This is a genomic window from Sphingobacterium sp. BIGb0116 (assembly GCF_024808035.1).
Taxonomy (GTDB): Bacteria; Bacteroidota; Bacteroidia; order Sphingobacteriales; family Sphingobacteriaceae; genus Sphingobacterium; species Sphingobacterium paramultivorum.
The window spans coordinates 115343-346028 of record NZ_JANUDT010000007.1 but is presented as its reverse complement, the minus strand read 5'-3'; the positions used below and the strand labels follow the sequence as shown (position 1 = coordinate 346028).

Genomic DNA, 230686 nt, shown 5'->3' with positions numbered 1-230686 from the left:
ATTTACACGCAGTTTTTTGAAAAAGCTATCTTTGATATTGAAGTCATAGCCAAAGGTCAACTCACGAAGTCTCACGACTGTTCCGTCATAGATATATTGGCTGCTGACAGGACCTATACCTCCAGTTGATGTATACCATTTCTCAGCATCGACGACAGAAACAGGAGTTCCATTTGGTGTAACGCCGTTTACAGCAACACCACCATTTGCTCGGGCTGCTCCAGTTGCCTCAGATACGCCATAACCATCCATTACCGACTGTGTAATTGACATGACATCATAATTAAACTTGCCGTCAATCAAGAAACTTAAGTTGAAATTTTTATAATTGAAACTATTGTTCCAGCCCATTTGCCAAATTGGGTTCGAATTTCCTAATTTGGTATAGGCGTTGGTTTTTTGTGGAATACCATCTTCAGAAATAATAATCCTTCCTTCACCATCACGAACAAAATCCTGCCCGTAAATATCACCAAAAGAACCGCCTACTTCAAGTTTGGAAGCAAAGTTGTTTTGATTTTCACCAGTTAGATTAAATTCAGGAACAGCATCAGCTAGTTTCTTTATTTTATTTTTATTGTAGGTGAAGTTGACGCTTGTTGTCCATTTGAAATTGTCATTTCTAATAGCATCCAATGATACCAATGCTTCAACACCTTGGTTTTGGATATCGCCTGCATTAATCGCATATTGCTTGTTTAATGAAGCTTGGCTAGCAGCGACCTTGAAGAACTGATTCGTCGTGTTTGTTTTGTAGTACGTAACATCCACATTCAAACGGTTGTTCCACATACGCCATTCTGTACCGATCTCAAAAGATTTGGTTTTTTCAGGCTTTAATGTTTTTAAGAAAGCAATGTCATTGACTGTCAATACTGCATATGGATTCACCGTGTTTGTTAATAAACTGGTATATGGAGGCAAGTCGTTGCCCACTACCGCATATGAACCACGAACTTTGGCCATATTGACAAATTCAGGCAAGTTTAACTTGTCGTTCAATACGACGCCCAATCCCGCAGAAGGGTAAAAGAAAGATTTTGTTCCTGTGAAAGCTAAGGTACTAGACCAGTCGTTTCTCGCCGTCAGATCTAAATAGATCCAGTTGTCATAAGCTAAGTTTGCTGATGCAAATACCGATTGTAATTGTCTCCGATTAGCCGACAATGTCGAAGTCACAGGAGTTGTTGTGTTCTGAATAAAGAACTGATTGGGGATTTTTAATCCATCAATACCTGTGTTAAAATCTACACCTTCGGTTTTCCAGTCTGTGATACTTGTTCCGACCAATCCAGTAATCTGAAATTTATCACTGACATTAAAGTTCATGTTGGCAACCACATCACCATATTGTTGTGTAATGGTCGTATTTGTGTAATTATAGTTACCATTTGTTTTTCCTAAAGGATTCGGTGTGCTCGCATAGACTTTGCGGTCCCAAACCTCTGAAGTACGATCGACACTTCCTCTGGCTTGAATGCTGATCCATGGGGCAACCTTATATTTTGCGCTACCATTTAAAAGCAAACGGTTTCGGGTTGATTGAGTAGGGTTTCTATTGACGATCCACCATGGATTTTGTTGTGTTGTAGGGCTATCGCTCAGGCTGAACCAGTTTTGTTCATTCAGATTGCGACTTGTATTAAAGGTTTCGAAATTTTTGTAGTCTGCGATATTTAAGCTTCGAGGTAATAGGTAGGTTCCAACCAATGGGTTGTAATAAAACCCTGAAGTAGGTGCATTATCTAATTTTTGGGTAATGTAATTGGCACTACCTTCAACAGTCAACTTATTATCAAAAAATGAAGCACTCTCCTTAAGGTTGAAATTGTGACGCATCAGGTCATTTTCTGGAAGAATACCTTTTGCAAGCGTATTTGCATAAGAGAAGTACGTTTGATTTTTTTCGTTACCTCCAGACAATGTCAATGAATTGGTGAAGTTGCTACCTGTGCGGAAAAATTCACCTACATTATCATAGTTGGCTCCATTGGTTTTGTCGCCCCAGCTAAATACACTGGTGTTACTGTTTTTACCACCCGAACCTTGACCATATTGGTTTTGGAATTTAGGTGTTGATACAGCTTGTTCGATCTGTGCACTTGACGAGAAGTTAATCGTTGTGCGACCTTGTTTACCTGATTTTGTTGTTACCAAGATAACGCCGTTGGCTGCTTGGCTACCATATAATGCAGCCGCAGATGCTCCTTTTAATACAGAAATGTTTTCGATATCTTCTGGGTTGATCAATGAAATAGGGTCGCCACCATCACGTTGTCCACCGAAAACGTTGTCTGGCTGACTTGCCAATGTCTGGTTATTGATTGGAACCCCATCGACAACATAAAGTACCTGGTTGTTGCCGGAAGCCGATTTGTTACCACGCAAAATAACTTTTGCTGAACCACCTGGTCCAGAAGAGCTGGAAGCAATGTTAACACCGGCAACTTTACCGTTTAAATTATTCGCCAAGTTGGTGCTTTTAACTTTGTTTAATTCGTCACCACTGACCTGTTGTGTAGAGTATGTTAATGATTTTTGTGCACGGCTAATACCCAAAGCAGTAACGACTACACTTTCCAGTTGTTGGGTTTGTTCTTCCAAACTCACCGTTACTGTCGTTTCTCCAGGGCCCAATGTAACCGTTTTATTTTCGTAACCGACTGTACTGATGTTCAGTATGCGATTCTTATCGTCGACATTGATCTGAAATGCACCTTTAACATCCGTAGAACTTGCGTTGGAAGTGCCCAATACTTTGATTGTGGCACCTGGAATAGGAGCTTTGGTTTTAGCGTCTACAACCGTTCCCTTTACCTGGTTGGTTTGCGCGTGCAATAAAGATGCTGAAAAAAGCATTGTTGGAACAATACCTAACACCCTTAATGTAGAGTATAATTTGTTATTCATATAGTATATGTGTTATATTCAGTTTTTTATATACATATTTTCATAACGGTGAAATTTTTAATGAAATGGGCTAATTCCATTTAGCATTTTGGTTAGAAGAGAAGATATTGAATAATCGGGGGGCAAAATAAGTGATTATTTGTAATAGTGTGTATGCTATTCAATACCTAGTTATAGGAAGAAAGAGCGCTGTGATTTCCCTTAATAAAGATCTAATTTACTATAGTTGAGCAAAAATCAAAAATTTTATGAAACAAAAATGATACATATAAGGTGTTTTTTACTTTTAAAGCCTTGATAATTATTTTGTTATATGTTTTGTCATTTTTTTAAGTCGAGATTGTGGTACTGTCTTTCATCATCAGAAAGATGTAATCTGGTTAATTTCAGACAGTGTACTTGATTTAAGGGCTATTTGAAAATAACGAATGATCTATTGTTTTGCAGGCGTCTTCGATGTGGAAACAGTCTCCTTGATGTTTTTGATATTAAAAAGGATAATTGCAACAAATATAATTCCGTAAGCGATATATTTTATTGGAGAAACGGGTTCTCGGAAATAGGTTGCAGCCAAAGTAAATGCGATCAGCGGATTGATATAAAGCAGAACGCCAGTCGTTGTTGATGAAATGCCTATGAGTGCATACATGCTCAGGAAAAGGGGGATAATCGTGAATAGCGATGCGATAAGAACTATGGTGCCCCAAAATAGGGGCTCTGCCGGAATTGCATGATGATTGTAGATCAGTTTGGGGATCACAAACAATGCACATATACTGAGCTGGATCACCAATTGATTGAGTTTATCGAAACTCGTGGATATCCGTTGTACGATCAGATAAAAAGCGTAGCAGGTGGCAATAGTAATAGCCCAGAGAACATCATGTAACGAACCTTTTACAAGGAGACAAACGCTGCCAAAAGCAATAAAAAGTGCTGTTTTTTGCCAGCTCGTTAGCTTCTCCTTGAGTATGAGATAGGCTCCCGCTGCAGTGATCAAGGGGCAGGTCAGGTAGGCCAATGCGGCAGACTGAATGCTGATGTGGTTGACCGCATAGATATAGGTAAACCAGTTTCCAAAGATGAACGCCGACGCGAGTAGGGTAAGGCAGGTCTGGCGGAGCTTGCCCACACGAGGTAGAAGTTGGAACTTCCGAATATCAGCTTGCATGGTTTTTCTTCGAAACAGCAACAGGTATATCCAGAGGATCAAGAGCGCAGTTATTATTCTAAAATACAGAATATCCTCGGCCGGATAGCCGCGTATCCAGCGTACAGGGATAGACATAAATCCCCAGATAAAAGGGGCCAAAAAAGCCGCGAAAAGATATTTTCCGCGGCTTGCTGTTTCGTTGCTATTTTCCACGGATTAATCTTTCCAGGCAATGACTGAAATCTCGACATTGACGTTCTTGGGAAGAGTTTTGACCGCAACACACTCGCGTGCAGGTTGGGCGTCTTTAAAATATTCCGCATATACTTCATTGACTAATGCAAAATTGCCCATATCACTTAAGAAAATCGAAGCTTTGACAACATCTTCAAAAGTATATCCGGCATTTGTCAGGATAGCTTCTACATTTTTCAACACCTGGTGCGCTTCGTCTTTCACGCCCGATGAAATTAACTCCATTGTTTCGGGAACCAGTGGGATTTGTCCAGAGACATATAATGTATTGCCGGCTTTAATTGCCTGGTTATATGGTCCTATTGCAGCAGGAGCTTTGTCTGTATTTAAGATTTCTTTTTTTGACATGGATGACAGTGTTTAGGAGGTGAAAAATATTTTGTAAATCAGGCCCAATAAAAAGATGATAATGGCCGTTGCATTAATAATATGCATAGCTTTTATATTTCCACTAGTCGGGCGATCTGCGTTACGCTTTCTAAAAAAGTACATGGAACTAAGTTACAACAGTAAATTAGAAAGTGAAAATGAAAAGATCAAAAACTTTGAAAGGATTTCTTGTAGACTATGAAACAAAATCTTGTACAAGTGACAGGTTTTTTTTGAATTTTGGTAACTTGGTAATGAAATAGAATTTATATGAATAAGATAGCATTAATTGGTGGTAGAATATACACTGGTGAGTCGATTTTGGAACAAAAAGCATTGCTGATCAGCGAAGGTAAAATTGTAGCGATTGTCAATGATCAGGAGGTGCCTGCAGATTATACCAGTTATCCAGTCAACGGGTCTACTGTTTGTGCTGGGCTGATTGACCTTCAATTGTATGGTGACGGATCGGACTTGTATTCCGCCGAGCGTAGTGTAGCCTCTTTGGAACGTATCGCCGAGGGCTTGGTCCGTAAAGGCACGACTTCTTTTATGATGACCCTGGCGACCAATACCATCCCTGTATTTAAGGATGCCATTCGGGTGGCAGAAGGCTTCCGGCATGATGCATTTTTAGGGCTACATCTGGAAGGTCCTTTCTTGAATCCTAAAAAACGGGGTGCTCATCCTGCGGAATTAATTATCGAGCCTACGAAGGAAAAGATTGACGATCTGTTGGTCGGAAATCAGGTTGTCAAGATGATGACCATAGCGCCTGAATGTATAACGGACGATGTCTTAAAGTATTTGCAGGGCTATAATTTGCTGCTCAGTGCTGGACATAGTGATGCTACTTTTGAGGAAGGTACGCATGGCTATGATCTGGGGATTCCAACAAGCACCCACCTGTTTAATGCAATGTCGCCTTTACATCATCGCGAAGTTGGGTTGGTCGGTGCAATTTTTAATCATCCGACTGCACAAGCAAGTATTATTGTCGACGGACATCATGTAAGCTTTGAAGCGGTAAAAATTGCGAAACGTCAGATGGGAGCCCGCCTGTTTATGATTACTGATGCTGTAGCCAGTTGCGATAAAGATATTTATCGGCATGTGTTGGACGATGGATATTATGCTTTGCCTGATGGTACCATTTCAGGGGCTGCAATCTCCTTGCTCGAAGGGGTGAAAAATGCCGTGCAAAAGGTGGGCATACCACGCGATGAAGCGATCCGAATGGCAACGCTGTATCCCGCAAATCTTTTAAATAGAGGAGATATCGGAAATCTCAATCATGGAAGTATGGCGAATGTTATTGTCTTTAATGATGACTTTAAGCTGGAGCAGGTGATCTTCAAAGGAGAGTTAAAGCGCTGATCCATTTCGGAGAAGATTGGCCGACTGGCCGAGATTGACTAATATTATACGTATCTTCGTTAGTTATTTTTGAAAAAACACTATTCTATAGATTGATGAAACGTTCCCTATTATTTTTAGCGGCAGCACTTTTTGTTTTATCTTCTTGTTCATCCAAGAAAAATAAGAAACAGGAGCCTGCCAATACCACAACTACAAATGTCGAAATTGTAAAAAAAGACCCGCCTTTGGTACCCAAGCGCGAACGGGTAAAAAATACAATTGAAACAAAAGAACAGCCAGTTGCAGAAAAGAAGAAGGAAATCGTTGTCGATCTTCCTGTGTTACCGCGCGAGTTTCGCGCAGCTTGGGTGGCCTCTGTTGCAAATATCAATTGGCCGAGCAAAAATAACCTGAGTACAGCTGAACAGCAACAGGAAGCGATCGGCATATTGGATTTTCTGAAAAATAATAATTTTAATGCTGTTGTTTTTCAAGTACGCCCATCAGCCGATGCATTTTATAAAAGTGATCTTGAGCCTTGGTCGTACTTTTTGACCGGTACAGAGGGGCAAGCACCTTCTCCTTATTACGATCCGCTTGATTTTTGGGTTGAGCAGGCGCATAAAAGAGGGATTGAACTTCATGTTTGGTTGAACCCCTATCGTGCCCACCATACCGCTGGCGGTGCCGTTACTTCAGCTTCCATGGCGCGCAAAATGCCCGAGTCGGTTGTCAAATTGAAACAGGGCTATTATTGGTTTGATCCATCCAAAAAATCTACACAGGATCACGCAGCGCGCGTGGTTATGGATATTGTCAAGCGTTATGATATCGATGGTGTGCATTTCGACGATTATTTCTATCCTTACGCGGAATATAATGGTGGTCAGGATTTTCCGGATTCGGATAATTACAATGAATACAAACGTAATGGTGGGGATCTATCGCGCGGAGACTTCCGTAGAAATAGTGTAAATACCTTTATCGAACGTATTTATAAGGATATTAAGAAAGAGAAGAATTTTGTGAAATTCGGTATCAGTCCCTTTGGTATCTGGAAACCCGGTTATCCGTCAGGAATTCAGGGGTCTAGCCAGTATGATATGCTTTATGCAGATGCTAAATTATGGTTGAACAAAGGCTGGATAGACTATTTTGCTCCGCAGTTGTATTGGCCTATACAGCCAGCCAAACAGAGTTATACGGCTTTGTTAAAATGGTGGGAAAGTGAAAATACATTGGGACGCCACCTTTGGCCGGGCATCAATACGGTTGGCAGACGTGGTCCGGAATATGTACAGGAAATTGTGAATCAAGTGGAAGCAGCACGGACACTATTGCCTGATAACCGGGAAGGTGTAATCCACTGGAGTTTGGCGGGACTGACCAAAAACCCGGCCATGACACAAGCTTTGGTGAATGGCCCTTATCAGGTGAAAGCATTGGTGCCAACAAGTCCTTGGTTGAATGCAAATCCTTTGTTGAAACCGACTTTGCTACTGACTCCTCAAGGTGGCAATATCTTTGCGAAATGGCAGCACCAGCAAATTGATCAGGTTTCAAAATGGGTACTATATCTCAACTACGGTGGGGTATGGCAATATGAGATTTTGGATCCGGGGGTTACAAGTAAGGACATTCCAACGACATTGAACAACAAAAAACTGCAGTATGTTGCGGTAAAAGCTGTTGACCGCCTGAGCAACGAAGGGCCTTATGCTGCTGAGAAGATAAAATAACGAGCTGTTGTATCGTCAACATGTAAAAAAGGGATATCTGAATTTTAGATATCCCTTTTTTGTTTTGAATTGTAATCTATCCAAGGTAAATTTATAGGTATGGAAGAAATCTATAAAACGGTAAGCGACTCTGTGATCCGGATGTCACAGCTGATGTTGCCCTCGAATGCTAATTTTGGTGGTAAAATACACGGCGGTTATATTTTATCATTGATGGATCAGATCGCATTTGCTGTGGCGTCCAAATTTTCTGCACATTATTGTGTGACAGCGTCAGTTGGCAAAGTTGATTTTTTGAAGCCTATTGAGGTAGGGGAATTGGTGACATTGATCGCTTCTGTGAATTATGTAGGTAACTCTTCTATGGAAGTCGGTATTCGGGTCGAAGCCATGAATATTCAGACCGGTGAAACCAAGCATTGTAATTCCTCTTATTTTACGATGGTGGCAAAAGATGAAACAGGCAAGCCTGCCCGGGTGCCAAGGTTAATATTGGAGAGCGAAAAAGATGTATTTCGTTTCTACCGCTGTGTGGTGAAGATGGAGGTCGACAAAGAAAGAGATCGTGCTATTCACGATCTGGAAACGGATTCTGCCGAACAACAGGTTTATATTAAGCAGCATTTTGATGTGAAGATCAGTCTGAATTCCTAGATCTTCCTCCCTTTCTTACCATTCAAATGTCCCTAGATATTTGCTGTCTGTGCATTCATCGCTTCCGTCTGTTTTGTAGAAAAATACATAGACGTGATAGTTGCCGACGGTTTGCTGTCGGGTTAGGGTGGCTGTCTGTGTTTTATGCGTCAGGGGATTCATGCTTTCATTTGTGAATGCGCACTCATCGGGATTGTATAGCAGCAAACGGCAATTACTTGAGCTAATGTCGTATTGCAATGCAGTATTTGCGTCATATTCCCAGGTGATTGTAAATGTTCCTGTCTCTTCATCTACCTGAAATGTATAGGTGGAAACGGGATTGGGAACCCCTTTACTCACGCGAAAGTTTTCATAATTGATGGCATAGCCAGTTGCGGTTTTTTCTGTCGCATGATTGAGATTATAGGACATGGCGTTACTATAGGCCTTTTTATCGGGGTTATAATTTTTAAATCCTACCCGTAATAAACTTAGCATTGGGGAGATAAATTTCTGGATAAGGGAAAAACGCGACCTTGATTGGATTTGATCTGCAGAAGGTTTTTTTTTGGTTTTCTTTGGTAGCCCCCTTGCATAGGTTGTATTTCCATTGGTAACAAACACCACTGATCCTGCTTTGCCCGAAAGCGTGCCATTGGCACCGTTTTTAATGACTGCCATAATATTAAGTTGATTGCTATTGATTTTTCTTTAAGTTACAAAATAAATAGGTATTGGTCAATATTAAGTTCGGCCTTTTTTCGAAATTATAACGAAGCTTAAACGGAATTTAGTCGGACTTTATTCGGTTCCAACCGAAGAAGCACCGAAGGAGTACCGAAGAAGCACCGAAGAAGTACCGAGCAATCTCCGAATACAATAGCTATTAATTAGTTTAAAATGGCGGTGTAAATCGAATAATTCCTTGCATAAGCACGCTGTTATCTGTTGGATGATGCATGCTATTGGTGATTTTGTTGTGCTAATGTTTGTTTTTTGCTATCAAATGCGGTGAAAAGGCCTTGCTAAATGCTTTTATAAGATGCTTTTGTTTTTATTTTGCTGCGATGTGCGTTTTTGTATCTGTTTTCATGTAGATTTTTGGCTTTTCTGCTGTCATATTGTGCGTTAATGTGTTTATTGTTATTTCTTTTTCAAATAATTACGCATAAGCTTGCAAAAATAGGAAGCTTTTCATACTATTGTGTGGTAATTGATATAAACCTAGGGTTGGAACCGCCCGTTATGGAAAATTATTAACAACTAACTAAAAACCATGAATAAAAAATTTCTCTTATTCTGTTCAGGGGTGATGCTGTCAACCAGTTTATGGGCACAGACCAAAACTGTAACGGGTAAAGTGACGAATGCCTCTGATGGTGGTACAATGCCTAATGTAACCGTGAGCATCAAAGGTAAATCTGTCAGTACACAAACCAAGCCTGATGGAAGTTTTACCATCAATGCGGAGCCAGGCGATATTTTGATTTTTAGAGCCGTGGGGTCTCAGGAAAGACAACAACTGGTTGGGACAAATGCAACGATAAATGTTGCGCTTTCTGGCAGTGAGGAGGCGCTTGAAGAGGTTGTTGTGACCGCAATGGGAATTAAGAAGGAAAAGAGAGCGCTCGGTTATGCTGTTCAGGATATTAAATCGGATGAGTTGATGAAGAATAAGACCGCCAACGTGGTCAATTCATTGGCAGGTAAGATTGCGGGGGTAAACGTAACACAATCTTCGGGAGCAGCAGGTGCAGGTGCGCAGATTATCCTTCGGGGCGGTACCTCACTTGAGCGGGATAACCAGCCCTTGTTTGTTGTCGACGGTATTATCTATGATAATTCAACGCCCATTGGAGGAAATAGCGGATTTGATGGAATGCAAGCAACGTCAACTTCCAATAGCAACCGTGTCATGGATATTAATCCGGAAGATATTGAAAATGTTTCCGTATTAAAAGGTCCGGCGGCAGCAGCCTTATATGGTTCACGTGCAGCGGCTGGAGCGGTTGTTATTACGACGAAACGTGGTAGTGAAGGGCGCGTTGAAATAGGCTTTTCGAGTCGTTTTTCTGCAAATTGGGCTAATCGTTTGCCTGAACAACAAGGTAAGTACAAGCGTGGGTACTATAACAGTGCTGGGACTTTAGATAACTATACAACACAATCTTGGGGAGAGGCTTTCAATTCAGGGGAAAAAGTTTATGATAATGTTGGGGACTTTTTTCGGACGGCTACCGTTTTTGATAATACAGTTAACATGACCGGTGGTAATAAGAATGGGTCTTTTTATTTGTCTGGATCACGTTTTGATCAACAGGGTATTATCCCGGAAACTGGTTATGGAAAAACGGCTTTTCGCTTTAATGGTGATCAAAAATTTGGAAAATTAAGTGTAGGAGCCAATGTGGCCTATACTTTAGCCAATACAGATAAGACTTTAACTTCGGCGGGGCTGTATGGTTCTGGCGGAGCTGGAGCAATTTCTTCAGTTTACGGCTGGTCGAGAAGTGATGATATGAAGAAATATCTGAATGATGATGGAACTAAATATCGGATGTTCGAAGGTTTGCAGGAGCTTCAGGATGATATTGAAAACCCGTATTGGACGATCAATAAAAATAAATTAACCGATAATACAGAAAGGATCACAGGAAGTATTAATGCCAATATGAATATTTTTGATTGGTGGAATGTATCTTATCGTGTTGGGATGGATAGTTATTTAACTAAAAACTCTACATTAATTGCCGAAAACGGGGCTGTTAAACAACTTTGGCAAAATGGTATGATGTCTGAGAATGATTTGAAATTCAACTATTGGTCTTCCAATTTAATGTCCAACTTTAATAAGAAAATAGGTGATTTTGATTTAGGGGCCATGGTCGGTTATTTCGCTGAAGAGACCAAGGTGAATACAAATAGAAGGATGGGGTATGATTTTGTCGTTAATAACTTCTATAGTTTTGGAAATATTGATAAAGCAAATAAGCTTTTTGATGAAGTTACCTCCAAGAAGAGGTTATATGGCCTATATGGTGAATTACGGGCTTCCTATAAAAATTTCCTTTTCTTAAATGTAACCGGTCGAAATGACTGGACATCCACACTCCCGGTTGCAAATCAGTCCTATTTTTATCCTTCTGTGGGAGGAAGTTTTGTTTTTACGGAGTTGTTGAAAGATAAAGGGCTAGATTGGCTGAGCTTTGGTAAGTTACGTGCCTCTTGGGCCCGTGTTGGTAAGGATGCTACGCCATATGCTACAAATACCTATCTGTGGACACCAAGAGAATCTTTAGGTGGAATTATTGGAACAGGAAATAGCTGGACAAAAGGGAATCCAAATCTTAAACCAGAAACTACGGGATCTTTTGAAGTTGGGGCTGAACTACGTTTCTTAAATGGTCGATTGGGTGTAGATTACGCTTATTATACCAATAATTCGTATAATCAGATCCTTTCGCCACGCTTAGGGCAGTCTGTGGGCTATATTTTTGTCTCGGTCAATGCGGGCGATATTTACAATAAAGGCATGGAGCTCTCATTAACGGGTAAACCTATCAAAAGAGAAAATTTTGAATGGGATGTTACCTTAAATATGTCTCGGAATAAGGGGACAGTAGATAACCTGATTTCTGGCGTGGACATTCTTTATGTAACGGATGTGCAAGTTGGTAATGCTAAGGCTGCGTCATTCAATGGTGGAAGTTTTATGGGTATTTCTGGATCAAAATATGCGCGCACTCCGGATGGTAAGTTGATCCTTGATGCCAATACGGGTATGCCAACTAGTGATAATGCGACGACGTATAATATCGGTAATCGGGAACCGAAATTAATTGGCGGCTTAAATAATAGTTTAACCTACAAAAATTTCAACCTCTCATTTTTGTTGGACTATCGTATTGGCGGTGATATTTATAACGGAACAGATTATGCGATGACACTTAATGGATTGAGCATGCGTACATTGGAGCGTGATGAATTGACATTGTCTGGTGTTGTGAACACTGGGACAGCTGCAGCTCCAGTTTATGAGGATAAAACATTTACATTCAATGCAAATGAATCTTATCTGGTGAGTGGAGCGCAAACAAGTGGTAAAAAGATCATTCAAGACTATTGGGGGATACACTATATAAAAGAAAGTGCCAATTTTATGACAAAAACCAATTGGTTGAGATTGCGCACTGTTTCCGTTTCTTATGATTTCGGAAATTCTTTGCTTAAAAAATCTAATGTTTCCAAAGTTATTAAAGGGTTGACAGCGACGCTGACAGGTACGAATTTATGGCTTTTGACTAATTACAAAGGATTGGATCCAGAAGCTAGTGCAGCAGGATCAGGAGTGACAGGTTCGAGTTCTGTTGGTATTGATTATAATGGAGTGCCAAGCACTGCAGGTGTAACTTTTGGTGTTAATTTAAAATTCTAAGCACATTATGAAAAAATCAAAATATTTATTGGCCTTGTTGATAGGGGTGGCTAGTCTTTCTTCCTGTAGTAAGGGTTGGTTGGATATCAATGTGGATCCCAATACACCTTCTAGTACGGTAGCATCGGTTGATAGTCGATTGGCATGGATTCAGCATTATTATTTATATGCGCAAGGTACTGCTGGTGCTAGGGCGGGTTTTGTGACACAACAGTTGAGTTTTACGAATGGTACCGCTTCCAATAGTATGATTGCTGGTTGGAACCCCATTGCTGGGATGTCGACGACACCTTATCAGTTCTTTTTTGTAGGAGCAGGGGCCAATTTCTCTGATTTAGAGATAAAAGCCAAAGCAGAAAATGCCTATCATTATATTGGTGCGATGAAGGCAATTCGTGCCATGGGTTTTATGCTGATGACAGATTGGTATGGGGAAATGCCTTATACAGAGGCATTGGGAGATGTTATCACCCCCAAATTTGATGATGGAAAAACTATTTTTGAAGGTTGCCTAAAGGAAATTGATGAAGCTATTGCTTATCTCAAGATGGAGCAACCTGCCACAGCTACAGCTTTGTCTGCGGGAGATAGCTGGAACGGTGGGGATGTTTCGAAATGGATAAAGATGTGTTATGGGGTAAAAGCGCGCTGGCTAAATAACTTATCGAAAAAATCAAGTTTGTACAAACCCGATGATATTTTGGCTGCATTAAATAATGCGCCACTATCCATCAATGAAAGTACAATTGTAAATCATGTTGATGTACAGGGGGATAATCTTGGTGATATTTTGTTTGCAGATCCAGTTAAGACTTCCATTGTTTATGATAATGTGGGGATGAATTCCAATATTTTGGTGACCAAATGGTATGAGAATTTATTGACCAATTTTGATAACAAAAATGTTGAGGATCCGAGAGCGGATAAGTTGATTCCATGGGCGGAATATGGTATTCCGAAAAAAATGGCTCGTTCTAAAGGGGTTGATATGCAGTCTGATATCCGCATGAAATCTGGTCCTATTGTCGCCTCGTATAATGCCAAAGATGTTGCTATTGAAAGTAATAATCGTTCGGTAGCTCCGCATAGTTGGTATATCAATTCAGCGAATACTGCTCGATGGGGTGATACCGTATATGTTTCGTTTAGGAGCACCTCGAATGCAAAGGCGGAGAAAACACCCGATATTTATAAATGGGACGACGGTGTTGTTGCTGCAAGTGGAACTTTTTATTCGCGCCCCGATGCACCGACTCATCTCTTAACATCTGTTGAAATGAATTTTATTAAGGCAGAGGTTTTATTTAAAAAAGGTGATAAGGCAGGTGCTTTTGCCGCTTATAAAACTGCTATACAAGGGCACATCGACCTTATGAATCTTAAGTTGGCTACTTATGGCAACGTCAATCAGAGCAAATCTCCAATGGCTCAAAGTAAAATTGATGAATTTATCAATAAAGGTATTGGAACTGCTGCAGATATTACACTGCCGAAAATTATGACACAAAAGTTCATCGCGATGTCTTTTACGCAACAGAACTGGAATGATATGCGACGTTATGATTTTAGTGCCAATGTTTATCCTGGCTGGAGCGTTCCTTATGAGTACACGGTTACTGCAGCTGCGAAAACTAAAATACCCGATGGTAAGCAATTTAGACGTGTTAGGCAAGTGTCGCATGAGATCAACTATAATGCGCAAAGCCTAATGGCATCACATCCTAATGCTTTAAGTGATGATATTTGGTCTTATCCAGTATGGTGGGATATTGCCGAATAATATAATATGTATTGTACAAAGCCGTTTTTTAACGGCTTTGTTTTTGTAATTTTAATGTATGAAATTCACTAATTATTTAACGACAGCTTTTGCGTTGCTGTGGACATCTATAGGATTCGCACAATCGCCCAAGATTATTCAAAAACCGATTACCTGGGACAAGGAGCGTGTTCAGCTCTCGTTGGATTACCTGAAAAATCGGCATGGTCTGACGCAGTCGACACCTGTTATCCATCCTAAAATGGTGGTGGTGCATTGGACGGCCAACAACAGCGTAAAAGCAACTTTTAATACCTTTAATCCTGTCAGGCTTCCGGGACGACCGGAACTGACCAAGGCCAGTCTATTGAACGTCTCTTCGCAATTTGTCATTGATCGGGATGGAACTATTTACCAGTTTCTGCCGGATTCTATTTTTGCGCGGCATACGATAGGTCTCAATTATTGCGCTATCGGTATTGAGAATATAGGTAGCCGTCAGAACCCATTGACCGATGCGCAACTAAAAGCCAATGAAGAACTGATCCGCTATCTCAGTAAAAAATACCCCATTGAATTTGTATTGGGTCATCATGAATATCAGCGTTTTAAGAAAACAAGTTGGTGGAAAGAAACTGATCCCAATTATATCACGGGTAAAGATGATCCGGGAGATAAATTTATGAATGAATTGAGATCCGAATTAAGCGATTTAAAATTGAAGAGACTACCCTAGTCTCTTTTTTTTTGTTCTCCTACTCTTCCCATAGTTCTTCCTGAAACAACGATGAAGACTCTGTACAGCGTATGGAGGTCTCTTCTGTCCAATGATTTCTAGAAATTACCTTAAGCGAAATTATGTGTATTCGAAATAGTGCGTATTGTTCACTTATTTGCTTTTTATTGCGTTTTATCTTACTTGTGTTATAAACCACTATGGTTGCGCTTCTATTCGATATATTGAATGAAAGGTCTGCTATTCTATTTTTATACTATTCTGAATATCTTGTTTTTTTGCCTTATTATTCGTTTTTATGATGGATGTGATTGGATTTGTGCTCTAAAAATAAAAATTATGTCTTGTTTTTTGCATTTTTATGCTATATTAGATCTGAAAAGAAGTACAAACCAATATTTATACCTAAAAGTAACGCATGCTTATGAACGAATAATATGCATTTTTTGCGTTTTGTTACCGTACTAGGTACGTAGCATCCTATTTTAAAACTAAACTAATCTTATTAATTAAAATTTAAAATTATGAAAAGGAGTTTGCTCATTTTTTGGGGTTTACTGTGTTTTTGTTGTGTTGCTCTGGCACAAAAAAATATTACCGGTAAAGTGACTAATGCGAGTGGATCCGGTTTGGCGGGAGTGACCGTGCGGGAGAGTGGAAAAGGAGTGCAAGCAGCAACAAATAGTCAAGGTAACTACAAGATAACAATTCCTGAAGGTGCTTCTTTGATATTCCGATATGTGGGGTATCAGTCGGAGGAAGTTGCCGTAAATGGTCGGTCGATCGTCAATGTGGTTCTTAAAGAAAATACTGCGTCATTAGATGAAGTGATAGTAACGGCAATGGGAATCGAGCGTTCCAAAAAATCTCTGGGTTATTCTACGCCGAAAGTAAACGGAGATGACGTGTCAGATACGCAACGGGAAGGTTTTTTTCAAGGCTTGCAAGGGCGTGTACCAGGTTTATCCATTAACAGTACTTCGGGTATGCCAGGTGCTTCAGCACAAATCGTGCTTCGGGGTTTTGCCTCTATCTCCGGGGATAATAATGCATTGATTGTTGTCGATGGAGTACCGATTAACAATTCGACAGTCAATGAAAATGATTTGGCAATGAATGGAGCCAACCGGGATTTGGACTATTCCAATCGGGCATTGGACATTAATCCTTCGGATATTGAAACGTATACAGTGATGAAGGGACCGGAAGCGACTGCATTGTATGGTAGCTCAGGTGCTGGTGGAGCGATAATTATCACGACCAAGAAAGCCAAGAGTGGTAAATTCGGGGTTGATTATAGCTATTCAGGAAGAATGGAGTTTGTCAATAAATTCCCGGAGCGGCAGTATACCTACATGCAGGGGCTGAATGGTAGCTATGATGGTACGTCTTCCTATGCTTTGGGTCCTAAATATAAGGATGACATGCTGTTGCATAAGGATAATGTTAAAAATTTCTTTCGTCACGGATATAATCAAAAGCATAATTTAACCTTTAATGGCGGCAATGAAAATCTAAGTTATCGCTGGTCAAACGAATACAATGATAATACAGGTATTGTTCCAAATACACGTTATACACGCTTCTCTTCAAGATTAAACTCTACCGCCAAATTTTCAAATAAATTTGAGCTCAATACGTCCTTTAATTTTATCTTTTCGGATAATGATAAGGCGAGAAAGGGTACTACGGGTTATTTGATGACTTTGATGCGCTTTAATCCCCTTTATGATGTCAGGAATTGGATAGATGAAAAAGGTAATCGCGTATTAAATACCAAGGATATTTACAATGAGTTTGATAATCCATTTTGGGATGTGTATCGGAATATTGCCAATGATAAAACTAACCGTACGATGGCTTCCTCAAATTTTACTTATAAGCCATTGTCCTGGCTGAGATTTGAAGGTGTTGTCGGGATTGATTATTCCACTACAAAAGGTGAGAGTGTTTATCATCCGCAATCTTATTCCGGTTCGGGTTCTACCACTTCACCTACAGGAGGTAAGTATAGTTCTTATCAGAATAATATGCGGATTTTGTATGGTAATGCACGTTTTTCGGCCAATAAAACTTTTGGAGATTATTCAATTAATGCATTTCTGGGGGGCGAGATTCGTGATCAAAACTCGATTACCGATTCGCAGTACGGAACAAATTTCTTTGATCCAAATTTCTACAGCATCAATAATACCTATGCTTCGACACGTCTGGCAAAAAATGTCATCAACAACTACCGCTCTATTGGATTCTTCGGACAGGCTGTGTTAGGGTATAAAACCTTGCTGTATCTGACTTTGTCGGGCCGTTTGGACGGGACGTCGCGTTTGATGCCAAATGATCCTTATTTTTCTTATCCTTCAGGGTCCCTGGCCTTTAATTTTACAGATTTAAATCCAATTAAGGCAGTCTCGGATGTGATCTCAGATGGAAAAATTAGATTTTCGGCAGGTAAAACGGGTAAAGGACCACTCAGATCCTATTTTATTAAATCAAATTATGAGCCTCAATATTCAACCGGTGGTGGATATGCTTATGGTTTTAATGGGGGAAATGATAAGTTGGTTGCTGAAATGACAAAAGAATTTGAGGCAGGTTTGGAATTTTCCTTGTTTAAAAAGTTTGTCTCTTTTGATTTTAGTTATTTTTCTAGGCTGAGTGATGGACAGATTATTTTGCCCCGATTGAGTTATGGTTCTGGCTTTGTTTTAAAAATGATGAACGGGGGTAAAGTGAAAAATGTGGGTACTGAGGTTCAGGCAATATTCAATCCGATTGTCAAGAAGAATTTCAACTGGAACCTGGTCTTCAATTTTACCCAATATAAAGGCCGTGTGTTGTCGCTGGCTGAAGATTTGCCGGAATTGTATGACTCGGATACTTGGTTGCTGAGTGGTGTGCGTTCTGCGGTATTGCCAGGTTACAGTATGGGCGCCCTCTCTGGAACGCAGTTTATGCGAAATACAAATGGTGACGTACTGATCGATCCGGCAACGGGTTTGCCGGTCGCTGGTACAGATCGCTATTACCCGATTGCTGACCGTCTGCCTAAGTTTACATTGGGCATCGTTAATAAATTCAATTACAAAGATTGGTATCTGACATTTTTGTGGGACTGGCGTAAAGGTGGAGATGTGTTAAACGGATTGGATTATAATATGTATACCCTCGGTATGTCGACGAAAACGCTAAATAGAGAAGATCCACGGGTGATAAGGGGTGTTTTGAAGGATGGATTGGAGAATTCGGAAAATCCAACGATCAACCATATTGCGGTAACACCATATACTTCCTCCGCGTATTATTTTACCAATATCGAGCCGGGTATGTTCGTGGAACGGAATATCTACACAATGAGACTGCGTGATATTACCTTAAGTTATCGGTTGCCGAAAAGACTGACGCGGTTCTTGGGTGAAAGGTCTTCACTAAAAGCGTTTTTTACAGCTACTGATCTCATTATGTTTACAAATTATACAGGATTGGATCCAGAAAGTAATTCGAATACAACTGGTATTGGAGGTATTGGGGGGTATGGGATAGACTTTGGCAATATGGCTAGACCGAAAGGGTTCAACGTTGGCGTTAACTTACAATTATAAGATTATGAAAGCAAAAATAGTCACAGCTTTGTTGTTATTGACTTTGATAATGACAGGTTGTAAAAAATTTATGGATATCAATGATAATCCGTCGTATCCACAGGATGTTAGGGCTGAGATTTTGTTGGCTCCGATTATATTTCATATGGCAAATGGTTATGCGCAGGATCAGACCATTATGAATAAGTTTAATCAATCTATTATGGGGGCTTCTGCAGATGATGCTTCAAAAGTTTGGGAAAGGCATGGATTTAGGCTTCAGAGTGATGTTGGTGGCGTGATGTGGCGGATGGTCTATTTTAACCATGGTCGAAACCTGGCAAACATGATCCGGGATGCGGTAGAAAATGAGAAATATGAGTATGCCGCAATAGGTTATGCTGTTAAGGCCTGGGGATACCAAATGCTTACGGATTATCATGGTCCAGTTATTATGAAAGAGGCCCTGCGCGATCAGCTTAGCTTTACGTATGACGATCAAAAAGACGTTTATGCGCAAGTTAGAGTTTGGTGCGATTCTGCCTTATATTATATGGATCAAAAAAGTCCGCTTGATTATAGCGCTAATTTGAGCTCGGAAAAAGGAGATAACCTTTTTCGTGGTGATATGGGCAAGTGGCGCAAATTTGTTTATGGTATTCGGGCGCTTCAGTATATACATTTGGTTAATAAACCTGATTTTAAATCGAAATACGCGGATTCAGTCATCTATTACGTTGATCAATCGTTGGCATCGAATGATGACGATGCAGGCGTTAAGTTTTCGGGAGATAAGGCCGAAACCTCGAGTGTGGTGGGGCCGCTGTATGGGGTTTATACGAGTACGTACTATAGCCGTGCCGGTCAGCCTATTGTGAGTTACTTATCTGGAGGACTTAGGGGGGCGGTAACGGCGCCTTCACGTGTTGCAAGTGATCCGCGTCTCTTAAAAATGCTCAATAGGAACTTGGATAATGTGGCTGATACGGTGTTTTCCGGTGCTCTGCCGAACGTAACCAATTCGGCCACAATTATCCCTTCGATTCTCGGGAAAATTGTGGGTGGAGTGTATGAAGGGAAATTCATCTTTAGGGATAAAGCTGATTTTCCGCTGATGACTTACGCGCAATTGCAGTTGATTAAGGCGGAGGCGCTTTTCATCAAGGGGGCGTCGTCTGAGGCTTATCAGGCTTATCTTAATGCGATTCGTTCGCATATGACTTTTGTGAATAAGTATATCAATACAAATGGTGAAACAGCAATTACAGACGCTCAGGTGAAAGCTTACCTGACGAGCAGTGAAATTCCACAGACTTCAGCTGACTTAATGCTTTCTGATATTATGGGACAAAAGTATATTGTCCAATGGGGCTGGGGAGGATTGGAGCAGTGGTGTGATCTACGTAAGTATAACTATGATACTAGTATTTTTAAGCAGTATCAGCCACTCAGCGGTTCGGGGTTGCAATATCAGGCTTACTGTTACCGGGTTCGTCCCCGTTATAATTCGGAGTACGCCTGGAATGCAAAAGAATTGGATAAGTGGGGGGCCTTGGACCCGTATTATGTCACCAAGCCGACCTGGTTTGTAACAAAAGATAATTAATCCTTTAAAGATTAAAGTATGAAAAGTTTTAAAATTATATTTGGCGCCTGCTTGTTTCTTTTTGGTCTTTATTCTTGTGATAAGGCTATACAGAATTTTGGCGATGTGGAATTTATGGGTGCTGACGATGCAATTGTTAAAATTAACATGGCGTCCATTTACCCGGATGACCGCTATATGTATGTAAAGTTTGATGGTCAACGTGTTACTCCACTTATTCGTGGTAGAGAGCCTTTCCCTGGTGGAGGCTATAATACGCGCGGTGATTCTCGTCCGGACTTTCTGAAATGGAAATCGGGTTCCGTCAATGTTCAGGTAGGTTTGCCTTATAAAACCGATAGTGGTTTGGATTCTATTATTTTATACGAATCTACAGTGAAGTTTGAAGCCGGCAAACGTTATACGTTGCATGTGACAGATACAGCAAAAAACACAAAAATGATCTTAAATGAAGAAGATTTAACCCGTCCGGATAGCACACAGGCGCGCTACCGTTTTACAAATTTAATGCCTAATGTAGAGGCTATTGATCTGTATTACGGAGCTGCAGCGGCAACTACGGAGCCGACGCAGGATTCTTTAGTAGCTAAAAATGTGAAATATTTGGAAACAAGTCCATATTTTGAACTAAATCGTATCACAGCACGGACATGGAAGATACGTAAAGCGGGTGCACCTATAACGAATGCTTCGGTGCTGGCTTCTTATTCAAATGCCGGGGCAATTTTAGACCGAAGGTCATATACCGTGTATGCGCTGGGCTACGATGGTTTTACTTCTACTATCATGAAGCCTTATGTTTCATTTTTCTTAATTCGATGATCATGAAGGATAAAAAATATAGAAATAGATTGTGTGCAAGTGTTTCGTTTTGCTTGCTGCTTTCACTGGTATCTTGTAAACAGAGAGATGATTATCCTGTTTTTGAGCAGAGGGAGCCTGTGGTGACTGTTCCGGAAGTTATCCCACCCGACAACGAGATAGGTGCGCTTGTAAAGAAGATCATGGATAAAACGGATATCATTGCGATTTTTAAATTAGATTCTACGACAACCCTGGCTGATGGAATAAAGCGTACACACCTTCGTTATGTGAATAAATTAAATCAGGCCATGAGTATGCAGATCTTGGAAGTGGATCTCTCTAAAACTAATATAAGTGTTACTGCCCTAAGTCCTTTTGATGATTATTTATTTACAGTGCAGACGTTGGGAGATATGGCTAAATATAATGAGGGGCGCGCTGGGGGAAAAATTATAGCAGCGATCAATGGGGATGTGGTGACTTCCTCTGCGCCGACAGGTTCGTTTATATTTAAAAGCCGACAGTTGAAAACAACAACGACGACAGCTACATCGGATACAAGACCTTTTTTAGGTGTGAAAAAGGACGGTTCTGTTTTTGTTGGAAACAAGCCATCTGCATCATCTCCAATGGACTCATATAATTTAAATGATCTAGCTTCCTTGGTTTCTGGGGGTACCTGGCTTTTATATAAAGGTGCTGCTGTGACTTCGACGGTAACAACGGTTCAGGCTAATACTGCGGTGGGGCTAAATGCAGCTAGGAACTATCTGTATGCGGTGGTTGTGGATGGCGGCACAAATGCTTTTTCTGTTGGTATCACATATAACGATTTAGGAAAGATCATGGAGTCGATCGGATCTTCGGATGCCTTTGTTACAAATGGTGGGGCTGCGTCCGTCATGGTACAGCGTGCAGAAAGTGAAGGACAGTCCGGGTTTTTAAGCTGGAAAGTGGTAAATAGTCCGGTTGCTGTGGCAGGCGGTCCAAGTGCAAATGGGATTGGTTTTGTGTTAAAATAGATTTTATTTTTTTGTGAATAAAGGCTTTCGGATCGTTTATCCGAAAGCCTTTATACGTTATATCAATTTCATACTATGTTGGGAATTGTGTTTGCTGCGAAGTATGCTGCGTTAAATTGCGAAAAAGTAAAGGTAGTTTTTGAAATGAATGTTGCGGTTTTCTGCTGATAGTGCCCTGAAGTATGGTAATCAGCTATTTAAATGCTTAGTAGTACTGGTTTATGCGTGGTTGTATGAGGTGATTTTAAAGTAATGTATTTGTTACGTTTAGGTGTTCTATTTACACTAACAGGTTGCTTTTTTTGTGTTTTATATTTTGTAATTGATTGTTTGTCTTTTGTTTGTGTTTTGTTAGTTATGAATTTTCTAGGTAAAAAAGGAAAAATGGTTTACTCGTTTCATATCCTAATAGAAAGTGAATACTTACTTTCTTTTGCGTTTTTATGACAATTTTAGTTTAAAAATCGAAAAGTTCTACTTACTTTTATCCTGATTTTCAATTATTCATGCATAAAACTGCATTTATGCACGAGCTAAAAGTCTATTTATGATGAAAACTACCTTACTAAATTTGACCTTTTTGGTTGCGATTGTCACCTGTATTTCTTGTGGAAGTTCATTGAAGTCTGTTCAGACTAATGAAAAAGCAGGAAACAACATTTCTGGTGATATAACGAACAGGGTTGTTGTGCCTGGGGCAGATCAGTTAGCCTTATATCTGCCACAATTAAAAGGTAAAAAAGTAGGGGTTATGGGGAATCAGACATCAATTGTCGGATCCGATAAAAAACATCTTGTAGACGTCTTACTCGACAACAAAGTCGACTTAAAATTTGCCTTTGCTCCTGAGCATGGCTTCCGTGGTAATGTAGAGCGTGGCGAGAAGTTTGGAAATGATATTGATCAGAAAACAGGCTTACCACTATTTACATTATATGGTGGAAATAAGAAACAGGATTCGATTGTCAATTCCATCGATGTTATGATTTTCGATCTACAGGATGTTGGAGCGCGTTTTTACACTTATATCACTTCCTTACATCGTGTGATGGAGCTTTGTGCAAAGCATAACAAAAAATTAATTGTATTAGATCGCCCAAATCCAAATGGAGATCAGGTCGACGGTCCAGTAAGGCATGACGATAAGTTTAAATCCGATGTTTCTTGGCATAAAATAGCAATGATCCACGGGCTGACAATTGGTGAGTTGGCACAGATGATCAATGGGGAACACTGGTTAGAAAATGGTCGCCAGGCAGATGTGCAGGTTGTAAAGGTGCAAAACTGGGATCACAAAACGATGTACGATTTACCGGTAATTCCTTCACCAAGTCTACCCAATCAGCTTTCTGTACGATTGTATCTTTCATTATGCCTTTTCGAAGGAACTGATATTTCGGTAGGGCGTGGGACGGATTGGCCATTCCAGGTTTTGGGGTATACAAATCCGGTGTACGGCTCTTTTACATTTACTCCGGGTGAACGTCATGGTATGTCCAAACATGTGGAAGGAAAAGGTGCAACGAATTATGGTATAGATCTACGTGCTTTGGATCCTGAAAAGCAAAAATTCACACTAAAATATATCTTGGATTTTTATCAAAAGACACCTGATAAATCGACTTTCTTTGCGAGGCCTGAATTTTTTGACAAGCTCGCAGGTACTGATCAGTTGCGTAAGCAGATTCTTGCAGGTGAATCCGAGGCACAGATTCGCGCTTCCTGGTCGGATGACTTGAAAAACTATAAACAAATGCGTAAGAAGTATTTGTTATATACTGATTTTGAATAGCAATAACTAACAATATTAACTAGAATCATTTATTTTAAAACTCTATAATCAATGAGAAAATTTGTACTATTTTCTGTTGCTCTTGGATTGAGTTTTCCTTCTGAATCCTATTCTTTTACAAAAAAGGAAGGCTCTTTGAAGAACGTTAATTCAACAAGCGTTCTTTTAAGTTCTTCTGCAAAAAGTGCGGTTCAAAATACAGTGCAAGGTACTGTAACGGATGGAAAAGGTCCAGTCTCTGAAGTGAGCGTGTCTGTAATTGGCGGTAATGCGTCAACGAAGACCGATGCGCAGGGGCATTTTAAAATTACAGCTGCCGTGGGGAGCAAGTTGCGTTTTTCATCCGTAGGTTATATTACGCGAGAGGTTCCTGTGACTTCGAATTCGCTAAATGTAACTTTGGTCGATGATAATCAAACGTTAAATGAAGTCGTTGTTGTTGGATACGGTACACAGAAAAAGAGTAACTTAACAGGTGCTGTTGCGTCAGTTAATATCAAAGAGACAATGCAAGGGCGTCCTATTGCTGATGCAGGACGTGCCATGCAGGGTACGACTCCTGGATTGAGTATCGTTATTCCGAGTGGAGAGGTGGGATCTGATCCAACGATCAAAATTCGCGGTCAAATAGGTTCAATAACTGGATCCAATAATCCATTGATATTACTGGATAATGTGGAGATTCCGAGTATCAATATTGTGAATCCCGATGATATTGAATCTATTTCAGTTTTAAAGGATGCAGCAGCATCATCTATTTACGGAGCTAAAGCCGCGTATGGTGTCATTTTAATTACAACAAAACAGGGGGCTAAAACTGATCAGGTGTCAGTAAATTATTCTAATAATTTCTCCTTTCAAAACCCATTCAAGAAATACGAAATGGGGACGGTTGATGCGTTGAGATATTCGTTGGATGCAGCTTTGCGCGTTGGTAGCAATTTTACTGGAGCTTTCTATAAAATAAATGAAGAAAGTTATCAAAAATCGGTTGAATGGCAGGATAAATATGGTAGCTCGGTCGGTAAAGATGATCCAACGTTGTATGGACGTGACTGGTATTATGATCCTGCAACAGGTTATAAATATGGCGTACGTACGTATGATCCATATGACTATATGGTTCGTGAGTGGGCTCCTACGCAACAACATAATTTATCGCTATCGGGTAAATCAGGTAAAACTTCTTATAATGTAGGATTGGGGTTGCTTGATCAGTCAGGTATGTTGAAGACTAATACGGATAAGTTCTCGAGATATAATGCTTCAGTACGGGTTTCTCATGAGATTAACAAATACATTACAGCGAGGGCAGGAGCTATTTATTCCCGTACGAATAAACAATATCCGTATGCAACGAATTCGACAACAGCAGATCCATGGTTATATATGTACCGTTGGAGTTCGCTGTATCCGTTTGGAAATGATGGTGACGGGGATCCAATTCGTAGTCCAGCTTATGAGACAGGTGCAGCAAACGTGGCAAGCCAGTTAAAAAACTATATGAATTTCAATGGTGGTGCTACTGTAAATTTCACGAAGAACTGGAAATTGGATTTTGATTACACATTGACCAATCAGGAGATGATCTGGAATAAGCCGGGTACACGTTTTACAGCAGGCAATTCCTGGGGAAATCCAGTGGTGAAAAAGGATGCAAATGGAAACCAGATGTATGTCGATGCAAATGGAAATTATGTGGATGCATCTGCTGCGGGCGCGATGGCTGCATATGATCTAGATTATTTCCAATATACAGCTGCAGGCTCTAATCCTGACCATTACCGTAAGGAAGATGAGAATTTCTTGCGCCATACGATCAATGCCTTCTCTACTTACAATTTAAGTTTGGATGGTGGGCATGAGTTTAAATTTATGGCAGGTTTAAACCGTGTTGCGGAACAAACTGAAAATTCTTGGACACAAATTACAAACCTACTGGATATCAAGAATCCACAATTAACGTTTGGATCGGGAACAGTGACTGGTTCCGGTTATAAAAAATGGGAATCTCAGATTGGTTTTTTTGGCCGGGTAAACTATGCTTATAAGGATAAATACTTGTTTGAAGCAAATTTACGTCGTGATGGATCGTCTAAATTCCCGACTAGCTTGCGCTGGAAATGGTATCCGTCGTTCTCTGCAGGTTGGGTGGTATCGCAAGAATCTTTTATGGACTGGTCACGTGAGTTCGTAAATCAATTTAAAATCCGCGGTTCATGGGGCTCAATTGGAGACCAGGCTGTTCCGAACAATTTGTATACAAGTTATATGACGAATGCCCAATCTAACTGGATTAACAGCTCAGGAAATAAGGATTGGTATGTAGGATCTCCTGCCGCTGTTCTATCTCAGGTAGGCTGGCAAGATATCCAGACCTTGGATTTTGGACTTGACGCAAGATTCCTCAAGAATAAATTGGGGCTTGTGTTTGATTGGTACCAACGCGATACCAAAAATATGCTAGTGCCGATGGAAGGTGTTGCTGCGACTTTTGGTGCTGAGGCTCCTAAAGGTAATTTTGGCGCTTTACGTACGAGAGGTTGGGAGCTTGCCGTTGATTTTAACCACCGTTTCGAAAATGGTTTGGGAATTAATCTGCGTGCAAACGTATCGGATGCAAAATCTGTTATCACAGAATACGGTACAACAACTTTAGTGGATGGATACTATAACGGTAAGACATTCGGTGAAATTTGGGGTTATGAAACGGATCGTCTATATCAAAAAAGTGATTTCGTTTATGAAAACGGGAAACTAGTTACGACAACCGTCAATGGTAAGACAATGAACAAGTTGTCTGATCCAAATGGAGCTTACCAATCTTGGGTTCAAAATTCTTCTACCTTCCTTTATGGTCCCGGTGATGTTAAGTTTAAGGATTTAAACGGGGATGGTGCTATAGATAACGGTAAGGGGACAATTTCAGATCATGGTGACCTTTCTGTGATTGGTAATTCGACGCCGAGGTATGAATATGGCTTTCGTTTAGGGGCTGATTTCAAAGGTTTTGACCTCTCTGCGTTCTTCCAAGGCGTAGGTAGCCGCCAGGTTTGGGGAAAAGGGTTCTTGGCGCAGGCCGGCTTTAATGCATCTGATGGAGCAATGCCTGCAGTTATGTCTTCAGATTATTGGACTGAAAATAATACGGGTGCATTTTATCCTGCAGCATACAGCAACGGTGGAACCGACAATATTAATAATATGCAGGTACAAAGTCGCTATTTGTTGGATATGTCCTATTTGCGTATTAAGAACTTAACCTTGGGTTATACCCTTCCGAAAGGAACGTTGAGTCGAATCGGAGTAAGCAATTTACGTATATACACTGCTTTGGAAAACTTCTTTACATGGGATAAACTTAATGGCTTACCTATCGACCCTGAAGCTGTTGTTGGGGTGAATATGTTTGTTGATCAGAGCTTGAATAATTACAATAGTGGCCGTATTGGTGTTGGAACGCCAACGTTCAAATCTGCTTCTTTTGGCGTTCAATTGACATTTTAATTGAAATTATCATGAAAATTAAAACAAAATTCTTATATATATTATTAGGTTCCTCAATGGTGTTATCAAGCTGTAATAGCTTGTTAGATCGCCCGTCTTTGGATCAGATTACAGATGGTTCGGGGCTTTATTGGAGGGATGAAAATGACCTAAGGTTATTTGCGAACGGTTTTTATACGCAATATTTCAACGGCTACAATAGTTCCTTTACGACGGATTATACGCCAGTAAGGGGGTATACTTTTTCAGACGATTTGACTTTTAGTGGTCAACAAGCTAATTTTGAAAATGCTATACCTGATACGCGTTCATCCACATCTGAAGTTGCGGCATGGCTTGATACGTATGCAGGTCCCACATGGAATTATTCGTGGGTTCGCAAATCCAATATTTTCTTGAATAGAATAGAGACTATTGCTAAGCCGAACTTAACCACAGCTCAATATAATCACTGGACTGCTGTTGCGAAATTCTTTAAAGCTTTTGAGTATTCTAGGTTGGTCTCTGTTTTCGGGGATGTTCCATATTTTGAATCTGAAGTATCTGCTTCTGATTTTGATACGCAATATAAAGATCGTGATAATCGTGGTGTCGTGATGGATCATGTGTACGATGACTTTGTATATGTATTGCAGAATATGAAAGCCGATGATGGTGCAAATGTGTTGAATAAGTATATTGCAGCGTCTTTTATATCACGTTTGATGTTGTTTGAAGGTTCTTGGCAGAAATACCACGGTCTTGATCAGGTAAGAGCAAAGAAATATTTGGAGCTTGCTCAAAGTGCAGCGGAGGTTGTTATGAGTTCAGGGAAGTATTCATTTACTGCTGATTTCAAAAGTTTGTTTTCTTCCCAGGATTTAGCTACCAACAAAGAAGTGATTATGTATCGTAAATACGATGCATCCGTTAGTGTGCTGCATGCAATCGGATCTTATCAAAATGGCATTGAGGCACAGGCTACAGCTCCAAATTTAAAATTGATCAAGGAATTTATCTGTATTGATGGTAAGCCTTATTCTTCATCATCACTTGCCAGTGCGGCTGATTTTTCGTTGAGTAAGTTGGCGACCTCTCGTGACCCGCGTTTTGAGGCTTCCTTTGATACGGATTTGAACTCCAAGGCTTCAACATTTGTCTATGGAACAAAGTATGTCGCTCGTAATGGCTATAAGATAACAAGTGCAAATCCTGATTATTCTAAGTGGAATTCAAATACCAATACATCAGACGCTCCTGTTATTCGTTATGGAGAAGTTGTGTTAAACTGGATTGAAGCAAAGCAAATTTTAGCCGAGAACTTTGGTGGTGGAGCTGTTACACAAACAGATCTTGATAAGTCAATCAATGCAGTAAGAAATAGGCCGCTTGACGAAGCTGCTATAGCTAAAGGAGTGACAAAGACTGCGCCGTTACAGATTGGTTCAATTGCCAATGATCCAGCTAGAGACGCAGATGTAACGCCACTAATGTGGGAAATACGTCGTGAGCGCCGGATGGAATTCGTGTTTGAATACTCGCGATTGCTGGATTTAAAGAGATGGAAAAAGCTGGGTTATATGGACTTTTCTAAAAGTACGGATTATTTCACAGGAATTTGGGTTGACGTAGCAAAACAGGCTCCAGATTTCTTAAAATCTAACTATGTTGGCGTCACCAAAGTGAGGAAAGCGGATGGAACCGTAGTGACTTATAATGGTTCTAATGCTGCTGATATGGTTGGTTTTATAGTGGTTCAAAATGCAGCAAATAGAAATGCCGTGGATGATAAATTTTATTTAGCTCCAGTGGGTAAAGCGCAAATTGTTGACTATGAGCAAAGAGGGTATAAATTAACACAAACTAAAGGGTGGTAATTTAATCCACATATTATGAGGCCTTGTCTATGTTTTTAGACAAGGCTTTTTTATGCCCATGATAGCCGAGGCTGTCGAAAACAAACCTAAATCTACATCTAAAATACTTTGCATAAAAACGCATTTTTATTTTATTATTATGCATAAAAACGCTATTTTTAAGAAAACATTACGCATGAGGTTTCCAATTATCACCTTTTTTATTGCATTATCCTGCGTTTTTAACGTTGTGATAGCGCAGCAGTCCTTCAAATTTGCCCACGTAACAGACACGCATGTCGGTGGTGCAACAGGAGAGGAGGATTTGCGACGTACTGTAAAGGACCTGAATACATTGAAAGATATTGATTTTGTTATACTCTCCGGAGATATCACTGAGTTTGGTGCTGATCATGAGTTAAAGCTTGCAAAGCGCATCTTAGATAGTTTGCAGCTGCCTTGGTATGTGATTCCGGGAAATCACGATGGAAATTGGTCTGAAAATGGAGCCAATACATTTCGTACCGTTTTTGGTGGTGAGACCTTTTTCTTTAAGCATAAAGGTTACGCATTCATTGGAACCAATTCAGGGCCAAATATGCGTATGAGTCCTGGCCAGATTCCTCGTGAAAACCTGGTTTGGATGGATTCCATTTTTGCAGCGAATCCTGATAATCAGCTGCCATTGATCTATATTAATCATTATCCACAGGATTCATCGTTAAACAACTGGTTTGACGCCTTAAAAAGGGTCAAAACGCGGAATGTTCAATTGGCGCTTTGCGGACATGGCCATGCCAATAAATTATACGATTGGGAAGGAATTCCAGGAGTAATGGGGCGTTCCAACCTGCGTGCGAATAAAGCGGTTGGCGGTTATAATATTGTGACTATCGCCGATGGTAAAGCGAGTTATCAGGAGCGTAATCCCGGTGTAGGGATGCAGGAGAAATCTTGGGTTGTTGTCCCTCTATTTAATCATCATTATGAAAATGAAACGGTAAGCTATCCGAGACCAAGTTATGCTGTGAATACCAAATATGCAGATCAGGTTAAAGTCAATTGGACTTTCGAAGATGCTAGTGATATTGGGGCGGGACTAGCTGTTTACAAAAATAGCGTGATTACATCAAATACCGCGGGCGATATCTTTGCGCTTGATTTAAAAACTGGCAAAAAGCTATGGGCATTTCGTACAGGTGGTAAAGTTTATTCTACTCCGGCTGTGTGGAAAGGGATTGTCGTGGCGGGATCATCGGATCATGCAATTTATGCGGTAGATGCCCGTAATGGCAAGTTGTTGTGGAAGGTGCAGACTGAAAAGGCGGTTTTGGGTTCGCCTCTGCTACATAATGGCGTGGCTTTTATCGGTGGTTCGGATGGTAAGTTTAGGGCACTGGACATCAAGACGGGGGCTGTAAAATGGAGCTTTGATCAGGTCAAAGGATTTGTATCGACCCTGCCAACGTATTATTTGGGGAATGTAATTTTTGGCTCCTGGAGTAATGGATTCTATGCTTTGAATGTCAATACAGGTAAGTTGTCGTGGGAATGGAATAATGGACAGGCTAATCGGATGTTTTCAGCGGCGGCATGTAATCCAGTGGGGGTAAATAATCGTGTTTTTGTAGTTGCACCGGATCGTTTTATGACAGCACTGGATGCGAAAACGGGGGCGGTCATTTGGCGGGAAAAGAAAGATACCATTCGGGTGCGCGAGTCTATGGGGTTGGCAGCAGATCATAAACTGGTTTATGTGAAGACGATGGATGGGGATCTTTTGGGTATTTCAGTTGCTGGTGATCGTATGGCTGTTGCCTGGAAGTCCAAGCTTAAATTGCCCTACGAATTGACACCTTCTGCAATTACCTCCAATGGCAAATTGGTATTTGTGCCGAGTCATTCGGGTTTGCTATCCGGGGTTGACGCAAAAACAGGCGCGGTAATATGGCAATATAAAATATCCAATGGAATGGTTAATCCTGTAGCGCTAAATGGCAGGAATACAGTGATAGCGAGTGCGATGGATGGCAAAATAGTTTCATTACAGTTTTAAGCAATCGATTGAATTGATCTTTTTGAAAATAAATGCCTTGATATGATAAAAAAATGTCTAAACTTCTTAAATTTACGTCAAGCTTTTTTGCTTGTTTTTGCATGTTTTGTTTGTAACTTTGCGAAAGCACAGCAAAATGCTTGGATTAGAATAAACCAATTGGGCTATACTCCGGCGGGCAAGAAGGTCGCGGTATGGGGCGGGAAATCAATCAGGCAGCTTCGTTCTTTTGAAATTAAAAACGCAGAAACGGGTAAAACAGTCTATGTGCATCCCGTCGGAAAAGATTATGGGGCTTATGGTCCTTTTGTTCAAAGCTTTCGTTTTGATTTCTCTTCTATACAGGATACAGGACGCTTTTTTGTTCAGGCTGGTGATGTGAAGTCTCCAACATTTCGAATTGCTCGGGACGTTTACAAAGGAGCGGCAGATTTTGTACTGCGTTATATGCGGCAACAACGGACATTGTTTAACCCTTTTCTGAAAGATAGCTGCCATACACATGATGGATTTGCGCTTTATGCAGGAAAGGTTGGAATTCCCGATAGCTCCCATATCGATGCGGGTGGAGGTTGGCATGATGCTTCTGATTATTTGCAATATGCGACAACGTCGGCAAATGCGACATTTCATCTGTTAGCGGCTTACCGCGATTTTCCAAAGGTATTTGGTGATCTAAAGCAAGCAAATGGTCTTGATGGAAAAAACGGTCGTGCCGATGTACTGGATGAAGCAAAATGGGGCTTGGATTGGTTGTTGAAAATGCATCCTAAAGCCAATCAAATGTACAATCAGATTGGTGATGACCGGGATCATGCAAGCATGCGGATGCCAAAGGAAGATCCCTATTATGGTCGTGGATTTGAAAGACCGGTGTATTTTATCGATGGCGAACCACAACAGCGTGGTAAGTTTATGAATAATACGACGGGGACAAGTTCTACTGCTGGTAAATTTAGTAGTGCTTTTCGCCTGGGGGCAATGTTGTTTGACAAAGAGGATGGGAAATATGCAAAGCTGCTTTCAAAGAAATCGGAAACGGCCTATGCTTATGCCAATATAAAACCAGGCGTGACACAGACAGTTTCTGTGAAATCGCCTTATATTTATGCCGAAGATAATTGGGTGGACGATATGCAGTTGGCCGCTGCAATGGGGTTTTCGGTGACAAAAAAAGAAAAGTTTGCACGAGAAGCCTTAGGCTACGCCCGGCAAGAAAAGATTACACCTTGGATGGTAAGCGATACTGCTGCACATTATCAGTGGTACCCTTTTATCAATCTTGGGCATTATGAGTTGGCAAAAGGATTAAAAGGACAAGATCGCGAGGAGATTGTTTCTTATTATAAACAGGGGATTGAGGAAGTCAATCGGAGAGCCGAAAAAAATGCTTTTTTTCGCGGAGTCCCCTTTATCTGGTGTAGCAACAACTTAACGGTATCCTTTGCGATCCAATGTCTCTGGTATAAAGAATTGACGGGAGATGCGCATTTTGATGAGCTAGCCCAAGCAAATTTTGACTGGTTATTTGGGACGAACCCTTGGGGCACGAGTATGGTATATGGTCTTCCATCTGGGGGCGATACACCTGTTGATCCGCATTCGGCGTTTACCTTTCTTGGAAAGCATCCGATCGATGGCGGTTTGGTTGATGGGCCCATTATGGCATCCACGTATCGCAATCTGATCGGTATCAAGTTGAATAATCCGGATAGCTATGCGGAGTTTCAAAGTGATTTGGCGGTCTATCATGACGACTACGGAGATTATAGTACGAATGAGCCGACAATGGATGGTACCGCTTCGTTGATTTATCTGCTGGCTTCAAAGGAGGGTAAGGCAATGGAGGAGCCGACCGGAAAAAAGTAACACGGGATGTTTTCGGTGCTATTGTCCGGGGCGACTCGACAAAGCGGCAGGTGGCTCTGGTGTTTACAGGTCATGATTTATCTGAGGGTACAGCTGAGGTATTAGCAAGTCTAAAACGTAATGGCGTTAAAGGCTCTTTTTTCCTGACAGGTGATTATCTCAGAACACCAGATTTTGAGGCGTATGTCCGTCAGATGTTAAGCGATGGCCATTGGATTTCGGGGCACTCGGATAAACATCTTCTGGTGAGTGACTGGGGGAGTAGGGATGTGCTTTTGGTGAAGCGTGACTCTTTTGTCGCTGATCTAAGGGCAAATCTGAAAGCACTGGAACGTGTGGGCGTTCAAAGAGAGCAGCTGTCCTATTATATTCCTTCTTATGAATGGTATAATAGTGAAACAGTCGATTGGGCAAAAGCAGTTGGTCTAAATTCGGTTAATTATACACCAGGAATACGGACTGCAGCTGACTATACCTATCCTGAAATGGGGGCTCGTTATTTATCGTCGACAGCGATTCTCGACAATCTCTGGTCTTATGAAACTCGATATGGGCTCAATGGATTTCTGATATTGATTCACATGGGAACCGATGATCGGCGGAAAGATAAACTGTATCATCATTTGGATGATATCATTAGCATATTAAAGGGGAAAGGGTATCAACTTGTGGATGTGCCCGATTTATTGAAATAAAGAAATACAATATATACTAATAATGGTAAATACAACGGAGAAAGATTCGAATTATCAGGATTTGGACAAGATGTCTGTGCATGAGTTATTGACAAATATCAATAATGAGGATAAATCTGTGCCACTTGCTGTAGAGCAGGCTATCCCTCAGATTGAAGCATTGGTTAAAGTCACTGTGGAGAAAATGAAGGCTGGTGGTCGAACTTTTTATATCGGCGCTGGTACAAGTGGTCGTTTGGGCGTGTTGGATGCGTCAGAATTACCTCCGACTTACGGCGTTCCATTTGAATGGATCATTGGGTTAATTGCTGGTGGTGATACTGCAATTAGAAAAGCAGTTGAATTTGCAGAAGACGATTTGGAGCAGGCCTGGAAAGATATGGAAGCCTATGATATTGATGAAAACGATGTTGTTATCGGTATTGCGGCCTCTGGAACCACACCTTATGTTATTGGCGGATTAAAAACGGCAAACGAGAAGGGGCTTGTGACGGGATGTATTGTCTGTAATGGGGGGTCTCCGATTGCTGAAGTAGCGCAGTATCCGGTTGAAGTTATTGTTGGGCCAGAATTCGTTACCGGATCTACTCGGATGAAATCGGGTACAGCACAGAAACTTGTGTTAAATATGTTCAGTACCGCAGTGATGATCCAATTGGGCAGGGTAAAAGGGAATAAGATGGTCGATATGCAATTGTCAAACCATAAGCTGGTCGGTCGTGGTGTACGTATCATTATGGATCAAACCGGGGTGCTTGAAGAAGAGGCAGCGGCTTTACTTGAACAATTTGGTAATGTAAGACAGGCAATTGAAGCTTATCAGGCTACCCATTGAGTATAACCTACTAAAAATCACCTATTTTAAAAACAAACTATGTCACCAGTAATATTATTATCTTTTATAATAATCTATTTTGCAGTTCTGCTTGCAGTAGCTCACTTCACCTCGAAGGGGGCTTCCGATAACTCTACTTTTTTTGTCGCAAACCGGAACTCTAAATGGTATATGGTCGCCTTTGGGATGATCGGTACCGCGCTCTCCGGCGTAACTTTTATTTCGGTTCCCGGCGCAGTCGGTGCGTCTGAATTTAGCTATTTTCAATTTGTTCTTGGGAATGCCGTTGGTTTTGTCATTATTGCCTATGTATTGCTTCCGCTCTATTATAGAATGAACTTGACTTCCATTTACACGTATTTGGAAGAACGTTTTGGGCACACCACGTATAAAACAGGTGCTGCTATTTTTTTGGTTTCCCGTACGATAGGTTCAGCATTTCGTCTTTATTTGGTGGCAATCGTATTGCAGCATTTTATTTTTGATGCCTGGAATGTGCCTTTCGCGATTACGGTCGTTATATGTTTGGTGTTAATCTGGATGTATACAAATAAGGGCGGTTTAAAGACAATCATTGTAACGGATACCCTACAGACTACCTTTTTAGTGACTGCAGTAATTCTCTCCATCTATTTTATGGCAAAAGGATTAGATTTTGGTATTGTGGATACTTTCGAGGCTGTGAAAGAAAGTAGTTATTCCAAGATCTTTTTCTGGGATGATTTTGTAGGCAGTAAAGCAAATTTTTGGAAACAATTCTTGGGAGGGATTTTTGTGACCATTGCAATGACGGGGCTTGATCAGGATCTGATGCAAAAGAACTTATCGATGGGGACCATTAAAGAGGCCCAAAAGAACATGATCACTTTTACAAGTGTTTTTGTGGTCATTAATATTTTCTTTTTAGCTGTCGGTGCTTTGCTGTATATCTATGCGGCTAAAAACGGGATTGATGTGACTCAACTGGCAACACGCGATTATTTGTACCCAGAAATTGCATTAAACCACTTGGCAATTGTTCCTGCAATCATTTTTATGATGGGGCTGACGGCCGCTACTTTTGCAACGACAGATAGTGCGCTAACTGCCCTAACGACATCTTTCTGCATAGACTTTTTAAACTTCAATAAAAAAGAAAATCCCAATGATCCAACGCTGATCAAACAGCGTAACTATGTCCATTTTGGTTTTTCCATTGTGATGTTGTTGGTTATTTTGGTCTTTAAGCTGATCAATGATGATTCGGTCGTAAATGCAATCTTTACTGCGGCGAGTTATACCTATGGGCCTTTGTTGGGTTTATTCGTTTTTGGAATATTCACAAAATATGCGGTGCGGGATAAGGCTGTACCCTATATCTGTGTGCTTTCGCCTACCGTATTATTTTTGCTTAAAACCTATGTAATTGAGGTGTATACACCGTATGTTATCGGATTGGATTTGATCATTATAAATGGTTTTATCACGTTTGTAATGCTTTTGATCAGTTCTCCAGGTAAAGCAAGTGAAAAAGCATTGTCCCACAATTAATGCATTTCAGCTATAAAAAGTTTCTCCATTGGTGAGAAGATGTAAATACAAGTAGTGATTTTGATTTGTACGTACAGAAAAATTAAGTTAAGTTTGATATACTTAGTTTTTCTGTACGTATGTATCATAGCATAAATGAGACTACGGAATTTATCCGTAGAAAAATTGGAGATTTTGCTCCAGAATTCGGTATCATCCTAGGTACTGGTTTAGGTAAGTTGGTTGATGAAATTGAAGTCGAGTATCAGCTGATGTATTCCAATATACCTAATTTCCCTATTTCAACTGTTGAATTTCATTCTGGTAAGCTTATTTTTGGTAAGCTGAGTGGACGCAATGTGGTCGCTATGCAGGGAAGGTTGCATTATTATGAAGGTTATGATATGCAGCAGATTACATTTCCGATCCGGATCATGAAGGTTTTGGGGGTACAGAAATTGTTTGTTTCCAACGCTGCGGGATCCCTTAATCCTGATGTGAAAAAAGGTGACCTTGGAATTATTGAAGATCATATCAATTTATTGCCGGATAATCCGCTTCGCGGACAAAATTTGGCGGAGTTTGGACCACGATTTCCGGATATGAGCGAGCCTTATAACCGAAAGATGATCGAGCAGGCTCTTGAAATTGCAGCCAAACATGCTATTGCTGCGCGAAAAGTTGTTTATGTTTCTTCCGCAGGTCCAAATTTGGAAACAAAAGCTGAATATCGTTATATGCGCCTGATCGGTGGCGATGTGGTCGGTATGAGTACCGTTCCGGAGGTTATTGTCGCCAATCATATGGCTCTTCCGGTATTTGCCATTTCTGTTGTTACGGATGAGGGCTTTCATGAACAACTTAAACCTGTGTCGTTGCAGGAAATTGTCACTGTTGCGGAGAAAGCGGAACCTAAAATGACATTAATTTTGAAAGAATTAATAGCTTTGCAATAAATTACATCTTTATGTGTCACCGTTGAAGGAGAAGGTTGCTGGATTTGTGTGGTGTGAAGGGTAATTGGTTCATTCAGGTGAATTTAGCTTTTTTGGTTTTTATATAATTTTAGATGAAGTTGATCGTACGCATACTTGCCGCATGGTGTGTTTTATTTATTTATTCCGTGGATGTCATTGCGCAGAGCAAAGAAGATTGGAGCAGTGCATTGGATTCGGCTAGAGCCAAGGAGGATGGAAAGAAGGATTCCGTTATCCTGTCTGCAAAGTATATCCGATATGCGACATTGGATATGTTAAAAAAAGCTACTTATACACGGCAGATTGATACATCACATCATAACTATCAGTATTATAATCCGCAGAATTTACCATGGAATCCCAGTGTGAACCTTGGGGCCTATGGCCTTGCCACACGGGATCTATTGTTCCAGCCTAAAAAGACTATTGGCTTTCAGTCTGGTTTTACAGCGTTGGAACGTTATTTATTGAACCCCGATTCGGTCCAATATTTTAGGGCCCGGGCGAGGTACTCCGAATTGTCTGCGGTAGGATTCTTTTTTAATGACCAGGTTTTTAGGGCTCGGGTGGCCCAGAATATCAATTCCCAATGGAATATGAATGTCGATTTTCATTCTACCAAAACGGATGGATTTTACCTTGGACAGAGTTATTCAGATTTAAAGGCTTCAGTTGCTTCTTGGTATGAATCGAAAAATAATCGGTATAATTTGTTGATCAATGGGGTATTTAATCGTTTGGATGCCATGGAGAATGGTTCTATTACGGAAGATCTTCCATTTGCGCCTGGAAATAGACAATCGCCGGACCGATTTATACCAAAATTCTATGATGCGAGTAATACAAATATACCTCGGTCTAAGTGGTGGGATAATTCATTTTTCCTGAGACAGTCACTTTATTTGGGGCGATTGGATACAATTGATAAAGGTAAGCCTACGATGGAGATCCGTCCAACGAATAGCATGGCACATAATACCCGCCTCCGAAGACAGACTTACAGCTTCTTCAAGAACATGGATGACCAAAATGCAGCTTTACCATACAATAATAGGGCGTTGGCGCTAAACAATGATAAGACGCTGATCACGAATGTTTCAAATGAATTTGAATATAACTTTTTTCTCAGAGGGAAGTCGGTCTTTAAGAATGAGGTAAAGTTGAATTTGGCTTTTCAGCACGACATGAACTGGGTGGAGCAGAATCAGTTGGACTCCATGCGGTATTATAACAATACTTCAGCCTATCCTCAGCCACTGAAGAAATTGCCGGATAGCACAACATTTAATCGTTTTTATCAAAATGGAATCGCGAAAGGTGAATTGGGATATAAGTTTTCAGATCGTCTTGATTTTAGTTTAAAAGCGAATCAAATCGTATTTGGCCACAACTTTGGGGACTTCTTGTATGAAGCTAAAGCGGATATCGCTATGGGGGATAAAATCGGAAAGGTGACGTTGTCAGCTTATTCACAGAACAAATCCCCGGAGATGGTTTTCGAAAATTTGAATTATACCTACGGAAAATGGAATGATTTAGATCTTAAAAAGACTAAAATTCAGAATCTGGGGTTTCAATATGCCAATCCGATGCTTGGTTTCCATGGCAAGGTTGAGTATTTTCTGATGAACAATTATACCTATTTCGAAGAGTTGTCCAATCCACAGAACGATCCGAAGAAAGATAAATGGATTGTTCCGGCACAATTGGATAAAGCTAATTTGTTAAAGGTAACCGTTGGACAAAAATTTAAATTAAACCATTTTACCTTCGATAATCTTGTGGTCTATCAGAAGACAGATCAAAAGGATGTATTGGCTGTCCCGGAGTTGTATACCTGGCATAGTTTGTATTACAGTAACCTGTTTTATAAAGTTATTGATTATAGTATCGGTCTGGACGCAAAGTTCAATACACCCTATGCCAATCCGAATTATTCGATTGGGACAGGACAGTTTTACAATGCTTACAAACAGATTGAGTTTTCGACGTATCCAATCATGGATCTATGGGTTACAGCGAATATACAACGGGTAAATATGTTTTTGAGTTATAATTTTTTAAATCAGAACTTCTATCCGCATGGTTACTATACCGTCAGACGTTATCCGATGAATAGTGCTAATTTTAGATTTGGTATTTCTTGGAAGTTCTATGATTAAAAATTATTTCGGTGTTTCTTAGCTTGTTGTGATGTTTAAGGCATAAAATCTTGTAAAATAATTTTGAGAATAGAATTTTTAAGCTATATTTGCACACGCAATTAGGGAACGGCGTTCTTTAAAAAAGTATGGAGGCTTAGCTCAGCTGGTTCAGAGCATCTGCCTTACAAGCAGAGGGTCACAGGTTCGAATCCTGTAGCCTCCACCATACAAAGTCGGAGAATTAGCTCAGCTGGTTCAGAGCATCTGCCTTACAAGCAGAGGGTCACTGGTTCGAATCCAGTATTCTCCACCAATCCAAAACGGAGGCTTAGCTCAGCTGGTTCAGAGCATCTGCCTTACAAGCAGAGGGTCACAGGTTCGAATCCTGTAGCCTCCACAAAAGCATCATCAAATGGTGCTTTTTTTTCGTTAGGGGGTTTAGCTCAGCTGGTTTAGAGCACTACCTCGACAAGGTAGGGGTCACTGGTTCGAACCCAGTAATCCCCACGATAAAAAAAGCGTTCTTCATGAACGCTTTTTTTATGTATTGAACTCGCTGGGAAATTTGAAAGCCCCCGATCCGGTATTCAATCTGTCTCGGGAATCTCTCATGTTTATTTTCTTACTATTTCCGTTTCTTACCTAGTTTAATTCCGTAACCTGTTGTCCATTCAATAAAATCAGCTTTACCGCCATGGGCTTTAATGGAAACACCGGCAAAGAAATCTTTGTAAACTTTATAACGTACACCTACTCTTAAATACACAGGCATGCTCTCGCCATTGAATTCGTTGCGATGAAGATAGGCTCCAACATTTCCGTTGATGTATAGACGTGAATTTAACACATGATCAATGTAGAATGCTGGGCCGTAAGAAAATAAGGCGGAGAATTTCCCGGCTTTGTCGCCGGCAACCTTTTCGTCGTTTCCGCTGGCTGAATAAAATGCATCAAACCCAGCGCCAAGTCGCCATTTGTAGCCGAAATGCTTGCTGTAGTATGCACCTAACGTAGATTTAAAATATTGGCCGTCGTGTTCGCGATCAATCTGTTTGAAGCCAAAGGCATAGTTAAAATGGAGTTCCTCTGTTTTCTCCATCTGTGGAATACTTGTTTTTCTATAATCAAAAGGTTTGTTTGTTGGTGTATACGAAACAGATAGGCTCAAGGGGACGAGGTTTATCCCTGTGTTCGGTAATGCCAGGGCTCCATTGCTGAAGTGATGAAAGGCTGCGCCGGCCCCTACCTGGAAGTTTTTATTTAGGCGGTAGTTGACCTGAAGTCCAAGGTCAATAAATACATTATTTTTGCTGCCGATAAGTAGGTTGAAAGGATTGTCTTCCTCATTATAAGGATTGAATCTGCCAGAGAGACCGAGTGCAATCCGATAGTTGAAATTCCATCTCGAATTTACTTTTGGTCTAATGGGAATGGCGACAAAGCCATAGGCTGCGAAAGGTCGTCCGAGGTGTTCCTGGCCAAATGTACTGCTGTAGATCCCGATGCCGTATATTGGATAGTTGTATATTTCGTTGTAAATACTCTTTAGGGAGTCTTGAAACTGTGTTTGAAAACCGACTCTGAAATTTAGTCCGCTATAGTAAGAGTCTGCAAGGGTTTCTTTGGAGGGCTCATTGAATTTGAGTTCGCCCCCGCTTTCATGTTCAAGTTGAAATATAAGTCTCGTCTTGGCTGGGGTACGGCTTTGTAAAGTATCCTTCGGATTTTCTATTCGGGGTGTGACCTGTGCTGTGGTACGAAAGGAGAGTAGTGCCAAGGCCACAAAAGCAAGTATTCTTGATCTCATGAAATAAAACGTTAGCGTTTTTTAAAATATTTGCAAAAATAAGAATGATATATCATTGTAACAATAGTATTTAAACAGTAGCGAAATCTAGTTGTAAAAAATGCCATTTTTCAGCCACATCTTGTCGGTTAGTGGCGGGAGAAATTGGGTGACTTAACTATCAGGATGTCAAATGGGTAAATAATTATTGTTTATGTCTTTAATTGTATTGCATATAAAAAGCAATTTATCTAAGTTTGAGGTGAAAAGAAAAAGGAAATATGATTAAAAACCTATTTAGAATTACTGCTGTTACGTTTGCACTAACAACAGCAGGGTATGCTTTGTTTGCCCAAAACGCCAAATTTGATTGGAAAGAAGCATCTGAGGGGGGGTACACCTACAAGTACGTAACGAATGACCCTACCCATTCGCGGTTTTACAAGCTAAAAAATGGCTTAACTGTGATTTTGAGTCCGACTAAAAAAGAACCACGTATTCAAACTTACATTGCAACAAAGGCGGGGAGCAAAACAGATCCGAAGGATCACACCGGTTTGGCCCATTACCTGGAGCATATGTTATTCAAAGGAACCGATAAATTTGGCTCTAAAGACTGGGCAAAGGAGAAACCTTTGTTAGATCAGATTGATGCGCTCTATGAGAAATATAATGGTACAACTGACGAAACCGAACGGAAAGCAATCTATAAGGAAATCGATAAAGTATCTGGAGAAGCCGCGAAATATGCGATTGCGAATGAGTATGATAAATTGATGGCATCAATGGGGGCGGAAGGTACTAATGCTTTTACTTCATTTGAGCAGACAGTCTATCAGGAGCAAATTCCTAGTAATGTAATGGATAAGTATCTTGCTGTACAGGCAGAGCGGTTTAGATATCCGGTATTGCGTCTGTTCCATACCGAACTGGAAGCTGTGTATGAAGAGAAAAATATCAGCTTGGATAAAGATAATCGTAAGGCTGTAGAATCGATGTTTTCAGCAGCATTTCCCAATAATAATTACGGAAAGCAGACGACAATTGGTACTGTAGAGCACCTTAAAAATCCATCTTTGAAAGCGATTCGTGAATATTTTCATACCTATTATGTCCCTAATAATATGGGGGTTATTATGTCGGGGGATTTTGATCCTACCGAGGTGGTGAAAAAGGTGGATAAGACCTTTGCATTTATGCAGGCGAAAGAGGTTCCAGCCTATACTTTTGATGCGGAGAAACCAATTTTAACTCCTGTTGTCCGCGAGGTGAAAGGTCCGGATGCTGAATTTATGTTAATGGGATTCCGTTTTCCTGGCGCCGCGACAAAGGATGCCCGTATGCTCAATTTGATGAGTCAGATCTTGACGAATGGTTCTGCTGGTCTGATTGATCTGGATTTGGTGAAGAATCAAAAATTATTAGGTGCAGGTGCTTTTCCTTATGTGTTAAAAGACTACTCTTTGCTCCTGTTGCAGGGTAATCCTGGTCAGGGACAGAGCTTGGAAGAGGTGCAACAGCTGCTGTTGCAAGAATTGGCAAAATTGAGAAAAGGTGAATTCTCGGATGATTTGATTACAGCCATTGTCAACAATGCGAAGAAAGACGAAATCAAACAGAATGAAAGCTATGGTGACCGAGCTGAATCATTGATGGATGCCTTTACTTCGGGCCAGGATTGGGCGTCTGTTGTGGGATATTCGGATGAATTGAATAAAATCACCAAGCAAGATGTGGTGGATTTTGCTAACAAATACTTGAATGATAATAATTACGTCGTTATTTATAAACGTAAGGGTGTTGATAGTAATGTTGTTAAAGTTGTTAAACCTGAGATTACTCCTGTAACGGTCAATCGCGACGACCAGTCTGAGTTCTTGAAGCGGGTTGAAGCAATGCCAGAGGATAAAATCCAGCCGGTATGGGTAGATTATAACAAAGATATTCAGAAAGCTACTGCAAACGGTTTGCCAGTACTTGCTGTAAAGAACTCAGATAATGAACTGTTTTCGCTGTCTTATCGTTTTGATGGTGGAAAATGGAGCAATAAGTTACTTTCATTGGCTGCGGGTTACCTTGAATTTTTGGGTACAAAAGATAAGTCTAGTGAGCAATTCAGCAAGGATTTTTATCAATTGGCTTCTGATTTTTCGGTGTCTGCAGGAAATGAGGAAACCATGGTGTCGATTTCAGGTTTGAATTCCAACTTTACGGCTACATTGAACTTGATTCAGGATTTATTGCGTAATTGTGTTGCTGATCCGGAGGCTTTCAAAATGTATATTGCCCGTCTTAAAAAAGCGAGAGCAAATGCGAAAGAAAACAAGGGCGCTATCATGGAGGGTCTAAAATCTTATGCTAAATATGGCGCTAAAAATCCGTTTAATAATGTGTTTACAGATGCGGAATTGGATGCTTTAAAAGCGGAGGATTTGGTGAAGGCATTGCACGATTTGGCTAATATGAAACATACGATGCTTTATTTTGGCCCATTAACTGCCTCGGAATTTGTAGCGAAAGCGAAGCCTTTGAAACAAGGTGCTGGAGAGTATGTTCAGGCGAAAAAGGCGGTCGTGTTTGCAGAATTGCCAACAAGCAAGAACCAGGTCCTTTTTGCTAATTTCGATATGAAGCAGGCTGAAGTGTTTTGGTATAGAAGTTCAGGAATATACAACAGTGCTTTGACACCGACTGTTTCATTGTTTAATAATTACTTTGGTGGCGGAATGGGAAGTATTGTCTTCCAGACTATCCGTGAATCAAAAGCATTGGCTTATTCAACTTATGCTTATTATGGACAACCTTATAAAAAGGAAAACCATTATACAGTAGGCGCTTACATTGGGACGCAGGCAGATAAGTTTAACGATGCGATTAAAGGCATGAACGAACTATTGGATGTATTGCCTGAAAGTGCTAAGGGGCTGGATATTGCGAAAGTAAGTCTGGAAAAATCAATTGCCAGTGAGCGTGTGTTGAATGCTTCTATTTTAGGTAGTTATCTGGCGGCACAACGTTTGGGGAATGCAACTGATATTCGCAAAGTTGTCTATGAGCAAGCGCCAAAATTAACTTATGGCGATCTAAATACTTTCCACAAGAAAGAAATGAGTCAAAAGCCGTACGTTTACTGTATTGTAGCGAAGGAAGAAAGTCTTAAGCCAGAAGATCTTGCAAAATTGGGCGAGGTTAAAAAGCTGGATCTTAAAGAGATCTTCGGCTATTAGATCCAGAATTGCTTGTCTTAAGAATTAGATTAGCTTATGAAATTAAAGAAGCCTCCGGTGTTTGCCGGAGGCTTCTTTCGTGTCAGGTTTTGTGATGCCCTTTGTTTTTTTCTTATTTCACGCTACGCAATCCTTGTTTCACTGTTCACGGGGAGGATTAATTTTAGGGTGAATTCGTTATCGTGGCTACTCAAGCCAGTGTATTAAAACCGGATAATCTCCTCAATCTGTTCGTTGATGAATTGCAGCGTATCTTCTTTGAATAACTGCCCGTCGTCATTCAGTTCGTTCTGAACATTGGGTAGAAAGATCTTGAGGGGAAGCACGTGCATTCTTAAGTAGTGGCATATGCCAGTCAGATGATCGATGCCGCGGAGGTTGCCATAGCGTCCTGAAGACAGTCCGACCAATGCAACTTTCTTGTGATAAAAGCTGATCGGAAAAGTGCAGCAATCGATAAAAAGCTTGAGCGCTCCTGGTATACTTCCGTTGTATTCTGGTGCGATGAAAATAAACAGTTCCGCTTTACTGACCTTTTCTTGGATAGGTTCAAATGCTGTACTTCTTTTTCCATAAAGATCTGTTTCTAAAATGTTTGCTGGCAGATCTTCCAGCGAAAAGATGTCACTTTCAATTGACTTACGATCAAGTAATTGCTGGTAGCACTTTGCTATTTTTAACGTCTTACTATTGGGACGGTTTGTTCCGGATATTATTAAAATCATTGTGTTGTTGATACTTATAAAAAGCGCAGTTTCAAAGTGGATACATATCTTGATTTTTTGTATCTTAGCATCCTGAGGATATGTGCTTTCGATCAATCAAAAGTACGAAATATGCTGAATTTGTTTTGTTAATTTGAATTACGGATAAAAAATTTGGCAAATTGATCTTCAAAGAAGTGAAATGTGGAATAAAATGACATTTTAATTAAGAAAGGTTTTCATTCAAGATGGGAAAAGTAATTGCAATCGCAAATCAAAAGGGTGGGGTCGGAAAAACCACAACGTCAATTAATTTGGCGGCTAGTTTGGCGGTTTTAGAATATAAAACATTGTTGGTCGATGCAGATCCCCAAGCAAACTCTACTTCTGGGATTGGCTTTGACCCTCGTACAATCAGCGCAAGTGTATACGAATGTTTAGTGAATGATTTGGATCCTCGTGAGGCTATTCAGTCAACAGAAACACCAAATTTGGATCTTTTACCGGCTCATATTGATTTGGTTGGGGCAGAAATTGAGATGATCAATATGCACGAAAGGGAGTACAAGATGAAAAAAATCTTGGATCAGGTGAAACAGGATTATGATTTTATTATCATCGATTGTTCGCCTTCCTTAGGCTTAATTACAATCAATGCACTATCTGCTTCTGACTCAGTCATCATTCCGGTACAGTGCGAATACTTTGCCCTAGAAGGACTTGGTAAGTTGTTGAACACAATTAAAATAGTTCAAAACCGTTTAAATACAAGTTTGGAGATTGAAGGAATTTTGTTGACCATGTATGATGTTCGCTTAAGATTGTCAAATCAGGTGGTCGAGGAAGTGAAAACACATTTCACAGATTTAGTTTTTGATACGATTATTCAGCGAAATACCCGTTTGAGCGAAGCTCCAAGCTTTGGAATTTCTGTTATCATGCATGATGCGTCCTGTAAAGGGGCAATCAACTATTTGAACTTGGCGCGAGAGATTTTACAAAAAAACGGGCATCTTAATGAAATGAATAAAACAGTAACCGCATAATATGGCAGCACATCAGCGTAAAACAGGACTGGGAAGAGGCTTAGGTGCGCTATTAAACGATAGTGTAGAAGTTCCTGCTAAAAGTAATCAGCAAGTGGAAGAAGCTCCTCTAGTTACATCAACTGCTGTAAAAACAACAAAAGAGAATGGCAGTATCAGCCATGTTCGTGTAGAAGAAATATCTGTCAACCCTTTTCAGCCGCGTACAGAATTTGATCCGGTTGCCTTACAGGAGTTATCGGAATCGATTATTTTACAAGGATTAATTCAGCCGATTACCGTACGTAAAATTTCGGACGGTAATTATCAGTTGATCTCCGGAGAGCGACGTCTCCGTGCTTCACGCCTGGCCGGTATTACCGAAATTCCAGCGTATATCCGTACCGCCAACGACCAGCAGATGCTGGAAATGGCCCTGATTGAGAATATTCAGCGGGAGAACCTAAATGCGATTGAAGTAGCCTTGAGCTTTCAGCGCATGATTGAGGAATGTAATCTAAAACAGGAAGAATTGGGTGAGCGTGTCAGCAAAAACCGTTCTACTGTTACAAATTATCTCCGTTTATTAAAACTCCCACCTGTCATTCAAGCGGCAATACGCGATGGCGCATTGACCATGGGACATGCTCGTGCTTTGATTAATATTCCGGAGGTTGATAAGCAGCTTTATATCTTTAAGTTGATTATTGATCAAGGTTTATCCGTTCGTAAGGCGGAGGAGTTGGTTCGTGAGTTACAAAAAGGAGGTAAGAAAAAAGCTGGAAAAGATAATGCTCCGATGTCTTTTCAATTGCAGAAAATTGAAGATGATCTGGCGTCAAAATTTTCTTCTCGCGTCAAATTGAATCTGAAGAGCACAAAAGGAAAAGGAGCAATTGAGATCCCTTTTGAATCGGAAGATGATTTAAGTCGCATTCTTGAATTGTTAGATTGGTAATATGGCCAAGTTAATAAGCTTGATATTTGCGGTGTTTGCACTGTCGGTGGTACATGGACAGACTGTGGATACAATTCCTAAGAAACAAATAGCACCAGTCAAAATAGATAGCATAAAACAAAAATCGGTACAGGATACCGTAAAGAAAGAGTCTCGGAAGGAACGTAAAAAACGGGAGAAGGAGGAGGCTAAGGCGAAAGAGAAGGTTGTGTTTAAGGATTCGACACGCTTGGCTATTGAAGCAAAAAATAAACAGGCTTGGAAACGCTCTTTGGTTCTTCCAGGCTGGGGACAATACACCAACGGTGGCGTTTGGTGGATAAAAGTGCCTGCAATCTATGGTGGCTTAATAACAACCGTACTAGTTTTTGATTTTAATAACCGTTATTATAAGGAACTACTGGGGGTATTACAAGACAAAGCTCTTGGTAAGCCAATTGATCCTTATTACATCGGAATCTCAGACCAATCTATCATCCGAGCAAAAGATAATGCGCGGCGAAATCGAGATCTCATGGTGCTGCTTACCTTAGGTGTTTATGGCCTGAATGTCGCAGAGGCTTATATTGACTCGATGCTTAAATATCGCTGGAGTATTGGTGACGATAAGCCCAAAAAGACTGCTTTCTTAATTGGACCTACTTTAATGGATGCGAGTCTCGCGTCGGGAACTTATTCATTTAAACCTACTGTAGGACTTAAATTGACCATGAAATTCAATTAAATCCCGTATTCCTAAAATGATATTTCGATTGGAAATGATTGTTGATCCGGGTTTATCTAATTTGTCTTTTAGTGAATATTGCATATACACTGCTAGTTTAGATTGATGTTTGTGGTTTTTAAACATGGGTATTTCATTGGAATTTTTTAATTTTAAAAATAAACTATACTTTTTTTTCTAAATATATGAACATCATTCTCTTGGGATATGGCAAAATGGGGCAGATTATCGAAAGATACGCGCTGAAAAGAGGCCATCAAATTTTTTTAGTTGTCGATGAACATAATCGTCCCAACCTGACTGCTGATGATATCAAAGGAGCTGATGTCGCAATAGACTTTAGTGTACCTTTCGCGGCACTGGATAATATGAATCTTTGCCTTGAGGCAGGTGTGCCTATTGTCGTCGGAACAACCGGTTGGTATGATCAACTGGAGGAAGTTAAGGCGAAGTGTTTGGAGGCTGATGGTTCCATTTTGTATGGATCTAACTTTTCCATCGGAGTGAACGTGTTCTTCCATATCAATAGAATGTTGGCGAAGGCCCTACAGCCATACAAACAATATGATGTTCAGGTAGAGGAGATACATCACATTCATAAACTTGATGCACCAAGTGGTACAGCAATTACGATTGCTGAGGGGATATTGGATAATAGCGATGTGAAAACCACCTGGGTGAATACTGTTATTGGTGATCAGGATGAAATTATTCCAAAACCACAGGAGCTTTTAATTGAAAGCCATCGTATCGAAGAGGTTCCGGGAACACATACGGTACTTTATAGTTCTGAGGTTGACCAAATAGAGTTTAAGCATACCGCACATAGCCGTGATGGATTTGCTTTAGGAGCTGTAGTTGCTGCTGAATGGTTGAATGGCAAAAGAGGTTTCTATCAGGTTACTGAAATTTTTGATTTTAATAAATAGTACTAATTAGTAGATTATGGGCTTAATTATATTTGCGGTTTTAACAGCAATATCGGGATATGGATTGTGGCAATTGTTTGTTAAAGCTGGCAGAAATGGCTGGGAAGCGATCGTGCCTTTTTATAGCCAGTATATTCAGGCAAAATTGACGGGAAGACCTACATGGTGGGTGATTCTATTACTAGTTCCAATTGTCAATGTCTTTGTTTTCTATAATCTTTATCTTGATTTTATCCATTGTTTTGGAAAACGCCGGTTTTGGGAGAATGCTGCTGCAGTTTTAGTGCCTTTTATTGTTCTGCCAATGTGGGCAAAGGACAATAATGTGCGTTTTTTGAATGGCTTATATGCTAAGAATTTAAAGGCTGCGAGCCAAGATGGTGTTGAATTGACAGCGGAGAAGCGTGCCGAAATTGCACTTGAATCTTATAAAGATTATAAAATTAAATATCCGTACAAGAAATCCATGGTACGCGAATGGGCAGATGCCATCGTATTTGCAACTGTGGCAGCGTCGCTTATTCGTGGCTTTCTGATCGAGGCTTATATGATTCCTACAGGATCTATGGAGCGCACCTTGTTGATCGGGGATTTCTTATTTGTAAGCAAGTTAAATTATGGACCGCGTGTTCCCAACACGCCGATTGCGTTTCCTTTTGCACATCATACGATGCCTATCACTGGAGGGAAAGCGTATTCTGAATTAATTGAACTACCCTATAAACGTTTGCCAGGATTTCAAAAGATTGAACGTAATGATGTCGTTGTTTTCAATTTTCCTGCAGGGGACACTGTCGCGCTTGAAAACCAAAATTCAAGTTATTATGATCTTGTTCGCGCATATGGTTGGCAGACCGTCAATTCTCAGTTTACAATCCAGGCAAGACCTATTGATAAAAGGGAGAACTATATTAAACGCTGTGTTGGATTGCCTGGCGATAAAATTTTCATGAAAGATGCTAAACTCTTTGTGAACGATCAACCGGGATTTGATCCTCCAGAGAGCCAATTGGACTATCTCGTATTAACGGATGGTACCCCATTAAATATGGATAGGTTACGAGAGTTGAGAATAGAAGCGGTCGGCGGGGATCAGCAGCCTGGTGTTTATCAGTTGTTCATGACAAAAGATGAACTAGCCATTGTAAAATCTTGGTCGAATGTCAAAGAAATCAGAAGAAATCCTGGTGGAGAAGGAGCTTATCCGTATGATCCACAATACAAATGGAATTTTGACAATTTTGGACCGATTTTAATCCCGAAGAAAGGATGGACAGTGGCATTAAATGCACAGACTCTGCCCATTTATGAAAGAGCTATCCGTGTTTACGAAAATAACAAGTTGGAAAAACGTTCGGATGGAGTCTATATCAATGATGTGAAAGCAGACCATTATACTTTTAAAATGGATTACTTTTGGATGATGGGTGATAATCGCCATAATTCTTTGGATTCAAGGGGCTGGGGATTTGTTCCAGAGGATCATGTTGTCGGAAAGGCCTTATTTACTTGGATGAGCTGGGACGACATTGGTACCGGACTTTCGAAAATTCGCTGGAACCGTATCTTTAAAGGAATTCATTAATAATTGCAAGTTCAGCAATAGTACCGCTATCTGTGGGGTAATAAAAAGGGCTTTCGTTTAAGAAAGCCCTTTTTCTATTTATGTCTTTTTGTGCAATTCGCTAGGTCACAATAAGCTTATTTATATAGTTCGCGCTCTTCGCCGAACATGCTATTACTTCAAACAAGCTAGATAACGTTTGATCGTTTCTTCTAGTCCTAAGTATAGAGCATCAGCGATGAGAGCATGGCCTATGCTTACTTCCAGGAGTTCGGGGATATGTTGGTTGAAATATTGCAGATTGTTGAGATCTAAGTCGTGGCCTGCATTTAGACCTAAACCGACTTCACGTGCTTTTAAGGCTGCTTTGAAATAAGGTTTTATAGCGAGTTCGCTGTCAAAGCCATATTCCGTGGCAAATCCTTCGGTGTAAAGCTCAATGCGATCTGTTCCGGTTTCTGCCGCTGCCTCTACCATTTCTTCGACCGGATCAACAAAGATAGAAACGCGTATACCTGCATCTTTGAACAATTTGCACATATCTTGCAGGTAGGCTTTGTTCTTAATGGTATCCCAGCCATGATTCGAGGTCAATTGTCCTTCGGTATCTGGCACTAAGGTTACTTGAGCTGGTTTATTAGCCAATACGAGGTCAATAAATTTCTGTTCCTGGCAATTTCCTTCAATATTGAGTTCGGTCTGAATTTCTGCTTTTAAGTCAAAGACATCCTGATATCGAATATGTCTTTCATCAGGTCTCGGGTGGACAGTGATACCCTGTGCTCCAAAACGTTCACAGGCTAATGCCGCAGATACTAGATTAGGGTTATTACCACCTCTAGAATTTCTGAGCGTTGCGATTTTATTGATATTTACTGAAAGTCTAGTCATTTTCCTGTATGTTATGTTGTAAAAATACAAATAATATCTATTTTTTTTTAACTTGCATATATGGATGGAATCGACTATAGCCTGTTTAGCGGCTTTCGCCTATTGGACGTTATTGATATCATATTGGTAGCGATTATTATCTACTATATCTATAGTTTGATTAGAGGGACCATTGCCGTTAATATCCTGATTGGCGTAGCACTGTTTTATGGTGTTTACATAGTCGTTAAGCAGATGCATATGCGCTTGCTGACCGAAATATTCGGCGGTTTTATATCTGTAGGGTCCATCGCATTGATTGTCGTGTTCCAACAGGAAATCAGGCGGTTCTTACTGCACGTTGGGAAGAATATATCCATGAAGCGGAAAAAGGTTTTTTGGTCGTTTATCGGGAATAAGAAGGCTATACAAAAGGATTTGACGGAGGATATAAAACCCGTTATTGAAGCCTGTAGAAGCATGTCGCGTACACGGACAGGCGCTTTATTGGTTTTTTCAAAATATTTTGATGAGGAGTATTACCAGAGTAGTGGTGAGTATATCGATGCTCATATTTCGAAGCGTTTGATTGAAAGTATCTTTCATAAAAATAGCCCTTTGCATGATGGTGCAGTCGTTATTGTTGATTTTAAGATTATGACAGCATCTTGTGTGCTACCATTGTCGGATAGTGAGGATTTGCCGCTGCAATTCGGACTACGGCATCGTGCCGCTATTGGGGTGACGGAAATCTCGGATGCGATTGCTGTTATTGTCTCTGAAGAGACCGGTGAGATCTCTTTTGCGAAAGACGGAAATGTCAATATGAACGTTTCCCCAGAAGAACTTGAACAATTGCTAAAAGACGAGCTATAAAACTAAAAGACGAGTTATAAAAAAGGCCTTAAATGCAATGCCCCCAAAAAGTGAGATACTTTCTGGGGGCATTTTTTAGCTATAAATACCTATTTCTTTGCAGCGTTGATAACTTGTGTGTTCAATTTGATGTATTCACTATTTTTATCTGCTGTGGCAACTTCAAGACCTTTCGTTGCAGTTTCTATTGCACCTTTTTTATCGCCAGCTTTTAATTGAGCTTTTGCTTTCCAATAAAGGACGTGGGCAGCTTTAGGTTGAGCTTTGGCAGCTTCGTCAAACCAGTTTAGCGCTTTATTTAGATCTAAGTTATTACTGAAGTAATATTGGGCTGCGGCAAAATAAGGTTTTTTCTCGCCCTTCATAGCCTCGTCGATCGAAGCTAATATTTTAGCCTGTTGATTGACTTTGAGATCAACCTTTACTGACGTTTTTTCCCAAACCAAACTCAATACAGCACCTGTAGGTGTAACATTGTCAAAAGAGATGGTAAATGTCTCCACTGGAGTTGCTAAGGTCTGAGGTTTAACATTGAAGCGCAAGGCATCTTCGGTTTGTTTATAGGTATAAGCGCCCCATTGTTTTGTGTTTTTACTGATGATGATGGTCCATTCCGATTTGTTCGGTATCGTGAAAAGAGCATAGGTTCCGGCGGAAAGCTTATGTCCATTCAACTCAACATCACCTTCAAAGGTTAATGTGGTATTTGTATTTGCACCTGTGCGCCATATTTCGTTGTAAGGAACAAGATCACCAAAAATCTTACGACCGTTCATGCTAGGTCTGCTGTAATTAAGGGTTACGTTTTCAATACCTAGTCCTTGTGTAACTGTCTGTGAGCTACTTGCTGCAGGTAGCTTTAGCTGAGCAAAAGATTCGTTGGCCGTAAACATCATTGTTGCGGCAATGGCAATTGCAAAAAGATTCTTTTTCATCTGTATCATTGTTTGTTTTGTTGTGTGCTTGATCCGGTGGTTCAACGTGCTATTGACAGGCATTTCATTTGACCATACTTTCTATTTTTTCTATGAAAAAAGAAACCCTTGTTATAGAGGATCTGTCATATGTATGGCTTTTAAAGCATCTATCTCCTAAAAATAGGAAGAATTTTAAGAAAAAATGGCATCTATTTTTAGATGCCATTTTTTCTTAAATATAAGATGGATTTACGTTAATTCGTTTTGCCAACCTTATGGCCTACTATAGAGAAAAACATAATGTATAGATAGCCCGGAATCATTGCATATAAGAATGCGTGTTGAAAATCAATATGTAAATGATCTTTTAACAATCCGTAGATCAAAGGCCATATAGCACCACCTGCAATACCCATAATCATGATGGCTGACCCTGTTTTCGTGAACTTTCCAAGGCCTTTAATTCCTAGCGGGAAGATAGCTGGCCACATGAGGGAGTTAGCGATTCCTAACAAGGCAACGAATATAAATGAAGTTGTACCGGTCGTAAAAACAGAAATAATGGTAAATGTGATGCCAATGATTGTGCAAATGCGTAAGGCCATTTGTTGTGATACAAATCTTGGAATAGAAATGATACCAATAATATAACCGATCAACATACAAGCGAGTGTAAATGCTGTTGCATAGGTTGTAAAGAAAGGATCAACTTTCAGTTCGCGTGCATAGACGCCAATGATATCGCCTGCCATAACTTCGACGGCCACACAGAAGAAAATTGCCAAAGCCCCCAAGAACAAATGTGGATATTGAAATATCGATGTTTTCTTTGCTGCCACAGTTCCGCTTTCTGCGCTGGTTTCTTCTTCTGCATCCATATCGACCTCAGGCAAGTGTGTGAACTTTAAGAAAATTGCGAAGGCAACGAAAATAATTGCAAGAGAGATATACGGTGTGTGTACGCGTTGAAGAAGATCATCTAAGATCGCATTCTTTTGGACAAGATCCGCTGTTGCTTCTAATTTTGCTGTTACTTTTTGAGCATCTTTTAAAAAGAGTGTTCCGAAAAGGATAGGTACAATAATACCAGCCGATTTATTGAAAAAACCAGCAATTGAGATGCGTTGTGCAGCACTATCAATGGGGCCAATAATACTTAAGTAAGGGTTAACGGCTGTTTGTAACAATGCCATTCCTGAACCTTGGATGAAGATTCCTGTTAAAAATAGGCCATAGCTTCTATTATCTGCTGCAGGAATAAAGATCAGAGACCCTAAACCTAATATAATAAGACTGACAACTAAACCATTTTGGAAACCAATTTTTTTAATGATGACTGAGCTTGGAAGTGCTAGGAAAAAATAAGCAATGTAGGAAGCAAAGGTTACGAAGAAAGCTTGTAAATCTGTTTCGAGGTTACAAGCAATTTTTAAGAATGGAATTAAGGTTCCGTTTGCCCAGGTAATAAAACCGAGGATAAAAAATAAACCACAGCAGATGGCCATAGGGCGAAAGGCTGTTTTACCAACGTTAGGATTAGTGGTCATGTTTTGTTTTATTATATTTAGTTAAGTTATCGTTCGAGGATTGGTAAATCAGTAGGAATAAGGAATGAACAAACGATTGCGCTTCATAATTACTGATTTTTAAAGTATCCATCCTACAAGACTACTTAAATTTCTTGAATATTGGAAATAAATAAAGGCATATTTTTGGGGGATTTTGATAATTAATTGACAAAAAAAAGAAGGATAAATTGTGAAATTTATCCTTCTTTGCTTATAAATATTGTCGAATTGTAATTGGATCGAGGTGATAAATCGAGTTAGCAGGAGTCGTATAGTTATCGTTATTTTGGAACGATAGCTACTGTGAGTCTTGAGATACAATTTAATTTGTTGAAGCGATCGTACATCTTTATTTCCCAAATATGTGTGGACCGACCAATGTGTATTGGACTACATTTTGCTGTAATTACTCCACTACTTACCGGGCGTATATGATTAGCATTTACCTCAAGTCCAACTCCGCGGTATTTTTCTGGATCAACCACGAGGTTAGATGCGATACTTCCCAAAGACTCCGCCAGAACGACAGAAGCACCACCATGTAAAATACCATGTGGTTGTTTGACTTTATCTGTCACCGGCATGGTCGCTGTGATGGAGTTGTCATCAATTTCTGTCGCTTGAATCTCGAGCAGACCCGATAGGTATTTGTTGAAAAATACGTTTATTTCCTCAATGCTGTAATGCTGAAACCAAATTTTTGACATCGTCTGAGTTTAAATAGCGTTCTTGGATAATGATGCGATGATGATTGAGGTGGCCCGCAATGACATACAAGAGCGCTTTTACACTTGTTAGCCGTTCAGATGCCATCCCTTTACGTTCTAATTCAGCCTCATTAAAACTATTGAAAAGCATCATGTTCGCTTTGCGGAGAAAAGTAAATTCTTTGCTCAGGCTTTCTAAGGTGCGATCGTTGTAACGGGAATACTGAATGAGGTAGTCTTGGTCGTATCCGGCTAGCTCTTTAAGGTCGTTACGTGAAAAACGCAATGCTCGGTAAGCCATGATACGCTCATTATCGATGACGTGGCCAACAACTTCTTTGATTGTCCACTTATCTTCGGCGTATTTAAAATTACCTCTTTCCTCTGGTATCGTGTCCAGAAATGCTGGAAAGGAGAGCGTTTGTTCTTCTAGTGCATCAAACACGTTATCGACGACAGTCTCAATATAAGGCGCGTAGACTGCTGGATATTCGTCAGATTTGAGTGGCTTCATATTTTAAATTGCTTTTTAAGATTATTCGAAATGTTGTTCCTTTACCTACTTCAGATTCTTTTACAAAAATTTGCCCTTGGTGGTACCGCACCATTCTTTTTGTCAGACTAAGGCCAAGCCCCCAACCTCTTTTCCGAGTTGTGAACCCTGGCTGGAAAACAGATTCAAAATTTGATCTCGGAATTCCTTTGCCCGTATCACTAATGTCTATAAAAATTTCTTCTTTCGCAATATTTTCTGAAATATTAACAGTTATATTTCCTTCTGTGCCAATGGCGTTTACTCCGTTTTTCAATAAATTTTCGATAATCCAATCAAAGAGTGGAATATTAAGCTGTGCTTCAAGATGTGTGTCGCCTTTTAATTCGAAAGCAATTTTATTACTGGTTCGTACGCGAAAATAATCCATGTAATTTTTGATGACATCATACAGGTTATGGTTAGTCAGCACGGGAGTAGATCCTATTTTCGAAAAGCGATCAGCGACGATTTCAAGTCGCTTAATGTCATTTTCCATTTCATTTAGGGTATCATCTTCTTCGGCATCGAATTTTATGCGAATCAATTCTAACCAACCCATCAACGACGAAATAGGGGTGCCTAACTGATGTGCGGCTTCTTTCGTGAGCCCTACCCAAACGAGATTTTGTTCGGATTTCCGGATAGAATTGAAAACGGTATAAGCAATAATGAGAAAGAGTGCAATCAGCGATAGTTGCACATAAGGAAACACCCTTAACTGTTGTAAAAACCATGAATCTTTATAATAAACACGCCATTTTTGTCCATTTTCCAATTCCAACGTAATGGGCGGATGGCTTTTCTTCATAAATGCAAGCTGTTTTTGGAAATAGGCCGGGTCATAATCGAGATGCTTTGTAACACTGTCGTTGTGTCCGGGTTTAATATTTGTCTTTGTGGAATCGAGGTTGCGCCAGAAAATAATGTCTTCCTTGTCGTCAGTAATAATTGCGGGTAAATTTAGACTATCTCTTACGGCGTAAATAAATGTAATGAATTCATCATCAACGTCGGGCATGGTCATGATATTTTTGGTACTCATGGCCCATACCTCAGCCTTCGAACGTTCGGCATGTGCAAGATTTCGAACGAGGTAATTGGTATAAACCAGCGAGGCGACAGCAATGACTGCGGCAAAGATAAGCAAGATAAATTTCCAGCGTTGCTGGGTAATCTGAGAGGGTTTCATGATTCCGTATTCGTGTCCTTAATTTGCAAATTACTGAATAAATGTCTGTTTTCTGCACTTTTATTTCATTGAAGAAGTTATGGTGCCGCCCAAATCAAAAATTTTGTGGTAATTTTGCGACATGAGTTCAGAAAGAAAAGTAAGAGTGCGTTTTGCACCAAGCCCGACAGGTGGTCTTCACCTTGGTGGGGTACGTACAGCTTTGTTTAATTTTCTCTATGCGCGTCAGCATCAGGGAGATTTTATTTTACGTGTCGAGGATACGGACCAAACTCGTTTTGTCCCAGGTGCTGAGGAATATATCAACGAATGCTTAGCATGGTGTGGTTTGACTCCAGATGAAAGCCCATTAAAAGGAGGCGAGTACGGACCTTACCGTCAAAGTGAGCGAAAACCATCTTACCGGAAATATGCTGAACAGCTGATCGAGAATGGTTATGCTTATTATGCTTTTGACACAGCAGAGGAGCTGGATGAGCAGCGTAAGTTGCAGCCTAATTTTCGCTATAGCCACGAGAACAGACTTCAATTACGTAATTCATTGAGTTTGTCTGAGGCTGAAACTCAACAATTATTGGATGCGGGCACTCCGCACACCATCCGTATAAAGATTCCAACAGATGAAACGGTATCATTCACTGATATGATCCGTGGAAAGGTTGCTTTTGATACAAATCTTGTCGATGATAAGGTATTGCTTAAGGCAGATGGCATGCCGACTTATCACCTCGCTGTTGTTGTAGATGATAAGGCCATGGAAATATCACATGTATTCCGTGGTGAAGAGTGGTTGCCTTCGGCACCTATCCACATCTTATTGTGGGAATACCTCGGTTGGGGAGATAGCATGCCAGGCTGGGCGCACCTTCCGTTGATTCTTAAACCAGATGGAAACGGTAAACTAAGCAAGCGTGACGGCGATCGTTTGGGTTTCCCTGTTTATGCTATGAACTGGACCGATGCTAAATCTGGCGATACAACAAAAGGATTCCGTGAGATGGGCTTCTTACCCGAGGCTTTTGTCAATATGCTCGGCGTGTTAGGTTGGAATGATGGCACTGAACAGGAGCTTTTCTCCTTAGATGAATTGATTCAAAAATTTGGTGTTGACCGTATCAGTAAAGCCGGTGCGAAATTTGATTTTGAAAAAGCAAAATGGTTCAACCATGAATGGATTAAACGCACGTCGACAGAATCCTTGTTGCCAAAGATCAAAACAGTATTGGAACATCATCAAGTAGATGCCGATGAAGCTTACGTGAGCAGGGTATTGGATGCTGTGAAAGAGCGTTTAACTTTTGTTGAGGACTTTTGGAGTCAGGCGTCTTTCTTCTTTTTGCAACCTGCGGAATATGATTTGAATGCTGTAAAGCCTAAGTGGTCGGCTGAAAAAACAGCATTTTTTGAGGGTATAAACCAATCATTCGAAGGATTTGATACGTGGAAAGCTGCTGAATTGGAACCTTTCTTCAAAGATGCGATTCAGGCATCGGGAATGAAAATGGGCGAACTGATGATGCCATTCCGGATTATGTTGGTAGGCGGTAAATTTGGACCAGATGTCTTTCAGATTGTTGAATTGCTCGGCAAAAACGAGGTAATATCACGTGTGAAAAAAGCACTTAAAGAATTTGATGCTTAAATAGATTAAGTACGAAATACCGAAAAGGGGTTGTCTGCATTGATTTGCAAACAGCCCCTTTTTTTGAAAGAACCTGTTTAGTTGATTCGTATTGTTTTTATTAAGGCATCAATGAGCTCGTGATACTCGGTTTATTAGGCAAAAGGAATCTCCGGTTCGCGTTCATTGCTGTTTGCGAAAGCATGAAAGTTGTATATAGGAGATTTAGCTGCCTCGTTTACAAGTATGGCATCCTTAGGCGCATGAAAAGTGTTTTGGCTGGGCCGAATAAAAATATTAGCCCTGTTATCAGCATTCCCAGGATTCCCAGATAAGTAAATATCTCCATGTTACTGATTAGTGACGCTTGCTGACTTAGGGTTCCCGAAATACTTTTGCTTGCAATACGGTTTGCTATCTGATCGCCATATATTCCGGTATATTTCTCGATTAATGTATTCCAATAGTTTATTGTCAGTGGGTTGCTTGTATTCAGTGTCTGTTCGAGTTGAATATAATGCTTTTGATTTAGTGTATAGCTGGCATTTTGAATAAGTGCAAATCCGACATTGGTACTCCAAAATCGAACGGTTGTGCCCATGAGGCCTGCATTGCCAATATGATGGGATTCTACACCTGTCAAAATATAAATAACCAGTGGTGTAAAAAGCCAGCCCTGTCCGATTCCTTGAATAAACAAAGGAAGACCGATTGCCCAGATTGTTGTATCAGGGTAAAATGTGGGTACAAATAGAAAACATGAAGTCGCCAATATCAAAAAGCCAAAACCAAAGATATATTTAGGCGATACATCGCGCAGGAGTAAGAAACCTGAACTGCCAACACCCAGTATTGTACCAAGCACATTGATGTACTGTACATCAACAATATAATGCCATGGCCACTTCCATACGGTAGCCATCACTGTGTATACATTATTGAGACAGCTGCGAATAATATAAAAGAGAAAAAAAAGTATAACACCAAAGATCACATTTTTGTATCTGAGGATCTCAAAATGAAAAAGCGGTCTTTTGACCATCCTCTGTTTAATGATGAAAAGTGCTCCGAAAATAAGGAAAAGTGCGAAGTTAATGGTGATCGTGGAGCATTCAAACCAATAGTATTTGCGACCATAAATTAAAACGTAGGCCCCGCAGCTCAATGATATCAATAAAAATAGACAGCTGGCCAGATCCAGTTGATAGAGTGGGAACTTTTTACCCAAACGATTATTGTTGAGTAACAGCAAGGCTATTGCAATCACTATCAAATGCCAATAGAGCACGACATGGATCATATCTTGCCATCCGTAGTCCATTATGCTTTCTTTGAGTAAGGATGTCGTCAAAGTTGATCCTGTAAGCATAAAGGTATATAGGAAAAAATAGGCGATCGTTCGGCTTTTGTTATGCTTAATCTGCATCATAAGCAGCGGAAGAAAGCATGCCCCTTCCAGTACACAGAAAATACCTTCGATCACGCGGAGAATACCAATAAGGAAAGGGTCTCTTGTAAGTGAAATACCGAGTAGAATCAGGATGGAGAGGCTACAGGTCAAGAGTATGTATGTCCTTACCCTAAAAAACGAAAATAGCCTTTGAAATATAAGTAAGGTAACGACAATGGCACCATACATCAAGGATAGATAATACTGAATATCTTCGGCTTCAATGTCCAGCACCGAAGCGGTAAATGCTGTATTGGAATGGAAAAGCGACATTAACATGAGGTGTGGAAACATCGCTACGATCATAAGCGGGAGTTTTATCCATTCGGGCACCCAGCTGTAGTATAAAGATTTGTTCGTACTCATGGGCGATTAGGATTGATGGGCAGCATGGATAACGACATTCATACCGGCACGTAATTTCTTCAGATCCTGTTTTGGATCAAATACAATTTTAATGGGAATTCGTTGCTCAATCTTTACGAAATTTCCGGTTGCATTGTCTTGTGGTATCAGGGCAAATTTGGAACCTGATGCCGGAGAAAATGAGTGAATTTTTCCTTTAAAACTGAGTTTGGGAAAAGCGTCTACCTGTATAGTAACTATAGTGCCTTCTGCAAGATTTTCGAGTTGAGTTTCCCTAAAGTTAGCGTTGATCCATTTCTCTTCACTAATGACATTGGCAAGTGTCTGACCTTCCTTTACATATTGTCCTGCTTGGATGGTTCGTTTTCCAACGAAGCCATCATAAGGTGCTGTAACTACGGTGTACGAAAGAAAAAGCTGTGCATTTGTTTTTGCAGCCTTTTTGATATTGATATTGGCTCTTGCCGGTAACTCGCTTGCTTTTTCTTTGTAGGTGTTTAGTTGAGCTGAATTATATTCTTCGGTTGTGGTGTGCAATTGTGCCAATGCTATATCATATGCTGCTTTGGCATTATCGTACTGTTGTTTGGTCGCAGCCTCTGCTTCAAATAAATTCTTGAATCGATTGTAATCCTGTTCGGTCTGCCATACACTTACTTTTGCAGCTTCTAATCTTGCCTTTTGAACGGAAATGCTATTGGCTGTGGCATTGGCTGTTTTGCTGATTACCTCAATATTGCTCTGGCTACTTTGGAGTTCGGCATTCGCCATATCAACCTTGGTTTGATACTCACTGGCATCTATAATTAATAAAGTGTCGCCCCGATGTACATATTGGTTTTCCTCAAATCGTACCTCCTTGATAAAACCAGAGACTCTACTGGCAATAGGTGTCAAGTATTGATCGATTTGTGCGTCATTTGTTGTTACATATTGATTGGTAAAAATGAGGTGTCTGACTAAGACGCCAATACCGGTCAATAATAATAGGCTGGCAAATATGACGAGCATTTTATTAAATCCTTTTGTTTTGTCTTTTTTATCTTCTTTATTCATTATTGTTTTGATTGCGCGATTTTAATAGCCTGCTTTATGTGCTTATAGTGTGTCAACACAGGCTAACTGTATAATTTTAGCATCAATTAAATTTGCAGTTGATTTTTTTTATTTAATCCTATGTTGTAGGGGACTTTTAAAAATTTAATTAAAGCCCGTTGTGCCAGTATTCAGTTTCGCTTATGATGTACTCGGAGTAGCAATTTTTCTGTTTTTGCATTTTACTTAAATTTGAATCCTTGGAATATCGATCAGCTCATCCGAATGCTTGAGAATATGGCCGTACAAAGATACTGTGGGATGGAAATGTTTTGTTTTGTATAGTCGGACGGATATTTGTTCGTTTGCGCCATATTGTAGAAAAAGTGTAATTTTAGATTATGGAAGAGGAAAAACTTGCAGCTATAGATGCTGACCGATATGACTTTTATGTAGACCACATGTATGTCGATCGTATCGATTCTCGCGAGTACAAACATAAAAAGGCGCGGCTGATCTATGCTGACGGTGGTATTATTCATGTGTTTACGACAACAAAGCACTGGTATTTGCCAGCAAGGTTTTATATGTGGATTCCGGCAAATACAACTTATCATCTGGAGAGCACAAGCTCTCGTATCCCGCTATATAGTTTTTATTTCAAGCAGCAGCAGCATATGCCGTCTGTACTTTCAACGCCGAATATATTTCTTAGTAATGATCTGGTACGTGAAATGTTTTTATTTGCTCAGGATTGGAGCGGAGGGGTTAGCAAAACGGCTGATTATTCAAAATACTGTCTCTTGCGTGCGATGATGGCGATTATTCCGGATACGAGTTCACCAATAGATGCTTTTCCGATGCAACATCCCTATCCTAAAAGTGAAAAGCTCAGGAGTGTGGCTAGATATCTGAACAGTAACATTGATCAGGCCTATACCATTGAACAGATTGCGGCGCAATTCGGTATGAGCAGCCGCTCATTGTCACGTTTGTTTAAAGAAGATATGGGGATTAGTTATATCCGGTTTTTAAGAGCCATACGAATTGCGAAAGCTCTGGAACTGATGTCCGAGAATAGCTACTCCATTCTAGAAATAGCTATGCGAGTGGGATACAACGAGCTGTCTTCTTTTAGCAATATTTTTACGCGTGTAACGGGTATCCGTCCATCGATATATATGGCGAAGATTAATGGATATAAAGAGTAATGTTTTTATTTAGGCCAAAAGTTCATGCAGATCTTCCTGAGATAGTGACTTGATAAAGCTTTCTTCTGTCGTGATCAGGCTTTGTGCAATCGATTTCTTTTTATTCTGTAAAGCTAATATCTTTTCTTCGACGGTATCTTTACTGATAAATTTATAGATAAACACGTTGCGCGTTTGACCGATGCGGTGTGAACGGTCTACAGCCTGTTGTTCCACAGCTGGGTTCCACCACGGATCCAGAATAAAAACATAGTCAGCTTCAATCAGATTGAGTCCCACCCCACCTGCTTTTATCGATATAAGGAATAACTTGGTATCGTTGTTTTTACGAAATTGGCTTACGGCTTCATCCCGATTCTTTGTGCCGCCATCCAGGTAGGCATAATTTGTACCTTTATTATCGAAATACTGACGGAAGATATTGAGCTGCTTTACGAACTGGGAGAAAATCAGTACTTTGTTGCCTCTTTGCATGACCATCTCAAGTGTTTCAATTACAGCTTCGAACTTGCCGGAATCACCCGAGAATTTCTCATCCACCATTCTGGGATGATTGGCTAATTGTCGGAGCTTTGTCAAGCCTTGCAACAGCGCAATTTGCGTAGATTTAGGCTTGCTGTCCAATTGTCCGTCAAGAATTGCATTGCGATATTCAGATTTGACTTTTTCGTACAACTCGGATTGTTTTTCCGTCATTTCACAATAAAGGACCTGTTCAGTTTTTGGCGGTAATTCTGTTGCCACCTGATCTTTTGTACGTCTTAATATAAATGGTTTGACAATCGCTTGAAGACGCTGTGCTTTTTCTTCATCTTTTTTCTTTTCTATGGGCTGTACAAATTCCTTTTGAAAATAGGTATAACTGCCTAGAAGTCCTGGATTGGTGAAGTGCATCTGTGCCCAAAGATCCGAAACGGAATTTTCTACAGGAGTTCCACTCAAAGCCAATTTGTTTTTGCTTTTTAGGCTTTTGATGGCTTTAAAAGATTTGGAAGTTGGGTTTTTGATATTCTGGCTCTCATCGAGGATAATGTAATTAAAATAAAAGCCACTCAAGGTTTCTTCATCAATACGGGCAATCCCGTAGGTGGTAATTACCAGATCATATTTGGCGAAAAGTGAGGCATTTTTAATGCGGTTGTTTCCGGTATGAAGGTGAATATTAAGCTGTGGAGCAAATTGCTGTGCTTCTTTTTGCCAGTTGTATACCAATGATGTTGGCAAAACCAAAAGTGAGGTACGGATATCCTGTTCGTCTTGGAGTTGTTCTTTTTGCTGTTGCAATAGGGCTAAAGTCTGTATGGTTTTACCCAAACCCATATCATCCGCAAGACAGCCACCAAATTTATACTGCTTCAAAAAATTAAACCAATTGTATCCTGCTTTTTGGTATGAGCGAAGATTTCCCTTGAAATGTTTTGGTTCGGGAATATCAGCAATTTCTTCAAAGTTGGCTAGCTTCTGTAGTTTTCGCGTAAATACCAGCTGTGTATGCTCACTAATTTCAAAGAGTAGACCAATATGTACCTTATTTAGTTTGAGCTCATGCCGATCTGCAGAAAATTGGAAGAGATGATTGTATTTTGCAAACCATTCTTCCGGAATCATGGCAATTTCTCCATTCGGTAAGGTAAATTCCTTAATGTTATTAAGAATATGGTTGCGCAGCTGGATAAATGGAATCTCATAGGGTCCAAATTTTGCGATAGCACTTATATCAAACCAATCATTGTCTTCATCAATGGAGATATCTAAGGAGGTATGACCTATGAAGAAGCGTTTTTCTTCACTATTTTGTATAATGTGGAATCCAAGTTTCTCAAGTTGTTCTTGATGGTTGTTCATCCAGTCAAATACTGAAAGCCGTTTTCCAGTATGGGTAGTTGGCGTTAATAAACCGAGTTGGAGGTCAACATCCTGTAGGCCCAATTTTTTTAAGCTTTCATTTTGTTGTTCTTCCCATTGCAAAGAGCGTTTGACACGGTGGAATATATAATGGTCATCTTCCACATTATATTCCATACGAACAGTAACTTTATTCTCGGCTCCCGCGGTAAAGGTATGCGGTCCGTACTTGAATTGCAGTTGTAATTGCGACACTCCATCTTCGATATAAATCAAATGGAGGAGCGGAATTGCTTGGTGTTGGTGGGTTTGAATTTCAAATCCTTCGGCATAGACATGATAGCGTTCAATCAGTCCACATACAAAGGTCTCGAAATATTTTTTTTCAGTGCTTCTACCGACAGAAATGTAACGTTTATTTAGGAAAGGGCTAAGCTTCTTGCCCTCAAGAGCCTGATCGAAATAATATAGGGTATTGTTTAAAAGTAACCATGCTTGTACATTGGTCAAGACAATGGCATTTTTGAACATAAACTCCAGACGCTGATTTTCGTATTTGATTGTCGGGAAATAACGTGTTTCTTCTTCGTTTCGTCGAAAATGAAATAGAACCGATGCCGCAGAGGTTGCCAATTTAATTTCTTGATCTGCTGGATAACCATCTTTGCTCATCATGAAAAGCGGTTTGTCTCCAACAGCTTCAAAAAATTGAATCATTTTTTCATCAATTTTAGGACGAAGAAGCTCATATAGCTTTTTATCGAAAACTTTGGAAAAGAAATCGACAGGTCTAATTGCTTTTTTGTAGTATTTTTTGATGAGGTGAGTTTGTTCGATTTCATCGAGCAATCGAATTAGTTTGTAATCTAATTCATCCAATTCAGCGGCGTAAGCATCGACAGTATTGCTAAATATACGTTGATAGCGTAGTGAGTAAGTCCCATTGGGATTGAGTTTGACCATGTGTGGCTCAATAAGATAGCCAAGATAGGGGTGCTCACATATAGAATAAACGATTTTATATACTGGAAATGACTTTGACTGTTGCATTAAAAATAGCGGACCTTATAAATAAAGGTATCTAATATACAATAAAATATACCATTAATCGCAATTTGCGCGTTGAAATTTTAAAAATCGGTTACTGGTGATTGCTTAGCGTTTGGTTAAAATCTAATACCTAACTACATGAAGAGCGTTGTACTCAAATATACGTGAACACCAAGGGTAGCAGGCGATATTCCAATCTTGATTTTCTTGGATGGAAAATTTGGATTGCAATTAACCTTGATCGCTATAGGAGTAAAAATCTAATAGTTCCCTTCAAAGACAAACTGTGCCGGGCCTTTTAAGAACACCTCTGTGAAATGCTTGCCCTGCTTATGGAAGGAGATATAAAGCTGTCCTCCCAATACTCGGATAGGAATATTGATATCACCTTCTAAATTTTGCTGCAAGGCGACAGCCATGGCCGCAGCAGTTGCTCCAGTGCCGCAGGCATAGGTTTCATCTTCAACACCGCGCTCAAATGTACGGAGGAAATAACCATCTCCTTCAGCTTCAATGAAATTTACATTGATGCCTTCTTTTCCATAAGTAGCGTTATTGCGAATTGCGTAGCCATCTTGGAAGACATTCTTATGCTGCAGATTTTTTACAAACTCAACATAATGTGGAGAACCTGTTTGTAACAGATAGGCTTCTCCATCCAGGGCAAAATCTGTTACATCGATCATCTGGAGATTGACAAGGTCTGCTGATAAAGAGGCATGGTGTATGCCGTCTACTGCCAAAAAGACAGTTTTGTCAGTGATAATGCCTAAGTCGTGTGCAAAAGCGACGATACAACGGCCCCCATTACCACACATGCTGCCTTCTCTGCCGTCGGCATTATAATAAATCATCTCAAAATCGTAATTTTCTCTGGTTTGTAAGAGCATTAGACCATCGGCACCAATGCCAAACCTGCGGTTACAGAGCTTTTCTACCAATGCTTCATCTGCGCGGTCAAATGCATTGTCGCGATTGTCTACTAAAATGAAGTCATTGCCTGCTCCCTGATATTTTGAAAATCTTACTTTTGATGCCATTACGTTGATTTTTAGTAACAAAAGTACGTTTTTTTGTTACAAAAAAACGGAGAAAAGTTAAGATTTGTTAAAATGATTGCATTTGTCTAGTAATTAACATTTTTTAACGTGTCGGATTTTCCGAAGGCTTCGAAATGGTATTACATTTGAACATATCCGAATAAAATCGGTAATTTTAAGAGCAAAAATTATCAGCTTATATTAAGACATTTTAAAATAAAAATAAGTTTATGAATAAGGTCGGTTTAACGCTATTAACAGCTGTTTTCGGTGGAGCGGTAGCATTAGGAGGTTACAAGCTTATTGAGAATAAGAAGTTTGATGGTATGTCTTTCGAAGACAAACAAAAGGTTTATTTTGCAAACAATCCAACAGGGGTAATGTCCTCTACAGGTAATCCTGATTTTACCCAAGCTGCGGCGGCGGTATCACCGGGTGTCGTACATATTAAGACTACTTATAGCCGTAAGGGGTCGCAGCAATCGCAGGGTTCTCCGTTCGATATGTTTGAAGAGTTTTTTGGCATGCCACAAGGTGGTGGACGTCGTCAAATGCAGTCGCAACCCGTACAGGCATCTGGATCAGGTGTAATTATTTCCGATGATGGCTATATTGTAACGAACAATCACGTCGTGGAAGATGCAGATAAAATTGAAGTGGTACTAACAGACAAGCGTTCGTTTGAAGCTAAATTGATCGGACGTGATCCGAATACCGATTTGGCTTTGTTGAAAGTGTCAGGTAAGGGCCTTCCTGTTGTCAAATTGGGTAACTCAGACAATGTCAATGTCGGTGAATGGGTACTGGCTTTCGGATATCCGCTTGGACTTCAATCTACAGTGACCGCAGGTATCATTAGTGCTAAAGGTCGTCAGATTGGTATTTTGAATGAAGGTCAACAACAACGTGGTAATCCATTTGGTGGTGGACAGGATCAAATCCCAGTAAGTTCAGCGATCGAATCCTTTATTCAAACAGATGCGGTTATCAACAAAGGGAATAGTGGCGGAGCCTTGACTAACGCTTCTGGAGAATTGATTGGTATTAACTCCGCCATAGCCTCTCCAACAGGAACATATGCTGGTTATGGTTTTGCGATTCCGGTCAATTTGGTGAAAAAGATTGTTGATGACTTTGTCGAATACGGTAATGTAAAACGTGGTTATATTGGTGTGACTTATACTGAAATAACACCTGAATTGGCCAAGGAAAAAGGTTTTACAGATGTGGATGGCTTATATGTTCAAGATGTAGTTGGTGGCGGTGCTGCAGAGGCTGCAGGTGTCAAAAAAGGAGATATCTTGACCAAGATTAATGGAAAAGTGATTACAGGTTCACCTGTCTTAAGTGAAACTATAGGTCGTGCGCGTCCTGGAGATAAGGTCAATGTTACTTACAAACGTGATGGTAAGGAAAAACAAGTAACTATGACATTGAAAGGTGAAGAATCCTTGAAGACTGCAAGTACAGGAGGAAAAGCTTCTAAAAGTGCAACGGAGATTTACAATAAATTAGGGGCAAGCTTTATTCCTGCTTCAGCTCAGAAGAAAAAGGAACTGGGTGTAAACTCTGGAGTTGTTGTGACCCAAGTGAATCGTGGTGGCATCTTTGATTATTTCGGTGTAGAGCGTGGACTGGTCATTACAGAGGTGAATGGAAAAGCGGTCAATACAGTAGATGATGTTGAAACAGCGCTTGGTGCAACGCAACGTAATATTGTACGATTGAAAGGAGTATCTCCGCAAGGTGGTGCTGTTCAATTGAGCTTCCCTGTAGAATATTAAACATTGAATTAAGAATTGGTTGATTAATATAGTTTAGGTGGTTCTAACCGTAAGGTTAGGCCACCTTTTTTATGCTTTGTGTTATTGATCGTATTTTTTATGACGATATCATTCAGCTCGCTACGCTTGGTTTAATGAAAAGAGTTTAGTCTCATTGGCTTCATTGAACTTGGTTATTGGACAGCAAAGTTCTCCGGTCTGTTTTCATTGCTGTTGGTGGATACGGAGTCAGAAGGACTTTATGGGAAAGCTAGGACACTTGGTAAGAAGTAAGTCAATTTTAAGCCGGTTGTTTCCTTAATCATTTTAGTTTAGCTATTTTGCGGAATGAAGTGCCGAAACAGCTCCAGCACTTTTTATGCTGGGCCCTTCTGGCCTTGTGATTTATTACATATTTTGCTATTGACAAGCGCGAAAGCCTGATTATGTCGGCTAATGGCGTTCTTTGCACCGTTTAGTTGGATCATAGCGTGGTATGGCTACTCTTTGATAGCTTTTAAAAATTATAGAGATGAAGATTTTAATGGTTTGTTTGGGAAATATCTGTCGTTCTCCCCTTGCACATGGTATATTGAAACAAAAAGCAGCAGATAAGCAATTAAACTGGGTTGTTGAATCGGCGGGTACAGGCGACTGGCATATTGGTGAAGCCCCCGATCGTAGAGCTATAGCAATTGCAAAGAAATATGGTGTCGATATTTCCGGTCAGCGAGCTCGGCATTTCAAACCGCAATTTTTTTCCGAATACGATCTTATATTTGTAATGGATAGACAAAACTATGCGGATGTATGCGCTCAGGTGATTGATAAGGAAGATCTGCACAAAGTTAAATTGTTTTTGGGAGATGATGTTGTTCCTGATCCGTATTTTGATGATAATTTGTTCGATCCAGTGTTTCAGATGATTGATCAACGTTGTGCAGAGGTTATTGCCAAAGGGGGGAATCCAATAGTATAACTGTATTTATCTGTGCGTTAATTTGCTTGCAAATCATCGTAAATTTATCTTAGTTTGTTTAAAACAAAAAAATGAAGGCAGCAGAAGTAAACAAGAAGTGGAGCATCCTACAGGGTGAAATTGCTTCGCTATTCGATATGGAAAAGCCTGACATCAAGGTCTGTTTATTCCTTATTGGTGTTCAGGAATTGGGGAAAGGTGCCCAAAAATTCTCAAAACGAGAAAAAGAAGAATTGATGCACATTGCGACGTGTCGTCTTTTCAGTGCTATGGGATTTTATAATCTGAAAGGTCTGGATGAAGAAGGGTGGCCACATTGGGAATTGGTAAAACCTATTCCTAACTATACTCTTTTGGAACAGGAACTGATTATGAAGTCGTTGATCATAAATTATTTTGAGGAATTAAACGTTATCTAGAAGATAACACAATTGAAAAGATAGGAAGTTCTAAATGGGAACATATAATTATTAACAGATGAGATTTTTAAAGGCTAGTTTAATAGCAGTATTCTGCTTTTTACAGGTTTTGGCATTTGCGGCTAAACCCGAGTTTAAATATGTACAGATCGTTACTGACAAGGGGACCTGTGTGCTGCGGTTGTACAATGAGACACCAAAACATCGGGATAACTTCGTGAAATTAGCAAAAAGTAAATACTACGACGGAACCTTGTTCCATCGCGTCATCCAGAATTTTATGATTCAGGGGGGCGATCCTGACTCAAGAAATGCCGTTGGAGGAGCGCAGCTGGGTAATGGAGGACCAGGGTATACCATTCCTGCGGAGATCGAAGATGGTCTATACCATAAAAAAGGTACTATTGGAGCGGCTAGAGATAACAATCCCGCAAAAGCTTCTTCGGGTTCTCAGTTTTATCTTGTTCAGGGAAAAGTATTCACCCCTGAAGATCTCAATCGTTTGGAGCAAACACGGATGAATGGTAAGAAATTTTCGGAAGCCCAACGCCAAGCGTACACGACTATTGGCGGTGCGCCACATTTAGACTGGAATTATACTGTATTTGGTGAGTTGGTCAAGGGAGTGGATGTTATTGATCAGATTGCAGCTGTGAAAACAGATAAGCACGATAGACCAGAAGTCGACCAAAAGATGAACATGCATGTGCTAACGAGGCGAGAAGCGTTAAACTTAGAGCGGGAATTAAAGGGTCTAAAACCTCAGACTGGTATCTTTTCTAAAATCGGTGATCTGTTCTCTTCTAAGGATTATTAATGTTTTTATGAAGTCGCAAATCAGGGATTGAAGCGCTTTTTTCCCTATTATTTAGAATCTCAATACTCAAAAAATGAAAATAGTAACCTATAATGTGAATGGTTTACGTGCAGCCTTGAAGAAAGATTGGTTAGGCTGGTTGAAAACTGTAAATGCGGATGTCATATGTCTTCAGGAAATTAAAGCTACACCGGATCAAATTCCCGAAATTGCTTTGTTGGAGCAGATGGGCTATGAGCATTACTGGTATCCAGCTCAAAAAAAGGGCTATAGCGGAGTCGCCTTGTTTACGCGAATCACACCTAAGCATATTGAGTATGGTTGCGGTCATGAAGATTATGATTTTGAAGGGCGTGTTATCCGTGCTGATTTTGATCAGGTTTCAGTGATGAGTACCTACTTTCCATCAGGTACAACAGGAGATGTGAGACAGGATTTTAAATACCGTTTTCTGGAGGATTTTCAGTTATATAGCGATAAGCTTTTGATCGAAAAACCGAATTTGGTCGTTTGTGGTGATTATAATATTTGTCACCGTGCCATCGATATTCACAATCCAAAATCAAATGCAAATTCTTCGGGATTTCTTCCGGAAGAGCGCGAATGGATGGAGAATTTTATTAATTCGGGGTATATTGACTCTTTTCGCCATTTAAACCTGATCCACACCACTATAGTTGGTGGAGCTATCGCGCAGGGGCTCGTGCAAAGAATTTGGGCTGGCGTATTGATTATAATATGGTTTCAAAACCTTTGGCGGGACAAATCAAATCTTCCAGCATAATGCCGGATGCAGTCCATTCCGACCATTGCCCGGTATTGCTGGAGCTTGCTATCTAATAATTAGATAACATTTCATAAAAAAAGGCTTTCATACGTATGAAAGCCTTTTTTTATGGTGAAGCGCAAGAGCACATTATTAACGAACTATCTCCCCTGGCTATGGATAATGGAAAGTTGCTGGGCAACTTTCTCTGCGATCGTTAAAAATGATTTCGTTACAGGATCTTCGGTATCTATGGCAACAGGGAAACCATTATCTCCTGCATCAGAAATGCCTTTTAACAAAGGGATTTCACCTAGGAAAGGAACTTTATATTCTTCTGCAAGACGTTTTCCGCCATCTTTACCAAAAATATAATATTTATTCTCTGGCAGTTCAGCTGGTGTAAAATAGGCCATATTTTCCACGACACCCAATAATGGAATATTGATGCTATCCATTAAGAACATTCCAATTCCTTTTACAGCATCAGCCAGGGCAACATGCTGCGGGGTTGTGACAATGACCGCTCCCGCGATAGGGAATGTCTGAGATACGGTGATATGGATGTCACCAGTACCTGGAGGCATATCAACAACCAAGTAATCCAGTTCACCCCAATGTGCATCGTTAAAAAGCTGCTTGATGGCCGAGGTTGTCATCGGGCCACGCCATGGAATAGGCTGGTTTGGATCAGTGAAAAATCCTATTGAAAGTAATTTCAGTCCAAATTTTTCAAGCGGTTCAATTTTAACCTGACCGTCTGGCATTTCAACTGAACCTGGTTTAGCGCCTTCAAGCCCAAACATAATCGGAAGAGATGGACCATAGATATCGGCGTCTAAAAGTCCTGTTTTAGCACCTTTAGCATGGAGAGCAAGCGCAAGATTTGCGGCAACAGTAGATTTACCAACTCCACCTTTGCCTGAAGATACCAGGATGATGTTTTTAATACCTGAGACTTGCGCACCTTGTTTTCCGATCACATTGGAAGTCATATTGATATGAACTTCGAGGTTTTTGTCTATGAAATGGGCTATGGCGTTTCGACAGGCATGTTCAATATGGTCCTTAAGCGGGCAAGCTGGAGTAGTTAAAATGACATCGAAAGAAATTTTTTCACCTTCGATCTCGATATTTTGAATCATATTCAATGTTACAAGATCCTTTTTCAAATCAGGCTCTTCAACATAGGATAATGCATTTAATATTTGTTCTTTGGTAACCATCTATTATTCATTTGTAATCATGGATTACAAAACTACTCATTGCGGATCAATTTCATGTCATTTCTTTGTTTTTAATGGGATTAAGATTACTGTATCGTACTCCTAATCTTTAGGAAAGATCCGTTATCCAGTACGTTTTCGTTTTCGGGTAATCAAGGTGTTTTCTAAATAATTTTGTCGGACTGTAGAAAGGGATAAAGGCCATCCTGGTTTCAGTGAATTATAATTGTATATGCAGCCAAATTTATCTAAGTTTGACTGTTGATATGCACGAATTTGCATTAAGTAATAATTATGTCCAATCGATTTATAACATCTTTTAAGTCCCGCAAATGGCGATGGCTTTATATCGCTTTAGCTGCTATTTTGGTTTTGGCGATCGCAGTAGGCACGTATGCTTATCAGAAAAGAGATGCCATGCTCATGGGAGCAATCAACAAAGCGAAAGCGAAGTTGCTTGAAAAGTATGATATGGAATTGAAGATTCAATATTATGCTTTCCAGGGGATTAATGCCGTACAGTTTAAGAATATACAGCTATTGCCCAAAAATAGAGATCAATTAGCCCAAATCAATGATTTGACAGTATCTGTTAAATTATGGCCTTTGTTATTTGGGGATGTGAAGTTAGGACAAGTTCTTTTAGATAATGGGAAGGTTTCTCTTGTTAAAAAGGATTCGATCAGTAACTACGATTTCCTGTTCAAAAAGCAGAAAAAGGATACTGTTGAAAATGATAACCCAAAGCAGAATCTGGCGGCCTTGGCAGATCGATTGTTGAAAAATGTATTTTTTAAGATTCCAAATGATCTCGATCTCAAAAACCTTGAACTTTCCTATCGTGACGACAGTACTTCACAACGCGTTGTTATTCCTTCTGCTGTGATAGACGGCGGAGATATGGAAACGAAGTTCTTGCTAAATGACCATGAGGCAGCTTGGAATCTGACCGGAACGATTGATTCAGATAATCAAGAGTGTGATCTTCGTCTTTTTTCCGATAAGAAGGAGGTAAATCTTCCACTATTACAGCGCAAATTTGGTCTTGCGGTAAGTTTTGATGAAATATCCTTCCGATTGGACAAGGCTCATAGAAGAAATAAGGAGTTACTGGAGTTGCATGGGCAATGGGGATTTAAAAATCTGAAAGTAAATCACTGGCGTATTTCTAGTAAAGATGTTATCTTTCCTGAGGCCAGAATGCAAGGTGCATTGAATATCGGAGCATGGTCGATTGAAGTAAGCAAAGAAAGTACCGTACAGGTCAAAGATTTTGTGTTTTCTCCTTATATCAAATATGTGCACAAGCCGGAAAAAGAACTCTTCCTTGCCATTCATACCGATAGGATAGAGGCTCAGCACTTTTTTGATGCCATGCCAGTTGGATTATTTCCTGGCTTAGACGGTATTCAGGTGGAGGGGCATATTCAATACGATCTGAACTTTGCTCTCGAAATCAAAAAGCCCGAAAAGCTTCTTTTCTCTTCTAAGATGGATGATAAGGATTTAAAAGTCGTCAAATGGGGGGAGGCCGATATTGCGATGTTAAATACACCATTCACGTATACCGCCTATGAAGATGGTAAGCCGATGCGGGAGATTGTTGTCGGACCTCAAAACCCTAATTTTACACCTATAGATCAAATATCTCGTTATATGCAGATTAGTTTGATCAATACAGAAGATCCATTTTTCTTTAAACACAAGGGCTTTGAGGAGAAGGCTTTTAAGCTCTCCATTGCTACAAATATCAAGGAAAAAGGATTTAAACGAGGGGCAAGTACGATATCAATGCAACTGGTGAAAAATGTTTTTCTAAATCGGAATAAGACCGTGGTGCGGAAGCTGGAAGAAATTTTGCTGGTATGGCTGATGGAACGCTCTCAGCAAGTGAGTAAAAAACGCATGTACGAGGTTTACCTGAATGTCATCGAATGGGGCAATAATGTATATGGTATTACCGAAGCTGCACGCTATTATTTTGGGAAAACACCGGCGCAATTAGGCCTTGGAGAAAGTATATTTTTGTCGAGCATTGTTCCGCGTCCTAAAAAGGGATTGAACTTTTTTGACTGGACAGGGCACCTGAAAGGGAATATGTTGCGCTATTTTAATACCTATGGTCATATTATGACCAAAACAGGGCAGATTAGTGTGGATTCAACAACTTCAAATTATGGTTTTTATGAAGTTGTTCTGCAGCCGCATCTGCGAGCAGCAAGACCAGCTGTGGTCGATTCTGTTGATGTATTTGATATGGGAGATGATCCATTGTTGTTCGATCGTCTCGAAAGTAATTCTCCTGCAGATAATCTTGAGCGTGTATCTGTTCCAAAGAAGCTAAAACAAATGGATCTGACGGAAAAGAAAGATGAGGAGGCTAGTGAGCAGGAGAAACCAAAACGATCGCTATTTGATAAGATATTGGGGCGTAAAAAAGAGGAAAAAGAAAACGACGCACATAAATAGTGCCTGTGACGAAAGAAGAATATTAGCATGAAAAAGATAGAAATTGACGGACTGCTTTTCGAACCTTTATTTGAAGAGGAGCAAATTCAGAAACGAGTGCGCTTGATGGGGATTGATATAAGCCTGCGTTATGAACATAAACAGCCTGTTTTTATAGGTGTCTTGAACGGATGTTTTATGTTTATGGCAGATCTGCTTAAGCAAATTGATGTTCCTTGTGAGATGTCGTTTATTAAGTTGGCGTCTTATATTGGAACGGGGCAATCTGAATTAAACGAGCTTTTAGGACTTGGTATTGATCTTGAAGGCCGTGATGTGATTATTGTAGAAGATATTGTTGACTCTGGGCATTCCCTGAAGTATACATTGGATGCCGTGAAAAAATTGAATCCAGCGAGTGTGATTGCCTGTGCACTTCTGGTGAAACCCGAGGCGCTGCAGTATCATTTCGAGGAATTGACCTATGTTGGCTTTGAAATAAGTAAGGAATTTGTCGTTGGGTATGGTATGGACTTTAATGGTCTTTGTCGGAATCTCCCTGATATTTATAAAAACGTAGCAGTCTAATGTACTAATAAGTGATTATTAGATTGCAACTATAGAATTTTGATCTATTCAATTGTTTGATCGTTGTATAATTCCTTTAGATTTATGCGTAAAATTTCTAAATCAGGCAAGGGTAATTTAGAGACAGTTTCAAATATTTCCTTTTCATCAAATTTAATGACTAAGACACCTTTGTTATCTTCCTCATAGCCTGATTTTTGTATTGTAAAGTCTATCTTTTCAAAATCAAATTCTTTTTGACCTCCTTTAAACCATTGGTAGTCGGCGGTGTAGTTGATTTTGTTTTTTTGAAATTCAATAATTTCAGCGCCATAGGTATTCCATAATGAAACACGGAGCATATAGTATGCTATTAATCCAAATAAGCCAAGCATGATAACACTCACAATTGTCAGCCCGCTATTGGATACATTGACAGTGACGCCACCAAGGGGTAGAATTATAGAAAATATGGTAAGTAAATAGATGAATAGTCTGGCAATTAGCGGACCTCTTTTTTCTTTTAATACCAATTGGTTTTGTTTTAGGTCGATTTGATTCATATACTGCATTTCTGTTCTTAACGGTCTGTTTTTATGGTGTAGAGAATCTGTTTTGATTTCTATAAATTAGTATTTGCGAAACCTATGCGTATTTTAATGGTTAGCTATTTAAACGAACAGGTTTCGATGTGGTCGTTCACCATTCCAACGGCCTGCATATAAGCATAACAGATGGTAGAACCGAAAAATTTGAATCCCCTTTTCTTCATGTCTTTTGCTATTTTATCAGAAATAGCTGTAGTTGCAGGTACCTGTTGCAAACTGGTCCAGTGGTTGACAATCGGTTGTTTTTCGGGCAAAAAGGTGTATAAATAGTCGTAGAAGCTACCATATTCTGCCTGGATTTTCTTGAAGTGCTGCGCATTGGTAATGGTGGATTCAATTTTATTCCTGTGTTTGATGATTCCCGAATCGACCAAAAGTCTAGCAACATGTTCGTTGGTATAAGCAGCGACTTGGTCAACATCAAAATTGGCAAAAGCTTCTTGGTATGCCGTTCTTCGACGAAGAATCGTGATCCAGCTTAGACCAGCTTGTGCAGACTCCAAGATCAAGAATTCAAATAAAGTTTTGTCATCGCGGACTTGTCGTCCCCATTCTTTATCGTGATAGTCTACATATTGTGGGTCAGATCCGCACCATTGACAACGTGTGATTTCTTTGTACATGTTCTCTGAAGATTTTTTGAATGCAATATAACTTTTTATCCTAACTTTACGACCACAATTTAAGAGTTTCGAATATAGACGGTTGTTGAACATTTCATTGCCGTTAAGAGACAATTCATTTTAATGAGCGTAACTATCTTCAAATATCATTTTCTATTTGTAGTATTCCTGCTATTTTCAATAACAGGATCAAATGCACAGCGACGGACTTTACGGGCAGTTGTTCAGGACAGCAGCATCGTTAGGACGGATAGTCTAAATGTTGTCAGGGATTCTGTCGAAACGCCTAACCAAAAAGTTTTGGCGTCCTTGAACCCAGCGTTACAAGATCAATATCGGATCGTAACAGTGAACGGGGAAGGTTTAAGGGTTCATAACATTTATAATTTTGATGTACAGCAGTATTTTCAGGGTGAACTGAGAAAAAGCAATTTGGATCGGCAATATGGGACACTCAAGGCTCATCGTGAAAACTGGATTCTATTTACGGTTCTTGCATTGATCTTTGGTGTTGGGTTGATTCGGGTATTTTTTCCCTCTGATATCAAATTGGTTTTTCAGGGTTACTGGGATGATCGGGTTTTACTCTCTGTAAGCAAAGAGGATACGATTTTGACATCCTGGCCATTTATTTTTCTATTCGTATTATTCTCCGGGGCGATAGGCTTATTTGTAAGTCTATTCTATGCGTATGAATTAAATAGATTCGATTTTATTACTTTCCCCAATTATATGAAGACGGCGGGAATGGTGGGCAGTTTATTTGCGCTAAAAATCGGTTTCATCCGATTTTTATCCTTTGTTTTTGAAATTAGAAAGCTAGTAAAGGAGTATGTGACAGTGCTGTATCTGATTTATTTCAATACACTTTTTTTAATGCTTCCTGTACTATTAATTTTGAGCCTTGTACCCTTGACATCAGTAGGTATTGTGCTGCATTTGGCCATCGTTGGAGCGGCTTTACTCTTTTTCTATCGATTTCTTAAGACCGCGGCTCATATTATGTCTATGTATAAATTTTCAATTTCCTATTTAATTTTGTACCTTTGTTGCCTAGAAATAGCACCAATATTAATACTGTTAAGATTATTGAGCTAAAACTGGTTAATATGCAAACTTCAGACGTAGAAAGAGCAAAGAAGGTAAAAAGTGTACTGGTGACTTTACCAAAACCTGAAAACGATAAGTCCCCTTATTATGATTTAGCAAAGAAATACGGGTTAAAATTAGACTTTCGAGGTTTTATACACGTAGAAGGAGTTCCTGCCAAAGATGTGCGTAGGGATAAGGTTAATTTAGCAGATTATTCTGCCGTAATATTTACGAGTAGAAATGCTGTAGATCATTATTTTAGAATTTGTGAAGAGATGCGATTTGAAGTGTCTGCAGAAATGAAATATTTCTGTATTTCAGAGACGATTGCCCTCTATCTTCAAAAGTATATTCAATATAGAAAAAGGAAGATTTTCTTTGGTAAACAGACCGCGAAAGACCTTGAAGAGGTATTGAAAAAACACAAAGGGGAGAATTTCTTGTTCCCTTGTTCGGATGTAGCTAATGAGGAAACAAGTAATTGGTTACAACAAAACGGCTATAAATTTACACCAGCTGTGCTTTTTAGAACTGTTGTAAGCGATTTGACTGATTTGAAAGATGTTTTCTACGATGTTATCGTGTTCTTTAGCCCTTCAAGTGTACAGTCCTTATATGATAACTTCCCTGACTTTAAGCAGAATAATACCAGGATTGCAGCATTTGGTGCTTCTACTCAACAGGCACTTTTAGATCACGGATTGATTTTAGATATCCCTGCTCCAACACCAAAAGCTCCTAGTATGACGATGGCTGTAGAAGAATATATCAAAAAGGTAAATAAGTAGTACCTAACATAAGGTAAATAACAAAAAAAGGGTTCTTAAGAACCTTTTTTTGTTATTTATGCAGTTTAAGGTCCGCAAAGATCTGTAAAGACTTTTACGGGCGTTGTTGTTGAGTTTTATCATTCCGAATCGGGAATGGTACGATGACAATTTTACGAATTGGCCGGATGATCAATTTGTGAGGTATGTTCATATTGTATGAAAGATAAATGAATTGTATTTTTATCTGTAGGGGGTATAGAAATGGTGGCGAGTCGAATCGATGATGTTAAAATGTAATAAAAGTGACGATGGTCATTGAGATTTTAAGTATATTTCTATTAAATTGCTTGGAATAATTTATTCCAATTAAAAATAAAGCATAGGCAGTATTTTTAAAATTTGATAGAAATATTTTTTTATGTTTGTAATTAAGCAAAATTAGTCAGTCGTGAAGTTAAAGCAAGTTGATAAAATTTCGGGCATTCAATCAGAGGACTTTTTAAAGAATTATCTGAAACCAGGTTTTCCTGTAATTATATCAGATTTTATAAGTGCAGAAAGTCCAGCGTGGAAGAAATGGAGTTATGATTACTTTAAGGAAATCGCAGGAGATATAAAGATAGATGTCTATGGAAAAGAGGAAGAATCAATGGACCGTGCTGCCAGTGCTCCTGTTGGCCATATGACATTTGCAGAATATTTGGATCTGATCACAAAAGAACCTACAGAGTTACGGTTGTTTTTGTTCAATCTACTCAAAATACGTCCTGAACTGAAACACGATGTTATTTATAACGATGTCACAGGAGGTAAGGTATTGCAATGGTTGCCATTTATGTTCTTTGGTGGAGAGGGGTCAAGTACCCGTAACCATTTCGATATTGATATGTCACACGTATTTATTTCTCAATTTCAAGGATTAAAACGTATTTGGCTTTTTCCGAATGATCAATCTGATTTGATGTATAAATTGCCATACAATTTTCATAGTATTGCCAATCCAAAATATAGTAGTGAAGAGGAATATCCCGGGATTAAGTACTTAGATGGTTATGAAGCGGTTATTCATCCTGGAGAGACCTTATATATGCCGGCAGGTTGGTGGCATTATATTCAATATGAGACAGAAGGCTATTCGATTTCTGTTAGGGCTTTAGCAAATTCGATCAGCGAGAAATTGCAGGGGGCGCGTAATCTGTTTATCACAAGGCATTTTGACAATACGATGCGAAAGATCTTCAAAGACCATTGGTTCCATTATAAAATTAATACAGCAAAACGTCGAGCCAATAATGCAATTAAAAGAAATAAACGTTAATATAGAAAGGGGACAGTAAAATGTCCCCTTTTGTTTTTAGAATGTATTTTTTGTACAGCATTTCGTTTGACCTCTCCTTAAAGTCTTTGCTATATTCATTCTTCTGCATCGCCCCATTTGCTAGCTTCCCGATAGAATAATGTATAAGGGTCGCTTGGGTAAATCATTGAGTCCGGGTTATGCCGAAATGGGAGATCAGGGTTAAAGATTTCCTGAAGAATATCTCGCATAAATCTGACAAAATTTTCTTTCTGGAAAGCAAGGAATTCATCAGTCAATATTCCCTCTTTACCACTGAATAATGTCCCTTCTTCCCGCATTTTACGGGCGACATAGAGATGGGGCTCGAGTTGTTTTCTTCCTGTCTTTTGTTCAAATACATAGGCATAGAATAGCGTCTGCACCATTGCTTTATTTTCGGTATTTGGCGCAAATACCTGGTCGATTTCTTTGAATATGATCGAGTCTCCACCTGTTTTGTAATCGACAATTCTACTGATAATACGATCGTCGTGTGTTACGACCTCATCTACACGGTCAATGATGCCGTAAAGTGTGACCTGTTGTTCTTCTCCATTGATCTCAATAGGAAAGGGCAGTACATAATCGTGGTCATTCTCGAGTTCAATAATCCGAAATGCTTTGTAGTTGTTGATGTCATATTCAAGATACATCTTGACATACTCGCAGGCAATCTTCAGCATGATCCGCTGCAGGCTGTTTAAATCATGTGTTGTCTTTAATTCGATCTGATATTGCAGGCCTATTTCACGAATCACCTGTGCTTCTATTTTGTCTATCTCGTGCCGAAAGACAGTTGTCGGTGTAAAGTCCTGTTGGCCCTTGAAAGGTAGGAATATCTTCTCCATGACATTATGGATGACAGTTCCCAGTTTATTCATCTCAAATTCCTGAGAGATTGAAGGCGGTTCTTTGATGCCGGCAATATGTTTTAAAAAAAACTGTAGCGGGGATTGCAGGTAAGTTGTTAGAGCCGTTGCAGATATCCTTTTCTGGTTGACGATAAAATCCTGATACATCTTTTCCCAGACTTCACCACGTTTCTCTATGACAATCTCTTGCGCTTTATCGGAAAATTGGATGGTCTGTTGTTGAATTTTTCGGTCAAACTGAAATTTACTTTCAAACTCCAGCTGTTTGATAAAGCGACTTTCTTCGCCGGTAGAGCTTTCGTCCACTAAGCCATTGTAGAAAATATGTATTCCTTCACTGTATTGAAAATGGCGATAGAATAAATAAGCTGACAGGGCATCCTGATTCTCCAATATGGGAAGGCCATAAGCGCTTCTTAGACTATTGGGTATAAAGGTAGGTGAATTGGACGTCTTTGGTAGAATGCCTTCATTTGCTCCTAAAATATATACGTTGTCAAAATTTAAACAACGACTCTCCAAGAGTCCCATAATCTGAATTCCTTCTAGGGGATCTCCTTCTATCGCCGAATTTATTGGGGCGATTGCTTTTTTAATCAAGCCAATCTGGAAGCTGATGCTTAAGGGCGCAACTGTTTCAAAGCCCAGTAGCAGCTGATTTAACGTTTTCTTTGTTTCGATCAAGAGGTTGTTGTCAATTTGGCGGATGCGCTCCTGAGAAGAGATGCTATGCAATAGGTCATCGACGATCAGAATGAGCGCAGGGATCAAATGTGCAGAATTTTCGATTGGCACAAAAAACTGAGGCAGGGAGCTTTTGAGATGAAGTTCCTCAAATGCGATCTCAAAGAGCTGTTTGTCGGCAATCTCTTTTTGGATCTGAAGTTTATCTGCCAAAGAAACCATGCTGAGCGGATGGTTGATAAAGGTCTCTATGACCTGATAAGGAATCTTCCGTCTCTTGAACTGTGATATCTCCAAATGAACATCCATCCATAGGTCCAGGATGCCGAAAATGGGAGACTGCGTCAGTGGATATCCCGTTGTGATGTTGGGGTTGACATCGGGTAGACTCTGTAGCAAAGGAACCAGTAGGTTTTCATCTGCTAGAAGAATGGCAGAGGTCTGTTCCATGTTATGGTGCTGTTCGAGGATATCATAGAGCAATTTTGTTTGGCTGATTTTTCCGGTGCTGGCATATAGATTTACGGTTGAGGTTCTATTGCCTATAATGTTCGGGCTATCGCCAAGGGCATTGATCAAACCTGTTTGAAAAATATTTCGACGGATAAAAAGTCCCGCCTCCTGCATAGTGTCCTCCAGGTAATAGGCATCGGCATCAAAGTAGAATAGTGCGCTGCCTTTGTCCTGCCATTGTTTAAATAATTTTGCCTCGGCTTTATTTAAAGCATTGAAACCGACAAAAAGGATATGCTGAAAGGAAGATGCAAACTGCTGATTCGTAGCCTTGCCATCAACCAGATCACGGTAGATTGTTGGATAGTTGGTTTGTCCTTCTGTTTTGAGCTTTTCTTTGAACCGATCATATAATACGGGCAGTCTTTTCCAAAGTTGAAGAAAGCGCTCTTGTACTCCACTATGCCCCGCAATAGAAAAGGACTGCCAAAATTGACGGATAAACCCTTGCTGTTCTTGCGTGAGATGTTGAAAAGCAATGTCGATTTTGGTATTGTCATAAAGTTCTAGATAGATCTGCTCGATGGGAACGAGATCATAATCCAGTTGACCAAAGTCACTCAATATAATTTCGGCAATGGGATAGAACTCTTCCAGCGTTTCTGGTTGCTTGCCCTCAGCTACCAATAACTCATTATGAATATTAAACAGATGAAAAAATTGGGTTAAAGGACTGGCTTCGGTATCATCGGTCGAAAGTCTGAAAAATTCCTGAATCGTAAAAAACTGCGGCGACCAGATCGCCTGACCATACACTTCGGCAAGATGTTTTTTGAGGTAGGTAATCGGCCGTTTATTATTAAACACGATGGCAATTTCACTCAGATCGTTTCCAAAACGTTTTTGAATGTCTGCTGCTACTAATTTTAGAAAGGCTGTCTGCATCGTGCTATTATTTTACTTCAGTTAATTGATTTGATTTCGCATAATAGAGATAGGCTTTAACGTTGTTATAGCCAAGGTTCTCCAAATTCTTTTTATAGTTGTCGACTTGATACTTGTGCCCAATATAGTCTGTCTGTGTGAATTTAAAATCCAGAACGATTGTTTCTTCCACGGAGGTGAAGACTTTATCGGGACGAATGGTCTCACCCTTGGCGGTAATAATGCTTGCTTCATTCCAGATTTTATAGTTTCCGGTGAGCCATTTATTGATCATGGGGTGCTTCCAGATCTGATTGATCTCCTGCATGAGAAAAGGCTCTTCCTCTTTGGAAAGGATTCCTTCCTGGATCAGTTGGCGTACCAGTTTATGGATGTCTTCTTCCTTTGAAATTTGAGCCATAATATCGTGGGCCAATATACCGTACTGCGCGGCTTTCTCCAGCATCATAATATCATTGATGTTACGTGTACTCGATTTTTCTAAGGCCATTTCCAATTCTTTGGAAATGGGGTAATGGCGAAGGGAAATAATATTGTCTTTTTGAGTCTGATGTTTTTTTTGTTCGATCGTTTGATCGATGTGTACACCTTTTTCCTCCAGTGCAAACGGAGCTATCGGGCTATCCAAGACTTGATAGAGCACATCGCTGATATATTCGTCTTTAATATCATATCCTGTAATTTCACCTGTTTTTTTGTCAACAGATTCTTTAAAGGAAGGTGCCGTAATATAGAGGTGTTCAACAGCACGTGTTGTTGCTACATAGAATGTGTTGAGTGCATCCATGTAGTTGAACAGCATCTCTTCAAAATATTGCTTGAAAAATACAGATTTGCCGACTGTAGATGTATATTTTATTGGAATTTTTCCCAATTGGGCAAAAGGAGTATCCGAGGTCTCTATCCAAAAATCGCCATTGATCATGCCATCGAGATCCCAGGAACAGAATGGAATCATCACAACGTCATAGGCTAGACCTTTTGATTTGTGGATTGTTGTTACCTCGATCGCATTAATTTCTCCGTTGGAAGGGAGCACCGCCCGGTTGCCATCTTCTTCCCAAAACTCCAGGAACTGTATAATGCCACGTTCGCCATTGGTGGAGAAAGCTGAGATCATATCTTTGAATGCGAGGAGGTAAGGGAGGTGGATATTGTCTGTGGTTGTGAAACCGTAGATTTCAATGAGTTTTTCAATTAAATGAACTAAAGGCTGTTTCTGTGCCATTTCCCACGAGTCAATCAGCGCCTCAGGGAGATAATCTTTAAGTGCGCGGATGTCATTGCTCGCAAATTTTAACCATGCATTCTGATCGATTGTCTTATTTTGAATATGCTGGTAGAGATAGACCATCTTTGCTTTATGGATGGTATGTTTATCTGAATTATAGACTAAAGCCTTCAACGTCTCGATCAATAATAGTACAGCATCATTGCTCGCTAAGGATAAAGCATCACCAGATATCACTTCAAATGTAAGTTGCTGCTCTTTTTTGAAGTCCATGAGCTTTTGGATGACCAATTTAGCCTGCACATTACTCCGTACCAGGATGCCGATCTGCTGCGCCTGATATCGTCCGCTACCGAGCCAGTCGCCTATTTTTTGACATAGTTGTAGTAACGATTCTTCAATAACCTGATTTCTTCTGTAGCGTCCATCAGTGACAGGAATGTAGGAGATTTCAATAGATCCTAATTGGTCAAGTTTCCCTTTTTTATGTTCAGGTACTTCCTGTTGGCTGTTTTCATAAGCTTTGACCAGCATATTGTCATTGCCAGCAGAAATCCACCATTGTTTACCTTCTTCATCGAGGCTTTCGAATACTTTTTCATTCAGTACCTGTTGCAGATGTTGGGGAATACTGCTAAAGAGGTAATTGTTTAAATGGATGATATTTGGAAGACTTCTAAAATTGGTGTCGAGGCTTCCGTTTTCGATAAAGGTGGTTTTGCTATCCTCGTCTAAGTGAAAGGTATGACCAACCTGTTGTTCTACCTGTTGCAGGAGTATACGCCAATCCCCATTCCGCCAGCGATAGATACTCTGTTTGACATCCCCAACGATCAGGTGTTCGCTGATTGTGCCTTTGGCATCTGCCAATGCATTGATCAATAGCGGACTATAGTTTTTCCACTGAATACGCGAAGTATCCTGAAATTCGTCAAACAAAAAGTAGTTAAATCGATTGCCGATCTTCTCCCAGATAAATGTTGGATCGCTATTTTCATCAAGTCCGAGTTTGTTTAATAAAATCTGCGAGTCGGAGATTAATTGAGCACCATTGTCCCGCCGCCATTGCGTCAGTAAATCGCTCATTTCCTTGAGCAGGCGTAGGTAATAGAGATTACTTTGTACCGCTTGATAAGCAATGTAAGCCGATAGATTATCGTGTAGCTTTTGGAACGATGCCAGAATGGGCCCGAGTGCGGCGATAAGATCATGACGTATATTTTTGTCACTATCTGTAAAAGCATCTTCATTGTCGATCAACTGGATATACTTTTCCAGTACCTTGGCAATTTCGGAAGCGCTTAGCTTTTCCGTTTTTTTATTGGTTTTGCTAGCGGAGATTATTTTATTGCGCGATTTACCTTTCAGGTCACTTTCGGAGATATTAAAATTCTTAAATGTTTCACTAAAGGCTTCAATTGTCATGGAGAGCGCTTCCGTGAAGGAGTTTATCTTCTGTTCAACTTCCTGATTGAGAAGATTAAAAACTTCCTTTGGATTGGCAGAATTGATGTAGCCATCAAATTCCTGAAAATTTTCAGAGAAAATAAGACTTGCCAAACCCATTAATTGTTGGCGGTAGTTCCAATTTTCATTTTTTGCTATTTTCTTTTCCGCATAAGCGATAATCCAATCCAGTAGGTCGGGTCGTTCATCCAGCAATTGATTAAGCATGACTGTAAGGTCATTTTTCACTTTATTGACATTCATTTCAATCTTATAAGCAGCATCAAGATTGAGTTCATAGGTAAATGCGCGAATGACTTTTTGGGAAAAACCATCAATTGTACTTATGGTAAAATGACTGTAGTCGTGTAGGATACGTCGATAAACCCGAAAAGCTTTCTCTTGTACCAGATGCGGATTCCAATCTGGCTGCTGCTGGAGTAAAAGCTTTCTGAAATCTTCAATTTTAGGGGTACGATTGCCTGTTGCCAAGCCATGGAGCACCGAGAGGATGCGTTCCTTCATCTCGGCGGTTGCCTTATTGGTGAATGTCACCGCCAAAATCTCCTTATAGCTATTCTCGTTGGAGAGTAGGAGTGTGAGATAGTGTAAAGTCAAGCTAAAGGTTTTTCCCGAACCGGCTGAAGCTTTTAGTATTTTTAATGGCGCAACAGATTTCATAGAATGAAGGTAGAAAGTAAAAAGTGAATTGGCAAAAATGTCGATGACTATTTCGAAGGTACTGTACCCAAACCGTTCATCCTGTTTACATTTGGTAAAGATGTCCTTTTGAATAAAGGAGCTGTTTAGTGCCTTGATTTTTGAAAAGTTCGTTGTAGATGCTGTATGGAAGCAAGAAAAGACGAAGGTCTAAGGGGTAGGTGTTACGCTTGAAAGAGCTTGTTGAAAACAGCTAACCCTGTCGTTTTCAGTGAAGTTTTATTAAATTATAATGATGATTAAAAAAAAATAACTATCTTTGCATCCCCTCTAGTATGAAGCTCGGGGGATATGTTGAATACATAAAATAAAATTAAAGAATGGCAACTAAAATCAGATTGCAAAGACACGGTAAAAAAGGACGTCCTTTTTACCACGTAGTCGTAGCGGATTCTCGCGCTCCACGTGACGGTAAATTCATCGAACGTATTGGTTCTTACAACCCAAACACAAATCCAGCAACTATCGTTTTGGATTTTGAAAAAGCTTTGGATTGGATGAATAAAGGTGCTCAACCAACTGACACTGCTCGCGCTATCCTTTCTTACAAAGGTGTTCTTTACAAAAAACACTTGCAAGGTGGTGTGAAAAAAGGTGCTTTTGATGAAGCTGCTGCTGAAGCTAAATTTACAGCTTGGACTGAAGCTAATGATGCAAGAATCACTGGTAAAAAAGATGGTTTAGCACAAACTAAAGCTGAAACTAGAAAAGCTGCTTTAGCTGCTGAAGCTAAGAAAAAAGAAGAAAAAGCTGCTGCTGTAGCTGCTAAAAATGCTCCTGTAGCGGAAGAAACTGCTGCTGAGGAGACTGAAGCTCCTGCATCAGAAGAAACTGAAGGTTAATTCTTTCATAAAGTATTCGAGAAAGCCGACTCAATCTTGAGCCGGCTTTTTTTGAAACAGCCAATAGGCTAATGGTTTGCCAAATCATGTCTCACAGCTAATCGCTAAATACGAAATATATGACTATTGATCAAAGCTTTTACATCGGTTACATCAGTAAAACAAGAGGTCTTAAAGGAGAAGTACAACTGTTTTTTGAATTCGAGGAATACGAGAGTTTGAATATCGATGTTGTCTTTGTGGAAGTGAACAAAAAGCTTGTTCCTTATTTTGTTGATACCATTAAATTTCAAAAAAATAGTACAGCGTATGTGACATTTGAGGATGTGGATCATATCGATAAGGCTCAAGTACTTGTCCGTAAAAAGCTATATCTTTCCAATGATAAGATGCCCGAGCGCGATCCAGATGATTTTAGATATACTGATTTAATCGGTTTTTTAGTGATTGATGAAAACCATGGTGAACTGGGGCAAATAACAGATGTCCAGGAATTTCCACAACAATTTGTCGCCTCGGTAAATATGGACGGTAAAGAACTGATGTTCCCGTTGTCTGATGATTTGATCTTAGGAATCGATGGCGAAGAGGAGATCATTGAAGTTGAATTGCCAGAAGGCTTGGTGGATCTTTATAAAGAATAAGCATATCCCCGAGCTTATTCAAATAAATAGCAGTATACGAACTATTGCAGTAATTTCTTATCTTGGTCTGTATATTATTACTGGCCATAATTATTGATTGATTTTGAAACCGTTATTACTGCTGCTATTCGTATTCTCGTTGTCTTCTTGTGCTTTCTTTGGGAAGAAAAAGGACTTTCCTGAAGGCAATTACCAAATGATATTGGGCTATTCAAATGAAGAGTATCATAAAGTAAAAAGAGAATCACCCCAAAATGTCGAGGCAGATACCTATGGTAATGATCCTACGATATATCGGTCCTTTCTCTCTCTCCATGATAAAGACAAGTTTGTCATGGCGATCGATGATATCTTACTCTTCGGTAAGTATAGATTCAACGGCGATCGATTAGAATTGACCGATGAGAAAAAAGGTAGCCTCGCATTAGATATTATTAAGGTAAAAAGCGATTTTGTTCAGCTGAGAGGTGATTTTTCACAGTTTAGCTCAGCACGTATACCCACTAGCGAAAGACTTTATATCAACTTTGCGTTAGATAAAACCCCTATCCGGGAGACCCCCAGCAAATTTGATAGCCAAGTGAATCTATGGCGAAATGCCCCTGTAAAATCAGAAAGTGAAAAGGAGATAAAAGCTAGGGCATTGAATTTTGTAGATTATTCTATCGCTTATTTCCAACACATATCAAGTTCTGGTACACATCACGATTATCGAATGGATGGTGTTGAATCACCCATTATTTATGCTGAGAATGGCATTGTGCTCAAGGCATGGGCAGATGTTCCCGATTCTTGGAAGGAATTATTTTACAACGAAAAAAATGCATTAGTCGCCTATCAATATTTATTTGATGGTTTTAAATTTGGATCGAAAGAGGAGTACCATGTTACAGGACTCTTATTGATCACATTTTATCTCAAAAATCTACGGAATTCCCTGGCAGCGAATCTTTAGCCAATCCTGTTGTGGCATAGTCAATATCTTCGCTGTCGATGATCCTCGATCGTTAATTTTATCTGTTTTTTTAAGTCTTTTACTTTTGGTGGAGCGTAAATTCCTGTTGTTGACTGGGAATAAACCTGAAGCCGCATTTATTGCAGTCTTTTTGCCGCTATTTTTGCCTTTTCGAAAAAATATTTTTGTCTTTTGATTTTTTAAAACGATATTAGCAACGCTTATAGAGAAAGGCCGAGGGACTAGACCCGTTGAAGCCTTAGCAACCTGTATTGTTCAAGGTGCTAAATTCTACCCTACTCCATGTGGGAAAGATAAGTTACATGTAGATAAACGATTCCTCGACTTGTGCGTTTCGATGTAAGCCAACCAAACTAAAAACAGTTTTTTAATGAAGATTATCGATCATATCCAGAATGCCAAAGGAAAAACATTGTTTTCTTTTGAGCTATTGCCACCGGCAAAAGGGCAGGGCATCCAAAGTATTTTTAAAACCATGGATGAACTGATGGAGTTTAAACCTCCTTTTATCGACGTAACCTACCATCGGGAAGATTATATCTATAAAGAGCATGCGAGTGGATTACTGGAACGCGTTTCCTATCGTAAACGTCCTGGGACAGTGGCGATATGTGCTGCAATCATGAATAAATATAAAGTAGATGCGGTGCCCCATTTGATATGTGGTGGTTTTACAAAAGAGGAAACTGAAAATGCCCTGATCGATTTGAACTTCCTGGGGATAGATAACGTCTTGGTATTGCGGGGAGATGCACGTAAAGGCGATGCCGATTTCATACCGAGCGATGGTGGACATGCTTTTGCAACAGACCTATTGGAACAGGTAACTGATATGAATAAAGGAAAGTATTTGCATGAAGACATTATCACATCGGAAAAGACTGATTTTTGCATCGGAGTAGCGGGATATCCCGAAAAGCATTTTGAATCGCCAAATTTCAATACTGATTTTAAATATCTGAAACAAAAAGTCGATATGGGAGCAGAGTTTATTGTGACTCAGATGTTCTTTAATGTTGAAAAATACAAAGAGTTTGTAACAAAATGTAGAGACAATGGAATCCATGTGCCTATTATTCCAGGATTAAAACCATTGACAACGAAAAAGCAGTTGGTGACCTTACCAAGGATATTTCATTTAGATATTCCGGAGGAACTGAGCGATGCTGTTTCAGCATGTAAAACGAATGCCGACGTCAGACAAGTCGGTGAGGAGTGGTTGGTGCAACAATGTCAGGAGCTGATTAAATTTGGCGCTCCGGTATTACATTTCTATACGATGAGTAATCCTGGTCCAACAAAGAAAATTGTTGAAAAACTAGCCTAACTCATAAAAATAATACGAAAAGGGAGCCAATAAGCTTCCTTTTTTTATTGTAATATTAGTTGTGAAAGCCCGAAATAAGTCCATAATTTCGATAGTGTGGTTTAGGTCGGTCTCTATATTCAGGGTTGAGTAGCCTGTTTATAGTCAGATACTTGTGTTAAATAGTGTTAATTAACTTATTGGAGTCAGGATAACTTTTTAACTTAAAGTGCTAAAAAGGATTTTAACAATAGACCAAATTGACCTTATGAAGTACACTAGATTAAATTCTCTACTCGGCTTTGCTTGCGGACTAATTGCTACATGTGTATATATCGCCACCGTTGAAAAGACGGTAAGCTGGTGGGATTGTGGTGAATTTATTGCCTGTGCCTACAAGCTAGAAGTGGCACACCAACCGGGAGCACCATTATTTCTTCTTATTCAGAATATATTTTCCAACCTGGCTTTTGGTAATGCAGGTAAAATTGCCTATTGGATGAATATTGGATCCGCAATCTGCAGTGGGCTTACTGTTACATTTTTATTCTGGACGATAACAGCAATTGCCAAAAGGATACTCAACAGGCAAGAGAAAGTTCAATTATCGAATTATTTCCAAATTTTTGCTGCGGGTTTAGTTGGTGCAATGGCTTTCTGCTTCAGTGATTCATTCTGGTATTCGGCTGTTGAATCTGAGGTATATGCGATGTCTTCATTGTGTACAGCGATTGTTTTTTGGGCAATTTTAAAGTGGGAAGTGCGTGCAGATGAAGAAGGTAGCGATCGTTGGCTGGTTTTTATTGCTTTTGTTATGGGCCTTTCAATCGGAGTGCACCTATTAAATCTGTTGGCAATCCCGGCTATAGCGATGGTTGTCTATTTCAGAAGAGCAGGACAGGTTAATGCGAAAGGTACAGTAAAAGCTTTCCTGGTAGGAGTGCTGATCTTGGGGGCCGTTTTGTGGGGAATTATTCAATGGTTGGTCGGTCTAGCTGCTAAAGTGGATCTCTTATTTGTAAACTCGCTAGGTTTGGGCTTTGGCTCAGGCATCTTCTTCATGTGTCTGCTGTTGGGGGGCTTCCTCATTTATGGCCTATATTATTCTTATAAAAAGCAGCAATATACACTCCATACCGGACTACTGGTCTTTTGTTTTATTCTATTTGGGTATAGCTCCTATACCATGGTTTTGATCCGTGGAAAAGCGAATCCCTCGTTAAACAATAATGCGCCAGACAATGTGTTTTCTTTTTTGGGTTATCTGAGCCGGGAGCAATATATCCGGGAACCTTTACTCAAAGGACCCAATTATGATTCACAGGTCGTTGGTGTCGAGAGTAAAACCGGTTATCGCAAAGATGAATCAGGTTATATTCCTTTTAGTCAGGTCGATAAGTATACGTTTGATAAGGAAACTTTCTTTCCCCGCATATATAGTCAAGATGGAGCCCATCAAGCTTATTATAGGAGTTACCTCAATTTGAAGGAGGGGCAGCAGCCACAATTCTCTGATAATTTTAAGTTCTTTTTTAATTTTCAACTGGGCGATATGTATACCCGATATTTCTTGTGGAATTTTGTCGGTAGACAGAATGACAGGCAGGGGTATGGGACCTATAGTGACGGCAACTGGTTGTCGGGGATTAAACCATTGGATAATTGGCGTTTGGGGGGGCAAGATAAAATATCCCAATCACAGAAGCATGACCCGAGCCGGAATACCTATTTTTTCCTTCCACTGCTACTGGGAATAGCCGGAGCGATCTGGTTGTACCGGAACAATAAACCTTATACCTTGGTCTTGACCTTACTGTTTGTGTTTACGGGAATAGCGATCGTTGTTTATCTCAACCAAACTCCTATGCAACCTCGGGAACGAGATTATGCTTACGTAGGATCTTTTTATGCGTTTGCGATCTGGATCGGACTGGGAGCAATAGCATTTGTTCGGTTTCTCAACCGTTTTGTACAAACAAGGTATGCGTTAGCGACAGGTATTTCTTTCGCTTTATTGGGCGGTCCCATTATTTTGGCCCATCAAAATTGGGATGATCATAATCGTTCTGAAAAATCGCTGGCAAGGGACATGGCACGTAATTATTTAGAATCCTGTGCTCCAAATGCTATTCTATTTACCTATGGAGATCATGATACATTTCCTGTATGGTATTTGCAAGAAGTGGAAGGAGTACGTCCGGATGTTCGGGTTGTGGTATTAAGTTATCTGACTGGCGATTGGTATATGCAACAGGCCAAGCAGCCGACGTATCAAGCGGCAGGTCTTCCCGTGACGATCCCAGCTGAAAAGACGAAAAAAGGCGTTCGTGATTATATCCCTTTTGTGGATAGACAACTTGACAATGCGGTAGATATACAGCAACTATTACAGTTTGTCACATCGGATGATCCCGAGTATAAAGTTCAGTTGAATTCCGGTGATATGGAAAACTATTTCCCTTCCAAGAAGGTCCAATTGCGCATTGATAAAGAGGAGGTGGTTAAGAAAAAAGCGGTTCCAGCTTATTTTCAGGGCGCTATTGTTTCTGCAATGGAATGGGAAATTCCGAATGATCATCTGACCAGGGCGGATTTAACCTTGTTATCGGTGCTTGAAAATAACCATTGGGACAGACCAATATATTTTTCGAACATGCTGCCAAGTGACATTAAATTGGGCCTGGATAAATACCTGGTCAATGAAGGCTTTACTTCCCGATTGATGCCCGTCGCTGCTACAGATCAGTCGACAGGAAAACGAAATGAGCAGGCCGGGCTAGTTAACATGGAAGCATTATATAACAATATTATGCATACGTATCATTGGGGCAATGTTAAAAATGCACAGTATTTAGATACAGATTCGTTTCGCTTTACAAGTATGTACGCCCGTGATATATTTGGAAAAGCCGCCCGGATGCTCTTGGCCAATGGTCAGGTCAAACAAGCTGGGGAAGTAGCAAAAAAAGCATACGATCAATTACCAGATCGCGTATATGCGATGTCGGATGCCATCAATTATGCCGATATTATCGATAGTCTATATCGTTCGGGACAACCTCAGCTAGCCAACAGGATGATGGACCGAAACCTTGATTATGTGGCTGAAAATATGGAGTATCTACATCAGTTGGTGTCGGATAAGAAAAACCTGAGCTTCGAGTGGAATGATATTCAGACCGGTTTGGACTCTGTAGACCGGTATAAGGCTATTTTATTGGAAGCAAAAGATACCAAGCGATTGGCACGTGTTGAGCGCTTGAGACAGCAATATCAAAATTGGTACGGAGTAGAATAATTTTGATGACACACTGAACCAAATTTACGCGGTCTGCCTAAACGGTAAATTGACTGCTATACTTGAGGTAAAAAAACCAGATGAGGCCTCTTCTAAAATATTGGAAGAGGCCTCGATACATATAGGATAGGGAATGAGCCAAATGATTAGAATTTCATGCCGACACCAAAGCCGAGCAGGAAGGGATTGATGTCAACTTTTGCCGGTATGGATAAGTTAGGTGCAAGATTTGATGCATCAACATTGACATCGGTTTTTAAAAGAATGTACTTCGCATCCAAATTCACGAAATATTTTTCAGATAGCTTAAAATCAATTCCCAGTTGAGTCGCAAAACCGAAAGCATTATCGTATTTTACATTTTTTACCGTTTGTCCCGCGTTGACGCTATAGAATATTGTATAATTTATTCCTGCACCTACATAAGGTTTAATGGCACCATCGGGGAAGAAATGATACTGAGCTGTCAGTGTGGGTGGAAGGAGCCATACACTGCCAAGATCGACATTGCTGGATGAACTACCACCAATGGCAGTTAAATTTGAACCGGTTGTATTAACTTTATGTTTTGTAGTCCCAAGGATCAATTCCGCAGCAATGTTTTTTGTGAAGAAATAGGTGAAGTCCAGTTCAGGGATAAATTTCGTATTGATGTCGACGTCTCCGCCTATGGTATTAATATTGGCCGATTCGTTTGGCATGACTGTCACACCTCTGAGTCTCATTTGCCAGCGTTGATTAGGGATTGTTTGTGCCTGTAAACTTAGTGCGCCTAGAGTGAGTGTTAGTGCAATTAAAAGTAGCTTTTTCATATCATTAAGGGTATTTTGTTTGCTGTAAAACTATTGCTAAAATCACGGCAAAAGAGTGACGATAATCAGGTTGAAAAATGAATGATACGATGTTTTTCTTATTGCAGATGATGTACCTTTATAAATTACTGCTGTAAAAAAAGAGAAGTACGGGAGGGCATAAATCGTCTCTTGTAGTTTTTCAGTTCGAAGAAAGTAAAAGAGCAGGCAGTTTTCAAGCAGTTATCTGGATTGAGAACGGGCTAACCTGATAAAAGGTGGTCATTTTCGAGCAGGAGTGGATTCTTTGCGAAGCTTTATGCTATGAGCGCTGATGTTTCAAGAGGTTGACAGAGCTGTAGTTTAGCAAGATTAATGGGGATATAAATCCGGCATGTTGGAGAATATTGGGGATAAGAATACACCATAAAAAGAAGAGGTTGGAATCACTTCCAACCTCTTCTTTTTATAGGTTACGGTTTTACGCGTTTTTCTTTACTTCCTTACCCCAAGAGTCTTTTAATGTAACCGTACGGTTAAAGACTAAATGAGCTGGAGTTGAATGTGTATCTAAGGTAAAATACCCCAATCGTATAAACTGATATCCTTTCCCCGGGGTTGCATTTGCAAGATCCGGTTCAATGTAAGCACGTTCAATAATATGTAGGCTTTCAGGATTTATCGATGCTTTAAAATCTTCTGCAGCAGCAGGATTTTCATCATTGAACAATCTGTCGTACAATCTCACTTCGGCTTCTTTTGCATGTGGAACCGAGATCCAGTGGATTGTTCCTTTTACTTTTAATCCCGAAGTGTCTTCTCCTGATTTTGAGTTTGGAACATACGTACAATGAACTTCCGTTACATTGCCGTTTTCATCTTTCACAAAATCATGACAGGTGACGATGTAAGCATGTTTCAAACGTACGGAAAGCCCAGGGCCTAAACGGAAGAATTTTTTTGGTGCATCTTCCATAAAATCATCGCGCTCTATCCAGAGCTCTTTTGAAAATGGAATAGAGCGTGAACCTTCACCACCTTCGACTTCTGGATTGTTCTCGCCAACAAGATCCTCGACCTGACCATCAGGATAGTTTGTGATCACCAATTTGATCGGATCAAGAACAGCCATTCTGCGCCATGCCGTTTTGTTGAGATCCTCACGGATACAAAATTCCAAAAGGCTGACATCGATCATGTTTTCCCGTTTTTGAACACCGATTTTTTCACAGAAGTTGCGGATACTTGCAGGTGTATACCCTCTTCTGCGCAATCCTGAGATCGTAGGCATACGCGGGTCGTCCCAGCTTTCAACAAACTTCTCATTGACCAACTGCAGCAATTTACGTTTACTCATGACGGTATAAGTCATATTCAAACGTGCAAATTCGTATTGTTTGGAAGGGAAAATCTCTAATTTATCAATACACCAATCATAAAGTGGACGGTGTGGAATAAATTCCAACGTACAGATCGAATGTGTAATTTTCTCAATGGAATCTGATTGTCCATGCGCAAAATCATACATTGGGTAGATACACCATTGATTCCCTGTTCTGTGGTGATGTGCATGTTTGATGCGGTATAACAAAGGATCACGCAAATGCATATTCGGGCTAGCTAAATCAATCTTTGCGCGTAGCACTTTTTCACCATCTTGGTATTTACCGGCACGCATAGCCGCGAATAAGGTTAGATTTTCCTCAATAGACCTATCGCGATAGGGAGTTGGAACACCCGGTTCTGTTGGGGTACCTTTTGCTGCTGCAATTTCTTCAGCAGTACTGTCGTCGACATAAGCTAGACCTTTTTTAATTAGATCAACGGCATAACTATATAGTGTCTCGAAATAATCTGAAGTATATAATTCCTCTGCCCACTGGAATCCAAGCCATTGAATATCTTTCTTGATACTTTCAACATACTCAGTGTCCTCAGTGACAGGGTTAGTGTCATCAAAACGTAGATTAGTCTTGCCATTATACTGCTGTGCTAATCCAAAATTCAAGCAGATGGATTTGGCGTGACCAATGTGGAGGTAACCATTTGGCTCAGGAGGAAAACGTGTCAATACACGTCCGCCATGCTTCCCTGTACGAAGATCCTCTTCGACAATTTCCTCGATAAAATTTAATGATTTTTCTTCACTCATAATACAAAGTTAATTATTCGCCGTGAAATATTAGCTAGCAGATCGTAGATATTCGGCTTAGCATGAGTGGTTGAATATGCCAGCTGTATCTGTTGGAATGGAGAGACTTAATAACGTTGGGATATGAAATAAAAAAGGGACGAAATTTCGTCCCTTTTTACCGATTTTTATTACTACTCTATTTATAAGCGAAGACTTCACCTAGCTCATCATTATTGGTAAAGGTACAATGTTGATCGATCAATTCTCCCGTGCCGATATTGATAATCATTCCATGTACCGCAAGATCATTACGCTCTTTCCATGCGTTTTGGATAATCGACGTCGCACAAAGATTGAAAACCTGTTCTTGTACGTTGAGCTCGATTAAGCGATTTACTTTTTTATCATGTTCCTGGATCGCATCGATCTCTGCGCTATGTAAGCGATAGACATCCTTGATATGGCCCAACCAGTTGTCAATAATACCATACTGCTTACGGCTTAAAGAAGCCGCAACACCACCGCAGCCATAGTGACCAGCGATAATCACATGTTTTACTTTCAGCACATTCACGGCATAGTCTAATACGGAAAGCATACTCATATCCGAGTGAATAACCATGTTGGCAATATTACGGTGAACGAAAACCTCCCCTGGCTTTGTACCTGTCAATTCATTTGCGGGTACACGGCTATCTGCACAACCGATCCAAAGAATTTCCGGATTTTGACCTTTAGCAAGTTGTTGGAAGCGTCCCGTAGCGTCATTCTTTACAAATTCCATCCACTCTTTATTTCCCTTTATGATATTGTCAAATCCTATTTTTAAATCTTTATTTTCCATATTCTTCTTATTTCACTCTTGCCCAAAGGCATCGTTTCGATTTTATTATAATAATACAAATGTCTAAATTCATTGTTTACTTCAAACAACTTATTTTTTATTGAAAATCTGTTCTTGATGTTCAATAATCCTTCCTCTTATTTCAACCAAGGATTGATGGTAGAACGATGGAAGGTAATGGCTTACGCGATACGTGGAAAACCTTTCCCTTATGAGGAGGGTTTTTTATAGACAACCTGCAAAAGCTCGATGTCTTTTCCCTTACTTCTCGCGTTCTGCTCAAAATCTTTTATGACTTCGATGACATCCTTGTCTATAAATTTACTGAATGTTCCATCGATGCGGATCTTACTGATAGATTTTGGTAAGCTGTATAATTTCTGTTGGATCGGAACCTTGTTCAAAAAGGATACTTCCTCCGCTAATGTAATGACGGCCTTATCTTCTTCATTGTCTTTTTCAACATTATATTTGAAAGCATTTTTCATATTTGCTCTCAAAATATAGAATGTCGCCACGACAATACCTATTCCTACACCCATAAGAAGGTCGGTAAACACGATCGCTACAATGGTGACAAAAAATGGAATAAATTGATCTAAGCCTTTTTTGTACATTGAGGTGAATAGACTTGGTTTAGCCAATTTATACCCTGTATGGAGAAGGATAGCCGCTAAACAGGCTAAAGGAATCATATTCAGCATTGTTGGGATAGCGAGCATAGCGACCAATAGCCACATACCATGCATGATAGCAGACTGTCTCGTTTTTCCACCTGCATTGACGTTTGCTGATGAGCGTACGATAACGGATGTTAAGGGTAGACCACCTAGAAGTCCGCTGGTCATGTTACCGATTCCTTGTGCAACGAGTTCACGGTTGGTTGGCGTATTTCTTTTGTAAGGGTCTATTTTATCAACCGCCTCGATACTCAATAAGGTTTCTAGACTTGCAATAATTGCAATCGTAAATGCAGCTATCCACACATCTTTGTTGACAATCTGTGTGAAGTCCGGTAGGGTAAATAATCCTGTGAATTCAGCAAAAGAACCTACAATAGGGACCAAAACAAATTGTTTATCATGCAATTGAAGCGCTGAACCGTTGAAAAAATAAGCTAAGCTTACGCCCAGAATCACGACAACCAATGGGGCCGGAACCTTATTAAGCTTTGGAATAGATGGCCAGAAGATTAGGATTGCCAATGATAGTGCACAGATGATTAATGCCCCAAAGTTGATCGCAGAGGCGATCGTATCAAAATAGGCGCCAATACCATGTCCATTGTCCATTTCGAAGGCATGTGTTTCCACTAAGCCCAATGCCAAAGGAATCTGCTTCATGATAATTGTGATACCGATCGCAGCAAGCATACCTACAATGACCGCTGAAGGGAAATAATTGCCGATCATCCCGGCTTTTAATATGCCAAGAATGATCTGTACTACACCAGCGATCACGACGGCAAGTAGAAAGGTTTCATATGCACCTAGGCTCTGAATAGCACCTAAGACAATAACGGTAAGGCCAGCAGCTGGCCCACTTACACTGAGTGGTGATTTACTGATTGAAGCGACAACGATTCCACCAATTACACCAGTCAATAATCCTGCAAACAATGGCGCACCAGAGGCCATTGCAATTCCCAAACATAATGGAAGTGCCACCAAAAACACCACAACACTAGCAGGGAAGTCATATTTTAAGTCTCTTTTCGATAGTTTCAGAAAAGCCGACGTACGAGTTCCAAACATAAAATTTGTGTTTATCTATAAATAAAGTTTTCATCAGGCAAACTTTAGCTAGCTGTAGCTTTGTATCGTTATATCATATGACCTTCAATAGCATTGACAAAGCGTCTTGCTGAGAAAGCTCAACGATAAGACTCAACCAAGCTAAAGCAGATAAGGTTACTTCAGAAAAATCAAGGATACCGCACATGCTTTATCTTTTGCATGCGGGTCGATGGAAATACATCCCTAACTCAGGGATGCCTGTATTAACAGTTAGGAGGCGGTGTTGGAACCGTAGGATGGAAAGCTAAAATGCTTTTCTCATTTTTAAGATAATTCTTCTGTTTTCCTTGGTTCTCAACGGTAATGGTTTCAAATACAATAGGTTCTTCTGTTTTTGTATTGAAAAATTTTGAGGCGGTTTCAAGTGTATCGTTACTTGCACCGTTATTGTTTTCGATTTCCAGTTGTAAAACGACTTGTAAGATGGTGCTTTGATCTAAGCTGTTGGAAAAAATAGGCGAAATAGAAATGGCCATCTTTGTGAAAAAGATGATAGCACAAAGGAATGCTGCCACAAATCTAAATCTCTTATTTAACATTTTTTATTACCTTTAATCTTACTGTTTTACATCGTAAAAATAGTAATTCTATGTTAAATTCAAATTAATAGTGCACTAAAAATAAAATTTGGCACGAAATTGTGACGAAGAGATTATTTTTTGAAAAGTTTTCAATTTTTTTTGATTTATAAATATTAAGCCTTTCATATGGCAAATAAAGAACAATTTATTGAGAAGGTCCAGGCCTCCTATAATCCCAAAGGAGCATTTATCTATCTGGGAGCGGGAATGCTCAATGGTGAAATTTTGGCTGAAGCGAAAGTGAATTTAGCCTTGAAAATGATGAACCGTCACGGACTTATTGCCGGGGCCACCGGAACCGGTAAAACGCGTACGTTGCAATTGATCGCCGAACAGTTGTCGGATGCCTCTGTACCTGTATTTATGCTGGATGTCAAAGGCGATCTATCAGGCTTAGCAGAACCAGGTGTCACCAATCAGGCCCTTATTGATCGGGGAAACGCTGTGGGGGTGCCGTTTGAGCCGTCGTCGTTTCCCGTTGAACTGTATTCACTTTCTGGCAATAAGGGGATTCCTATGCGGATTACCGTAGAAGATTTCGGACCGGTCTTGCTGGGCCGGATCCTGGAGCTCAATGAAACACAAACAGGGGTATTGGCCGCGATGTTTAAATATGCGCAAGATCATCAAATGCCATTGATCGATTTTTCAGATACTAAAAAACTGCTAAGCTACCTTTCAGAAGGACCCGGTAGCGAAGAAATCAAAAGCGATTATGGTAAGATTAGTTCCGCCAGCTCAGGAACTATCCTGCGTAAGATCGTCGCCCTGGAGCAGCAAGGTTTGGCTCATATCTTTGGCGAGAAAGAGTTTGATATCAACGATTTGTTTCAAAAAGTAGATGGTAGGGGCGTGATTAGCCTGTTGAATATTTCCGATGTGCAGGATCAGCCCATACTGTATTCTACATTCTTATTGAGTTTGTTGGCACAATTGTTTAAAAATATGCCCGAAGTTGGCGACCTGGATAAACCGAAGCTGGTCTTTTTCTTTGATGAAGCCCATCTGCTGTTCAACGGAGCTCCTAAAGCCTTTTTGACACAGGTGGATCAGATTATTCGTCTTATCCGTTCGAAGGGGATTGGTGTTTTCTTCTGTACACAGTCTCCAACCGATGTGCCGGAGTCTGTATTGGCGCAATTGGGAAATCGGGTACAGCATGCATTGCGTGCCTTTACACCCAATGATGCTGAAAACTTAAAGAAGACAGTTAAAACGTATCCAAAATCTGATTTTTATGAAATTGATCAGGTGTTGACCGCTTTGGGGACGGGACAGGCATTGATTACCGTATTGAATGACAAAGGTATTCCTACAGAGGTTGTTGCTACGCATTTGGTACCGGCACGTGCCGTGATGGGGCCTGCAGCTGATGCAACAATCAACCAGATTATCAATCAGTCTGATTTGAAAGCTAAATACCAGGAGCGACAAGAAAATCGTTCTGCAGCTGAAATCATAGATGAAAGAATGCAGGCAGCGGAGCAGGAACAACAACGTGCGGCACAGGAAAAAGAAGCAGAGAAGGCAAGTCGGCCTTCTTCCAGAAGACAGACGCCTTTGGAGGCTGCACAACGAACTGCGACAACGACTTTAGCACGGGAAGGCGTTAAGTTTTTGGGTAAATTAGCGACGGGTTTATTAAACGCATTCTTAAAAAAGAAATAACAATAATTTTTTGATTCTTTTCGTTTCAATACTATACCTTTGAAGGTGGAGCTGAACTTAGCTAGATTTGCTTTTAAGGGCAAATTTAGCTAAGTTTGCGGACGAAAAGAAAATTCTATTAACGCAATTTAAATATGAGTAAACCAACCCTTTTGATTTTGGCAGCAGGAATGGCTAGCCGGTATGGTTCTTTAAAACAAGTAGACGGTTTTGGCCCACACGGCGAGACAATTATTGACTATTCAATTTACGATGCCATTCGCGCAGGATTTGGAAAAGTTGTATTCATTATCCGGGAAGAATTTCTGGAAAAGATGAAATCGGTATTTGATGAAAAATTGAAAGGTAAAATAGAAGTAGATTACGCTTTTCAAGATTTTGACCTAACGAAATTCGGTGTTAGCCACGTTATCGAAAGAACTAAACCTTGGGGTACTGCCCATGCGGTGATGAGCGCTAAGGATAAAGTGCATGAACCTTTTTGTGTAATCAATGCAGACGATTTCTATGGCTCGGATTCTTTTCAAAAAATGGCCCAATTCTTAACAACCGAAGTCTCTGATGAGCAAATGTCATTGATGGGCTTCCAGGTAGGAAATACCATGTCTGATTATGGTTATGTTTCACGCGGAGTATGTGAGGTTACCCCTTCTGGACACATGGAAAGTGTAACTGAACGTACAAATATATACTACAAAGGTGAAGGTGACGATCGTAAAATCGTTTATGAAGAAAATGGTGTTGAAACAGATCTAGATCCAAAAACCCGTGTTTCGATGAATTTTTGGGGTTTTACACCAAAGATTTTCGAAGTGGCGCAGGCGATGTTCCCTGCATTTGTTGAGGAAAATAAGGAGAATTTAAAAGCAGAATTTTTCATTCCTTCCGTACCGGATTATATGGTGAAACATAAGTTGGCTGATTTTAAAGTGATCCCAACGTCTTCGAAATGGTTTGGCGTAACTTATAAAGAAGATAAACCTATCGTACAAGAATCGATTTCGAAATTAGTAGCTGATGGAATATATCCTGAAAAGTTATTTTAAGAGCTAAAAGAAATAGCTTATATTGAACCTGTATTGTCAAGCAATACAGGTTTTTTTTGACCTGTGGGCTAGATTAATTGAGCGGAAATAGATCTTAGATGAAAAAAATTCTTAAGGTGTTTGGTTATATTATTTTAGGATTGTTGTCTTTTTGTGTGCTCTATATTGTTGCTGAATACAGTCTGTCAAGGATTTCGGCTCCAAAGAAGAATATAGACGAAGAGAAGACGATTCAGGTTTTTGTTCAGTCCAATGGTATTCATACCGATATTGTATTGCCTGTCGTTAACGAAGATATGGATTGGTCGCAACTATTTCCTTATGGGAATACAGTTGGGAAACATAGCGGATATCGGTATGTGGGTATCGGTTGGGGTGATAAAGGATTCTATTTGGATACACCAGAATGGAAGGATCTAAAAGCATCGACGGCTTTTGTTGCTGCCTTTGGATTGGGGGAGTCTGCCATTCATGTGACCTATTACAATTCGGTTCAACAGGATGAGTTATGTTTTGCTTATCAAATCAGTAGATCCCAATACCGGGATCTGATAAAGTATATAGAAGATTCGTTGGATCGAAATCAAGCGGAAACTATTTTGGTGAAAACAGACGCACAGTATGGTGACTCAGACGCTTTTTATGAAGCAAAAGGAGCCTATAGCATGTTTTATTCCTGCAATACCTGGACAAATAATGCCTTAAAGAAGGCGGCTATGCCAGCAGGTATATGGGCGACATTGGACAAAGGAATATTAAGTCACTATAAGCATAAGAAGTAGCTAGAAATCCATAAGCAGGATCTCGTTGAATGTGAAGTGAGATAGTGAAAATGATAGACATAAAAAAAGCTCCAGGATTAATCCCGGAGCTTTTTTTATGAGGAGGAGTGATTACTTCACTTCTTCGTAATCTACGTCAGTTACATCATCACCACCTTGGTTTCCACCTTGAGCTTGACCTGCATCACCTTGAGGTTGTTGTGCACCACCTTGAGAAGCAGCATACATTTCTTCAGAGGCAGCATTCCAAGCATTTTGCAATTCTTCGGAAGCAGCGTCGATATCAGCAAAGTTTTTCGCTTCGTAAGCAGCTTTTAATTTTGTTAAGCCAGCTTCAATTGGCGCTTTTTTATCTGCTGAAATTTTATCGCCATATTCTTTCAATTGTTTTTCAGTTGAGAAGATTAAAGCGTCAGCTGCATTTACTTTGTCAGCTTCTTCTTTCATTTTTTTGTCAGCATCAGCATTTGCTTCAGCTTCTTCTTTCATGCGTTTGATTTCGTCGTCAGACAAACCTGAAGATGCTTCGATACGGATATTTTGTTCTTTTCCAGTAGCTTTATCTTTCGCCGATACTTTGATGATACCATTCGCATCAATATCAAAAGTAACTTCGATTTGAGGAACGCCACGAGGAGCTGGTGGAATGTCATTCAAATGGAAACGGCCGATTGTACGGTTTTGGGTTGCCATAGGACGCTCACCTTGTAAGATGTGAATTTCTACAGATGGCTGATTGTCTGAAGCAGTAGAGAACGTTTCCGATTTTTTAGTTGGAATTGTTGTATTTGCTTCGATCAATTTAGTCATCACACCACCCATTGTTTCAATACCTAATGAAAGTGGAGTAACATCCAATAATAAAACGTCTTTTACTTCACCTGTCAATACACCACCTTGGATAGCAGCACCTAAAGCTACAACTTCATCAGGGTTTACACCTTTAGAAGGTTCTTTTCCGAAGAATGCTTTTACAGCTTCAACGATTGCAGGGATACGAGTAGAACCACCTACTAAGATAATTTCGTCAATATCAGATTTGCTGAAACCAGCATTTTTCAATGCAGACTCACAAGGAGCAATTGTTCTCTTGATCAAGTCAGCTGCCAAAGCCTCAAATTTAGCGCGTGATAATGAACGAACTAAGTGTTTTGGACCAGTTGCATCAGCAGTGATATATGGCAAGTTGATTTCAGTAGAAGTTGCGCTTGATAATTCAATTTTCGCTTTCTCAGCAGCTTCTTTCAAACGTTGCAATGCCATTGGATCTTTTTTCAAGTCAAAGCCATTGTTTTCACTTTTGAATTCTTCGTTCAACCAGTTGATGATTACGTTATCAAAGTCATCACCACCTAAGTGTGTGTCACCGTCAGTAGATTTAACTTCAAATACACCGTCACCTAATTCCAATACGGAAACGTCATGTGTACCACCACCACAGTCAAACACAGCAATTTTCATGTCTTTGTGTGCTTTGTCCAAACCGTAAGCTAAAGCTGCTGCTGTAGGCTCGTTGATGATACGTTTTACAGATAAACCAGCGATTTCACCAGCTTCTTTTGTTGCTTGACGTTGTGCGTCGTTGAAATATGCAGGAACTGTAATAACAGCTTCGGTTACTTCTTGACCTAAGAAATCCTCAGCTGTTTTCTTCATTTTTTGAAGAATCATTGCAGAGATCTCTTGTGGTGTATATTTGCGGTCATCAATTTCTACACGAGGTGTATTGTTGTCACCTTTAACGATATTATAAGGTACGTGTTCAGCTTCTTTCACAGCTTCATCGTATGAAAGTCCCATAAAACGCTTGATGGAATAAATAGTTTTATGCGGGTTAGTAATTGCTTGACGCTTTGCTGGATCCCCAACTTTGCGCTCGCCACCTTCTACGAAAGCTACGATCGAAGGAGTTGTACGTTTACCTTCGTTGTTCGTAATTACTACAGGCTCGTTACCTTCCATTACGGCAACACATGAGTTTGTAGTACCTAAGTCAATTCCTATAATTTTAGACATATCTTGTGTTTTAATTTTTTACTTAAATAAATTCTATCAGTCTATTATCAACCCTTATGCCAATCCAAAAGTTTTGTAAAAAAAACACTATTTGTCATCAATTTGTCTTTAGGTACTGCCAAACTGACATTTTCAATATACCAGTTGCTCTAATATCCTTTTTTTTGCTGACTCGTTTTGGCGATTACGTGGCATATATCTGCCAAAGATTTCCGAGAATTCGGCAAGTTTCATTTTTTTTGATTTCTTATCCCGCCAATCAGAAGGAACAAGTTTATTGGTATAGGCGATATTTGTAGCCCAATATTGAATGTGCATTTCTGGGATGACAAGACCCAATATCATTCCCGGGAGGCCATGACTCAAGGCTGGTCCTGCTGATACTGGGATTTCTTCCGAATAGTAAGCAATCAGATAAAGTGAGTCTTTGGTGGCGCCGTTGACTCTACGGCAGTTTACACCAGCAATATTGCGGAACTCCTCCGTGAAACGCCAAGTGATGCTGTCCAATGTTTCCGAAAGAATGTATTTTTCGTCGATGTCAAGCTGGATGTCTGCTGTACCCGCTTTCAGATCCTGGTAGAGGACTTTGCCATTCTTGTTGGCACCACCTCTAAACTGCCCCCTTTGGTTTCCTCCGATTCGGGTCGCGCCCTGAGATCTGCCCCCTCTGCCATTGGCCGAAGTTATCGTAGGGGCAGCCATTTTTACTTCAGCACGTTGTTTTTCGGTACCCTGGCTTTCCTCGGGCATCAACACGGTAGAATTCTCATCAAAGTAGAAGTTTAATTTTTCTGTATGTGAATCCGGTACCTTGTCGAGATATTCGACCATTCCCATACCTCTGTCCATCCCTTTCGAGCTCATGTCGTTGGACATCTGCCGTATGCGTGCTTTTGTGTAGGTGACTTTGTCAAAACTAATGGTACCCCTACTTCCAAAATAGGCGTATTGCGCCTGAAGCGATAAGCCACACAAACAGCAGATGATTACGGTTAAATATATTTTTTTAATCATTTCCTTTCCCTAGATATTTGTTAAAATCCCATTTTACACCGACCAAGAAATACTGTGTCAATACCTGTTGAACGGATTCGGAGTAGTTGGTATCACTCGCATTACGGCGTGTGTTGTTAAACGTATTGAAGAGGTCAAAGGCCTTTACACTGAGTGTCATGCTCTCATCTTTCAGTACTTTTTTCTCCAATTCGATATTGGTATAAAATTGATTGATTGATTTCTTATAAAGTTTCGTAGGTCCTGTATAGCTATAGAAGATGTTGGCCATGATATTAAACTTCTTCGGTAGAAAGTATTTGACATAGGCTGAGGTCCCACCTTGAAAACTTGTTGCATTGTATTGTGTGTTGATCGAGTTTTGCTGGATATTAAAGCCTGCGTTTGCAGAAAGGTCGAAATCGAATCCTTCTGAATCTTGCTCATTTAAGCTTGAACCTAGGCTAAAGTTGGTATTCTTTGCATTGTTCAGCAGAAACTCGCCGCCGGATTGTCCGCCTTCAAATTTGGTGTAGCTATAGCTGTTGTTAAATCTAACGTTTGCACTTTTGTTAAAATTGATACGACGATTGGCCAAGGGCTGCATATGGTTGATATTCAGACCGCCATTCCAGTTGGATTTACCAGATAGATTTTCATAAGTACTGATCTGGGCAGAGTTGTCAAGTATGGTTGTTTTGTTGACAATCGGATTAGTTACGAAAGATAAGTTTCCGTTGATATTGATGTTGGTTCCTTTCAATAAACTGAAAGCATTATAATTGGCCGAAATATTATTGTTCACCGCGCGTTTTAGGTCCGGATTACCAACTTGTTGAAACAAAGGATTGGTCTGAGGTTGCAGTGGTTGTAGCTGATCGAAGGAGGGGATGATATTCGAACTTTGATAAGCTAAACGTATATTTTTGCTATTTGAAAGATGATAATTCGCATCAACATTTAAATTGTTGTCCCAAAAATTCCGGGCGAGATCGATTGACCTGTAACTATCATTTAACTTTTGATTCTTGTAGAACGTACGGTTTGAAAAATTGATTTCCAGCTTTTCTTTACGATAAGAAAAGTTAATATTAACACCTTGATTGGTGTTATTGTCAATCTGATTTTGAGAATACAGTGAATCAAACTTTTGCGTGATATTGTCTGTCGAATTTTGTGTGTTCGTATTCTTCGAATGATTAAAGCTATAACCTAGCGCCAAATTAATGTAATCGCTGATTCGGTTATTGAAGTTAATTGACGAGTTGAAGTCATTTCCGCTATTCCGTCCGTGCCGGTCTTGGTCAATAATTGTGCTATCTCCTGTTTTGTAGAAATAGGTTCGCGAATAGACTTTGCTGTCTGAATTTGACTCTTTATGGTTATTCCCGACCATTAGGTTTACAGAACGACCCGCTTTTAACCGTTTTCTATAATTTAAACGGAAATTATTGTTGGAGCTTGAAGAATTGGATTGATTGTTCTCCCTAAAGTCGCTGATCGGATTACCTGATCCGTCGCCCGTTTTGCTGTCTGTGTAGGTTAGATTAGCGTTGTTGGCCCAATTGGCATTGGATTGAAGTTCCATAGTTTGCGTGGAATCCAGTCGCATGTTAAGGGTTGACCTTAAACCATTGCTTCGACTATGCCTTTCATTATCGTTTTTGCTGTTTTTTTCCTGAATGGACTCGTCTGGCAGTACATTCTTATTGTAAGTCTCCGAGTGATTCCTGTTGCTGTTGTTGTCGTAACCATAGTTGGCATTGACTTTTAGGGCTTTTTTGAAGAACTGATTTTCATAATTGGCGCCAAGGTTTGTGTTCAGTGGTGCGCCCGTAATTTGGTTGTTCATGCGTAGAGAGCCTTCACGGCCGCTTGAACTGCCCATGTTGTTGTGACTCGCGGTGATGCCAATCCGCTCAGTCTTATTAAATTTGGCCGCAAAGAGATTTCCCGCATACAATTCTTTTGATCCAGCCAATGCTTCCATGTTTCCAAAGATACCCTTTCTTGCTTTCTCTTTGAGTACAACATTAACTGTCTGGATTCTTACGCCATCATCGATACCTGACAGCTCAGCCTCCTCCGATTTTTTCTCATAGAGCTGCACCTTGTCAACGGCATCTGCCCGTACATTTCGAATGGCTATTTTAGGATCATAACCAAAAAATTCTTCCCCATCAATAAAAACCTTCTGTACTGATTTCCCTTGAGCAGTGATACTTCCGTCTCCCGTAACCGTAAAACCGGGTAGACGGCGTAGTAAATCTTCTAACTTCGCATTCTTTTCTGTTGCAAAACTCGCCGCATCATATTCGATGGTGTCGCCTTTCAGTGTAATTGGAAGACGTCGGGTGACAATCACCTCCTGCAAAACATTTCTTTGGGAATTTATTTTGATATCATGCAAATCGAGATCTTTGTCTGCAATTTGGATCGTATCACTATATAGTTCAAACTTGGGGTACGTGGCCAAAATAATATAGCTCCCGGGTTTGATATTTTTGACCTGGAATTTTCCCTCTTCATTGGCTCGGTTAAAATAACGGAGGACTGAATCGCGGTTCAGTAAAATGATGGAAGCATTGGTTAGGGGCTTGTCATCCGCCTTGTCTAGAATCCTCCCCTTGATGTTTATTTGGGAGTAAGCACTGTTGATGACGATAAATAGTAAAAGTATTAATTGAACTAATCTTTTCATGTACGGGTTGTATCTTTCAAATATAATTTACTTAATCGTTAATAAATGTAAAACATCTCTTCTGAATGTAAAATCTTTGGTATACAAGGTAGAGGAAATCACATTTCTTCTTGCTGTACATGTACTTTTTGAGCATCATTTTTTTTATTGCATTCAATACAGATTGTTGGCGGAAGGTTTTTTGAGAAAGTTAGAAGTAAAATTTACCTTTGCACAAAATTGGTATTATGACGTTTGAAAATTACTTACAACAATTCGAAGATATCTTAAATCATCCTGAGAATCACCCTACCTATCAAGATGATGAATATTATCAGTACACAAAAATGAACTGGACAAGAATGGGCCGTTGGTTAAAACGCTTTGAACCAACGTCGACTTTTGAACAATTTGTGGAGTCAATTACTGAAAAGCAACAATGGATCATTATTACTGAACCTTGGTGTGGGGATGCAGCGCATTCGGTGCCTATGTTGGCGAAGATGGCCTCAAAAAATCCCAATATTACCGTGGATATCCAACTGCGTGACAGCGCTCCGTTTCTGATCGATTCTTATTTAACCAACGGAGGTAAATCTATTCCAATTCTGGTGATACGTAATGAACAGGGACAGGATTTGGCTGTCTGGGGTCCAAGACCGCAAGCCTGCCAGGAGCTGTTTTTGAATATGAAAGCGCAAGGGGCAGATTTCTCCGAAATCAAAGAGGAGATTCAAAAGTGGTACAATGCCGATAAAGGAACCGAAATCCAAAAGGAAATCCAGGCTTTGCTAGAAAAATAAGAAAAAATACATCTTTATAATAGACTGGCAATTTTAAAGTTTAACCGGATAATCATCTCAGGAGTAGACCTGGTCTTTCCTGAGCATGGTTTGAAAAAGTGAAAGAATTCGCTGTAACAGTCCGCGTTTAACTTTGGTATAGGTAAGCCTATTTCAGTATAATATATTCTGCCTTTTAACGCTGCTTGTTCGGTGCTTCCTCGGTACTTGTTCGGTACTCATTCGGAGCTTCTTCGGTTACAAGCGAAGAAGCTCCGAATGAGTACCGCTTCATATCCGTCGATAATTCCTATAAAGGCCGAAGTTGTCCTATCCTTTTCATTGTCTAATTCCAGTTTATTCCGCATTTGTTTTTCTTTGTATCCGTATTGCTTTATTGCCAATAGATTTAATATCGCCTTTGCTAAAGATTAAAAGATTTTAAGTAAAACGACCCGCTGTTTTTGTTAGCTTTATATGAATTATTGCCCATTTTATGGTGGGCATTCAGATTAGCTTAAGCGATAACTAAAACTAAAAAAAATATGAACATTGAAGATCTGAGGGAATATTGTTTATCTATTGGACCAGTTATGGAAGAGACGCCATTCGGTCCGGATACACTGGTATTTAAGGTTGGCGGCAAGATTTTTTTATTGGTGGGACTAGATCAGATTGATCAGCTGCGGTTTAATGTGAAGTGTAATCCCGAATGGGCAATCGAACTGCGTGAAAGGCACGAACACACAGTGCTTCCCGGGTATCATATGAATAAAAAGCATTGGAATACCATTATTGCCAATCGGGAACTTGATGATAGAAAGCTTGAAGAGTTGATTTTGCATAGCTATCAACTTATTGTCGAAAGCCTGCCCGCGAAGATTAGACAAGAAATTAGCGGGCGCTAAGTGTGTTTTACGTGTAAAGAATTAGTTGCTTGGTGCATAAAAGGAGTTAAAAGAGCTGTTTTTGGAGTGAGGAATGGTAGCTTTGCCAAATCGATGTATCGCTCAATAACATCGATCATTAAATTTACACTAAATATTATTTTTATGAAACGAACACGAAATTACTCGTGGGTAATCTGTTTTATGCTTCTTTTCAGTTTGGGAAGTTGTATAAAGGAAGAAGCGCTTAATATGGAAGCGGATATTGTCGGTGTTCATGCCGATGAAGATGTCTTCTTGCTGAACCCGGTCATCTCAAATACGCAAGTTACACTTTATCTTCAGCCCAATATTCATGATCTTACCAAGTTGAATTTGACTTTTGACCTGACTCCTGGTGCCTCCATTGAGCTTTTGAAGGATTCTTTGAAAATGCCTGTCGGAACTCAGGATATGAATAAAGCAATCGTTGATGAATTGCTAAAAAACGGCGTATATTATAAAGTTACGTCCGAAGATCATCAGTTTACAAAGAACTACCTGATTAAAATTGTGAAAACAGATGGTGGATTTGTTCCAACAGAATATGGTTTTGAAGATACGGCGATCGATAAGGATGATAAATACACCATATTTTATAATAAAATTGATGGTCAGGATTTCTATAATTGGGCTTCCGGAAATCCAAGTTTCTCCTTGACACTGAGCTTAGGGGGAGGTACAAAGGAACCCGAATCATATCCTACTAAAACGAGTTCGGATGCACATTCAGGATCGAAAGCGGCTTTACTGGAAACGAAGTTGACCGGTGCTTTTGGGGCGATGTTCAAGAAACCTATTGCTGCCGGAAATCTTTTTATAGGAGCGTTTGATACGGGACCTGTATTGACAGATCCACTTTCGGCAACGCAGTTTGGTCTTCCTTTCAATCAGATACCGTTGGTTTTGGAAGGTTACTATAAATATAGTCCAGGCGCGAATGTGACGGATGAAAACATGAAACCGGTCAATACCAAAGATTCCTGTGATATCTATGCGGTTTTTTATAATCGCAAGCAGCTGATGGATTCGGAACCTGATCCGAAGAAGAAAGTTTCCTATTTGACCGGACATAATATTTTGAAAGATCCAAGTATAGTGGCTATAGCCAGGCTGGAAAATGGTGGCGCAACAGCGACCGATGGTTTTGTCAAGTTTACATTGCCATTTAAGTACACGGCGAAAGTAAATGATGCTGACGTTGCCAATTTGGATTATAGCATTGCTATTGTGATGTCTTCGAGTAAATATGGTGATAATTTTATTGGTGCTGTCGGTAGTAAGTTAACGGTGGATGATCTCAAAATTGTAACGAAGAAATAATGAAAATGATAAAATATACAATCGCACTGGCTGCGATGGTTTTGATAGGATCTGTTGCAAATGCTCAGGAAAATACATCGGGTGAAAGTAAATTAGGCTTCGATGTGATGGTTGGCGGTAAGATCGGCGGAGCAGCACCACTATCGTTGCCACGTGAAATTCGAAAAATTAAAAGCTATAATCCGAATGTTCCCTTTTTTGTCGGAGCAAGGGCAAACTATCATATTGATCCAAAATGGGGAGTATCTTTGGGACTCGTCTTCGAAGGAAAGGGAATGGATACAAAAGCGAGTGTTAAAGGATACAAGACGACATTCAATGCTGTGAATGATGCAAAAGAGGAGCTGAGAGGTTATTATACGGGTGATATTACAACCAAAGTGCATAATCTGTATCTGTCTGTGCCGATTCAAGCTACTTATCAGCTTTCAAATCGTTGGAATGTGCAGGCAGGTCCTTATATTTCTTTTGCGGTAAGAAAGCAATTCTATGGCGAGGCCTATAATGGCTATCTTAGACATGAAGAACCTACTGGAAATAAAATTGTTGTGGATAATGCCGATTATGATTTCTCGGAGAGTGTTAGGAGTATCGATGTTGGTATGAGTTTGGGGGCACATTATGCTATCGACAAAAGATTCTTTGCGTTGGCACAGTTGGATTATGGCTTCAATAATATTATGAAAACTGGATTTGAAAGTATTAGTTTCGGATTGCATAATATCTTTATGAATGTTGGTATAGGTTATAAATTGAAATAGTTTTCATATCCGTAAAAAAGAAATGGTCGATCCTAGGATCGACCATTTCTTTTTTATATGCTGTTTTGCTCATTTAAACCAATTTAAATGATGCGGAGTCTTACATTTTTAATCCGATTTCTCTTAATCGTTCATCCAGGTACTGACCAGCGGTATAATCTTCGTAGACCTTCGGGTGTTCCGCATCGATGCAGGAATCTAATGAAGCCAAACTCATGGAGGATTTTGGATGTAAAAAGAATGGAATAGAAAAACGGGAAGTACCCATTTTTTCACGTGGCGGGTTTACTACGCGATGCGTAGTAGATTTCAACTTATTGTTTGTTAACCGTTGTAACATATCACCTACATTGATGACGATATCTTCACCTTTGGCTTTGATAGGGAACCATTCTCCGTCTTTTGTCAATACTTCAAGTCCATCTGCACTAGCCCCAATCAATAAGGTGATGAGGTTGATATCTTCGTGAGCGCCTGCACGTACGGCATCTGGAGATAAGGCATCAGGATCGCTGATTGGGAAGTAGTGTATTGCACGTAGAATAGAATTACCATTGATAACATATTTTTCAAAGTAATTTTCTTCCAGATCGAGGTAGGTAGCAATCGCTTTTAATAAGTCCCGGCCTGTATCTTCTAATTTTTTATAGACCTCCGCTGTCACACCGTTAAAGCGGGGTATTTCGGCCACTTCGGGATTGTCCGGAAAATCAGCTTTGGAGTATTCTTCATCAACGATCGTTTGACCGCGTTGCCAAAATTCCTTTAAATCAGGAGTCTTCGCATCTTTCGCTTTTTCTCTTCCTTTTGCTGTATAGCCACGTTGGCCTGCAAGTTCTGGAAATTCATATTGTTCCTTCGTCTCGGTCGGCAAACCAAAAAATTCAGGAACTACCTGATATAACTCTTCAATCAGCTCTTTTGATAAGCCATGATTTGCAATCGTTACAAAGCCCGTTTCGTTAAAAGCCTTGCCAATATCTTGGATGAATTGATTTCGTTGTTCTTGGGTTCCTTGAGTATAATGTAGCAAGTCCAAGCGAGGTATGTTTACTAAAGCCATACGGTGTTGATGTTTGTTCAGGACAAAGTTAACGGAATTAATTTTGATTATTAAACAGGAGCTGTTAATAAAAGTTTTATGTTTTGTTTTATTTGGTTGTATTTCAGTGCTTAAAAGTTTTCCACATTTTCTATTATTGGCAAATTCAGCTAAGAAATATGAAGCGCAGTCATGCTGACGAATATATGACAAAATTTATATTTTGGATCTTGTTATTCTGATTACTAACTGGTATATTTGTTATGCAAGCATAATAAATAGCTTGTGAGTACGCTTATGAACCAAAATCAGACAATCGACTATTTTTTAAAAACAGGCTGGCAGACAATAGCCAATAAATATAATCAAATTGCTTCGCAGTACGGTTTTACCCAGGCTGCAGGTTATATTTTGATTAACATCCATAAAGAGGGTACACCTGTTTCTCAGATTGCAAATTTGACAGGAGTTAAAACAACTAGTTTGTCTCGGGTGTTAAATAATTTGGAGTCATTGGGATTTATATACCGTGAAACGAGTGAAACCGACAAAAGGTCAGTAAAAGTATACTTGACTGAATTGGGTCGGGAGAAAAGAAGAATTGCCAAGGATGTGGTGCGTAATTTCAATCAATACTTAGCGGATAATTTTTCAGAAAATGAACGTGATCAATTGATTGCTTCTTTAGCGAAACTCAATGAGCTTGCAACCAGTTACAAGGAAGAAGTAATCGTTTAGAAGTTAAACCAAATGTACAGAAGTGCATGATAAATATGTTATGATGAACAGAAATATTAGAAAAGTGGCGGTTCTCGGTTCGGGTGTTATGGGCTCGCGAATTGCTTGTCATTTTGCTAACATTGGTGTTGAAGTTTTATTGTTGGATATCGTTCCGCGTGAACTGCTGCCAGCGGAACAAGCCAAAGGTCTCACGCTGGAGAGTAAGGTCGTTCGGGACCGAATTGTCAACAGCTCCCTAGAAACGGCTTTAAAAACAAACCCTTCGCCAATTTATAGCAAGTCATTTGTCAGACGTATCAAAACAGGAAATTTTGATGATAATCTAAAAGATATTGCTCATGTGGACTGGATCATAGAGGTTGTCGTTGAGCGACTTGATGTTAAAAAGTCTGTTTTCGAGCGTGTTGAGCAATTTCGTAAACCTGGAACATTGATTACTTCCAATACTTCTGGTATTCCTATTCATTTAATGACAGCGGACAGAAGTGAAGATTTTAAAGATCATTTCTGCGGTACGCACTTCTTCAATCCACCACGCTATCTTCCTTTATTGGAAGTTATTCCCACACCGCACACCAAGCCTGAGGTAATTGATTTTATTCTTCACTTTGGCGATAAGATGCTGGGAAAATCGGTTGTATTGTGTAAGGATACACCAGCATTTATTGGTAATCGTATCGGTGTTTATTCGATGTTGGCGGTTACCCATTTAGTGGAACCCTTGGGGTTGACAGTGGAAGAGGTCGACAAATATACCGGTCCCGCAATGGGGCATCCCAAATCGGCAACTTTTCGTACGGCTGACGTTGTAGGACTTGATACCTTGGTGAATGTTGCCAATGGACTGGCACAGAATGCGCCCGAAGATGAAGCCAAGGGTGTCTTCCAACTTCCAACATTCATCAATAAGATGGTAGAGAATAAATGGTTGGGTGAGAAAACCAAGAAAGGGTTTTATGAAAAAGTAAAAGCTGCCGATGGTAATTCGGAGATTTTGTCTTTAAATCTAAAAACACTGGAATTTGGTTCACAGCAAAAAGTGAAATCAGCTACTTTGGAAGCCACCAAGCCTGTGGAGGATATCCGCAAGCGGATGAAAGTATATGAACAAGGAAGCGATAAAGCGGCGGAACTTTTCCGTGCCATGCATTATCCATTGTTTGAATATGTGTCCCGCCGTGTTCCCGAAATTACAGATGACTTCTTCCGCATTGATGATGCCATGCGTGCTGGATTTGGTTGGGAGTTAGGACCATTTGAAGTATGGGATGCGCTAGGTGTTCGAGAGACTTTAGCTAAAATTAAGGCCGAAGAAAAACGACTTCCAGGTCAGGATGGAGAGGTTGCTTCCTGGGTACACGAGATGTTGGAAGCGGGATGTGAATCATTCTATAAAATTGAAAATGGTGTACGTCACTATTATGATATTGCGACCAAATCTTATAAAGCTATTCCCGGAACGGAAGATCTGATCGTATTGGATCATATTCGGGAAAGTAAAACAATCTGGAAAAATACGGGTGTTTCTATTATTGATCTTGGCGATGGTATCATTAATTGTGAATTTCATACCAAGATGAATACCATTGGCGGAGATGTTATCCAGGGCCTGAATAAAGCTATTGATCTCGCTGAAAAGGAATATCGCGGTTTAGTGGTGTCCAATGATGGGAAGAACTTTTCTGCTGGCGCCAACATTGGAATGATTTTCATGATGGCCGTAGAACAGGATTTTGATGAATTGAATATGGCCGTTCGTGCCTTTCAAAATACATCCATGCGCTTACGCTATTCGTCAATACCTGTAGTCGTTGCGCCATTTCAAATGACCCTCGGTGGGGGCTGTGAATTTTCCATGCATGCTGATTTTGTTCAGGCTCACGCCGAAACCTATATGGGCTTGGTTGAACTTGGCGTTGGTGTTATTCCCGGTGGCGGTGGAACTAAAGAATTTACACTACGTGCCTCGGAGGAATTTAAGGAGGATCAGATTGTTCAGAACACCTTAAAAGATAAATTCCTGACCATTGGGCAGGCGAAAGTTTCGACTTCTGCTTATGAAGCCTATGAACTCGGCTATTTGCAGAAAGATAAATTTGCAATTACAATGAACCGTGCCCGCCTTTTGGCAGATGCCAAAGCAAAGGCATTGGAATTGGCTGATGAGGGTTATGTTCAGCCTGCTCCACGCAATGATATCAAGGTTTTAGGAAACCAAGGATTAGGGATCGTGTATGTGGGGGCTTCATCGATGCGTGAAGGTAATTATATCTCTGATTATGATCGAAAGATCTCAGAAAAACTAGGCTGGGTGATGTGCGGTGGAAATTTATCGTCACCGACCGAAGTGTCTGAACAGTATCTACTGGATCTTGAACGTAAAACTTTCCTCGAGCTTTGTGCCGAACGCAAAACGCTTGAAAGGATTCAATTTATGCTGACCAAGGGTAAGCCTTTACGGAACTAAAAATCACTACTCACGAAAAAAATAAAAATAATGGAAGCATATATAGTATCAGGATTTCGTACAGCAGTAGGCAAAGCGCCGCGGGGAGTATTTCGCTTTATGCGGGCGGATGATTTAGCCACGGATGTTATTAAACATCTTGTATCCACTGTGCCAAATTTAAATAAAGAAGATATAGATGATGTCATCGTTGGGAATGCCATGCCGGAAGCGGAGCAGGGACTCAATATGGCACGTTTCATTTCACTGATGGGATTGGACACGGATAAGGTCCCGGGAGTAACCGTTAATCGATACTGCGCTTCAGGTTTGGAGACTATTGCAACAGCGGTAGCAAAGATCAAGACTGGGATGGCCGATGTTATTATTGCCGGTGGGGTAGAGGTGATGTCCGGAATGCCCTTTGGAGGTTGGAAAATTGTGCCTAATCCTGTCGTGGCAAAAGAACATCCAGATTGGTATTGGGGTATGGGATTGACTGCCGAAGCTGTAGCCAAAGATTACAATGTCTCACGTGAAGATCAGGATGCTTTTGCACTTAAGTCAAATCAAAAGGCAGTTGCAGCTATTCAAAATGGTCATTTGAAAGATGGTATCGTACCTATCACCGTAAAAGAAAATTATTTGAAAGACGGCAAGATTGCAACGCGTGAATATGTCGTTGATACGGATGAAGGTCCTCGAGCCGATACTTCCCTGGAAGCTTTAGGGAAATTAAAACCAGTTTTTGCAGCGAATGGTTCAGTGACAGCAGGGAATTCCTCACAAACTTCTGATGGGGCTGCATTTGTCTTGGTGATGTCTGAAGCAAAAGTGAAAGAGCTTGGTGTAAAACCTATAGCAAAGCTCGTTAGTTTTGCTGTAGCAGGTGTTCCGCCCCGCATTATGGGTATCGGACCTATCTATGCCATACCCAAGGCTTTGGCAAGAGCCGGTCTTAAAAAGGAAGATATTGACCTCTTTGAGCTGAATGAAGCTTTCGCCTCTCAATCGCTAGCCGTTATTCGTGAACTTGGATTAGACGAAGAGAAAGTAAATGTCAATGGCGGTGCCATCGCTTTAGGGCATCCACTTGGATGTACAGGAGCTAAATTGACGGTCCAAGTCTTAAACGAGTTAAAACGCAGAGGCAAAAAATACGGCATGGTGACGATGTGTGTCGGAACTGGTCAGGGAGCTGCTGGTATTTTTGAGTTATTGGATTAAAATTAGCCGCTAAGAATAGCAATATAAACGAAATATGGATCTCTGATCTCATAACGCATAGAAGTATTTAAAAATTGTGGACAGCATCATCACTAAGCAGTGATTTGCTGGTCCATATAAATCTAAAAAGACAATGGGTGAAAATAAAGCAATTAAAGGCGGAGAGTTCGTGATTAGAGAGACTCCCTATACAGCCGTTTTTATTCCGGAAGAATTTGATGAAGAAGCCAAAATGATTCGTCAGACCTGCTTGGATTTCTTGGATACAGAAGTATTGAACAAGCTGGACCGTATCGATGCGCAAGAAGAAGGACTTATGCCTAGTTTGATGGATAAGGCTGGTGAACTGGGGATGTTGGGTGTTTCTATTCCCGAAGAATATGGTGGTTTCGGCAAGAATTTCAACACTTCTATGCTTGTTGCCGATGCAGTAGGTGGCGGGTTTTCTTTTGCTGTCGCATTGTCTGCTCATACGGGAATCGGTACGCTGCCTATTTTGTATTATGGTAATGATGCCCAAAAGGCAAAATATGTTCCAAAGCTTGCTACTGGTGAATGGAAGGCGTCGTATTGTTTGACAGAGCCCAATGCTGGATCGGACGCAAATTCGGGTCGTACTTCCGCAAAATTAAATGCCGAAGGGACACATTATTTGATCAACGGACAAAAAATGTGGATTACAAACGGTGGTTTTGCAGATATCTTTATCGTATTTGCAAAAATCGATGATGATAAAAACCTGACGGCATTTATTGTCGAGAAAGACTTTGGTGGCATCACGATGAATCCCGAAGAACATAAATTGGGTATTAAGGGATCTTCAACACGTCAGATCTTTTTCAATGATTGCGCCGTTCCTGTAGAGAATATGCTTTCTGATCGTGAAAATGGATTTAAGATTGCTGTAAATATCCTGAATATTGGTCGTATAAAACTGGGCGCCGCCACGATCGGTTCGGCACGTATGGTGATCAATCATGCGGTGCAGTATGCCAATGAACGTGTGCAGTTTAATCTGCCGATTTCTAAATTTGGAGCCATTCGTTATAAGCTGGCTGAGATGGCAACACGTTTGTTTGCTGTGGAGTCGGCATCGTATCGTGCCGGTCAAAATATTGATGATGCCTACGATGCATTGATTGCTGGCGGTATGGATGAAGCTAAAGCAAAATTGAAGTCTGTGGAGCAGTTTGCAATTGAGTGCGCTATCATCAAAGTATGGTGTTCGGAGATGTTGGATTATGTGGTTGACGAAGGGGTACAGATTTATGGTGGAATGGGTTACTCGGCAGATGCGCCAATGGAACGCGCTTATCGGGATTCACGGATCAACAGGATCTTTGAAGGTACGAATGAAGTGAATCGATTGCTTGTCGTTGACATGCTGTTAAAACGGGCCATGAAAGGTGAATTGGATCTGATGGGACCTGCGCAAGCCGTAGCCGGAGAGCTTCTCGCTATTCCGGATTTTGGTGAAGAGGACGATGCGCCTTTCGCTGTAGAAAAGAAAATTGTGGCAAACCTTAAAAAAGCAGGGTTATTGATTGCGGGAGCAGCTGTGCAAAAATTGATGATGTCCCTTTCCAAAGAAGAGGAAATCCTCATGAATATTGCTGATATTATCGGGTATGTTTATATCACCGAGTCAGTCTTGTTGCGCGCAGAAAAATTGCTGCATACAGGATCTGATAAAGCAGACTATGCAAAAGATATGGCTAAGATCTACCTGTATGGTGCTATTGATAAAATCAGCGCCGCCGGTAAAGAAGCATTATATTCTTTTGGTGAAGGTGATGAACTGAATATGATGTTGGTTGGTTTGCGCAGATTCACGAAAGCACAGCCATTTAATGTGAAAGATGCACGTCAGCGAATCGCAAAGAAATTGATAGATGAGAATAAATATTGTTTTTGATTGGTAATAGATTATTGGTTTTGGTTAATGGCCGGAGAGAAATCTTCGGCCATTTTTGTGTTACAATCCTAAAAAGTAACTGTAATTATGCTACATTTAACCTTTTAAACCCTAACCATTATATGACATCTTCAAGATCATTTACATTTACAGAGGACTGGGTAGTCGTCATTTTGGGGATTGCTACCATATTTCTCGCACTCTCAGGAATTGTTGCGCCAGTACCTAGTTTTTCGTGGAGTAATTCCGCCGAACTCGTCGCAACGGTTTTCGACCCGACAAATTTAATGAAGCTTTTTGAGCAGTTTATTTTTGTATTCGTTACCGCGATATTGGGCGCCTTTCTTTTGGGGAAATCTGTGAAACATTTATTCGTTGTATTTCCTGTTGTATTTATCCTTACCGTATTTGCATTGGTGCTGGCAGGAAATGCAACGGTTAAAGAATATAATCTCGAAGCTGTAATTTTTAGTTTGATTATCGGTTTAATCATCAGTAATTGCTTTAAACTGCCTAATTGGTTTAAAGAGGCGCTCAGTACAGAGCTGTATGTCAAGATAGGCCTAATTCTGCTCGGAACTACCGTGATCTTTGGGGATATCCTGAAAGCGGGATCCTTGGGGCTTATTCAAGCACTGGCTGTCGTATTGTCTGTTTGGTACTTTGCTTTCTGGATCTGTAAAAAGTTAAAGATTGACAAGGAGATGTCCCTAATGCTGTCGAGTGCAGTATCTATTTGTGGTGTTTCCGCAGCAATAGCAACTTCGGGAGCAATTAAAGGCGATAGCAAAAAACTCTCCTATGTAATTTCACTGGTCCTTATTACAGCGATTCCAATGATGATTTTCATGCCTTATATGGCGGAGTGGATGGGCTTGTCGCAAGAGGTTACCGGTGCTTGGCTCGGCGGGAGTATTGATACAACAGGAGCTGTCGTGGCGTCGGGCTCCCTCGTAGGTGAAGAAGCGTTGAAAATCAGTACCATTGTGAAATTCTCCCAAAACGTATTGTTGGGGCTTGCTGCTTTTGCTATCAGTATTTATTGGACTTATGCGAAATCTGTAGATGACGAAACCAAGCGGGATAAACCTACGCTAAAAATTATATGGGAACGTTTCCCAAAGTTTGTGTTGGGATTTGTATTTGCATCGTTGCTCTTTTCATTCGTGATATCTCCTGAGAAGATTGATGCGGTCAAAGGAAGTTTGAAAAACTTACAGGGCCTCTGGTTTACCTTGGCATTTACATCCATTGGCTTGGAAACGAACTTTAAGGATCTATTTGCTCAAGATAACAAGAAGCCACTATATGCTTTTCTGATTGCCCAGACTTTTAATGTTATTATTACCTTATTGATTGCATTGGTACTATTTCGCTAAAAAGGTAAGTGTTTCAATGTGAAACAGATCGTTATATTGACTGTGAGAAAGGCTGTCCGAAAAGGACGGCCTTTTTTATGCTTTTCCATCATGGGTTTATGAGTAGCGTTTTTTATAAAATTGCTTTGCTTCTTGATTTTCGCTGGATTGTTGGTGTGTAGGATGGTTGTCTTCGTGATTTTTTTCATGCTGAAAGAAATTCGAAGCGCTTTTTATTTGCTTTAAGTGTCTTAAAATTAAGGTTTAATGGTTTTAAAAAAAAATATCATTAAATCTATCAAATTAGTAGTCTTTTAAAAAATATTTATATATTTGTATCGTTATCTGATTTACAGGTAAATAGGAAGACGAGCAAAAAGGACTGACTTGATTATGAATCGAACTAGCCATGAAATTGATTTTATAAAAAAGACATGTGATTAAAGTTGTTTGAGATTGCCGCCTGATAAGTGCATAAATTGATTCGTTTATGCAGCAGGAAATAAAAGAAAATAACAAGATAAAAAGAATGAAACAAAATTACTCTCCAAAAACAAGTTTATTGGTTGCTTCGGTAGAAGGATCTGTTGTTACCTTAAAAAGTGACAAGAAACGAATGTGTTGTTAAAATTTCTCTCTTACACTCTCTTATATTAGAAAAGGGAAGCCGAGGCTTCCCTTTTACAAAGTTTTAACAATGAAGCAAGTATCGATTGGCGTTGGCACTTGTTTTAGATTCACCATTAAACTGAATAAATTTATGAAAAAAAATGCTATTTTTCGAATTAGCGTCATTTTTAGCTTGCTTTTAACAGGTTCTTACCATACCTACGCGCAAGTAGAAAATCCTAAACCTATTATAAATGCCTCGTTAACAGGTACCGTAATTGACGCCGTAACAAAAGAGCCTCTGCAAGGCGTAACGGTTCAGTTGGAGGCCGTTACACACCAGGTGAAAACCGACAGTAAAGGTGTTTTCCAGTTTGTAACTGGACAAAAATTGCCATTTTCATTGATTGTATCCATTGTTGGTTATCAAACCCGTCATATCGTTGTAGACCATTCTCCGGCAGTGATTGAACTTACACCACGATTGGAAGCATTGGATCAAGTAGTGGTCACTGCACGCCGTCGTAAGGAACAGTTACAGGATGTTCCGATTCCCATATCGATTATTCGTGGCGCTGCATTGGAGGATGCAGGGGCATTTAATGTCAATCGACTGAAAGAGCTTGTACCTACAGTTCAGTTATATGCATCGAATGCACGTAATACGACGCTTAATATCCGGGGACTGGGCTCAACTTATGGCCTCACCAATGATGGTATCGATCCTGGTGTAGGATTTTATCTTGATGGTGTATATATTGCCCGTCCTGCCGCGACTTGGCTAGACTTTATTGATATCGACCAGATAGAGGTACTGCGTGGACCCCAAGGTACACTCTTTGGAAAGAACACAACAGCAGGTGCATTCAATATAACCTCACGTTTACCACAATTCACACCAGAGGCCAATGTGGAAGTCAGTTACGGAAACCAAGGTTTTATTCAGGCGAAGACTTCAATCTCAGGGCCATTGGCCAAAAACCTGGCTGCGAGAGCTTCTTTCTCTGGCACACAACGGGATGGAAACCTGTTTAATGTACATACCAATAGGAAGATCAATGATATCAACAACCTGGGCTTTAGAGGGCAATTGCTGTTTACCCCGACCGAAAATATCAAACTGGTGCTTTCTGGGGACGTGTCATCACAAAAGCCTGATGGTTACGGTTGGGCGGTTGCCGGAGTTGTAAAAACACAGCGTGCGGACTACAGACAATTTGATGCAATTATTAAAGATCTTGGCTACGAGTTGCCCTATAAAAGTGCCTTCGAGCGTAAGATAGATTTGGATACACAGTCCAAAGCTGATAATAAATTGGGTGGTGTCGCATTGAATGCCGATATCAAGATTGGAGAAGGGACACTGACCTCAACTTCTGCGTGGCGGACATGGACATGGGTTCCGCTCAATGACCGCGATTACTTAGGACTTCCGGTATACACCGTTTCAGCAGGTAATTCCGTCCATAATCAGTGGTCACAGGAATTCAGATACTCCGGAAAAATCAGTGAAAAGGTCAGCGGAGTTGTCGGACTATTTGGTCTGTGGCAGGATCTAGGCACCGATCCCGTACATACTGAAGAAACCGGATCTTCATTCTGGCGGTTTCAAAAAAGCTCTACCAGTGCTTTGTGGCAAACACCGGGATTATTTGACAATTTTGGAATCAAGACCGTTTACGGAATTAAGAGTACAAGCTTGGCAGCCTATACACAGATTGATTGGGCTGTGACACCAAAATTACACATCCTCCCAGGGCTGCGCTACAACTACGATAAAAAGGTGGCTAACTACGATAGGCAGACCTATGGTGGTTTGCAGACGTCAGACCCGGCACTGCTAGCCTTAAAGAACGGTGTATATACCAATCAGACTTTTGATATCAATGCGGATGCCGATAATTTCTCAGGTCAGCTATCGGCAAGATATCGTTTCAATCCGAAGATAAATGCTTATGCAACGTATTCCATCAGCTATAAACCTGTCGGTATCAACGTTGGTGGATTGCCGACTGCCAATGGAGCAGTGTTGCTGGATCTCGCCGAAGTAAAACCTGAGGCTGTACGTCATAAGGAAATTGGTGTTAAGACAAATCCAACGCGCAATTCACTCCTCAATCTGACCGTCTACCAAACGGATATCAAAGACTATCAGACCCAAGTGCAGACTCCTGAACCTGGGGTGAACCGTGGTTATCTGGCCAATGCGGAAAAGGTGCGTGTAAAAGGTGTTGAATTGGATGGAAATATCAACATCGGACATTTTCTCCGATTGAATGGAGCGCTAGCCTATACAGATGCCAAGTATGTCAAATTTACCAATGCACCTGTCCCTTTAGAAGAGGTTGGCGGAGCTCAGGCTTTTAAAGATATCTCTGGCGGCGTCCTTCCTGGTGTTTCCAAATGGTCTTGGTCGCTGGGTGGTGAAGCGAATAAAAGCGGTAAGCTGATCGGGATTAATGGATCTTACTTTTTGGGCGCAGACCTATTTCACCGCTCTAAATTTTCATCCAGTTCTTCCCCCTCACAATACCTAAATATTGATGCCTATTCGGTATTGAACGCCAGGCTAGGATTCAGGGGATCGAATGGTATTTCGGTGTTTGTGTGGAGTAGAAATCTAACAAATAAAGATTACTACGAACAGTTGCTGGCGGCACCTGGAAGTTATGGGCAATACGCAGGTGTAGTTGCAGATCCAAGGACTTACGGCGTTACACTGCGATACAATTGGAAACAAGGAAATTAAATCCGTAATTCATATTATATTCTTATCGACCGTCTCCATTTCATCATGGGGACGGTTTTTCTTTTTTCGGTAATTTTCAATAGCTCCTTTTTTTATATATGGAAATTTGTATATTAAATCATCATTAAGGTGAATGATTTGCGCATGAACGAAAAAGAGCTTTTACAACACTATAAAACAAGCGGTGACTTGTCTACACTGGGGAAACTATATTCGCCCTATATGTCTTTGCTTTATGGTGTGTGCTTTAAATACTTACAGGATCCCGATCGTAGTCAGGATGCTGTGATGCAGATATTTGAAGAACTGATACCGAAGCTTCGTCAATATGAAGTCGATAATTTTAAGAGCTGGTTACACGTTTACAGTAAAAATTATTGCCTTATGCAATTACGTAAGGATAAGCGGACGACGCAGGTTGATATTGAAAACAATTTGTTTGAAAGCGAACAAAAGCTAAATGATACCAGTGAAGCGAAGTGGGAAGAAAAAGATTTCGAGAAACTGGAAGGCTGTATGCAAACTTTAAATCGCGAGCAAGAGGAATGTGTACGTTTGTTTTATCTCGAGCAAAAATGTTATAAAGATATTGCAGATTTGACTGGGTATGACTTGAATAAGGTCAAAAGTGCTATTCAAAATGGAAAGCGCAATCTGAAAATCTGTATGGAAAGGAAAGAAAATGGAAAATAATTATCAATTATCAAGGATCCATAATTACATCCATGGTTTGATGAGTAAGGAGGAGATGTTTCAGTTGGAACGTGAAGCGTTGGAAGATCCCTTTTTACAAGATGCCATCGATGGTTACCGATTGCAAAATGGTGTGGATGCCCGGCAATTGAGCCTCTTACAACAGCGCCTCAATCGTAGGGTGGAAGATACTGTTGCAACAAGACACGCCCAGTATTTCACATGGCAGCGTTTGGCCATAGGTGCTACCGCAGGTGTACTGTTTGTGACTTTATTGGCCCTGCTATATTTTAAACATTTTAGCGGTAAAGCTGAGCGTACAACGGATGTAGAATTAAGTGAACCTGAAAATAGGGTATCTGTTCAACCTTTGCTGGACGGGGGGGATGCAACACCCCGTGAAGGATGGAAAATTTTTGAACAGTACCTCAATCAGAAGTCGGTAGCGCCTGCAGGAGGTGGCGAAATTATTGTCAATTTTACGATCGACAAAAATGGAGTGTCCACTAATATTAGTGCCGAAGGGCAACCCGATCAGTCACTCTTTAATGAAACGGTTCGCCTTCTACAGAATGGACCAAAATGGCAGGGAACAAAAGGACGTTTAAAGATTGTTTTCCCCGTCAAAGCGGGAAATAATCCAGCACAAGCAGCTGTCATTAAACCTCCGCATTGTTTTGGAATTGAAAAAAAATAAAAGTGATCTGATAAAAAGCAGCGAGCCATTTCCTATGAAAGAAATGGCTCGCTGCTTTTTTATATGGTCTGAATTACTTAAAATGCATATCTCAGACCCAATTGTACTTGATAAGGATTACCATTTAAGTTAGATACGCCAACGCCTGAACTCATATTGTAAACATATTGTTGATTCGCTGCATCGAAGCTTTTGATGGCATATAGATTCTGTTTACCCAGATTGTGTCCTACACCCCAAGTTTTTTTCAAAAGGTTGGCTACATTGAAAATGTCTATCGAAGCTTCAATGCCATGTTTCTTGTAAACTTTTAGATTTTTGGCCAAGTGCAAGTCAAATACGCCGTAAAAACCGTTGATGCCACCGTTACGTTCAGCTATGCGGTCGAGGTTTCCATTGATGTATTTTTTGATGCTCTGCTCTGCATTTGGATCATCTAAAATAGCTTGAATGCCGGTTTTGATGTAATCGGGTGTGTTTTTGTTATTTGGATCGTATACGAAGGCAAGATCGTTGGAATTTACAAAATCACCGTTGACATTCCCATTGACCGCTAAAGAATAGCGTGTTCCTGCAATTCCGCTGAAACGTAAACCCATAGATACACCCCATAACGATGGCATGGTACCATAAAAGACGACTTTATGGCGGAATTGATTGTCCGAATATGTCATCGTACTCAAGTCGCGTGGATCATCTTTGACCATTAGGGAAAGAGTGGCAGAGTTGGCAACATTACCGTTATAGGAGGTATTGTCTTTGGTATCGTTCCAGGTGTAAGACATCGTGATCTGACCGTCTTTATAATAACGATAAGTTCCGTCCAGTACAACGGTGTAAGAATTGTTTTTCCCTTCGCTGTTCATTTCCAGTACGCGGCCTATTTGTTTGGTTTTACGGCTATTGGTCCAGTTGGCGGCACCATTTGTCGTGTTGATGCTCGATGCTGGAACATACACCCCACGGTTACCTTCGGCAGTCAACCTAAAGTAAGGGGCCTCCACCATATTGCGATCTACATACATATAATTGTTGCGTCCCCAAGTTCCGTAAGCACTTAACCCGATACGTAACGAAGGTGTGAAAAAGTGATTGATGGAAATATTGGCTTTATATACCGTCGGCACTTTCACATCCTTGCTATTGGTATTGATGGTGACAAGTTTTTCGATCTTTGGGTTGTCCAACAATTCACGTCCCGGAGCTGTATCGGGATCCTTGCGATATCCTGCAAAATTTGGCTTGGGAATTAAGGTCGGGTCAGTAATATCTACACCGGCAATGCGTGAACCATCAAACAACATATTGTTTAACATAGAATAGGGGTTGAGGGCCGAACCGAATATACCAGCGCCAAAACGGATGATATTTTTCTTTTCTTCATTGATATCCCAGTTGAACTGCACACGCGGCTGTATCTGAAAAGTATTGATCCCATTATCGGTCGAGAGACCCAGTTCGTCATAGACCGTTTGGTTGAATGTTGCCTTCTTTAGGTATTTCGTGTTGTCCAGACGTAGGCCGCCGACAACATCAAGACCTCTTGCGATTTTAGCTTCCATCTGTCCATAAAGACCTACAGCCAGATTGTTGACCAAGGTGTTTTCTTTGTCGGTCATATATACATCACGGGCATAGCGATAAGGAGTCAGGTTGTCGAAATTTTGTAAACCGGTAAAATAAAAACGGCCATTCATTTCGCTGCCGTAGCGGAAGTCCATGTTGGTATACATGACATCTGCACCGAAGGTATATTTGATTTTATCTGTATTATAATATAGGTTGTTGACCAATTGTAACATATTTCCATTAAACCATTCTGGCGCATAACGCTGACCACCAAGCTGTATTGAATTGGTATATTTATTTGTACCGTCTACAGATTGAACGGATTCGACGATCGCACGCGGAATACTGTGTGATTGATCAAATCCAGCAACATTATGTTGTGCTTCTGAACGTTCATAGAAATGTTGTACTTTCAAGTCGTTGGTCAGTTTGGAGTTGATAGACGTACGCAAGGAGGCCATTAGGCTATTGTTTATGTACCTTCTGTTGGTATAGGATTCAAAAGCATTGATCCCTGTATTGTCTCCTTCCTGTTGATTGTCCATATCGTAGACAAAGTTGTTACGAATTGTCAATAGGTTTTTATCGTTCAATTGCCAGTCAATGCGGGCAAAGGCAGCATCGGTCTTTTTCTTTTTGTCGAAAGAGCCAAACAGACGATCGGCGCTAGCGCCATATTTGCCCACAGCAATGTGGGTAAATTCATCTAAAGTAGTCTGCGTTACTTTGTAACGTGCAATATCTTCCGTTGTTTGAATATCAGCGATCTGAAGTGGGCGGGTATCCATCTGTCGGTCCCAGGTTACAAAGAAATGGGCTTTGTCCTTGATGATTGGCCCGCCAAGTGAGAATCCATATTGATAGGTGGAGAATTTTTGTTTACGTGCCGTTCCATTAAGGTTGTACTTGCTCGAAAGCCAGCCCGCGCGTGCAAAAGTGAACGCACTTCCTGTTAAAGTATTTGTACCTGATTTGGTTACTGTGGTAATACTTCCGCCACCGCTGCGGCCGAACGTAACATCGTAGTCGTTGGTCACTACCTTGAATTCGCGAATCGCTTCCATGGAGATTGAATAGGCACCACCGCTGTTCCCGCCAGCTACTGTACTGCGTGAATTCATGCCGTCTACCGTAAAATTAGTCGAAGATGCTCGTTGTCCAGCTAGATTTGTTCCACTGCTAACAGGTGATAAATCAATTAGCGAGGAGAAATTACGTCCATTTACAGGCATTTTTTTGAGATCATTAGCCGTAATAGCTGTAGATGCACCCAATGTCTTGATCTTGTTTTTTAGATCAGCTGCAGTTCCTTGAACGATCACTTCATCCAATTTATTTTCAGCTGATGATAAGGTGAAATCCACATTGAGCTCGTCACCATAGCTTAATTTATAGTCGGTCTTTTTTTGTTCTGCATAGCCAACATGGTTTACCGATATGCTGTATGGCGAGCCTAAAGGTAATTGTGGAAAGGTATAGATACCGTTTTGGTTCGTCAGTGTTGTTTGTTTAAACCCGGTAGATTCATTTTTTACTGATACGGACGTTCCTTTTACAGGGCCATTATTGTCCATGATACGGCCTGTAATGGTTGCTTCAGTACCCTGAGCCCAGCTGTTAGTTGGAATTTGAAAAAATGTAATGATGGTTAATGAGATTAACCAAATGATCTGTCTTTGCATAATAATTTCACTTTTTAGTTGATTAGTGTCTGTCACAAGTATGTTGCGAAATTATCCCTGCAAGATTGTTAAATGGTTAAGGGCTCATTATTAAATATTTAATAAAAATGGATTTAGGCTGCCTATTGCGTATAATTAATTAACCTATACACAGAGCGGGCGACTCGGAAGAATCCGAGCCGCCCGCTCTGTGTATAAAGATGAGAGGATTTACTCTTCCCAACGAATTTTATCTGCAATAGGCGTACGGATAGGTTCACGCGCCTCAGATTGGTGGTGTCCTAAGTAGAATAGACCAATACATTTTTGATTTTCTTCGAGATTTAAGAAACCACCCAAGTGATTGATTAAACCTGGAGTCGCCCAGTATCCCCCGATATTTAGCGAGTGTGCAGCCAACCACATGTTTTCAACTGCAGCAGCCGTACAAGCCAGTTCTTCCCATTCAGGAACTTCGCCCGTATAATTGACAACAATCGCAATGGCAACGTTTGACTGTGTTGCTTTTTTGCCCATTGTTATTTCAGTTGCTTCAGTATATTTCTCTGTAGGTGTTACTGACTTGTAGATACGTGATAATTCGGTGCCTAAACGTTCTAATCCCTCTTTGCGGAAGATCACAAAACGCCAAGGTTGTGTTCTTTTGTGTGTTGGAGCAGCATTGGCCGCTTCCAAGATACTCAAGATATCTTCTTTACTGACTTCTTCTTCAGTAAAGGAAGCTTGAAATACGGATCTTCTGTAGTGTATTGCTTTTAATACGTCGTTTTTCATTATAATTTATTTTTCCTTTATGCTTTTTCTTCCCATAAAGATACAACATGCAAAATTGTTTTGACGGCTTTTTCCATATCTTGTACAGCTACCCACTCTTGTTTTCCGTGGAAAGCATGCCCTCCAGCAAAAATATTTGGACAAGGTAAGCCCATAAACGAAAGGCGGGAGCCATCTGTTCCACCGCGGATACTTCTTCTTTCGGCCACCATTCCTGCACGGTTGATGGCTTCCATGCCGATTTCCATAATTTCAGGATGCTGATCCAGCACTTCTTTCATATTACGGTATTGTTCTTTTACGACAAAAGTATAGGTGCAGTTTGGATATTGTTCCACAATCGATTTTGCGATGCCTTCCAGTTCATCTTCATGTTTCTTTAGATTGGCTGTAACGTGGTCGCGTACGATAAATTGAATTTCAGCTTTTTCCACAGATCCACTGATATGAACAGGGTGTACAAAGCCGTCTTTTTTGTTGGTGCTTTCAGGTGAAAGTCGATCTTTTGGTAGTGCATCAATTACCGCACTGGCGATTTTGATGGCACTTTGCATTTTACCCTTAGCAAAGCCGGGATGTACGGATACACCATGAATAGTTAATGTAGCTCCATCCGCTGAAAATGTTTCATCCTCAATGGTTCCAGCTCTTTCGCCATCCATTGTATAAGCAAAATCTGCTGCTAAACGTTTCAAATCTGCTTTATCAACACCTCTGCCAATCTCCTCATCTGGTGTGAAAAGAATTTTGATATCACCATGTTTGATTTCAGGATGTTTCATTAATAAACGGGCAGCATCCATGATTTCGGCCACACCTGCTTTGTCATCTGCACCCAACAAAGTGGTGCCACTCGCTGTAATGATATCATTGCCAATTTGATTGGCTAGATCGGGATGTTCGGCGTATTTGATGATAATAGTCTTGTCGTCAGGAAGCACAAGATCCTGGCCCTGATAATTAGGATGAACCAGTGGTTTAACATCTGTTCCAGAAGAGTCCGGAGATGTATCCATATGAGAACAGAAGCAGATAACAGGAACTTGCTTTGCAGTATTGGATGGAATAGTTGCATAGATATATCCATTTTCATCCATTGCTGCGTCCGAAATACCCAATGCTAGCAACTCCGCTACAAGTAACTTTCCAAGGTTCTTTTGCTTTTCCGTAGAAGGACATGTTGGTGAATTTGCATCAGATTGTGTGTCAATCTGTACATAGCGTTGAAATCTTTCGGATACCGAAAAATCACTTATGTTGTTGATCTCAAATGTGCTCATTTTCTAATAGCCTTAATGTGATAAGGGTGGTCAAACTTAGATAAATTGCTTTTTATTTGCAATTTAATTTGGTTGCATTTACAAACAATTTGTCCCTACTCCACAGGTTTAATTCTATTTGTTAACAAACTGACAATAACTGACACGTATAGGAGGGGACGATCCTAATTCCCGCTGAAAGGAATTTATTGTTATCTATAATTTATTGCTACATACAATGTGCTGTAGCGCTTTTGAACAGTAAAGTTTTACCCATAGCTATGTGAGCAGAAATCTTGGATGATCCCACATTAAAAAAAAGGACCTGTCAAATCGTTGACAGGTCCTTTTTCACATGTAAATCGTTTTCTATTTCTTTTCGTCTGCGTAACCAAATACCTTCTGTAAAATATTAGTATTTCTACTGCCGCCTATGTTCTGTCTAATTTTTGACTCCTGGTCGGCAACTTTGATAAATAGACCGTCTATTGCTTTCTGCGTAACGTAGGCAGTAAGATTTGTCTCCACTTTATTGCCTAATGGAAGGTTGTTATAAGCTGAGGTCAATTGTGTCCAATACTGGTCCACATTGTTTGTACCCATGGCAGATTTGATAACTGGACTAAATTTGTTCGTTAACTCTGTCGATGTATTTGTTTTAAAAAACGTTGTCGCGGCGTCTTCTTTGCTGCCTAGAAGAATATTGGTCGCATCTGTAATTGTCATCTTTGAAAGTGCATTGACAAATACGGGGGCAGCCTCTTTAACGGCTCCCTCAGCAGCTCTGTTCATGCTCTGTATAAACTGATCGCATAATTTTCCCATACCGACAGCGCGAAGCGTTTTTTCTACTTTCTGTGCTTCGGCAGGCATCAAAATCTTTACTGCCGCATCACCCAAAAAGCCATCCTTCTTGGCTAAAGATTCGATACTCAGATTTAAACCATTGCTTAAAGCCTGTTTGATCCCCAATGAAGCATCTTTGTTGGATAAAGACGTCAAGGTATTGGATTTGGATGCTGTTGCTTTAGTATTTGATGTTGTGGTCGTTTTAGTACTGTCCGTCTGGCCCTGATTTGCTTTTGTCAATGTTTCACTGATTTTCTTAAAAATCTGCGCTTCACTTGCATTGGAATAAAGTAGTCCTGAGACAAATAGTGTGCAATATAATAGTGGAAATTTCATCATGTTATTGTTTTGCTGTCAAAATTAAACATATCGACTGTTAATTTATGTGAAAGTTTAAAGCAATTGCTAGGAACCATAGCTATTGTCAAGAATCGTAGCAGATGCGCTACAGCGTGCTGAATCGCTATCCCTGATGCGGTGTAAATAAAAAGCTGTCCCAAAAAATAAAACAGCAGATTCTAAGCGAACCTGCTGTTTGTGTTATAGGGTTGTTGTAATTAACCTGATATTATTTCCAGGAGAGCGTCGTTGCTACTGGAAAGTGATCTGAGGGGAATTTATTCATATACGTGTCCGTCAGGATACCATATTTTTTAACCTGGAAAGGTTTGGTAATAAAAATATGATCAATGCGGCCTGTTGGTCTGATGCTTTTGCCCCAGCCATTGAAGGAAGAATTGGGTTCATATTTGAATGTTGCCAGTTCATGTACGTCAGTGACTACTTTGCTATTGGCTAATGTGAAATAAGCCTCATCTTTTTCATCCACATTGAAATCGCCGGTTAAAATCAAAGGTAGGTCTTTGGCAAACTCTTTTGCTTTTTCTAGAATCAACTTGGCACTCTCGGTGCGTGCAGTACGGCCGATATGGTCAAAGTGCGTGTTCATGAAGATGAAGCGTTTTTTGTTGGCCTTGTCTTCAAAAATACCCCAGGTACAGATCCGCGGTAGTGCTGCATCCCAGCCTTTATTCGGGTGTTCGGTATCTGTCGCTGAAAGCCAGAAAGTTCCGCTCTTTATTGCTTTAAAGCGATTTGTATTGTAATAAATAGCCGAGTGCTCGCCCTCTTGTGCACCATCGTCGCGACCAACACCCACGTAATCAAAGCCAGGAAGGAGCTTTTTGAGATCTTGAACCTGATCAAAAAAACCTTCTTGGATACCAAAGATATCAAAGCCATGGTATTTAATCAGATTGGTTAGCGGAACTTTACGGTCGTTCCACATGTTGTCAACATCGACGGTATTTCTTTGACGGATATTATAGCTGGCTGCAATAAATTCCTGTGCATAAGACAGAAAGGATAGACAGAGCGCTAAAGCGAGAATAATACTTTTTTTCATTTAGAATCTAGTTTTTAAAAAGGTACTGAAACGGTCACGCTCATCAAGTCGGCCTGATAAGTGGTCAACTGATTAGGAACCATGACTATTTCAACGGTATTGTTATTTCTTTAATACACGGAGCAACAATTCAGGTTCGTCAGTTGTAATAAAATCAATTTTCTGATTAATTAGATTGGTCATTTCCTCTTCTGTGTTTACTGTCCACGCATTCACTTTCATGCCAAGTTGATGTGCATCTTTCAGCCATGTCGCATTCTTTTTGAAAACCGAAAAGTGATAATCCAAACCATTTATTCCCGCAGCCTTCACCTCAGCAGGAGTTTTGTCACCTGTGAGGTATTGAATATTGGCCTTAGGCGCCAGTTCGTGAATCTTCTGACAAGCCTCAAAGCTAAAGGAAATATAATCAGTGACTTTCTCTGCTTTCAAGCTTTTAACCATTTCCACCGTTTTTGTTGTCGCTTCAAGTGTACGCTCTAGGCCGAGTTTATTGATTTTCAATTCAAGGATAAGACGTAAACCTTTCAATTTTTTTCCAGCGTTAAGATATTCTTCCAAGGTGGGAATAGATTCACCGTTAGGATGCTTCTTTTCTAAGAGCTCCTTGTACGTTGCTGTGGCAATATCGATACCATAGAAATCATTATCGTGGTTGACCACAAGAATATTATCTTTGGTCAAATGCACATCAAATTCGGATCCGAAGAGCCTAAGGTCGTGGGCTGCTGTTAAAGAAGCAATAGAATTTTGCGGAAGATGGCTGTTTTTCCATACGCCACGATGTGCAATGGCTTTAGTTTGTGCAAATAATGCCGAAGATGAGATCACCATGGCTAGTGTCAGACAGCTAAAAATATGTTTTTTCATGTGATAATTATGTATGAGTGTTTGTTTTCAACGGCATAATTTGCACGTTTCACTCGTTGATTTATTCCTATTCTATTTCTCTTTTTGGGCATTTATATTACCGATTAAGATGTTTATGATAAAAAATCGACCCCTAATGATAGGATCATTTCTTACAAATCTGTTTAAAAGCTGATTTTACATAAGACAAAAAAAGTGGTACTTTTTATCTCGATGTACAAGATCTAAAGTACCACTTTTATATTTAGGAATTGTTAAGTGTAATTTATTTTTTACCGTTCCATTCGGCCATGAACTCATCGAGGAAGCTGAGCATATAATCATGGCGATGCGCTGCGATTCTTTTCGCTGCTTCTGTATTCATCTTATTCTTTAACAATAGTAGCTTTTCGTAGAAGTGATTGATTGTAGGAGCTTCCGAATGCTTGTACGCTTCCTTATCCTTATATTCCTGAACGGGAACATTGGGATTATACATCTCACGGCCTTTGTTTCCGCCAAAGCTAAACGCGCGGGCAATACCTATTGCGCCAATAGCATCTAGACGGTCAGCATCTTGCACGATCTCCATCTCTTTTGAATGGAATGAAACTTCACCTAAACTTGCTTTGAAAGACATGTTGAAGATGATTTTCTTGACATGGTCGATGATCTCAGGCGAAATTTCTAGACTTGCCAAAAACTCTCCGGCAACACGAGGGCCTATTGTTTCGTCGCCATCATGGAATTTACTGTCAGCGATGTCATGTAATAGCGCCGCCAATTCGCACACCATAACATCTGCTTCTTCATCTTCTAAAATTAACTTCGTATTGTTCCATACGCGTTGAATATGCGACCAATCGTGGCCTGCTTCTGCAAATTTCAACCGGTCTTGCACAAATGCTACTGTGCGCTCAATAATGTTATTCATACAATACTTTTGTTTTTTCGCGAGTACCCTCGTATAATTCGTATTCTAATAATCTACAATCTAATTTACCATTATAAAATTCTATACGTCGGGATGCGCGCAACCCGATTTTCTTTGCCAGATCTGGATTTCCAGTAAATATATAGCCTCTATAACCTTTGCATTCCTGTTTCATGAAATCTCCCATACGCTTATAGGTAATTTCTAGCTTGCTGTGTGTGCCCAAACGTTCACCATATTCAGGATTGAATAAAATGACACCTCCTTCTTTAGGAACGTGTGTTTCGGCAAAATCGCATACTTCAAATGAAATTAATTGCTCTACACCAGCAGTTCTTGCGTTCATCTTGGAGACGTTGATAGCTTCTTCCGAGATATCACTTGCGATAATTTGCGGAGCCGCTTTTTTATTGATCTGATCTTTAAGTACGCGACGCTCCTGGAAGAAAACTGTTTCATCATAACCAATGAAATGCATAAATGAATAGTTCATGCGTAATAATCCAGGTTTTCTGTTTGTTGCAATCAGAGCTGCCTCAATAGCTAAAGTTCCGGATCCACACATGGGGTTCACAAAAGGAGAATTACCATCCCATTTGGACGCAATAATAGTCGAGGCTGCCAGGGCTTCCAACATTGGCGCTTTTCCCGGGATCTTCCGGTAGCCATGTTTCGCCAGTGTTTCACCTGAGGTATCGAGAAAAATTTCAGCACGGTCATCTTTCCAGTACAAGTGCACAACCGCTTTATTATTGTCCGGACCTGAATTAGGGCGCATACCCTTTTTTTCCTTGATACGGTCCACGATTGCATCCTTAACTTTGACGTTTGCAAATAATGGTGTGCTGATTGTCTCATTGTCTACATTGGAGCTGACAGAGAAGTATCCGTCAAATTGAATGAGTTCTTCCCATGCGATTTGACTCAATTCTTCATAGAGCTCCGTCGGATTATTGGCCGTAAACTCTTTTAACGAATACAAAATCTGAGATGCTGTGCGCAGGTTCAGATTGAGCTTGATCGTATCGTTTATACTGACCTTTAATTCTACTCCTGTAGGAAATGCCCTGACAATGTCAAAACCTAACTCTTTAACTTCCTGTTGCAAATAAGGTGATAAGCGCTTATTGCACGTTATAATAACTTTATTGGGGGTGTTGAAAACTTCCATCATATTTTGTACAAAGTTAATTAAACTCTTCCTCAAAAATTGCTTAATTTTACGCTTTAATATTTATTTTTTTGATTATGGAAATTAGAGGAAAAGTACACGAGATAGGAGCGACACAACAAGTGACAGAATCATTCAAAAAACGTGATATGATTGTAGCTTATGCCGAAAACCCACAATTTGTTGAGTATATCCGTTTTGAATCAACACAAGACAGAACGTCAATTTTTGATAACCTAGCAATTGGTGAAGAGGTAGAAGTATCTTTTAATCTTCGTGGTCGTCCTTGGACTAATAAAGATGGCGTAACAACTTATTTCAATTCATTGGTAGCATGGCGTGTAACAAAATTGGGTAATGCTGCTCCAGCACCATCTTCTCCAGGTTACGCAGATATGCCTGCTCCTGTAGATTTGGCTGGTTCATCAGATGATGATGATCTACCATTCTAATCTGAATAGGATTTTATGCACTATCGCCCTTGCGGTAGCCAATAGATTATTTGAACTGTAAACAATCCGGTTATTTACAATAGAAAGGCTTCTTGAAGAAGCCTTTTTTCTTTCATAGCATCAGCATGGGCACCTGATTTTTCTTGGCGCTGAAATTGCTTGCTATACGGTGTCGTACATCAAAAAACAACAGATATGAAATTATCCGTATTATTTCTTTGCTTAGCAGCCGTTTCGCTAAGTGCATGCAATCAAACTTCAAAAGAGAGCCAGCATGCTACAGCAGATTCTTCAGTACATGAGACTGCGGCAGTAGATACTGCCCATACATCACAAAACTCACTGGATTGGGCTGGTACCTATGAAGCTACTATTCCCTGTGCAGATTGTGAAGGTATCAAAACCAATATCACCTTAAAGAATGATAATACCTTTGCCATCGTCAGTGAATATATTAATAAAAATACCAAGGTTGAAGATACTGGCAAAGTCATGTGGCATGACAACGGATCCGTTGTTCATCTCACAGGGAAAGAGACAAATATGAAATTGAAGGTCGGCGAAAATAAGCTGATTGGACTGGATCAGGAAGGCCATGCGATCGATGGTCCCAATGCACATCTCTATGTGTACAATAAGGTCGAAGGAGAGAAACTGTAAAACGAAGCTCCGATAACTGAATTAGCCGCTGACGTATTTACCGTAGGGAACTTTTCGGAGAAGATACGTCAGTAAGGCACTCGCCAACAGGGTGAGAACCGTTGCTGCCGGGATTTTCCACAAAGTGGATAATGGAAGCAAAGGATGAATATAATTCAGCAATAAAATATGGCATAAGTAAATGCCAAAGCTGTGAATGTCAATAAATTCCCAGAAAGCGTTGAGCTGTTCTGGGAGTTTAAGGCCTTGCACGAAGATGAATAAAAAGCCTGCACTCAATGCGATATTTGGCGAAAGATAGTTGTAAAGTGTCGGGTCAAATTCTCCACGAGAAACACTCAAATGCGATGTCCCCGAAGCCGTAATTAAACAACAGATCAGAAAAAACGTAAAACTTGATAATTTGACCATTTGGATTGGATAATTACGTAAATAATGCCCCAAGACAAGGTAACCCGCATACCCCGAGAAAAAGGTCAGGTCAAAATTAGGTAGGTAACTATTGAACCATTTATTCGTAAAAAATAACGCTGCAAACCACAATCCCAAAAAGATCTCAAGCTCCCTTTTACTGCAGTTGCCAACAATTTTGCGTATGAAAGGAACTGCGAGGTAGAGCCCAAGTATCATGTATAGATACCAAAGGTGCGCATTCGTTCCTGATTTTAAGCGAATTAACACGATGTTAATAACTTGTGGAAAACCAATATAGTCAAAATCAATGTACCGAATAAAATAATAGAGAAGATAGACGATCGTCCAAAAAAGAAAGGGCGGGACAATTTTTAACAGACGTTTCCGATAAAACTGTCCCGTACTTTCATCTTTCTGTAGCAGCAGAGCGCCTGAAATAATGACAAACAGGGGTACCGCAAAGCGCGAGAAGCTATTGAGCCAATTGGCATAACTCCAGTCGAATGACTCAAATTCATTGCTGTTTAGGTAGCCCGAAGAGGAATGAATCAAGATAACGAGGAATATCGCAACAATACGTAGTACACTGATATAACTGGTTCGCGCCATTTGATTATGCTGTTTTTATTGACTTTTACTGTCGTAGGCTTTCAAATACAGCAGGGTTAGGAGCGCGCCAATGCTCGCCATGCCAACGCCAACAAGCGAAGGTGTGTTATAAGCTAAACCCAACGTTATTGGAATTCCACCTAAAAATGCACCTAAGGTATTGCCGAGGTTAAAGGCAGCCTGGCCACCTGCCGCAGCCAATGTTGCAGCTTCTTTTGAAGCGCGGATTAACATCAGTTGTGTCGGCGAACCAATAGTAAAAGATACCAGTCCAGTAATAAATGCCAAAGGATAAGCTGTCCAGCCCAATGGCGATATAAAGTAAACCATCACAAGGCATAGCGCCATGGCGGAAAAACTAGCGATCGCAGCTTTGGTTGGGGAGATTGTATCGGCCAATTTTCCGCCAATAAGATTCCCGAAAAACATACCGACACCGATCAGGACCATAATCAGTGGTACACGATCTGCAGCGATGCCCGACACATTGGTCACTAAAGGCGCGATGTAACTGATCCAGGCAAAAAGTCCACCGGTACCGATGGCGATAATAGCCATTAATAGCCAAGCAATTTTTTTGTTGAAGAAGTTGAGTTGGCTAAAGATGTTATTCCCTTTGGAAGCTTCAATTTTTGGCATCCAAGCATAAATTGCTGCAAAAGTGATTAACCCCAATACACTGATGATACCATACGTCAAACGCCAAGAATAATGATGGCCGAGGTAGGTTCCTAGCGGTACTCCAGCCAAATTGGCAATGGTCATTCCTGTAAACATAATGGATATAGCCTGGGCTTCTTTTCCCTTTGGTGCCAACCGAGCAGCAACAACAGATCCAACACCAAAAAATGCACCATGCGGAAGCCCTGCCATAAAACGGGAGAGACTGATCAAAAATTGACCTGGAGCAATACTAAATAGACCGTTGAAAATAAAGAAGAGCAACATTAAAAAAAGTAATACCTTCTTTGGCGGATATTTTCCCGTAAATAGGACTAATGTTGGGGCACCTACAACAACACCCAGTGCGTATAGTGCAATCAGGTGCGCGGCAGTAGGGATCTCGATATGAAGATCTTTGGCAATATCAGGCAGGATACCCATCATCGTGAATTCGGTCATTCCGATGGCAAGTCCGCCAAATGCCAAAGCGATAATTCCTTTGTTCATTGTATTTTAAGGTTGAGGTTGTACGATAATGGTACGAAGATAATAAATAGATTGTACTAAAAATTATTGATACCTTTTTTGAGGGACACAAGTAATATTTTTAGTCTTTCTTAAGATGATCTGACGTTGATCTAATCTGCTTTCCAGTACCACCGAATCCGCAGCATGATAAACGACTTTAAAGCGGGGGATATACTGTCCGGAAAGATAGCAGCCTGAAATTTTCTGCTTGCCATTCTCTTTGGTATAAATACCATCGACAATGATGGAGTCTCCACGCAAAACATAAATACCTTTTGCATGTTCTGTCCAGGTTCCATTTTTGTAACAGCTATCCGGGATTGTTTGTACTTTATTGTTGACGTGCATGGTCGCGTAAACAGAATCACAGGTAAACTTGAAATCGGTCAAGGTATACTGCATCATCTGCTGTTGTCCTGGAATACTGTCTTGGACCCATTCTCCCTGTAAAAAGGGTGCGCCTTCGTTCTGCATATCCGAATTGAATTTGCAGGCAGTAAAAAAGAAAAACATACCTATGGCAAGTGCCAATAGGTATGTCTTTGTTCGTATATTTTTTATTGAAATAAAAGTCACAGCTTATTTTAAACTTCCAACCATATCTTCTGGTTTTACCCAAGCATCGAAATCTTCAGGAGTCACATAACCTAAGCGTACCGCTTCTTCTTTAAGCGTAGTGCCGTTTTTATGTGCTGTTTGCGCGATTTCTGCTGATTTGTAGTAACCAATTTTTGTGTTTAGTGCCGTTACTAACATCAATGAGTTGTCTACCAATTCTTTGATGCGTTTGTAGTTCGGTTCAATACCAGCTGCACAGTGCTCTTCAAATGAAACACAAGCATCACCCAATAGGCGAGCAGATTGTAAGAAGTTTGCGGCCATCAATGGTTTGAACACGTTTAGTTCATAGTGACCTTGCGTTCCACCAATCGTAATAGCCACATCATTACCCATCACTTGCGCCGCAACCATTGTCAATGCTTCACATTGCGTTGGATTAACTTTACCTGGCATAATCGATGACCCTGGTTCGTTTTCAGGGATCAAGATTTCACCGATACCTGAACGTGGGCCAGAAGCCAACATACGGATATCGTTTGCAATTTTATTTAATGAAACAGCCAATTGTTTCAATGCACCATGTGTTTCAACGATTGCGTCGTGAGCAGCCAATGCCTCAAATTTATTTTCAGCGGTTACGAAAGGTAGGCCAGTAAATTCAGCGATATATTTAGCAACGACAACGTCATAGCCGTTTGGTGTATTTAATCCTGTACCTACAGCAGTACCTCCCAATGCAAGTTCTGACAAATGCGAAAGTGTATTTCTTAAAGCTTTCAGACCATGGTTCAATTGAGCGACATAACCTGAAATCTCTTGACCTAGAGTCAACGGAGTAGCATCCATTAAGTGTGTACGGCCAATTTTAACCACGCTTTTAAACTCCTCAGCTTTTTTTGCCAATGTGTCACGCAATTTTTCTACACCTGGAATGGTAACTTCAGCAACAGCTTTGTAAGCCGCAATATGCATTCCTGTAGGGAAAGTATCGTTAGATGATTGTGATTTGTTTACATCATCATTTGCTTTTAACACAGGTTCACCTTCACCGATTTTATGTCCAGCCAATACTTGTGCACGGTTTGCTACAACCTCATTCACATTCATATTGGATTGCGTACCCGAGCCCGTTTGCCAAATAACCAATGGAAATTGATCATCCAATTTGCCCGCCAAGATCTCATCACATACTGTAGCGATCGCATCACGTTTCTCTACAGGTAATACCCCCAACTCGTGGTTAGCATAAGCAGCTGCTTTTTTCAAATAAGCAAAGCCTGCGACGATTTCGTGTGGCATTGAAGCTGCCGGTCCGATTTTAAAGTTGTTGCGTGAACGCTCTGTTTGTGCACCCCAGTATTTGTCTGCAGGTACTTGAACTTCACCCATTGTGTCTTTTTCAATTCTGAATGACATAGTATGTAAGTATAAGTAAAACGTAAAAATTAAAAGCATATGTGCAAAGCACATCATACATCACTCACAAAGTTACAGGATAATACAGTAAAGAACAAGGATTAAAGCATAAAGACACAATAAGCAGGTTTTAAAAACCAAGACGTTTTGTCAAGGAATCATTCACATGGTGGAAAACCTGTTTCGGTTTTAACGTCCGCCAGGGAATCACGTTCAATGTACCACCGAAATTAATGTAATAATCTATATTTTGCTGCTGGAATTCTTCGATAACATGCTCACGGAAACCAATGCCCGCAATCCATCCGTCCTCGATATCCTGAAACCATTCCTCATAGTAAGAGTCGTCTGAAGCATGAAAATTCAGTACATTCTCTCCAATTAGAATAAAATACTTGATCCCTTGACTGATCAATACATCGATAATCTCTCGCTTGAGCAACATGATGTCATTGTAGATAGCATCATTCCATTCACCAATCAGTTCGATAATACAGTACTGTTTCTCATAGTCTACAAACAGTATTTTCAGATATAAGGTAAGCGAACCGAATTCATCCCATTGTGGGTGCAAAAGAAAATTATAGATCTGTTTGTCAAAATCGAATTCGCTGTAGACTGTACCATAAAATGGGGATTGTTCATCTTCAGCGGCAATGTAATAGTCCCGCCAATTGTAATAAGGTTCGATTTCGTGCATAAAGTGGAATCTTTTTCAATTCAAACTAAGATAAATTTACGCGAATTTGCAAGTTAAATTATAGGGATCATTGTCATGTATTGAAATTAAATGTTTGGCACTCCTACGAACTGTTTGGTTATGATTTTTGATAAAGACTTTTAATCATGGACAGCTTTGTTTCCTGACCAAAACAATGACGTGAACTTTTTGTTTTTAATGTAAAAATATGGGTTCAAAAACTCGTTTAACCGAATAAACTTGCTATTTTTGATAAAGTAATTAATTGTTGAATAGTTTGTCTCATCTTCGGTAATTCATGAAGATTTCCCATGCAGAAAAGTATTAAACGAAATATTTTTGTAGCCGCTACATATGCTGCAGTATTGCTTCTCGGCTTGCTGTTGGGACAAAATTATGCCGAGGAACAGGGAAGTAACCAGAAAACAACCTTTTCAAGTTTGCGCTCCAATGGCAATTCTGATAAATTACAATATCTCATTCAATTAATTTCCGAGAATTACGTCGACAATGTCAGTATAGACACCGTGCAGGATGAAGCCATTGAGCATGTTGTTTCCCGCCTGGATCCTTTTTCCACCTTTTTGAAACCCAATCAAGTGCTAGCAAAGCAGGAAACGCTTGAGGGAACATTTGATGGTATCGGAGTAGAGTACTTTCGCCTGAAAGATACGCTACTTGTTGTTGGGATGGTTGCAGCTGGTCCCGCTGAGAAAGCAGGTATGCGTATCGGCGACCGCATTTTAAAGATCGGTAATAAGGATCTTGTCGGAAGAAAGGTTGCCGAATCCGAAATTGAAAAACTGATCCGCGGAAAGAAAGGAACAGCTGTATTGATCTCCATTCAACGCAATGGAGTAGTATTGGGCAATCCAATAAAAGTCATTCGTGATCAGGTAAATGTTTCGAGTTTAGATGCATCGTATATGATCGCTCCGAAAACGGCTTATGTGAAAATTCGAAGATTTGGACATAAGACAGCAGACGAATTCAGGCAGTCACTCATTGACTTACGAAAAAGCGGAGCTCAAGATCTTATTTTGGACCTACGTAATAATGGTGGCGGATTTGTACATACGGCAATTGATCTGGCTGGTCAATTTTTCAAAGAAAAGAGACTGTTGATGTATACCGAGGGTGCAAATGAACTGCGCCAGGATTTCTATTCTGAGAAGGCGGGAGATTTTGGTGATGGCCGGGTCATTGTGCTGATCAATGAAAGCACAGCATCAGCGAGCGAAATACTGAGCGGTGCTCTTCAGGATTTGGATCGGGCAACTATTGTCGGCCGCAGATCCTATGGCAAAGGTTTGGTGCAAGAGCAATTTGATTTTTCAGACGGTTCTGCAATCAATCTGACTGTGGCTCGCTACTATACACCGCTTGGAAGATGTATTCAGCGAAAATATGCACGGGCGAATTTTGATGCGGCAAAATACATGACAGGCTTCGATCTATGGACAATGGATACCGAATTCAGCCAAAAGGAAATGTTTACAACCAGCAAAGGAAAGCTTGTCTTCGGTGGTGGCGGTATTCTTCCGGACGTGACTATCCCGATTGACACCAATGAAACCAGTGCCAAGTACCGCGAGATATTTCATTCCAATGCAATCGAAGAGTTTGTTTATGATCGTTTCACGAAACATCTGCCGGCATATTCTATCGAGAATTTTATTAGTGGCTATCACTTGCCAGCAACAGAATTTGATCTATTCATTTCATATCTTAATAGCCAAAAGCGGATCGCGGTCACAGCCAAAGAAGCAAAAAACTTACATGATTTAATTCAATCCGATATCGAGGCCTTGGTAGGTCGATATTATTTTGGTCGTGAAGCATATTACAAAATCAAAAACCGAAGAGATAAATTTATTGAAATAGGTCTTAAAACGTTGGGGTATCAAATGCCTAAGGTTTAAGTTTAAGATCAGACCATACAGGATAATGATCCGACAATTTCTGTTTGACAATCTGATAGTTCATCACCTGAAATTTCTGGCTGGCAAAAATATAATCGATCTGGAATATCGGAAGCAGGGCATGATGGGTTACTCCCCAGCCATTACCTTTCTCCTTAAATGCATTGTACAGCCCGTCTCCAATTAGATTGACCGAGTAACTCATTGGAGTATCATTGAAATCACCTACCGCAATATAAGGATATTGACATTCATTCATATGTTTCTTTAACGAATGCGCCTGTTCGCTACGAAGCTCGAAGGCATTCTTAAGTTTGCGGCTCAATTTACGTGTCCTCGAATTATCCGATTCATTATTATTGGACAGATTTTGGATAAATTCCTTGTCTTCATTTTGAAGCGCAAAAGAACGGAGATGTATATTATAGATGCGAATCAGTGTATCCTGTTTTTTGATATCTACATAACTAATCCGGTTGATTCCGTAATCGTTGTCTCTGATGGTACCTGAATCATAGATTGGGAAGCGGGACAGGACAGCCATTCCATAAGCCTCGTAATCGTTTTTAGAACTAGGCTCAAAGAAAAAATAATCATAGCCCAGTTTATCCTTGAATTCTTCGGAGAACACATGTTTTCCTTTGATCTTGCTAATATATTCCTGAAAGCAGATCACATCGGGAGATATGCTGTCAATAATTCGGACAACGTCGGCTTTAAAGTTTTTTTTCTCATCGTTTACTTTTTTGAACAAATGAGCATTGAAGGTCATGATGCGCAGGGTACGTGTCTCGGAGGATACAGGGGCATTCTCTTTGCGAATGTTCCAATGTTTAGTTAAAAAAGGCCATCCAATGAGGATTGTTACGAGTGAATAAAGAGCAATTTTCCGTTTGCGGAGTAGCCAATAAAAGATAAATCCAATATTGATAAGAAGAATTGGAAGGTAGCCCAGGCCCATAAATGCAATGGGCCAAAAAGATTTAGGATTAATGAAGGTCGCCGAATAGCTCATAAGCAATGCAACGATCGCAAGCATATTTGCCAGGAACATTGTTTTACTTATAAAGCCCAGTTTTCTTCTTAAAAATGTCCTTTTATCCATCAACCTTGTCACCACTATTGCTTGCCCTAAAGAGCGTTTCTTTTTCATGGTTCGTTAGACTGTCGTAGCCAGAAACAGAAATTTTATCTAAGATAGCATCGATTTCGTCCTGATTGGGTAAGTCATAACGATGTTTCCGATTTGTCGGAATATTGTTACCTACAACGACTTTCATTTTTGCAGGCTTCTTTTGTTTTTTCTGAAAAATTGTAGACCAGTCCATCCCCGATTTTAGCGCATAAGTGAATCCCATTCCAAAAAGTATAACTGCAAAATACGAAATGGCTGCTGGTCGATTAGTCATGGTAAGCGCAAGGAATTCCAATCCAAAATAAATGATAGCCACCAACTTTAGTTTCACAGTACCAATCAGCAGAAGTCGTAATTCATATTTGGGAACCAAAGTGACAATTGCCGCCAATACTGCTGCCAACGGGAGAGAGCCGCCCATGAGCTGAACGCTGTCAGAAACGGGAATAAGTGACCCAAAGCCCACATAAAGAACGCTGCCGAGCAGCCACGAAGCGATATAGACAAATAGAAATTGCCGCTTGTTTAAGAAGGTAAAAAAGATCTGACCGACCCAATAGAGCCAAAGACTATCAAAAAGTATGGTCAGAAGCTTGACGTAAACAAAATTCGATGTGATTAATGACCAAGGCTGTGCAATAAATGCTGAGAAATTACTCGGTAAACTCAACCGGCGTACAATAGGCTCCAAAAAGCTTTGTGGTACAATTTTTAATTCGAAGAGTAGATCTAAAAAATAAATGAGGACAAATAAACAGACCTGAATACTGATCACCAAAGGTACGGGCGAGCCAGTTTTATAGGTTTGTCTCCAAAAATCTTTTAAACCGATGTTATTCATTGCGCACGATATTAATAAATTCCTTTTCTAATCTTCCACAGTTTAAGCAGTAGATAGCCAAATAGTGCACCACCGACATGCGCCAGGTGAGCCACAGAATCTCCTGGTCTAGACAAGCTCATATAAATTTCGATGAGGATGAATCCACCGATCATATACTTTGCTTTGACTGGTACAGGAATAAACAAAAATTGAAGTGGTATGTTTGGAAAAAGGTAGGCAAATGCTAATAGAACACCATAAATGGCTCCTGAGGCCCCCAACATCGGAATGAGGTAAGTTAGTGCTTCATTATTTCCGGTATTGGCCATGGCAATAAGTTCGTTTCCGCTTATGCCGTGAAGTGGAGCGAAAGAACCTGTCGCATTATAGAGTTGTATACCATTTACAGCTGTATAAAGAAACCAGGCACCGATTCCCGAAACCAAGTAGAAATTTAAAAAACGTTTTGACCCAAGTACCTGCTCAATCATAGGACCGAACATAACCAGGGAAAACATATTGAAGAAAATATGGGTAATATTGTTCTTGTCATGCATAAACATATGCGTAATCACCTGCCAGATTTTAAAATAAGGGGAGTCTGGATAATAGACCGCAAGATAATCATATGCTGCAGGTACAAGTTGTGATCCAATATAAAATATGATATTGATGATCAATAAATTCTTGATAACAGGTGTCAGTTGTGGAAACATATATTTTATCTTCTAATTTTTACCAAATTTTTCCGCTAATTCTTGCAATGTAAATGTTACAATTACAGGGTTGCCATAAATGGAGATATTGGGTGAGTGACAAGCAAAAAGTCTATCCACAAGCTCCGCCATCGCTGTATTGTCCAATACGGTACCGGGCTTAATGGCCGCATTACGGGCAAGACTCTTGGCAAGATTTTCTCGCTTAGCGAGCTTATACTCAGATTGATTGTTTTTGTAATCCTCCAATATTTTCTCAATCATCTTTATTTCGTCGAATCCTGTTCCTAAGTCTGCAGGAATTCCGTCAATAATATAGGAATTTTTTCCAAATTCACGAATTTGAAAGCCTAAGCCATTGATGTCCTCCAGGAGGTCTTTCATTAATTCATTATCTGCAGCATTCAGGTCCAAAGTCTGTGGAAACAAACTTTGTTGACTCAGACCTTTATGTTGGTCCAGTTGCGCAAGAAATTGTTCAAAGAGAATACGTTCATGTGCAGCCTGTTGATCGATTAGAATAAATCCAGAGTGAATCTGAGAAACAATATATTTATTATGGAGCTGAAAAAAGAGCTTTGAGGATGACTTATCTTCGGCCTGAATGGTCTGTGAGTTATCCGTATGCAATTCTGGCTCCGCATGCAATGGCAGCTGAACAGATTCCTCCTTTTCGACAATCTGGTACAAGGAATCCCAATTGCTGGGTATGCCACCTGTTTTCTTACTGAGTCCCTCAGCGTAGCTTTCCGAGCGCGTGTAGCTCGAACCAGATTTTGATTTGTCTGTATCAAATGGATTGAAGTTTGGATTAAAAGTTACCGTTGGAACGATAATTTCATCCAATGCCTTTTTTGTGATGAGATTGGTGAAGCTCGTTTCCTGTTCAAAATCCAAAGATGGCATGATATTGTACCGTCCCAACGATCTTTTTACGGCTGAACGGATAATGGCGTAAATAGCCTTATCGTCTTCATACTTAATTTCGGTCTTGGTAGGGTGTACGTTGATATCGATGCGTGCTGGATCTATGTCGATAAATAAGACATAGAAAGGAAATGTTTCGGCCTGTAAGATATCTTCATAGGCATTCATGACTGCATGGTGCAGGTAGGGATCACGTACAAAGCGTTTGTTGACAAAGAAAAACTGTTCACCACGTGTTTTTTTTGCAAATTCAGGTTTTCCCACAAAACCTTCTACCTTAATGATGGATGTATCTTCTTCCACAGGGACAAGTCGCTGATTGTAATTGTTGCCAAAAATATGGACAATACGTTGTTTCAGCGTCTCAGCTGGCAAATGGTAGATCTCATTTCCGTCACTATGTAAGGATAGGAAAATCTGTGGATTTGATAAGGCAATACGTTGAAATTCATCAATAATATGACGCATTTCTACGGAGTTACTCTTTAGAAAGTTCCTTCGTGCAGGAATATTGTAAAAAAGATTTTTAACTAAAATATTTGTTCCGGCAGCAACAGCTTCCGGGTATTGGTTGACAACTTTTGATCCCTCTATCTCAACAACTGTACCCAGTTCATCTTCGATGCGGCGTGTTTTGAGCTCTACCTGTGCAATCGCAGCAATGGAGGCCATTGCTTCACCACGGAAACCCATTGTGCGGATAGCAAATAAGTCTTCAGCCTTACGAATTTTCGATGTTGCGTGACGCTCAAAACAAAGACGAGCATCAGTTACGCTCATGCCACAGCCATTGTCAATGACCTGGATCAATGACTTGCCTGCATCTTTAACAATAAGTTTTATTTTGTCAGCTCCAGCATCAATAGCATTCTCAATCAATTCTTTAATGGCAGACGCTGGTCGCTGCACCACTTCTCCCGCCGCAATCTGATTAGCAACATTATCTGGAAGTAATTGAATAATATCCGACATATAATACAAAGTTAAGAAATATCCATATTTACAGCGTATAAACACTGATGAAAATCAACCGGACATTCCGTATGTTCTTTAAAAGCAAAAACCTTTAATGTGTTCATTTATACAAATGAAAATGGATGGCGTTGATAAATAGTTGCGCCCTCTTCCTCGGCCGTCAAAGTCAGTGTGCGATATCTATTACCCCTGTAAGACAAAGCCCAAGGAGTTGGAAAACATTCCTGCGCAATAACCGAGCCATCCCGGGAAAACAGCAGCCACGAAACATAATACTTCGCAGATGCCGTTTTGTAGACATTACATTTCCAATTTTAAGAAACGTGCTGTTTCGCTTTTATTATTCTTAATTAAGTTTTCAGGTGTTCCTTCAAATAGAACCTGCCCACCGCCTTTGCCACCTTCGGGACCGATATCAATGACCCAATCAGCCGATTTAACGACATCAAGGTTGTGCTCGATGATCAAAATGGTGTTCCCGCGCCCGACCAGGCGATTGATAACGCCCATAAGAACATTGACATCTTCAAAGTGAAGACCTGTTGTCGGTTCATCAAGGATATAGAATGTATTTCCAGTATCTTTTTTAGAAAGTTCAGTAGCCAATTTTACCCGTTGTGCCTCACCTCCCGATAAGGTTGTCGAGGACTGTCCTAAGGTGATATAACCCAAACCTACATCCTGCAGTGTTTTGATCTTTCGGTAAATACTCGGTACATTTTCGAAGAAATCCACAGCGTCGTTGATGCTCATATCAAGTACATCGGAAATGGATTTTCCTTTATAGCGTACCTCTAAAGTTTCTCGGTTGTAGCGTTTTCCGTGACATGTTTCACAAGGAACCTGTACATCGGGAAGGAAATTCATTTCGATGACTTTCAGCCCGGCTCCCTGACAGGTTTCACAACGACCGCCTTTGACGTTAAAGGAGAATCTTCCTGGTTTATAGCCTCTGATCTTAGCTTCTGGAAGCTGAACAAACAAGGTTCTGATATCCGAAAATACACCAGTATAGGTCGAAGGGTTGGACCGTGGTGTACGGCCGATAGGACTTTGGTCGATCTCGATGACTTTGTCAATATGTTCTAACCCTTCAATTTTTTTGAAAGGAAGTGGAATTGCTTTGGCTCTGAAAAAATGTTTATTCAAAATCGGGTATAAAGTACCTGTGATTAGGCTTGATTTACCCGAACCTGAAACACCCGATACAACAATGAGTTTTCCTAATGGAAAAGAGACAGACAGATTTTTTAAGTTATGTCCGGTTGCTCCATGTAATGACAATGTTTTTCCATTGCCCTCACGGCGTTTCTCAGGAATCTTAACCTCTTTTGTCCCGTTGAGGTAAGCTGCTGTTAAAGAGTTTGATTTTAGGATTTCTGTTGGTGTACCTTCGGCAACCACAGTGCCACCATGAACGCCTGCAGCAGGTCCCATGTCGATAACATGGTCGGCATGTAGGATCATGTCTTTATCATGTTCTACAACAAGGACCGAATTGCCAATATCGCGTAGGTTTTTAAGCGCATTGATCAAACGTTCGTTATCCCGCTGATGGAGCCCAATACTCGGTTCATCCAGAATGTAAAGTACATTTACCAGTTGGGAACCAATCTGTGTGGCCAGACGGATCCGCTGTGCTTCACCACCCGAAAGTGTTTTAGCTGTACGATCCAAGGTCAAGTAATTTAGGCCGACATCCAGCAGGAAGCCTAAACGTGCGCGGATTTCCTTTAATATCTCCGTTGCAATAATGAGTTGGCGTTCATCAAGTTTGCTTTCAACCTGATCAAACCATTCTTTGATGGATGTAATGTCCATCGTTGAGAGCTCATGGATGTTTTTATCCGCAATTTTAAAATGTAAAGACTCTTTTTTCAGACGCGCTCCCGCACAGGTTGGACAGGTTACTTTCGTTCTGAAGTCATCTAAAGAAGGCGCCTCATCCGATGATTTTCCCGAAAACTCTTCCAGCATCTTAAAGATTCCTTCAAATTCAACACGATATTCACGTGTGCCATAACTTCCATAAGATACCGTGACAACGATAGGCTCTTCCTTATTGCCAAATAAAAGCTGGTCAATCTGCTCTTCAGTTAGTTTTTCAAGCGGTGTTGTAATCGTAAAATCTAATTTTTTTGCGACAGCTTTCAATACTTCCGAAGTCCAATTTTCCCGGGTAGGTCCCAAAGGGGCCAAACCACCTTTTTGAATACTTAGTTTTTTATCCGGAATAACGGCATTCTTATCAATTTCAAAAATATACCCCAAACCATCACATGTAGGACAAGCACCGTATGGGGAATTGAATGAGAAGGTATTTGGCTGTGGCTCATCATAAGAGATGCCCGATTCGGCATCCATGAGATAACGGCTATAGAATTGCTCCTGATTATCTTTCGTGGAGACCTTGATGATACCTTTCGCTGTTTTCATCGCCTGCATCACTGAAGTCTGTAAGCGCTTTTTATCTTCACGCTCTACTTTCAGACGATCTACGACGATTTCAATATCGTGTATTTTGTAGCGGTCAACCTGCATTTTTGGAACAAGGTCCAATATTTCTCCATCCACACGTACCTTCACATAACCTTGCTTACGGATTTGTTCAAACAACTCACGGTAGTGGCCTTTACGTCCCTTAACCACTGGAGCCAGGATGTTCAGGGCCTGTCCTTCAAACTCAGTCAAAATCCGTTCGATAACCTGATCGTCCGACATACGCTCCATTTTCTTCCCGGTCACATAAGAGAAAGCTTCTCCTGCTCGGGCAAATAGTAGACGCATAAAATCATACACCTCAGTAATGGTTCCAACAGTGGATCTGGGGTTTTTGCTGGTGGTTTTCTGCTCAATGGAGATCACTGGACTTAAGCCCGATATCTTGTCCACATCCGGACGTTCCATGCCTCCCAAAAACTGACGGCTGTAGGCACTGAATGTCTCCATATACCGACGTTGTCCTTCGGCATAAATGGTGTCAAAAGCCAAGGAAGACTTTCCGCTGCCACTTAAACCTGTAATAACAACCAATTCATTTCTCGGAAAAGAAACATCTATATTTTTTAGATTATGCGCGCGCGCTCCAAATACCTGAACTTCACTTTGTTCGCCCAAATCTGGGCTTCTTTTTACTGCCATGAAAACTCCTTAAGGTCCCCGTGTGAGGGATTAAATGCAAAACATGCAAAATTACAGATTTTAAAGGAATTATGCGAGCCTATCTGACTTTTGGAACAAAATGTGATATACAAGTGATTTAAAAAAATAATGTACCTTGCACAGTAAATCTAAATTTATGCGAAAATACGACGTCAGCAAACAAGAGAAACAATCGATCGACGATATTGTCCAATTTTGGAAAAAAGAGAACTTATTGGATGAAAAAAAAGCGAACGAGCTGATGGATAGTTTAGACGTGAAAAGTTTTGATTGGGGACAACTGGCTAGATACGCTTTTTGGATTGCCTTGGCATCTCTGGTCTTTGCTGTTTTTTCGTTGTTTACAGATGCATCATTCTTGGCCTTTGTGGATACTCTCTACGAAGCACCTAATATCCTATTTTGCTTCTTTTTCGCTGCCGTGGCTGTATTATTCTATACGCTGGGTTTTCGGTATAAGAAACGTTATCCTTATAAAAATCTATCCACGGAAACCATGATGCTGATTGGGGTTTTCGGAACTGCGGCCTGTATCGGGTTTATGGGTAAAGTATTGGATAAAGACACGATGCACTATTCCTTGTTATTTTTACTCTCCGTGGTGATTTATGGCTTTCTTGCCGTTAAGCTCGAGAGTAAGCTGATTTGGACGTTTATGCTTTTGGCCTTGGGCGTATGGTTTGCGACCGAGACTGCCTACCATAGTAATTGGGGATTTAAGTTTTGGGGAATGAACTACCCGCTGCGTTTTACCATTTTTGGGGCACTGATAACCGCGTTAGCTGTTTGGATTCAACCCAGGTTTGAAAGGCTACAAATCTTTCAGCCCATCAGTTATATTGTGGGATTGATCTATCTGATGATATCCTTGTGGACCCTTTCTATTTTTGGAAATTATGCTGATTTCTATGAATGGACGACTGTACGTCAATACCATATGTTCTACTGGGGTATTTTATCCACTGCCGTGTCGGTATTCCTGGTTGTCTACGGCTTAAAAGCGAAAGATAATGTCAGCAGAGAAGTAGGCTTTGTATTTTTAGTGCTCAATATCTATACCCGTTATGTCGAGTATCTCTGGGATAATATCAATAGAGCAGTGTTCTTTTTGATTTTGGCCGTGTCCTTTTGGTTTGTCGGCCGTTGGGCAGAGAAATTATGGAACAAACGGAAGGAAGAGATTGCTGGATAACCCTTAAAATTGAATCGTAAATCCGACACCTCTATTCGAACTGATGCCTAGATTGGGATCCAGGCTTAAGTATTTGCGGATCCGGGTAATAAAGACATCCATGCTCCTTCCTGTAAAGAAATCTGCATTTCCCCATACCTTTTCAAGGATTTCTTCACGTGTGACAAGCTGACCATTGTGTTGCCATAGAAAGAGGAGAAGTTGGGCTTCACGTTCAGTGAGCTTAAATTGTTTCAAAGTATGGCTTAATAATAATTGTTCGGGATGGAATAGATACTTCCCGATGGCGATCGATTTTGGACTACTATTTTTCTGATTCCGCTTTAATATATTCTGTATGCGAAGCAATAGTTCCTCGGGATCACAAGGTTTAGTGACATAGTCATCGGCACCGATTTTCAGTCCCGTGAGCTTATCTATTTTTTGCTCCTTGGCTGTTAAGAAGATAAAGGGTAAAGCAGGGTATAGTGCATTGATTTCTTTGGCCAGGCTAAAACCACTGATTTGAGGAAGCATAACATCCAGTATAACCAGATCGTAATCGGCTAGCTGCTGGAAATTTTCCGTAAGATCATTGGGCTGCGCTATCCAGTCTATGGCAAATGTGGACAACTCAAGGTATTGCTTGAGCATAAAACCAAAATCTGGATCATCTTCAACGAGTAATATTTTATTCATTTTTGTCTTCAGTAGTTAAGTTAATACAAATGCTTTAGTCTATGGCCGCCTATTTCCTTTCCACAGTTTATCCTTGTTGGTCATATTTCCGATGATGGAATAAGCACATGCGGCAGCTGGATTTTAAACGTAGTCCCTACACCGGGCTTGCTAGTTACAGTAAGCTGTCCGTGATAACGATCGACGATTTTTTTTACAAGGAAAAGACCTATTCCCAGGCCTTTGGTGTCGTGAACATTGTCTTTTTGGATGCGGTAAAACTTGTCGAAAATATAAGGTAGCTCGGACTCCTCCATGCCATAGCCGTTATCCTGTACATAAACCGAGAGCTTACCTTTCTGATCCTCAAAAAAGATATTAATCCAAGTTGCACCATATTTTACGGCATTGTTCATCAGGTTCTGAAATAGTGTTGTCGCATCATTTGGACTCAGACATAATTTGCCGTCAGGCAAGGGACTTAATTGGAATGCGATAGCGGAGTTGGTCAATTGAAAATCGTCGAAAATAGCTTGAAGTTCTGTACTGGTGACAGGAGGCTGATCAATAGTTTGAAGATTTTCGTTAAGTGGATCAAGGGTTTGTTCCAAGCGATTTACTTGTCGTTCAATGACCGTTATAATGCTTTCGTCTGTTGATTTTCGAAGTGTTTTAGCGGCAATTTTCAGGGTTGCAATAGGTGTTTTGAGTTCATGTGAAATATTGTCGACGACATCGTGCAGTACGGTGATTTGTTTCTGCTGTTTTCTGAGATTCTGAATGGTTCTATAAAAAAGCCAAAGAAAAGCGGCCAGAATAAATAAGGTGCTCAATAGGAGTGAAGTGAGTTCTTTGAACAATATCCAGTTGAGATTCGTTACCTCAAAGGAAGTTTTCCGGTGTACAAAAAAGGTGTATAGGATCTCCCGGCTTTGGATACTGTCTTTGATTTTTTGTGTTTCCGTTTTTTCAGTTATCCATTCGCTTGAAGAGAGCTCTACGGGTTGACGAAACGTTCCATTTGTTATGTAGACAGTGATAGGCCCCGCTGCGATTTGTTTTTCTAGGTTCTTGAAGTAAATACCCAAAATTTCCTTTTTCAGGATGACATCCATTCCTAAGGGTTGAAATAGACTGTCGACATATCGCGTGAGCTTCTGGGAAGTCTTATGGGCATTTGCGCGGTATAGCTCTTTTAGTTTTTCGGCTGTTATCTCATTTTTAACCAATTTGATGTAGTAGTCTCTAGCAATGTCCTTGCTCATTAAATCATCATCAAAAAGCTTGTCGTTGTCATGAAGCTTGCCCAGCTTACTTTTCACAGTGGCAAAAATATCACGCTGTTTGAGCTGATAGGTATTGTACAATTGATACCCCTGTATGCCAATAAGTACGGCAAAAAATAACGTAAAGAGGACGATATAACTTTTGGGCTTCAATTCCATACACAAATATAACTGCTGAGGGCTAAGATAATATACCTTAACCCAGTATTAACCCTTCATTAACCATTATTTGTCGCAACTATAGACACTTTTGAACCATTAAATACCGAAGTATGAAATTGATCCTATTTTTTCTGGCTTTCCCCTTGTTGCTTTCAGCACAGACCAAACAAATCGGGGGACAAGTACAGGATGCAAACAAAATTGTGCTGGCGGGAGCGACCGTTATGCTATTGGATAGCAACTATCAAGAGATCCGTGAAGTAAAGACTGACCATTTTGGAAAGTTTATACTTACGCTGGATCATCCTAGTGGATACTATCTACGGACAACCTATCTGAACTTCAAGTCTCAGGAACTTTTTTTTCGCAGCGATACCATTTCTCGCCCTTTGTTACTTGAACTTCTTCCTGAAGCAAAGGTACTCGAAGAAGCGCAGGTCGTGGGTCGAGCTCCCCGATTGATCCGTAAGTTGGACCGCTTGGAATTTAACGTTCAAAATTCCAATCTTTCAGCACTGAATAGCTGGGATATTTTGAAGCGTACGCCATTGGTAATGGTGAATGGTGCGGATTTAATGGTCCGGGGGAACAAAAATATTGTTGTCCTCATTAATGACCGAAAAGTAATGCTCACGGGGGACGAACTGAAAACCTATCTGGAGAATACAGCAGGTAGCGACGTGCAATCGATAGAGGTTATTACCAATCCACCTGCAAAATATGAAGCTGAGGGAAGCACGATTATCAATATTAAACTTTCCAAATCCAACCTATATGGCTATAGAGGCACGGTGATTGCATTGGCCGAAAAAAGCAGTACCTGGAAGCAACTGTTTGGACTGACCCAGTATTATAAAAATGAAAAATTCAATCTTCGTGGTACTTATAATTTCGGACGAGGGACCTATGCACGCTATGAAACGAATTATGTATATTATCCGAATGAGCAAACCTCATGGGAAGGTGTCATGGATCGATTTGATACCAATAACAGTCAGAACAGCTATGTATTTTCGATAGACTATACCCCCGATACAACCTGGACGGTTAATGCTGGACTAAATGGTTATTACGGACCGAAAACCTATGGTATTTATGAAGTGCCCACCATTATATACGATAAAAATCATGTACAGGAGTCCAGTTATTTTACCACCAATGATCATCAACGATCGACAAAAACAAATAACCTCTACCTTCAGGTAACAAAGAAGCTTAATTCCAGGTGGAGCATAAATTGGTCATCCTACTTCACTGACAATCATTCGACAAATGATCAGGATGTGCTGACGGCGCTGCGATTTAAGGGGGAGGAACCGACAGATACCCGATTTATCAGTAATAATGGAAATAAAAATCGGCTTTTTTCTTCACAGATAGATTTCACCGGAAAAATAAAGAACCTCGGTATGGAATTCGGTGGAAAATTTAGCGATGTGAAAACGACGAGCACCCTTGTTTTCTTTGATGATGAATCAGGGAAGCTTGAGCAAAGGCCTGATAAGAGTAGTGTGTTTGATTACAAAGAACGTAATGTGGCTTTGTATGGCTCATTGGACTATGCCTGGAAAAAATGGAGCTGGAAAGCTGGTTTAAGAGGAGAATATACCGATTTGGAAGGTATTGTATCCGAACCGGCTGATATCAATAAGCGTGATTATTTTGTGCTCTTCCCGACATTTTACATGCAATATGCCTTGACTGACGATCAGCAGTTCGGTTTTTCCTATGGAAAGCGTATCAGCCGACCATCGTATTCTTGGCTTAATCCTGCAAAATCCTATTACAATCGTTTTTCTTATTTTCAGGGAGATCCACGTTTAAGGGCGACGATCGTTCATAACTTGAATCTGACCTGGACAAAAAACAACTGGAATATCGATCTCTTCTACCGATTTGAAAAGTGGCCCAATATGGAAATTTCCCGCCAAGATAACAACAATCATCAACTGATTTTCCAATATACCAATATCAAGAAAGGACAAGGGGCGGGGATAGACTTAGGAAAGAGTTTTCAGCTGACCGGACGCTGGGGATTGAATCTGCAGCTAGAGGGGATGTATAACGAGAATTATTTTATGGGTACTGATGACGTATTGCACAAAAATGATGTGTATATCGGCAACGGAAACGTAAGCACCAACTATGTGCTGAATAAGGATGCCGGTTGGAACCTTGAACTGGGTAATACGTTTACATCGCCCACGATACAGGGGCCATTTAAAATTACAGGGTATTCAAGTACCTATGTGACGACAAATCGAAAATTCTTTAAAAAGAAATTTGAAGTAAATCTGTCTTTTATGGATATTTTCAAAACTGAAAAAATGACGATATCATCCAAGTACGGCGATCAAAATAATTTTTATAGGGACTATCGGGATACCAGAAAGGTCAATCTGACGCTGCGGTATCATTTTGGAAATCAGAAAGTCAAGAGCAGCAATCAGCCCACAAGAACAGAAGAGCAGAACCGTTTGTAAATCAGTTAATCTTGGTAAAGTTAAATCCTTCCTATTTTATTCATAATACATTGGTAAAGGGAATGAATACAACAGCATGGATTAAAAACAATAATCCTCCACATCGCATGTGGAGGATTATCAGATACTAAGAAAGTATTTTCTTAGTTTATTTTCAAAGAATACGTGATATTAATACCGCCAGCGGCAAGCATATCGTGTACCGAACAATATTTTTTAACGGCTAATTCAGCTGCTTTGGCTGCTTTTACCTCATCAATTTCACCTTTTAGGAAAAAATTAATGTGAATATCTGTAAATACTTGAGGGATTTCTTCGCGGCGTTTACCTTCCACCTCAACCTGGATATCGTCAATTTGCTGGCGTTGTTTTACCAGAATACTATGGAGGTCAAAGACGCTGCAAGAACCCAGTGCCATTAAAACCAACTCCATTGGACGAACACCTTTTCCTTCACCGCCGATAGCTTCCGAGCCATCAATGTTGACTTTGACAGGGGATAATTCACTGCTGGCTTCGAAATGCACAGCTTGGTTGACACGGTTTAATTTGATTTTCATCTTATTTTATTTTATTCTTTTTTGCTCGTTTAGGCTGTGAGGAGATGGGGTAATACTTCATCTTCTTTTTCAATCCATACGAGTTTTTTCTGTTCAATCTATACTAAACAAATATACAAAAAAGGCAGACGATTATTCGTCTGCCTTTTGTCAGTATATTGATCACTGTTTATTTTGAAACAGTATCAGGTAATTTAACCCCGCGATATTTTGCTACGTCAACTTGTGGGATCTTCGATCCATATTTTGAATTGATCGCACTGATAAAGATATTGGCCATTAGGGCATTTCCAATTGGCGTTAGGTGGATACCATCCAAAGAGAAAGCATTTCCGGTAATGTATTTGGCACTCACCGCTAATCCGTTGATACGAACACCATCTTTTACATTGTTCAAGAATTCATGCACATCAGCTAAGGCCAAGCCTTTTGAATTTGCAGCAGCTTTGATGGCGGTATTAAACTCATTGATGCGTTGTACGACAGTTGCCGTTTCGCTTACATCAAGCACGTATTTGTCTTCTACGGGGTTCAAAGGATGCAAGCCATAAGGAATTTGTGCTGCATTAGGTTTTCCCAATAATCCTGTTGAGGAGAATGGTAGAACAAAATAATCTTGATCAGTAGCTGCACGAGGACCTGACTTTGTTGCAATGTAGATATTTGTTACCGGTGTCGGCGGATTTGTTGCATTTACGGCTGCCAATAAAGCAGCACGGGTTACCGTCGTAAAATAAGGCGTTGCTGTTACATCAGGAATTGTTGCCAGTACCCCTTTTCTGTCCCCTTGAGTCAATGCCTGTACATAGCCATTGAGAATCGCAGTAAACTGAGCTGTTTCTGTCAACACAGTTGTCGGATCCGGTTGTTTTGTTGTTGGGTTAATGTTCACTACACCACCATTTGTTGCCCAGCCGAGCGCGTCGTTATTTCCAAGCGCAAAACTAAAGAAGGTATGGTTTTGCGTGGTGGAATAGGTGAAATATGTTTTCATCGCATCTGCATCAGGTAGTAATCGCTCGAAATACATGTTTCCAGCGGGAGACCCCATACCTGCTACCATAGAAAGGTCCATACGCATACCTGGTACACCAAGGTTGTTGATCGGATCTGTATATTTAGTCAATAATTTTGGTGAAGCCGAGCGGTAGGCTAATTTATCCGTTACCTGTGCCGTCACCGGCTGGCCATTGACAAGTGCTGTAAGCGTAATATAGCCTGAGCCATTGGCTTGATCTTCACTGAAAAATGGCGATTTGAACTCACCACCACCCACTTGTTTTAATTGCTCCGCAATTAAATTGGGGTAAGCCACCTTTTGGCCCTCCAAGTAGAGTCCTCCATCGGCATAACCTGCTGTCAATGAGTTTCCGATGGCAACATATTTTGAAAAATTAAGCGATCCAGCCGAAGGCTTATATTCGTCCAAGGACGGTTTGCATGAGGCGATCGCAAAAAGTGCTAACGCCGCAGCTATATAAAGTTTGTTTTTTTTCATCTTAGTCAAATTTGGCTGTTAATTACCATTTATAGCTTACACCGATACCAGGAGCAAAAATATTTGTCGCATAAGTACCCGAAAGATGACTCTCAACGTTGGTTGACTGGCGAGCCACAATGCGTTGGTATGCAAAAGAACCTGTGACGTCAATTTTCGGTGACGGTTTTACGGTAAAACCCCCAGATATCAAGTACCTGGTGTTATCTGGTGTCTCCGGATAGACATAGGCACTCTGTTGCACCGGTGTTGCGATCACACCGCCACCTATACGTAATTGTAGGCAGTCGGAAGCAATATACTCCAATCCTGCTTTGACAGATCCTGCTTTATCATATTTTTTTGGTGAATGCGTATCCTGTAATACAGGCGTATTTTCCTTGTAATCGAAGTCCAGGGACTTATAAATGTCGTAGTTGATGAGTGTGGCATCAATAGCCATCTTCAATTTCTCCGAAATAGGGAAGGCCATTCCCACTGCAAATGTGGATGGCAGCGGTAATTCAGCACTGAATTTGTTGCCCGCAGGGAAGTTGCTTGCGACGGATTCAGGTACGTCAAAATTTGCATCCCCATTTTTAAGTTTGGTGACGACTTTAGAGCGGTAACTTACCGATATTGCAAATTCGTCTTCTAAGTTATAATGAATACCCACGTTATACCCCGTTCCAGTTCCAGTTCCTTTTAGGGTTGCCAATCCGGCGTGACCATCCGGATAGAATACGGGAACAGAATTTTCGAGGTCTACGGTACCAATGTTGTATACAAAACCACCACCAACACTAAAATTTTCAGTTAGTTTGAAACTTAATGTGGGCTGAATATAGATTGCACGTAGCGAAAGGCTGACCAAACTGAATTTACCAACCCAATCTTTCCCCCAATCGACAGCTCCACCATAAGGTGTGTAGACTCCAATACCGGCTTTCCACCAGGAGTTTTTAGGACCGAATGCGGCAAATAATGAGAAAGGAGTTGAAATCTGATTTCTAGTATGATAAACAACTGTACTTCCAACCTCTTGAAATGCAGACTTGTACATCACGGCATTACCGGCAACGGAAATAGCATTATGGTCCATTTTTGCTAAGGCACCCGGGCTATAGAAAATGGAAGATTCATCTAAAAAGTAAGCAGAGCCTGCTCCTCCCATTCCCACTGCCTTGGGACTTTGTAGATTCACTTGTGATCCTTGTGCAAACAAGAGTGACGGACTTGCACAAAGTATTGAGAATAGTAGTTTCTTCATACTAGTGTTTATTGTTTGGTTAACATTCCTCTATCAAATACAATGCTAACATAATAAATGTTTGACTAAAATTAATAAATGTTGTGTAATATTTTTTTTGCTCGTACCTTTAAGTGCAAGGTTACTAAAAATTAAACGATCATATTATATGGCTACAATCACTTTTAAAGGCAATCCAGTAAACACGAAAGGCAGTTTACCACAGGTTGGCGAGCAAGCTCCTGATTTTAAATTAACTGCAGGCGATCTTTCCGATAAGTCTCTAGTAGACTTCAAGGGAAAAAAAATTGTATTAAATATTTTTCCTAGTGTAGATACCGGAACTTGTGCCGCTTCCGTACGTGCATTTAATAAAGAAGCATCGCAGTTGGATAATACTGTAGTGTTATGTATATCGAAAGACCTACCTTTTGCACAAGGTCGTTTTTGTGCAGCAGAAGGTTTAAATAATGTAGTGACATTATCAGAGTATAAAGATTCAAACTTTTCAGATGCTTATCAATTGGCTATTGCGGACGGACCTTTGGCGGGTTTGTTGAGCCGTGTTGTCATTACATTGGATGAGACTGGAAAAGTGTTGTATGAAGAGCAAGTTGCAGAAATTGCTGACGAGCCAAACTATGCCGCAGCGATCGCATCGTTGAATTAAGAAGGATGTGAGCGAATAAAAAAGCCTTTGTTTTATGCAAAGGCTTTTTTATTTAATATGTCTTCTTGTTGTTATTTTGTTTTCTCCAGAGCCTGCAAGATGTCGTTGATGATATCTTGTTGATCTTCCAAACCCACCGACAGACGGATGCTGCCTGGTCTGATACCTAAGTTCAGGCGTTCATCTTCCGATAACTTTGAGTGTGTGGTGGAGGCTGGATGCGTTGCGATTGATCTTGAATCTCCTAAGTTAGAGGTATATAAAATCATTTCCAAATGATCCACAAAGGCTTTTGCTCGCTCAAAACCACCTTTGACAACAAAGGTTACAATACCGCCACCAGCTTTCATTTGTTTCTTGGCCAGCTCATATTGTGGATGGCTTGGTAAAAATGGATATTTTACATCCTCAATTTCCGCATGATTTTCCAATGCCTCGGCCAAAGCCAATGCGTTAGAACAATGGCGGTCCATACGGATGCCCAACGTGTCTAAACTTTTTGATATGATCCAGGCATTGAATGGGGATAGCGCCGGGCCTGTATGACGGATAAAGAACATCAATTTATCGATAAGTTCTTGTTTTCCGACAACAATTCCACCCAAAACACGGCCCTGTCCATCCATATATTTGGTCGCCGAATGGATGACCAGGTCAAATCCATATTGAATCGGTTTCTGAAGATAAGGTGTGGCAAAGCAGTTGTCGATCGACAGAATGATATGAGGATATTTCTCCTTGAATTTACCCAACCATTCCAAATCAACCAATTCCAGACCTGGGTTGGATGGTGATTCTAAAAAGATGATTTTCGTATTCGGCTGGATTGCTTTTTCCCATTCTTCCGGATTAGCTGCGTCTACGTAAGTTGTTGTAACACCCCAACGTGGGAAAAGTTCCGTAAATAACTGATGTGTAGAGCCGAATATTGCACGTGAAGAAACGATATGGTCTCCACTTTCGATAATTCCTGCAAAGGAGGCAAATACTGCTGCCATACCTGATGCAAAAGACAATCCTGCTTCTGCACCTTCAAGAATACAAACTTTGTTGATGAATTCTGAAGTATTTGGATTAGCATAGCGGGAATAAATCATTGCATCCTCTTCGCCAGCAAAGACCGCCCGACCTTGTTCAGCGCTGTCGAAGATAAAACTTGATGTAAGGTATAAAGGAGTCGAATGTTCGCGAAGTGCTGAACGATCGACCTGTTCACGTATGATTTTAGATTGATCTTGTTTCATGATGTGTAAAGGTACGAGATGAAAATTTTATATTTGTATAATTAGCAATGAAATAACCCATTTTATGAAAAAAATATGGCTTTTGCCTTGTACTATAATCCTAGTGCTTTGCTTTTCCTGTTCAAAGGAAGGAGAAATGGACTTAGGGCAAAGGCCAAAGGAAATTCCGATCCTTTATTTGCAGTCATCTACCGCTGAATCATTTATGTCTAATGTGAACGAAATGAAACTGAGTTATCGCGGAAAACAATTGGATCGCATTATAGGGGGATTTTTAGAGATACCTACCGCGAACGGATTTGTCCCCTTTTTTACGGATAAGGTGTACTGGGACGTTCGTGTAAACGGAAATCGGATGATACTTGAAAAAAAGAGTTTTAATAAAGAACTTATATTTTCAGACAGGCAGGAGTTATTATTTGAGGGAGGCAAAATTGTCGAACGTAAAATTTTTGAAGAAGGTACCCATACCCGAGTATATTCTTATCAATACATAGGTGATTTGCTAAAAGGGGAGTACAGCTACGTCGACGAGCAGCTCAGGTCCCAAAAAACATTCTATTTTAATTCAGCGAAGAACCTAGATAGCCTCGTTGTAAGTTATCCTAATTCAGCTTTTAAATCTGTTCAGATATTTCGTGACTATGATACCAAGCCTAATAAGATCAAAGGATTTATGGTGTTGGAAGAGTTTCTTCCCCGCGCCTTGTCGACAAACAATTATCGAAGGAAAACTACAATATCTGTTTCTGTAATTGGCGAGCGTAGTTTTTTTGACGAGAAGAGCTGGGATGAGAAGCTTTTCAATTAGTGTTCCATCATCGTATAAAATTTTTAAACTTTCGTAAAACAAAAAAACTGTAAATACAAAGAGGATAGAAGATAATAATTTCTTAAAGAAGAGAGGCCGGTACATGTACCGGCCTCTCTTTTATCATAAGATTAACTTATTTTTTGACGAATTGCATCACGACGATATCTCCAGAAATAAATGTCAATTCATTATCTCGTACATCAAAGTTTGTCGTTGACTTTAGACCATTCATAAATTCGTTGTAAGCTGCGTTCTCACAGTGCATCATGGTTGAAATCAATTTATCTCCGATTTTGATCGAATTGCCTTTTTCGCTTTCGTAGGTTCCACCAATACCATTACAACCGTTGTTACCATCTACTTTGTGGTCTTTTGTGTTGAAAGTCAGTGTTGGAATTTTGTCCTTAAATAAATCCTTAAGTTGTTTTCCTGCAGTTTCTGGTGTGGTCAGGGATTTAAGTTCCCAGGTGCCTTCCAAAGACGAATTGTCCAATGTGCTTGGTTTTTGAACCGTAGTCGCAGTGTCGCCGCTACCTGTTGCCTCAGTTTTTTTTCCCGTTGTGTTACATGCGATTGTTGAAAACGCCAATGCAACCGCTAAAATCATTAAATTTCCTCTCATAATCATTTTTAATAATATAAAACTTTCATTATTTCTTCAGCATCAAAAACCATGAAAACAACCTGAAGGTTCTTTTTGGTCAATAAAGACAGACACTTTCAGAAAAAACATTCCTTTTTCTGCCCTATACTTATAATTATCATGCCAATCTCAAGTATAGACCAATGGAGCATCTAGTCGAATGCTGTTAACTACTTTATCCTCTATTAATAACGGATGGATGATTTTTGTTTGAACGACAAGCGAAAGAATCAGATTTTTGGGGAAATTAGGGTGAAAAAAGAACAGTTTTGTGTTGATATAGCATATCAATCGAGGTACAGCATGTTTTTCTTTGGTGTTGAAGATAAAAAATCGCTTATGCCGGTATACGAAAAGTTAAATAATTGGCTGTAAACAGTACCATTGATAAATTGGAATTCTTGTTTTAATCAATCGATTGATTTGAACAAAGAATACGATTTGACCTAGGGATAAATCCTATTGGAGCTGAGCATCGGTCGGTTTTGTACGCAAATGTTACATACAGCATTTTGCAAAACTTCTTATCTTAGAGCTTTACAACCTAATTTTCTAGAACATAAATATAGACTATGTTGACAATCTTGTTATCCTCCATTTTACTTTCCAGCGGGCCTGTAGCCAAATCAGATACTTTAAAAGCTTACGGGGCTCTGCCAACCGAGCGTCAATTAAAGTGGCAAGAGATGGAAACGTATTGTTTGATTCATTATACGCCGACAACTTTCCAAAATAAGGAGTGGGGTTATGGTGATGCACAGCCCTCGTTGTTTAATCCTTCGGCTTTTGATGCAAATCAAATTGCTAAGGCAGCTGCAGCAGGAGGTTTCAGGGGCCTAATTAGTGTAGCGAAGCACCATGACGGATTTTGTTTGTGGCCAACCAAGACAACATCCTATAGTATCGCTTCTTCACCATGGGAAAATGGAAAAGGTGATATGGTTGAAGATTTTATGCAAGCGACCCATCGAAATGGGATGAAATTTGGTGTATATCTTTCTGCTTGGGATCGTCACGATGAACGTTATGGTACTCCGGCCTATGCTGAAGCCTACAGACAGCAGCTGACTGAATTGATGAGCAATTATGGCCCTTTGTTTACATCCTGGCATGACGGAGCAAATGGAGGTGATGGCTTTTATGGTGGCCATGAAGGGAAGCGTATTATTGATCGAACAACTTACTATGAGTGGCATGAAAAAACCTGGCCTATCGTGCGTAAATTACAGCCTGAAGCCGTTATTTTCTCAGATATCGGTCCCGATATGCGTTGGGTGGGTAATGAAAAAGGATTTGCTGCCGAAACATCATGGGCAACATTTACGCCGATTGGCTTAAATGGAAAAGTCGCTGTACCTGGAGCAACAGAATCACATAATGCCGAAACAGGCGACCGTAATGGTAAATATTGGATACCTGCTGAATGTGACGTGCCGCAACGTCCGGGATGGTTTTATCATGAAGAACAAGATAGTCGTGTAAAAACACCAAATCAGCTTTTTGAGATCTATTTAAAATCCGTTGGAAGAGGAGCATGCATGAATCTTGGCTTAGCACCGATGCCTTCTGGTACATTACATGAGAATGATGTGACGTCGCTGCAGGCTTTTGGAAAAAAAGTGAAGGAAACTTTCCGTACAAATCTGGCTAAGGGAGCAACCATCACGGCATCCAATGTCCGTAATGGTGATTCAAAATCCTATGGGACTTCATTTATTACCGATAATGATCGCTATAGCTATTGGGCAACAGACGATTCCAAAACATCGGCAACATTGGAAATAAAATTAAAATCCCCAGCGAAGTTCGATCTTATTCAGTTGAGAGAGAATATTAAGTTGGGACAACGTATCGATAGTGTTTCGATTGAACGTTGGGAAAATAACAGCTGGAAGCCTTTGGCCAAAGCAACAAGTATCGGCGCAAACCGACTCATCAAACTCGAGCAACCTCAAACTGCAAGTAAATTACGTCTTCATGTTTATGCTCCTGTAGCGATTACGCTCAGTGATTTTGGATTGTTCAAGGAGTATAACGAGCCCTTTGCATTTAATACCAAAGAGGTGAAAAAGCTGACCGGATTTAAGATTTCGACAGGTAGATCTAATAATAATGCTTATATATCTGACGGAAAACCAAGTACTTTTGCGACTGTTGCCGATCAAGGTGTAATCGTTGTCGCTACAGAAAAACCTGTTTCTGGTATCGGCTTCCTTCCTCGTCAGGATGGAAAGAACATAGGGACACCAACACATTATAAAATCTCAACCAGTACCGACGGGAAAACATGGACCCTTGTTAAAGAGGGCGAGTTTTCCAATATTAAGGCAAATCCAATTTTGCAACAGGTGTTTTTTGATACAAACAACGCAACCAAGTTTATCAAATTTGAACCAAAACAATTTATCGACGGCAATGAATTAGCCATAGCGGAACTTGAATTGTATGGCAAATAAATTTTTAATGTTTATCGTGGTATGTATATGTCATACCACGTTGCTTTTTGCCCAACAAAATCCACTCGTACTTTGGTATAATAAGCCCGCTAAGGTTTGGGAAGAAACTCTGCCATTAGGAAACGGACTCATCGGCATGATGCCAGATGGAAATCCTAGTCAGGAAAAGATCGTGCTCAACGAGATCAGTATGTGGTCGGGCAGTCCAGAAGATCCCAATAATTATGAAGCCTACAAAAATGTTGAAGCTATTCAGGCACTGCTTAAAGCAGGTAAAAATGATGAAGCCGAAAAACTGGTCAATGAAACTTTTGTGACCAAAGGCAAGGGGTCCGGTTTTGGTAATGGTGCAAAGGTTCCCTATGGCTGTTATCAGCTATTCGGCGACCTTTTGCTGGATTATAAATTGCCCGCTGGAACGATCCAAGATTACAAGCGTTCCTTGGACTTAGCGACGGCCTCGGCACAAACTTCATTCAAGATCAACGGACAACAGGTCCAACGTCGTTATTATACTTCTTTTGACAATAATGTAGGTGTTATCCAATTGAGTCAACATAAAGATGAGGTACAGCAGTTAGGTATATCATTTCAGCGCCAGGAAAATATTGACCGTTATACCTTGTTGGACGATGGGATTCTGATCGAGGGGTCTTTGCCTGATGGAAAGGGAGGTAAAAATCTGAAATTCGTTGGATTAATTCAGGTTAAAGGTAAAAATCTGCAGATCAGCAAAAAGGATAAAACCTTAGAGCTGTCTGCAAAAGGTGGTCTCACGGTCTATTTCTCAGCAAGTACTTCCTATTATGGGAAGGATCCTTTACCTGTTGTCAAAGCGGCTGTTGCAGCAGCAAAAACTGCTGACGAACAGAAAATATATAAAAACCATCTTGCTGCCTATCAAAAAATCTTTAATCGGGTAATTCTTAATTTGTTTGGAAATACGGCGAATAACGCTATCCCTACTAATGAACGGATTGCCAATTTCTATAAAAATCCAGTTCAGGACCCTGATCTGGCCACGATTTATTATCAGTATGGAAGGTATTTGAATATTTCAAGTGCTGCTCCTAAAAATACAAATTCTCTGCCGCCAAATCTGCAGGGACTATGGGCTAATCAGATCAATACACCTTGGAATGGTGACTATCATCTCAATATCAATGCACAGATGAATCATTGGGGCGTGGAGGTCAATAACCTGAGCGAATATCATAAGCCTTTTATTGAAATGATAAAGCGGATTGCAAAAACTGGCGAGCAGACAGCAAAGGCTTACTATAACGCACCGGGTTGGGTGGTCTATATGATGACGAATATCTGGGGCTATTCCGCTCCGGGTGAGCAGGCTTCCTGGGGAGCCAGTACGGCATCGGGCTGGCTATGTAACCATCTCTGGGAACATTATCTGTTCACGGAGGATAAAGATTACCTCAAAGAGATTTATCCGATACTCAAAGGAGCGGCTGAGTTTTACGATCATACATTGGTTCAGGACCCTAAAACAGGATGGTGGGTCACTTCACCGTCGGTGTCGCCGGAAAATGCTTTCCGAATGGCCAATGGAAAAGTTGCTGCGGTTGTAATGGGACCTACTATTGATAACCAGATCGTACGGGAGTTATACCAGGCGGTGATCAAAGCTGATTCTATCCTTGCGACGAACGATAGTTTTGCCGGCGCCTTGAAAGCGAAGCTGAAGGATATCCCTCCGCCGGTAGTCGTTAGCCCATCGGGGCGCGTGATGGAATGGCTAGAGGACTATCAGGAAGTTGAACCTAAACATCGACATGTATCACATTTATATGGTCTGTATCCCGCGGCATTTATCTCGCCACAGACAACACCTGAATGGGCTGACGCAGCACGTAAGACTTTAGCTGTACGTGGCGATGAAGGAACCGGCTGGTCTAGAGCCTGGAAAATATTGTTTTGGGCGAGATTACAGGATGGTGATCATGCACTCGAAATTCTAAGGCAGTTGCTTAAACCCGCTTTTACCAATGAAACAACCTATCAGGGAGTCGGGGCAGGTACCTACCCTAATTTGTTCTGTGCGCATCCGCCTTTTCAGATAGACGGAAACTTCGGCGGCGCAGCCGGCATTGCCGAGATGTTGATACAGAGTCACAATGGTTATATCCATCTATTACCTGCTCTACCCAAAGCCTGGTCAAAGGGTGAAGTTAAGGGACTTAAAACCCGTGGAAACTATACCGTAGACATCAAATGGGAAAATGGAAAGGTTTCCGCCTTGCAGATTAAAGGTAAAAAAGGAAAGCTTCGTCTATTTGAAAACGGAAACTATAAAGATTATGAAGTTCGTTAAATATTTTTGCTTGATTTCTGTGCTGGCCTTGGGGACGACAGCCTGTACCCAAAAGTCCGAATCGGCGAAGACAGCCGCCTTGTTGAATAGCTTTAGCTATAAGATAACTGGAAAAACCACTGCCGCGGACGGGACTCAGGTGAGCCTCGTCGATCACGATAATAAACTGCAGCAATTTGTAAAAACGCCGGTTGCCAATGGGCAATTTGTTTTGGAAGGCGAACTAGCCATGGCCGGATTTTATGATATTCAGATAAAGGGTATGGAGGCCTATACATTATTTGTCGAAGGCGGGAGTGACTATGATTTGAGTGAAAATCAGGGCAAGTTTACCTTGACAACCTCTTCGCAGAATGCCAAGGATTTCATACAGTTCAATGCGAACTACAAACAGCGTGAGGAGGAGGAAAAAAATAGAACGGCAAATAAAAGCCAACGGGTAAGGCAGTTGGAGAGCCAGTTGCCTTCGATGGCTGCAAGAAATGATGGTTCCTATGAAAAAGCAGTGGATGAAATACAGCGCTTAAGCGGCAATGCCGCATTTAATCCACGCATACTATACGCCGATTTTATTCTCGATAGTACCCACCGTTCATCCTTAGTATTGCCTTATTTTTTTAAATACATCTCCTTGGATCAGACGAATTATAAAAAATTCGATGCGGCATTGCTGAGTTTTAATACGGATTTGCAGAAGCATCCTTATTTTAAATTTGCCCGCGAAAAGGTCGATAGGGTGAAAGACTTCTATGAAAATATGCCTGTATTTCCTGCTATTAGCCCGATGAATGTAGAGCGGGATAGTTTGAATTTAAAGGATATTTCAAAAGCTAAAATGCTGATTGCCGCGTTTTGGAGAACTTCCAATACAAATAGCAAGGCAGATATAGTGATGTTACGGAAAAAAGAATCTCAGTTGAACGCTATGGGGGTAAGGGTTATCTATTTTTCGCTGGATAAGGATTTGGATAAATGGATCAAATCAAGTAAAGAGCTCGCCCTAGGCAAGCAGAGCTATTTTTTGAATTATAACGACCAAGCAACGATGGAAAATGATTTTGGTATAGATCGTACGCCAAGTTATCTATGGATAAATCCGCAGACCTTCCAAATTTTATCCTTGAGTGGTGAGGATCCAGCAATGCCTCAGTTTTTAGGGAAGGTAAAGGAATTTCTTACTAAAAATTAACGATTATTGTCTTAAAAAATCTTACATTTGAATTAACTGTTTAATATTTGTTATTTCAATACGTAATGAAAGTCGTTCAATTTACAGTTCCGGTTGTTTACCAAGGATCTATTTGTGTGCAGGAAGACATTCTGCCGTCATTCTATAGCAACTATCACCGACACAAGGAAATTCAGTTGACCTACATCCTGAAAGGGCGGGGAACCTTTATGATTGGCAACTTTACACATAGTTTTGAAGAGGACGAAATCTATATCGTTGATGCGGATGAACCGCATATGTTCAAAACGGGGGAAGATATAGGGGATGGCATTCATGCCATCCATATTTTTTTCGACTACGAACATTTTAAACCCTTTCTGGATTTTCCTGAATTCGATGATGTCAAGTATTTCCTGGAACATATCAACGTCAGTAAAAAATTGGATGCGGAGCACTCTGTCGCGTTGAAAGAAAAATTTGTACAGATTAACGTGAGTGCGGGCATAGATCGTCTCCTCTCGTTTGTGAAGCTGATTAATTTTTTAAGTAAAAAAGTAGATCAATGGACTTCGCTGTATACAGGTATTCCACAAAAGAAGTTCTCAGATGCCGAAGGATTGCGAATCAATGAAATATTCCAATATACTTTCCAGCATTTTGGAGACAAAATTTCCTTGGAAGATATAGCTGCGGTAGCACACATGACGCCACACGCATTTTGCAAGTATTTTAAGAAACATACCCGGAAAACCTATGTTACCTTCCTCAATGAAATCCGGATTGAACGTGCCTGTAAAATGTTGATTGACGAATCTTCGGAAAGTGTTTCTAATATCGCTTTTAAAACAGGGTTTAACAATGTTGTCAATTTCAATCGGGTGTTCAAGAAAATAACCAAACTTTCGCCGAGTGAATATGTGCAGGAACATCGTATGCGCGACTAGGCTGTTTGGCGGATGTTACTATGCCGTTTAATGGAATAGTCTATGGAGATTTCCGAGCTATGGCAGGATCGTCATCCCGTTGATTTTTGGTAGGCTCCCCTCCGCGGAAATCGGAAGAATGGTTTTGTTGACAATATCGGAGAAAGACTCGTCAATAAAATTTAAAAATAGCAGGTGCTAAAATGGTATTTTTGAGTTCTAACGATAACCATTCGATGAATAAAAATCTATTTATTGCACTCATAGTTTTATGTATATCTGCGCTGCAGCTCCGGGCCCAATCTTCTCTTTTTAAGATTGATACATTGCAATACCAAGGAACGGATAAGCATATTGTCAATCTGGTCATTTTGGGGGACGGTTACACCAAAGCACAGCTGGATGATTACGCTGCCGATGCCAAGCAGTTTACCAACTATTTTTTCTCGATCGAACCCTTCAAGCAATACAGCAGTTTTTTTAATGTGTTTGCTATTCGTACGATCTCCGAGGAATCTGGTGCAGTGCACGACTGCAAAGCGGGTGACTGTGTACATGGTGAAACCGATCTGAGTAAATATCCCCCACGTTACAATAAGTTTACACGGGATCATGCTGTTCCGATTGCTCATCCGAACACGATTTTTGGAAGCAGCTTTGACAATGGTGGTTTACATCGTTTGGTTGTACCTCAGAAAAATGATCGTATTGAAGAGGTATTGAAAATGCATACCCCAAATTATACACAGGTCGTTGTGTTGGTCAATTCCCCATTTTATGGTGGTTCAGGAGGAAAATGGGCAACTTCTACTGTTAATTTTAAGAGCAATGACATCGCGGTGCACGAAATTGGACATTCCTTTGCCCAGCTTGCGGATGAGTATTGGGCTGGGAATCAATATGCTATTGAGTCTGCAAACCGCTCACAATCGGCAGATGCAAAGCAGGTCCCCTGGAAATACTGGCTTGGAAAAGACGGAGTTGGTATTTATTCTTATGGTGGTAAAGGTTCGCCCTCTAACTGGTTTAGACCACATGAATATTGTAAAATGCAATACCTGGTAGCTCCATTTTGTCCCGTTTGTCAAGAGCAATTTGTTGCTTCCATCAAGAAGAAGTCAAGTCCATTTATTCAGGTAAAACCTGCCCTCGATAAGCCGATTACCTTAGATAGTGTTCAGAAGTTTTCGCTACGTCTAGCAAAACCTTCCCCGAACACCTTTAAAATGTCCTGGTTGTTGAATGATCAAACAATTGCGACCGACATTGATTCGGTTTACCTCGATCCGGGAATGCTAGGCGTTGGAGCGAATACGTTGAAGGTGATGATTCAAGATACGACAAATCTATTACGTAATCCATCCTATGTCAACCATCGAGACTCGGTTGTATGGACATTTAATCAGGTAAAATTGCTTGATTTAGCGAAGCCATCGACCACATGGGGCGATACATTGGAAACCTGTTATGGTGGTGCTCAGGTGCTTACAGTAAAGCATCCTATTGCCGGACTTGAATATCGCTGGTATGATGCCGCCACAGGGTTTTGGGAAGAGACGGGCAATAATATTTTTTTACAAAATATTGTGGAATCAAAAGTATACCTCGTCCGTGGTATTTGGGATGACCGGGTTTCCGAGAAAACAAAAGTTTACATCAATATATTGGACAAAATTGATAAGCCAAAGAATATTCAGGTTAAAATAGACAAGAAGAAAAACACAGTGCAATTGACAGTAAAGGATAAAGGCGATGCGCGTTATAACTATATCTGGTTGAATGAAGAAGGTAATCCGATCTATGAATGGGACGAATTTAATGGCGAGTATGTACGTCCAACAGGGGTGAATAATGTGCTCAAAATGAAATTAACAACCTCTTCTGGAAAGATATACGTTCAAAAAATAGATAAAGAGACCACTTGTAAAAGCGAGAAAACGATTGTAATTTTTTAGTTACACTATTGGAGTGAAATGATTTATAAGTTAATTTTAATCTGCCGGTTAATTAACTTATAAATCATTTATATTTATGAAAAGAAAATCCAAGTCAACTTGGGGAATTCTTTCATGTGTATTCATCCTGGTTTTAGCCGCAATGCCTTCGTGCAAAAAGCATGCAAAACTTCCCGATGAAAACGATGAAACAATTCATGCGGTAAAATTCAAAGTCAAGGATTTTGAAGCGATTGTTACTCCTCTAAAAAAACAATCAACCACGGCAAAACGAGCTGCGTTAAGCAGAGCTGCTTCCGAAAACGAATTGCTGTACCACTGGACGTTTGATAATAGCAACACCGTTCCAGAAGTTGCACTCGATGCCGCTGTTTTGATCGATTACAACAATGAAAAGACAGACTATGATTTTTTGGGCGGTTGGCCTGCAACGGGAAAAGCCATAAGTTTTAAGGGCGGGAAAGAGATCCTAATTAAAATCCCAACCAAAGGTATTCAATCCTTAGGCAGCTGGACGTTTGATTGCAATAGTTCGAGTACAGGACCAAGGGCGCTCATGTTGAGCTATTCCCTGGATATGGGAAATAGTTTTTCAGTGCTCTCGGACACAATCAGGTATCCCCCGAATGTGCAACTTTCAGCTAAAATTCCAATAAGTACATCGTTGGCAAATATTTCGCTTGGCAACAGCAAAGAGCTTTGGTTGAAAATCTCATTATTTGCCGGGAGCAGAGACGGTGGAGTGGGCTACAGTCCAACGACGGGTACCTTTAAGATGGATAACGTGATGATTTATGGGCAAGTAAAGCCGCAGGCTTTACCAAGTAAGTTTTATTACCATGTGTTCGATGCAAAATCGAAGGCCATGATCAAATCGGGCGTACTTAATTCGCAGGAAACTTTCGATGTTGAATTGCCGAATGGAACCTATTACCTGAGTCTGATTGCTAAAAATTCAACATTGCCGCTGATTATGGCAGAGGCTGTGGATTTTGAACACTTTTATGCTACGAATGCTTTTTCTGAACAATCTGCGGAGTTGTTTGCAGGTCGGGATACCTTTGAGGTTAAGGGGGCGCTAGAGCGGGTACTGAAGTTAAACCGGATCTACAGTGAGGTCAAGTTGACCTTTACAGACAGCGAAGATCTGAGCGCAATTGATAGTATTCAGGTGGAGCAACTTCATCCTGTATTTCATTATTATCCTTTTATGACGCGAAGTAGTGATCAGTTCGATAAAAGTGTATTGACGGTTGTCCCACATTTTACGGTAGCTGATCAAAGTTTTTCGTTCAACCAATTTATGGGCTATTATCTCGATAACAAGGCTATTCGGTATCAGTTTCGAGTTTTCAAAGACGGCCAACTACTGCGTACATTTGAACTGGGAAGCGAAATCCGAAATAATGTTCAAATACAGTTTAAGGGCAAATTGCTGGAGACTGCCAATGGGAATTTGGGTTTTCAGATCGTGAAGAATGAACATTGGGACGATCATATTGTGATAGAATACTAGCACAGTTATTGTACTTAGCATCTAGCCGCCCTACATCTATTAAAACAAAAAGGTGTCCAGCAATGGACACCTTTTCTGTGATAGCGGATTGGCTATATCAATTTTTTTAGCAAGGTATTCCAACCAGCCAAGTCATTCAATATTTTTTCAAGATCGGCAATGGCAACACGTTCCTGTGCCATCGTATCACGGTGACGGATAGTTACGGTGTTGTCTTCCAATGAATCGTAATCGATTGTGATACAGATTGGTGTTCCGATTGCATCTTGACGACGGTAACGTTTTCCAATGGCATCTTTTTCGTCATATTGAACATTGTAATCCAATTTTAACGTATTTAGGATCTCACGTGCTTTTTCTGGTAAACCATCTTTTTTGGTCAATGGTAAAATTGCAGCTTTTACCGGTGCCAATGCTGGTGGAAATTTCAATACAACACGAGAATCTTGTTTTTCTGCTGTAGAAAGATCTTCTGTTACCAAAGAGTTACATAATACAGTTAAGAAAAGGCGATCCAATCCAATTGAAGTTTCAATTACATATGGAATGTAGTTTTGATTGATTTCAGGATCAAAATATTGCATTTTCTTTTTAGAAAATTCCTGATGTTGTTTCAAGTCAAAATCTGTACGCGAGTGGATACCTTCAACTTCTTTGAATCCGAATGGGAAGTTGAATTCAATATCAACTGCAGCATTTGCGTAATGCGCTAATTTATCGTGATCGTGGTAACGGTAGTTTGAAGGATCGAAGCCCAATGCCAAGTGCCATTTCAAGCGTGTCTCTTTCCATTTGTTATACCATTCCAATTCAGTACCCGGGCGGCAGAAAAATTGCATTTCCATTTGCTCGAATTCACGCATACGCATGATAAACTGACGTGCAATTACTTCGTTACGGAAAGCTTTACCAATTTGTGCAATACCAAAAGGAATTTTCATACGTCCTGTCTTTTGAACGTTCAGGAAGTTGACGAAAATACCTTGTGCAGTTTCAGGGCGAAGATAAACTTGATCTGCTCCATCTGCCATAGCACCCATCTGAGTTGCAAACATCAAATTAAATTGACGTACTTCAGTCCAATTTTTGGTACCTGAAACCGGACATACGATATTATGTTCTTCAATGATGGTTTTTAGTCCAGCTAAATCGTCTGCATTCAATGCGGTATTCAAAGCGTCTAATAATACAGCAGCTTCTGCTGTCTTGCCATCTGCCTCATAACGTGCAATCTTATCTTCGATCAATTGATCAGCACGGTAACGTTTTTTTGAATCCTTATTGTCGATCATCGGGTCGTTAAAGCCATCAACGTGACCAGAGGCTTTCCATGTCGTAGGGTGCATGAAAATTGCGGCATCAATACCAACAATGTTTTCGTGCAATTGCACCATGGATTTCCACCAATAAGTCTTTAGGTTGTTTTTTAATTCCGAACCTAATTGCCCGTAATCGTAGACGGCACTTAATCCGTCATATATTTCGCTCGATTGAAATACAAAACCGTATTCCTTCGCGTGTGATACTACACTTTTGAAAAAGTCGTCTGTCTGTTTGCTCATAAGTGGCAAATATAGATATTAGTTTTAGATTTTAGATATAAGATTCTTGATAAGAGGTATTCTTTAAATGCCTAAATCACGGATCTGCTGAGACGCATTTTTGTTATCTACTTTTTTGATGATATGCTCGATAATGCCATCTGCATCAATCACAAAAGTGGTACGTGCTGTGCCCATATACTTTTTGCCATACATGTTCTTTTCGACCCATACACCATAGGCCTCTACAAGGCTCTTGTCTTCATCTACAAGCAGCTGAAAAGGAAGCTCATGTTTGCTGATGAATTTTTGGTGCGATGCCTCGCCGTCCACACTTACGCCTATGATTTCAAAACCATCTTTTTTCAAAGACTGATAATTGTCTCTGAAATTGCAGGCCTCCGTGGTGCAGCCTGGTGTATTGTCTTTTGGATAAAAATATAAAATAACTTTTTTCCCTTTAAAATCTGAAAGATGGACTGTTTCACCATTTTGATTTTTTGCACTGAAATCCGGTGCTTTCTGTCCTATTTCTAGTGTTGCCATATTACATTGTATTTAGTCGATTAAGATACGATTAATCTCTTGAACCCCCTGATTTATTGCCAAAAATTAGGGGGCTACCTCATAAAAGAAGCTTCGTATGTCTTTAAATTTCCTTTATTGTCTTTCACTTCGAGTTTAAACTCATGTCGGCCACTGCTTAAGTCGGGTTCGAAGTCGTGCCAGATATGTCTCGTTTTAGGATCATATTTCATCAAGGCCCATTTTCCATCAATATAAGCGTCAAAAGTATCTATTCCAGAGAGATTGTCGCTGATTGTAAAGTCAATGGATTGCTGTCCACTCACATTCTTTCCGTCGGTCAGGTTACGTGTGACAATATTCGGTGCAATGGTGTCAACAGCAACATAAAAACCGCCAAACTCGCGAACATTGGCCACGACCCAACCGTTCTCATATTTACCTCCCTGTGCTCCGCCGTCGGAAGAAACAATCAAAGCTTTGTCATAAAGATTTTCAGACAAGCTGTAGTCTGGTTTGATCATGAGTTTGTAGTATCCGAATACCGGTGTATAAGCGTTGTGGATATAGTGCATTGCCGAGTAGCCTTTTGCAGGTTTTGCTCCCTGCGAATAGTTGAAGTAAAGGTCGTCATACAATATATTTTTGCTCATATAAACCCGAGCATTCTCCGCTTCATATTTATTCTCGTCAGCATAGTGGAACATTTTGAGGCCTGTTGCACCTGTACGGCTGATGGAAAGTGAAGGGTTGTTTTGCACCTTAAAATTCAATTCGCTCATATTCCCTTGAACATCCTTGACAACATATTTGACATCATGGACCTCATTATCTTTCAATTCGATTTTTCCCAGGTTGTCCAGATGTTTATAGATGTTGATCGGATTGTTTGGATCTTTAAAACTTTTTTGAACGCGTACACCGGACTTTTTTAAGTAAGGGTAGTCGACGTAAGACTGGATCGCACGTGTCTGGTCAAAAGGGATCGATTCAAACAGCACCGTACTGATGTTTTTGTTGTCCAAAAAAAGTTCGATCGAGTAGACACCATAGGTAAATGAGATACCACTGCGTTTATCAACCGTGTTAATGCCTAGCCCAAAGGTGCCATTCACAGAGATGGGGGCGTTTGTTGCTAAACTATAATTGCCGCTACCAACGGATTTGATCGTTTGATGTCTGCGGGGCGTATTTTCATCAAACAGTTCGGAGCCTAAATCATAGACCGTCATGCCGCGGATGATCGGTTTTACACCATCCGGAAAGAGTAGTCCGAACAATTGTGGATTGAGTGGTAGCTGCGCTTTTGTATCACGGATTTCAAAATGAAGATGCGGACCTGCAGACCCGCCTGTATTGCCCGAATTTGCAATAAACTCGCCTTTTTTCACCGGGACCTGATTTGGTTTGAGGAATACATCTACATCAAAACGTTTCTGCTTGTACTGCTCATCTTTGATGATTTTAGCAAGATCCGAATTGAAACTTTCTAGGTGCATGTATACCGAGGTGTAACCATTTGGGTGATCAATATAAACATAATTACCACCACCACCTATCTGTACCCTGACGCGGGATACAAAACCTTCCGCCGCTGCATGCACAGGAATATTGATGCGTTGTTGTGTCCGATAATCGTCCCCGCCATGGAAATGCGTTGCGCGCAATTCGCCGAACGATCCTGAAGCCTGCGGCGCAATGTCCATGGGCCGTACAAAATAATTTTGTGGATAATTGCGGCTTTTGATAATATCTTGTCCCTGGCTCAAACCTGTCATACAAGTGAGGATGGCCAGTAATGCTATTCTTTTTTTTGTCATAAGATGTCCCAACTTATTTAATTCTACAGCTAAACATCTTCTGTTCGCCGATGAAACCTTCCAATAAATCGCCGATGGCAACGGAACCGACACCAACAGGCGTACCTGTGTAAATGAGATCCCCTTTGCGGAGGGTAATAAATTTGGAGGTATACACAATCAGATCCTCGTAGGAGAAAATCATGTCCTTGGTATTTCCCTGCTGAACTGTTTGCCCATTTTGCTGCAGGGAGAAATCAATCGAGTTCACATCTGCAAGCTCTTCTTTAGGAATCAAGTTGCTGATCACTGCAGAATGGTCAAATGCTTTTGCCAATTCCCAGGGAAGGCTTTTTGCTTTTAGTTCTTGCTGTACATCCCTTGCGGTGAAGTCAATCCCCAGACCGACTGCATCGAAGTATGTTGATGCAAATTTTGGTGTCACATGTTTTCCTTCTTTACAGACCCGGAGTACAACTTCGGTTTCGAACTGAATATTTTTGGAGAATTCCGGGTAATAGAAATCTTTGTTATCCTTTAATACCGCAGTATCAGGTTTTAAAAATATAATGGGATTCTCGGGGACTGGATTATTGAGCTCTTTCGCGTGGTCGATGTAATTGCGACCGATTGCAATTATTTTCATTATATAAATTTTTAAGGCAATGAAGCTTTCAGATTTCTTGCGAACTCATGAGCTCGGTTTTCATCGCGTGTACGTTTGAGGCGGTATTAGAAAGTACTATATGCTATTTGTGAACTACCTATACTTGGCCGGAATGCGCTATGCTAACGAACGTAATGGCTATCTTCTAAAAGCTTGTCGTGCATTCATACTCGGTATACATTAGTTTTCGTTTACCACAACAAACTTAATAAATGTCCAAAGCTTATCCAAAAATGAAGGAAAACAACTGCTTTTGTACGTGCTATCAAAGTAACTATTTATATAGGTTTTAGTTAGGTTTTGTTTAGGTTTTATTTAGGTATAGTATAGGTTATAGCTAACTAAAAACTATACTATACCTAATCTAATACTAGTTTATACCTAACGTAATTCAAACATTAATATAGATCGATTGTTAAGAGGTCATTGTTAAGATGATAATTAAACAAAAAACTTAAAATATGGCTATAGTAGAAGATGGACCCAATGGTGGTTTTCGAGGTAAAGTTGGTTCGATATATGGATACAATCGTATGGGGCAATGGATTATTCGGGGAGCAAGGAGAAAAAGCAGTAAACCTCCGACTGAAGCTCAGCGATTACATCGTCAAAAAATGAAAGCTATCGGAAAATTTTGTTCGGAGAACAAAGCAGTTTTTGATTTTGGCTATGGGCTAAAAAAAGAAAATGGATCTAAATATGGTGCATTTCAGCTCGCGCAAAAACATGTTTTCAATGATGTACTGGCTTTTGATGCCGATCATAATCCTGTTGTGAATTTTGAAAATTTGAATGTGTTTGTGGGGGATCTAATACCGCCCGCGGGTACTAAGGTAAGTGTGAATGAAGGTCGTATATTTTTGGAATGGATACCAAACCCGGTGTATGATGATGAAATTTATAAGTTAAATCTAGCATGCGTTAGCTTAAAAGATTTCTGCTCGTTAAAATTAGCAGTTGCATCTGCTAGGGATGGCCAATGTTTTGTGGACGTACCGGTTGAATTAAACCAAAAAGCTGATTATCATGTCTACATCGGTTTTTGGGATACCTATCATGGTGCATTCTCAAATTCTACGTATTGTGGCGTCATTTAATAGGATTTTTCCACCTACTTGTGTATCTTTAACACTATGAATAAAATACAGGCGGTATTGTTCGATCTGGACGGTACGTTAATTGATTCGGAATATTTCTATTTCAAAAACTGGGCACCTATATTAAAACAGGAATTTAACCTTCAGATCAACTATGAAGATTGGATTCGCGATTTTGCTGGACATACTTTAGCACATAATGTCAAGCGTCTTACCGAGGACTATGGCTACGACGTGACGGAAGAACATATGTGGAAGCGTACACGTGCGGCCTATGCCGATTCTAATATGAGCGATATTGAATTGATGCCTGGAGCACGAGAAATTTTAGCTTTTTTGAAAGCAGAAGATATCCGTATTGGGCTTGTGACCTCGAGTTATAGAAGCACAGTCGATACTGTTTTGGGCAAGCATGAGCTTTTGGATTATTTTGAGTTTTTTGTCACGCGTGAGTGTGTGGAGTTGCCAAAACCCAATCCGGAACCCTATCTGTTGGCATTAACAAATCTGGGTCTACCAGCTGACCGCTGTGTGGCTATCGAGGATACATCGACCGGAAGTACATCGGCGTTGGGAGCAGGGACGCAGTTGATTGCAGTTACGAAACAGGAGGTAGAACGTGCTAGACTAACAGCTGTTGATAACATTGTGGAAAACTTATCTGAGGCAAAAGACCTGTTGGCGCAATGGATTTGAGGGTTGTAAAATAATTTAATCGTTTTAGCATTTGTATTTTTATTCGGATATATGTAATATTACCGAATTGTAAAGGGAACTCTGATTATGAACCGTAGAACCGCAATAAAGCAATTTTTCATTATAGCTGGCGGACTGACAATTTTGTCGTCCTGTCTGAATGATGGAGGTGCATCAATTGTATTAAATAAGCTGAAGATTTCGGCGGAAGATGAGCAATTTTTGGGCGATCTGGCTAACATCCTGATTCCGAAATCGGATACACCGGGAGGAAAGGATCTGAACTTACATCTTTTCGTTATTAAAATGGTGGATGACTGTGAGTCGCCAGAAAATCAGGCTAAATTTGTCGCTGGTTTCAACAAATTGAGAAAACAGTTGAATTTAAAAAATAGCAAAGAGACTGAGACCACTTTGGCGGGGTTAAAAGACCAAACCGACGAGAAGGCTTTTTTTGAGACCTTCAAATCGCGTGCAATTCAGGGGTATATGAACTCAGAATACGTGATGAAGAATAAACTGATCTATAAACTTATTCCGGGTCCGTACAATGGTGCGGTAAAAGTTAAGGCATAAATAGCAGATGGCAAATCTAAATATTGACAGTGAAAAAAACAGAACCTACGATGCGATCGTGATCGGTTCGGGAATTAGTGGCGGTTGGTCCGCAAAAGAGTTGTGCGAGAAGGGGTTGAAAACATTGGTTTTGGAACGTGGACGTGATGTACAACATATCAAGGATTACCCAACCACCAATATGATGCCTTGGGAGTTTGAACATCGGAATGAAATGCCTTTCAAAGTAAAAGAAGAAAATCCGATTGTCAGCAAATGTTATGCATTCCATGAAGATGCGGCCCATTTTTTTGTAAAAGACAAGGAACACCCTTATATTCAAGAGAAACCTTTTGACTGGATCAGAGGCTATCAAGTTGGTGGCAAGTCGTTATTATGGGCGAGACAGACGCAACGTTGGTCTGACTTTGATTTCGAAGGGCCAGCGAGAGATGGTTTTGCCGTAGATTGGCCGATACGTTATGCTGATTTAGCACCTTGGTACGCTTATGTCGAAAAATTTGCCGGTATTGCCGGTAATCACGATGGACTTCCTGAATTGCCAGACGGCGAGTTTTTGCCAGGGTACCCATTAAATATTGTCGAGAAGTATTTTAAAGAAAGCGTCCAAAAGAAATTTCCGGAGCGCAAAGTTATTTCAGCACGTTGTGCACACTTATCTAAACCAAATCAGATTCACATCGAACAAGGACGTGTACAGTGTCAGAATCGCGTACTTTGTCAGCGAGGATGTCCTTTTGGTGGATATTTCAGTTCCAATGCAACGACAATTCCTTGGGCGGCCAAAACCGGAAATATGACGCTACGTCCATTTTCGGTTGTTCATTCGATTCTCTATGATGAACAAAAGGGAAAGGCAGTCGGTGTACGTGTTATAGATACCAATACAAAAGAGGAAATTGATTTTTATGCCAAATTGATTTTTGTCAATGCGGCTGCAATCAATACCAATTTGATCTTATTGAATTCTAAATCGAACCGTTTTCCAAATGGTTTGGGTAATGATAGTGGTGTGCTCGGAAAATATGTTGCCTTTCACAACTATAGTGCACGCATTTATGCGGAGTATGAAGGATTGTTGGATTTTACGGCCGAAGGGCGGAATCCCGCAGGTGGAGGGTATATTCCACGTTTCAGAAACTTGCACAAACAGGAAACAGACTTTTTAAGGGGCTATGCCGCTGGCTTCGGAGCTTCACGTAGTAAAGAGTCAGATCGTTCAGGTTTAGGGCTAGATCTGAAAAACAATTTGTTGAATCCTAAATTAGGTGTTTGGCAGGTTGGATCTCACATGATGGGTGAAACAATACCAAAAGAATCAGGAATGGTTTCATTGGATAGCAGTAAGAAAGATGACTGGGGTATTCCTTTGTTAAAAATTGCTGTCGATTATGATGAGAATGATGAAAAAATGAAAAAAGATTACATTGCTATCATGACGGAAATGTTTACGGATGCTGGCTTCACAAACATTCGCCCGGATTCACACTGGCAGGCTCCAGGTTTAGATATCCATGAAATGGGCGGAGCACGTATGGGGCACGATCCGAAAACTTCGGTACTGAATAAATGGAATCAGATGCATGCTGTGAAAAACGTTTTTGTCACAGATGGTGCAAGTATGACCTCAACATCAACACAAAATCCTTCATTGACCTATATGGCATTTTCGGCACGATCTGTCGATTATGCGATCAGCGAGATGAAGAAAGGAAATATTTAGTTTATTGGGGAAAGGTTTTGAAAATAAATCTTTCCCCAGTAAAATTAAAGTGCTATCTTTCCAACTTAATAGCACGTTAAAACCAAGAAATAATAACCAAAAGGGAAAACAATAACGAATAAACAATTAAAGAACCAATAAGTAATAAAAAAGACAATTAAAGAACCAAAATAGGGAAACCAAAAAATTTTACAACAAAAGCAAAAGCGATTTAGCTTAATTTATTACAGATGCTATGCGGCAATAATCCCATAGACATTTTGAAACCTTATGTTTTCTGTTAAATGAAAGCAAGGGGAGTATCATATGCAATTTTAAGAAAGCAGATCGATTTTAAAACCATCAATTAAGGGAAACTAAATTAAACTAGACGTTCTAAGCATCTTTTTGCTAAAACGTTTTTATAAACCAAATCACTATTAATATGAGCAAAGTTGACGTAAAATCACTTGCGCAGCTTGGGAAAAAATCAAAGTTATTTTTCTCATTGGCTGTCATTGCTGGTACTTTCCAACAAGTCAATGCCGCAGTCGGAACTTCTGCCAATTACGATGGCAAATCCTTCGTAAAAGAAGTAAACCATGTGCAGCAACAAGTTAAAGGAAAAGTATTGGATGCTACTGGAAAACCAATTTCAGGAGTTAACATCGCCGTTAAAGGTACTTCAAAGGGCACACAATCTGATGCCTTGGGTAATTTTACATTGGATGCTAAAGCGGGGGATGTATTGGTCGTCTCTTCCATTGGTTACAAAGCCAAAGAAGTTACTGTTTCCGGTGCAACTGTTTCTGTACAATTGGACGATGATCAAAGCCAATTGGACGAGGTTGTCGTTGTTGGTTACGGTACAATGCGTAAATCTGATGTGACAGGTTCTATCGCCATGGTCAAAGGGGCAGACATGATCAAAGATCAGAGTTTTAGCCCTTTAGATGCCTTGAGGGGAAAAGCTTCGGGGGTGAATATCTTTTCTAATTCCAGTCAACCTGGAGCATATGGAAATAGAGTCGTTATCCGTGGTGTGGCTACGATCAACTCGTCTTCCAATCCTCTTTACGTTGTCGACGGAGTCGTGATGGAAGATTTCAATTTGTTGAATCCGAATGATATCGAAAATATTGAGGTCTTAAAAGATGCTTCTTCTGCAGCGATTTATGGTGCACGTGGTGCAAATGGCGTTATCTTGGTAACAACAAAACGTGGAAATAAAGACGGATCTAGAACAATTAGTTATCAAGGATCAGCTGGAGTGAGCTCTGCTCAACGCTACATGGATGTGCTGAATGCACAGGAATGGGTGGATGCCTTTATGATCGGATTGGAGAATGAAAACAAATACCAAGGAAAATCTTGGTCTTTGGATAAAAAGACCTGGTTTAATGATGCAAACTATTTTGATGGAAATGGTAATCCACTGTATGATACGGATTGGCAGAAAGAGGCAACACGTACAGCTATCTCACATAATCATCAACTAAATGTACAACAAGGTGATGAAAAATCTTCTGTTGGTGCATTTTTGAATTATACCGACCAACAAGGGATCATGAATAATACCTGGAACAAGCGGATAAATGCAAAAATGGCTTATGATGCAAAACCTACATCCTGGTTATCTACAGCAATTAATTTAACCGTTAATCACACTTGGGGACGTTATACTCCAGAAGATGGTGGTGGACAGGAAGCTCGTCGTACCATGATTGAGATGATTCCTTGGTATCCAGTTTATGATAAGGACGGTCTCTATACGAATTCGTCGTCATCGACTGTAGCAGAACAATTGGGTTTTGAAGGTATGTCCAATCCCGTCGCCATTCTAGATTTGCAAAAACGAATGCGCTACAATACACAAATTTTTGGAAATGCGGCATTAACATTTCATCTAGCTGATGGTTTGGATTTGAAAACACAACTAGGGATTGACCACCATAGAAAAGATTATAAGGGATATTCTTCAAAGCTGTTAAATAATATTTCTAGGCCGAATGGCTGGGCAGAACGTACCCATACAAATACATTGTATTGGCAGGAAGAAACTTATCTAACCTATAATAAGCAATTCGATAAACATCGGATCAATGCAATGGCAGGTCTCTCTTGGCAAAAGAAAACGTATGATTACGATAAAATGAGATCAGAGGGATTTCCGGATGATTTTTACGAGTATAATAACATGGGATTGGGCATCACTCCTTCTGGACTCGAGTCTAATGTCAATGAATGGGCGATGAATTCATATTTCTTAAGAGCTGCTTACTCGTATGATAATCGCTATTCAGCAACGGTAACCAGCCGTTATGATGGTTCATCTAAATTTGGTAAGAACAATAAATATGCATTTTTCCCTTCACTAGGTTTGGCATGGAATGTGTCCAATGAGGAATTTTTACAAGGCAACGAAACAATCAGTAATTTGAAATTACATACAAGTTACGGTTTGACAGGTAACTCCGAAATCGACCCCTATAAGTCGTTGTCAATCGTCGACGCTGGAACAATCTTGCTGAATAATGCTAGGGCTCCATATTCATTTGTGAACACGATTTCGAACCCGGATTTAAAATGGGAAAAAACGGCCCAGTTTGATTTTGGGGTGGAACTGGGATTACTAAAAAATCGATTAAACTTTGATATTTCTTATTATCGTCGGAAAACGACAGATCTTTTGTTGGAGGCGCCTCTACCAAGGGCAACCGGCTTTAATTCGGTTTATAAGAATATAGGATCTGTTCAGAATCAAGGTTTAGACATGATGATTACAGGTACAATTGTGACCAATGAGAATTTTGAGTGGAAAGCATCGTTGAACGGAAACTATAACAAAAATAAAGTCTTGAAATTAGGCGAGAACAACGCTGATATCTTACAAAATGATTGGGTCGGCGGGGCCAATAGCATTATTCGTGTCGGTGAAAACCTAAATAGTTTCTATGGCTATAGAAGATTAGGCGTATATACACAGGCCGATGTTGACGCAGGAAATGCAGAAATAAAAGATATAGGACGTGCAAAACGTTCAAAAGAAAAGGAAATCATAGGAAAAGGACTACCTGATTGGACAGGTAGTTTTATTAACAACCTCCGTTACAAGAACTTCGATTTCACCCTAGATCTGCAATTTGTCAAAGGAGTGGATGTCATGCAGCAATTTTTCCATTCTACTTATGATCGTTTTGGAATTACCAATGGTCTGAAGGAAATTTTGACAGATGCATACAATGGTTCCAATCCGAATACCATGCAGCAGGCCATCTATCTGACCAATGGTGGGCATGCGGGACAGGATACCAATGTGGATGATGCTTGGGTTGCGGACGGATCCTATCTTCGTGTAAACTTGATGCAATTGGGATATACATTCAAAGCTGATGCGTTGAAGCGAATAGGATTATCGAGATTACGTGTTTATGCGAATGCAAATAATCCATTTTTGTTCACATCAAAAGATTTTAAAGGTTATGATCCAGAAAGTACCTCACAAGGGGAGAGTAAATTTGGACAAAATATGACCTTTTTCTCTTATCCTAGAGCGAAGACTTTCTCTTTAGGTGTTAATGTTACATTTTAATTCATAGAATTTAAAAAGATGAAGACTAAATTAATCATGTTGTTATTAGCCGGAATGGCATTGACAACATCCTGTAATAAATTTTTGGAAGAAAATCCGGGCTCAAACTTATCGTTAATAAGTTATTATCAGAATGAAGGACAGGCCGAAGCAACTGTAAATTCACTTTATCGTCGCGGGGCGCCAATACGTTATTCTTCTACCGGTTCTTACCTTGGATCTACAGCCTCGATCAATACTATTTTGACTGGATATTTTACAAATAGCTACGAAGGACAAGAACGTGTTAGTTTATTCGCCCGTGAATTGACGCGACAACAAAATACAAATATCATCTCGCCAACGATGAATACGATCTGGGATGAAGGTTTTAAAGCGATTAATATTGCCAATGCAGGTATAAAGTACATTCCAGAAATAAGTATGCCAAATGAGGCAAAGAAAAATACGTTGTTGGCAGAGGCAAAATTCTTTAGAGCTTATAACTACTTTTACCTTGTCAAAACATTCGGGGCACTCCCGTTGTATACGCTCCCTAACGAAAACTTGACTGATCCACTTTACATAGAGCGTACAGATGCTGCGAAAATATATGAGTTGATCGAGCAAGATTTAAAGAGTGCGGTTGAAGTATTGCCTGCAAAAAAATTCGCAGAGAATGGGCATCGCATTACTAAATATGCAGCAGCAATGCTCTTAGCTGATGTTTATTTGCAAGAGGGAAAATACGCAGATGCGGCAACAGCAGCTAAAATTGTGGTGAATTCTCCGCATAAGATGACTGAAAATATTGATCTTGAGCAGAGTAGTGCATATAACTTACTGCGTAAGACTGATGACTTAGATGAGGTTATATATGCACAGGAGTTTGATGAAACTATTAATAATAGTGGTGCGCGAACAGCGACTGCTTTTAGTTCTTCGGCAGTTTCTGTATTTACTACTTATTCGATATTTGAGCGTGTTTTTGGCCCTACTAAGCAGTTTTTGAATGTTTATGATAAAAAAGATTTGAGGATTAAACCAAATCAGTTCTACCATTGGTCATATACAAATCCGATTAACGGTAAAACATGGACATCTACAGATGCAGGAATATGGTATTATGTGGATGAACAGGCATTGTTGACAACAGGGAGGGGTACAAAAGACTGGAATTTTTACCGCTATCCCGAGGCATTATTGACTGCCGCTGAGAGTATTGCTAAATCAACGGGTGTAAGTGCGGAAGCAGCGGGTTATTTAGCGAAGGTCAAAGCTCGTGCTAATACAGAAGGAAAATCAGTTTCTGCTTATACGGCCGAATTGCAAACATTATCAGCAGAAAATTTTGTGAAAGAATGCTGGAAAGAGCGTCTCCGCGAGTTCCCATTGGAATTTAAAATGTGGGACGATATTGTTAGAACTAAAATGTTCCCTGTTATTTCTACAACAGAAGCTGGAAAAGTAGATTTTGTTCCATTGATTGGTGCAAAGAATGGCTCTGGAGCAACATTTAAAGAATCCGACTTATTATGGCCTATTTCTCCTGATGAGATACAGCGTAATAATAAACTGACTCAGAATCCAGGATACCAATAGACATAACTAATATAAGATAAAGGGTATTCAATCTACCCTTTATCTTATCAATGTATAAAAATAGGGCTTGTGAATATTCATGAGTTCTTTTTTATGGGATATAAGTTGCTTTTTAACTGAATTTCATAAAAACAATAATTCTAAATTATTTTTGATTTAAAATTAAAAATACCTATCTTAACGATCGAATCATACACTTGAACTAAATAATAAACCAAAGAAGGAAATCCAACGTATATTTAAAAAATAGCTTCCATTTTTTTTACTTTCTTAGCAAAACCGATTTTGCTGATATAGGATGGCGATTTTGAATCACGTGCCGATACTCAATTAATATTTAATACTAAATGTTTCCGATATAATGATGTGTATTGAATAACACAATAATCACTGTTTTCGGCAACTATTATAAATAATAATAAATAAAAATGCCTTTGCCAATAAGCTAAATCGTTTTATATACTAATCACCATAATAAAAATATGAGCAAAATTGATTTAAAAACAGTTGTGCGATTAAAAGGAGAATCTAAGCTATTCTTATCTTTGATTTTTATCGCAGGAGCAATGCAGCATGCGCAGGCTACTGTCTCTTCTCAAAGGATGTTAAGCAACTCTTTTCTAACGGAATCGAAAAAGCCCCAACAACAAATTAAGGGAAAAGTCTTGAATGCTGATGGAAAGCCAATTTCAAGTGTAAACATCACTGTTAAAGGAACATCGAAGGGGACACAGTCAGATGTGTCAGGTAATTTTTCTTTGGATGCTAAACAGGGAGACGTGTTGGTTGTCTCTTCTATTGGTTACAAAGCGAAAGAAGTTACAGTTTCTGGCGATACCATTTCTGTTCAATTGGAAGAAGACCAAAGTCAGTTGGAAGAGGTTGTAGTTGTCGGTTATGGTACGCAAAAAATAAGGGAAGTTACTTCTTCAGTAGCCCATGTAAGTGCAGACCAATTTCGTCAAAGCGGCGCGAGAAACCCGTTGGATCTCATTCAAGGAAAGGTCGCGGGATTGCAGGTGTCTAGAAGTGGGTCAAATCCTAATTCAGGTGTAGCGACTCAATTGCGGGGCGCGATTTCTGTCACTGGTAGTGCCAGTCCATTGTTTGTTATTGATGGGATACCTGGAGGTAATCCGGATCTACTACAACAAGATGATATTGAGTCTATAGATGTGCTGAAAGATGGATCCGGAGCTGCGATTTATGGAACAAGCGCCAATGCCGGTGTCATTCTGATTACGACAAAAAGGGGAAAACCTGGTAAATCGGTATTCAACTATTCCAGTTATTTTCGCAAAGATTTTGTCTATAATAGACCTGATTTTTTAACTCCACAAGAGTTTAGGGATAAGATTGCATCTGGTGAGCTAAAACAAACTGATTTTGGCCATTCTACCGATTTTTTTGATGAATTGATTAATAAAGATAATTTTTCACAAAATCATAACCTTTCACTGTCTGGAGGTAATGAATCAACTACCTATCGTGGAAGTGTCAATTTCCGAAATTTGGAAGGTATTGCAAAGGAAAATTCAAGAAAGGAATATACAGTGAGAACGAGTATAAACCAGAAGGGCTTTAACGATCGTTTGAATTTTCTCCTCAATATCGCTACCAATACGAACAATGCGAACTTGTTAGGCGGTGGTGGCTGGGAAAGTGAAGCTACGAAAAATCCGACGCTCTCAAATTATAACGATGATGGATCTTTTCGTTATGACCGAACGAGTACAAATGAATTTGCTCGATTGTTTACTGAAACAAGTTATCGGAAACAACAGACATCTTCTTTAGACGGAAAAGCAGATTTAAATATAATTGAGGGATTAAAGGCCAGTGTTTTTGGGTCGGTACAACGTAATTCCTATACAGATGGTGCTTATAGAGCGCTCAATAGTGAAGCATCTTTAGAAGATCAAGACTATCCGGGTGGGGGATATGCTTCCAAATCCAATCTATTGAATGAAAAATATGCATTTGAACCGACACTTCAATATAACACTACCGTTGCCGAAAAACATGCAATCACAGCATTAGCAGGATATAGTTATCGTTATGAGAAAGACGAGGGACAAAGTGCAGACAATAGGGGATTTATAAATAATAATTTCCATGAAGATAATTTGTCGGAAGGACAAGCGCTTCGGGATGGACGTGCTAATATGGACAGCTATAAGAATGACAATACTTTGATCGCCTTTTTTGGCCGGGTAAATTATACCTACGCGGATAAGTACATGGCTCAGTTTATTCTAAGGCGTGAAGGTTCGTCTAAATTTGGAGCAAATAACAAATGGGGGAGTTTTCCGGCAGTATCAGTGGGATGGAACATCAGCAATGAAGATTTTATGAAAGATATCGGTTTTATAAATAATTTAAAATTACGTGCAGGTTATGGCGAAACGGGAAATACGGGCTTTGCTAATAATGCCTCTCGATTAACTTTGGGGGGAGGAGGAAAATATCTGTTCCCTGATGAGTCCTACCGAGAAACCTACGGACCCGACCGTAATCCGAATCCAAACTTGCGGTGGGAGACGAAGAAGGAAACAAATATCGGTGTTGATTTCACAATGTTGAGCAATAAGCTTTCAGGTTCAATTGATGTTTTTCAACGAAAAACTGTTGATCTTTTGGATACATATACTACCCCACAGCCTCCTTATATAAGAAATAATATATATTCCAATGTAGGTACACTTTCTTCAAAGGGTATTGAGCTAGCGCTTAGCTATCGTGCTATAGATCGTGAGAATTTTAAGTGGAACATGGATTTTACAGCTAGTACGCTAAAAAATGTTTTAGATAGTTATTCGAATGATATATTTAAAGTAAAATATAAAACATTTGGTGAAATCGGCGGAGCAGGAGCATTGGGCGATGCATTCACAACGTACGAAGGGCACAAGATCGGTGAATTTTTTGGTAAACGATTTGCCGGATTTGATGATGAAGGAAAATGGCTTTTTTATAACCGAAATGGCGAAGCTGTGCACAATGATGCAATTAATAATTCAAGAGATGATTTGAATTCTTCTGATTTAGCGGTAATAGGAAATGCAGTCCCCAAATATTATATTTCCTGGACGAATAATTTTTCCTATAAGAATTTTGATCTGAGAATTTTTATGCGGGGTAAATTCGATTATGATATCTTAAATACAACGGCACTTTCTTATGGCAATAAGGTCTGGTCAGAGAATCTTTTGAGAGATGCTTTCACCAAATATAAAGATATTAATGATACCTATATGTATTCTGATTACTATTTGGAAAGTGGTAGTCACTTAAAAATTGATGAAGTTACATTGGGATATCGATTTAAATTGAAAAGTAACACTTGGGTGAATAATGTGCGCATATATTTGACGGCTCAAAATCTGGCAACAATAACAGGGTATTCAGGGAATGATCCTGATTTTGTATTGGATACGGGGCTGGGTAATGAAGTAAATGGACAACGTTTAGGTATTGATAGTAGAGGACCTTATCCCAATACGAGATCGTTTTTGTTTGGTGTAAATTTTGGTTTTTAATAGATAGTATTATGAAAAATATTGTTAAGATTTTATTTTTAGCTTGCGTAATTAATGCATCAAGTTGTACAAATTTAGATGAAAACGCTTATGATATCATTGTAGCGGACGATTTTTATAAAAATAAGAATGAGGTTATATCAGCTGTATTGCGTCCATACACGCATGCAAATGCGTGGATATCACCGTCAGGGCAGGATGGATGGTGGCGGCCAGCAGAATTATCCGCAGATCAATTGGCCTGGCCGACCAAAGGGCGGCATGGAGAAGATGGAGGCAAATGGAAAAGGCTGCATTATCATACTTGGACAGTAGATGAAGGTGGGTTAAACAACGCATGGGTATTGATGTATTGGGGAGTAGGTTTGTGTAATAGCCCCATTGATATTCTCGAAAAATCTGACGTGGCTCGCATGGGGATAACAGATGCTGAAAAGAATGAGTTTATTGCTGAACTAAAGCTTTTACGGGCATTACATTATCTAAAGCTAATGGATTTATTCGGCAATATTCCAATAACTACCAAAGCCCCGAGTTCAGCAGAGGAGCCCTTGCCTCTACCTTCTTCTACAAAAGAGGTTTTTGAATTTATTGAAAAGGAAATTTTAGATAACATTGGTTCAGCCCCTAAATTAACAAAAAGTATGCTGGGAAGAGTCTCTCAGGCTTCAGGCTATGCAATGCTCGTTGAACTATATTTGAATGCTGAAAGATGGTCTGGTCAACCGCGATGGGACGATTGTATTGCGGCAGCTGATAAATTGATATCGGGCGCTGGAGGAGGTTTGAATGGTGCCATGGCATTAGATCCAAATTTAACAGATTCCTATGTGCCGACCAATGACATGTCTAAGGAAACTATTTTTTCAATTGCCTACGATTATCAGACAGCAGACTTTGAACCTGGATTTCCAGGGGAATTTTATCATTTTGTACAAAGCGAGATCTATGGTGGGGGAAGAACTGGCAATAACGGTATTGTGTTAATTCCGGGTGTTTTCGATCAATATAACGAAAAAGATTTGCGAAAAAAAGAATGGTTTTTAAGCGGACCTATGGTTAAGTTTGTGGACGGTAAAATTGTGCAAGGTTCGGAGGAATACAAAGGAGAACAGCTTGTTTTTGTTGATTATATTCGAAGGGCTAAGACTGGAGGTACGTCTTCTACAATGAGCGATGGAGAAGAGAATAGTGGTATCCGATTTAATAAATATAAGCTTGGTAACTCTGTAGAGGGTACTGTCAACGGTGTTAAAATACCTGCGAATGCAAATTACAACAATACGGATTGGAACGTCTATCGTCTAAGCTGGATTTATTTTGCGAAAGCCGAGGCATTGATGCGAAAAAATGGAGGACGCCCTTCACAAGAAGCTGTCGATTTGATTAATAGTTGTAAAAAGAGAGCCTTTTCTGATACAGACTGGAGTGAAGCAAAGTATACCACCAGCACACTGACACTTGACGAGCTCTTGGCAGAGCGAGGACGTGAATTTATTTTTGAAGGATTTAGAAGGGAGGATTTAATCCGCTTCGGCAAATTTCATACAGCAACTTGGTGGGATCATAAACCTTCTTCTGACAGCAAAACAGTGTATCCAATACCTCAGCAACAGATATCGATGAATCCCAATTTAAAACAAAACCCTGGTTATTAATGTTCAGGAATAGTAGATGCCGACAGGGGTGTCTACTATTCTTTTACCTAAAACACATGAAAAGATATTTTACGTTGTTTCTCTTGAACTTTATTGGTGCAACCTTATTTGCACAAAAAAATAATTTTCAAAACTATGCTATCCAAACTTTAGATAGCATCTATAGCAAGTTTGGAAATACCAAGAATCAGCTCTTGGCTGAAAAATATCCCTTTGATGAAAACTTCAAAGCTGATTATCTGGATAATAATCAACAGGCAGCGCAGCAAAAGAAATATGCTTACCTATGGCCTTTCTCGGGTAGTTTCTCAGCTGTAAATGCCTTGATGGAATTGCCAAAAACAAAAAAGGCATTTCAGTTCATACTCGACAAAAAAGTCCTGATGGGATTACAGGAATATAGGGATGAAAGTAGGTCGCCTATTGGCTATGCTTCTTATTTAAATACAGCTCCTCCCTCGGATCGTTTTTATGACGATAATATCTGGTTGGGTATCGATTTTACAGATAGCTATATCCATACAAAGAAAACAAACTACCTGACTTCAGCCAAAGAGATCTGGAATTTTGTAAAGAGTGGGGAGGATGATAAATTAGGCGGTGGCGTTTATTGGTGTGAACAGAAAAAGGAATCTAAAAATACGTGTTCGAATGCACCAGCAAGTGTATTTGCACTGAAGTTATTTATGGCAACCAATGATAGGTACTATCTGCAAGAAGGGGAGCGTCTTTATGAATGGACAAAAAGAAATCTTCAGGATCCCGAAGATAAGTTATATTGGGACAATATGCAGCTCAATGGAAACATTGGAAAAGCTAAGTTTTCGTACAACGCCGGACAAATGTTACAGGCAGCTGCATTGCTTTATAAGTTAACGAAAAATAAACGGTACCTCGAGGAGGCACAACAGCTGGCTGAGGCATGTTTCGGCTATTTTTTCGAAACGAAGGAGAAATTGGATTTTCCAAAATTGAAAAATAGCAATTTGTGGTTTCATGCTGTCATGATGCGTGGTTACATAGAGCTCGCTTTAGTGAACGGTGACCAAAAGTACCTCACAGTGTTTGCGAAGAATCTTGAATTTGCCTGGCAGCATATGCGCGATAAAGAAGGATTATTTAGTGCAGACTGGACCCTGAAAGATCAACATAAATCGAAATGGCTGCTCGATCAATGTGCTTTTGTCGAAATGTATGCACGGTTGGCAAAAGCTGGGTATTAAAATCGATGTAAAACGGTATAAGGTTAAGACGCTGAAAATAATTTTTCAGCGTCTTTTTTTTGTTCTGTAACATATTGGTTAGAGAGATTAAATAATGTTTACTTAACATAATAGACGCTGTAAAATTTCTATTTTTGAGGTAGGTCAACTTATTACCAGCGTGACTTGTAAAATATGATCGATAAACCTTGATCTAGCATGTGAACGATTCATTGGATAGGCGGGAACATCAGGTTATCTATTCTGGATACAAGAAAGCTTGAGGAGGTTGCGTACTGATTGAATACCAAGTTATTTTATTATGAAACCATCATGATTTATTCAATCACATTAGGGAATGAATAAATCTGATAGCTTCATCGCAATTGAAAAAAAAATTATACAGATGAAAATTAAAAATCTATTATTACCATTGATCGTACTGGGGCTATCCACAAGTGCTGTATCGGCACAGAGCAAAAAGATCAAACACATTGTTTTAGTTGGTTTTGACGGTTTTGGAGCTTATGCTTTACCAAAAGCGGAAATGCCAAATCTTAAAAAGATGATGCAGGAGGGGACATATAGTACACATGTACGTACCGTATTACCTTCCTCTAGTGCTGTAAACTGGGCTTCCATGATTATGGGCGCTGGTCCTACCGCGCATGGATATACAGAATGGGATAGCAAGACACCCGAGATCCCTTCTACAACCAAAACAGCAAACGGAATGTTTCCTTCCTTATTTAATGCTGTTGCCAGCAAAAATCCCAAGGCGCAGTTTGCTGTGGTACATAGTTGGCCGGGTATAGGCTATTTGATCGACAACAAAGTCGTGCAAAAGGTCATTAACACTAAGGATGATGATGAAGCGGCTTTGAGTACCACCGTGGATATCATAAAAAAGGAGAAACCGACGATTACTTTTGTGCATTTCGACCAACCTGATGGTGTAGGCCATAATATCGGGCACAATACACCGGAATACTATGCTGAACTAAAACAGGTCGACAGACGTATTGGTACCTTACAGCAAGCTGTAAAAGATGCAGGAATTGCAGACGAAACAATTTTTGTTATTGCTGCGGATCACGGCGGTACAGGAAAAGGACACGGTGGTAAATCGCTGGCCGAGGTGGAGATTCCCTGGGTAATGACCGGACCTGGTGTGCCAAAAGGAAAAGAAATCAAGGAAACTTTGATGATTTATGATATCGCGCCTACGTTAACATGGTTGCTTGGTGCACCGCTTGATGCCGCTTGGCGCGGACAGGCGATCAAAGCATTCCAACAATAGTCGTTGCCCGTCAAACAAAAAGCCCCAAAGAATTTTCTTTGGGGCTTTTTGTTTGACGAACCGTCAATATTATATATCTACGACCACATCCATTTTGAAGTCATCATCTTTTAGATGGACAATTTCCGTTGCTTTTTCGTAGTTAGTTGATTTCTTAGAGAAGAAGTCATGTTGTGTCGTTTCAGTATTCAAACCATTCAATACGATTGGGTTGACTTGTTTTACTTCGAAGATCGGATCAAAGCCCAAATTCATCAATGCTTTGTTGGCATTGTAACGAACATATTCTTTTACCTCTGCAGTTAAGCCAACTTCAGTATAGATCTCTTCTGTATATTTCAGCTCATTTTCATACAAATTGTAAAGCAAGGCCAAGAAACGAGCTTTTACCTGATCTTGATTTTTTAATTTTTTGAATTGATCTTGGGCTATTAATCCAACGAATACACCATGAATTGATTCGTCTGCGATAATTTTCTTAATGATATCGGCAGAAGCAACCATTTCACCTTGTCCACATAACCATAACGGCAAGAAGAATCCAGAATAGAATAAGAATGACTCCAATAATACGGATGCAGCCATCGCCATATAAATCTCTTCGTCCGAAGCATCTTCTTTATCGATCGCACGGTAGTAGCCATCAATCGTTTCTGCTTTGTATTGAAGATATTTATTTTGTTGAACCCATTCGAAAATGTCGTTTATTTCGGCGGTTGTAGAAACTGTCGTGAAAATAGTGGAATACGATTTTGCATGGATAGCTTCCATCATACACATATACGACAATACAGCTTTATTCTGTAATGTATCGATATGATCGATGATTTTAGGCATACCAGTATGGCTTTGAAGGGTATCCAATAGGGTTAATCCTCCTAAAGCTTTTTTATACGCATCTTTCATTTCTGGACTGATACGTTTCCAGCTATCGATATCTTTTGAAGGAATGTATTCCGTATCGATCCAGAATTGACGGATATTTTGTTCCCAGAACATCAATACATAATCGTTCTCAGGGGTATTCCAGTTGACAGCTTTATATGTTTTACTCATTTTTAGTTTAAAGTATTAGGCATTTATTATCACGTATTTGGATTGTTGATTTTAGATAAGCCAAAAGCCGCCAATGGCGTAGGCAACTTTTGACTTTCTCCCATTATATATCCAAATACTAAAATCTCAAAATTAAGCTGAACAAGAGACACATTCGTCGATGGTCGATTTTCTTGTCCGTGTATAATAAAGGGATTTCAATCCCAATTTATGTGCATAGATATAATATCTAGACAAATCTCTTGTCGAATCCTTTGAGTTTGTATGCAAAATTGTAGACACACCCTGATCAATATGGCGTTGGATAACCGAGATCAATTTTAAGACCTTGAATTGATCCATATCATAAGCCGATTTGAAATAGAAATAATTATCGTTTGTCAAGTATGGCATTGGATAGTAAGTTGTACTATCTCCATACTCACGTACCTCAATGATATCTACGATTGGCATGACTGATGCGGTTGCATTCATGATATACGAAGTCGATTGATTTGGAGCAATAGCCAAACGGTAAGCATGGTAAATACCATGTTCTTTGATTTTTGCTTTTAATTCCAACCAATCTTCTACTGTTGGAATATGTATTCCTTCAAATAACTCCGTTACCTTAGCTGTTTTAGGTATGTAATCGCGGTTTATGTAATTGTTGAAATACGTGCCATCGGCATAGGCTGATTTTTCAAATCCAACAAATGTTTTACCACGTTCTTTGGCAATTTCCATCGATGCTTCCAATGAATAATAGTTCATCATCATAAAGAAGGTATTGGCAAAATCCAGCGCCTCGTTAGATTCATACATGATGAAGCTTTTTGCAAGGTAACCATGGAGGTTCATTGCACCAAGCCCTACAGAATGTAACTCACGGTTTGCTTTTGCAATAGATGGAACCATATCGATATTGGTCACGTCTGTAACGACAGTCAAAGCACGCATAGCCGTTTTTACGGTCTCTTTGATACGTTTGTTGTCCATTACAGTCGCAATATTTAAGGAGCCTAAGTTACAGGAGATACCATAACGGATCGTATCCTGTTTACCATAGATCTCAATATCGGATACTTGAGATACTTGCATGATTTCAGTACACAAGTTCGAGAATTTCACTTGACCGATTTCATTCAATGCATGGGCACGGTTGGTGTTCTCTTTGAAGAAAATATAAGGATATCCTGATTCTTTTTGTGTCTGTGCAATTTTAACTAAAAGGTGACGGGCATTGATTTTTTTCTTTTTCACGTTTGGATTCGTGATCAATTCGTCGTACATCTTGTCCATATCCATCTCATCCAAGAATTGTCCATACTCTTGCATCACCGTATGTGGGTAGATCAAATAGCAAGGTTCATCTTTTTCTGCCAATTCCATGAATTTATCAGGAACGATGATACCGATCGACAATGATTTGATACGTACTTTTTCGTCAACGTTGATTTTTTTACAATCTAAAAATTCTTCGATGTCAGAGTGGAAAATATTGAGGTATACTGCACCAGCACCCGGACGTTGTCCCAACTGGTTAGCATATGAAAATGTATCTTCCATAATCTTCATGATTGGAAGTACACCGCCGGCACGGCCTTCAACACCTTTGATAGCTTCTCCGCGAGCACGGATTTTAGAGATATTGAACGATACACCACCACCGATAGAAGACAACTTCATTGCGGAATCAACAGCATAACCGATACCGTTTAAGTTGTCGCCGATTTCATCCAAGAAACAAGATACCAATTCACCCGAGCGTTTCTTTCCTGCATTTAAGAATGTAGGTGTCGCTGGCTGATATTCTTGATTGATCATGATTTCTGCGTACTCAATTGCTTTTTGAACACCCTCTTCTCTTGCCAAGAACAAGGAAACAGCAACTACACGGTCTTCATAACGCTCTAAAAACTTCTCGCCAGAGTCATCACGTAAAGCGTAGCTCTGGAAGAATTTAAATGCCGCCATAAAAGATTCGAAACGGAATTTCTTCGCATACACATAGTTGAATACCGTTTCCATTTCTTCAAATGTAAACCATTGGTAAAAGTCAATATAATAGTTGTTTTCTACCAAATAGTCTATTTTTTCTTTTAATGTATAAAAGAACACTGTGTTCTTATTTACATATTCCAAGAAATATGCACGAACCGCTTCCTTATCTTTATGTAAGCTGAATTCGTCATCATGCTTAATCATGATTTCATTATTAAGCAATATCCAGTTTTTTGCTACTTCGTTTGCTACCATCGCAAAAGTTCTTTAAGATGTCAATAAATTGATTAATATCTTCCATTGTTCCGGACAGTTCAAATTTGAACGCCAGTGGAATGTCGAAATCCTGTGAAATGCGATCAGCTGCTAGACCAAAATTCGGTCCCCAGTTGCGGTTGCCACTGGAAGTAACAGAATAGATATTTTTTGCTTCGCGTTTCATGAATTCTTTTGTGTTTTCGGGCACCTGTCCAAAATTTGTGGTGAAAGTGACCAAATGACCAGGGTCTTTTACCGTTAAATCGGCGGTGATCTTATGAATTTGCCAACCCGTTATCTGAGCTACTTTATCCATAAAACGTTGTACGTTCCCCGTTCTAGAATCATAATAAATGTGTATCATGTCACTGTTTCATTTTAATGATACGCTGAATTTATTAAAGTGCAATGGCCGCCAATTCCTCTGGTTTAAAGCCAATGATACGGTGTTGAATCTCTTCATTTTCCAACACAATTACCGTAGGAACTGTGCGGATTTTGAATCTTGCGGCCAAGTCTGGTTCATCAAAAGGATTAACCGTTTCATATTGGATACCTTTTTGATCCAAATAAGCCGATACTTGTGCACAAGGAGCACAATCGTTTTTCTCAAATTTGATAATTCTTGCCATGTTTACTTGTTTATTTTTTTATTCCAATCTTTATAGAAAAACTCGGTACGGAGTTAATGGTATCAATTTTAATCGGGGAGACCAGATTTAAGGTGCATCTGGCCATTTAAAATAGACAATTCATCAAAAAGAAAAGTCTGTGTTTCGATACTTAAAAACTTCGTTGAGTTGCCAATTCTTTCATTAGCTTAACAAATATCTTATATTTTCTTTCGATGCGGTAGTTTGACTTTTCCACATTTTGGGTAAAAGTTTGTCAGAGAATGCGTTTGCTGCAGATTAGTGTTTGTAAGTTGTTGATTATCTTGATTTTTCAAATGTGGATAACTTTAAATTAGTAAATTTTACCACTATTTTACAAATGATTTAAGTTTAATTTTAGTGTCATAAAAAAGCTACAAAGCTTGCTTTTTTATGAAAATTTTATTACTTTATTTTGCCCTAATTTGAAAAATAAATTTATGAAGAAACTATTCTATGGTCTCTTGCTTCTAGTGTCGCTACAGACGCAAGCGCAGGAAAACATTACCTTTCAAAAACCCTCTACTGAAATTTTGGCCTTAGCCGATTATGTGCGCCCCCCTCAGATAAAGATTTCAAGCGATAGAAATTGGATGTTATTTACGTTCCGGCCTACGTATAAAAGCCTGGCGGACTTAGGCCAGGAAGAAATGAAACTGGCGGGATTGCGGATTAATCCTAAAACGAACATGGAAAGTTCGACAATCTTTTTCGATAAGATTGCCTTGAAAAAAATAGGACAAAATATGGAATTTTCCGACTTCACGGGGATGCCCGAAAAAGCGGCGATGGCCAATTTTGTGTTCTCTCCAGACAATAAGCGTTTGGCATTTAGCAATACAAATGAAAGCGGAACAGCCTTATTTGTCATTGATCTTGCAACGCGAAATGTCAAACAGTTGACTGCTTACAATTTGAACGGAACATTGACAGCACCATTTCAGTGGCTGAGAAATTCTTCCGGTTTACTGATTACAAGCCTGCCAAAGGATAGGGCTACACTGTTGGATCCTTCAAAAGATTTGCCAACAGGACCTATTGTCTCAACAAGTGATGGGAAGATATCCCAATTGAGAACATACCAAGACCTGCTTAAAAATCCGCAGGACGAAGTGAATTTTGAAACATTGGTGCAATCCAACCTTGAACTTGTAGACCTAGACGGTAAGATTTCTCCCTTTAAAGATAAAGCCATTTATACGGGGATCAGTTTCTCTCCGGATGGTGAGTATGTGATGATCACGACGATCACAAAACCTTATTCCTATGTAGTTCCGGTCTCGTCTTTTCCACAGCAGGTTCATATTTATGATCGGTCGGGCAAGGAAATAGCGCTGGTGAATGAGACAGCCTTGACAGAGGTAATGCCGAAAGGTTTTTCGTCGACACGATCGGGAAAACGTGCCTGGCATTGGCGGAGTGATCAGCCAGCTACGTTGGCTTATGTAGAAGCCTTGGATGGCGGGGATGCGAACAAACCTGCGGAGTTTCGTGATGCCTTATATACTTTATCTTACCCCTACAATGGTGCGGGAAAGCTTATTTTTAAAATCAAAGACCGTTATGCTGGTGTAACATGGGGGAATGATAAATATGCATTGATCAATTCGCAATGGTATGATACGAGAAATGCAAAAACTTTTGTGGTGAATCCTTCCTCGGGAGAATCTAAACTATTGCATGACCGGAATAGTCAGGACGTCTATAATGATCCGGGAGATGTGTATATGGAAAAAAATAGTTTAGGCACTTATTCGATGTATATAGATAAGGATAAAACGCTGTTTGTAGGTAAGGGTTTTACTAAAAATGGTGAGTTTCCTTTTGTGGATGAGCTTGATCTGCATTCATTGAAGAAAAAACGCATCTACACTGCTCCAGCATCTGAACTGCAGGAACGTATCACCCAACTAGTGAACCCTAAAACTGGGGATCTGTTGATTTCGCTTCAGTCAGCATCGATTTATCCGAATTATTTCATGAAAAATATGAAATCGGGGAAACAGGTGACGCTCACCACGTTGGAAAACCCGTTTAAATCTTTGGAAAAAGTTCATAAAGAGATTTTAAAGTACAAGCGCAAGGATGGAGTCGAACTTTCCGGAACATTATATTTACCTGCCGGTTATGATTTTACGAAGAAAGAGAAGTTGCCTCTGCTAATGTGGGCTTATCCACGGGAATATAAGGACAAGAATACAGCCGGACAAAGTACGGCGAATCCGAAGGAGTTTACCTTCCCAAGTTATGGATCTTTTATCTACTGGGTATCGAAGGGGTATGCTGTATTGGATAATGCGGCCTTCCCTATTGTTGGAGAGGGAACAAAAGAACCTAATGATACCTTTATTGAACAACTTGTGGCAAATGCCGAAGCTGCAATTGATGCGGTAGATCATTTGGGTTATATCGATCGGAAAAAAGTTGCTGTGGGTGGGCATTCCTATGGTGCGTTTATGACAGCACATCTGTTGTCCAATTCAAAATTGTTTGCCGCAGGAATAGCGCGTTCTGGAGCATACAATCGGACCTTAACACCATTTGGTTTTCAGAGTGAACAACGCAACTTCTGGGATGATCCAGCCTTGTATATGACGATGTCTCCATTTGTGAGTGCTGATCGGATGAAAACCCCACTTTTGTTGATTCATGGCGGAGCCGATAATAATCCCGGAACATTCACCCTGCAGACAGAACGCTATTTCCAGGCCCTGAAAAACTTGGGGGCACCTGTGCGAATGGTTATTTTACCACGTGAAGCGCATGGTTATGTTGCCAAGGAAAATATCTTCCACTTACTTTGGGAACAGGATCAATTTTTGGAAAAATACCTTAAAAAATAAGGTGAAAATCAAAACGAATATAAAAGGTTGCCGTAAAAGGCAACCTTTTTTGTTGCTCAAGTTTCGCTTAGATGGATCGATATGCTTCACTTGATCTGCGTTAACCTGATTTGGATACCCCGAAGTTAGGGCTCAACTTTGGCAGGCCGGCAAATGTGCTGAAGTACCAATGGATTATACATATTATTTTTTTAAGTTTGGGTAATTTACTGGAGGGGAAAATCCAATTATGAGACCTGATATATTTAGAGAGAAATCGCCATTATCTTCCGATGACTGCTTTGTGGTCTTCGATCGGAGAAAATCTTCTTTTACGTTTCCTGTACATATTCACCCAGAATATGAGCTCAATTATGTTGAGGGGGCAGTGGGGGCACAACGTATCATTGGCAACTCGATAGAGTCTATTGGCGAGCGGGATCTGGTACTCATTGCAAGTCCTGAGCTTGAACACGCTTGGAAAGATGGCGATTGCCAATCGAATGATATTCATGAGATCACGATTCAGTTTCACCCTTCGTTAATTGAACAGTATCTGGATAAAAAGCAGTTTGCAAGTATACAGCAGTTATTATCCAAAGCTTCACGTGGTGTAGTTTTTGGTAAAGAAACAGTAGATCGGGTATTACCGCTGTTACGCATACTGACTTTGGAAAGGGATGGATTCTATTCGGTTATGAAACTTTTGGTGTTGCTGTACGAATTGTCCAAGGGTGAAGATATCCGTGTATTATCTACTGCGACCAATACAGTGCTGAGCAATAGCGAATTGATGATGGGACGATTGCAGGAATATATCGTTACCCATGTAAATAGAGAATTGAGCCTTCCTATGGTTGCCGCGGTGATGAACATGAGCAAATCAACATTTTCCCGTTTTCTGAAATCGACTACAGGGATGAATTTTACCGATTATCTGCTCGATTTTCGGATCAATATGGCTGTGCGACTACTGAAAGAAGAGACCTTGATTGCCGATATTGTCGAACAATGTGGCTTTAACAGCGTTTCGTATTTCTATCGTGTATTTAAAAAGAAAAAGGACCTCACTCCCGTCGAGTATAGAAATAGTCTCCGCAAGCAACAGATGATCATCTAATTTTTTCTTTTTCCATTTCTCTTTTTTAGATAAACGAAAGATCTATATACGTCTATCTAAATAAAGTCAACTATTCTGTGAATATGGGGGCGTTTCAACGCTATTTAATTATTGATTACCCCTGTTCCTCTTGCTAGATAATTCAATACAAGTGAGTCTAAAGTTCAATAAAGCGACCTTTCTTTGTTTTTAATGTACTGTTTTTTAATTATTTACGGTATTGTTCTGTTGCCTCATTTTTTTTCCTATTTTATTGTCATTTCTATTTTGCGCAATCGTTTGTGTTGACATTTTTGTGTTTTTCCCAGGAGAAATATGAATGAAAAGTACAATACAAATGAGTTGATCTTGCTATTTACGGCTTCTCCTTTTCTCTAATTTCGTCAAACAAACCGATATAAGAATACCAATTAAGTATAGACATATTATACAAACCATCTATTTATTGTAAACCTTAAATACACACAATATGAGAAAAACAGCTTTACTACTCTTACTTTCCACTTATGGGAGCTTAGCCTTTGCACAGCAATCCCAAAAGGTGAGGGGCAAAGTCCTCGATGCGGATAATAAGCCAGTGGCAGGAGCTACGGTCAATATCAAGGGCAGCGCCAGCGGAACGAAAACAGATGCCGATGGTTCTTTTACACTTGATGTTGCGAAAGGCAAAACCTTAAAAATTACCTACGTGGGGATGAAGGAGCAAGAGGTGCTTGTCAATGATGAATCAATCTATAGTGTTGTACTTCAGTCGGGTACGGAATTAGATGAAGTTGTGGTGATCGGCTATGGTACGGTGAAAAAAAGTGATTTGACTGGTGCAGTGGCATCCGTGACGGGCAAGGATCTACAATCTAATTTAGCTAAAAGTGCTTCAGGAGCATTGCAAGGTCGTATTGCTGGTGTGAGTGTGTCAAACGCAGGTGGAAGTCCAGGTTCTGGTATGAGTATTAATATTCGTGGGCTAAGTTCGCTAGGTAATAATGCGCCGCTTTATGTAATAGATGGTGTATTCGGGGATATCAATATAGTTGATCCAAATGATATTGCCTCATTGGAAGTATTGAAAGATGCGTCAGCAGCTGCGATCTATGGGTCAAGGGCAGCAAATGGTGTCGTTATCATTACGACTAAAGGTGGTAAAAGGTCCTCTCCGGCAACTCTTGGGATAAATGCTTATACAGGTATTCAGAGTCTTCCAAAAAAAATGGATTTGATGGATGGACCACAATGGAAAAAATTCCAAAAAGATAATGGCTATTTACCTACTCAAGCAGAAAGCTTCAATGCGAATACAGATTGGCAGGATGAGGTATTTGACACTGCTCCAGTGAATAAGGTGAATTTGGATATTGCTGGTGGAGGAGAGCGGTCTACCTATAATGTGTCTGCAGGTTATTTGGATCAGCGAGGGATTTTGAAGACAACCGGGTATAAAGCTTTCAATATACGGACAAAGAATACGTTTAGTTTTTTCAATGACCATGTTCGTGTGGGGAACACATTTTTGATGAAATCAGGCGACCGTAAATTTTCTGATCTAACAATTACAGATATTTTACGTCAAAATGCGCTGCTTCCCGTATATGATTCAAGTGTTAGAGGAGGATATGCTACTTATGCTCCTTGGATGAAGAATCTCGAAAACCCAGTTGGTTATTTAAATCTATACAATAAACATGTCTATCAAACGGATTTCATGTTGAATGGTTACGCCGAGGTAGACTTGTTCCTGAAAGGTTTAAAATATAAATTAAATGTGGGGGTGAATAGGACAACCGGAAGAAATTATAATAAAAATGATGCTTATACCTATGGCGCAGATTTACGTAAATCTTCTTTAAGTGAAAGTGCCTTTTTTAATAACCAATGGCTTGTTGAAAATACCTTACATTATGATAATACTTTCGACAAACATACTATTTCAGTTTTGGCAGGATATTCAGCACAAGAGAATACCAATAGAGGATTTGGAGCCAGTCGAAACAGCCTTCCTTTAGGAACGGATGCGATTGATGCAGCTTCTCCGGCAGAACAGACAACTTCAGGAAGTTTAAATGAGTCCGCGTTGATATCTCAATTTGGTCGTTTCATGTACAGCTATGATAGCCGCTATTTGTTGACGGCTTCATTGCGTCGTGATGGTTCTTCTAAATTCGCTGATGGTGCGAGATACGGTGTATTCCCTTCTGTTGCAGTAGGCTGGAATGTCATGAATGAAAAGTTCTTTGAATCGGCAAAAGGTACAATGAATGAACTTAAGCTGCGTGCTAGTTATGGTCGATTAGGTAATCAGGAGATTCCAAATTATACCACTCAGAGCATCACTTCATATGGTATAAACTATATCCAAGGAGGGGTTTGGTGGCAAGGTGCCAGCACTGGTATTAATTGGGTTTCTCCTCGAAATCTAACTTGGGAAGAAACAGCTACCAGCAATATTGGGGTTGATATGGCATTTATGCAAAATAAGTTGAATATCAGTGCTGATTATTATGTTCGTGAAACCAAAGATATTCTATTGGGGATCAATCAACCGCCGTCAGCTGGCTTAAAGGGAGCGCCTACATTGAATGCAGGAACGATTAGAAATAACGGATTTGAACTTTTAGCAACCTATAAAAATTCAATCGGAAATGTAAATTATAACATTGGTGTCAATGCTTCAAAGGTAAAAAATGAAGTGAAAGCCGTAACGGTTGGAAATGTACAGGAATTTGGTGGATATAACCCACAGGGCGAAGGGACAATCACCTGGGCTAAAGTTGGCTATCCAATTGGTGGTTTCTGGGTGATAAAAACCGATGGCCTTTTCCAATCTGATGCTGAAGCTCAGGCTTACAAATCTGCAAATGGAACGACAATCCAGCCAAATGCTAAAGGAGGAGATATAAAATTTGTGGATTATAACAACGATGGAAGAATAGACAACAATGACCGTCAATATGTAGGAAGTCCATTTCCAACATTAGCTTATGGGATCCGTGGTGGGTTAGATTATAAAGGCGTCGATTTTGCGTTTTTCTTTGATGGAATGTATGGCAACAAAATTTACAACTATACCAGAGCCCGTATGGAACAGACTAATGAAGTGAACAATCACTCGAGTAGTCTATTGGATTCGTGGACACCGAGCAATACAGATACGGATATTCCACGCTACAGCAGAGAGGATCAAAATGACAATAAACGCAGAGTGAGTGACCGCTGGATGGAAAGCGGTGCATTTTTCCGTCTTAAGACGATAGAATTGGGCTACACATTGCCATCACAATGGTTGAGCAAAGCGACATTGAAAAATGGAAGGATATTTTTGGCGGCGGACAACTTGTTTACCGTCACAAAATACAAAGGTTATACTCCGGATTTAGGGCAAAATAATGGCGATAATGGAACCCCTTCGGGCGTATTGACAGCGGGTACAGACCATGGTCGTTTTCCATTAGCAAGAACTATTATGTTTGGTATTCAGGCTAATTTTTAACGGCAAAGCCAATTTTTAGATCATAAATTTTATTTCTTAAATACGATATAGATGAAATCTTCAATAAAAAAATATACGACTGCAGCGACATTTCTTCTGTTATTGGGAAGTTGTAAGTCAGACTTTTTAGATCGAGTTAATCCTAATCTTCCTGTAGAGGAAACTTATTGGGCTCTTGAATCTGATGCTCAGGCGGCAATGCCTACAATTTATTCGCCGATACGTTCCCAAATGTCAGGATACTATGGTGCGTATGGCGGTTATCAAACAATGAATCGAGCGGATGATATGTGGTTCCTAACCGGAGAAGAACCTTTTACGTGGGAGTATGTTAATTTTTTAAACTCTCCAGGTACTGCAGAAAGTGATTTTGGTAGTTTATATACGGGGATTAATAGAGCCAATGTGTTTTTAAAGAATGTTCCTCGGGTTTCCATGGACGAAGGCAGAAAGAATGAGCTGATAGGTGAAGCGAGTTTCTTACGCGGTATGTATTATTTTCTATTAGCAGCTAATTATGGTGATGTACCATTGCGTTTGCTCCCTGCAGGAGATGATCCAGATGGTGTCAACAAAGCATCTTCTCCAGAAGCTGATGTATGGAAACAAGTTATTGCAGATTTTAAAGTCGCCAAAAATTATCTTCCTGTAACACGACCAGCTGCTGAGGCAGGGCGCGTGACTAAGGGGGCAGCGGTGGCCTATTTAGGTAAGGCTCTTGTTTATACTAAACAATATTCGGAAGCAGAGACAGAACTGAAAGCACTGTTGAGCGCCCCTTATACATACGATCTAGTTGCGGACTTTGATGATAATTTTAAAGAAACAACTAAATTAAATAAAGAGTCTGTGTGGGAATTGGTTTATGATAGTCGATTTGGTGGTGATGGAAACTGGGGCGTTGATTGTGCATCCTGTGCGATGGGATTTGTACTACCCAATTTCGCAGGGCCAGATGGTACTGGAGCTTGGTTCAAGTTAATGCCTGGGGCAGCTGTTGTTCGCGATTTTACCAGTGAAGAAAGACCGATTGGTGCAGATACAAAATTTGACAAAAGAATGTACACAAGTTTCTTTTGGAAATATTCAGACTATGAAACTGGCCTGACTGACGGAGCTTGGTTTGGTAACTTGTCATTTGACAAACTTTGGGATAATGCAAGTGCAAAAAGGCAACGTGGCGAGCCCGTTTTTCCGGCGGTTAATGGAAAACAAGGCCGTTTCTTAATCAAAAAGTATACTAATTTCTATAAAAATGTCGCTGGCGCCAATAGTATGTATGATGCATCAAATAGAAATAACAATCTTCGGGTATTTCGTTTTGCAGAAGTACTTTTGCTACATGCAGAAGCATGTGCTAAAAACGGAAATTTGGGTGGTGCAACATCTAGTTTAAAACGCATCAGAGATAGAGCAGGATTAGCCAATAAAACTTGGGCAAATGCTGATGCATTAATGAAGGAAATTATCAAGCAAAATGAACTGGAGTTTTTCTTCGAAGGACATCGTTTCTTTGACTTGAAACGTTGGTATACTCCTACAGAAATGAAGCAGGTTTTTGTGGATAATAAAAAACAAGGAGCCAATAATTTCCAACCCAAACATTATTATTTACCTATTCCTGAAGGGGAAATCAATACCAATACCAAGATTCAACAACATCCATTGTGGCGATAGGTCACTATAGTACTTCCGACAAGGTCGGAAGACACATAAAAATTTATTCTCGATTCCACAGTTGAGTGTTAGTTTTTTCCGGTAGGGGAGTAGATGCCTCTGCCGGAATACTTTTTGAAATTTCTTTTAAACAATAATATGTATGATTGCAGTACAACGGATGGGTAGATTTTTCACTACTTTGATTTTGCCACTTATATGCTTTGTTCTGTTATTTTTTTCCTGTAAGAAAGATCGGGAAACAACGAATGAATTATCTTCCAAGCTGGCATTGACATCCAAAATTGATGCTGGAGAATTGTTGCTTGATGTCAATCAGCATACACTAGAGTATGTTTTCAACTTTGAGAAGGGAGCCGTAAATGTCCCCGTAAAAGATATTCTCAAGATAACTTCTGATCTGGCACATTGGCGTACAAAACTCTCCTTTAGCGACGGGTCGGAGGTGGAGGTACCTACCAAAGGTACTTCGCTCGATTTTATTGTTGAAAATATTAAACTCGATCCTTCGGGTTATAATCCACTGTCGGCCATGGTAAATGTATGGTTACCGACCTATGGTCGAGTACGGGTGACTGTGCATGGTAAGCATGGCAAATTGGGTGCCATTACGCATTTATGTAACGATGATACACCACGTCAAAACGTACCGATATTAGGCTTATATGCCGATTATGATAATGTGGTCGATCTTGCTTTTACTGACCGGGAAGGCAACGAGCGCGGTAGCACAACGATACATATTGTCACACAAGCTATAACAGTACAAGACTTTCCCCAATGGAAGATTGTCAAGGGGCAAACCGAGAAAATGGAGCCTGGGATCAATTTGGTGAGTTATCCTGGTCAGAGTGAATTAGATACTTCTTTACCTTATATGATTGATAACGAGGGGGAATTGCGTTGGTTGTTGCTGTTGAAAAAATCGCCTGATTTACAGAAGTTTTCCGGATCGATAGGCCTTAAGCGGACCAAAAAAGGGACCTTTATTTCCGGTGATCAGTCGCAACAACGTGTTGTTGAAATTGATCTCTTTGGAAACTTGGTCAATCAATGGGATCTAGCAAAACTTGGCTATGGATTTCACCATGAGGTTAGTGAAGCTGCCAATGGTAATTTCTTGATCAATGTAACCAAAGTTGCGGCACGTTTAAATAATGGCGAACCGCGTATTAACGACTTTATCATCGAATTGAATCCACAAACAGGTGTCTTAGTTAATGAATGGGATCTTGCCAAGCAACTGGATACAACGCGTTATATCAAGCCCGATGGTATTACGCCACCGGCCTTCTCGCAGAGTCCAAATAATTGGGCACATAATAATTCAATTACAGAAATTGGCGAAGATTTATTGGCCACGGCACGTTATCAGGGGATTTTCAGTTTTAATCATTCGGGAGTGACGCAATGGATTATATCGCCCCATAAAAATTGGGGAGCCAAATATCAGACCTTGTTGCTTAAGCCAATTGCCGAAGATGGCACTGCAATTACAGACCCAGCAGTGATCAATGGAGATGCTGCGGTTGCAGGTTTTGATTGGCCTTGGGGGCCACATACACCTGTCGCGTTGAGTAAGGATCGTATTTTGGTTTTTGACAATGGGTATAACCGGCAATGGAAATCAAATTTTGCTCCCGGGGTGAAAAGCTTTAGCAGGGTAGTGGAATATAAGGTTGACCTGACCAATAGAACGGTACAGCAAGTATGGTCTTATGGAAAAGATCGTGGCACGCAAGGCTTTTCACAGGCCATATCGGGCGTACAATATTTGGGGCAAACTGGACATGTTTTATTTTGTCCGGGTATGGGGGTAGCAACTTCTATTGGTTTGGGCGGACGTGTTGTGGAGATTGATCCGAAAACAAAAGAAGTGATATTTGATCTTGAGGTCGCTACTGGTAGCGGTACGGCATTCCATCGTGTGACCCGTATGCCGCTTTATCCCGAAAACTTGTAAAGTAACTATTTTTTTGAACTGAACTAAATTTATGGCCGAATCATTTGAACGTCAGCAAGCTTATATTATCGAATCACAACGCTTATTATTGGAGAGAACTAATGTTGAACTGTCTAATCCAGGAAAAATTGTTAAGCGTTATTTATATCCTGTTGTTACCAAAGAACATATCCCGTTGACCTGGCGTTACGATTTTAATCCCTTGGCAAACCCGCTTTTTCTAGAGCGAATCACCTTCAATTCAACAATGAATGCGGGGGCACTCTATTGGCAAGGAAAGTATCTGTTGTTTGTTCGGGTTGAAGGGGCTGACCGGAAATCATTTTTTGCGATAGCAGAAAGTGAAAATGGGGTGGATAATTTTCGTTTTTGGGATCAGCCATTGGTACTTCCAGATTTGGATAAAGAGGAAACAAATGTATATGATATCCGGCTGACTGCTCATGAAGACGGTTGGGTGTATGGTATTTTTTGCAGTGAAAAACGCGATGCAGCAGCTGCTCCGGGGGATCTCTCCAGTGCCGTTGCTTCTGCAGGGATCATTCGATCAAAAGATTTGAAGCACTGGGAGCGTTTACCCAATCTGAAAGCGAGCAGTCAACAGCGAAATGTCGTATTGCACCCCGAATTTGTACAGGGGAAATATGCCCTCTATACACGGCCACAAGATGATTTTATCCTAGCAAAACGTGGTGGCGGAATTGGATGGTCATTGATTGATGATATTAAAAATGCCATTGTTGTTGAAGAACAAATTATCAACAAACGTTTTTATCATACGATTAAAGAGCTGAAAAATGGTGAGGGCCCTGCGCCTTTAAAAACGGAGAAAGGCTGGCTACACCTTGCCCATGGCGTAAGGGGGACGGCAGCAGGGTTACGTTATGTGCTCTACCTTTATCTCACCAGTCTGGATGATCCAAGCCAATTGATCGCCGAGCCTGCGGGTTATCTGATGGCTCCGGAGGGAGAAGAACGGATCGGTGATGTTTCCAATGTGTTGTTTTCTAACGGTTGGATCATGAATCCCAATGGCATGGTTTATATCTACTATGCATCGAGTGATACACGAATGCATGTTGCCGTATCCTCGGTTGACCGGCTTTTGGATTATTGTCTAAATACAGCATCCGACGGTTTGCGCTCGGCAACCTCGGTTGACAATGTCCTCCAGCTTATTGGTCGCAATGCGCTATATGTTATGGAATCTGGAATTTGTTCCCGAAACGGTGTGAAACGGGCCTGATAATAGGATGTGAAAATTGAAAGCCGGTCTCCTATTCTAGATCGGATAGCCCGGCTTGTTGTTAGTTATAAAGGCTTATTGTTAGTTATAAAATCGATATTTAGGAGTATATAAATGAAAGATCTGATCAAGTTTTATGGAGTGATTGCTTTACTCTTGCTGTGTTTGACAGTGAAATCTCAGGCCGATCAACCGCTAAAGATAATATCTTATAATATCTGGAATGGATTTGAGCATACGAAAGCAAGATCGGATAAATTTGTCCATTGGATGGAACGACAGCAACCGGATATTGTTGCTTTGGAAGAACTGGTCGATTTCAAACAGGCCGATCTTCAACAGCTGGCCGAATCCTACGGACACCACTACAGCGTCTTACTCAAGGAGAAGGGCTATCCAGTAGGGATTACATCTCGCTACCCGATTACCCTGATCAAAGCCCAGGTGGATGAGTTTTGGCATGGTATGTTGCATGTTAAAATTAAAGATATTGACATTATAGTCACACATCTCAGCCCTTTTTCCTGGAAGTATCGATTAAAAGAAGCACAGCAGATTGTGGATTATATCAAAAGTAATTCCTTGAATAACTGTATGATCATGGGGGACCTCAATGCTTATTCTCCATTGGATGCAATTTGGCTGGAACACAAAGCACAACTGAGAAAGAATTTATCGAATTGGGATCAAGCGCATCCAGAATATGGCAATATGCGTGGCCAGCGTTTTGACTATAGTGTGCTGTCGACTTTTATTGCTGCAGGTTTTGATGATTGTATCGGACGTACTGTATTTCCAGAAAATAAGCGGGTCAGTTTTCCTACAGCAACACTATATGGCTGGAATTGGGGCGACAGCCGATTAGCTGAAGTGTCGGAAAGGCTAGATTATATCTTATTGTCGGAGCGATTGTCGCCTTTGGTTCAGAAGGTCGAAGTGCACAATGGTCCTGATCTCGAAGGAATATCAGATCATTACCCAGTTTCGGTCGTGATTGGCCAATTGGAGAAGTAGAAATATAATTGTAGATTGCGGTTGACCACGAGAAGAATATTCATGGAACTTTCCGTAATAGATATAGTGATCATTGTCTGTTATTTGCTGACGATGATTGTCATTGGCCTGATTCTTAAAAAGCGAGCTTCTAAGGATCTCGACTCTTATTTCTTGGGAGGGAAGTCACTTCCTTACTATATGCTTGGTATTTCTGATGCATCGGGGATGTTCGATATTTCGGGCACAATGTGGATGGTTTATCTTGCCTTTGTCTATGGCCTCAAGAGTATGTGGATTCCTTGGTTATGGCCTGTCTTTAATCAGATTTTCCTGATGGTTTACCTTTCGATATGGCTGCGGCGTTCAAATGTTTTGACGGGAGCTGAATGGATCCGAACCCGTTTTGGGCATGGTAAGGGTGCAGATGGAGCTTACACCATTGTCATTCTATACGCTATTGTAGCAGTATTGGGTTTTCTATGTTACGGCTTTATCGGAATCGGTAAATTTATGGAGGTATTCTTCCCCTGGGAACAGCTTTCGCGGTTCATTCCCTTAACTATTGACCCGATGTATGTTCCCCAATTATACGGCATGTTTTTTACTGCTATCACGACATTTTATGTCATGCTTGGCGGCATGCATAGTATCGTTTGGGCAGATATGGTGAAGTTCGCTATCATGATTGTATCCGGCATTGCAATCGCAGTGATTGCAATGCAGCAGGTAAGTCCTGAATTGTTGGCCGCCAATACACCTGAGGGATGGGACTCTCCCTTCTTTGGCTGGCATTTGGATATGGACTGGAGTAACGTACTCCCTTCTATTATGGATAGAATAGCCGATGATCAATACAACCTGTTTACCATATTTGTGATGATGATGCTTTTCAAAGGTATTTTCATGAGTATGGCTGGGCCCGCGGCAAACTATGATATGCAAAAGATTCTTGCTTGTAGGTCACCAAAAGAGGCCGCATTAATGAGCGGTTCGGTATCTGTTATCTTGCTGATCCCGCGTTATCTGATGATCATGGGTTTTACGGTGTTAGCGCTTGTGTTCTTTCGGGATGAGTTTACAGCAATGGGAAGCCATATGGATTTCGAGATCATCTTACCCAAAGCAATTAGTCGTTTTGGGAAGGTTGGATTGACAGGTTTACTATTGGCGGGACTTCTGGCTGCTTTTATGTCTTCTTTTGCTTCAACGATAAATGCGGCGCAAGCGTATTTGGTCAATGATGTCTTGCTGAAATTTTTTTATCGTTCGGCTTCGCCTAAAAAACAGATTCGTTTGAGTTATATTGTTTCTGTTTCTGTGGTTGTCTGTAGCACGATCATCGGATTATATGTCCAAAACATCAATTCGGTGCTGCAGTGGATCGTTTCGGCACTCTATGGTGGATATATCGCCGCGAATGTGCTTAAGTGGCATTGGTGGCGATTTAATGGGACGGGATTTTTTTGGGGAATGTTGACCGGTATATTCGGCGCAATTATTCTGCCTCAGTTTTTCCCACATACTTTGCCGCTTTATTATTTCCCCTTTTTGTTTGTCCTATCGTTATTAGGTTGCTTACTTGGAACTTGGTTATCTAAGCCAACTGAGGAATCTGTGTTGGTTGATTTTTATGTTCGTGTTCGCCCATGGGGCTTTTGGGGGCCAATTCACCAAAAAGCATTGCAGAAATACCCTGATCTTAAAAGAAACGATCACTTTAAGCGTGATTTATTTAATGTTGGGGTGGGGATTGTATGGCAATGTTGTTTGACATTGATCCCGATGTATATTGTTATTCAACAGGGAAAGGGCTTATTGACCAGTGTACTGATATTGGGTATTACCACACTGATTCTTAAAAAGAACTGGTATGACAAGATGTGCCGCGATGAGGCTGAATACGATGCTTTTATGATAAAATACGGAATGAATAAAGCGGATTGATAAGTAATTAAGTTTTTAAAATGGGGCTGAAAGAAGCGAAGAATCATGTAATCGGACGGCCCGTTGTTTGATTAAAAAATCGTTCACTCGTACCGTACCGATTACATTGATAATGCGTTTTTAATTTAGTTGCTCGCTTTCACCGTAAATGGAACGACATACTGTCCCCACTCCAAAGAAATAGTTCCTTGTGGAGTCGCATTGATCTTAAATTGTTCCTGTGAATTGCTTGCTGTGGCATTGCTAACAGAAACACGTAGGGCATCTTCGTTGGCATCATATTTTGTTCCCCACTGATTCCACACTTTATTAAACATAATTGTTGTTTCGTGTTCTCCAGGGATACTGTAAAGACCATATTTTCCAGCGGTTAATTTCTTGCCTTCAACCAATACATCTTTATTAAATTCGATGGTGGTCGCTTCATTCGCTCCAGTACGCCATACAATGCCGATAGGGGCGATATCAACACCAAGCTGACGGCCTTTCAAAGAAGGGCGGCTATAATTAATGTCGATCGTGACACCATCGGTGGTGGTTACTTTGGTGTTGTCTGGAGGACTCGGGCGTTTACTTTTGTCGGTCTGGGCAAAGGTAAGTTGACCTATTAAGGTCAGGATTGTTAAAATTAGTACTCTCATTTTTCGTATATTATTGATTAAACAATTAAACTTAGATAAATTACTTTTTATATGCAATATGCCTTCGGCCAAATAAGATAATTTATCGATCTCTCCTCAGCTATTGAATATCTTTTAATAAAGGAAATATAAGATTTTTTAAGTTATGGAATTGTTAGTTTTTTTTGAAGACTTGGGGTGAGGTATTTTGGTTATATAAACGAGAAAAGCCAGGATATGAATCACTGGCTTTTTCCGTTTATACCTATTATTTAAACAAGATATTCAAATAGTGTCTGGTCTTTGTTGATTTCAATGACATCAAACTTATATTCTTTCATGCGTTCAATCAATGTTTCGTAATCCTCAGGCTTGTTGAGCTCAATGCCGACTAGCGCTGGACCTCTTTCGCGTTCTGTTTTTTTGATAAACTCAAAACGGGTAATATCATCCTTAGGCCCCAATACTTCAGAAACGAAGAGTTTTAATGCACCTGGGCGTTGTGGGAAACGAACGATAAAATAATGTTTGTATCCTTCGTAAAGCAGAGACAATTCTTTGATTTCACTCATGCGGTCTATATCGTTGTTTCCACCGGATATGATGCAGACGACTTTCTTGCCTTTAATTTCATCTTTGTGAAATTCAAGAGCAGCTACCGATAAAGCACCCGCGGGCTCAACGACAATTGCATCCTTATTATACAGCTCTAGGATACATGTACAGATCTTTCCTTCAGGAATAGAGCGTGTATCATCCAACAATTGTTTCGCAATTTCAAATGTCGTTGCACCGATTTTTTTAACGGCGGCTCCATCAACAAATTTGTTGATATGCTCGAGCTCGATCGGTGCGCCATGTGTCAAGGCCGCTTGCATAGAAGGAGCTCCTTCGGGTTCAACACCATAACATTTGATCGCTTTGTTTTTACTCTTCAGGTAATAGCTCGCTCCCGCGGCAAGTCCACCCCCACCAATTGGGATAAATATGGCATCCATATCGGGAAGATCTTGTAAAGCCTCAACGGCTACAGTACCCTGTCCTTCCACAACTTTGAGATCATCAAATGGCGGGATGAAAGTCATACCATGCTCTTCTGTGTAAGCCAGCGCCGCTTTTTGACAGTCATCAAAAGTGTCTCCTGTCAAGATAATCTCTACATTACCGTTACCCCACATTTCCGTTTGTGAGATCTTTTGGCGTGGTGTAGGACCCGGCATAAATATCACGCCTTGGATGTCGAGTTTATTGCAGGAGAAAGCAACGCCCTGGGCATGGTTGCCCGCACTCGCACATACAACGCCGCGTTGTCGCTCTTCCGCTGTTAAGGAAATAATTTTATTGTAGGCACCGCGTAATTTATAGGAACGTACGACTTGTAAATCTTCCCGTTTTAGATAGACTTCGGCACCATATTTTTCGGATAGATGCCGATTATATTGAAGCGGTGTTCTGTTGACCACAGACTTGATGCGGTCAAGTGTAGCTTCTGAATTGATGTTTAAGGTTGATAGATTCATTGTTAGATGATTGCCTAGTTAAGGTAGCAAATAAAACGCAGATATTCGCTGTTATATGAGAGATTCTACCTATACAGTGTTTAAATTTAGTTGATTTTGAATGGAAGATCGTCTGAATACATGCTAAAATAATAATCAGCTATGTGTCATTTGTATCCTTTAAAAAAATGTATTTATGATAAAAAAAGGCTGCATCTGCAGCCTTCCTTTTTTATATTTTTTCCTGGATGAGGCTTTTTAGGTCATCATCACAAATATTTTTCTTTTCGTCGGCTAAAACCAAGAAGCGTTGATAGCAATCTGCTAAATCATCTTTTTCAAGATGGAAGCCTAAACGCTCCAAATGGTGTTTAAGGGCGTGTCTTCCTGAACGTGCAGTTAAGATAATATCAGCTTCAATCAAACCAACATCTTCTGGTCTGATGATCTCATAGTTTTCGCGGTGTTTTAGGAAACCATCTTGGTGAATACCCGAACTATGCGCGAAGGCATTACGGCCAACGATCGCTTTATTCGGTTGGACAGGCATGTTCATCATTTCACTTACCTTGCGCGATAAGTACGTAAACATGCGGCTATCGATGTTTGATGTTAAGCTTCCAAACGACTGGTTGTGCACCTTAAGGATCATGGCTACTTCTTCAAGCGACGTGTTTCCGGCACGTTCGCCGATACCGTTGATCGTACATTCTACCTGGCGGGCTCCATTTTGTATGGCAGCGATAGAATTTGCTGTTGCAAGTCCTAGGTCATTGTGACAATGTGCCGAAATAATTGCCTGATCGATATTGCGTACATTTTCCTTTAGGTAGTTGATTTTTGAACCATATTGGTCCGGTAAACAATAACCGTTTGTATCAGGGATGTTGACCACCGTAGCACCAGCCGCAATCACCGACTCAACCATTTTAGCTAGAAATTCCAAGTCTGCGCGACCAGCATCTTCTGCATAAAACTCGACATCTTCTACATAGGATTTGGCATGTTTTACAGCCGCAACAGCACGTTCTAAAATTTCTTCTCTTGTGCTGTTGAATTTATATTTGATATGCATGTCCGAAGAACCAATACCGGTATGGATACGTGGGCGTTTGGCATATTTTAATGCTTCGGCAGCTACGTCAATATCGTTTTGATTGGCACGGGTCAATGCACATATAATAACATCGTTCACCGCTTTAGATAATTCTACCACCGATTGAAAATCACCAGGGCTAGACACTGGGAAACCGGCTTCGATAATATCTACCCCTAGTTTTTCCAAGTCTTTAGCAATCTCAATTTTCTCTGGAGTAGTTAATTGGCAGCCTGGTACCTGTTCGCCATCACGTAAGGTGGTGTCGAAAATGTAAAGATGATTAGGATCGTGTAACATAATTTCTTAATTCAAAAGATTTACAAATTAAAAAGGGTATACTATTTAATAAACTCCAATACTTTTTCACCCATTTCCTGAGTACCTAAGATTTTTGAAGCTTCAGTGCTGCTGTTGGCAATATCACCGGTTCTCCAACCAGCTTTTAATGTTTCAGCAACAGCATTGGTAACAGCTTTAGCTTCATCCTGTAGACCAAAGCTAATATCAAGCATCAAGGCTGCAGATAAAATTGAAGCAAGTGGATTTGCTTTATTTTGACCAGCAATATCGTGTGCTGAGCCGTGGATAGGTTCGAAGAAGCCTGTGCCATCACCTACGGAAGCAGAAGCCAACATACCCATTGAGCCTGCGATCTGTGACGCTTCGTCTGTCAAGATATCACCAAAAAGATTAGCTGTCAATACCACATCGAATTTCTTCGGATTTTTAACCAATTGCATGGCTGCATTATCGATAAACATATGCTCGGTTTCAACATCCGGATATTCTTTTGCGATTTCCTGTACAACTTCCCTCCACAGGCGGGATGTTTCTAATACATTGGCTTTATCAACAGAGCATAATCTTTTGTTACGTGTGCGTGCTGCATCATAAGCTTTACGTGCGATACGTTCAACCTCGTAACGATGGTAGTTCATCAGATCTGACGCAAAGGTGTTGTCCTCATTGCGGTTTTTTTCACCAAAATACACATCACCTGTCAATTCACGGAAGAAAAGGATATCTGTACCTTGAAGAATTTCAGGCTTTAAACTCGAAGCATCCAATAACTCGTCGAATAAAAGGATTGGACGAAGATTTGCATAAAGACCTAGTTCTTTACGGATTTTCAACAAGCCTTGTTCAGGTCTTACTTTAGCAGAAGGATCATTATCATACTTGATATGGCCAATGGCGCCGAAAAGGATCGCATCAGAAGCTTTTGCTTTCGCTAATGTTTCATCAGGAAGAGGGTTGCCCGTAGCTTCAATTGCAGTATGGCCCATGATAGCTTCATCAAAGCTGAATTCATGACCATAATTTTCACCGATTTTTTCTAAAACTTTTTTACCCCAAGTTGTTACTTCTTGGCCGATGCCATCTCCAGGTATGATTAAAATATTTTTCTTCATTGTATTTTTAGTATTGAGCTATCAGAGATATGTATATTGAAACTTTGGAAGATAGGCCTAAGACCTATTGAATTGTCTTTATTTTTGACTTTTGATTTCCGGTGTTTTGCCGATATCTTGATTCTCTTTTTATTTTTTTGTTCTTGTTTTCGAATTAATTGAAGTTTTCCACATTTTTTATGTTGATAAAGCTTCTTTTTTGTGGATAACTTCGGATACAGCCTTTACTTCTCCTTTTTCCAACACGATTTTATTGTCAATGCACGTTGGTAGTTGTGTCTGGAAGTGCCCTACATAAATGAGCGTCTGGCCACTTTTACTGAGGTCATCAATGACATCGTTGAAATACTGGGTCTGCTCTTTGTCTAAACCTTGACAAGGTTCGTCCAAAATCAGCAATTCTGGATGCTTCACGATCGTGCGAGCCAATAGGACCAAACGTTGTTGGCCTAATGGTAACGACCCCAAGGTTTTGTGTTTAACCTCTTTAAGGTCAAAAAAATGGAGAATTTGCTCGAGCTTTTGCTGTTGTTCAAATCCTAATCGTTGGTATAGGCTCATGGAATCAAAAAATCCAGAAGCAATAGTCTGCCCAACGTTGGCATTCATATCATAATACCAATGCAATTCTGGCGATATAATACCCAAATGTTCTTTGATATCCCAAATGCTTTCTCCAGATCCTCTTTTTTTGCCAAAAAGATGGATGTCGTTGGCATAGGCCTGTGGATGATCGCCGTTGATTAAACTGAGCAACGTGGATTTTCCTGAACCATTATGCCCTTGTAGCAACCATTTTTCGCCGGCTTTTACTTCCCAGTCAATATTCTTTAAGACCTGTTTTTCGCCGTATGAAATATTGATCTTGTTCATTTTTACCATGATCGGAGAAGTTACTTCAGGGGCTCGTTGCAGAAAATAGGGGAGTGCCTTTCTTGTGCGGGGCAATCCTCTGGATAGCTCATTGCTATTTTGGCGAATAACAATCTTACCATGCTGAATCTCCGCAAAACGATTGATACAGTCTGGTTGTTCGTCATCATTACTTATCAACAAAAAGGTGACACCCTTATCCGCTAGCTGATCGAAAATCTGATTGAGATCTTCCCGAGACTGTGCATCTAGTCCTGTATAAGGCTGGTCGATAATGAGCACCTGCGGTTGAAGCCACAAGGCCTTGATCAATTGCAGTCTTTTGTGTTCGCCACTCGAAAGTTCAATCAACTGCTGATCTTTGAAATTTTCGAATCCAAAAATGTTCAGGTAAGAACGCACGTTTTCAAAAGAAAGCTGTTCTTCTTGCGCAAAATGTTTCAACTCAGCAAAAACCGTTAATGTATCGTTTTTTGCAAATTTGTTGTAGCGCTGTTGGTAATAGAAATTGCGATCGCCTTCAAGATTGGTAAACTGAAACCAATTGGAAACGTAGTGAATTTTTGCCGGCAGTGGGCTCGTTGGATCAAGGTGGAATGTGATCTCGCCTTCATACTTCAATTGCCCGGAAATCGCTTTTGCAAGTGTGGTTTTTCCTGTACCGCTCGGACCGCCTAAGATCCATTGCTCGCCAGGAAAAATTTGCCAATTTAAGTCTTGCAGTACGGTATCTTTACCGTACTGAATGGTTAAATTGGCAATATGGACGACAGGATCTACCATTGTCTGTTCGCTTCAAATGCTTCGATTGAATCTTTCTTGTTAAGGATAAAATCAATGTCATCATATCCATTGATCAAACATGATTTTTTGTATGGATTGATTTCAAACTCAAATTGATCACCTGTCTCTGTCAACATGACTGTTTGTTTTTCAAGATCAACGATAATCGCTGTTGTCGGATTTTGGTGCACCAATTCGAAAATTTTTGCCAAAAATTCTTCGGATACCTGAATCGGTAATACACCATTGTTAAGGGCATTTCCTTTGAATATATCGGCAAAGAATGAGCTGATGACCACATCAAAACCATAGTCTTGAATAGCCCATGCGGCATGTTCGCGGCTTGAACCACAACCAAAGTTCTTACCGGCAACCAATATTTTCCCTGTATAGGTCGGGTTGTTCAATACAAAGTCAGTTTTGGGCTGATTGTCTGTATCAAAACGCCAGTCGCGGAATAAATTATCACCAAAACCTTCGCGCGTAGTTGCTTTTAGAAAGCGTGCGGGAATAATTTGATCGGTATCAATATTTTCGATAGGTAGAGGGACTACCTGTGACGTTAAAGTTTCAAATTTTTTCATTTTTTTCTGCTTAGATCAACTCTCTTACATCTGTTACTTTACCTGTTACTGCCGCAGCTGCTGCTGTCAAAGGAGATACCAGCATGGTGCGGGCATTCGGTCCCTGACGCCCTTCGAAATTTCTATTTGAAGTCGAAACACAATATTTACCAGCAGGGATTTTATCTTCGTTCATACCTAAACATGCCGAACATCCTGGTTCACGTAACTGGAATCCTGCCGCTTCAAATATTTTATCCAAGCCTTCTTCTTTAGCCTGTTTTTCTACTTGTTTTGAGCCCGGTACAATCCATACTTCAACGTCTTGTGCTTTTTGCTTGCCTTTAACGAACGAAGCTACTTCACGTAAATCTTCAATACGGGAATTGGTACAACTTCCGATGAAAACATAATCAACACGGTTGCCTAAGACCGTTGAATCATCTTTAAAACCCATGTAATCCAATGCTTTTTGGTACGATGGTCTTTCTGATTCCGGTTGTGCGATAGTTGCTGGGATATGCTCCGCGATACCCATACCCATGCCAGGGTTGGTGCCATAAGTAATCATTGGCGCAATGTCTGCAGCATCAAAAGTCAACACTTTATCAAAGATGGCATCTTCGTCAGAATATAATGTTTTCCAGTACGCTAAGGCTTGATCCCATTCCTCACCTTTTGGTGCGAATTCACGGCCTTCTACATAGTCGAAAGTGATCTGATCCGGAGCAATTAAGCCTCCGCGTGCACCCATTTCAATACTCATGTTACAAATGGTCATACGTGCTTCCATGCTTAATGAACGGATTGCTGAACCAGCATATTCAATAAAGTAACCTGTACCGCCCGCGGCAGAGATTTTGGAGATGATATATAGGATGATATCTTTTGCCCCAACACCTTTTTGAAGGGTACCGTTAACTTCAATTTTCATTGTTTTTGGCTTCGACTGCAATAAACATTGTGTTGCGAAGACCTGTTCAACCTGAGAGGTCCCAATACCAAAAGCAATAGCTCCAAAAGCACCATGTGTTGAGGTATGACTATCGCCACAGACCATCGTTTTACCTGGTAGGGTGATACCCAGCTCCGGACCAATAACGTGTACAATCCCTTGGTATGGATGCCCCAAGCCATATAATTCAATACCAAATTCAGCACAATTTTTGGTGAGCATATCAACTTGATAACGGGATAGCTCTTCTTTGATCGGTAAATGTTGATTGAGTGTCGGTACGTTGTGGTCGGCAGTAGCTACCGTTTGCTTTGGACGAAAAACTGGGATTCCTCTTTTACGCAAGCCATCGAAAGCTTGAGGTGAAGTAACTTCATGAATCAAGTGGGTGTCGATATAAATAATATCCGGAAACCCTTCTTCACGCTTGACGACGTGAGCATCCCAAATCTTTTCTACTAATGTTTTTGACATTTTTTAATCTCTCTTATGTTATTTTTATATGAACCAAGGTGATATTGTAAATGTCTCAATATCACCTTGATTTCAATATACTAAATTACGAAATATTCATGATTTTTGGAGCATGTATAATTTCGTATGGACTTTTAAACAGTTTTGATCGCTTTCATTGCAGTCATCGCTTTACGCAATTTGCGACCAACGATTTCTACAGGGTGATCGCGTAGAATTTCATTGATGACAACCAATTGTGCGTTATCAACTGCAGCATCTTTGTTGTCGTTAAAGTTTTTACCGACTAAATCCGTATCAACAGTTTTCATGAAGTCTGCCAACAAAGGTTTACAAGCTTGGTCGAATAGGTAACAACCGTATTCTGCTGTATCAGAGATAACACGGTTCATTTCGAACAACTTCTTACGAGCGATTGTGTTAGCGATCAATGGTGTTTCGTGCAATGATTCGTAGTATGCTGATTCTGGTTTGATACCTGCTTCAACCATTGTTTCGAATGCCAACTCAACACCTGCGCGGATGAAAGCAACCATCAGTGTATAGTTGTCGAAGTACTCTTGTTCGTTGATTTTAACATCACCAGCAGGTGTTTTTTCGAATGCAGTTTCACCTGTTTCGGCTCTCCATTTCAATAAATTTGCATCACCATTTGCCCAATCTTCCATCATGGTCTTGCTAAAGTGACCTGACATGATATCATCTTGGTGTTTTTGGAATAAAGGACGCATAATATCCTTCAATTCTTCTGAGATCTCAAATGCTTTTACTTTTGCGGGATTGCTCAAACGGTCCATCATTCCGCTCACACCACCATGTTTCAAGGCTTCCGTAATCACTTCTACACCGTATTGTACCAATTTGGATGCGTAACCAGCTTCGATACCTTTCTCGATCATTTTGTCGAAAGACAAGATCGATCCTGTTTGCAACAATCCACAAAGAATCGTTTGCTCACCCATCAAATCTGATTTTACCTCAGCTACGAATGAAGATTTCAATACACCAGCCTTGTGTCCACCTGTTCCTACACAGTACGCTTTCGCTTCAGCCCAGCCTTTTCCTTGTGGATCATTTTCCGGATGAACAGCGATCAAGGTAGGAACACCAAAACCACGAAGGTATTCTGCACGAACCTCAGAACCTGGACATTTTGGAGCAACCATGATGACAGTAATATCTTTACGGATCTGCATACCTTCTTCAACGATGTTGAAACCGTGTGAATACGATAACGTAGCGCCTTCTTTCATCAAGGGCATTACAGCGTTGATTACTGAAGTATGTTGTTTATCTGGAGTCAAGTTGATAACTAAATCCGCAGATGGGATCAATTCTTCGTAAGTGCCTACGTTAAAGTTGTTGTCCGTAGCGTTTTTCCAAGAATCTCTTTTTTGTTCAATAGCTTCTTTACGCAAAGCATAAGAAACGTCCAGTCCGCTATCTCTTAAGTTTAAACCTTGGTTCAAGCCTTGCGCACCACATCCTACGATTACGATTTTTTTACCTTTTAAAGCATTTACACCATCCGTGAATTCGGTGTTGTCCATGAATTCAGCGTGACTTAATTGTTCTAACTGCTCTCTAAGCGGTAAGGTGTTGAAATAATTTGCCATTGTTTTACTTTCTTTCTGTTATGGGTTGTTGATTATTTATTTTAATTATTGTACTAATCTGCGTTGAGCCATTGCGTAACCGAAATGAACGTTATCGTGTCCTGATGTCAGGGCTATAACTTCTTCAATGGTATCCATTGGATAGCCATAGGTTGCTGTTGAAAACGAGGTGATTTCTCCGAAAACACCGTTTTCATAGTCAGCAGCAATTTGCTCAATACTGCGGATTGCAATTTCTTTCAATTCATCAACCTCTGCTTGTTCAACAAAGCGGGTTGGCTTGGTATCTTTTTTATAATCTTCGTTATAGTTCACCCAAGTCGTATCGGCCTTGATTCCTGTACGGACATAAACCAAGGTCTGTGTACTGACGACAATGTGGGCAAAATTCCAGATAATATTGTTGTTAAATCCCGCGGGAATTTTGTTAAGCTGTTCAATGGAAAGACCGTCAAGTAATTCAATGAATTTTTGACGTGACTTTAAGATAAATTTAAATGTCTCTTGCATAATACTATTAAAGCTTACATCGTAAATACGTCATCTCTTTTGTCGAGATACTCGTTTTCTACAATTTCTATCGATGGTTCCTTGGCTTCAAACTGAACCAATTTGGAATGGAAACCTGCACTATCTTTAATGATGGCGATACGTGCGCCACGGACAAATTCGATCAAACCATATTTGGTCAATTCTTCTGTCAACTTATCGATCTCCTCGCGGTGACCTGCAGTTTCAAAGACGATATAGTCGTTGCGGATCACAACAACATTGGCGCCATATTGACGTAATAAGCGTTCTACATATACCTTTTCATTGACAACATCCGCAGGCACTTTATACAGCGCCTGTTCTTGCCAGATCACTTCATCATTAGTGTTGTAATAGGCCTTGAGGATATCAATCTGTTTTTCCAGTTGACGACAAAGCTTACGCAGAACATCTTCAGCCTCCGTGATTACGATGGTAAAACGATGTATTCCTTCTACTTCAGAAGGAGAAGTATTCAAGCTTTCAATATTGATTTTTCTTCTTGAAAAAATTGTTGAGATCCGACCGATAAGACCGATAGAATTCTCTGTATATAGGGTGATGGTATATTCTTGTTTTTCCATGTTAAATTCTACTTTAAACGTATCTCAGATACCGATGTTCCTTGTGCAACCATTGGAAATACATTGTTTTCCTTACCTACCATCACTTCCAATAGATATGCTCCGTCGTGATCAATCATGGTTTTCAGGGCATTACGCAGGTCTTTACGTTCCGAAATTTTCTGACCGTCGATGTAATAGCCTTTCGCTACTGCAACAAAGTCAGGACTCGTGATATTCACGAATGAATAACGTCTGTCGTGGAACAATTGCTGCCACTGGCGTACCATGCCCAAGAATTCATTATTGAGGATCATGATTTTGACTTTTGCGCCAAATTGCATAATCGTTCCGAGCTCCTGGATCGTCATTTGTATACCACCATCACCGATGATTGCTACGACAGTTTTCTCTGGAGCGCCGTACCAGGCACCGATTGCTGCCGGAAGACCAAAGCCCATCGTTCCTAAGCCCCCTGAGGTTACATTCGATTTGCTGTTGTTGAATTTAGCATAGCGACAAGTTACCATTTGGTGTTGACCGACGTCCGTTGTAATGATTGCATCACCACCTGTCAATTCATTCAACACATTGATGACCTCACCCATGGTCATAATATCTGTTTGTGGGTGAAGTTCATTTTGGATGACTTCTTTGATTTCTTCTTTTTCAAGTTCACGGAATTGTGCAAGCCAAGCGGAGTGATCCACGGCCGTTACCAATTCTGTAAGCATCGGAAGAGTTTCTTTACAGTCGCCCCATACAGGTACGGTTGTCTGTACGTTTTTGTCAATCTCTGCTGGGTCTATATCCAAATGGATTACTTTTGCCTGTTTGGCATATTTGTCCAAACGACCTGTTACACGGTCATCGAAACGCATACCGATAGCAATTAAAACATCACATTCGTTTGTCATCACGTTTGGCGCATAGTTACCATGCATTCCGAGCATTCCTACATGGAGTTTGTGATCCGTTGGAAGTGCACTTAACCCCATTACGGTCGCTGCCGATGGAATTCCTGTCTTCTCGATAAAAGCTTTGAACTCTTCTTCTGCTTTCCCCAAGATGATGCCTTGTCCAAAAAGGACAAACGGTTTTTTTGCATTGTTGATTAACTCGGCTGCCTGCTCAACATATTCTTTACGAACTTGTGGTGCAGGTCTATAGCTACGAACGTGGTTGCATTTTTCGTAACCGAAGTAATCGAACAATTGTAGCTGTGCATTTTTAGTGATATCGATCAATACCGGTCCTGGACGACCTGTGCTGGCAATATAAAATGCTTTTGCGAGTGCAGCTGGAATTTCAGTTGCGTCGGTGACTTGGTAGTTCCATTTTGTGACTGGTGCCGTGATATTGATGACATCTGTTTCCTGAAAAGCATCTGTTCCCAATAGTGAAGCAAAGACCTGACCTGTGACACAGACGATAGGGTTACTATCGATCATGGCATCAGCCAGTCCAGTAACTAGGTTTGTTGCTCCAGGACCACTTGTCGCAAAGACGACGCCTGTACGACCTGAAGTTCTTGCATAACCTTGCGCCGCGTGTATTCCACCTTGTTCATGGCGCACTAAAATATGCTTCAGACGATCCGTATAATCATAAAGGGCATCATAGATCGGCATAATTGCGCCTCCAGGATAACCAAATACGGTATCAACTCCTTCGCTCAATAAGGCCTCCAATACAGCTTTCGATCCCGAAATTTGTGTCGGAGTTTGCTGCGCTGTAGCGGCCTTATTTTCTGTTATTTCCAGTGTACTCATTACGTTGATTTTTTTATTGTTGATTATTCAGTCTTTTAGTATTTAGATATTAGATCTGAGACATTAAGCATCGATTGTTTAGGTCTCTATTTGCTTAATGTCTCTGTTTTTTATTTTCTACTGATCCGTTACACAGCCTTCTGAGGCATCGGCAACAGTTTTAGCGTATTTGTATAAAACTCCTTTGTTAACTTTTAACGCTGGTTGTACCCAAGCGGCACGGCGTTGCGCGATCTCTTCATCGGAAAGTAGCACATTGATGCTATTATTTACTGCATCGATCTCGATAATGTCATCATCATGTACAAGACCGATTAATCCGCCTTTGTAAGATTCCGGTGTGATATGTCCTACGACAAAACCATGTGTTCCACCTGAGAAACGGCCATCGGTGATTAAAGCGACAGATTTACCTAGACCCGCGCCGATTATCAGTGACGTAGGTTTAAGCATTTCAGGCATGCCGGGTGCTCCAACAGGACCTTCATTTTTGATCACGACAACATCTCCTTTTTTGATTCTGCCAGATGCAATACCGGCCACTAAATCGTGCTCTCCGTCGAATACACGTGCAGGGCCAGTGAATTTTTCACCTTCTTTGCCGGAGATCTTGGCAACAGAACCTTTCTCTGCTAAGTTCCCGTAAAGAATCTGTAAGTGTCCTGTAGCCTTGATTGGATCGCTCAATGGTTTGATGATCGGTTGATCATATTCCATGATTGATTTAACATCAGCCAAGTTCTCAGCGACCGTTTTTCCTGTTACCGTGATACAGTCGCCATGAAGTAAACCCTCATTTAAAAGATATTTCATAACAGCAGGAGTTCCACCAAATTGCTGAAGATCTTGCATTAAGTATTTACCGGACGGTTTAAAGTCCGCTAATACAGGGGTTTCGTCACTCATGCGTTGGAAGTCGTCTTGCGTGATGTCTACGCCTACGGCTTTGCCTATTGCAATAAAGTGAAGTACAGCATTGGTACTGCCACCCAAGATAACAATGGTACGTAGCGCGTTCTCAAATGCTTTACGTGTCATGATATCAGAGGGCTTGATATCTTTCTCAAGTAGCGTGCGGATATGTTGACCTGCCTCTAAACATTCATTTTTCTTTTCTTCCGAGATCGCTGGATTGGAAGATGAGTATGGTAAGCTCATTCCCAAGGCTTCAATTGCCGAAGCCATGGTATTTGCAGTATACATTCCGCCACAAGCACCAGCACCAGGGCAGGTATGTTTGATAATGCCTTCATAGTCTTCATCGGAAAGATTTCCGCAGATGCGTTGTCCCAATGCTTCAAATGCAGACACAATGTTTAATTCTTCACCTTTATAGTGGCCTGGAGCGATAGTACCGCCATATACCATTAAAGAAGGACGGTCCAAGCGAGCCATTGCCATAATTGCACCAGGCATGTTTTTGTCACAGCCAGGAATAGAGATCAAGCCATCATAATATTGTCCACCACAGATCGTTTCGATACTATCAGCGATCACATCACGACTTACCAACGAATAACGCATCCCATCGGTACCGTTGCTCATACCGTCACTGACGCCAATGGTTCCAAAGGTCAAACCCACTAAATCATTGTTCCAAACGCCCTTCTTGACGATTTGTGCCAAATCATTTAAGTGCATATTACACGTATTACCATCATATCCCATGCTGGCAATACCGACCTGTGCTTTGTCCATGTCGGCATCCGTAAGACCGATACCATAAAGCATTGCTTTTGCAGCAGGTTGCGTTTCGTCTTGTGTAAATGTACGGCTGTATTTGTTCATTCCGTTTTCGCCGTTAGATGATGACTTCATAATTTTCGTTCTCTAATACTAAATTTTTATATCTTCTTTGGATTGATGCACCTATGCTGTGTTCCCAGGCTTCTTTGTAGATGACATCATCGACTTGTTTGATTCCGATAATTTCTGCCGCAGTCCCGCATAAGAAAGCGCTGTCAGCAGTGTAAATGTCTTCTATCGTCAACTGCTTTTCAATGACTTCGAAGTTTAATTTTTTACAAATGTTTTTTACAGTCTGGCGTGTAATGCCCGGGAAGATATTCTTCACTGGCGGCGTATAGATT

General features: G+C 40.3%; 166 protein-coding genes, 4 tRNA genes, 1 pseudogene and 1 riboswitch (2 of these 172 cut by a window edge). Of the genes and pseudogenes, 94 read left to right on the top strand and 77 right to left on the bottom strand.

The features are described 5' to 3' along the window. The 4 genes from M2419_RS17870 to M2419_RS27405 form a co-directional block, all read right to left on the bottom strand. Positions 1-2910: the 5' portion of a SusC/RagA family TonB-linked outer membrane protein gene (locus tag M2419_RS17870; RefSeq protein ID WP_259255481.1), read on the bottom strand. The gene continues 150 nt to the left of window position 1, outside the view; 2910 of the gene's 3060 nt are visible here — the first part of the coding sequence; it begins with the start codon at positions 2908-2910; its stop codon lies off the left edge, out of view. A 433-nt stretch (positions 2911-3343) separates the two neighbouring features. Then, positions 3344-4276, bottom strand: coding sequence for an EamA family transporter (locus tag M2419_RS17865; protein WP_259255480.1), 933 nt, complete (start codon positions 4274-4276; stop codon positions 3344-3346). A 3-nt stretch (positions 4277-4279) separates the two neighbouring features. Beyond that, the gene (locus M2419_RS17860; protein ID WP_159727474.1) at positions 4280-4666 is read right to left on the bottom strand and encodes a RidA family protein; all 387 of its coding nucleotides are present in this window, start codon (positions 4664-4666) and stop codon (positions 4280-4282) included. Positions 4667-4678: 12 nt separating this feature from the next. Next, positions 4679-4810, bottom strand: coding sequence for a DUF6728 family protein (locus tag M2419_RS27405; protein WP_310442189.1), 132 nt, complete (start codon positions 4808-4810; stop codon positions 4679-4681). A 147-nt stretch (positions 4811-4957) separates the two neighbouring features. Between M2419_RS27405 and nagA the strand changes: the two genes are divergently transcribed. The 3 genes from nagA (at position 4958) to M2419_RS17845 (ending at position 8439) form a co-directional block, all read left to right on the top strand. Further along, positions 4958-6064 carry an N-acetylglucosamine-6-phosphate deacetylase gene (gene nagA / locus M2419_RS17855; protein ID WP_259255479.1) on the top strand — a complete coding sequence of 369 codons (1107 nt, stop codon included), beginning with the start codon at positions 4958-4960 and terminating at the stop codon, positions 6062-6064. 95 nt (positions 6065-6159) lie between these two features. After that, the gene (locus M2419_RS17850; protein ID WP_259255478.1) at positions 6160-7785 is read left to right on the top strand and encodes a glycoside hydrolase family 10 protein; all 1626 of its coding nucleotides are present in this window, start codon (positions 6160-6162) and stop codon (positions 7783-7785) included. A 99-nt stretch (positions 7786-7884) separates the two neighbouring features. Beyond that, on the top strand, positions 7885-8439 hold the full coding sequence (locus tag M2419_RS17845) for an acyl-CoA thioesterase (RefSeq protein WP_153844384.1): 555 nt from the start codon (positions 7885-7887) through the stop codon (positions 8437-8439). A gap of 15 nt (positions 8440-8454) precedes the next feature. Here M2419_RS17845 and M2419_RS17840 read toward each other — a convergent pair whose 3' ends face one another. Then, positions 8455-9102 (bottom strand): DUF6266 family protein, encoded by a 648-nt coding sequence (locus tag M2419_RS17840; protein WP_153844383.1) that lies wholly within the window; start codon positions 9100-9102, stop codon positions 8455-8457. A 595-nt stretch (positions 9103-9697) separates the two neighbouring features. On the opposite strand from M2419_RS17840, the gene M2419_RS17835 reads away from it, so the two are divergent. The 21 genes from M2419_RS17835 (at position 9698) to M2419_RS17735 (ending at position 40090) form a co-directional block, all read left to right on the top strand. Then, complete coding sequence (locus M2419_RS17835; RefSeq protein WP_159727466.1) at positions 9698-12856, top strand: SusC/RagA family TonB-linked outer membrane protein; 3159 nt, start codon at positions 9698-9700, stop codon at positions 12854-12856. A 7-nt stretch (positions 12857-12863) separates the two neighbouring features. Next, positions 12864-14636: a SusD/RagB family nutrient-binding outer membrane lipoprotein gene (locus M2419_RS17830; protein WP_153844381.1), complete on the top strand. Its 1773-nt coding sequence runs from the start codon at positions 12864-12866 to the stop codon at positions 14634-14636. Between the two features lie 58 nt (positions 14637-14694). Continuing rightward, a complete protein-coding gene (locus M2419_RS17825) occupies positions 14695-15351 on the top strand; it encodes an N-acetylmuramoyl-L-alanine amidase (RefSeq protein WP_159727464.1) in 657 nt (218 codons plus the stop codon). Between the two features lie 524 nt (positions 15352-15875). After that, positions 15876-18953: a SusC/RagA family TonB-linked outer membrane protein gene (locus M2419_RS17820; RefSeq protein ID WP_182330642.1), complete on the top strand. Its 3078-nt coding sequence runs from the start codon at positions 15876-15878 to the stop codon at positions 18951-18953. Between the two features lie 4 nt (positions 18954-18957). Beyond that, positions 18958-20538: a SusD/RagB family nutrient-binding outer membrane lipoprotein gene (locus tag M2419_RS17815; RefSeq protein WP_259255477.1), complete on the top strand. Its 1581-nt coding sequence runs from the start codon at positions 18958-18960 to the stop codon at positions 20536-20538. A gap of 18 nt (positions 20539-20556) precedes the next feature. Further along, complete coding sequence (locus tag M2419_RS17810; protein WP_259255476.1) at positions 20557-21360, top strand: DUF4397 domain-containing protein; 804 nt, start codon at positions 20557-20559, stop codon at positions 21358-21360. A 2-nt stretch (positions 21361-21362) separates the two neighbouring features. Further along, positions 21363-22364 carry a phosphodiester glycosidase family protein gene (locus M2419_RS17805; RefSeq protein ID WP_259255475.1) on the top strand — a complete coding sequence of 334 codons (1002 nt, stop codon included), beginning with the start codon at positions 21363-21365 and terminating at the stop codon, positions 22362-22364. 547 nt (positions 22365-22911) lie between these two features. Further along, positions 22912-24156 carry an exo-beta-N-acetylmuramidase NamZ domain-containing protein gene (locus tag M2419_RS17800; protein ID WP_227550067.1) on the top strand — a complete coding sequence of 415 codons (1245 nt, stop codon included), beginning with the start codon at positions 22912-22914 and terminating at the stop codon, positions 24154-24156. Between the two features lie 51 nt (positions 24157-24207). Further along, complete coding sequence (locus M2419_RS17795; RefSeq protein ID WP_153844375.1) at positions 24208-27663, top strand: TonB-dependent receptor; 3456 nt, start codon at positions 24208-24210, stop codon at positions 27661-27663. A gap of 11 nt (positions 27664-27674) precedes the next feature. Further along, entirely contained in the window at positions 27675-29519 is a 1845-nt protein-coding gene (locus tag M2419_RS17790) for a RagB/SusD family nutrient uptake outer membrane protein (RefSeq protein WP_153844374.1), read from the top strand. A 175-nt stretch (positions 29520-29694) separates the two neighbouring features. After that, positions 29695-31554, top strand: coding sequence for a PQQ-binding-like beta-propeller repeat protein (locus M2419_RS17785; protein WP_259255474.1), 1860 nt, complete (start codon positions 29695-29697; stop codon positions 31552-31554). Positions 31555-31596: 42 nt separating this feature from the next. Continuing rightward, positions 31597-33423: a glycoside hydrolase family 9 protein gene (locus tag M2419_RS17780; protein WP_227550066.1), complete on the top strand. Its 1827-nt coding sequence runs from the start codon at positions 31597-31599 to the stop codon at positions 33421-33423. Between the two features lie 50 nt (positions 33424-33473). After that, on the top strand, positions 33474-34118 hold the full coding sequence (locus tag M2419_RS17775) for a polysaccharide deacetylase family protein (RefSeq protein WP_259255473.1): 645 nt from the start codon (positions 33474-33476) through the stop codon (positions 34116-34118). Between the two features lie 22 nt (positions 34119-34140). Further along, entirely contained in the window at positions 34141-34953 is an 813-nt protein-coding gene (gene murQ, locus M2419_RS17770; protein WP_259255472.1) for an N-acetylmuramic acid 6-phosphate etherase, read from the top strand. A gap of 39 nt (positions 34954-34992) precedes the next feature. Beyond that, a complete protein-coding gene (locus M2419_RS17765; RefSeq protein WP_159727456.1) occupies positions 34993-36483 on the top strand; it encodes a sodium:solute symporter in 1491 nt (496 codons plus the stop codon). Between the two features lie 119 nt (positions 36484-36602). Then, positions 36603-37418 carry a purine-nucleoside phosphorylase gene (locus tag M2419_RS17760; protein ID WP_075994483.1) on the top strand — a complete coding sequence of 272 codons (816 nt, stop codon included), beginning with the start codon at positions 36603-36605 and terminating at the stop codon, positions 37416-37418. 113 nt (positions 37419-37531) lie between these two features. Further along, positions 37532-39601 (top strand): putative porin, encoded by a 2070-nt coding sequence (locus tag M2419_RS17755; protein WP_159727454.1) that lies wholly within the window; start codon positions 37532-37534, stop codon positions 39599-39601. A gap of 130 nt (positions 39602-39731) precedes the next feature. Further along, positions 39732-39809 (top strand) — tRNA-Val (locus tag M2419_RS17750). A 9-nt stretch (positions 39810-39818) separates the two neighbouring features. Next, a tRNA-Val gene (locus tag M2419_RS17745) sits at positions 39819-39896 on the top strand. Between the two features lie 9 nt (positions 39897-39905). Then, positions 39906-39980 (top strand) — tRNA-Val (locus tag M2419_RS17740). A gap of 35 nt (positions 39981-40015) precedes the next feature. Continuing rightward, positions 40016-40090: transfer RNA gene (locus M2419_RS17735), tRNA-Val, on the top strand. A gap of 118 nt (positions 40091-40208) precedes the next feature. Here M2419_RS17735 and M2419_RS17730 read toward each other — a convergent pair. Then, entirely contained in the window at positions 40209-41390 is a 1182-nt protein-coding gene (locus tag M2419_RS17730; RefSeq protein WP_159727452.1) for an acyloxyacyl hydrolase, read from the bottom strand. A 260-nt stretch (positions 41391-41650) separates the two neighbouring features. On the opposite strand from M2419_RS17730, the gene M2419_RS17725 reads away from it, so the two are divergent. Beyond that, positions 41651-44596: a pitrilysin family protein gene (locus M2419_RS17725; protein ID WP_153844368.1), complete on the top strand. Its 2946-nt coding sequence runs from the start codon at positions 41651-41653 to the stop codon at positions 44594-44596. A 203-nt stretch (positions 44597-44799) separates the two neighbouring features. On the opposite strand, the gene M2419_RS17720 is transcribed toward M2419_RS17725, so the two are convergent. Beyond that, positions 44800-45321 (bottom strand): NADPH-dependent FMN reductase, encoded by a 522-nt coding sequence (locus tag M2419_RS17720; protein WP_159727449.1) that lies wholly within the window; start codon positions 45319-45321, stop codon positions 44800-44802. Between the two features lie 227 nt (positions 45322-45548). Between M2419_RS17720 and M2419_RS17715 the strand changes: the two genes are divergently transcribed. From M2419_RS17715 to lepB, 5 genes are all read left to right on the top strand, one after another. Further along, positions 45549-46346: a ParA family protein gene (locus M2419_RS17715; RefSeq protein ID WP_070561294.1), complete on the top strand. Its 798-nt coding sequence runs from the start codon at positions 45549-45551 to the stop codon at positions 46344-46346. A gap of 1 nt (position 46347) precedes the next feature. Further along, on the top strand, positions 46348-47283 hold the full coding sequence (locus M2419_RS17710) for a ParB/RepB/Spo0J family partition protein (RefSeq protein ID WP_153844366.1): 936 nt from the start codon (positions 46348-46350) through the stop codon (positions 47281-47283). Between the two features lies 1 nt (position 47284). Next, a complete protein-coding gene (locus M2419_RS17705) occupies positions 47285-48007 on the top strand; it encodes a DUF5683 domain-containing protein (protein WP_120335101.1) in 723 nt (240 codons plus the stop codon). A gap of 185 nt (positions 48008-48192) precedes the next feature. Then, positions 48193-48936 (top strand): 4-hydroxy-tetrahydrodipicolinate reductase, encoded by a 744-nt coding sequence (gene dapB, locus M2419_RS17700; RefSeq protein WP_153844365.1) that lies wholly within the window; start codon positions 48193-48195, stop codon positions 48934-48936. Positions 48937-48952: 16 nt separating this feature from the next. Beyond that, entirely contained in the window at positions 48953-50521 is a 1569-nt protein-coding gene (gene lepB / locus M2419_RS17695) for a signal peptidase I (protein WP_182982237.1), read from the top strand. Between the two features lie 153 nt (positions 50522-50674). Here lepB and M2419_RS17690 read toward each other — a convergent pair whose 3' ends face one another. Further along, positions 50675-51391, bottom strand: a complete 717-nt coding sequence (locus M2419_RS17690) for a pyridoxine 5'-phosphate synthase (protein ID WP_159727442.1) — start codon at positions 51389-51391, stop codon at positions 50675-50677. Between the two features lie 60 nt (positions 51392-51451). Here M2419_RS17690 and cdaA point away from each other — a divergent pair, with 60 nt between their 5' ends. Next, positions 51452-52246: a diadenylate cyclase CdaA gene (cdaA, locus tag M2419_RS17685; protein ID WP_182330648.1), complete on the top strand. Its 795-nt coding sequence runs from the start codon at positions 51452-51454 to the stop codon at positions 52244-52246. An 89-nt stretch (positions 52247-52335) separates the two neighbouring features. Here cdaA and M2419_RS17680 read toward each other — a convergent pair whose 3' ends face one another. The 5 genes from M2419_RS17680 to M2419_RS17660 all read right to left on the bottom strand — a co-directional run bounded on the left by M2419_RS17680 (position 52336) and on the right by M2419_RS17660 (position 57162). Then, entirely contained in the window at positions 52336-53181 is an 846-nt protein-coding gene (locus tag M2419_RS17680) for a DUF2911 domain-containing protein (protein WP_153844362.1), read from the bottom strand. A 236-nt stretch (positions 53182-53417) separates the two neighbouring features. Next, on the bottom strand, positions 53418-54710 hold the full coding sequence (gluP, locus tag M2419_RS17675; protein ID WP_153844361.1) for a glucose/galactose MFS transporter: 1293 nt from the start codon (positions 54708-54710) through the stop codon (positions 53418-53420). A gap of 302 nt (positions 54711-55012) precedes the next feature. Then, positions 55013-55438, bottom strand: coding sequence for a hotdog fold thioesterase (locus tag M2419_RS17670; protein WP_046673622.1), 426 nt, complete (start codon positions 55436-55438; stop codon positions 55013-55015). Then, the gene (locus M2419_RS17665; protein ID WP_153844360.1) at positions 55404-55952 is read right to left on the bottom strand and encodes a DinB family protein; all 549 of its coding nucleotides are present in this window, start codon (positions 55950-55952) and stop codon (positions 55404-55406) included. Before M2419_RS17665 ends, M2419_RS17670 begins: the two co-directional genes overlap by 35 nt. Then, positions 55933-57162 (bottom strand): HAMP domain-containing sensor histidine kinase, encoded by a 1230-nt coding sequence (locus M2419_RS17660; protein WP_259255471.1) that lies wholly within the window; start codon positions 57160-57162, stop codon positions 55933-55935. Before M2419_RS17660 ends, M2419_RS17665 begins: the two co-directional genes overlap by 20 nt. A gap of 121 nt (positions 57163-57283) precedes the next feature. On the opposite strand from M2419_RS17660, the gene gltX reads away from it, so the two are divergent. After that, positions 57284-58804 (top strand): glutamate--tRNA ligase, encoded by a 1521-nt coding sequence (gene gltX, locus M2419_RS17655; RefSeq protein WP_153844358.1) that lies wholly within the window; start codon positions 57284-57286, stop codon positions 58802-58804. Between the two features lie 217 nt (positions 58805-59021). Here gltX and M2419_RS17650 read toward each other — a convergent pair whose 3' ends face one another. After that, the gene (locus M2419_RS17650; RefSeq protein WP_159727438.1) at positions 59022-60599 is read right to left on the bottom strand and encodes an MFS transporter; all 1578 of its coding nucleotides are present in this window, start codon (positions 60597-60599) and stop codon (positions 59022-59024) included. A gap of 6 nt (positions 60600-60605) precedes the next feature. Beyond that, complete coding sequence (locus M2419_RS17645) at positions 60606-61655, bottom strand: HlyD family secretion protein (protein WP_159727436.1); 1050 nt, start codon at positions 61653-61655, stop codon at positions 60606-60608. Between the two features lie 380 nt (positions 61656-62035). Between M2419_RS17645 and M2419_RS17640 the strand changes: the two genes are divergently transcribed. Beyond that, a complete protein-coding gene (locus M2419_RS17640; RefSeq protein WP_159727434.1) occupies positions 62036-62845 on the top strand; it encodes an AraC family transcriptional regulator in 810 nt (269 codons plus the stop codon). A 9-nt stretch (positions 62846-62854) separates the two neighbouring features. Here M2419_RS17640 and M2419_RS17635 read toward each other — a convergent pair whose 3' ends face one another. Together M2419_RS17635 and dapF are read right to left on the bottom strand one after the other, a co-directional pair. Continuing rightward, the gene (locus M2419_RS17635; protein WP_259255470.1) at positions 62855-65740 is read right to left on the bottom strand and encodes a DEAD/DEAH box helicase; all 2886 of its coding nucleotides are present in this window, start codon (positions 65738-65740) and stop codon (positions 62855-62857) included. Positions 65741-66000: 260 nt separating this feature from the next. Continuing rightward, a complete protein-coding gene (gene dapF / locus M2419_RS17630; RefSeq protein ID WP_153844353.1) occupies positions 66001-66780 on the bottom strand; it encodes a diaminopimelate epimerase in 780 nt (259 codons plus the stop codon). A gap of 230 nt (positions 66781-67010) precedes the next feature. Between dapF and M2419_RS17625 the strand changes: the two genes are divergently transcribed. From M2419_RS17625 to M2419_RS17605, 5 genes and pseudogenes are all read left to right on the top strand, one after another. Continuing rightward, positions 67011-68564, top strand: a complete 1554-nt coding sequence (locus M2419_RS17625) for a Do family serine endopeptidase (protein WP_153844352.1) — start codon at positions 67011-67013, stop codon at positions 68562-68564. 511 nt (positions 68565-69075) lie between these two features. Next, positions 69076-69522: a low molecular weight protein-tyrosine-phosphatase gene (locus tag M2419_RS17620; RefSeq protein ID WP_153844351.1), complete on the top strand. Its 447-nt coding sequence runs from the start codon at positions 69076-69078 to the stop codon at positions 69520-69522. Between the two features lie 71 nt (positions 69523-69593). Then, entirely contained in the window at positions 69594-69941 is a 348-nt protein-coding gene (locus tag M2419_RS17615; protein WP_153844350.1) for a hypothetical protein, read from the top strand. Between the two features lie 58 nt (positions 69942-69999). Then, positions 70000-70758, top strand: a complete 759-nt coding sequence (locus M2419_RS17610) for a peptidylprolyl isomerase (RefSeq protein WP_153844349.1) — start codon at positions 70000-70002, stop codon at positions 70756-70758. Between the two features lie 73 nt (positions 70759-70831). Beyond that, positions 70832-71598, top strand: a pseudogene (locus tag M2419_RS17605) (exodeoxyribonuclease III). Between the two features lie 87 nt (positions 71599-71685). Here M2419_RS17605 and M2419_RS17600 read toward each other — a convergent pair. Beyond that, entirely contained in the window at positions 71686-72750 is a 1065-nt protein-coding gene (locus tag M2419_RS17600; protein ID WP_153844347.1) for an Mrp/NBP35 family ATP-binding protein, read from the bottom strand. Positions 72751-73044: 294 nt separating this feature from the next. Between M2419_RS17600 and M2419_RS17595 the strand changes: the two genes are divergently transcribed. Together M2419_RS17595 and hpt are read left to right on the top strand one after the other, a co-directional pair. Continuing rightward, positions 73045-75219, top strand: coding sequence for a transglycosylase domain-containing protein (locus tag M2419_RS17595; RefSeq protein ID WP_182330651.1), 2175 nt, complete (start codon positions 73045-73047; stop codon positions 75217-75219). Positions 75220-75246: 27 nt separating this feature from the next. After that, positions 75247-75786 carry a hypoxanthine phosphoribosyltransferase gene (hpt, locus tag M2419_RS17590; RefSeq protein ID WP_075994457.1) on the top strand — a complete coding sequence of 180 codons (540 nt, stop codon included), beginning with the start codon at positions 75247-75249 and terminating at the stop codon, positions 75784-75786. A gap of 44 nt (positions 75787-75830) precedes the next feature. Here the strand turns inward: hpt and M2419_RS17585 are convergent, their stop codons facing one another. Together M2419_RS17585 and M2419_RS17580 are read right to left on the bottom strand one after the other, a co-directional pair. Beyond that, positions 75831-76328 carry a hypothetical protein gene (locus tag M2419_RS17585; RefSeq protein ID WP_182330652.1) on the bottom strand — a complete coding sequence of 166 codons (498 nt, stop codon included), beginning with the start codon at positions 76326-76328 and terminating at the stop codon, positions 75831-75833. A 104-nt stretch (positions 76329-76432) separates the two neighbouring features. Beyond that, a complete protein-coding gene (locus M2419_RS17580) occupies positions 76433-76996 on the bottom strand; it encodes a DNA-3-methyladenine glycosylase I (protein ID WP_182330653.1) in 564 nt (187 codons plus the stop codon). Positions 76997-77119: 123 nt separating this feature from the next. Between M2419_RS17580 and M2419_RS17575 the strand changes: the two genes are divergently transcribed. The 3 genes from M2419_RS17575 (at position 77120) to M2419_RS17565 (ending at position 80176) form a co-directional block, all read left to right on the top strand. Continuing rightward, positions 77120-78094 carry a DUF4271 domain-containing protein gene (locus M2419_RS17575; protein WP_153844343.1) on the top strand — a complete coding sequence of 325 codons (975 nt, stop codon included), beginning with the start codon at positions 77120-77122 and terminating at the stop codon, positions 78092-78094. 11 nt (positions 78095-78105) lie between these two features. Further along, the gene (locus M2419_RS17570) at positions 78106-78876 is read left to right on the top strand and encodes a uroporphyrinogen-III synthase (protein WP_075994453.1); all 771 of its coding nucleotides are present in this window, start codon (positions 78106-78108) and stop codon (positions 78874-78876) included. Between the two features lie 430 nt (positions 78877-79306). Further along, positions 79307-80176, top strand: coding sequence for a cupin-like domain-containing protein (locus M2419_RS17565; protein ID WP_088163188.1), 870 nt, complete (start codon positions 79307-79309; stop codon positions 80174-80176). A gap of 95 nt (positions 80177-80271) precedes the next feature. Here M2419_RS17565 and M2419_RS17560 read toward each other — a convergent pair whose 3' ends face one another. Next, complete coding sequence (locus M2419_RS17560) at positions 80272-83151, bottom strand: PD-(D/E)XK nuclease family protein (RefSeq protein ID WP_259255469.1); 2880 nt, start codon at positions 83149-83151, stop codon at positions 80272-80274. Positions 83152-83158: 7 nt separating this feature from the next. Then, the gene (locus M2419_RS17555) at positions 83159-86509 is read right to left on the bottom strand and encodes an exodeoxyribonuclease V subunit beta (RefSeq protein WP_182330655.1); all 3351 of its coding nucleotides are present in this window, start codon (positions 86507-86509) and stop codon (positions 83159-83161) included. 359 nt (positions 86510-86868) lie between these two features. On the opposite strand from M2419_RS17555, the gene M2419_RS17550 reads away from it, so the two are divergent. The 5 genes from M2419_RS17550 (at position 86869) to M2419_RS17530 (ending at position 93614) form a co-directional block, all read left to right on the top strand. Next, positions 86869-87390: a 30S ribosomal protein S16 gene (locus M2419_RS17550; protein WP_153844340.1), complete on the top strand. Its 522-nt coding sequence runs from the start codon at positions 86869-86871 to the stop codon at positions 87388-87390. Between the two features lie 119 nt (positions 87391-87509). Further along, positions 87510-88034: a ribosome maturation factor RimM gene (gene rimM, locus M2419_RS17545; RefSeq protein WP_075994448.1), complete on the top strand. Its 525-nt coding sequence runs from the start codon at positions 87510-87512 to the stop codon at positions 88032-88034. A 103-nt stretch (positions 88035-88137) separates the two neighbouring features. Further along, positions 88138-88989, top strand: coding sequence for a hypothetical protein (locus tag M2419_RS17540; RefSeq protein WP_159727420.1), 852 nt, complete (start codon positions 88138-88140; stop codon positions 88987-88989). Positions 88990-89207: 218 nt separating this feature from the next. After that, positions 89208-89310, top strand: a riboswitch (SAM riboswitch). 70 nt (positions 89311-89380) lie between these two features. After that, on the top strand, positions 89381-90337 hold the full coding sequence (locus M2419_RS17535; RefSeq protein ID WP_153844338.1) for a methylenetetrahydrofolate reductase: 957 nt from the start codon (positions 89381-89383) through the stop codon (positions 90335-90337). Positions 90338-90584: 247 nt separating this feature from the next. Then, a complete protein-coding gene (locus M2419_RS17530) occupies positions 90585-93614 on the top strand; it encodes a DUF2723 domain-containing protein (RefSeq protein ID WP_182330656.1) in 3030 nt (1009 codons plus the stop codon). Positions 93615-93760: 146 nt separating this feature from the next. On the opposite strand, the gene M2419_RS17525 is transcribed toward M2419_RS17530, so the two are convergent. The 5 genes from M2419_RS17525 to M2419_RS17505 form a co-directional block, all read right to left on the bottom strand. Next, entirely contained in the window at positions 93761-94426 is a 666-nt protein-coding gene (locus M2419_RS17525) for an OmpW family protein (RefSeq protein ID WP_088163182.1), read from the bottom strand. Positions 94427-94886: 460 nt separating this feature from the next. Beyond that, entirely contained in the window at positions 94887-96557 is a 1671-nt protein-coding gene (locus M2419_RS17520; RefSeq protein WP_182330657.1) for a glutamine--tRNA ligase/YqeY domain fusion protein, read from the bottom strand. Between the two features lie 178 nt (positions 96558-96735). Beyond that, a complete protein-coding gene (locus M2419_RS17515; protein ID WP_075994442.1) occupies positions 96736-97383 on the bottom strand; it encodes a carbonic anhydrase in 648 nt (215 codons plus the stop codon). Between the two features lie 209 nt (positions 97384-97592). Continuing rightward, positions 97593-99137, bottom strand: coding sequence for a SulP family inorganic anion transporter (locus tag M2419_RS17510; RefSeq protein ID WP_182330658.1), 1545 nt, complete (start codon positions 99135-99137; stop codon positions 97593-97595). A 245-nt stretch (positions 99138-99382) separates the two neighbouring features. Beyond that, positions 99383-99718 (bottom strand): hypothetical protein, encoded by a 336-nt coding sequence (locus M2419_RS17505; RefSeq protein ID WP_228280107.1) that lies wholly within the window; start codon positions 99716-99718, stop codon positions 99383-99385. A 168-nt stretch (positions 99719-99886) separates the two neighbouring features. On the opposite strand from M2419_RS17505, the gene M2419_RS17500 reads away from it, so the two are divergent. The 3 genes from M2419_RS17500 to M2419_RS17490 all read left to right on the top strand — a co-directional run bounded on the left by M2419_RS17500 (position 99887) and on the right by M2419_RS17490 (position 103256). Next, positions 99887-101428 carry a helicase HerA-like domain-containing protein gene (locus M2419_RS17500; RefSeq protein WP_182330659.1) on the top strand — a complete coding sequence of 514 codons (1542 nt, stop codon included), beginning with the start codon at positions 99887-99889 and terminating at the stop codon, positions 101426-101428. Between the two features lie 134 nt (positions 101429-101562). Next, positions 101563-102474: a sugar phosphate nucleotidyltransferase gene (locus M2419_RS17495; RefSeq protein WP_153844332.1), complete on the top strand. Its 912-nt coding sequence runs from the start codon at positions 101563-101565 to the stop codon at positions 102472-102474. 98 nt (positions 102475-102572) lie between these two features. Next, positions 102573-103256 (top strand): TIGR02117 family protein, encoded by a 684-nt coding sequence (locus M2419_RS17490; RefSeq protein WP_182330660.1) that lies wholly within the window; start codon positions 102573-102575, stop codon positions 103254-103256. Positions 103257-103367: 111 nt separating this feature from the next. Here the strand turns inward: M2419_RS17490 and dnaK are convergent, their stop codons facing one another. The 3 genes from dnaK to M2419_RS17475 all read right to left on the bottom strand — a co-directional run bounded on the left by dnaK (position 103368) and on the right by M2419_RS17475 (position 108969). Then, positions 103368-105272 (bottom strand): molecular chaperone DnaK, encoded by a 1905-nt coding sequence (dnaK, locus tag M2419_RS17485; protein WP_153844330.1) that lies wholly within the window; start codon positions 105270-105272, stop codon positions 103368-103370. 132 nt (positions 105273-105404) lie between these two features. Beyond that, a complete protein-coding gene (locus M2419_RS17480) occupies positions 105405-106289 on the bottom strand; it encodes a GLPGLI family protein (protein ID WP_259255468.1) in 885 nt (294 codons plus the stop codon). Beyond that, positions 106282-108969: a TonB-dependent receptor gene (locus tag M2419_RS17475; RefSeq protein ID WP_259255467.1), complete on the bottom strand. Its 2688-nt coding sequence runs from the start codon at positions 108967-108969 to the stop codon at positions 106282-106284. The genes M2419_RS17480 and M2419_RS17475 overlap by 8 nt, the downstream gene beginning before the upstream one ends. A 227-nt stretch (positions 108970-109196) precedes the next feature. Between M2419_RS17475 and M2419_RS17470 the strand changes: the two genes are divergently transcribed. From M2419_RS17470 to M2419_RS17455, 4 genes are all read left to right on the top strand, one after another. After that, on the top strand, positions 109197-109751 hold the full coding sequence (locus M2419_RS17470) for a thioredoxin family protein (protein ID WP_153844327.1): 555 nt from the start codon (positions 109197-109199) through the stop codon (positions 109749-109751). 524 nt (positions 109752-110275) lie between these two features. Next, the gene (locus tag M2419_RS17465) at positions 110276-110638 is read left to right on the top strand and encodes an MmcQ/YjbR family DNA-binding protein (RefSeq protein WP_159727412.1); all 363 of its coding nucleotides are present in this window, start codon (positions 110276-110278) and stop codon (positions 110636-110638) included. Positions 110639-110782: 144 nt separating this feature from the next. Next, on the top strand, positions 110783-111979 hold the full coding sequence (locus M2419_RS17460; RefSeq protein ID WP_259255466.1) for a PCMD domain-containing protein: 1197 nt from the start codon (positions 110783-110785) through the stop codon (positions 111977-111979). 5 nt (positions 111980-111984) lie between these two features. Then, positions 111985-112740 (top strand): porin family protein, encoded by a 756-nt coding sequence (locus tag M2419_RS17455; protein WP_259255465.1) that lies wholly within the window; start codon positions 111985-111987, stop codon positions 112738-112740. A 100-nt stretch (positions 112741-112840) separates the two neighbouring features. Here the strand turns inward: M2419_RS17455 and M2419_RS17450 are convergent, their stop codons facing one another. Then, positions 112841-113803: an isopenicillin N synthase family oxygenase gene (locus tag M2419_RS17450; protein WP_259255464.1), complete on the bottom strand. Its 963-nt coding sequence runs from the start codon at positions 113801-113803 to the stop codon at positions 112841-112843. Between the two features lie 276 nt (positions 113804-114079). On the opposite strand from M2419_RS17450, the gene M2419_RS17445 reads away from it, so the two are divergent. The 8 genes from M2419_RS17445 (at position 114080) to M2419_RS17410 (ending at position 126217) form a co-directional block, all read left to right on the top strand. Then, positions 114080-114520: a MarR family winged helix-turn-helix transcriptional regulator gene (locus tag M2419_RS17445; protein WP_075995002.1), complete on the top strand. Its 441-nt coding sequence runs from the start codon at positions 114080-114082 to the stop codon at positions 114518-114520. Positions 114521-114560: 40 nt separating this feature from the next. Next, positions 114561-116990, top strand: a complete 2430-nt coding sequence (locus tag M2419_RS17440; protein ID WP_159727410.1) for a 3-hydroxyacyl-CoA dehydrogenase/enoyl-CoA hydratase family protein — start codon at positions 114561-114563, stop codon at positions 116988-116990. Positions 116991-117020: 30 nt separating this feature from the next. Then, positions 117021-118196, top strand: coding sequence for an acetyl-CoA C-acyltransferase (locus M2419_RS17435; protein WP_259255463.1), 1176 nt, complete (start codon positions 117021-117023; stop codon positions 118194-118196). A gap of 133 nt (positions 118197-118329) precedes the next feature. Beyond that, positions 118330-120111, top strand: coding sequence for an acyl-CoA dehydrogenase family protein (locus M2419_RS17430; RefSeq protein ID WP_153844322.1), 1782 nt, complete (start codon positions 118330-118332; stop codon positions 120109-120111). A gap of 122 nt (positions 120112-120233) precedes the next feature. Then, entirely contained in the window at positions 120234-121490 is a 1257-nt protein-coding gene (locus M2419_RS17425; RefSeq protein ID WP_153844321.1) for a YeiH family protein, read from the top strand. Between the two features lie 739 nt (positions 121491-122229). After that, positions 122230-124827: a TonB-dependent receptor gene (locus M2419_RS17420; RefSeq protein ID WP_159727406.1), complete on the top strand. Its 2598-nt coding sequence runs from the start codon at positions 122230-122232 to the stop codon at positions 124825-124827. 144 nt (positions 124828-124971) lie between these two features. Continuing rightward, positions 124972-125520, top strand: a complete 549-nt coding sequence (locus M2419_RS17415) for an RNA polymerase sigma factor (protein WP_075994424.1) — start codon at positions 124972-124974, stop codon at positions 125518-125520. Then, complete coding sequence (locus M2419_RS17410) at positions 125510-126217, top strand: hypothetical protein (protein WP_259255462.1); 708 nt, start codon at positions 125510-125512, stop codon at positions 126215-126217. The genes M2419_RS17415 and M2419_RS17410 overlap by 11 nt, the downstream gene beginning before the upstream one ends. A gap of 77 nt (positions 126218-126294) precedes the next feature. On the opposite strand, the gene M2419_RS17405 is transcribed toward M2419_RS17410, so the two are convergent. The 8 genes from M2419_RS17405 to M2419_RS17370 all read right to left on the bottom strand — a co-directional run bounded on the left by M2419_RS17405 (position 126295) and on the right by M2419_RS17370 (position 136709). After that, positions 126295-129468, bottom strand: coding sequence for a TonB-dependent receptor (locus tag M2419_RS17405; RefSeq protein WP_259255461.1), 3174 nt, complete (start codon positions 129466-129468; stop codon positions 126295-126297). 210 nt (positions 129469-129678) lie between these two features. Continuing rightward, on the bottom strand, positions 129679-130242 hold the full coding sequence (locus tag M2419_RS17400; protein WP_227550060.1) for a nitroreductase: 564 nt from the start codon (positions 130240-130242) through the stop codon (positions 129679-129681). Between the two features lie 17 nt (positions 130243-130259). Then, positions 130260-131522: a peptidase T gene (gene pepT, locus M2419_RS17395; protein ID WP_259255460.1), complete on the bottom strand. Its 1263-nt coding sequence runs from the start codon at positions 131520-131522 to the stop codon at positions 130260-130262. 348 nt (positions 131523-131870) lie between these two features. After that, positions 131871-132689 (bottom strand): DUF4197 domain-containing protein, encoded by an 819-nt coding sequence (locus M2419_RS17390; protein ID WP_227550059.1) that lies wholly within the window; start codon positions 132687-132689, stop codon positions 131871-131873. A gap of 229 nt (positions 132690-132918) precedes the next feature. Continuing rightward, complete coding sequence (locus M2419_RS17385; protein WP_075994419.1) at positions 132919-133755, bottom strand: endonuclease/exonuclease/phosphatase family protein; 837 nt, start codon at positions 133753-133755, stop codon at positions 132919-132921. 102 nt (positions 133756-133857) lie between these two features. Next, positions 133858-134625 (bottom strand): glycerophosphodiester phosphodiesterase family protein, encoded by a 768-nt coding sequence (locus M2419_RS17380; RefSeq protein ID WP_153844318.1) that lies wholly within the window; start codon positions 134623-134625, stop codon positions 133858-133860. 265 nt (positions 134626-134890) lie between these two features. After that, on the bottom strand, positions 134891-135538 hold the full coding sequence (locus M2419_RS17375; RefSeq protein ID WP_088163158.1) for an HD domain-containing protein: 648 nt from the start codon (positions 135536-135538) through the stop codon (positions 134891-134893). After that, positions 135531-136709, bottom strand: a complete 1179-nt coding sequence (locus M2419_RS17370) for a class I SAM-dependent RNA methyltransferase (protein ID WP_153844545.1) — start codon at positions 136707-136709, stop codon at positions 135531-135533. The genes M2419_RS17375 and M2419_RS17370 overlap by 8 nt, the downstream gene beginning before the upstream one ends. Before the next feature lie 77 nt (positions 136710-136786). Between M2419_RS17370 and M2419_RS17365 the strand changes: the two genes are divergently transcribed. Beyond that, the gene (locus tag M2419_RS17365; protein WP_075994416.1) at positions 136787-137161 is read left to right on the top strand and encodes a DUF3127 domain-containing protein; all 375 of its coding nucleotides are present in this window, start codon (positions 136787-136789) and stop codon (positions 137159-137161) included. Positions 137162-137356: 195 nt separating this feature from the next. Then, positions 137357-137821, top strand: a complete 465-nt coding sequence (locus tag M2419_RS17360; RefSeq protein WP_153844317.1) for a copper resistance protein NlpE — start codon at positions 137357-137359, stop codon at positions 137819-137821. 21 nt (positions 137822-137842) lie between these two features. Here M2419_RS17360 and M2419_RS17355 read toward each other — a convergent pair whose 3' ends face one another. The 5 genes from M2419_RS17355 to M2419_RS17335 form a co-directional block, all read right to left on the bottom strand. Continuing rightward, complete coding sequence (locus M2419_RS17355; protein ID WP_159727399.1) at positions 137843-138844, bottom strand: acyltransferase; 1002 nt, start codon at positions 138842-138844, stop codon at positions 137843-137845. A gap of 15 nt (positions 138845-138859) precedes the next feature. Beyond that, positions 138860-140014, bottom strand: coding sequence for an MFS transporter (locus tag M2419_RS17350; RefSeq protein WP_075994414.1), 1155 nt, complete (start codon positions 140012-140014; stop codon positions 138860-138862). A gap of 63 nt (positions 140015-140077) precedes the next feature. After that, the gene (locus tag M2419_RS17345) at positions 140078-140509 is read right to left on the bottom strand and encodes a fumarate hydratase (RefSeq protein ID WP_259255458.1); all 432 of its coding nucleotides are present in this window, start codon (positions 140507-140509) and stop codon (positions 140078-140080) included. Positions 140510-140614: 105 nt separating this feature from the next. Next, complete coding sequence (gene fumC / locus M2419_RS17340; RefSeq protein WP_088163154.1) at positions 140615-142012, bottom strand: class II fumarate hydratase; 1398 nt, start codon at positions 142010-142012, stop codon at positions 140615-140617. A gap of 130 nt (positions 142013-142142) precedes the next feature. Then, a complete protein-coding gene (locus M2419_RS17335; RefSeq protein ID WP_075994411.1) occupies positions 142143-142712 on the bottom strand; it encodes a hypothetical protein in 570 nt (189 codons plus the stop codon). Between the two features lie 311 nt (positions 142713-143023). On the opposite strand from M2419_RS17335, the gene M2419_RS17330 reads away from it, so the two are divergent. Beyond that, positions 143024-144634, top strand: coding sequence for a S41 family peptidase (locus tag M2419_RS17330; RefSeq protein WP_075994410.1), 1611 nt, complete (start codon positions 143024-143026; stop codon positions 144632-144634). Here M2419_RS17330 and M2419_RS17325 read toward each other — a convergent pair. From M2419_RS17325 to uvrA, 5 genes are all read right to left on the bottom strand, one after another. Further along, positions 144624-145787: an endonuclease/exonuclease/phosphatase family protein gene (locus tag M2419_RS17325; RefSeq protein WP_227550057.1), complete on the bottom strand. Its 1164-nt coding sequence runs from the start codon at positions 145785-145787 to the stop codon at positions 144624-144626. The two genes, M2419_RS17330 and M2419_RS17325, sit on opposite strands and share 11 nt — an antisense overlap. Then, positions 145732-146610 (bottom strand): rhomboid family intramembrane serine protease, encoded by an 879-nt coding sequence (locus M2419_RS17320; RefSeq protein WP_259255457.1) that lies wholly within the window; start codon positions 146608-146610, stop codon positions 145732-145734. The genes M2419_RS17325 and M2419_RS17320 overlap by 56 nt, the downstream gene beginning before the upstream one ends. An 11-nt stretch (positions 146611-146621) precedes the next feature. Next, positions 146622-147308 (bottom strand): rhomboid family intramembrane serine protease, encoded by a 687-nt coding sequence (locus tag M2419_RS17315; RefSeq protein WP_153844313.1) that lies wholly within the window; start codon positions 147306-147308, stop codon positions 146622-146624. A 12-nt stretch (positions 147309-147320) separates the two neighbouring features. Further along, on the bottom strand, positions 147321-149207 hold the full coding sequence (gene mutL / locus M2419_RS17310) for a DNA mismatch repair endonuclease MutL (RefSeq protein ID WP_153844312.1): 1887 nt from the start codon (positions 149205-149207) through the stop codon (positions 147321-147323). A 303-nt stretch (positions 149208-149510) separates the two neighbouring features. Then, on the bottom strand, positions 149511-152351 hold the full coding sequence (uvrA, locus tag M2419_RS17305; protein WP_259255456.1) for an excinuclease ABC subunit UvrA: 2841 nt from the start codon (positions 152349-152351) through the stop codon (positions 149511-149513). 157 nt (positions 152352-152508) lie between these two features. Between uvrA and M2419_RS17300 the strand changes: the two genes are divergently transcribed. After that, complete coding sequence (locus M2419_RS17300) at positions 152509-153564, top strand: DUF2157 domain-containing protein (protein ID WP_259255455.1); 1056 nt, start codon at positions 152509-152511, stop codon at positions 153562-153564. A 3-nt stretch (positions 153565-153567) separates the two neighbouring features. Here M2419_RS17300 and M2419_RS17295 read toward each other — a convergent pair whose 3' ends face one another. Both M2419_RS17295 and M2419_RS17290 read right to left on the bottom strand, forming a co-directional pair. Beyond that, complete coding sequence (locus tag M2419_RS17295) at positions 153568-154242, bottom strand: response regulator transcription factor (protein WP_182330674.1); 675 nt, start codon at positions 154240-154242, stop codon at positions 153568-153570. A gap of 80 nt (positions 154243-154322) precedes the next feature. Next, entirely contained in the window at positions 154323-155666 is a 1344-nt protein-coding gene (locus tag M2419_RS17290) for a sensor histidine kinase KdpD (RefSeq protein WP_259255454.1), read from the bottom strand. 113 nt (positions 155667-155779) lie between these two features. Between M2419_RS17290 and M2419_RS17285 the strand changes: the two genes are divergently transcribed. After that, the gene (locus M2419_RS17285; RefSeq protein ID WP_153844307.1) at positions 155780-158152 is read left to right on the top strand and encodes an outer membrane beta-barrel family protein; all 2373 of its coding nucleotides are present in this window, start codon (positions 155780-155782) and stop codon (positions 158150-158152) included. Positions 158153-158295: 143 nt separating this feature from the next. On the opposite strand, the gene M2419_RS17280 is transcribed toward M2419_RS17285, so the two are convergent. The 3 genes from M2419_RS17280 to M2419_RS17270 all read right to left on the bottom strand — a co-directional run bounded on the left by M2419_RS17280 (position 158296) and on the right by M2419_RS17270 (position 161459). Then, the gene (locus tag M2419_RS17280; RefSeq protein WP_070570243.1) at positions 158296-158712 is read right to left on the bottom strand and encodes an OsmC family protein; all 417 of its coding nucleotides are present in this window, start codon (positions 158710-158712) and stop codon (positions 158296-158298) included. A gap of 169 nt (positions 158713-158881) precedes the next feature. After that, positions 158882-160210 carry an SGNH/GDSL hydrolase family protein gene (locus tag M2419_RS17275; protein WP_182982197.1) on the bottom strand — a complete coding sequence of 443 codons (1329 nt, stop codon included), beginning with the start codon at positions 160208-160210 and terminating at the stop codon, positions 158882-158884. A 22-nt stretch (positions 160211-160232) separates the two neighbouring features. Beyond that, on the bottom strand, positions 160233-161459 hold the full coding sequence (locus M2419_RS17270; protein ID WP_153844305.1) for an OmpP1/FadL family transporter: 1227 nt from the start codon (positions 161457-161459) through the stop codon (positions 160233-160235). 148 nt (positions 161460-161607) lie between these two features. Here M2419_RS17270 and tpx point away from each other — a divergent pair, with 148 nt between their 5' ends. Continuing rightward, on the top strand, positions 161608-162108 hold the full coding sequence (gene tpx, locus M2419_RS17265) for a thiol peroxidase (RefSeq protein ID WP_120335038.1): 501 nt from the start codon (positions 161608-161610) through the stop codon (positions 162106-162108). Between the two features lie 71 nt (positions 162109-162179). Here the strand turns inward: tpx and M2419_RS17260 are convergent, their stop codons facing one another. After that, entirely contained in the window at positions 162180-163352 is a 1173-nt protein-coding gene (locus M2419_RS17260) for a PLP-dependent aspartate aminotransferase family protein (RefSeq protein WP_153844304.1), read from the bottom strand. A gap of 136 nt (positions 163353-163488) precedes the next feature. Between M2419_RS17260 and M2419_RS17255 the strand changes: the two genes are divergently transcribed. Beyond that, the gene (locus tag M2419_RS17255; RefSeq protein WP_153844303.1) at positions 163489-164163 is read left to right on the top strand and encodes a hypothetical protein; all 675 of its coding nucleotides are present in this window, start codon (positions 163489-163491) and stop codon (positions 164161-164163) included. 136 nt (positions 164164-164299) lie between these two features. On the opposite strand, the gene M2419_RS17250 is transcribed toward M2419_RS17255, so the two are convergent. After that, on the bottom strand, positions 164300-164788 hold the full coding sequence (locus M2419_RS17250; RefSeq protein WP_259255453.1) for an META domain-containing protein: 489 nt from the start codon (positions 164786-164788) through the stop codon (positions 164300-164302). 593 nt (positions 164789-165381) lie between these two features. On the opposite strand from M2419_RS17250, the gene M2419_RS17245 reads away from it, so the two are divergent. The 6 genes from M2419_RS17245 (at position 165382) to M2419_RS17220 (ending at position 175159) form a co-directional block, all read left to right on the top strand. After that, positions 165382-167265, top strand: a complete 1884-nt coding sequence (locus M2419_RS17245) for an alpha-L-fucosidase (protein ID WP_259255452.1) — start codon at positions 165382-165384, stop codon at positions 167263-167265. Then, positions 167255-169594: a glycoside hydrolase family 95 protein gene (locus M2419_RS17240; protein WP_259255451.1), complete on the top strand. Its 2340-nt coding sequence runs from the start codon at positions 167255-167257 to the stop codon at positions 169592-169594. The genes M2419_RS17245 and M2419_RS17240 overlap by 11 nt, the downstream gene beginning before the upstream one ends. Next, a complete protein-coding gene (locus tag M2419_RS17235) occupies positions 169581-170783 on the top strand; it encodes a DUF4369 domain-containing protein (RefSeq protein ID WP_153844299.1) in 1203 nt (400 codons plus the stop codon). Before M2419_RS17240 ends, M2419_RS17235 begins: the two co-directional genes overlap by 14 nt. Positions 170784-170848: 65 nt before the next feature. After that, entirely contained in the window at positions 170849-171709 is an 861-nt protein-coding gene (locus M2419_RS17230) for an AraC family transcriptional regulator (RefSeq protein WP_153844298.1), read from the top strand. A 215-nt stretch (positions 171710-171924) separates the two neighbouring features. Next, on the top strand, positions 171925-173643 hold the full coding sequence (locus M2419_RS17225; RefSeq protein ID WP_153844297.1) for a M64 family metallopeptidase: 1719 nt from the start codon (positions 171925-171927) through the stop codon (positions 173641-173643). 76 nt (positions 173644-173719) lie between these two features. After that, on the top strand, positions 173720-175159 hold the full coding sequence (locus M2419_RS17220; RefSeq protein ID WP_153844296.1) for a hypothetical protein: 1440 nt from the start codon (positions 173720-173722) through the stop codon (positions 175157-175159). A 92-nt stretch (positions 175160-175251) separates the two neighbouring features. Here the strand turns inward: M2419_RS17220 and M2419_RS17215 are convergent, their stop codons facing one another. The 4 genes from M2419_RS17215 to M2419_RS17200 all read right to left on the bottom strand — a co-directional run bounded on the left by M2419_RS17215 (position 175252) and on the right by M2419_RS17200 (position 179670). Then, entirely contained in the window at positions 175252-176721 is a 1470-nt protein-coding gene (locus M2419_RS17215) for a glycine--tRNA ligase (protein ID WP_153844295.1), read from the bottom strand. Positions 176722-176784: 63 nt separating this feature from the next. Then, on the bottom strand, positions 176785-177246 hold the full coding sequence (gene bcp / locus M2419_RS17210; protein WP_153844294.1) for a thioredoxin-dependent thiol peroxidase: 462 nt from the start codon (positions 177244-177246) through the stop codon (positions 176785-176787). A 74-nt stretch (positions 177247-177320) separates the two neighbouring features. Further along, entirely contained in the window at positions 177321-179045 is a 1725-nt protein-coding gene (locus M2419_RS17205) for a M23 family metallopeptidase (protein ID WP_227550056.1), read from the bottom strand. A gap of 13 nt (positions 179046-179058) precedes the next feature. Then, the gene (locus tag M2419_RS17200; RefSeq protein ID WP_153844293.1) at positions 179059-179670 is read right to left on the bottom strand and encodes a fumarylacetoacetate hydrolase family protein; all 612 of its coding nucleotides are present in this window, start codon (positions 179668-179670) and stop codon (positions 179059-179061) included. Between the two features lie 482 nt (positions 179671-180152). Between M2419_RS17200 and M2419_RS17195 the strand changes: the two genes are divergently transcribed. The 10 genes from M2419_RS17195 (at position 180153) to M2419_RS17150 (ending at position 196634) form a co-directional block, all read left to right on the top strand. Next, complete coding sequence (locus tag M2419_RS17195; RefSeq protein ID WP_159727377.1) at positions 180153-180788, top strand: DUF6266 family protein; 636 nt, start codon at positions 180153-180155, stop codon at positions 180786-180788. A gap of 36 nt (positions 180789-180824) precedes the next feature. Continuing rightward, positions 180825-181484 carry an HAD family phosphatase gene (locus M2419_RS17190; RefSeq protein ID WP_259255450.1) on the top strand — a complete coding sequence of 220 codons (660 nt, stop codon included), beginning with the start codon at positions 180825-180827 and terminating at the stop codon, positions 181482-181484. Between the two features lie 87 nt (positions 181485-181571). Continuing rightward, positions 181572-182060 (top strand): gluconate 2-dehydrogenase subunit 3 family protein, encoded by a 489-nt coding sequence (locus tag M2419_RS17185; RefSeq protein WP_259255449.1) that lies wholly within the window; start codon positions 181572-181574, stop codon positions 182058-182060. 7 nt (positions 182061-182067) lie between these two features. Beyond that, positions 182068-183783 (top strand): GMC oxidoreductase, encoded by a 1716-nt coding sequence (locus M2419_RS17180; RefSeq protein WP_259255448.1) that lies wholly within the window; start codon positions 182068-182070, stop codon positions 183781-183783. A gap of 424 nt (positions 183784-184207) precedes the next feature. Further along, on the top strand, positions 184208-187354 hold the full coding sequence (locus M2419_RS17175; protein ID WP_259255447.1) for a TonB-dependent receptor: 3147 nt from the start codon (positions 184208-184210) through the stop codon (positions 187352-187354). An 18-nt stretch (positions 187355-187372) separates the two neighbouring features. Then, a complete protein-coding gene (locus M2419_RS17170) occupies positions 187373-188935 on the top strand; it encodes a RagB/SusD family nutrient uptake outer membrane protein (RefSeq protein ID WP_153844288.1) in 1563 nt (520 codons plus the stop codon). 482 nt (positions 188936-189417) lie between these two features. After that, positions 189418-192474 carry a SusC/RagA family TonB-linked outer membrane protein gene (locus tag M2419_RS17165; RefSeq protein WP_227550055.1) on the top strand — a complete coding sequence of 1019 codons (3057 nt, stop codon included), beginning with the start codon at positions 189418-189420 and terminating at the stop codon, positions 192472-192474. Between the two features lie 11 nt (positions 192475-192485). Then, positions 192486-194132, top strand: a complete 1647-nt coding sequence (locus M2419_RS17160; RefSeq protein ID WP_153844287.1) for a RagB/SusD family nutrient uptake outer membrane protein — start codon at positions 192486-192488, stop codon at positions 194130-194132. Between the two features lie 56 nt (positions 194133-194188). Next, positions 194189-195355, top strand: a complete 1167-nt coding sequence (locus M2419_RS17155; protein WP_159727373.1) for a glycoside hydrolase family 76 protein — start codon at positions 194189-194191, stop codon at positions 195353-195355. A gap of 385 nt (positions 195356-195740) precedes the next feature. Then, positions 195741-196634, top strand: a complete 894-nt coding sequence (locus M2419_RS17150; protein WP_153844285.1) for an alkaline phosphatase — start codon at positions 195741-195743, stop codon at positions 196632-196634. Positions 196635-196703: 69 nt separating this feature from the next. Here the strand turns inward: M2419_RS17150 and nrdF are convergent, their stop codons facing one another. The 4 genes from nrdF to M2419_RS17130 all read right to left on the bottom strand — a co-directional run bounded on the left by nrdF (position 196704) and on the right by M2419_RS17130 (position 200563). Beyond that, positions 196704-197690, bottom strand: a complete 987-nt coding sequence (nrdF, locus tag M2419_RS17145; protein ID WP_070570180.1) for a class 1b ribonucleoside-diphosphate reductase subunit beta — start codon at positions 197688-197690, stop codon at positions 196704-196706. A gap of 132 nt (positions 197691-197822) precedes the next feature. Beyond that, entirely contained in the window at positions 197823-199928 is a 2106-nt protein-coding gene (gene nrdE / locus M2419_RS17140; RefSeq protein ID WP_153844284.1) for a class 1b ribonucleoside-diphosphate reductase subunit alpha, read from the bottom strand. Then, positions 199888-200295: a class Ib ribonucleoside-diphosphate reductase assembly flavoprotein NrdI gene (gene nrdI / locus M2419_RS17135; protein ID WP_053003630.1), complete on the bottom strand. Its 408-nt coding sequence runs from the start codon at positions 200293-200295 to the stop codon at positions 199888-199890. The genes nrdE and nrdI overlap by 41 nt, the downstream gene beginning before the upstream one ends. Before the next feature lie 34 nt (positions 200296-200329). Next, a complete protein-coding gene (locus M2419_RS17130) occupies positions 200330-200563 on the bottom strand; it encodes a co-chaperone YbbN (RefSeq protein WP_046673718.1) in 234 nt (77 codons plus the stop codon). 461 nt (positions 200564-201024) lie between these two features. Here M2419_RS17130 and M2419_RS17125 point away from each other — a divergent pair, with 461 nt between their 5' ends. The 8 genes from M2419_RS17125 (at position 201025) to M2419_RS17090 (ending at position 215836) form a co-directional block, all read left to right on the top strand. Beyond that, on the top strand, positions 201025-203427 hold the full coding sequence (locus M2419_RS17125) for a prolyl oligopeptidase family serine peptidase (protein ID WP_159727371.1): 2403 nt from the start codon (positions 201025-201027) through the stop codon (positions 203425-203427). A 229-nt stretch (positions 203428-203656) separates the two neighbouring features. Continuing rightward, positions 203657-204526 carry an AraC family transcriptional regulator gene (locus M2419_RS17120; RefSeq protein ID WP_159727369.1) on the top strand — a complete coding sequence of 290 codons (870 nt, stop codon included), beginning with the start codon at positions 203657-203659 and terminating at the stop codon, positions 204524-204526. A gap of 469 nt (positions 204527-204995) precedes the next feature. Next, entirely contained in the window at positions 204996-208010 is a 3015-nt protein-coding gene (locus M2419_RS17115; RefSeq protein ID WP_159727367.1) for a TonB-dependent receptor, read from the top strand. A 51-nt stretch (positions 208011-208061) separates the two neighbouring features. Beyond that, a complete protein-coding gene (locus M2419_RS17110) occupies positions 208062-209687 on the top strand; it encodes a RagB/SusD family nutrient uptake outer membrane protein (protein WP_159727365.1) in 1626 nt (541 codons plus the stop codon). Between the two features lie 142 nt (positions 209688-209829). After that, the gene (locus tag M2419_RS17105; protein WP_228280112.1) at positions 209830-211650 is read left to right on the top strand and encodes an aryl-sulfate sulfotransferase; all 1821 of its coding nucleotides are present in this window, start codon (positions 209830-209832) and stop codon (positions 211648-211650) included. Between the two features lie 31 nt (positions 211651-211681). Continuing rightward, positions 211682-212896, top strand: coding sequence for a glycosidase (locus M2419_RS17100; protein WP_159727363.1), 1215 nt, complete (start codon positions 211682-211684; stop codon positions 212894-212896). A 114-nt stretch (positions 212897-213010) separates the two neighbouring features. Then, positions 213011-213910 carry an endonuclease/exonuclease/phosphatase family protein gene (locus tag M2419_RS17095; protein ID WP_159727361.1) on the top strand — a complete coding sequence of 300 codons (900 nt, stop codon included), beginning with the start codon at positions 213011-213013 and terminating at the stop codon, positions 213908-213910. A 42-nt stretch (positions 213911-213952) separates the two neighbouring features. Further along, entirely contained in the window at positions 213953-215836 is a 1884-nt protein-coding gene (locus tag M2419_RS17090) for a sodium:solute symporter family protein (RefSeq protein WP_159727359.1), read from the top strand. 125 nt (positions 215837-215961) lie between these two features. On the opposite strand, the gene M2419_RS17085 is transcribed toward M2419_RS17090, so the two are convergent. The 13 genes from M2419_RS17085 to M2419_RS17025 form a co-directional block, all read right to left on the bottom strand. Then, entirely contained in the window at positions 215962-216477 is a 516-nt protein-coding gene (locus M2419_RS17085; protein ID WP_153844275.1) for a DUF2911 domain-containing protein, read from the bottom strand. Positions 216478-216728: 251 nt separating this feature from the next. Beyond that, positions 216729-217976, bottom strand: a complete 1248-nt coding sequence (ilvA, locus tag M2419_RS17080) for a threonine ammonia-lyase IlvA (protein WP_153844274.1) — start codon at positions 217974-217976, stop codon at positions 216729-216731. Between the two features lie 211 nt (positions 217977-218187). Then, positions 218188-219351 carry a 2-isopropylmalate synthase gene (locus M2419_RS17075; protein WP_120335010.1) on the bottom strand — a complete coding sequence of 388 codons (1164 nt, stop codon included), beginning with the start codon at positions 219349-219351 and terminating at the stop codon, positions 218188-218190. 41 nt (positions 219352-219392) lie between these two features. Further along, positions 219393-220466 (bottom strand): 3-isopropylmalate dehydrogenase, encoded by a 1074-nt coding sequence (leuB, locus tag M2419_RS17070; RefSeq protein WP_159727357.1) that lies wholly within the window; start codon positions 220464-220466, stop codon positions 219393-219395. A gap of 177 nt (positions 220467-220643) precedes the next feature. Beyond that, the gene (locus M2419_RS17065; RefSeq protein WP_153844272.1) at positions 220644-222122 is read right to left on the bottom strand and encodes an ATP-binding cassette domain-containing protein; all 1479 of its coding nucleotides are present in this window, start codon (positions 222120-222122) and stop codon (positions 220644-220646) included. Beyond that, a complete protein-coding gene (leuD, locus tag M2419_RS17060; protein ID WP_153844271.1) occupies positions 222116-222706 on the bottom strand; it encodes a 3-isopropylmalate dehydratase small subunit in 591 nt (196 codons plus the stop codon). The genes M2419_RS17065 and leuD overlap by 7 nt, the downstream gene beginning before the upstream one ends. Before the next feature lie 10 nt (positions 222707-222716). After that, the gene (leuC, locus tag M2419_RS17055) at positions 222717-224114 is read right to left on the bottom strand and encodes a 3-isopropylmalate dehydratase large subunit (protein WP_153844270.1); all 1398 of its coding nucleotides are present in this window, start codon (positions 224112-224114) and stop codon (positions 222717-222719) included. A 134-nt stretch (positions 224115-224248) separates the two neighbouring features. Continuing rightward, positions 224249-225730 carry a ketol-acid reductoisomerase gene (ilvC, locus tag M2419_RS17050; RefSeq protein ID WP_088163107.1) on the bottom strand — a complete coding sequence of 494 codons (1482 nt, stop codon included), beginning with the start codon at positions 225728-225730 and terminating at the stop codon, positions 224249-224251. 45 nt (positions 225731-225775) lie between these two features. Then, positions 225776-226240 (bottom strand): DinB family protein, encoded by a 465-nt coding sequence (locus M2419_RS17045; protein WP_220801573.1) that lies wholly within the window; start codon positions 226238-226240, stop codon positions 225776-225778. 14 nt (positions 226241-226254) lie between these two features. Then, on the bottom strand, positions 226255-226845 hold the full coding sequence (ilvN, locus tag M2419_RS17040; RefSeq protein ID WP_070570155.1) for an acetolactate synthase small subunit: 591 nt from the start codon (positions 226843-226845) through the stop codon (positions 226255-226257). Between the two features lie 8 nt (positions 226846-226853). After that, positions 226854-228596, bottom strand: a complete 1743-nt coding sequence (ilvB, locus tag M2419_RS17035) for a biosynthetic-type acetolactate synthase large subunit (protein WP_153844269.1) — start codon at positions 228594-228596, stop codon at positions 226854-226856. Between the two features lie 117 nt (positions 228597-228713). Next, positions 228714-230414: a dihydroxy-acid dehydratase gene (gene ilvD, locus M2419_RS17030; protein ID WP_159727356.1), complete on the bottom strand. Its 1701-nt coding sequence runs from the start codon at positions 230412-230414 to the stop codon at positions 228714-228716. Continuing rightward, positions 230398-230686: the final stretch of a branched-chain amino acid transaminase gene (locus M2419_RS17025; protein ID WP_075994363.1), read on the bottom strand. It continues 602 nt past the right edge of the window; the window shows 289 of its 891 coding nt (coding positions 603-891); its start codon lies off the right edge, out of view; the stop codon is at positions 230398-230400. Before M2419_RS17025 ends, ilvD begins: the two co-directional genes overlap by 17 nt.

Excerpts from the sequence above, each read along its gene's own strand:
- M2419_RS17860 (WP_159727474.1), bottom strand. The coding sequence starts at position 4,666 with ATGTCAAAAAAAGAAATCTTAAATACAGACAAAGCTCCTGCTGCAATA.
- M2419_RS27405 (WP_310442189.1), bottom strand. The coding sequence starts at position 4,810 with ATGTACTTTTTTAGAAAGCGTAACGCAGATCGCCCGACTAGTGGAAAT.
- nagA (WP_259255479.1), top strand. The coding sequence starts at position 4,958 with ATGAATAAGATAGCATTAATTGGTGGTAGAATATACACTGGTGAGTCG.
- M2419_RS17850 (WP_259255478.1), top strand. The coding sequence starts at position 6,160 with ATGAAACGTTCCCTATTATTTTTAGCGGCAGCACTTTTTGTTTTATCT.
- M2419_RS17845 (WP_153844384.1), top strand. The coding sequence starts at position 7,885 with ATGGAAGAAATCTATAAAACGGTAAGCGACTCTGTGATCCGGATGTCA.
- M2419_RS17840 (WP_153844383.1), bottom strand. The coding sequence starts at position 9,102 with ATGGCAGTCATTAAAAACGGTGCCAATGGCACGCTTTCGGGCAAAGCA.
- M2419_RS17835 (WP_159727466.1), top strand. The coding sequence starts at position 9,698 with ATGAATAAAAAATTTCTCTTATTCTGTTCAGGGGTGATGCTGTCAACC.
- M2419_RS17830 (WP_153844381.1), top strand. The coding sequence starts at position 12,864 with ATGAAAAAATCAAAATATTTATTGGCCTTGTTGATAGGGGTGGCTAGT.
- M2419_RS17825 (WP_159727464.1), top strand. The coding sequence starts at position 14,695 with ATGAAATTCACTAATTATTTAACGACAGCTTTTGCGTTGCTGTGGACA.
- M2419_RS17820 (WP_182330642.1), top strand. The coding sequence starts at position 15,876 with ATGAAAAGGAGTTTGCTCATTTTTTGGGGTTTACTGTGTTTTTGTTGT.
- M2419_RS17815 (WP_259255477.1), top strand. The coding sequence starts at position 18,958 with ATGAAAGCAAAAATAGTCACAGCTTTGTTGTTATTGACTTTGATAATG.
- M2419_RS17810 (WP_259255476.1), top strand. The coding sequence starts at position 20,557 with ATGAAAAGTTTTAAAATTATATTTGGCGCCTGCTTGTTTCTTTTTGGT.
- M2419_RS17805 (WP_259255475.1), top strand. The coding sequence starts at position 21,363 with ATGAAGGATAAAAAATATAGAAATAGATTGTGTGCAAGTGTTTCGTTT.
- M2419_RS17800 (WP_227550067.1), top strand. The coding sequence starts at position 22,912 with ATGATGAAAACTACCTTACTAAATTTGACCTTTTTGGTTGCGATTGTC.
- M2419_RS17795 (WP_153844375.1), top strand. The coding sequence starts at position 24,208 with ATGAGAAAATTTGTACTATTTTCTGTTGCTCTTGGATTGAGTTTTCCT.
- M2419_RS17790 (WP_153844374.1), top strand. The coding sequence starts at position 27,675 with ATGAAAATTAAAACAAAATTCTTATATATATTATTAGGTTCCTCAATG.
- M2419_RS17785 (WP_259255474.1), top strand. The coding sequence starts at position 29,695 with ATGAGGTTTCCAATTATCACCTTTTTTATTGCATTATCCTGCGTTTTT.
- M2419_RS17780 (WP_227550066.1), top strand. The coding sequence starts at position 31,597 with ATGATAAAAAAATGTCTAAACTTCTTAAATTTACGTCAAGCTTTTTTG.
- murQ (WP_259255472.1), top strand. The coding sequence starts at position 34,141 with ATGGTAAATACAACGGAGAAAGATTCGAATTATCAGGATTTGGACAAG.
- M2419_RS17765 (WP_159727456.1), top strand. The coding sequence starts at position 34,993 with ATGTCACCAGTAATATTATTATCTTTTATAATAATCTATTTTGCAGTT.
- M2419_RS17760 (WP_075994483.1), top strand. The coding sequence starts at position 36,603 with ATGTATCATAGCATAAATGAGACTACGGAATTTATCCGTAGAAAAATT.
- M2419_RS17755 (WP_159727454.1), top strand. The coding sequence starts at position 37,532 with ATGAAGTTGATCGTACGCATACTTGCCGCATGGTGTGTTTTATTTATT.
- M2419_RS17730 (WP_159727452.1), bottom strand. The coding sequence starts at position 41,390 with ATGAGATCAAGAATACTTGCTTTTGTGGCCTTGGCACTACTCTCCTTT.
- M2419_RS17725 (WP_153844368.1), top strand. The coding sequence starts at position 41,651 with ATGATTAAAAACCTATTTAGAATTACTGCTGTTACGTTTGCACTAACA.
- M2419_RS17720 (WP_159727449.1), bottom strand. The coding sequence starts at position 45,321 with ATGATTTTAATAATATCCGGAACAAACCGTCCCAATAGTAAGACGTTA.
- M2419_RS17715 (WP_070561294.1), top strand. The coding sequence starts at position 45,549 with ATGGGAAAAGTAATTGCAATCGCAAATCAAAAGGGTGGGGTCGGAAAA.
- M2419_RS17710 (WP_153844366.1), top strand. The coding sequence starts at position 46,348 with ATGGCAGCACATCAGCGTAAAACAGGACTGGGAAGAGGCTTAGGTGCG.
- M2419_RS17705 (WP_120335101.1), top strand. The coding sequence starts at position 47,285 with ATGGCCAAGTTAATAAGCTTGATATTTGCGGTGTTTGCACTGTCGGTG.
- dapB (WP_153844365.1), top strand. The coding sequence starts at position 48,193 with ATGAACATCATTCTCTTGGGATATGGCAAAATGGGGCAGATTATCGAA.
- lepB (WP_182982237.1), top strand. The coding sequence starts at position 48,953 with ATGGGCTTAATTATATTTGCGGTTTTAACAGCAATATCGGGATATGGA.
- M2419_RS17690 (WP_159727442.1), bottom strand. The coding sequence starts at position 51,391 with ATGACTAGACTTTCAGTAAATATCAATAAAATCGCAACGCTCAGAAAT.
- cdaA (WP_182330648.1), top strand. The coding sequence starts at position 51,452 with ATGGATGGAATCGACTATAGCCTGTTTAGCGGCTTTCGCCTATTGGAC.
- M2419_RS17680 (WP_153844362.1), bottom strand. The coding sequence starts at position 53,181 with ATGAAAAAGAATCTTTTTGCAATTGCCATTGCCGCAACAATGATGTTT.
- gluP (WP_153844361.1), bottom strand. The coding sequence starts at position 54,710 with ATGACCACTAATCCTAACGTTGGTAAAACAGCCTTTCGCCCTATGGCC.
- M2419_RS17670 (WP_046673622.1), bottom strand. The coding sequence starts at position 55,438 with ATGTCAAAAATTTGGTTTCAGCATTACAGCATTGAGGAAATAAACGTA.
- M2419_RS17665 (WP_153844360.1), bottom strand. The coding sequence starts at position 55,952 with ATGAAGCCACTCAAATCTGACGAATATCCAGCAGTCTACGCGCCTTAT.
- M2419_RS17660 (WP_259255471.1), bottom strand. The coding sequence starts at position 57,162 with ATGAAACCCTCTCAGATTACCCAGCAACGCTGGAAATTTATCTTGCTT.
- gltX (WP_153844358.1), top strand. The coding sequence starts at position 57,284 with ATGAGTTCAGAAAGAAAAGTAAGAGTGCGTTTTGCACCAAGCCCGACA.
- M2419_RS17650 (WP_159727438.1), bottom strand. The coding sequence starts at position 60,599 with ATGAGTACGAACAAATCTTTATACTACAGCTGGGTGCCCGAATGGATA.
- M2419_RS17645 (WP_159727436.1), bottom strand. The coding sequence starts at position 61,655 with ATGAATAAAGAAGATAAAAAAGACAAAACAAAAGGATTTAATAAAATG.
- M2419_RS17640 (WP_159727434.1), top strand. The coding sequence starts at position 62,036 with ATGGAAGAGGAAAAACTTGCAGCTATAGATGCTGACCGATATGACTTT.
- M2419_RS17635 (WP_259255470.1), bottom strand. The coding sequence starts at position 65,740 with ATGCAACAGTCAAAGTCATTTCCAGTATATAAAATCGTTTATTCTATA.
- dapF (WP_153844353.1), bottom strand. The coding sequence starts at position 66,780 with ATGGCATCAAAAGTAAGATTTTCAAAATATCAGGGAGCAGGCAATGAC.
- M2419_RS17625 (WP_153844352.1), top strand. The coding sequence starts at position 67,011 with ATGAATAAGGTCGGTTTAACGCTATTAACAGCTGTTTTCGGTGGAGCG.
- M2419_RS17620 (WP_153844351.1), top strand. The coding sequence starts at position 69,076 with ATGAAGATTTTAATGGTTTGTTTGGGAAATATCTGTCGTTCTCCCCTT.
- M2419_RS17615 (WP_153844350.1), top strand. The coding sequence starts at position 69,594 with ATGAAGGCAGCAGAAGTAAACAAGAAGTGGAGCATCCTACAGGGTGAA.
- M2419_RS17610 (WP_153844349.1), top strand. The coding sequence starts at position 70,000 with ATGAGATTTTTAAAGGCTAGTTTAATAGCAGTATTCTGCTTTTTACAG.
- M2419_RS17600 (WP_153844347.1), bottom strand. The coding sequence starts at position 72,750 with ATGGTTACCAAAGAACAAATATTAAATGCATTATCCTATGTTGAAGAG.
- M2419_RS17595 (WP_182330651.1), top strand. The coding sequence starts at position 73,045 with ATGTCCAATCGATTTATAACATCTTTTAAGTCCCGCAAATGGCGATGG.
- hpt (WP_075994457.1), top strand. The coding sequence starts at position 75,247 with ATGAAAAAGATAGAAATTGACGGACTGCTTTTCGAACCTTTATTTGAA.
- M2419_RS17585 (WP_182330652.1), bottom strand. The coding sequence starts at position 76,328 with ATGAATCAAATCGACCTAAAACAAAACCAATTGGTATTAAAAGAAAAA.
- M2419_RS17580 (WP_182330653.1), bottom strand. The coding sequence starts at position 76,996 with ATGTACAAAGAAATCACACGTTGTCAATGGTGCGGATCTGACCCACAA.
- M2419_RS17575 (WP_153844343.1), top strand. The coding sequence starts at position 77,120 with ATGAGCGTAACTATCTTCAAATATCATTTTCTATTTGTAGTATTCCTG.
- M2419_RS17570 (WP_075994453.1), top strand. The coding sequence starts at position 78,106 with ATGCAAACTTCAGACGTAGAAAGAGCAAAGAAGGTAAAAAGTGTACTG.
- M2419_RS17560 (WP_259255469.1), bottom strand. The coding sequence starts at position 83,151 with ATGCAGACAGCCTTTCTAAAATTAGTAGCAGCAGACATTCAAAAACGT.
- M2419_RS17555 (WP_182330655.1), bottom strand. The coding sequence starts at position 86,509 with ATGAAATCTGTTGCGCCATTAAAAATACTAAAAGCTTCAGCCGGTTCG.
- M2419_RS17550 (WP_153844340.1), top strand. The coding sequence starts at position 86,869 with ATGGCAACTAAAATCAGATTGCAAAGACACGGTAAAAAAGGACGTCCT.
- rimM (WP_075994448.1), top strand. The coding sequence starts at position 87,510 with ATGACTATTGATCAAAGCTTTTACATCGGTTACATCAGTAAAACAAGA.
- M2419_RS17535 (WP_153844338.1), top strand. The coding sequence starts at position 89,381 with ATGAAGATTATCGATCATATCCAGAATGCCAAAGGAAAAACATTGTTT.
- M2419_RS17530 (WP_182330656.1), top strand. The coding sequence starts at position 90,585 with ATGAAGTACACTAGATTAAATTCTCTACTCGGCTTTGCTTGCGGACTA.
- M2419_RS17525 (WP_088163182.1), bottom strand. The coding sequence starts at position 94,426 with ATGAAAAAGCTACTTTTAATTGCACTAACACTCACTCTAGGCGCACTA.
- M2419_RS17520 (WP_182330657.1), bottom strand. The coding sequence starts at position 96,557 with ATGAGTGAAGAAAAATCATTAAATTTTATCGAGGAAATTGTCGAAGAG.
- M2419_RS17515 (WP_075994442.1), bottom strand. The coding sequence starts at position 97,383 with ATGGAAAATAAAGATTTAAAAATAGGATTTGACAATATCATAAAGGGA.
- M2419_RS17510 (WP_182330658.1), bottom strand. The coding sequence starts at position 99,137 with ATGTTTGGAACTCGTACGTCGGCTTTTCTGAAACTATCGAAAAGAGAC.
- M2419_RS17505 (WP_228280107.1), bottom strand. The coding sequence starts at position 99,718 with ATGTTAAATAAGAGATTTAGATTTGTGGCAGCATTCCTTTGTGCTATC.
- M2419_RS17500 (WP_182330659.1), top strand. The coding sequence starts at position 99,887 with ATGGCAAATAAAGAACAATTTATTGAGAAGGTCCAGGCCTCCTATAAT.
- M2419_RS17495 (WP_153844332.1), top strand. The coding sequence starts at position 101,563 with ATGAGTAAACCAACCCTTTTGATTTTGGCAGCAGGAATGGCTAGCCGG.
- M2419_RS17490 (WP_182330660.1), top strand. The coding sequence starts at position 102,573 with ATGAAAAAAATTCTTAAGGTGTTTGGTTATATTATTTTAGGATTGTTG.
- dnaK (WP_153844330.1), bottom strand. The coding sequence starts at position 105,272 with ATGTCTAAAATTATAGGAATTGACTTAGGTACTACAAACTCATGTGTT.
- M2419_RS17480 (WP_259255468.1), bottom strand. The coding sequence starts at position 106,289 with ATGATTAAAAAAATATATTTAACCGTAATCATCTGCTGTTTGTGTGGC.
- M2419_RS17475 (WP_259255467.1), bottom strand. The coding sequence starts at position 108,969 with ATGAAAAGATTAGTTCAATTAATACTTTTACTATTTATCGTCATCAAC.
- M2419_RS17470 (WP_153844327.1), top strand. The coding sequence starts at position 109,197 with ATGACGTTTGAAAATTACTTACAACAATTCGAAGATATCTTAAATCAT.
- M2419_RS17465 (WP_159727412.1), top strand. The coding sequence starts at position 110,276 with ATGAACATTGAAGATCTGAGGGAATATTGTTTATCTATTGGACCAGTT.
- M2419_RS17460 (WP_259255466.1), top strand. The coding sequence starts at position 110,783 with ATGAAACGAACACGAAATTACTCGTGGGTAATCTGTTTTATGCTTCTT.
- M2419_RS17455 (WP_259255465.1), top strand. The coding sequence starts at position 111,985 with ATGATAAAATATACAATCGCACTGGCTGCGATGGTTTTGATAGGATCT.
- M2419_RS17450 (WP_259255464.1), bottom strand. The coding sequence starts at position 113,803 with ATGGCTTTAGTAAACATACCTCGCTTGGACTTGCTACATTATACTCAA.
- M2419_RS17445 (WP_075995002.1), top strand. The coding sequence starts at position 114,080 with ATGAACCAAAATCAGACAATCGACTATTTTTTAAAAACAGGCTGGCAG.
- M2419_RS17440 (WP_159727410.1), top strand. The coding sequence starts at position 114,561 with ATGATGAACAGAAATATTAGAAAAGTGGCGGTTCTCGGTTCGGGTGTT.
- M2419_RS17435 (WP_259255463.1), top strand. The coding sequence starts at position 117,021 with ATGGAAGCATATATAGTATCAGGATTTCGTACAGCAGTAGGCAAAGCG.
- M2419_RS17430 (WP_153844322.1), top strand. The coding sequence starts at position 118,330 with ATGGGTGAAAATAAAGCAATTAAAGGCGGAGAGTTCGTGATTAGAGAG.
- M2419_RS17425 (WP_153844321.1), top strand. The coding sequence starts at position 120,234 with ATGACATCTTCAAGATCATTTACATTTACAGAGGACTGGGTAGTCGTC.
- M2419_RS17420 (WP_159727406.1), top strand. The coding sequence starts at position 122,230 with ATGAAAAAAAATGCTATTTTTCGAATTAGCGTCATTTTTAGCTTGCTT.
- M2419_RS17415 (WP_075994424.1), top strand. The coding sequence starts at position 124,972 with ATGAACGAAAAAGAGCTTTTACAACACTATAAAACAAGCGGTGACTTG.
- M2419_RS17410 (WP_259255462.1), top strand. The coding sequence starts at position 125,510 with ATGGAAAATAATTATCAATTATCAAGGATCCATAATTACATCCATGGT.
- M2419_RS17405 (WP_259255461.1), bottom strand. The coding sequence starts at position 129,468 with ATGCAAAGACAGATCATTTGGTTAATCTCATTAACCATCATTACATTT.
- M2419_RS17400 (WP_227550060.1), bottom strand. The coding sequence starts at position 130,242 with ATGAAAAACGACGTATTAAAAGCAATACACTACAGAAGATCCGTATTT.
- pepT (WP_259255460.1), bottom strand. The coding sequence starts at position 131,522 with ATGAGCACATTTGAGATCAACAACATAAGTGATTTTTCGGTATCCGAA.
- M2419_RS17390 (WP_227550059.1), bottom strand. The coding sequence starts at position 132,689 with ATGATGAAATTTCCACTATTATATTGCACACTATTTGTCTCAGGACTA.
- M2419_RS17385 (WP_075994419.1), bottom strand. The coding sequence starts at position 133,755 with ATGAAAAAAAGTATTATTCTCGCTTTAGCGCTCTGTCTATCCTTTCTG.
- M2419_RS17380 (WP_153844318.1), bottom strand. The coding sequence starts at position 134,625 with ATGAAAAAACATATTTTTAGCTGTCTGACACTAGCCATGGTGATCTCA.
- M2419_RS17375 (WP_088163158.1), bottom strand. The coding sequence starts at position 135,538 with ATGAATAACATTATTGAGCGCACAGTAGCATTTGTGCAAGACCGGTTG.
- M2419_RS17370 (WP_153844545.1), bottom strand. The coding sequence starts at position 136,709 with ATGGAAGTTTTCAACACCCCCAATAAAGTTATTATAACGTGCAATAAG.
- M2419_RS17365 (WP_075994416.1), top strand. The coding sequence starts at position 136,787 with ATGGAAATTAGAGGAAAAGTACACGAGATAGGAGCGACACAACAAGTG.
- M2419_RS17360 (WP_153844317.1), top strand. The coding sequence starts at position 137,357 with ATGAAATTATCCGTATTATTTCTTTGCTTAGCAGCCGTTTCGCTAAGT.
- M2419_RS17355 (WP_159727399.1), bottom strand. The coding sequence starts at position 138,844 with ATGGCGCGAACCAGTTATATCAGTGTACTACGTATTGTTGCGATATTC.
- M2419_RS17350 (WP_075994414.1), bottom strand. The coding sequence starts at position 140,014 with ATGAACAAAGGAATTATCGCTTTGGCATTTGGCGGACTTGCCATCGGA.
- M2419_RS17345 (WP_259255458.1), bottom strand. The coding sequence starts at position 140,509 with ATGCAGAACGAAGGCGCACCCTTTTTACAGGGAGAATGGGTCCAAGAC.
- fumC (WP_088163154.1), bottom strand. The coding sequence starts at position 142,012 with ATGTCATTCAGAATTGAAAAAGACACAATGGGTGAAGTTCAAGTACCT.
- M2419_RS17335 (WP_075994411.1), bottom strand. The coding sequence starts at position 142,712 with ATGCACGAAATCGAACCTTATTACAATTGGCGGGACTATTACATTGCC.
- M2419_RS17330 (WP_075994410.1), top strand. The coding sequence starts at position 143,024 with ATGCAGAAAAGTATTAAACGAAATATTTTTGTAGCCGCTACATATGCT.
- M2419_RS17325 (WP_227550057.1), bottom strand. The coding sequence starts at position 145,787 with ATGAAAAAGAAACGCTCTTTAGGGCAAGCAATAGTGGTGACAAGGTTG.
- M2419_RS17320 (WP_259255457.1), bottom strand. The coding sequence starts at position 146,610 with ATGAATAACATCGGTTTAAAAGATTTTTGGAGACAAACCTATAAAACT.
- M2419_RS17315 (WP_153844313.1), bottom strand. The coding sequence starts at position 147,308 with ATGTTTCCACAACTGACACCTGTTATCAAGAATTTATTGATCATCAAT.
- mutL (WP_153844312.1), bottom strand. The coding sequence starts at position 149,207 with ATGTCGGATATTATTCAATTACTTCCAGATAATGTTGCTAATCAGATT.
- uvrA (WP_259255456.1), bottom strand. The coding sequence starts at position 152,351 with ATGGCAGTAAAAAGAAGCCCAGATTTGGGCGAACAAAGTGAAGTTCAG.
- M2419_RS17300 (WP_259255455.1), top strand. The coding sequence starts at position 152,509 with ATGCGAAAATACGACGTCAGCAAACAAGAGAAACAATCGATCGACGAT.
- M2419_RS17295 (WP_182330674.1), bottom strand. The coding sequence starts at position 154,242 with ATGAATAAAATATTACTCGTTGAAGATGATCCAGATTTTGGTTTTATG.
- M2419_RS17290 (WP_259255454.1), bottom strand. The coding sequence starts at position 155,666 with ATGGAATTGAAGCCCAAAAGTTATATCGTCCTCTTTACGTTATTTTTT.
- M2419_RS17285 (WP_153844307.1), top strand. The coding sequence starts at position 155,780 with ATGAAATTGATCCTATTTTTTCTGGCTTTCCCCTTGTTGCTTTCAGCA.
- M2419_RS17280 (WP_070570243.1), bottom strand. The coding sequence starts at position 158,712 with ATGAAAATCAAATTAAACCGTGTCAACCAAGCTGTGCATTTCGAAGCC.
- M2419_RS17275 (WP_182982197.1), bottom strand. The coding sequence starts at position 160,210 with ATGAAAAAAAACAAACTTTATATAGCTGCGGCGTTAGCACTTTTTGCG.
- M2419_RS17270 (WP_153844305.1), bottom strand. The coding sequence starts at position 161,459 with ATGAAGAAACTACTATTCTCAATACTTTGTGCAAGTCCGTCACTCTTG.
- tpx (WP_120335038.1), top strand. The coding sequence starts at position 161,608 with ATGGCTACAATCACTTTTAAAGGCAATCCAGTAAACACGAAAGGCAGT.
- M2419_RS17260 (WP_153844304.1), bottom strand. The coding sequence starts at position 163,352 with ATGAAACAAGATCAATCTAAAATCATACGTGAACAGGTCGATCGTTCA.
- M2419_RS17255 (WP_153844303.1), top strand. The coding sequence starts at position 163,489 with ATGGACTTAGGGCAAAGGCCAAAGGAAATTCCGATCCTTTATTTGCAG.
- M2419_RS17250 (WP_259255453.1), bottom strand. The coding sequence starts at position 164,788 with ATGAGAGGAAATTTAATGATTTTAGCGGTTGCATTGGCGTTTTCAACA.
- M2419_RS17245 (WP_259255452.1), top strand. The coding sequence starts at position 165,382 with ATGTTGACAATCTTGTTATCCTCCATTTTACTTTCCAGCGGGCCTGTA.
- M2419_RS17240 (WP_259255451.1), top strand. The coding sequence starts at position 167,255 with ATGGCAAATAAATTTTTAATGTTTATCGTGGTATGTATATGTCATACC.
- M2419_RS17235 (WP_153844299.1), top strand. The coding sequence starts at position 169,581 with ATGAAGTTCGTTAAATATTTTTGCTTGATTTCTGTGCTGGCCTTGGGG.
- M2419_RS17230 (WP_153844298.1), top strand. The coding sequence starts at position 170,849 with ATGAAAGTCGTTCAATTTACAGTTCCGGTTGTTTACCAAGGATCTATT.
- M2419_RS17225 (WP_153844297.1), top strand. The coding sequence starts at position 171,925 with ATGAATAAAAATCTATTTATTGCACTCATAGTTTTATGTATATCTGCG.
- M2419_RS17220 (WP_153844296.1), top strand. The coding sequence starts at position 173,720 with ATGAAAAGAAAATCCAAGTCAACTTGGGGAATTCTTTCATGTGTATTC.
- M2419_RS17215 (WP_153844295.1), bottom strand. The coding sequence starts at position 176,721 with ATGAGCAAACAGACAGACGACTTTTTCAAAAGTGTAGTATCACACGCG.
- bcp (WP_153844294.1), bottom strand. The coding sequence starts at position 177,246 with ATGGCAACACTAGAAATAGGACAGAAAGCACCGGATTTCAGTGCAAAA.
- M2419_RS17205 (WP_227550056.1), bottom strand. The coding sequence starts at position 179,045 with ATGACAAAAAAAAGAATAGCATTACTGGCCATCCTCACTTGTATGACA.
- M2419_RS17200 (WP_153844293.1), bottom strand. The coding sequence starts at position 179,670 with ATGAAAATAATTGCAATCGGTCGCAATTACATCGACCACGCGAAAGAG.
- M2419_RS17195 (WP_159727377.1), top strand. The coding sequence starts at position 180,153 with ATGGCTATAGTAGAAGATGGACCCAATGGTGGTTTTCGAGGTAAAGTT.
- M2419_RS17190 (WP_259255450.1), top strand. The coding sequence starts at position 180,825 with ATGAATAAAATACAGGCGGTATTGTTCGATCTGGACGGTACGTTAATT.
- M2419_RS17185 (WP_259255449.1), top strand. The coding sequence starts at position 181,572 with ATGAACCGTAGAACCGCAATAAAGCAATTTTTCATTATAGCTGGCGGA.
- M2419_RS17180 (WP_259255448.1), top strand. The coding sequence starts at position 182,068 with ATGGCAAATCTAAATATTGACAGTGAAAAAAACAGAACCTACGATGCG.
- M2419_RS17175 (WP_259255447.1), top strand. The coding sequence starts at position 184,208 with ATGAGCAAAGTTGACGTAAAATCACTTGCGCAGCTTGGGAAAAAATCA.
- M2419_RS17170 (WP_153844288.1), top strand. The coding sequence starts at position 187,373 with ATGAAGACTAAATTAATCATGTTGTTATTAGCCGGAATGGCATTGACA.
- M2419_RS17165 (WP_227550055.1), top strand. The coding sequence starts at position 189,418 with ATGAGCAAAATTGATTTAAAAACAGTTGTGCGATTAAAAGGAGAATCT.
- M2419_RS17160 (WP_153844287.1), top strand. The coding sequence starts at position 192,486 with ATGAAAAATATTGTTAAGATTTTATTTTTAGCTTGCGTAATTAATGCA.
- M2419_RS17155 (WP_159727373.1), top strand. The coding sequence starts at position 194,189 with ATGAAAAGATATTTTACGTTGTTTCTCTTGAACTTTATTGGTGCAACC.
- M2419_RS17150 (WP_153844285.1), top strand. The coding sequence starts at position 195,741 with ATGAAAATTAAAAATCTATTATTACCATTGATCGTACTGGGGCTATCC.
- nrdF (WP_070570180.1), bottom strand. The coding sequence starts at position 197,690 with ATGAGTAAAACATATAAAGCTGTCAACTGGAATACCCCTGAGAACGAT.
- nrdE (WP_153844284.1), bottom strand. The coding sequence starts at position 199,928 with ATGGTAGCAAACGAAGTAGCAAAAAACTGGATATTGCTTAATAATGAA.
- nrdI (WP_053003630.1), bottom strand. The coding sequence starts at position 200,295 with ATGATACACATTTATTATGATTCTAGAACGGGGAACGTACAACGTTTT.
- M2419_RS17130 (WP_046673718.1), bottom strand. The coding sequence starts at position 200,563 with ATGGCAAGAATTATCAAATTTGAGAAAAACGATTGTGCTCCTTGTGCA.
- M2419_RS17125 (WP_159727371.1), top strand. The coding sequence starts at position 201,025 with ATGAAGAAACTATTCTATGGTCTCTTGCTTCTAGTGTCGCTACAGACG.
- M2419_RS17120 (WP_159727369.1), top strand. The coding sequence starts at position 203,657 with ATGAGACCTGATATATTTAGAGAGAAATCGCCATTATCTTCCGATGAC.
- M2419_RS17115 (WP_159727367.1), top strand. The coding sequence starts at position 204,996 with ATGAGAAAAACAGCTTTACTACTCTTACTTTCCACTTATGGGAGCTTA.
- M2419_RS17110 (WP_159727365.1), top strand. The coding sequence starts at position 208,062 with ATGAAATCTTCAATAAAAAAATATACGACTGCAGCGACATTTCTTCTG.
- M2419_RS17105 (WP_228280112.1), top strand. The coding sequence starts at position 209,830 with ATGATTGCAGTACAACGGATGGGTAGATTTTTCACTACTTTGATTTTG.
- M2419_RS17100 (WP_159727363.1), top strand. The coding sequence starts at position 211,682 with ATGGCCGAATCATTTGAACGTCAGCAAGCTTATATTATCGAATCACAA.
- M2419_RS17095 (WP_159727361.1), top strand. The coding sequence starts at position 213,011 with ATGAAAGATCTGATCAAGTTTTATGGAGTGATTGCTTTACTCTTGCTG.
- M2419_RS17090 (WP_159727359.1), top strand. The coding sequence starts at position 213,953 with ATGGAACTTTCCGTAATAGATATAGTGATCATTGTCTGTTATTTGCTG.
- M2419_RS17085 (WP_153844275.1), bottom strand. The coding sequence starts at position 216,477 with ATGAGAGTACTAATTTTAACAATCCTGACCTTAATAGGTCAACTTACC.
- ilvA (WP_153844274.1), bottom strand. The coding sequence starts at position 217,976 with ATGAATCTATCAACCTTAAACATCAATTCAGAAGCTACACTTGACCGC.
- M2419_RS17075 (WP_120335010.1), bottom strand. The coding sequence starts at position 219,351 with ATGTTACACGATCCTAATCATCTTTACATTTTCGACACCACCTTACGT.
- leuB (WP_159727357.1), bottom strand. The coding sequence starts at position 220,466 with ATGAAGAAAAATATTTTAATCATACCTGGAGATGGCATCGGCCAAGAA.
- M2419_RS17065 (WP_153844272.1), bottom strand. The coding sequence starts at position 222,122 with ATGGTAGATCCTGTCGTCCATATTGCCAATTTAACCATTCAGTACGGT.
- leuD (WP_153844271.1), bottom strand. The coding sequence starts at position 222,706 with ATGAAAAAATTTGAAACTTTAACGTCACAGGTAGTCCCTCTACCTATC.
- leuC (WP_153844270.1), bottom strand. The coding sequence starts at position 224,114 with ATGTCAAAAACATTAGTAGAAAAGATTTGGGATGCTCACGTCGTCAAG.
- ilvC (WP_088163107.1), bottom strand. The coding sequence starts at position 225,730 with ATGGCAAATTATTTCAACACCTTACCGCTTAGAGAGCAGTTAGAACAA.
- M2419_RS17045 (WP_220801573.1), bottom strand. The coding sequence starts at position 226,240 with ATGCAAGAGACATTTAAATTTATCTTAAAGTCACGTCAAAAATTCATT.
- ilvN (WP_070570155.1), bottom strand. The coding sequence starts at position 226,845 with ATGGAAAAACAAGAATATACCATCACCCTATATACAGAGAATTCTATC.
- ilvB (WP_153844269.1), bottom strand. The coding sequence starts at position 228,596 with ATGAGTACACTGGAAATAACAGAAAATAAGGCCGCTACAGCGCAGCAA.
- ilvD (WP_159727356.1), bottom strand. The coding sequence starts at position 230,414 with ATGAAGTCATCATCTAACGGCGAAAACGGAATGAACAAATACAGCCGT.